General features: G+C 72.7%; 204 protein-coding genes, 4 pseudogenes and 1 riboswitch. Of the genes and pseudogenes, 109 read left to right on the forward strand and 99 right to left on the reverse strand.

Annotated elements, in window-relative coordinates; translation table 11 throughout:
• The first annotated feature begins 159 nt into the window (after nt 1-159).
• Together ACFYPS_RS26805 and ACFYPS_RS26810 are read left to right on the forward strand one after the other, a co-directional pair.
• Nucleotides 160-435: a hypothetical protein gene (locus tag ACFYPS_RS26805; protein WP_354966653.1), complete on the forward strand. Its 276-nt coding sequence runs from the start codon at nt 160-162 to the stop codon at nt 433-435.
• 24 nt (nt 436-459) lie between these two features.
• A pseudogene (locus ACFYPS_RS26810) lies at nt 460-579 on the forward strand (LAGLIDADG family homing endonuclease); the annotation flags it as partial.
• A gap of 523 nt (nt 580-1,102) precedes the next feature.
• On the opposite strand, the gene ACFYPS_RS26815 reads toward ACFYPS_RS26810, so the two are convergent.
• From ACFYPS_RS26815 to ACFYPS_RS26845, 7 genes are all read right to left on the reverse strand, one after another.
• A complete protein-coding gene (locus tag ACFYPS_RS26815; RefSeq protein ID WP_354966652.1) occupies nt 1,103-1,894 on the reverse strand; it encodes a maleylpyruvate isomerase family mycothiol-dependent enzyme in 792 nt (263 codons plus the stop codon).
• A gap of 110 nt (nt 1,895-2,004) precedes the next feature.
• Nucleotides 2,005-3,498 (reverse strand): MFS transporter, encoded by a 1,494-nt coding sequence (locus ACFYPS_RS26820; RefSeq protein WP_354966651.1) that lies wholly within the window; start codon nt 3,496-3,498, stop codon nt 2,005-2,007.
• Between the two features lie 47 nt (nt 3,499-3,545).
• A complete protein-coding gene (locus tag ACFYPS_RS26825) occupies nt 3,546-4,175 on the reverse strand; it encodes a TetR/AcrR family transcriptional regulator (RefSeq protein WP_387327834.1) in 630 nt (209 codons plus the stop codon).
• Between the two features lie 139 nt (nt 4,176-4,314).
• Nucleotides 4,315-5,232: a Gmad2 immunoglobulin-like domain-containing protein gene (locus ACFYPS_RS26830; protein ID WP_387327837.1), complete on the reverse strand. Its 918-nt coding sequence runs from the start codon at nt 5,230-5,232 to the stop codon at nt 4,315-4,317.
• The gene (locus tag ACFYPS_RS26835; protein ID WP_387327840.1) at nt 5,229-6,722 is read right to left on the reverse strand and encodes an ATP-binding protein; all 1,494 of its coding nucleotides are present in this window, start codon (nt 6,720-6,722) and stop codon (nt 5,229-5,231) included. The genes ACFYPS_RS26830 and ACFYPS_RS26835 overlap by 4 nt, the downstream gene beginning before the upstream one ends.
• Nucleotides 6,723-6,735: 13 nt before the next feature.
• Entirely contained in the window at nt 6,736-7,416 is a 681-nt protein-coding gene (locus ACFYPS_RS26840; RefSeq protein ID WP_354966647.1) for a response regulator transcription factor, read from the reverse strand.
• Between the two features lie 128 nt (nt 7,417-7,544).
• Nucleotides 7,545-8,117: a hypothetical protein gene (locus tag ACFYPS_RS26845; protein ID WP_354966646.1), complete on the reverse strand. Its 573-nt coding sequence runs from the start codon at nt 8,115-8,117 to the stop codon at nt 7,545-7,547.
• A 291-nt stretch (nt 8,118-8,408) separates the two neighbouring features.
• On the opposite strand from ACFYPS_RS26845, the gene ACFYPS_RS26850 reads away from it, so the two are divergent.
• Nucleotides 8,409-9,593, forward strand: a complete 1,185-nt coding sequence (locus ACFYPS_RS26850; RefSeq protein WP_387327844.1) for a snapalysin family zinc-dependent metalloprotease — start codon at nt 8,409-8,411, stop codon at nt 9,591-9,593.
• 120 nt (nt 9,594-9,713) lie between these two features.
• Nucleotides 9,714-10,382 (forward strand): hypothetical protein, encoded by a 669-nt coding sequence (locus tag ACFYPS_RS26855; protein ID WP_387327846.1) that lies wholly within the window; start codon nt 9,714-9,716, stop codon nt 10,380-10,382.
• A 23-nt stretch (nt 10,383-10,405) separates the two neighbouring features.
• On the opposite strand, the gene ACFYPS_RS26860 is transcribed toward ACFYPS_RS26855, so the two are convergent.
• Nucleotides 10,406-11,239: a DUF3152 domain-containing protein gene (locus tag ACFYPS_RS26860; protein ID WP_387327848.1), complete on the reverse strand. Its 834-nt coding sequence runs from the start codon at nt 11,237-11,239 to the stop codon at nt 10,406-10,408.
• 138 nt (nt 11,240-11,377) lie between these two features.
• Here ACFYPS_RS26860 and ACFYPS_RS26865 point away from each other — a divergent pair, with 138 nt between their 5' ends.
• Entirely contained in the window at nt 11,378-11,881 is a 504-nt protein-coding gene (locus ACFYPS_RS26865) for a SigE family RNA polymerase sigma factor (RefSeq protein ID WP_387327851.1), read from the forward strand.
• A complete protein-coding gene (locus ACFYPS_RS26870; protein ID WP_354966641.1) occupies nt 11,878-12,636 on the forward strand; it encodes a hypothetical protein in 759 nt (252 codons plus the stop codon). The genes ACFYPS_RS26865 and ACFYPS_RS26870 overlap by 4 nt, the downstream gene beginning before the upstream one ends.
• A gap of 31 nt (nt 12,637-12,667) precedes the next feature.
• Here the strand turns inward: ACFYPS_RS26870 and ACFYPS_RS26875 are convergent, their stop codons facing one another.
• The gene (locus tag ACFYPS_RS26875; RefSeq protein WP_387327854.1) at nt 12,668-15,487 is read right to left on the reverse strand and encodes an ATP-binding protein; all 2,820 of its coding nucleotides are present in this window, start codon (nt 15,485-15,487) and stop codon (nt 12,668-12,670) included.
• A 319-nt stretch (nt 15,488-15,806) separates the two neighbouring features.
• On the opposite strand from ACFYPS_RS26875, the gene ACFYPS_RS26880 reads away from it, so the two are divergent.
• Both ACFYPS_RS26880 and ACFYPS_RS26885 read left to right on the forward strand, forming a co-directional pair.
• Nucleotides 15,807-17,564: a M28 family peptidase gene (locus ACFYPS_RS26880; protein WP_387327856.1), complete on the forward strand. Its 1,758-nt coding sequence runs from the start codon at nt 15,807-15,809 to the stop codon at nt 17,562-17,564.
• A 133-nt stretch (nt 17,565-17,697) separates the two neighbouring features.
• The gene (locus ACFYPS_RS26885) at nt 17,698-18,204 is read left to right on the forward strand and encodes a hypothetical protein (RefSeq protein WP_354966638.1); all 507 of its coding nucleotides are present in this window, start codon (nt 17,698-17,700) and stop codon (nt 18,202-18,204) included.
• 103 nt (nt 18,205-18,307) lie between these two features.
• Here ACFYPS_RS26885 and ACFYPS_RS26890 read toward each other — a convergent pair whose 3' ends face one another.
• Nucleotides 18,308-19,006: an SDR family oxidoreductase gene (locus ACFYPS_RS26890; RefSeq protein ID WP_354966637.1), complete on the reverse strand. Its 699-nt coding sequence runs from the start codon at nt 19,004-19,006 to the stop codon at nt 18,308-18,310.
• Between the two features lie 220 nt (nt 19,007-19,226).
• Here ACFYPS_RS26890 and htpG point away from each other — a divergent pair, with 220 nt between their 5' ends.
• From htpG to ACFYPS_RS26905, 3 genes are all read left to right on the forward strand, one after another.
• Complete coding sequence (htpG, locus tag ACFYPS_RS26895; RefSeq protein ID WP_354966636.1) at nt 19,227-21,155, forward strand: molecular chaperone HtpG; 1,929 nt, start codon at nt 19,227-19,229, stop codon at nt 21,153-21,155.
• 601 nt (nt 21,156-21,756) lie between these two features.
• On the forward strand, nt 21,757-22,923 hold the full coding sequence (locus tag ACFYPS_RS26900; RefSeq protein ID WP_354966635.1) for a hypothetical protein: 1,167 nt from the start codon (nt 21,757-21,759) through the stop codon (nt 22,921-22,923).
• A 381-nt stretch (nt 22,924-23,304) separates the two neighbouring features.
• Nucleotides 23,305-23,476: riboswitch (cyclic di-AMP (ydaO/yuaA leader) on the forward strand.
• Between the two features lies 1 nt (nt 23,477).
• Nucleotides 23,478-24,125 carry a transglycosylase family protein gene (locus ACFYPS_RS26905; protein ID WP_387327860.1) on the forward strand — a complete coding sequence of 216 codons (648 nt, stop codon included), beginning with the start codon at nt 23,478-23,480 and terminating at the stop codon, nt 24,123-24,125.
• Nucleotides 24,126-24,194: 69 nt separating this feature from the next.
• Here ACFYPS_RS26905 and ACFYPS_RS26910 read toward each other — a convergent pair whose 3' ends face one another.
• From ACFYPS_RS26910 to ACFYPS_RS26955, 10 genes are all read right to left on the reverse strand, one after another.
• On the reverse strand, nt 24,195-24,542 hold the full coding sequence (locus ACFYPS_RS26910; protein ID WP_354966633.1) for a hypothetical protein: 348 nt from the start codon (nt 24,540-24,542) through the stop codon (nt 24,195-24,197).
• A 111-nt stretch (nt 24,543-24,653) separates the two neighbouring features.
• On the reverse strand, nt 24,654-25,841 hold the full coding sequence (gene dinB / locus ACFYPS_RS26915; RefSeq protein ID WP_354966632.1) for a DNA polymerase IV: 1,188 nt from the start codon (nt 25,839-25,841) through the stop codon (nt 24,654-24,656).
• A 45-nt stretch (nt 25,842-25,886) separates the two neighbouring features.
• A complete protein-coding gene (locus ACFYPS_RS26920; protein WP_387327865.1) occupies nt 25,887-26,411 on the reverse strand; it encodes a GNAT family N-acetyltransferase in 525 nt (174 codons plus the stop codon).
• A complete protein-coding gene (locus ACFYPS_RS26925) occupies nt 26,408-26,926 on the reverse strand; it encodes an N-acetyltransferase (protein WP_354966630.1) in 519 nt (172 codons plus the stop codon). The genes ACFYPS_RS26920 and ACFYPS_RS26925 overlap by 4 nt, the downstream gene beginning before the upstream one ends.
• A 57-nt stretch (nt 26,927-26,983) precedes the next feature.
• Nucleotides 26,984-28,558 (reverse strand): FMN-binding glutamate synthase family protein, encoded by a 1,575-nt coding sequence (locus ACFYPS_RS26930; RefSeq protein WP_354966629.1) that lies wholly within the window; start codon nt 28,556-28,558, stop codon nt 26,984-26,986.
• A gap of 61 nt (nt 28,559-28,619) precedes the next feature.
• Entirely contained in the window at nt 28,620-29,033 is a 414-nt protein-coding gene (locus ACFYPS_RS26935; protein WP_354966628.1) for a VOC family protein, read from the reverse strand.
• Between the two features lie 141 nt (nt 29,034-29,174).
• The gene (locus ACFYPS_RS26940) at nt 29,175-30,305 is read right to left on the reverse strand and encodes an N-acetylmuramoyl-L-alanine amidase (protein WP_354966627.1); all 1,131 of its coding nucleotides are present in this window, start codon (nt 30,303-30,305) and stop codon (nt 29,175-29,177) included.
• 155 nt (nt 30,306-30,460) lie between these two features.
• Nucleotides 30,461-31,078: a response regulator gene (locus tag ACFYPS_RS26945; protein WP_387328037.1), complete on the reverse strand. Its 618-nt coding sequence runs from the start codon at nt 31,076-31,078 to the stop codon at nt 30,461-30,463.
• Between the two features lie 53 nt (nt 31,079-31,131).
• The gene (locus tag ACFYPS_RS26950; protein WP_354966625.1) at nt 31,132-32,253 is read right to left on the reverse strand and encodes a histidine kinase; all 1,122 of its coding nucleotides are present in this window, start codon (nt 32,251-32,253) and stop codon (nt 31,132-31,134) included.
• An 85-nt stretch (nt 32,254-32,338) separates the two neighbouring features.
• On the reverse strand, nt 32,339-32,932 hold the full coding sequence (locus ACFYPS_RS26955; protein ID WP_387327870.1) for a hypothetical protein: 594 nt from the start codon (nt 32,930-32,932) through the stop codon (nt 32,339-32,341).
• A 291-nt stretch (nt 32,933-33,223) separates the two neighbouring features.
• On the opposite strand from ACFYPS_RS26955, the pseudogene ACFYPS_RS26960 reads away from it, so the two are divergent.
• From ACFYPS_RS26960 to ACFYPS_RS26970, 3 genes and pseudogenes are all read left to right on the forward strand, one after another.
• A pseudogene (locus tag ACFYPS_RS26960) lies at nt 33,224-34,137 on the forward strand (SPFH domain-containing protein).
• A gap of 45 nt (nt 34,138-34,182) precedes the next feature.
• Nucleotides 34,183-35,118, forward strand: coding sequence for a hypothetical protein (locus ACFYPS_RS26965; RefSeq protein WP_354966622.1), 936 nt, complete (start codon nt 34,183-34,185; stop codon nt 35,116-35,118).
• 208 nt (nt 35,119-35,326) lie between these two features.
• Nucleotides 35,327-36,622 (forward strand): MFS transporter, encoded by a 1,296-nt coding sequence (locus tag ACFYPS_RS26970; protein ID WP_354966621.1) that lies wholly within the window; start codon nt 35,327-35,329, stop codon nt 36,620-36,622.
• A gap of 60 nt (nt 36,623-36,682) precedes the next feature.
• On the opposite strand, the gene ACFYPS_RS26975 is transcribed toward ACFYPS_RS26970, so the two are convergent.
• From ACFYPS_RS26975 to ACFYPS_RS27000, 6 genes are all read right to left on the reverse strand, one after another.
• Complete coding sequence (locus ACFYPS_RS26975) at nt 36,683-37,069, reverse strand: VOC family protein (protein ID WP_387327874.1); 387 nt, start codon at nt 37,067-37,069, stop codon at nt 36,683-36,685.
• Between the two features lie 146 nt (nt 37,070-37,215).
• A complete protein-coding gene (locus ACFYPS_RS26980) occupies nt 37,216-37,635 on the reverse strand; it encodes a YchJ family protein (protein WP_387327877.1) in 420 nt (139 codons plus the stop codon).
• A gap of 47 nt (nt 37,636-37,682) precedes the next feature.
• Entirely contained in the window at nt 37,683-38,450 is a 768-nt protein-coding gene (locus tag ACFYPS_RS26985) for an SGNH/GDSL hydrolase family protein (protein ID WP_387328040.1), read from the reverse strand.
• Nucleotides 38,451-38,488: 38 nt separating this feature from the next.
• Nucleotides 38,489-39,595, reverse strand: coding sequence for a magnesium and cobalt transport protein CorA (locus tag ACFYPS_RS26990; RefSeq protein ID WP_387327880.1), 1,107 nt, complete (start codon nt 39,593-39,595; stop codon nt 38,489-38,491).
• A gap of 107 nt (nt 39,596-39,702) precedes the next feature.
• On the reverse strand, nt 39,703-40,269 hold the full coding sequence (locus tag ACFYPS_RS26995; RefSeq protein WP_387328043.1) for a class F sortase: 567 nt from the start codon (nt 40,267-40,269) through the stop codon (nt 39,703-39,705).
• A 133-nt stretch (nt 40,270-40,402) separates the two neighbouring features.
• Nucleotides 40,403-40,888 carry a hypothetical protein gene (locus ACFYPS_RS27000; protein ID WP_387327883.1) on the reverse strand — a complete coding sequence of 162 codons (486 nt, stop codon included), beginning with the start codon at nt 40,886-40,888 and terminating at the stop codon, nt 40,403-40,405.
• Nucleotides 40,889-41,233: 345 nt separating this feature from the next.
• Between ACFYPS_RS27000 and ACFYPS_RS27005 the strand changes: the two genes are divergently transcribed.
• From ACFYPS_RS27005 to rnhA, 3 genes are all read left to right on the forward strand, one after another.
• Nucleotides 41,234-42,505, forward strand: coding sequence for an MFS transporter (locus ACFYPS_RS27005; RefSeq protein ID WP_387327886.1), 1,272 nt, complete (start codon nt 41,234-41,236; stop codon nt 42,503-42,505).
• A gap of 60 nt (nt 42,506-42,565) precedes the next feature.
• Nucleotides 42,566-43,858 (forward strand): lycopene cyclase family protein, encoded by a 1,293-nt coding sequence (locus ACFYPS_RS27010; RefSeq protein ID WP_387327888.1) that lies wholly within the window; start codon nt 42,566-42,568, stop codon nt 43,856-43,858.
• Nucleotides 43,859-44,015: 157 nt separating this feature from the next.
• Nucleotides 44,016-44,492, forward strand: coding sequence for a ribonuclease HI (gene rnhA / locus ACFYPS_RS27015; RefSeq protein WP_354966613.1), 477 nt, complete (start codon nt 44,016-44,018; stop codon nt 44,490-44,492).
• Between the two features lie 18 nt (nt 44,493-44,510).
• On the opposite strand, the gene ACFYPS_RS27020 is transcribed toward rnhA, so the two are convergent.
• From ACFYPS_RS27020 to ACFYPS_RS27040, 5 genes are all read right to left on the reverse strand, one after another.
• Nucleotides 44,511-44,747, reverse strand: a complete 237-nt coding sequence (locus ACFYPS_RS27020; protein WP_354966612.1) for a preprotein translocase YidC — start codon at nt 44,745-44,747, stop codon at nt 44,511-44,513.
• 39 nt (nt 44,748-44,786) lie between these two features.
• Nucleotides 44,787-44,993, reverse strand: a complete 207-nt coding sequence (locus tag ACFYPS_RS27025; protein WP_387327891.1) for a hypothetical protein — start codon at nt 44,991-44,993, stop codon at nt 44,787-44,789.
• 19 nt (nt 44,994-45,012) lie between these two features.
• Nucleotides 45,013-45,909, reverse strand: a complete 897-nt coding sequence (locus ACFYPS_RS27030; protein WP_354966610.1) for a pentapeptide repeat-containing protein — start codon at nt 45,907-45,909, stop codon at nt 45,013-45,015.
• 74 nt (nt 45,910-45,983) lie between these two features.
• On the reverse strand, nt 45,984-47,084 hold the full coding sequence (locus tag ACFYPS_RS27035) for a DUF5919 domain-containing protein (protein ID WP_354966609.1): 1,101 nt from the start codon (nt 47,082-47,084) through the stop codon (nt 45,984-45,986).
• 123 nt (nt 47,085-47,207) lie between these two features.
• Nucleotides 47,208-48,014: an SDR family oxidoreductase gene (locus ACFYPS_RS27040; RefSeq protein ID WP_387327895.1), complete on the reverse strand. Its 807-nt coding sequence runs from the start codon at nt 48,012-48,014 to the stop codon at nt 47,208-47,210.
• A gap of 72 nt (nt 48,015-48,086) precedes the next feature.
• Between ACFYPS_RS27040 and ACFYPS_RS27045 the strand changes: the two genes are divergently transcribed.
• A complete protein-coding gene (locus tag ACFYPS_RS27045) occupies nt 48,087-49,505 on the forward strand; it encodes an RtcB family protein (RefSeq protein WP_354966607.1) in 1,419 nt (472 codons plus the stop codon).
• 39 nt (nt 49,506-49,544) lie between these two features.
• On the opposite strand, the gene ACFYPS_RS27050 is transcribed toward ACFYPS_RS27045, so the two are convergent.
• On the reverse strand, nt 49,545-49,973 hold the full coding sequence (locus ACFYPS_RS27050; protein ID WP_354966606.1) for an archease: 429 nt from the start codon (nt 49,971-49,973) through the stop codon (nt 49,545-49,547).
• Nucleotides 49,974-50,068: 95 nt separating this feature from the next.
• Here ACFYPS_RS27050 and ACFYPS_RS27055 point away from each other — a divergent pair, with 95 nt between their 5' ends.
• Nucleotides 50,069-50,671 carry an MBL fold metallo-hydrolase gene (locus tag ACFYPS_RS27055; protein WP_354966605.1) on the forward strand — a complete coding sequence of 201 codons (603 nt, stop codon included), beginning with the start codon at nt 50,069-50,071 and terminating at the stop codon, nt 50,669-50,671.
• On the opposite strand, the gene ACFYPS_RS27060 is transcribed toward ACFYPS_RS27055, so the two are convergent.
• Nucleotides 50,638-51,384 (reverse strand): B3/4 domain-containing protein, encoded by a 747-nt coding sequence (locus ACFYPS_RS27060; RefSeq protein WP_387327899.1) that lies wholly within the window; start codon nt 51,382-51,384, stop codon nt 50,638-50,640. The genes ACFYPS_RS27055 and ACFYPS_RS27060 overlap by 34 nt on opposite strands.
• Before the next feature lie 7 nt (nt 51,385-51,391).
• Nucleotides 51,392-52,003, reverse strand: a complete 612-nt coding sequence (locus ACFYPS_RS27065; RefSeq protein ID WP_387327901.1) for a LysE family translocator — start codon at nt 52,001-52,003, stop codon at nt 51,392-51,394.
• Nucleotides 52,004-52,065: 62 nt separating this feature from the next.
• Here ACFYPS_RS27065 and ACFYPS_RS27070 point away from each other — a divergent pair, with 62 nt between their 5' ends.
• On the forward strand, nt 52,066-53,538 hold the full coding sequence (locus ACFYPS_RS27070) for a PLP-dependent aminotransferase family protein (RefSeq protein ID WP_387327904.1): 1,473 nt from the start codon (nt 52,066-52,068) through the stop codon (nt 53,536-53,538).
• Between the two features lie 132 nt (nt 53,539-53,670).
• Nucleotides 53,671-54,702, forward strand: a complete 1,032-nt coding sequence (locus tag ACFYPS_RS27075) for a poly(3-hydroxybutyrate) depolymerase (RefSeq protein WP_387327907.1) — start codon at nt 53,671-53,673, stop codon at nt 54,700-54,702.
• Nucleotides 54,703-54,734: 32 nt separating this feature from the next.
• Here ACFYPS_RS27075 and ACFYPS_RS27080 read toward each other — a convergent pair whose 3' ends face one another.
• The 7 genes from ACFYPS_RS27080 to ACFYPS_RS27110 form a co-directional block, all read right to left on the reverse strand.
• Nucleotides 54,735-56,156, reverse strand: coding sequence for a DUF6297 family protein (locus tag ACFYPS_RS27080; protein ID WP_387327909.1), 1,422 nt, complete (start codon nt 56,154-56,156; stop codon nt 54,735-54,737).
• Complete coding sequence (locus ACFYPS_RS27085) at nt 56,153-56,776, reverse strand: ABC transporter ATP-binding protein (RefSeq protein ID WP_089021258.1); 624 nt, start codon at nt 56,774-56,776, stop codon at nt 56,153-56,155. The genes ACFYPS_RS27080 and ACFYPS_RS27085 overlap by 4 nt, the downstream gene beginning before the upstream one ends.
• An 83-nt stretch (nt 56,777-56,859) precedes the next feature.
• On the reverse strand, nt 56,860-59,238 hold the full coding sequence (locus ACFYPS_RS27090) for a tetratricopeptide repeat protein (RefSeq protein ID WP_387327912.1): 2,379 nt from the start codon (nt 59,236-59,238) through the stop codon (nt 56,860-56,862).
• Nucleotides 59,235-61,001 (reverse strand): ABC transporter permease subunit, encoded by a 1,767-nt coding sequence (locus ACFYPS_RS27095; RefSeq protein WP_387327915.1) that lies wholly within the window; start codon nt 60,999-61,001, stop codon nt 59,235-59,237. Before ACFYPS_RS27095 ends, ACFYPS_RS27090 begins: the two co-directional genes overlap by 4 nt.
• Nucleotides 60,998-62,278 (reverse strand): hypothetical protein, encoded by a 1,281-nt coding sequence (locus ACFYPS_RS27100; protein WP_387327917.1) that lies wholly within the window; start codon nt 62,276-62,278, stop codon nt 60,998-61,000. The genes ACFYPS_RS27095 and ACFYPS_RS27100 overlap by 4 nt, the downstream gene beginning before the upstream one ends.
• Nucleotides 62,275-62,907: an ATP-binding cassette domain-containing protein gene (locus tag ACFYPS_RS27105; protein WP_354966596.1), complete on the reverse strand. Its 633-nt coding sequence runs from the start codon at nt 62,905-62,907 to the stop codon at nt 62,275-62,277. Before ACFYPS_RS27105 ends, ACFYPS_RS27100 begins: the two co-directional genes overlap by 4 nt.
• Before the next feature lie 95 nt (nt 62,908-63,002).
• On the reverse strand, nt 63,003-63,995 hold the full coding sequence (locus ACFYPS_RS27110) for a WYL domain-containing protein (RefSeq protein ID WP_354966595.1): 993 nt from the start codon (nt 63,993-63,995) through the stop codon (nt 63,003-63,005).
• Between the two features lie 44 nt (nt 63,996-64,039).
• Here ACFYPS_RS27110 and ACFYPS_RS27115 point away from each other — a divergent pair, with 44 nt between their 5' ends.
• Both ACFYPS_RS27115 and ACFYPS_RS27120 read left to right on the forward strand, forming a co-directional pair.
• Nucleotides 64,040-64,519, forward strand: coding sequence for a hypothetical protein (locus ACFYPS_RS27115; protein WP_354966594.1), 480 nt, complete (start codon nt 64,040-64,042; stop codon nt 64,517-64,519).
• On the forward strand, nt 64,519-64,977 hold the full coding sequence (locus ACFYPS_RS27120; protein ID WP_354966593.1) for a hypothetical protein: 459 nt from the start codon (nt 64,519-64,521) through the stop codon (nt 64,975-64,977). The genes ACFYPS_RS27115 and ACFYPS_RS27120 overlap by 1 nt, the downstream gene beginning before the upstream one ends.
• Before the next feature lies 1 nt (nt 64,978).
• Here the strand turns inward: ACFYPS_RS27120 and ACFYPS_RS27125 are convergent, their stop codons facing one another.
• The gene (locus ACFYPS_RS27125; protein ID WP_354966592.1) at nt 64,979-65,638 is read right to left on the reverse strand and encodes a TetR/AcrR family transcriptional regulator; all 660 of its coding nucleotides are present in this window, start codon (nt 65,636-65,638) and stop codon (nt 64,979-64,981) included.
• Nucleotides 65,639-65,751: 113 nt separating this feature from the next.
• On the opposite strand from ACFYPS_RS27125, the pseudogene ACFYPS_RS27130 reads away from it, so the two are divergent.
• Together ACFYPS_RS27130 and ACFYPS_RS27135 are read left to right on the forward strand one after the other, a co-directional pair.
• Nucleotides 65,752-67,218: pseudogene (locus ACFYPS_RS27130) on the forward strand (flavin-containing monooxygenase); the annotation flags it as partial.
• 12 nt (nt 67,219-67,230) lie between these two features.
• Entirely contained in the window at nt 67,231-68,115 is an 885-nt protein-coding gene (locus tag ACFYPS_RS27135) for an SDR family NAD(P)-dependent oxidoreductase (RefSeq protein WP_354966753.1), read from the forward strand.
• Between the two features lie 21 nt (nt 68,116-68,136).
• Here ACFYPS_RS27135 and ACFYPS_RS27140 read toward each other — a convergent pair whose 3' ends face one another.
• Together ACFYPS_RS27140 and ACFYPS_RS27145 are read right to left on the reverse strand one after the other, a co-directional pair.
• Nucleotides 68,137-69,324 carry a low temperature requirement protein A gene (locus ACFYPS_RS27140; protein WP_354966591.1) on the reverse strand — a complete coding sequence of 396 codons (1,188 nt, stop codon included), beginning with the start codon at nt 69,322-69,324 and terminating at the stop codon, nt 68,137-68,139.
• A gap of 9 nt (nt 69,325-69,333) precedes the next feature.
• Nucleotides 69,334-69,753, reverse strand: coding sequence for a hypothetical protein (locus ACFYPS_RS27145; protein WP_354966590.1), 420 nt, complete (start codon nt 69,751-69,753; stop codon nt 69,334-69,336).
• 182 nt (nt 69,754-69,935) lie between these two features.
• On the opposite strand from ACFYPS_RS27145, the gene ACFYPS_RS27150 reads away from it, so the two are divergent.
• Together ACFYPS_RS27150 and ACFYPS_RS27155 are read left to right on the forward strand one after the other, a co-directional pair.
• Nucleotides 69,936-71,024, forward strand: a complete 1,089-nt coding sequence (locus ACFYPS_RS27150) for an S-(hydroxymethyl)mycothiol dehydrogenase (RefSeq protein WP_354966589.1) — start codon at nt 69,936-69,938, stop codon at nt 71,022-71,024.
• Nucleotides 71,021-71,650 (forward strand): MBL fold metallo-hydrolase, encoded by a 630-nt coding sequence (locus tag ACFYPS_RS27155; RefSeq protein WP_354966588.1) that lies wholly within the window; start codon nt 71,021-71,023, stop codon nt 71,648-71,650. Before ACFYPS_RS27150 ends, ACFYPS_RS27155 begins: the two co-directional genes overlap by 4 nt.
• Before the next feature lie 32 nt (nt 71,651-71,682).
• On the opposite strand, the gene tsaA is transcribed toward ACFYPS_RS27155, so the two are convergent.
• Nucleotides 71,683-72,111, reverse strand: a complete 429-nt coding sequence (gene tsaA, locus ACFYPS_RS27160; RefSeq protein WP_354966587.1) for a tRNA (N6-threonylcarbamoyladenosine(37)-N6)-methyltransferase TrmO — start codon at nt 72,109-72,111, stop codon at nt 71,683-71,685.
• Between the two features lie 59 nt (nt 72,112-72,170).
• Between tsaA and ACFYPS_RS27165 the strand changes: the two genes are divergently transcribed.
• From ACFYPS_RS27165 to ACFYPS_RS27175, 3 genes are all read left to right on the forward strand, one after another.
• Complete coding sequence (locus ACFYPS_RS27165) at nt 72,171-72,377, forward strand: hypothetical protein (RefSeq protein WP_387327925.1); 207 nt, start codon at nt 72,171-72,173, stop codon at nt 72,375-72,377.
• Complete coding sequence (locus tag ACFYPS_RS27170; protein WP_387327928.1) at nt 72,374-72,601, forward strand: VOC family protein; 228 nt, start codon at nt 72,374-72,376, stop codon at nt 72,599-72,601. Before ACFYPS_RS27165 ends, ACFYPS_RS27170 begins: the two co-directional genes overlap by 4 nt.
• A 514-nt stretch (nt 72,602-73,115) precedes the next feature.
• Nucleotides 73,116-73,829 carry a hypothetical protein gene (locus ACFYPS_RS27175; RefSeq protein WP_354966585.1) on the forward strand — a complete coding sequence of 238 codons (714 nt, stop codon included), beginning with the start codon at nt 73,116-73,118 and terminating at the stop codon, nt 73,827-73,829.
• Nucleotides 73,830-73,897: 68 nt separating this feature from the next.
• Here the strand turns inward: ACFYPS_RS27175 and ACFYPS_RS27180 are convergent, their stop codons facing one another.
• Both ACFYPS_RS27180 and gdhA read right to left on the reverse strand, forming a co-directional pair.
• Entirely contained in the window at nt 73,898-75,268 is a 1,371-nt protein-coding gene (locus ACFYPS_RS27180) for a hypothetical protein (protein ID WP_387327931.1), read from the reverse strand.
• Nucleotides 75,269-75,414: 146 nt separating this feature from the next.
• Nucleotides 75,415-76,752, reverse strand: coding sequence for an NADP-specific glutamate dehydrogenase (gdhA, locus tag ACFYPS_RS27185; RefSeq protein WP_387327934.1), 1,338 nt, complete (start codon nt 76,750-76,752; stop codon nt 75,415-75,417).
• Between the two features lie 261 nt (nt 76,753-77,013).
• Here gdhA and ACFYPS_RS27190 point away from each other — a divergent pair, with 261 nt between their 5' ends.
• The 5 genes from ACFYPS_RS27190 to ACFYPS_RS27210 all read left to right on the forward strand — a co-directional run bounded on the left by ACFYPS_RS27190 (nt 77,014) and on the right by ACFYPS_RS27210 (nt 81,847).
• Nucleotides 77,014-77,325, forward strand: coding sequence for a MazG-like family protein (locus tag ACFYPS_RS27190; protein WP_354966582.1), 312 nt, complete (start codon nt 77,014-77,016; stop codon nt 77,323-77,325).
• Between the two features lie 905 nt (nt 77,326-78,230).
• Nucleotides 78,231-78,788, forward strand: coding sequence for a hypothetical protein (locus tag ACFYPS_RS27195; RefSeq protein ID WP_387325485.1), 558 nt, complete (start codon nt 78,231-78,233; stop codon nt 78,786-78,788).
• 328 nt (nt 78,789-79,116) lie between these two features.
• Nucleotides 79,117-80,067 carry a hypothetical protein gene (locus tag ACFYPS_RS27200; protein ID WP_354967587.1) on the forward strand — a complete coding sequence of 317 codons (951 nt, stop codon included), beginning with the start codon at nt 79,117-79,119 and terminating at the stop codon, nt 80,065-80,067.
• 66 nt (nt 80,068-80,133) lie between these two features.
• Nucleotides 80,134-81,105 carry a pirin family protein gene (locus ACFYPS_RS27205; protein ID WP_354967588.1) on the forward strand — a complete coding sequence of 324 codons (972 nt, stop codon included), beginning with the start codon at nt 80,134-80,136 and terminating at the stop codon, nt 81,103-81,105.
• A 79-nt stretch (nt 81,106-81,184) separates the two neighbouring features.
• The gene (locus tag ACFYPS_RS27210) at nt 81,185-81,847 is read left to right on the forward strand and encodes a hypothetical protein (protein WP_354967589.1); all 663 of its coding nucleotides are present in this window, start codon (nt 81,185-81,187) and stop codon (nt 81,845-81,847) included.
• A gap of 261 nt (nt 81,848-82,108) precedes the next feature.
• Here the strand turns inward: ACFYPS_RS27210 and ACFYPS_RS27215 are convergent, their stop codons facing one another.
• Together ACFYPS_RS27215 and ACFYPS_RS27220 are read right to left on the reverse strand one after the other, a co-directional pair.
• On the reverse strand, nt 82,109-82,777 hold the full coding sequence (locus ACFYPS_RS27215) for a DUF1345 domain-containing protein (RefSeq protein WP_354967590.1): 669 nt from the start codon (nt 82,775-82,777) through the stop codon (nt 82,109-82,111).
• A gap of 45 nt (nt 82,778-82,822) precedes the next feature.
• Nucleotides 82,823-83,092, reverse strand: coding sequence for a DUF2795 domain-containing protein (locus tag ACFYPS_RS27220; protein WP_354967591.1), 270 nt, complete (start codon nt 83,090-83,092; stop codon nt 82,823-82,825).
• A 157-nt stretch (nt 83,093-83,249) separates the two neighbouring features.
• Between ACFYPS_RS27220 and ACFYPS_RS27225 the strand changes: the two genes are divergently transcribed.
• The 6 genes from ACFYPS_RS27225 (at nt 83,250) to ACFYPS_RS27250 (ending at nt 87,150) form a co-directional block, all read left to right on the forward strand.
• A complete protein-coding gene (locus ACFYPS_RS27225; protein WP_354967598.1) occupies nt 83,250-83,660 on the forward strand; it encodes a DUF2267 domain-containing protein in 411 nt (136 codons plus the stop codon).
• Between the two features lie 217 nt (nt 83,661-83,877).
• On the forward strand, nt 83,878-84,900 hold the full coding sequence (locus ACFYPS_RS27230) for a TerC/Alx family metal homeostasis membrane protein (RefSeq protein WP_354967599.1): 1,023 nt from the start codon (nt 83,878-83,880) through the stop codon (nt 84,898-84,900).
• A gap of 76 nt (nt 84,901-84,976) precedes the next feature.
• The gene (locus ACFYPS_RS27235; protein WP_354967600.1) at nt 84,977-85,576 is read left to right on the forward strand and encodes a sulfite oxidase-like oxidoreductase; all 600 of its coding nucleotides are present in this window, start codon (nt 84,977-84,979) and stop codon (nt 85,574-85,576) included.
• Entirely contained in the window at nt 85,569-86,348 is a 780-nt protein-coding gene (locus tag ACFYPS_RS27240; protein ID WP_354967601.1) for a ferredoxin reductase, read from the forward strand. The genes ACFYPS_RS27235 and ACFYPS_RS27240 overlap by 8 nt, the downstream gene beginning before the upstream one ends.
• Before the next feature lie 36 nt (nt 86,349-86,384).
• Nucleotides 86,385-86,678, forward strand: coding sequence for a DUF6510 family protein (locus tag ACFYPS_RS27245; protein ID WP_354967602.1), 294 nt, complete (start codon nt 86,385-86,387; stop codon nt 86,676-86,678).
• A 40-nt stretch (nt 86,679-86,718) separates the two neighbouring features.
• Nucleotides 86,719-87,150 (forward strand): hypothetical protein, encoded by a 432-nt coding sequence (locus ACFYPS_RS27250; protein ID WP_354967603.1) that lies wholly within the window; start codon nt 86,719-86,721, stop codon nt 87,148-87,150.
• A 66-nt stretch (nt 87,151-87,216) separates the two neighbouring features.
• On the opposite strand, the gene ACFYPS_RS27255 is transcribed toward ACFYPS_RS27250, so the two are convergent.
• Complete coding sequence (locus ACFYPS_RS27255; RefSeq protein ID WP_354967604.1) at nt 87,217-87,795, reverse strand: CGNR zinc finger domain-containing protein; 579 nt, start codon at nt 87,793-87,795, stop codon at nt 87,217-87,219.
• Nucleotides 87,796-87,917: 122 nt separating this feature from the next.
• Between ACFYPS_RS27255 and ACFYPS_RS27260 the strand changes: the two genes are divergently transcribed.
• On the forward strand, nt 87,918-88,913 hold the full coding sequence (locus tag ACFYPS_RS27260; protein WP_387327944.1) for a LacI family DNA-binding transcriptional regulator: 996 nt from the start codon (nt 87,918-87,920) through the stop codon (nt 88,911-88,913).
• Between the two features lie 46 nt (nt 88,914-88,959).
• Nucleotides 88,960-89,487, forward strand: a complete 528-nt coding sequence (locus tag ACFYPS_RS27265) for a GNAT family protein (protein WP_354967606.1) — start codon at nt 88,960-88,962, stop codon at nt 89,485-89,487.
• Between the two features lie 69 nt (nt 89,488-89,556).
• Here the strand turns inward: ACFYPS_RS27265 and ACFYPS_RS27270 are convergent, their stop codons facing one another.
• Nucleotides 89,557-91,005, reverse strand: coding sequence for a M20/M25/M40 family metallo-hydrolase (locus ACFYPS_RS27270; protein WP_387327947.1), 1,449 nt, complete (start codon nt 91,003-91,005; stop codon nt 89,557-89,559).
• A gap of 81 nt (nt 91,006-91,086) precedes the next feature.
• On the opposite strand from ACFYPS_RS27270, the gene ACFYPS_RS27275 reads away from it, so the two are divergent.
• Both ACFYPS_RS27275 and ACFYPS_RS27280 read left to right on the forward strand, forming a co-directional pair.
• Complete coding sequence (locus ACFYPS_RS27275) at nt 91,087-91,350, forward strand: hypothetical protein (RefSeq protein WP_387327950.1); 264 nt, start codon at nt 91,087-91,089, stop codon at nt 91,348-91,350.
• Between the two features lie 93 nt (nt 91,351-91,443).
• Nucleotides 91,444-92,745: an NAD(P)/FAD-dependent oxidoreductase gene (locus ACFYPS_RS27280; RefSeq protein WP_354967608.1), complete on the forward strand. Its 1,302-nt coding sequence runs from the start codon at nt 91,444-91,446 to the stop codon at nt 92,743-92,745.
• Here the strand turns inward: ACFYPS_RS27280 and ACFYPS_RS27285 are convergent.
• The 3 genes from ACFYPS_RS27285 to ACFYPS_RS27295 all read right to left on the reverse strand — a co-directional run bounded on the left by ACFYPS_RS27285 (nt 92,716) and on the right by ACFYPS_RS27295 (nt 95,761).
• On the reverse strand, nt 92,716-93,819 hold the full coding sequence (locus ACFYPS_RS27285) for an AI-2E family transporter (RefSeq protein WP_354967609.1): 1,104 nt from the start codon (nt 93,817-93,819) through the stop codon (nt 92,716-92,718). The genes ACFYPS_RS27280 and ACFYPS_RS27285 overlap by 30 nt on opposite strands.
• Before the next feature lie 66 nt (nt 93,820-93,885).
• Nucleotides 93,886-94,680 (reverse strand): fused MFS/spermidine synthase, encoded by a 795-nt coding sequence (locus ACFYPS_RS27290; protein WP_354967610.1) that lies wholly within the window; start codon nt 94,678-94,680, stop codon nt 93,886-93,888.
• A 103-nt stretch (nt 94,681-94,783) separates the two neighbouring features.
• Nucleotides 94,784-95,761 (reverse strand): DUF2267 domain-containing protein, encoded by a 978-nt coding sequence (locus ACFYPS_RS27295; RefSeq protein ID WP_354967611.1) that lies wholly within the window; start codon nt 95,759-95,761, stop codon nt 94,784-94,786.
• 200 nt (nt 95,762-95,961) lie between these two features.
• Between ACFYPS_RS27295 and ACFYPS_RS27300 the strand changes: the two genes are divergently transcribed.
• The 7 genes from ACFYPS_RS27300 to ACFYPS_RS27330 all read left to right on the forward strand — a co-directional run bounded on the left by ACFYPS_RS27300 (nt 95,962) and on the right by ACFYPS_RS27330 (nt 99,436).
• Complete coding sequence (locus ACFYPS_RS27300) at nt 95,962-96,276, forward strand: hypothetical protein (RefSeq protein ID WP_354967612.1); 315 nt, start codon at nt 95,962-95,964, stop codon at nt 96,274-96,276.
• Between the two features lie 51 nt (nt 96,277-96,327).
• Complete coding sequence (locus tag ACFYPS_RS27305) at nt 96,328-96,987, forward strand: PP2C family protein-serine/threonine phosphatase (RefSeq protein WP_354967613.1); 660 nt, start codon at nt 96,328-96,330, stop codon at nt 96,985-96,987.
• On the forward strand, nt 96,915-97,178 hold the full coding sequence (locus ACFYPS_RS27310; protein WP_354967614.1) for a cobalamin B12-binding domain-containing protein: 264 nt from the start codon (nt 96,915-96,917) through the stop codon (nt 97,176-97,178). Before ACFYPS_RS27305 ends, ACFYPS_RS27310 begins: the two co-directional genes overlap by 73 nt.
• Nucleotides 97,179-97,259: 81 nt before the next feature.
• Nucleotides 97,260-97,655: a hypothetical protein gene (locus tag ACFYPS_RS27315; protein ID WP_354967615.1), complete on the forward strand. Its 396-nt coding sequence runs from the start codon at nt 97,260-97,262 to the stop codon at nt 97,653-97,655.
• Between the two features lie 247 nt (nt 97,656-97,902).
• On the forward strand, nt 97,903-98,250 hold the full coding sequence (locus tag ACFYPS_RS27320) for an STAS domain-containing protein (RefSeq protein ID WP_387327957.1): 348 nt from the start codon (nt 97,903-97,905) through the stop codon (nt 98,248-98,250).
• A 68-nt stretch (nt 98,251-98,318) separates the two neighbouring features.
• Entirely contained in the window at nt 98,319-98,765 is a 447-nt protein-coding gene (locus ACFYPS_RS27325; RefSeq protein WP_354967617.1) for a response regulator, read from the forward strand.
• A 128-nt stretch (nt 98,766-98,893) separates the two neighbouring features.
• Nucleotides 98,894-99,436, forward strand: a complete 543-nt coding sequence (locus ACFYPS_RS27330; protein WP_354967618.1) for an ATPase — start codon at nt 98,894-98,896, stop codon at nt 99,434-99,436.
• Nucleotides 99,437-99,485: 49 nt separating this feature from the next.
• Here ACFYPS_RS27330 and ACFYPS_RS27335 read toward each other — a convergent pair whose 3' ends face one another.
• The 3 genes from ACFYPS_RS27335 to ACFYPS_RS27345 all read right to left on the reverse strand — a co-directional run bounded on the left by ACFYPS_RS27335 (nt 99,486) and on the right by ACFYPS_RS27345 (nt 102,072).
• The gene (locus ACFYPS_RS27335) at nt 99,486-100,334 is read right to left on the reverse strand and encodes a hypothetical protein (protein WP_354967619.1); all 849 of its coding nucleotides are present in this window, start codon (nt 100,332-100,334) and stop codon (nt 99,486-99,488) included.
• Between the two features lie 298 nt (nt 100,335-100,632).
• Nucleotides 100,633-101,058, reverse strand: a complete 426-nt coding sequence (locus ACFYPS_RS27340; RefSeq protein WP_121657400.1) for an OsmC family protein — start codon at nt 101,056-101,058, stop codon at nt 100,633-100,635.
• Between the two features lie 63 nt (nt 101,059-101,121).
• Complete coding sequence (locus ACFYPS_RS27345) at nt 101,122-102,072, reverse strand: serine/threonine-protein kinase (RefSeq protein WP_354967620.1); 951 nt, start codon at nt 102,070-102,072, stop codon at nt 101,122-101,124.
• A 139-nt stretch (nt 102,073-102,211) separates the two neighbouring features.
• Here ACFYPS_RS27345 and ACFYPS_RS27350 point away from each other — a divergent pair, with 139 nt between their 5' ends.
• The 7 genes from ACFYPS_RS27350 (at nt 102,212) to ACFYPS_RS27380 (ending at nt 110,101) form a co-directional block, all read left to right on the forward strand.
• The gene (locus tag ACFYPS_RS27350; RefSeq protein ID WP_354967621.1) at nt 102,212-102,502 is read left to right on the forward strand and encodes a hypothetical protein; all 291 of its coding nucleotides are present in this window, start codon (nt 102,212-102,214) and stop codon (nt 102,500-102,502) included.
• Between the two features lie 113 nt (nt 102,503-102,615).
• Complete coding sequence (locus ACFYPS_RS27355; protein ID WP_354967622.1) at nt 102,616-103,362, forward strand: response regulator transcription factor; 747 nt, start codon at nt 102,616-102,618, stop codon at nt 103,360-103,362.
• 49 nt (nt 103,363-103,411) lie between these two features.
• Nucleotides 103,412-104,857 (forward strand): HAMP domain-containing sensor histidine kinase, encoded by a 1,446-nt coding sequence (locus tag ACFYPS_RS27360; RefSeq protein ID WP_354967704.1) that lies wholly within the window; start codon nt 103,412-103,414, stop codon nt 104,855-104,857.
• Between the two features lie 154 nt (nt 104,858-105,011).
• Nucleotides 105,012-105,161, forward strand: a complete 150-nt coding sequence (locus tag ACFYPS_RS27365; protein ID WP_007459587.1) for a hypothetical protein — start codon at nt 105,012-105,014, stop codon at nt 105,159-105,161.
• 17 nt (nt 105,162-105,178) lie between these two features.
• Complete coding sequence (locus ACFYPS_RS27370) at nt 105,179-106,609, forward strand: class I SAM-dependent methyltransferase (protein ID WP_354967705.1); 1,431 nt, start codon at nt 105,179-105,181, stop codon at nt 106,607-106,609.
• A gap of 43 nt (nt 106,610-106,652) precedes the next feature.
• Nucleotides 106,653-108,653 (forward strand): sulfatase-like hydrolase/transferase, encoded by a 2,001-nt coding sequence (locus ACFYPS_RS27375; protein WP_354967706.1) that lies wholly within the window; start codon nt 106,653-106,655, stop codon nt 108,651-108,653.
• Nucleotides 108,654-108,817: 164 nt separating this feature from the next.
• Nucleotides 108,818-110,101: a citrate synthase gene (locus ACFYPS_RS27380; protein WP_354967623.1), complete on the forward strand. Its 1,284-nt coding sequence runs from the start codon at nt 108,818-108,820 to the stop codon at nt 110,099-110,101.
• A 181-nt stretch (nt 110,102-110,282) separates the two neighbouring features.
• Here the strand turns inward: ACFYPS_RS27380 and ACFYPS_RS27385 are convergent, their stop codons facing one another.
• The gene (locus ACFYPS_RS27385; RefSeq protein WP_354967624.1) at nt 110,283-111,686 is read right to left on the reverse strand and encodes a glycosyltransferase family 4 protein; all 1,404 of its coding nucleotides are present in this window, start codon (nt 111,684-111,686) and stop codon (nt 110,283-110,285) included.
• 327 nt (nt 111,687-112,013) lie between these two features.
• On the opposite strand from ACFYPS_RS27385, the gene glgX reads away from it, so the two are divergent.
• From glgX to treZ, 3 genes are read left to right on the forward strand one after another with little or no spacing between them, the layout of a single operon-like run.
• Nucleotides 112,014-114,131, forward strand: coding sequence for a glycogen debranching protein GlgX (gene glgX / locus ACFYPS_RS27390; protein WP_387327963.1), 2,118 nt, complete (start codon nt 112,014-112,016; stop codon nt 114,129-114,131).
• Nucleotide 114,132: 1 nt separating this feature from the next.
• Nucleotides 114,133-116,457 (forward strand): malto-oligosyltrehalose synthase, encoded by a 2,325-nt coding sequence (treY, locus tag ACFYPS_RS27395; protein ID WP_354967626.1) that lies wholly within the window; start codon nt 114,133-114,135, stop codon nt 116,455-116,457.
• On the forward strand, nt 116,457-118,181 hold the full coding sequence (gene treZ, locus ACFYPS_RS27400) for a malto-oligosyltrehalose trehalohydrolase (protein ID WP_354967627.1): 1,725 nt from the start codon (nt 116,457-116,459) through the stop codon (nt 118,179-118,181). Before treY ends, treZ begins: the two co-directional genes overlap by 1 nt.
• Before the next feature lie 75 nt (nt 118,182-118,256).
• Here the strand turns inward: treZ and ACFYPS_RS27405 are convergent, their stop codons facing one another.
• Nucleotides 118,257-118,511: an MOSC domain-containing protein gene (locus ACFYPS_RS27405; protein ID WP_354967628.1), complete on the reverse strand. Its 255-nt coding sequence runs from the start codon at nt 118,509-118,511 to the stop codon at nt 118,257-118,259.
• A gap of 106 nt (nt 118,512-118,617) precedes the next feature.
• The gene (locus tag ACFYPS_RS27410) at nt 118,618-119,511 is read right to left on the reverse strand and encodes an aminoglycoside phosphotransferase family protein (RefSeq protein ID WP_354967629.1); all 894 of its coding nucleotides are present in this window, start codon (nt 119,509-119,511) and stop codon (nt 118,618-118,620) included.
• A gap of 353 nt (nt 119,512-119,864) precedes the next feature.
• Between ACFYPS_RS27410 and ACFYPS_RS27415 the strand changes: the two genes are divergently transcribed.
• The 3 genes from ACFYPS_RS27415 to ACFYPS_RS27425 all read left to right on the forward strand — a co-directional run bounded on the left by ACFYPS_RS27415 (nt 119,865) and on the right by ACFYPS_RS27425 (nt 122,497).
• The gene (locus ACFYPS_RS27415; protein WP_354967707.1) at nt 119,865-121,055 is read left to right on the forward strand and encodes a helix-turn-helix domain-containing protein; all 1,191 of its coding nucleotides are present in this window, start codon (nt 119,865-119,867) and stop codon (nt 121,053-121,055) included.
• Between the two features lie 130 nt (nt 121,056-121,185).
• Nucleotides 121,186-121,356 carry a hypothetical protein gene (locus ACFYPS_RS27420; protein ID WP_354967630.1) on the forward strand — a complete coding sequence of 57 codons (171 nt, stop codon included), beginning with the start codon at nt 121,186-121,188 and terminating at the stop codon, nt 121,354-121,356.
• Nucleotides 121,343-122,497 (forward strand): helix-turn-helix transcriptional regulator, encoded by a 1,155-nt coding sequence (locus ACFYPS_RS27425; RefSeq protein ID WP_354967631.1) that lies wholly within the window; start codon nt 121,343-121,345, stop codon nt 122,495-122,497. Before ACFYPS_RS27420 ends, ACFYPS_RS27425 begins: the two co-directional genes overlap by 14 nt.
• A gap of 72 nt (nt 122,498-122,569) precedes the next feature.
• On the opposite strand, the gene ACFYPS_RS27430 is transcribed toward ACFYPS_RS27425, so the two are convergent.
• Entirely contained in the window at nt 122,570-122,995 is a 426-nt protein-coding gene (locus ACFYPS_RS27430) for a hypothetical protein (RefSeq protein WP_354967632.1), read from the reverse strand.
• A gap of 63 nt (nt 122,996-123,058) precedes the next feature.
• Nucleotides 123,059-123,685: a hypothetical protein gene (locus ACFYPS_RS27435; protein ID WP_354967633.1), complete on the reverse strand. Its 627-nt coding sequence runs from the start codon at nt 123,683-123,685 to the stop codon at nt 123,059-123,061.
• A gap of 138 nt (nt 123,686-123,823) precedes the next feature.
• On the opposite strand from ACFYPS_RS27435, the gene ACFYPS_RS27440 reads away from it, so the two are divergent.
• The 3 genes from ACFYPS_RS27440 to ACFYPS_RS27450 all read left to right on the forward strand — a co-directional run bounded on the left by ACFYPS_RS27440 (nt 123,824) and on the right by ACFYPS_RS27450 (nt 125,412).
• Entirely contained in the window at nt 123,824-124,207 is a 384-nt protein-coding gene (locus ACFYPS_RS27440; RefSeq protein WP_354967634.1) for a VOC family protein, read from the forward strand.
• 110 nt (nt 124,208-124,317) lie between these two features.
• Nucleotides 124,318-124,713, forward strand: coding sequence for a VOC family protein (locus tag ACFYPS_RS27445; RefSeq protein ID WP_354967635.1), 396 nt, complete (start codon nt 124,318-124,320; stop codon nt 124,711-124,713).
• A 108-nt stretch (nt 124,714-124,821) separates the two neighbouring features.
• Entirely contained in the window at nt 124,822-125,412 is a 591-nt protein-coding gene (locus ACFYPS_RS27450) for a TMEM175 family protein (RefSeq protein ID WP_387327972.1), read from the forward strand.
• A 74-nt stretch (nt 125,413-125,486) separates the two neighbouring features.
• On the opposite strand, the gene ACFYPS_RS27455 is transcribed toward ACFYPS_RS27450, so the two are convergent.
• Both ACFYPS_RS27455 and ACFYPS_RS27460 read right to left on the reverse strand, forming a co-directional pair.
• Entirely contained in the window at nt 125,487-126,092 is a 606-nt protein-coding gene (locus ACFYPS_RS27455) for an isochorismatase family protein (protein WP_074309497.1), read from the reverse strand.
• Between the two features lie 108 nt (nt 126,093-126,200).
• Nucleotides 126,201-126,920, reverse strand: coding sequence for a DsbA family protein (locus ACFYPS_RS27460; RefSeq protein ID WP_387327976.1), 720 nt, complete (start codon nt 126,918-126,920; stop codon nt 126,201-126,203).
• Nucleotides 126,921-127,035: 115 nt separating this feature from the next.
• Between ACFYPS_RS27460 and ACFYPS_RS27465 the strand changes: the two genes are divergently transcribed.
• The 3 genes from ACFYPS_RS27465 to ACFYPS_RS27475 all read left to right on the forward strand — a co-directional run bounded on the left by ACFYPS_RS27465 (nt 127,036) and on the right by ACFYPS_RS27475 (nt 128,715).
• Nucleotides 127,036-127,464 carry a helix-turn-helix domain-containing protein gene (locus ACFYPS_RS27465; RefSeq protein ID WP_354967638.1) on the forward strand — a complete coding sequence of 143 codons (429 nt, stop codon included), beginning with the start codon at nt 127,036-127,038 and terminating at the stop codon, nt 127,462-127,464.
• 78 nt (nt 127,465-127,542) lie between these two features.
• Nucleotides 127,543-128,175, forward strand: a complete 633-nt coding sequence (locus ACFYPS_RS27470) for a DUF6518 family protein (RefSeq protein ID WP_387327979.1) — start codon at nt 127,543-127,545, stop codon at nt 128,173-128,175.
• 96 nt (nt 128,176-128,271) lie between these two features.
• Entirely contained in the window at nt 128,272-128,715 is a 444-nt protein-coding gene (locus ACFYPS_RS27475; protein WP_354967640.1) for a DUF5990 family protein, read from the forward strand.
• A gap of 10 nt (nt 128,716-128,725) precedes the next feature.
• On the opposite strand, the gene bla is transcribed toward ACFYPS_RS27475, so the two are convergent.
• The 7 genes from bla to ACFYPS_RS27510 all read right to left on the reverse strand — a co-directional run bounded on the left by bla (nt 128,726) and on the right by ACFYPS_RS27510 (nt 137,938).
• Nucleotides 128,726-129,637, reverse strand: coding sequence for a class A beta-lactamase (bla, locus tag ACFYPS_RS27480; RefSeq protein ID WP_354967641.1), 912 nt, complete (start codon nt 129,635-129,637; stop codon nt 128,726-128,728).
• Nucleotides 129,638-129,690: 53 nt separating this feature from the next.
• Nucleotides 129,691-130,188: a hypothetical protein gene (locus ACFYPS_RS27485; protein WP_354967642.1), complete on the reverse strand. Its 498-nt coding sequence runs from the start codon at nt 130,186-130,188 to the stop codon at nt 129,691-129,693.
• Between the two features lie 68 nt (nt 130,189-130,256).
• The gene (locus tag ACFYPS_RS27490) at nt 130,257-132,509 is read right to left on the reverse strand and encodes a hypothetical protein (protein ID WP_354967643.1); all 2,253 of its coding nucleotides are present in this window, start codon (nt 132,507-132,509) and stop codon (nt 130,257-130,259) included.
• A gap of 178 nt (nt 132,510-132,687) precedes the next feature.
• The gene (locus tag ACFYPS_RS27495; RefSeq protein WP_354967644.1) at nt 132,688-133,062 is read right to left on the reverse strand and encodes a VOC family protein; all 375 of its coding nucleotides are present in this window, start codon (nt 133,060-133,062) and stop codon (nt 132,688-132,690) included.
• 340 nt (nt 133,063-133,402) lie between these two features.
• Complete coding sequence (locus ACFYPS_RS27500; protein WP_354967645.1) at nt 133,403-134,458, reverse strand: glycoside hydrolase family 43 protein; 1,056 nt, start codon at nt 134,456-134,458, stop codon at nt 133,403-133,405.
• The gene (locus ACFYPS_RS27505) at nt 134,455-137,595 is read right to left on the reverse strand and encodes a GH92 family glycosyl hydrolase (protein WP_354967646.1); all 3,141 of its coding nucleotides are present in this window, start codon (nt 137,593-137,595) and stop codon (nt 134,455-134,457) included. Before ACFYPS_RS27505 ends, ACFYPS_RS27500 begins: the two co-directional genes overlap by 4 nt.
• A 94-nt stretch (nt 137,596-137,689) precedes the next feature.
• Nucleotides 137,690-137,938 carry a hypothetical protein gene (locus ACFYPS_RS27510; protein ID WP_387327986.1) on the reverse strand — a complete coding sequence of 83 codons (249 nt, stop codon included), beginning with the start codon at nt 137,936-137,938 and terminating at the stop codon, nt 137,690-137,692.
• A gap of 262 nt (nt 137,939-138,200) precedes the next feature.
• On the opposite strand from ACFYPS_RS27510, the gene ACFYPS_RS27515 reads away from it, so the two are divergent.
• Entirely contained in the window at nt 138,201-139,511 is a 1,311-nt protein-coding gene (locus ACFYPS_RS27515) for an alpha/beta fold hydrolase (protein WP_354967647.1), read from the forward strand.
• 132 nt (nt 139,512-139,643) lie between these two features.
• A complete protein-coding gene (locus tag ACFYPS_RS27520) occupies nt 139,644-140,030 on the forward strand; it encodes a DUF2267 domain-containing protein (RefSeq protein WP_387327990.1) in 387 nt (128 codons plus the stop codon).
• A 33-nt stretch (nt 140,031-140,063) separates the two neighbouring features.
• Here the strand turns inward: ACFYPS_RS27520 and ACFYPS_RS27525 are convergent, their stop codons facing one another.
• The 3 genes from ACFYPS_RS27525 to ACFYPS_RS27535 form a co-directional block, all read right to left on the reverse strand.
• Entirely contained in the window at nt 140,064-141,872 is a 1,809-nt protein-coding gene (locus ACFYPS_RS27525; protein WP_387327992.1) for a hypothetical protein, read from the reverse strand.
• An 11-nt stretch (nt 141,873-141,883) separates the two neighbouring features.
• Nucleotides 141,884-142,045: a hypothetical protein gene (locus ACFYPS_RS27530; RefSeq protein WP_354967650.1), complete on the reverse strand. Its 162-nt coding sequence runs from the start codon at nt 142,043-142,045 to the stop codon at nt 141,884-141,886.
• Nucleotides 142,046-142,146: 101 nt separating this feature from the next.
• Entirely contained in the window at nt 142,147-143,067 is a 921-nt protein-coding gene (locus ACFYPS_RS27535; RefSeq protein WP_387328046.1) for an LD-carboxypeptidase, read from the reverse strand.
• Nucleotides 143,068-143,372: 305 nt separating this feature from the next.
• On the opposite strand from ACFYPS_RS27535, the gene ACFYPS_RS27540 reads away from it, so the two are divergent.
• Nucleotides 143,373-143,714: an MmcQ/YjbR family DNA-binding protein gene (locus ACFYPS_RS27540; RefSeq protein ID WP_354967651.1), complete on the forward strand. Its 342-nt coding sequence runs from the start codon at nt 143,373-143,375 to the stop codon at nt 143,712-143,714.
• Entirely contained in the window at nt 143,701-144,348 is a 648-nt protein-coding gene (locus ACFYPS_RS27545) for a GNAT family protein (protein WP_354967652.1), read from the forward strand. Before ACFYPS_RS27540 ends, ACFYPS_RS27545 begins: the two co-directional genes overlap by 14 nt.
• A gap of 41 nt (nt 144,349-144,389) precedes the next feature.
• Here the strand turns inward: ACFYPS_RS27545 and ACFYPS_RS27550 are convergent, their stop codons facing one another.
• Nucleotides 144,390-145,868 (reverse strand): glutamate--cysteine ligase, encoded by a 1,479-nt coding sequence (locus tag ACFYPS_RS27550; RefSeq protein WP_354967653.1) that lies wholly within the window; start codon nt 145,866-145,868, stop codon nt 144,390-144,392.
• Between the two features lie 181 nt (nt 145,869-146,049).
• On the opposite strand from ACFYPS_RS27550, the gene ACFYPS_RS27555 reads away from it, so the two are divergent.
• Nucleotides 146,050-146,388 carry a DUF3817 domain-containing protein gene (locus ACFYPS_RS27555; protein ID WP_354967709.1) on the forward strand — a complete coding sequence of 113 codons (339 nt, stop codon included), beginning with the start codon at nt 146,050-146,052 and terminating at the stop codon, nt 146,386-146,388.
• 38 nt (nt 146,389-146,426) lie between these two features.
• On the opposite strand, the gene ACFYPS_RS27560 is transcribed toward ACFYPS_RS27555, so the two are convergent.
• Together ACFYPS_RS27560 and ACFYPS_RS27565 are read right to left on the reverse strand one after the other, a co-directional pair.
• Nucleotides 146,427-147,287 (reverse strand): alpha/beta hydrolase, encoded by an 861-nt coding sequence (locus ACFYPS_RS27560; RefSeq protein WP_354967654.1) that lies wholly within the window; start codon nt 147,285-147,287, stop codon nt 146,427-146,429.
• A gap of 50 nt (nt 147,288-147,337) precedes the next feature.
• Nucleotides 147,338-147,886 carry a hypothetical protein gene (locus ACFYPS_RS27565; protein WP_354967710.1) on the reverse strand — a complete coding sequence of 183 codons (549 nt, stop codon included), beginning with the start codon at nt 147,884-147,886 and terminating at the stop codon, nt 147,338-147,340.
• Between the two features lie 142 nt (nt 147,887-148,028).
• Here ACFYPS_RS27565 and ACFYPS_RS27570 point away from each other — a divergent pair, with 142 nt between their 5' ends.
• Genes ACFYPS_RS27570 through ACFYPS_RS27580 form a run of 3 tightly spaced genes read left to right on the forward strand, consistent with a single transcriptional unit; the run spans nt 148,029 to nt 152,041 of the window.
• Nucleotides 148,029-149,153 (forward strand): Vms1/Ankzf1 family peptidyl-tRNA hydrolase, encoded by a 1,125-nt coding sequence (locus tag ACFYPS_RS27570; RefSeq protein WP_354967655.1) that lies wholly within the window; start codon nt 148,029-148,031, stop codon nt 149,151-149,153.
• A complete protein-coding gene (locus tag ACFYPS_RS27575; RefSeq protein ID WP_354967656.1) occupies nt 149,146-150,900 on the forward strand; it encodes a thiamine pyrophosphate-binding protein in 1,755 nt (584 codons plus the stop codon). Before ACFYPS_RS27570 ends, ACFYPS_RS27575 begins: the two co-directional genes overlap by 8 nt.
• Before the next feature lie 49 nt (nt 150,901-150,949).
• Nucleotides 150,950-152,041, forward strand: coding sequence for an iron-containing redox enzyme family protein (locus ACFYPS_RS27580; protein ID WP_354967657.1), 1,092 nt, complete (start codon nt 150,950-150,952; stop codon nt 152,039-152,041).
• A 9-nt stretch (nt 152,042-152,050) separates the two neighbouring features.
• Here the strand turns inward: ACFYPS_RS27580 and ACFYPS_RS27585 are convergent, their stop codons facing one another.
• Nucleotides 152,051-152,281, reverse strand: coding sequence for a CDGSH iron-sulfur domain-containing protein (locus ACFYPS_RS27585; RefSeq protein WP_354967658.1), 231 nt, complete (start codon nt 152,279-152,281; stop codon nt 152,051-152,053).
• 233 nt (nt 152,282-152,514) lie between these two features.
• Between ACFYPS_RS27585 and ACFYPS_RS27590 the strand changes: the two genes are divergently transcribed.
• Both ACFYPS_RS27590 and ACFYPS_RS27595 read left to right on the forward strand, forming a co-directional pair.
• Complete coding sequence (locus ACFYPS_RS27590; protein ID WP_387328000.1) at nt 152,515-153,927, forward strand: hypothetical protein; 1,413 nt, start codon at nt 152,515-152,517, stop codon at nt 153,925-153,927.
• Between the two features lie 223 nt (nt 153,928-154,150).
• Nucleotides 154,151-155,287, forward strand: coding sequence for a SigB/SigF/SigG family RNA polymerase sigma factor (locus tag ACFYPS_RS27595; protein WP_354967659.1), 1,137 nt, complete (start codon nt 154,151-154,153; stop codon nt 155,285-155,287).
• Nucleotides 155,288-155,359: 72 nt separating this feature from the next.
• Here ACFYPS_RS27595 and ctaD read toward each other — a convergent pair whose 3' ends face one another.
• From ctaD to ACFYPS_RS27620, 5 genes are all read right to left on the reverse strand, one after another.
• Nucleotides 155,360-157,351 (reverse strand): cytochrome c oxidase subunit I, encoded by a 1,992-nt coding sequence (gene ctaD, locus ACFYPS_RS27600; RefSeq protein ID WP_354967660.1) that lies wholly within the window; start codon nt 157,349-157,351, stop codon nt 155,360-155,362.
• A 126-nt stretch (nt 157,352-157,477) separates the two neighbouring features.
• On the reverse strand, nt 157,478-158,206 hold the full coding sequence (locus ACFYPS_RS27605) for an ATP-binding protein (RefSeq protein ID WP_354967661.1): 729 nt from the start codon (nt 158,204-158,206) through the stop codon (nt 157,478-157,480).
• 107 nt (nt 158,207-158,313) lie between these two features.
• Nucleotides 158,314-158,772, reverse strand: coding sequence for a DUF4383 domain-containing protein (locus tag ACFYPS_RS27610; protein WP_354967662.1), 459 nt, complete (start codon nt 158,770-158,772; stop codon nt 158,314-158,316).
• Between the two features lie 81 nt (nt 158,773-158,853).
• Entirely contained in the window at nt 158,854-160,011 is a 1,158-nt protein-coding gene (locus tag ACFYPS_RS27615) for a glycosyltransferase (protein ID WP_354967663.1), read from the reverse strand.
• Nucleotides 160,012-160,054: 43 nt separating this feature from the next.
• Nucleotides 160,055-161,071: a glucosyl-3-phosphoglycerate synthase gene (locus ACFYPS_RS27620; protein WP_354967664.1), complete on the reverse strand. Its 1,017-nt coding sequence runs from the start codon at nt 161,069-161,071 to the stop codon at nt 160,055-160,057.
• Between the two features lie 194 nt (nt 161,072-161,265).
• Between ACFYPS_RS27620 and ACFYPS_RS27625 the strand changes: the two genes are divergently transcribed.
• From ACFYPS_RS27625 to ACFYPS_RS27655, 7 genes are all read left to right on the forward strand, one after another.
• Nucleotides 161,266-162,276, forward strand: a complete 1,011-nt coding sequence (locus ACFYPS_RS27625) for a Gfo/Idh/MocA family oxidoreductase (RefSeq protein ID WP_354967665.1) — start codon at nt 161,266-161,268, stop codon at nt 162,274-162,276.
• Entirely contained in the window at nt 162,269-163,357 is a 1,089-nt protein-coding gene (locus ACFYPS_RS27630; RefSeq protein WP_387328007.1) for a zinc-binding dehydrogenase, read from the forward strand. The genes ACFYPS_RS27625 and ACFYPS_RS27630 overlap by 8 nt, the downstream gene beginning before the upstream one ends.
• A 52-nt stretch (nt 163,358-163,409) precedes the next feature.
• Nucleotides 163,410-165,161 carry an ABC transporter ATP-binding protein gene (locus tag ACFYPS_RS27635; RefSeq protein ID WP_354967667.1) on the forward strand — a complete coding sequence of 584 codons (1,752 nt, stop codon included), beginning with the start codon at nt 163,410-163,412 and terminating at the stop codon, nt 165,159-165,161.
• 85 nt (nt 165,162-165,246) lie between these two features.
• Nucleotides 165,247-167,538, forward strand: a complete 2,292-nt coding sequence (secA2, locus tag ACFYPS_RS27640; protein ID WP_387328010.1) for an accessory Sec system translocase SecA2 — start codon at nt 165,247-165,249, stop codon at nt 167,536-167,538.
• Nucleotides 167,539-167,728: 190 nt separating this feature from the next.
• Entirely contained in the window at nt 167,729-168,469 is a 741-nt protein-coding gene (locus ACFYPS_RS27645; protein ID WP_387328013.1) for a GAF and ANTAR domain-containing protein, read from the forward strand.
• Nucleotides 168,470-168,634: 165 nt separating this feature from the next.
• The gene (locus ACFYPS_RS27650) at nt 168,635-169,138 is read left to right on the forward strand and encodes a DUF2231 domain-containing protein (protein ID WP_354967670.1); all 504 of its coding nucleotides are present in this window, start codon (nt 168,635-168,637) and stop codon (nt 169,136-169,138) included.
• Nucleotides 169,139-169,341: 203 nt separating this feature from the next.
• Entirely contained in the window at nt 169,342-170,100 is a 759-nt protein-coding gene (locus ACFYPS_RS27655; RefSeq protein WP_354967671.1) for a class I SAM-dependent methyltransferase, read from the forward strand.
• 21 nt (nt 170,101-170,121) lie between these two features.
• Here the strand turns inward: ACFYPS_RS27655 and ACFYPS_RS27660 are convergent, their stop codons facing one another.
• The gene (locus ACFYPS_RS27660; RefSeq protein WP_354967672.1) at nt 170,122-171,072 is read right to left on the reverse strand and encodes a DUF3500 domain-containing protein; all 951 of its coding nucleotides are present in this window, start codon (nt 171,070-171,072) and stop codon (nt 170,122-170,124) included.
• Between the two features lie 32 nt (nt 171,073-171,104).
• Entirely contained in the window at nt 171,105-171,452 is a 348-nt protein-coding gene (locus ACFYPS_RS27665) for an ankyrin repeat domain-containing protein (protein WP_387328050.1), read from the reverse strand.
• Between the two features lie 108 nt (nt 171,453-171,560).
• Between ACFYPS_RS27665 and ACFYPS_RS27670 the strand changes: the two genes are divergently transcribed.
• The 9 genes from ACFYPS_RS27670 to ACFYPS_RS27710 all read left to right on the forward strand — a co-directional run bounded on the left by ACFYPS_RS27670 (nt 171,561) and on the right by ACFYPS_RS27710 (nt 177,600).
• The gene (locus ACFYPS_RS27670; RefSeq protein WP_354967674.1) at nt 171,561-171,938 is read left to right on the forward strand and encodes a signal peptidase I; all 378 of its coding nucleotides are present in this window, start codon (nt 171,561-171,563) and stop codon (nt 171,936-171,938) included.
• Between the two features lie 109 nt (nt 171,939-172,047).
• A complete protein-coding gene (locus ACFYPS_RS27675; RefSeq protein ID WP_354967675.1) occupies nt 172,048-172,503 on the forward strand; it encodes a cysteine dioxygenase family protein in 456 nt (151 codons plus the stop codon).
• Nucleotides 172,504-172,546: 43 nt separating this feature from the next.
• A complete protein-coding gene (locus ACFYPS_RS27680) occupies nt 172,547-173,035 on the forward strand; it encodes a rhodanese-like domain-containing protein (protein ID WP_354967676.1) in 489 nt (162 codons plus the stop codon).
• Nucleotides 173,036-173,086: 51 nt separating this feature from the next.
• Complete coding sequence (locus ACFYPS_RS27685) at nt 173,087-173,650, forward strand: winged helix-turn-helix domain-containing protein (protein WP_354967677.1); 564 nt, start codon at nt 173,087-173,089, stop codon at nt 173,648-173,650.
• Between the two features lie 260 nt (nt 173,651-173,910).
• Nucleotides 173,911-174,516, forward strand: coding sequence for a winged helix-turn-helix domain-containing protein (locus tag ACFYPS_RS27690; RefSeq protein WP_354967678.1), 606 nt, complete (start codon nt 173,911-173,913; stop codon nt 174,514-174,516).
• A 50-nt stretch (nt 174,517-174,566) separates the two neighbouring features.
• Nucleotides 174,567-175,229: a uridine kinase gene (locus ACFYPS_RS27695; RefSeq protein ID WP_354967679.1), complete on the forward strand. Its 663-nt coding sequence runs from the start codon at nt 174,567-174,569 to the stop codon at nt 175,227-175,229.
• A gap of 324 nt (nt 175,230-175,553) precedes the next feature.
• The gene (locus ACFYPS_RS27700) at nt 175,554-175,952 is read left to right on the forward strand and encodes a TraR/DksA C4-type zinc finger protein (protein ID WP_089021162.1); all 399 of its coding nucleotides are present in this window, start codon (nt 175,554-175,556) and stop codon (nt 175,950-175,952) included.
• A 48-nt stretch (nt 175,953-176,000) separates the two neighbouring features.
• Entirely contained in the window at nt 176,001-176,873 is an 873-nt protein-coding gene (locus ACFYPS_RS27705) for a DUF72 domain-containing protein (RefSeq protein ID WP_354967680.1), read from the forward strand.
• Nucleotides 176,874-177,171: 298 nt separating this feature from the next.
• Nucleotides 177,172-177,600 (forward strand): DUF2267 domain-containing protein, encoded by a 429-nt coding sequence (locus tag ACFYPS_RS27710; RefSeq protein WP_354967681.1) that lies wholly within the window; start codon nt 177,172-177,174, stop codon nt 177,598-177,600.
• A 71-nt stretch (nt 177,601-177,671) separates the two neighbouring features.
• Here ACFYPS_RS27710 and ACFYPS_RS27715 read toward each other — a convergent pair.
• Nucleotides 177,672-178,085, reverse strand: a pseudogene (locus tag ACFYPS_RS27715) (DUF72 domain-containing protein); the annotation flags it as partial.
• 158 nt (nt 178,086-178,243) lie between these two features.
• On the opposite strand from ACFYPS_RS27715, the gene ACFYPS_RS27720 reads away from it, so the two are divergent.
• Nucleotides 178,244-178,549, forward strand: coding sequence for a hypothetical protein (locus tag ACFYPS_RS27720; protein WP_354967682.1), 306 nt, complete (start codon nt 178,244-178,246; stop codon nt 178,547-178,549).
• Between the two features lie 10 nt (nt 178,550-178,559).
• Nucleotides 178,560-179,834 carry a JmjC domain-containing protein gene (locus ACFYPS_RS27725; RefSeq protein WP_354967683.1) on the forward strand — a complete coding sequence of 425 codons (1,275 nt, stop codon included), beginning with the start codon at nt 178,560-178,562 and terminating at the stop codon, nt 179,832-179,834.
• Nucleotides 179,835-179,881: 47 nt separating this feature from the next.
• Here the strand turns inward: ACFYPS_RS27725 and ACFYPS_RS27730 are convergent, their stop codons facing one another.
• The 5 genes from ACFYPS_RS27730 to ACFYPS_RS27750 all read right to left on the reverse strand — a co-directional run bounded on the left by ACFYPS_RS27730 (nt 179,882) and on the right by ACFYPS_RS27750 (nt 185,037).
• Nucleotides 179,882-180,547: a hypothetical protein gene (locus ACFYPS_RS27730; RefSeq protein ID WP_354967684.1), complete on the reverse strand. Its 666-nt coding sequence runs from the start codon at nt 180,545-180,547 to the stop codon at nt 179,882-179,884.
• Nucleotides 180,544-183,219, reverse strand: a complete 2,676-nt coding sequence (locus ACFYPS_RS27735) for an FtsK/SpoIIIE domain-containing protein (protein ID WP_387328023.1) — start codon at nt 183,217-183,219, stop codon at nt 180,544-180,546. The genes ACFYPS_RS27730 and ACFYPS_RS27735 overlap by 4 nt, the downstream gene beginning before the upstream one ends.
• Nucleotides 183,212-184,225, reverse strand: coding sequence for a hypothetical protein (locus ACFYPS_RS27740; RefSeq protein ID WP_354967686.1), 1,014 nt, complete (start codon nt 184,223-184,225; stop codon nt 183,212-183,214). Before ACFYPS_RS27740 ends, ACFYPS_RS27735 begins: the two co-directional genes overlap by 8 nt.
• 6 nt (nt 184,226-184,231) lie before the next feature.
• Nucleotides 184,232-184,492, reverse strand: coding sequence for a hypothetical protein (locus ACFYPS_RS27745; protein ID WP_030504016.1), 261 nt, complete (start codon nt 184,490-184,492; stop codon nt 184,232-184,234).
• A gap of 152 nt (nt 184,493-184,644) precedes the next feature.
• Nucleotides 184,645-185,037 (reverse strand): hypothetical protein, encoded by a 393-nt coding sequence (locus tag ACFYPS_RS27750; protein ID WP_354967687.1) that lies wholly within the window; start codon nt 185,035-185,037, stop codon nt 184,645-184,647.
• 140 nt (nt 185,038-185,177) lie between these two features.
• Here ACFYPS_RS27750 and ACFYPS_RS27755 point away from each other — a divergent pair, with 140 nt between their 5' ends.
• The 3 genes from ACFYPS_RS27755 to ACFYPS_RS27765 are packed head-to-tail and all read left to right on the forward strand — an operon-like array spanning nt 185,178 to nt 188,292.
• Nucleotides 185,178-187,733 carry an ATP-dependent Clp protease ATP-binding subunit gene (locus ACFYPS_RS27755; protein WP_354967688.1) on the forward strand — a complete coding sequence of 852 codons (2,556 nt, stop codon included), beginning with the start codon at nt 185,178-185,180 and terminating at the stop codon, nt 187,731-187,733.
• A complete protein-coding gene (locus ACFYPS_RS27760) occupies nt 187,730-187,942 on the forward strand; it encodes a hypothetical protein (protein ID WP_354967689.1) in 213 nt (70 codons plus the stop codon). Before ACFYPS_RS27755 ends, ACFYPS_RS27760 begins: the two co-directional genes overlap by 4 nt.
• Nucleotides 187,942-188,292 carry a DUF3140 domain-containing protein gene (locus ACFYPS_RS27765; RefSeq protein WP_354967690.1) on the forward strand — a complete coding sequence of 117 codons (351 nt, stop codon included), beginning with the start codon at nt 187,942-187,944 and terminating at the stop codon, nt 188,290-188,292. The genes ACFYPS_RS27760 and ACFYPS_RS27765 overlap by 1 nt, the downstream gene beginning before the upstream one ends.
• Before the next feature lie 59 nt (nt 188,293-188,351).
• Here ACFYPS_RS27765 and ACFYPS_RS27770 read toward each other — a convergent pair whose 3' ends face one another.
• The 3 genes from ACFYPS_RS27770 to ACFYPS_RS27780 form a co-directional block, all read right to left on the reverse strand.
• Nucleotides 188,352-188,594: a hypothetical protein gene (locus ACFYPS_RS27770; RefSeq protein WP_387328053.1), complete on the reverse strand. Its 243-nt coding sequence runs from the start codon at nt 188,592-188,594 to the stop codon at nt 188,352-188,354.
• A 28-nt stretch (nt 188,595-188,622) separates the two neighbouring features.
• Nucleotides 188,623-189,594 (reverse strand): LysR family transcriptional regulator, encoded by a 972-nt coding sequence (locus ACFYPS_RS27775; RefSeq protein WP_387328028.1) that lies wholly within the window; start codon nt 189,592-189,594, stop codon nt 188,623-188,625.
• An 86-nt stretch (nt 189,595-189,680) separates the two neighbouring features.
• Nucleotides 189,681-190,283, reverse strand: a complete 603-nt coding sequence (locus ACFYPS_RS27780; RefSeq protein ID WP_354967692.1) for a hemerythrin domain-containing protein — start codon at nt 190,281-190,283, stop codon at nt 189,681-189,683.
• Nucleotides 190,284-190,457: 174 nt separating this feature from the next.
• Here ACFYPS_RS27780 and ACFYPS_RS27785 point away from each other — a divergent pair, with 174 nt between their 5' ends.
• Together ACFYPS_RS27785 and ACFYPS_RS27790 are read left to right on the forward strand one after the other, a co-directional pair.
• Nucleotides 190,458-191,786, forward strand: coding sequence for a M20/M25/M40 family metallo-hydrolase (locus ACFYPS_RS27785; protein WP_354967693.1), 1,329 nt, complete (start codon nt 190,458-190,460; stop codon nt 191,784-191,786).
• Between the two features lie 58 nt (nt 191,787-191,844).
• Nucleotides 191,845-192,513: a hypothetical protein gene (locus ACFYPS_RS27790; protein WP_354967694.1), complete on the forward strand. Its 669-nt coding sequence runs from the start codon at nt 191,845-191,847 to the stop codon at nt 192,511-192,513.
• A gap of 71 nt (nt 192,514-192,584) precedes the next feature.
• Here the strand turns inward: ACFYPS_RS27790 and ACFYPS_RS27795 are convergent, their stop codons facing one another.
• The 3 genes from ACFYPS_RS27795 to ACFYPS_RS27805 form a co-directional block, all read right to left on the reverse strand.
• On the reverse strand, nt 192,585-192,776 hold the full coding sequence (locus ACFYPS_RS27795) for a DUF5703 family protein (RefSeq protein WP_089021145.1): 192 nt from the start codon (nt 192,774-192,776) through the stop codon (nt 192,585-192,587).
• 112 nt (nt 192,777-192,888) lie between these two features.
• Nucleotides 192,889-193,653: an SseB family protein gene (locus ACFYPS_RS27800; RefSeq protein ID WP_354967695.1), complete on the reverse strand. Its 765-nt coding sequence runs from the start codon at nt 193,651-193,653 to the stop codon at nt 192,889-192,891.
• Entirely contained in the window at nt 193,650-194,069 is a 420-nt protein-coding gene (locus ACFYPS_RS27805) for a YbaB/EbfC family nucleoid-associated protein (RefSeq protein WP_354967696.1), read from the reverse strand. The genes ACFYPS_RS27800 and ACFYPS_RS27805 overlap by 4 nt, the downstream gene beginning before the upstream one ends.
• 93 nt (nt 194,070-194,162) lie before the next feature.
• Between ACFYPS_RS27805 and ACFYPS_RS27810 the strand changes: the two genes are divergently transcribed.
• From ACFYPS_RS27810 to ACFYPS_RS27820, 3 genes are read left to right on the forward strand one after another with little or no spacing between them, the layout of a single operon-like run.
• On the forward strand, nt 194,163-194,495 hold the full coding sequence (locus ACFYPS_RS27810) for a hypothetical protein (protein WP_354967697.1): 333 nt from the start codon (nt 194,163-194,165) through the stop codon (nt 194,493-194,495).
• Nucleotides 194,492-195,553: a WXG100 family type VII secretion target gene (locus tag ACFYPS_RS27815; protein ID WP_354967698.1), complete on the forward strand. Its 1,062-nt coding sequence runs from the start codon at nt 194,492-194,494 to the stop codon at nt 195,551-195,553. The genes ACFYPS_RS27810 and ACFYPS_RS27815 overlap by 4 nt, the downstream gene beginning before the upstream one ends.
• 20 nt (nt 195,554-195,573) lie before the next feature.
• Nucleotides 195,574-196,491 carry a hypothetical protein gene (locus ACFYPS_RS27820; RefSeq protein ID WP_354967699.1) on the forward strand — a complete coding sequence of 306 codons (918 nt, stop codon included), beginning with the start codon at nt 195,574-195,576 and terminating at the stop codon, nt 196,489-196,491.
• Nucleotides 196,492-196,524: 33 nt separating this feature from the next.
• Here ACFYPS_RS27820 and ACFYPS_RS27825 read toward each other — a convergent pair whose 3' ends face one another.
• Complete coding sequence (locus ACFYPS_RS27825; RefSeq protein ID WP_354967700.1) at nt 196,525-197,496, reverse strand: aldo/keto reductase; 972 nt, start codon at nt 197,494-197,496, stop codon at nt 196,525-196,527.
• A 187-nt stretch (nt 197,497-197,683) separates the two neighbouring features.
• Between ACFYPS_RS27825 and ACFYPS_RS27830 the strand changes: the two genes are divergently transcribed.
• Together ACFYPS_RS27830 and ACFYPS_RS27835 are read left to right on the forward strand one after the other, a co-directional pair.
• Nucleotides 197,684-198,736, forward strand: a complete 1,053-nt coding sequence (locus ACFYPS_RS27830; RefSeq protein ID WP_354967701.1) for an LLM class F420-dependent oxidoreductase — start codon at nt 197,684-197,686, stop codon at nt 198,734-198,736.
• Nucleotides 198,733-199,569 (forward strand): undecaprenyl-diphosphate phosphatase, encoded by an 837-nt coding sequence (locus tag ACFYPS_RS27835; RefSeq protein ID WP_354967702.1) that lies wholly within the window; start codon nt 198,733-198,735, stop codon nt 199,567-199,569. The genes ACFYPS_RS27830 and ACFYPS_RS27835 overlap by 4 nt, the downstream gene beginning before the upstream one ends.
• A 438-nt stretch (nt 199,570-200,007) precedes the next feature.
• Here the strand turns inward: ACFYPS_RS27835 and ACFYPS_RS27840 are convergent, their stop codons facing one another.
• Nucleotides 200,008-200,565 (reverse strand): hypothetical protein, encoded by a 558-nt coding sequence (locus ACFYPS_RS27840; RefSeq protein WP_387322381.1) that lies wholly within the window; start codon nt 200,563-200,565, stop codon nt 200,008-200,010.
• Between the last annotated feature and the right edge of the window lie 1,335 nt (nt 200,566-201,900).

Raw genomic sequence — 201,900 nt, forward strand, 5'->3', positions numbered from 1 at the left:
CCATCCGTAGCATCATCGTGCGGGCGTGGAAGCACTACCGGTGGGACACCCGACCCCGCAGCCCTCGCATCCGATGACCTACTGGCGGACGCTCTTAGGGTTGGAGATCGTCTCGACTATGCGTTTCCGCCGCCGTTGCGAGGAGTTGCGTTATCGCGGATGGGAGTTGCTCGTGGCTTCGTCTTCGGAGATGGCTCTATCTCCGGCGATGGTTTTGCTCATGCTTCCTTCTATGGCGACAAGGATGACGCCGTCCTCCCCTACTTCGACAACGTCGACCGGTTGGCCACCTACTACTACGTGTATCGCCCCGATCTTCCGAGTCGGAAGCTCCATGTACCGTCGCGCGAGGTGACCGAAGAGCGTTTAGCCGGTGGCGAGGTGAAGCGTTACCGGAGGTTGGGCGGGCTTCCGCGAGAATGGAAGCGGGAGTAGCCGCCAATAGAGGGAAATGCGGACGTGATTTATGGGTGGCTCGCCGGATATTTCGCCGCGGATGGCGATGTCGGAAGTACGGGCCGGCCATCGATCTGGTCTGCGGATCGGCAGAACTTGGAGTTTGTCAAGACTGCATGCGACGCGATCGGAATTTGGACTCTCCCCCCATCAGAAGTCGGATGCGTCGCGGGTACGGGTCAGTTGACACTGCGATCTATGTCATGGGAATCTCTCGAGCGGACCTCGGCCCAGAATTCTTTCTCCTGCACGAGCATCGCAAACGTTGGTCGGCAAACCGAAAAGCTGTCGAGCGGCGAGGATGGACTCTGCGGGAGGTCCGGAGGACCCAAGCGATCGAAGAGGTTTACTGCGCCGTCGTGGAAGGAGGCCATTCCTTCGCCTTGGAAGGGAACATCCTCACGGAGGCCCCTTCCCGTGAGCGGTATGGTCGAGGGCTGTTGTAAACCTCGGATCCTCGCGAAGGTGGTCGTGCACCTTCGCCAAGTGGTGTTTCTGAGGAGCAAACGTGATCGATGCGCCGCGCGGCCGGGACGGTGCCGTCACCGGCCGCGCGGTGGTCGAGCGGCTGCGTTGCGGAGCGCTCGATGTATCCCACGCCGGGTCGGGACCGCTGATGGTGGAGGACCCGGCGCCTTGGTAGGGATCAGAAGCCGGCGAAGACCCGCCGCAGGTCGTCCAGGCTCACCGGGCCGGTCACCCGCACACCGTCCGGGGTGTGCTGGGGGCCGAGCCGCCCGGTGGCCAGGCGCAGCCACGCCTCGGCCGGGGCGGTCAGCTCGCCGTCCGGCTGCTCCGGCGTGTCGGTCAGCTCGATGTGCTCGCCCAGCCGCAGCCCGTACGTCTGCTCGGGCTCGTGCAGCCGTACCAGCAGGGCGGTTTCCCGGCCGGCCAGCTCCTGCGGCCGGCTGGTCCACGCCAGCATGCCGCCGATCTGGTCGAGCAGCAGCGGCACCGCCCCCGGCGTCACCGCCGCGAACGGGTTGAACGCGACCTCGACGTCCCACTGGTGCAGCGCGAACTCGCTGAGCCGGAACCGGCCCGCGGTGGCCACGTCGACCGGGTCCGGCAGGAAGCCGAGGTCGATCCGCAGCGAGGCCCGGCTCTCGGCGTCCAACGCCTCGTATGTCTCGATGAGCCGCTGGTTGGCCTCGAGGAACCCGGCGGCGTGCTCGGCCGGGGGCATCGCGTCCCAGCGCTGCCAGACGCCGCGGTTGAAGTCGCCATCCGGGCCGGGCGCGCCGGTGCGGGCGGCGGTCAGCGTCGCGAGGTTGATCTCCGCGCCGCTGCCCAGGTGGCTGAGCACCTGGGACACCTGCCACTCACTGGCCCCCGACGGCAGAAGGAGGTCGTCCTCCTTGAGGTCCCGGACGAGCGCGGCGAGCTCCTCGTGGCCCGCGCGCAGCGCGCTGATGATCTGATCGGCAGCCGTGGACATATGTCTCCTCAACGGGATTTTCGACGGTGGTCGGGACGTTACCGGACGCGGCCGCCGGCCGGCCCACGCCCGCGTGGGGAGCGGACCGGCCGGCGGACGCGTCGGTCGGCTCAGCCCATGTGCACGGCGTTACCGGCCGGGATGTCCTCCTTGCGCACCTTGATCAGGAGCAGGGTGGCCAGCCCGGCGAGCACGATCAGGGCCGCGCCCCAGGCGAACGCCACGCTGTAGCCGTGCACCAGCGCCTCGATCTGGTTGGCCGGGCTCGGTACGTGCGAGACCAGGTAGGTGGCGACCGCGCTGGTGTACATGGTGTTCAGCAATGCGGTGCCCAACGAGCCGCCGATCTGCTGGGTGGCGTTCAGCGTCGCGCTGGCCGCGCCCGCGTCGTGCTCCGGCACCCCGACCAGGGCGAGACTGGACAGCGGCACGAAGGTGAAGCCGAGACCCATGCCGAGGATGACCTGGGCCGGCAGCAGGTGGGTGAGGAACGACGTGTCCACGTCGATCTGAGTCAGCAGCAGCATGGCCACGGCGGCGAGCACGGCGCCGCCGACCATCAGCGGCTTGGCGCCCAACCGTGGCATCAACTGGCTGGCGCCACCCGCCGCGATCAGCACGCCGGCGGTGACCGGCAGCGAGGCGAGACCGGCCTCCAGCGGCTTGTACTGCAGCACCACCTGGAAGTAGAAGGTCAGGAAGAGGAACGCGCCGAACAGGCCGGCGCCGATCAGCGTCGAGGCGAGGTACGCCCCGCCCCGGTTGCGGTCCAGGATGATCCGCATCGGCAGCAGCGGGTGGTTGGAGCGCAGTTCGATCACCACGAAGGCGGCGAGCAGCACCACACCGGCGGCGATGAAACCGAGCGTCGCGGCGGCGTCCCAACCGTCCTCGGCGGCCTTGGTGAAGCCGTACACCAGGGAGACCAGACCGGCGGTGACGACGACCGCGCCGGGGACGTCGTAGCGGGTGTTGCCGTGCGCCCGGCTCTCCGGCACCAGCGGCAGGGCGAAGGCGATCGCGACCGCGGCGACCGGGATGTTGACCAGCAGGCACCAGCGCCAGTCGGCGTACTCGGTGAGCACCCCGCCGAGCAGCAGGCCGACCGCGGACCCGCCGCCGGCGATCGCGCCGTAGACGGCGAACGCCTTGGCCCGCTCGGTGGCCTCGGTGAACAGGACGGTGAGCAGCGCCAGCGCGGCCGGGGCGAGCAGCGCGCCGAAGGCGCCCTGCAACGCGCGGGCGGCGAAGAGCATCCCGCCGGTGGTGGCCAGACCGCCGAGCGCGGAGGCCAGCGCGAAGCCGGTCATGCCGACCAGGAAGGTGCGCTTGCGGCCCCAGTAGTCGGCGATCCGGCCGCCGAGCAGCAGCAGGCCACCGAAGGCCAGCGTGTAGGCGGTGATCACCCACTGCCGGTTCGCGTCGGTGATTCCCAGGTCGGACTGGGCCTGGGGGAGGGCGATGTTCACGATCGTGGCGTCCAGGACCACCATGAGCTGTGAGACCGCGATGACCGCCAGCGCGATCCAGCGCCGCGGGTGCGGCGCGTTCGTCGACGTCCCGGCGCCGGGCGCGCCGGGAGCGGTCGAGGTAGTTCCGGGCATGGTGAAGCCTTCCGTGTGTCTGTAGATCAGGAGCGGAGCCGGTCGAGTCAGGGCCGAGACGGGCGGTCGGGCTGGTAGCGGAGCACCGGAATCAGCACCTGGTCGACGACCTGGGTGAGGAACGCGTCATCGGCCGGTAGGCCGTGCGCGACGATGCGGGACATGGTGAGGGCGGGCGCCAGGTCGTGGAACAGGTCCCGTTCGCCGGCCTCGGGCGGGATCTCGCCTCGGGCGGCGGCGCGGACCAGGATGGCCGTGCTGGCCACCCGCCCGGCTGGCAGCACCTGGTGGCGCACCAGTCGTTCCAGCTCTGGGTTGGTCCGCATGGCGAAGGTCAACGCCTGCATCAGGTCACCGTCGGCCCTGCAGATGGCGGCCGTGGCACGCAGCAACTCGATCAGGTCGCCGCGCAGGGAGCCGGTGTCCCGCGGGTTGTGCACGTCCACGTGCCGGTCGCGCAGCGCGGCGACGATCAGCTCGGCCTTTCCGTCCCAGCGCCGGTAGATGGTGGCCTTGCTGACGTGCGCCCGGGCGGCGATGGCGTCGATCGTCGTCCGGTCGTAGCCGACCTCGCGCAGCAGGTCGATGACCACGGCGAACAGGTCGGTGTCGGTGCACCGGGCACCCCGGGCAGCCGGCACCGCGGCACCCGTGCCCACCTGCTGACCACCCAGCATCCCGACCCCCCCCCCGAAACGATGTCGTACTGAACCTAGTTCGCGATCTGGAGATCGTGCAGGGTTTTATGAGTTGCGTCGCACCGGGTGGACGAAACGATTACGTTTCTGGCCGGTGTCCGGCAGGTGAACCGGGTACTCAGCCTCCCGCGGAGGGGGCGAGGAGCACCGGGACGGCCACCGTGTTGATCCGGGAACCGTCACGGGCGGACACCTCGTACACCTCGATGGTCCCGCGCTGCTCGCGGACGGTGCGCCAGCCGACCACCACCCGGTACCCGCCCCGGCAGCCGCTCCCGCAGCTCGCCGTGCCGAAGCCGGTGGCCACCTCCCGGCCGGCGGTGTCCAGGACCCGGACGCTCACCGTGGCCTCGAACACGTCGGCGGTGCCGGTGACGGTGAGCGGGGCGGTGACGCGTTCGCCGACACCGGGGCCGGTGACCACGATCGGCGGCAGCAGGTCCGCGTAGTCGGCCCGGCCGACCGGGGCGCCACCGCCGAAGCGGACCTGCCGCACGGTGGGGAACTGGGTGAGCGTCCACACCACCTGTGCCTCGCGCAGCCGCCGGCGCTCCGCCGGGTCGTCGGCGGAGGGGACCGCCCCGAGCGTCGCCACGCCGTCGGCGATCCGGGTGACCTCGACGCCGGCCGGCAGCAGAGTGGCCAGCCCGGTCGCGGCCTCCGCCGACGTGGGCCCGGCGGCCAGCTCGGTCAACGCCAGCCGGGACGTCGCCACGGTGGCCGGCCGGGTTCGGTGGGTCGGGACGAGCTGGCCGGAACGGACGTACCACAGCTCGATGGTCACCGTGTCCGGCCGGGGGCGCGTACCGGTGGCGGACGGTGCCGGCGTCCGGGCCGGGGTGCCGGTGGGCGACGGTGGCGGTTCCGCGGACGGGGTGGGGGTCGGGTCGGGGCGCCCGGTGGACGCGGGTGTGCTCGACGGCGCGGCGGTGGGCGCCGGGCCGAGGACGCCGGAGCGTGGGGTGCCGCACCCGCCGACGAGCAGCGCGGCGATGAGCACCGGCGCGGCCAGCCGGGCCGCACCGCGCGGGCTCACCCCGCACCACCCGACGGCGCTGTGCGGGCCGTGCGCCCGCCTCCGGGCGGCCGTGCCGGGGCGCGGTCGTCGGGATGTTCGACCGGGCGCGGCGTGCCGTCGTGCGGCTGGGCGGGGCCGGGGGCGGGCAGCTCCAAGCGGAACCGGCTGCCCGCGCCCGGCTCGCTGTGCGCGGTCAGCACCCCACCGAGCAGGGCGGCGTGTTCCCGGGCGATGGCGAGCCCGAGCCCGCTGCCCGGCGCCGAACGGGACGGGTCGACCTTGTGGAACCGGTCGAACAGGCGCGGCAGGTGTTCGGGCGGGATGCCCGGCCCCTGGTCGGTGACCTCGAAGACGACCACCGGGCCGTCCCCGGTCACGGTGGCCCGGATCTCGCCGCCGCCGTGCTCGACCGCGTTCGCGACCAGGTTGGCCAGCACCCGTTCCAGCCGGCGCGGGTCGGTGCGCAGCGCGAGCGGTTCACCGGTGACCAGCACCCGCTCCGACCAGCCGCGCGCCGCGACGATCCCGCGCAGGAGTGTTGGCGCGTCGACCGGCTCGACGCTGAGCCGCTCCCGGCCGGCGTCCAGCCGGGAGATTTCCATCAGGTCCTCGACCAGCCGGCGAAGCCGGACCACGTCACCGACCAGCAGCCGCGCGGCCGGTCGGGCGTCGCCGGGCAGCTGGTCCAGGTGCTCGCGCAGTAACGAGGCCGCGGCCACCAGGGCGGTGACCGGGGTACGCAGCTCGTGCGCGACGTCGGCGGTGAACCGCCGCTCCCGCGCCTGCGCCGCGGAGAGCGCCGCGATCTTCGACTCCAGCGCCTCGGCCATCTCGTTGAACGACGCCGCCCAGACGCTGAACTCGTCCCGCCCGCGTACCGGCAGTCGGGTGGCGAGCAGGCCCTCGGTGAGCGCCCGGGCGGCCCGGCTGGCCCGGCCCACCGGCTCCAGCGTGCGGCGGGCCAGCAGGTGTCCCACCCCGGCGGCGAGCAGCACCACCAGCACCCAGCCGGCCAGCAGCGCGGTGCGCAGCTGGCCCAGGTCGGCGGCGATGTCGTCCTCGACGGTGATCACGTACAGCTCGGCGGTCGAGCCGGGGATACGGCCGCCGACCACCAGCAGCCGTGGGCGCTCCGCCGGCGCGGACCGCTGGTAGCCGAGCTGCCCGTCCGCGACAGTGGCCCGCAGTTGGGAGCCGAGCGTCGGGGCGTACGACGGGTGCGAGGGGCGGGCCGGACCGTCGACGAGCACCACGTGCCGGCCGCTGCCCTCGAAACTGGTGAGCAGCTCGGTGCTGCGCTGGTCGGTCAACGGCAGGAACTGTCCGGCGAGGACGAGTTGGTAGCGGGCGTCGGCGGCGGCCTGGTGCAGTGAGGCGTCCAACCAGGACTGCCGCAGCAGCAGCCCGGTGCCCCCGGCGAGCAGTCCGGCGGAAACCCCGGCGACCAGCACGAACGCGATCGTCAGCCGTCGCCGCAGGCGGCCCGGGGGCACTGCGCGTCCGGCCATCGCCGACCTCCTGTCAGCCCGTGGACAGCTTGTAGCCGGCGCCGCGTACGGTGCGTACCAGCCGAGGGTGCGCCGGGTCGTCCTCGACCTTGGCGCGCAGCCGTTGCACCGCCACGTCGACCAGCCGCGAGTCGCCCAGAAAGCTGTGGTTCCAGACCAGGTCCAGCAGCAGCTCCCGGGTGAAGACCTGCCCGGGTCGGCGGGCCAGCTCCAGCAGCAGGCGAAACTCGGTGGCGGTCAGCGCCACCTCCCGGCCGTCCCGGCGGACCACGAAGCTACCCGGGTCGATCTCCAGGCCGCCGACCTCGATGGTGCTCGACGTGACCGGCGCGCTCGCCCGGCGCAACACCGAGCGAACCCGGGCCACCAGTTCGGGCAGGTCGAACGGCTTGCGCAGGTAATCGTCCGCTCCGCACTCCAGCCCGACCACCACGTCGAGCGTGTCGGTGCGCGCGGTCAGCATCAGGATCGGCACCTGGCTGCTGCGCCGGATCTCCCGGCAGACCTCCAGGCCGTCCAGGCCGGGCAGCATGACGTCGAGCACGATCAGATCGACCGGACGGGCCCGCCACGCCGCCAGGGCCTGCCGCCCGTCGGCGGCGGTGTCGACCCGGAAGCCGGCGCGGCGCAGACCGAGGGCGGTGACCTCCCGGATGGAGGCATCGTCCTCGACCACCAGCAGGCGGCCCTCCATGACCTGAGGGTAGACCCGCCGCGACGGTGCGCAGCCCTGGCGAAACGGTCGGTGTCGGTGGCCCGCCCGGACCCGGAAGGAAGGGCCCCTTCTTATCGCCAGGCGATAAAGAGGGGCCCTTCCTTCGGTCACCACTGGTGGGCTACGTCGAGGACGATCCGGCTGTGCCCGCCGGGGCCGGCCAGCACGAACGTGCGGAACGGCAGCCGGGCCCGCACGCCGACCGCGAAGGTGGTGTAGCCCTCGAAGCTGCCGCCGAAGACGACGTCGCGCAGCGTCTGGTAACGCAGCAGGTTCGCGGCGTGCTCACCGACCCGGTACGGAACGGTGCCCAGGCGGGAGTCGTCGTACGCGGGGGCCCGCAGGGAGACCCGCAGCAGCGCGCCCCCGGCGGTGTACGGCGACAGCGCCAACCCCTCGCCCTCAGTCCACGTCTCGCCGTAGCCGACCGCGTACCCGTCCACCGACCCGGCGAACTCGAATACCACCCGGTCGTAGCAGTCGTGCCGACCGGTCCGCACGTCGACCAGCGGGGCGGTGCTCAGGGCGCCGGCCGACTTCTCCGCGCTGCCCCAGGTGATACCGCAGTACGGGGCCATGGTCGTCGCCGTGGTGGTGCCGGCCGCGGCGCCGTTGCCCGCGCTGGCGACCAGCCCGGCGAGTACGACCGCCAGCGCCGTCAGTGCGCTTCTGATCCTCATCGTGGTGCCTCCGTCCGATGCTCGGGGCCACGCCGCGGCGGCGTTGCCGGTGACCCTCTGCCGCGACGGTCGTCCCGCCCCGGCACGGCCACTTCGCCGTGGCGTAACAGCCGCGTAACGGCGGTCGACGGGGGTGCCGTGGACGCTTCCGGCCCCCTTCGCCGAGGGCGTTGGCACGGTCGCCGGTATGACGGTTCCGCTATGCCGGTCCTCGACCGCCGTCACATTAACATTCACCTACATCGATGACCGGCGGCCGGTGGTCGCCGGACGACCGCAGGGGAGTGCGTGATGTTCCGACGACAAGTGCTGCGTGCGGCGCAGGCCGTACTGGTGGCCGTGCTGGCGGCGGCCGGGGTGCAGCTCGCCACCGGCGCTCCGGCCGCCGCCGTACGGACCGTCTACTACGACGCGAGCCGGACCGGCGGGTTCCGCACCAACTTCGACCAGGCGGCGCAGATCTGGAACAGCCGGGTCAGCACCGTCCGGCTGCAACCCGGCACCCCGGCCAGCATCACCATCTACGTCGACGACGGCTGGCCCCGGGCGCAACCGACCGGGCTCGGCTCGGGCCGCATCTGGATGGGCCGCACGGCCGTCAACCAGGGCTACGACCGCAACCGGATCGCCGCCCACGAGCTCGGCCACATCCTGGGCCTGCCCGACCGGCGCACCGGCCTCTGCTCCGACCTGATGTCCGGCAGCAGCGCCCCGGTCTCCTGCCGCAACGCGAACCCCAGCTCGGCCGAGGCGTCCCGGGTGACCTCGCTGTTCGCCGGCACGCTCGCCGCGCCGGTCACCGGCGCCACGTACACCTGGGACGGCGCCGGGGACATCGGGCCGACGGTGGTCGGCGGCCGGCCGGCCTCCGAGAACTACCCGTTCATGGTGTACGTCTCCGGCTGCACCGGCACGCTGATCAAGGCCAACTGGGCGGTCACCGCCAAGCACTGCTCCACGCCGTCCTCGGTCCGGGTGGGCAGCGTCAACCGCACCAGCGGCGGCACCGTGGTCCGGGTGACCCGCGCGGTCAACCACCCGAGCGTCGACGTCAAGCTGCTGCAACTGGCCAGTTCGGTCAGCTACGCCCCGGCCCCGATTCCGACGACCTCCGGCGCGGTCGGCACCGCCACGCGGATCATCGGCTGGGGCCAGACCTGCCCCCGCCCGGGCTGCGGCTCGGCCCCCGCGGTGGCCAACGAGCTGGACACGTCCATCGTGGCCGACAGCCGGTGCTCCGGCATCAACGGCCCGTACGAGATCTGCACCAACAACACCAACGGCACCGCCGGCGCCTGCTACGGCGACTCGGGTGGCCCGCAGGTGCGCCGAGTCAACGGGTTGTGGAACCTGATCGGCGCGACAAGCCGGGCCGGCAACAACAACTCCACCTGCGCCACCGGCCCGTCGATCTACGTCGATCTGCCGTCCATCCGGTCCTGGATCTCCACCCAGGTCGGTGGTCTGCCCGTCTGATCACTTCGGACACCCGTGGCGGGCACGCGGACACGCGTGCCCGCCTCGCGCAGCCGGGTCGCCCAGGCGTCGCTCGCTGGGGTAGCGTGCCTGGCACATCGTCCCATCCGAGGTGGTCTCATGTCTGCCGTCGTCGCACTCGTGCTGACCCTCGCACTGTCGCCCGCGCCGTCGCCGTCGGCCCCCTCGGGCCCGGTCGGCGGCCTGCTCGGCGGCGTCGGCCAGATCGTCGACGATCTGCTCGGTGGCGGTGGCACCCCGAGTGTTTCCCCGAACCCGGACCCGACCCCGGCCGCGACCCCGAGCCAGACTTCGCCGCCGTTCGCCGGGCCGTCGGCCCCGGTGACGCCTGCGCCGATGCTGCCGGCACCGACCCCCACGCCCGCCGGATCGTCGACCGGTCCCCGGCAACCGGCGGCGCCCGCCGCGCCCGACCGCACGGCCGGCGGTCGGGCCCCCCGTGAGGCGGCCGTGCCGCTGCCGAACGGTGGCGATCCGGTCGCCCCGCCGACGCTCGCGGCCCCGGACCGGGGCGGCTGGCCGCTGCTGCCGGCGTACTACCTGCTGGTCGCCGGTGCCCTCGCGCTGCTGGCGTTGCTGCTCCTGGGTCCTCGCAGGGCGGCCCGCGCCGCCAGCGCTGCCGGTGCCCCCGCGCCGGCGCCGACCCCTGCGCCGGATCCCGGCCCGACGCCGGGCAATGTCAGCCGACTTCCGACCAACCTCAATGCCATCTACGAGCTGGGCCGGCTGGACGAGCGGCTCGAACAGGAGCGTCGCCACCGGTCCTGACGAGTGGCGTCCGGCCGCCGGCCTCAGCGAGCCGGCCGAGCGCCCTCGCGCGGTGGGATCTCGTCGTGGTACGCCCCGATCGGCCCGCGGTAGCGAACCCCGTCCGGGTACGGCCAGGCGTTCGCGGTGCACCCGTGCAGGCCCAGCGTCTGCTGCTGCATCACCGGCGCCGGCCGGCCCCGCCCCGGGCACCGCTCGTGACCCAGGCCGAGCCGGTGCCCGACCTCATGGTTGACCATGTAATGCCGGTACGTGGCCAGGCCGGCGCCGTATCCCGGCACCGCCTTGACCCAGCGGGCCACGTTCAGGACCACCCGCTGGCCGTTGCGGCACGAGGTGTAGCCGTCCGGAACGTCCTGGCACAGTTCGTCACGGGTGCCGGGGGTCGCCAGGTAGATGGTGAAGTCGGCCGGTGTGCCGGCGCCCACCCTGCGCAGCCGCCAGGTGCCGCCGGCCGTCCACCCGCGCGGGTCGTTGAGTGTCGCGGAGACCGCCGCGGCGACGTCGGCCACCGGCAGGCCGCGGATGTCGCGCTCCACGGAGACCCGGTACCGCAGCAGCCGCCCGCTGTCGCCGTGCCCGGACGACTTCTCGGCGGCGGCCGTCGACCAGCGGTCGCCGCCGGTCGCGGGGTAGCTGATCGGGGCGGCCGGGGAGGGCGTGACACCGGCGGCTCCCGCCGGTCGACCGGTCGTGGCGCGCCCCGCCGCGGGTTGCCCGACGCGTTCCGGCCCGGTCGTGGGCGGGCCGGTGGCGGGCTGCCCGGCCGCCGGCAGGCCGCAGCCGGTGAGCAGCGCCACCACCAGCAGCAAGGTCGCGGAGGCGGCCTGGCCTCGACGGGTAGCCTTCGTCGACATGTCTCTCCCCTCGCGCGCCGGTCCGCGGCGCCGCAGGGGAGGAGACGGGTGACCTCGCCAAAAAGTTGATCTCAGGGAGACTCAACCTTTCGCGGTCCTCGCCCGTCCGTAACTGTGTGGCACGGGGGAGGGTTCGGCGTGGCGCGGGGTGACGCGGAGTTCGTCGAGTTCGCGCGGGCCGCGTCCGCGCGGCTGGTCCACGCCGCGTTCCTGCTGACCGGGGATCATCACGCGGCCGAGGATGCCGCGCAGACCGCGCTGGCCCGCACCTACGCGTTCTGGTCCCGGATCCGCGACGACGACGCCTACGGCTACGCCCGCCGCATCCTGGTCAACCACCTGGTGGACGGATGGAGGCGCCCGATCCGGGAGTATCCGACCGAGGAGGTCCCGGAGCAACGGCGGGCCGACGTGGCCGACGAGGTGGCCACCCGGCGCTGGTTGACCGCGATCCTCGGCGCGCTCAGCCCTCGCGAGCGGGCCATCGTCGTGCTGCGCTACTACTTCGACCTCCCGGAGGCGCAGGTGGCCCGGGAACTCGCCATCTCGGTGGGCACGGTCAAGAGCACCAGTTCACGGGCGCTGGAGAAGCTGCGCGCCACCGGACCGAGCGCGGTCGACAGTCAGGAGGCGTGCCGATGAGCGAGCTGGACCGGCTCCGCCACGCCATGCGGGCCACCGAGCGACCCGAGGCCACCCTCGACCTGGCGGCCGTCATGCGCGACGGGCGGCGGTTGCGGAGTCGCCGCCGGGTCGCCGGAGCCGGGGCGACGACGCTGGCGATCGGGCTGGTCGCCGCCGTCGTCGCGGTGGTGGTCGGCGCGCTACCGGGCGATCCGCGTACGGTCGATCGTCCGTCGCAGGTCGCCGTCGCCCCCACGCCGCCGGTCGGCGTCTCCCCGACGCCAGGTACGCCCGGACCCACGGCGGCGACCACGATCGGCCGTGCGGAGCCGCCGCCCTCGCCACTGGGCCAGGTCGTCGACAGCGGGATCCGGCACGGCGGCGACCAGCGGGTGTACTACGTCGTGCCGGTGGCGGTGCCCAGTCAGCCCCGGGTGAAGATCGGGCTGGCCGCCGGCCGCCGCGCCCCGGACGGCACATTGACCACGGATCTGCTGGTCAACGACGTCGAGGGGGCGGACCGCAGCCCCGGGTTCCACCAGATCGGCTACGACAGCGGGGGAGCCGCGGCGCCGGTGCCCACGTTCGGCTACTTCGTCGGCCCGGCGCACCGGATCACCGGCACTGTGGACGGCCGTCAGGTCGCCGCCCGGCTGGCCCGGTGGAGCGCCGACAAGCAGGTGGTGATCTTCTGGTTCGACCCGGCCGAGCTGGTGCCGGGGGATCGGCTGGACGGCATCATCGCCCGCGACGCCGGCAACCGTCGGCTGTGACGCGCCGGCCGTCGCGCGGACGGCCGACGGCTCAGGCCAGCCGACCCTCGATGGTCACCGTCGTCCCCTCGCTGGTGGAGACCAGCCGCACGTCGCCGTAGGCGTTCATCAGCAGCGCGCCCCGTCCCCGGTCCATCGCCGGCCGGCGGTCCCGCCAGGTGCCGAAGTCGCGTACCGAGATCCGGACCAGGCCGCCGCCAGCCTGGAGCCGGACCCGCACCTCCGGACGGCTGGGTCGCTGGGCGTGCTCGACGGCGTTGTTCACCGCCTCGGACGCGGCGAGCAGCAGGTCCTCCTGCACGTCCGGGTCGACGTCCAGGCCGCTCAGCGCCAGCCGGACGTCGCGGCGCATCGCCGCCGCCGACGCGGGCGCGGAGGGGTACGTCCATCCGATGTCGAGGGCGTCGCCGACCGCTTCCGCGATGGCGCTCCGGGTGGGAGTGTCGGCCGGGTGGCCCGGCGGGTCCGCGGCCGGCTCCACGGCCGTCGGAATCGGCGCGACGGTGGTGGCCGGGGCAGGTCGCGCCGCCGCCGGATTGGCGTCGAATGCCGGTGGGATGTCGTCGGACCAGGCCGGCGCCGCGTCGGGCCGGGGCGCCGCGCTGGCGCGGGACCGGCGGATGACGGCCCGGATCCGCGCGATCAGCTCGGCTGCGGCGAACGGCTTCACCAGGTAGTCGTCGGCGCCCAGGCTCAGGCCCGCCACGCTGGCGTCCCCTCCGGCGCGGGCGGAGAGCACCAGCACCGGCAACGCCCGGGTCGCCGGGTCCGCGCGCAGCCGGCGGACCAGCTCGAAGCCGTCCAGCACCGGCATCATCACGTCGGTGAGGACCAGGTCCGGTGGGTCGCGGTGGACCGCGTCGAGGGCCTGCCGACCGTCGGTGACGGTCCGCACCCGCCAGCCCTGCCCGGTGAGCAGCCGGCTCAGGTACGCCCGCATGTCGCTGTTGTCGTCAACCACCAGGATCCGGGCCCCGGTCAGCTCGTCCCCGGTGGAGCCGGACGCCGGAACGGGCTCCGAGACGCCATCGCCCGGGTCGGCCAGCCAGGTCACCGCCTCCTGGACGGCGGCACGGGCCGCGTCGCCCCGCCCGGTGGGCGGTGATCCGGTCGGCACGGCGGGGCGCGCCGACGTCCACGGCAGCGCGACGGTGAAGGTGCTGCCGACGCCGACCCGGCTGGTCACCCGGACCTCGCCACCCTCGAGGCGGGCCAGCTCGTGCACCAGGGCCAGGCCGATGCCGGTGCCCTCGTGACTGCGCGAGAGGGCGCTGCGCACCCGGTGGAAGCGTTCGAAGAGCTTCGGCACTTCCTGCTCGGCGATGCCGATGCCGGTGTCCGTGACGGTGAGCCGCACCTCCTCGCCGTCGGCCTCCAGGGCGACCCGGATCCGGCCGATGAACGTGTACTTCAGGGCGTTGGACAGCAGGTTGGTGACGATGCGTTCCCAGTTGACCGGGTCCACCGTGACCGGCCGGGGCAGCGGCAGGCAGTCGACCTCCAGGGTCAGCCCGGCCCGCTCGATGGCGGCCCGGAAGACGCCGGCCAGCTCGGCGGTGAGGGTGGCGAGATCGACCGGGTGGGCATCGCTGCGGGCCTGTCCGGCCTCCAGGCTGGAGAAGGTGAGCAGGCTGTTGACCAGGGTCAGCAGGCGGGTGGCGTTGCGCCAGGCGGTCTCCACCCGCTCTCGCTGCACCGGTGCCAGTGGCGCGGTGGCGTCGGTGAGCGCGTCGGCCAACGGACCGAGCATGAGGGTGAGGGGGGTGCGGAACTCGTGGCTGACGTTGGTGAAGAAGCCGGTCTTCACCCGGTCCAGTTCGGCCAGCGCCTCGGCCCGGCGTCGCTGCTCCTCGTACGCCCGCGCGTTGCGCAGCGCCACCGAGACCTGCCGGGTCAGTAGGTGGTAGAAGGAGCGGTACGCCTCGTCCAGCCCCCGGCTGGGGCTGACCCCGACCAGCAGGACGCCGAGCGGCTGGGCCTCGGCGGCCGAGGGCAGCGGCAGCGCCAGCGCGGTGTCGACCGGGTCCTTCCACGGGCCGGCCGGCAGTGGCAGCCGATCGCCGACGCCGGTCACCTCGGTCGGTCGGCCCTCGGCGGCGGCCGGCAGACCCCAGGCGCGGGCGCCCGTGCTCGGGTCAGTCAGCTCGGTGACCTCCGGCAGCGCCCTCGCCACGGTGGCGTCACCCGGGGCGCCGCCGGCCCAGGCGACCCGGCGCAGCAGGGTGCCGTCGCGCAGGTAGATCGCGGCGAACGGCACGTCCAGTGGGTGGGCCTCGATCGCGTCGATCAGCCGCGCGCCGGTGGCGTCCACGTCGACGGTGCGTCCGTCGCCGCGTACCGCCAGGTCACGCAGCAGTCGTAGCCGCCGTTCGCCGACCACCTGCTGGGTGACCTCGCTGCACACGGTCAGTACGCCGACGGTGCGGCCCTCGTCGTCGCGGGCCGGGGCGTGCGAGACGCTGAAGTACGCCTCCTCGCGGTAGCCGGCCCGCTCCAGCAGCAGTCGCAGGGCGGGCACCCAGCTGGCCACCCCGGTCGCCATGGCCTGCTGGATCAGCGGGCCGAGCACGTCCCAGCCTTCGGCGAGGGTCACCCGCACGTCATCGCCGAGCGCGCCCGGGTGCTTGTCACCGATCAGCGCGGAGTAGGCGTCGTTGTAGAGCTGGGAGAAGCGGTCACCCCACAGCAGCAGCATGGGGTAGCGGGAGCTGAGCACCATCCGTACGGCGGCTCGCAGGCTCTGCGGCCAGCCGGTCACCGGGCCGAGCGGGCTGGCGGTCCAGTCCAGCTCCGCCATCAACCGGCCGGTGTCACCGCCGTCGGTGAACAGGTCCGTGCTGGGTCGTATCACGCTCGACCCGGCCCCATCGCAAGCCCCCGTTCCGGGCCCGATGACCCCTGCTGGCGTTACCTACCCATCCTGACACCTTCACTCACCTGTGCCGACGCCGGCACCCGCTGATCCGGCCGCCCGGGTCGACGTGCGCTCGGCGTCCGGAGCGGCGGCGGCGAAACGAACCGTCTCGTCCCCATCGTGGTGGTTTGGGCGGCTCGCTCGGCGGTGCGGCGGTGGCCACCGAACCGGTGGGCGTTCCGGACGAACGACCGATGCCCAAGACATTGATATCTGTAAGTGTCTCGGTTATCTCTCCAACCCCCGAGGAGCCCCCATGAGAGGCAGAACGCTGAGCGCGGGCATCGCGCTCGCCGTGTTCACCGGGATGACGGTGACGCTGGCCGCCCAGCCGGTGACCGCGTCACCCATCGTCGGAACGGCAGTGGCCCGGCCGATCGCCGCACCCGCCGCCGTCCTGGCGGCGCCGGACATCTCCGTCAGCAACGTCCAGGCGCACCTGACCCAGTTCAACTCCATCGCCAGCAGCAACGGCGGCAACCGACGGGCCGGCTCGGCCGGCTACACCGCCTCGCTCACCTACGTCAAGACCAGGCTCCAGTCGGCCGGCTACACGGTCAGCGAGCAGTACTGCTCAAGCTGCACGTACCCCTCGAACAACCTGATCGCGGAGTGGCCGGGCGGTCCGGCCGACCAGGTGGTCATGTTCGGCGCCCACCTCGACGGCGTCTCGGCCGGGCCGGGCATCAACGACAACGCCACGGGTTCGGCGACCCTGCTGGAGAACGCGCTGGTGCTGGCGGCGCAGAGCCCGACCATGACCAAGCGGGTCCGGTTCGCCTGGTGGACCGACGAGGAGCAGGGGCTCAACGGCTCCCGCTTCTACGTCAACTCGCTCAACGCCACCCAGCGTGGCTACATCAAGGGCTACTACAACTTCGACATGGTCGGCTCGACCAACGGTGGCTACTTCATCAACCGGGTCACCTCCACCACGGCGGCGCCGCTGAAGGCGTACTGGGACTCGTTGGGCCTGCAACCGGAGGAGAACGTCGAGGGTCAGGGCCGCTCCGACGACTACTACTTCCAGCAGGCCGGCATCCCCACCTCCGGCTACGCCGCGGGCGCCAGCGCCCGCAAGACCAGCGCGCAGGCGGCCAAGTGGGGCGGCACCGCCAACTCCGCCTACGACCCTTGCTACCACCGGGCCTGCGACACCACCGCCAACGTCAGCGCCACGGTGCTGAACCGGGCCGCGGACGGCGTCGCGTACGCGCTGTGGCAGCTCGCCGTGGGCGGTGGCACCCCGACCAACGACTTCTCCGTGGCCGTCAACCCCACCGCGCGCTCGGTCGCACGGGGTGCCAGCACCACCGCCACGGTTGTCACCGCCACCACCGCCGGCTCGGCGCAGTCGGTCAGCCTCTCGGCCTCCGGTGCGCCCAGTGGGGTGAGCGTCTCCTTCAGCCCGTCCTCGGTGACCTCGGGGGGCTCGGCCACGATGACGCTGACCGCGTCGGCCAGCGCGGCGACCGGCACCTTCACCATCACGGTCACCGGCACCGGCTCGGTCACCCGCAGCGCCAGCCTCACGCTCACGGTGACCGGCACCGGAGGCTGCGCGGGCGGCCAGGTGATCGGCAACGGTGGCTTCGAGAGCGGCAGCACGCCGTGGACCGCGTCCTCCGGTGTGATCACCAGCTCCAGCGGTCAGCCGGCGCGGACCGGGTCGTACAAGGCGTGGCTCGACGGGTACGGCAGCACCCACACCGACACCCTGACCCAGTCGGTGACCGTGCCGGCCGGCTGCGCCAGCTACACGCTGTCGTTCTGGCTGCACATCGACACCGCGGAGACCACCGGTTCCACGGCGTACGACAGGCTCACCGTGCAGGTGGGCTCGACCACGCTGGCGACGTACTCGAATCTCAACGCCGCCGCGGGCTACGTCCAGCGCACCTTCAACGTCGCCGCGTACGCCGGGCAGACGGTGACGCTGAGGTTCACCGGCACCGAGGACTCTTCGTTGCAGACCAGCTTCGTGATCGACGACGTGACGCTGCAGGCGAGCTGACGTGGGTCGCCGGGTGGAGGCGGGCGACCGCCTCCACCCGGCATCTAGTCATGCTCGTCTATCTCTGGTAGAAATCCTTCAAGGCCGGCCCCTGGTTCGCAAAAATTCCACCCCTCACGCGAACGGGAGTGCCATGTCCACCACCCGATCCACCCTGCGCCGCCGCGTGCTCACACTGCTGGTGGCCACCCTCGCCGCGGTCGGCGCCGCGCTCGGTCTCGCCGCCCCGGCCTTCGCCATCAGCCACTCCAGTGCCACCTCGCAGCTGAGCGCCGCCAACATCTCCTGGACCTCCAGTGGCAACTGCAGCAACCGCAACATCGCCACCTGCACCTCGTTCGACGGGGTCCGGCAGGCGACGATCAGCGGCATCATCACCTTCAAGCGGGCCAGCGGCTGCGCGGTCACCATCACCGCCGGCACCGAGGTCGGGCATGCCGGCGGGACGTACAGCCACTGGAACGGCTACAAGCTGGACATCGCGCTGAGCACCTGCATCCAGAACTACATCTCCGCGAACTACACGTACGTCGGCTACATCGCCGGCTTCGGCTACCAGTACCGGGCCCCCTCCGGCAACCTCTACACCAAGGAGGGCAGTCACTGGGACATCCTCTTCTACAGCTGTGGCGGTTGCTGACCGGCAGCTGAGGCGGGTGCGCGGACGGAGCTGACCGCGTACCCGAGGACGGGCCGCCGCCGGGAAGCCGGCGGCGGCCCGATCACGGCCGTGGTGCGGCAGCTCAGGGCAGCTGCGGGTAGAGCGCGGCGACGCCGCCGGCGAGCCCGGCCTGGACCTGCCGGCTGATGTCGTCGGCCACGATCTCGTAGGCGTCGGCCTCGATGCCGTCCACGCCGAGCCGCGCGATGACCGCCGGGTCGGACTTCGGGGCGGTGACCGCGGCGGTCATGTCGGTGTCCATGTAGCCGACGTGCAGGCCGGCGACCCGGACCCCCCGGTCGGCGAGCTGGGCGCGCAACGCGTTGGTCATCGACCACTCGGCCGACTTCGCGGCGCTGTACGCCCCGACGCTCGGGAAGGTCACCCAGGACAGCACGGAGAGCACGTTGAGGACAGTCCCGCCTCCGTTGCCCGCGATGATCGGAGCGAACGCCCGGACCATCGACAGGGTGCCGAGGTAGTGGGTCTCCAGCTCGAGCCGGACGAGGTCCAGGTCGCCTTCGAGCAGGTCCGATCCGGTGTCGATGCCGGCGTTGTTGATCAGCAGGTTCACGTCTCCGGTCAGCGCGGCGGCGGCGGCCACCGAGGCGGGGTCGGTGATGTCCAGCCGGACCGGCGTCACGCCGGGCAGGTCGACGCTGTCCGGGTTGCGGGCGCCGGCGTAGACGGTCGCGCCGCGGGAGAGGAGTTCGGCGGCCAGGTGCCGGCCGAAGCCGCGGTTGGCGCCGGTGACGAGGGCGGTGCTTCCAGCGATCTTCATGGTCTGCTCCAGGGGTCGCGCGCCGCTGCTCGGGCGGAACGGTGGGTCGTCAGGCTCGTGCGGCCTCTTGCTCACCGAGACGCTATCGGGCTGACTTACGTTAGGCAAAGTCAGCTATCTCACGAAGCGGCATCGCCGGATCGGGAATACGACCCGGACGCGGGCACGACCCAGCCGGTGAAGGCTCGTATCCTGTCCGCGAACCTCCGCACGAGCCGACATGGGAGACGGTGTGAGCAACCAGGCCGAGACGTTGGAGTTCCAGGCCGAGGCGCGTCAGCTCCTCCAGTTGGTCGTCCACTCGATCTATTCGAACAAGGACGTCTTCCTGCGGGAACTCATCTCGAACGCGTCCGACGCGCTGGACAAGCTGCGGCTGGCGACTCTGGTCGACAAGGACCTCGTCGCCGACACCGACGACCTGCACGTCGCCATCGAGGTCGACCGGGACGCCCGCACCCTGACCGTGCGGGACAACGGCATCGGAATGACCCGCGACGAGGTCGTCGGGCTGATCGGCACGATCGCCAAGTCGGGCACCGCCGAGCTGCTGCGCCAGCTGCGCGAATCCGCCGACGCCCGCGCCTCGCAGGACCTGATCGGCCAGTTCGGCGTCGGCTTCTACGCCGCGTTCATGGTCGCCGACCGGGTCACCCTGCTGACCCGAAAGGCCGGCGAGACCGGCGGCACCCGCTGGGAGTCCGCCGGCGAGGGCACGTACTCGATCGAGACCGTCGACGAGGCGCCACAGGGCACCACGGTGACCCTGCACCTCAAGCCGGCCGACACCGAGGACAACCTGCACGACTACACCGCCCAGTGGACCATCCGGGAGATCGTCAAGCGATACTCCGACTTCATCGCCTGGCCGATCCGGATGCGCGTCGAGCGCTCGGGCGCCGACGGCGAGGCGCCCACCAGCGAGGTGCAGACGCTCAACTCGATGAAGGCGCTCTGGGCGCGGCCCCGCGACGAGGTCGACGCCACCGAGTACCACGAGTTCTACAAGCACGTCAGCCACGACTGGGCCGACCCGCTCGAGGTCGTGCACATGAAGGGCGAGGGCACCTTCGAGTACGAGGCGCTGCTGTTCCTGCCCAGCCACGCCCCGCTGGACATGTTCGCCCCACAGGGCCGCCGTGGCGTCCAGCTCTACGTCAAGCGCGTGTTCATCATGGACGACTGCGAGGCGCTGGTCCCCACCTACCTGCGCTTCGTCAAGGGCGTGGTCGACGCGCACGACCTGTCGCTGAACATCTCCCGGGAGATCCTCCAGCAGGACCGGCAGATCCAGATCGTTCGCCGTCGGCTGGTCCGTAAGGTCCTCGCCACGGTCCGGGACCTCAAGGCCAACCACCCCGAGCGCTACCGCACGTTCTGGACCGAGTTCGGCGCGGTGGTCAAGGAAGGGTTGATCGACGACACCGACAACCGCGACACCCTGCTGGAGATCCTGTCGGTGGCCTCCACCCACGACCCGGCCGAGCCCACCGACCTGGCCGGCTACGTGGCACGGATGAAGGACGGCCAGAGCGACATCTGGTACGCCACCGGCGACTCCCGGGCCGCCATCGAGAACTCCCCGCACCTGGAGGCGTTCCAGGCCAAGGGCCACGAGGTGCTGCTGCTCACCGACCCGGTCGACGAGGTGTGGGTCGAGCGGGTCGGCGAGTACGACGGCCGTCCGCTGCGGTCGATCGCCAAGGGTGAGGTCGACCTGGACACCGACGAGGAGAAGCAGCAGGCCGAGGCCGAGCGTGAGCAGCAGCGACAGGAGTTCGCCGGGCTGCTCGACTGGCTCGGCACCACCCTTGCGGACAGCGTCCGGGAGGTCCGCCTGTCGTCGCGGCTGACCACTTCACCGGCCTGCGTCGTCGGCGACGCGCACGATCTCACCCCGACCCTGGAGAAGATGTACCGGGCGATGGGGCACGAGGTCCCGTCGACGAAGCGGATCCTGGAGATCAATCCCGGGCACCCGCTCGTTGCCGGGTTGCGCAAGGCCCACGAGCAGAGCGGGAGCTCCGAGGCCCTGACCGAGACGGCCGAGCTGCTGTACGGGCTGGCGGTGCTCGCCGAGGGTGGCGAGCTGGCCGACCCGGCCCGATTCACCCGGGCCCTCGCTGACCGGCTGGCCCGCACCCTGTAGCCGGAGGGGGACTGATCCTTTCGTCGGATGGGGCGGCGTCGCTTTCTGGATCATGCAGCGTCTGCAGGTAGCCACAAGCTTCACTACTCCGATGGCTGCGCCGAGCCCACCCGACGCCGCTGATCCAGATCACGGCGCTGTCCGAGGAGCAGACGGACAACGTCTACGACGCGTCGAGGTCGGCGGAGTACGCGCATCCGGCGGGCCGCCGCCCGGCTGCGGGTGACGTTACCGAGGCGGCCGGCACCCCGTACGGCGATTACGGGCCTCGGCCGTTACGGAAGGGTTGGGAAAAGTGCGGCGATAGTCGTTGGTGATTCGCAAATAGCGCTGACCTCTTCGATTGTGTTACATCGTGGAATCCGGGCAGCGCTATTTCATGCTGCGCGTATTCGCGCTAACGAGACAGATTGGCCAGTTTGGAGCGCTCCGCACCCGGCAGGGCTCCCGGAAAATTGCGACGGCAATATGCTCCCCGACAGGCCCCTTCCACTGTCAATAGACACAAGCAAATATCTCATTCTCCATTCCGATCGACGTGCGAAGCGGGGTTCAGGAATGGGCTGCCGCAGAGTGCGGATGCGCCACCATTGGGGGACACATGGCCGTCGTCGTAGTGCTAGATATCGATGAAACTCTGCGCGAGCAGCACAGCCTGACGATCGAAGTCCGCTCGGACGACGCCGGTGTGCCCGTCGCGGTGGCCGCGCTCCGGCAGGCTCTGCTCCGACTCGAAGCGACGGGAGCCGGCGGGGAGCGGGTGGGCCCGGCCGTCGTCTCGTCACCGATCGCCTTGCCCGGCGCGCAGCTCCTCGTGATCGACTTCGGCCCGATCCCCGCCGAGCATGTCCTCGCCATACCGGAGCTGCTGGCCCGGCAACTGCGCGATGCCGGTGTGCGCGACGCTCTGGTCTCGGTGGCCCGGCGCGGCCCGAGCCACGACATCGAGGAGTTCGGCGTGTCCGCCCGGGCTTACCTGCGCGGGCCACTCGGCGCGCCGTTCGGCGACGCCCCGTGCCAACTGCCCCCGCCCCTGCTGAACGTGGCGCTCGACTGGTTGCACGCCGAGCGCGGACCCGCGGACGAGCTGAGCGCTGTCGTGCTCGGCGTGCGGGTTCCGCTCACCGCCGAGGCGGCCGGCTCGGCCACCGCCACCGTACTGTCTACTCTGCCCACAGCCATCACGGTGACCCTGCTCGCCGGCGACCTCACCAACCGGCTGGTGGCCGCGACCGTCGGCGGCTACCACGACGTGCTACCGGCGGCGGCGCTCTCCGTCGCGCAGCCGCGCGCCGACCCCGCCGACGCTGGCGACCTGGCCGGGCCGATGCACCGGTTGCGCGACAAGCTGCACGCGCACAGCGGATTGCTGGTCTGGGCCGGAGTGGACGCCGAGCCGGACAGCCGTCGGGTGAGCACGCCACAGTGGTCGCAGCGGCTCCCGAGCGACGGAAAGCCGGTGACCCGGCGGCCCGGGGTGGAGATGCTCGCCGACGCGCTCATCCCCGACGCCATGTGGTACCAGATCCTCTCCGCCGGGCACCTCGACCGGCTCGGTGGCCTGCCACCCGGGGCGACGCCGCTGCCCGGCCGGCGGGCCGAGTTGACTGTCGGGGACGCCGAACAGTGGCTGCCGGGCCACCCCGACGCCCTCGCGGTTCTCGCCCGGGGCCGCGAGCTGCTCGCCGGCTGCCTGGTCGACGAGGCGCAGGCGTGGCAGATGACGGCCGCCCGGATTCGCCGTGCCACGCCGCCCGGCGGCCGTTGACCGCACCGGGCGGGACGGTCGGCGTACCAGGGGATGCGGCAAGCGGTGCGAAGTCGCCTGGTCGCCGCGACCAGCCACCGCTCGTCTGGGCACGAACCGTCGGGACCAGCCAGATCGTCTACAGCGCCCTCGGTCACGACGTCCGGTCGTACGAGTCGCCGGGACACGTCGAACTGCTCGCCGGATCGTGGCCTGGCTCCGGCACGAGACCTGAAACGCCGGCCTGATCGGAAACGGTCCATGGTGGTCACTGCACACACTTCGATTGCCCGCAACCGCTACGCGGCTCGCCCCGCGCGGCCCGGTGAAGAAGTTCACAGGGGGTGGGCGACCGTCACCGACCGTGCCTAACGTCGGTCGGGTTCGCCAATGCGGACACCGCGACCGGCAACGCCAAATCCTGCCCCCGGTCGTCGGAACCCAGTCACCCGGGCAGGAGCGGGGGACCCAACGTTCCTCGGTGCACGTCACCTCGGGGTGAAGCCGCCACCGCGCGGCCGGGCTCCTCGGCCCGAACCCGACAGCTCACCTCGCCGGCGTGGAGGAAGCCTCACATGTCATCTGCACACACGCCCCGTCATCGACGGGTCACCACCCGCCGCGTCGCCGTCGGCACCCTGGCCGTCGGCGCTGTCACCGGCGCCGTCGCCCTCTTCGGCCCGGCCGCCCCGGCGCAGGCCGGGGTCAACTGGGACGCGATCGCCCAGTGCGAGTCCAGCGGCAACTGGCACATCAACACCGGCAACGGCTACTACGGCGGGTTGCAGTTCTCGCAGAGCACCTGGGCCGGCTACGGCGGCAAGAAGTACGCCGCCCGCGCCGACCTGGCCAGCCGCGGCGAGCAGATCGCGATCGCCGAGAAGGTGCTCGACGGGCAGGGCATCGGCGCCTGGCCGACCTGCGGCAAGAAGGGCGGCTCGTCGGGCGGCTCCGCCGCGAAGTCCGCGACGAAGAAGTCCGAGTCGACGTCCAAGCCCCGGGAGCGGTCGTCGCGCGGCGAGCAGCCGGCGACCCGCAACCACAAGCGCACCGCGCCTTCCACGGACGGCAGGACGTACCTGGTCAAGCCGGGCGACACCCTGTCCGAGATCGCCCAGGCCCATCAGGTGGCCGGCGGCTGGCAGGCCCTGTACGAGCGCAACCGTCAGGTGGTCGGCGGCGACCCCGGTCTGATCTTCCCGGGTCAGCGGCTCGCCCTCTGACACACGACGCGCGGGCGCTCGACCGGACTCCGGCCGGGCGCCCGCGGGCGTGTCGAGAAGGGGTGGGCGTCAGGCGGCCGACACGGCGGCTTCGGGACGCGCCGACCAGGCCCGGCGCGCGGTCGGAACGCCCTCAGCGGGCCGGTCAGCGGATGCGGTTGTTTCCTCGCCCCGCGTCGGAGCGACTGTGGACGGTGTGCCGGCCGCACCACGGGCCAGCCGGAGCGCCTGTTCAGCGGAGCTGCGGGCCGCGCACGGCCACGGCTGGCCGGCGCAGAGCAGGTTGCGGCAGGCGCCGTCCTCGTCCGGCTCATGTGCACTGAGCACGTCGATCGCGAGCTGCCAGAGCAGCGGGTCGGTCACGTCGCCGGGACGCTGCTCGCGCCGGCTCGGACGGTTGCTGGTGTCGTCGGACATGGTGGTCCCCCCTGGTCAGACTGATCTTCACTACGTGACCCGCTGCGGCCGTCGCCAAACCCCTCGCCGCTGTGATGTCCGGCGCTTTCGCCCCGCCGCCACCTGGTGCGGTCAGTCCGGCAGCAGCGGCACCTCGACGCCCGGATCACGGCCGAGCAGCACCGCGCGGGTGAGCGCCGCCGATCCGAACCGGTCGCGGACCGCGTCCACCGCGGCGTCCAGCTCGGCTCCCGGATTGTGGTGGAACGGCAGCTCCGGCTGGACCGGGTTGTCGTCCAGGTTGCCGACCGAGACGCCGATCAGCGTGACGCCCCGCCGGTCGATCTCGGGCAGGGCGGCCCCCAGCAGCGCCCGCGCGGCGGCGAGCAGCGGCGTGGTGTCCGCGGTCGCCTTGCGGACGGTGTGCGAGCGGGTGGCCCGGGTGTAGTCGCCGAAGCGCAGCCGCAGCATCACCGTGCGCCCGGACCGTCCGGCCGCCCGCATCCGCCGGGTGACCCGGTCGACCAGGCCGGCCAGGACGGCGTCCAGTTCCGCCGGCGCGTGTGGCGTACGGCTCAGCGCGTGCTGCGCGCCCATCGAGCCGCGTCGGCGGCCGACCAGCACGGCCCGCGGGTCGCGGTTGTGCGCCAGGGCGTGCAGGTGCCGGCCGGCGCCCGCGCCGAGTATTGACACCAGCGCCGCCTCGCCGAGCCGGGCCACCTCGCCGACGGTGCGGATCCTCCGTTCCCGCAGCTTGGCGGCGGTGACCGGGCCGACGCCCCACAGCCGCTCCACCGGCAGCGGGTGCAGGAACGCCAGCTCCGCGTCGGGCGAGACGACCAGCAGCCCGTCCGGCTTCGCCACCCCGCTGGCCACCTTCGCCAGGAACTTCGTCCGGGCCACGCCCACGGTGATCGGCAGGTGGACCCGTTCGCGGACCTCCCGGCGCAGCCGCTCGGCGATGTCGGCCGGCGGCCCGACCAGCCGGCGCAGACCGCCCACGTCCAGGAACGCCTCGTCGATGGAAAGCCCCTCGACCAGCGGGGTGGTCTGCCGGAAGATCTCGAACACCGCCCGGCTGGCCGCCGTGTACGCCGACATCCGGGGCGGCACGACGATCGCGTCCGGGCAGAGCCGCCGCGCCTGCTGGCCGCCCATCGCGCTGCGTACGCCCCGCGCCTTCGCCTCGTAGCTGGCCGCCAGCACCACGCCGCCGCCGACGATCACCGGCCGCCCCCGCAGGCGCGGGTCGTCGCGCTGCTCGACCGACGCGTAGAAGGCGTCCAGGTCGGCGTGCAGGATGCTGGCCCCGGGCGACACGTACATATGTTCGCATGGCGTTCGCGATCACCACAGTGAGCTGCGCTAACAGGGCCGCCGGTCGCTGATTTCCCCGCCCGTTGGCAGCGTGTAGTGATGAAGTGACACGGCGCTTCCGTCCGGGGCGGTCCACTGCGCCGTGCTGGTGCCGGTGCACCGCCACCCGGTGCGCTCGTAGAGGGCGGTGGCCGCGGTGTCGCTGACAGCCACGTCGAGCAGCAGGTCCGTCCCGCGCTCGGCCGCCCACCGCCGTGCCCGGGTCAGCAGAGCAGCGCCCAGCCCGGTCCCGCGGGCGGTCGGCGACACGAAGAGGCGAGTCACCTCGGCGGTCGGCCGGGCGAGCGACCCGTCCGCCGGGTCGGGCAGCCGTTGCACCGCCACGTGCCCGACGATCGCCGAGTTGGCGTCGACGGCGACCCACGCGCGCGCCGGACGGGGCTCGCGTAGCCACTGGTGCGGGTCGGCGGGCCAGTTCAGCGGGTACCGGTCGGCCCCATGGACGAGGGCGAGCGCCGCCACGCATCCGTCGAGGTCGGTGGCGCGCCGCCGCCGGATCTGCGGTGCGGTCACAGCTCGTCGAACGGGCCGGCGTACCGGAACTCGCCCCGGATCGACTCCCGCCACGCGCTCAACGGGCGGGCCTGGAAGTACTGCGGGCCCCACGGCTGCGGCGGGGTGACGCCCAGCTCGACGGCCGGTCGAAACCCGAATCGCGGGTAGTAGTCGGGGTGGCCGAGCAGCACCACCAGCGGCTCGTCCCGGGCGTCGGCCGCGCCGAGCACCGCGTGCATCAGCGCCGAGCCGACCCCGCGCCGTTGCCGGTCGGGAAGCACGCCGAGCGGCCCCACGCCGAGGGCGACCGGTTGGCCGGCCACCTGGGCGCGGGTGGCCACCACGTGCCCCACCACCTGCCCGTCCGGGTCGGTCGCCACCAGGGAGTACGCGGGCAGCCAGCCCTCGTCGGCGCGCAGCGCGTCGACCAGGGTCGCCTCGACCGGTACGCCACCGTCCGGCGCGGTGAAGGCGGCGGCGTGCACCGCGCGGATGGCGTCGACATCGGCGGGCGTCTCGCGTCTGATCAGCACCGCGCCACGATACGGGGCCCCCGGCGTCCGCCTCCAGGGGTTATCGGCGAGCGCCGGTCAGCCGACGGCGGTGGGGGAGGGCGTCGCGCTGCCGCCCTGCGGCGCCTCGGGTGCCATCAGCCGGACGATCTCCGCCCGGTCGGCCGGCGAGGGCAGGCCCCACTCCGGCCGGTAGCCGTACACCTCGTGCAGGGGAGTGGAGCCGGTGCGGCCGTCCAGGATCTCCACCGCGTCGGTGCCGATCAGGCCGGGGTGCTCCACGCCGCACGCCTCGGCGACCTTCACCAGGTCCCGGCGCAGCGTCCGCAGGTAGTTGGCCGCGCGCACCGACTTCAGCGTCGGGTCCAGCCCCCGGGCCAGCCAGGCGTTCTGGGTCGCCACGCCGGTGGGGCAGGTGTCGGTGTGGCACTTCTGCGCCTGGATGCAGCCGATCGACAGCATCGCCTCCCGACCCACGTTGACCAGGTCGCAGCCGAGCGCGAAGGCCACGATGGCGTTGTCCGGCAGGCCGAGCTTGCCGCCGCCGACGAAGACCACCTGCTCGTGCAGGTCGTGTTTGGCGAAGACCTTGTACACCCGGGAGAAGCCCTGCTGGAACGGGAGCGACACCGAGTCCGTGAAGATCAGCGGCGCGGCGCCGGTGCCACCCTCGCCGCCGTCGATCGTCACGAAGTCGACGCCCCGGCCGGTGTCCCGCATCAGGGTGGCCAGCTCCTGCCAGAAGCCCAGGTCGCCGACCGCCGACTTGATGCCGACCGGCAGGCCCGTCTCGGCGGCCAGCAGCTCCACCCAGTCGAGCAGGCTGTCGCAGTCGGAGAACTCGGCGTGTCGGGAGGGGCTGACGCAGTCCTGACCGGCCGCAATGCCCCGGGTGGCGGCGATCTCGGCGGACACCTTCGCGCCGGGGAGCAGCCCGCCGAGGCTGGGCTTTGCGCCCTGGCTCAGCTTGATCTCCAGCGCTTTCACCGGCGCGCTGGCGACCAGATCCTTCAACCGGTCCAGGCTGAACCGGCCGTGCACGTCCCGGCAGCCGAAATACGCCGTACCGAGCTGGAAGACCAGCTCACCACCGTGGCGGTGGTACGGCGACAGGCCACCCTCGCCGGTGTTCTGAAGGCAGCCGGCGAGTGCGGCACCCCTGTTCAGCGCCGCGACGGCGTTGCCGGAGAGCGAGCCGAAGCTCATCCCGGAGATGTTGACCACCGACTCCGGTCGGAACGCGCGGGCCCGCCCCCGGGCCGCGCCGAGCACCTTGGCGCAGGGCAGTCGCACGTCCTGCCCGGCGGCCGGCGTCGACGGCGGCACGGCCCGGCCGAAGGTACGGTGCTTGATGATCGGATAGCCGGGGGTGTACTCGATGTCGTTGTCCGTGCCGAAGCCGAAGTAGTTGTTCTGCTGCTTCGCCGACGCGTACACCCAGCGGCGCTGGTCCCGGGTGAACGGCCGCTCCTCGTTGTTGCCGGCCACGATGTACTGCCGAAGCTCCGGCCCGACCGCCTCCAACAGGTATCGGGCCCGCCCGAGCACCGGGAAGTTGCGCAGCAGCGCGTGGTCGCGCTGGATCAGGTCCCGCGCGGCGAGCGCGGCGACGGCAGCGGCGACGGCGGGTACGGCTCGACGGGCCCATCTCATGCCCGCCACTCTTTCCGCCCGCGCTGTCGGCCAAACCGGCTGACCGGCGACGGTGCGCTGGTCAGGCCTGCGGTTGGGTGATGTTGACCATCCAGTGGATGCCGTACGGGTCGACGCACTGGCCGTACTCGTCGCCCCACATCTGCTTCTCCAGCGGGATGGTCACCGACCCGCTCGAGGAGAGCTGAGCCCAGTAGCCGCGCAGTTCGTCGGCGTTGTCGCCGCCGAGGCTGATCGCGATGTTGGTGCCGGGCACATGGTTCATCCCGGGCGCGGTGTCCGACGCCATCAGGGTGAACCCGTTGGGTGACTCCAGCCGCGCGTGCATGATCTGGTCGGACAGGCCCGGCTCCGTGCTGCCGAACTCGCCGAAGGTGTTCATCGTCAGGTCGCCGCCGAACACGCGGTGGTAGAACTCCATCGCCGCGCGGGCGGTGCCGGGGAAGTTCAGGTACGGATTGAGTCGTGTCTGCACAGCGCCCTCCTTGGTCCTGGTCAGCGTCATCGTCGCAGACCGGGGGAGGGCGACCAACGAGGCGCGCCCACGTTTGCGCTGGTTGCCGGGCCCGGCGGCGGCACGGGTTCGCGCCCGCGCCGCCGCCGGTGCTCCGGAGGATCAGCGGTGCCGGAACGACTGGCGGACATTTCCGCCGACGATCGTGCACCACGTGCTCGTGCTGAGCTTGCCGTTGCGCGGCAGCCCGTGCAGCGCCTGCAGGTCCTTCACGGCGTCCCGGGTCGCGTGGTCGTACGCGCCGGTGACGGTGACGGCGTACCCCTTGGTGAAGAGCATCTCCTGCACCGCGGTCACCGGCAGGCCGCTGGCGTGCTGGTCCAGTTCGGGCACCAGGGTCTCCCAGGTCGGCGTGGTGAGCGTGGCATCCACGTCAACCGGGATGCCGTTGCGGGCCTGCCAGTCCTGCACGGCGGTCACGGTCGCGGCGTCGAAGGTGCCGCTGACGGTCACCGGGTAGCCGCGGAAGGCGAGCAGGTACTGCACCACCCGGACCGACGGGGAGTTGACGAAGCGCCACAGGTCGGGCCAGCGGCGCGCCGGAACGTCGGCCAGATCGGTGCCGAGGGCGGCGAACACCCGCCGGCGCAGCGCCGGGAACTCGCGGTAGAAGGCGGCGCCGGGGCACTGCGTGGTGCGGAAGTCCCAGTGGCCGAAGATGTCGTGCGCGTGCAGCCCGTACTGCCGGCAGACGGCGACGCAGAGCTTGACCAGCGAGTCGGTCAGCGCCTTCGGCGGCGTCTCGGTGACGTAGGTGCCCTCGTTCTCGATCCCGATGGCCCGGCCGTTCTCGCCCGGGCAGTGCGCCGAGATCATCTGCCGGTCGCCGGCTTCGAGGCGTTCCAGGCTGCCCCGCCGACCCTCCAGCACGTAGCCACCCCGGCTCACCGTGAAGTGCTGGCCGGTGTCGGACCAGCCGTTGCCGTCCATGTGCAGGTCCTGGCAGTCGTGGGCCAGCTTGACCGCCTGCTCCTGGGAGTAGTCGGTGACGTTCGGGAACGCCATGTGGTGCACGATGATCTTGTTGGTGGCGATGGCGCTGACCGACAGCGGGTCCTTCGGCGGGCGAGCCGCCCACTCGTCGCAGCTGATGATCCAGTCCAGGTCGGTGCCGGGGGCGGCCTGCGCGGCGCCCGGGAAGGCGAGTTCGCTCCCGACCACGGCGACCGTGGCCGCGCCGAGACCGGCCCGCAGCAGCGTCCGGCGGTCCACTTCGGAAGGGTCGACGTGCATGTTGTCTCCTCCTGCGGCCGGCGGTGAATGAAAAGTAGCTCCAATGGCCGCACGTTCTCCGGAGGATATTGCCAAAACTCGTCCGCGCGCTAGAGGTTCACCACCCCACGTCATCGCTCGGACCAACCCACTCGTGATGCGCACACCGGTGCGGCTCAGTTCTCGCCGGCGGTGATCAGGCCGGTCTCATAGGCGCAGATCACCGCCTGGGCACGGTCGCGCAGGCCGAGCTTGGTCAGCACGTTGCTGACGTGGGTCTTCACGGTGTGCTCGCTCACCATCAGGGTCTGGGCGATCGTCGCGTTGGACAGACCTCGGCCCAGCAGGTGCAGGGTCTCCCGTTCGCGGGTGGTGAGCACGTTGAGGCGGGCGTCGGGCGCGTCGGCCAGCCGGGTCGCACCGGGCCGGTGGCGGGCGGTGATGTCGGCGATGATCTGCCGAGTCACCGAGGGGGCCAGCAGCGAATCGCCGGAGGCCACGACCCGGACGGCGTGGACGAGGTCGTCGCGGCGCACGTCCTTGAGCAGGAAGCCGCTGGCACCGGCATAGAGCGCTTCGTAGATGTAATCGTCCTGGTCGAATGTGGTCAGCATGATCACTCGGCTGCCGGTGTCCGCGCAGATGCGACGGGCGGCCTCGATACCGTCCATCGTCGGCATTCGGATGTCCAGGAGTGCCACATCCGGCCGGTACTCCTGAACGGCGGTCACGGCCGCCTCGCCGTCACCGGCTTCGGCGACGACGGTAATGTCCGGCTGGGCGTCAAGGATCATGGCGAACCCGCTGCGCACAAGCTCCTGGTCGTCCGCGATCACCACCCGAATCGTCACGCCGGGAACGGTAGCCGAACCCCGACTGTGAACCCACGTCCACCTGCGTCCGGCCCGATTCTCGCCGTACCGCCGCAGGCGGTCGCGCGTTCCCGGATGCCGATGAGGCCGTGTCCGCCGCCCGGGCCGCCGGTTCCGGCACCGTCGTCGGTCACGGTGATCGTGAGGGCCTCGGGCGACCAGCCGAGGTGTACGTCGACCCTGCTGGCCGCCGCGTGCTTGACGGCATTGGTCAGGGCCTCCTGCACGATGCGGTACGCGGCCAGCTCCACGTCGGCCGACACCGGGCGCGGCTCGCCGGTCACCCGCAGGCTGGCCACCGGGACACCGTCGATCAGTGGCGGCAGCTGGGCCAGGGTGGGCTGCGGGCCGCGGGGTCCGGCCTCCGAGCGCAGCAGGCCGAGCATGCCGCGCAGCTGCACCATGGCGTCGCGGCCGGCGGCGGCGATCGCGTCGAACGCGGCCTCGGCCCGGTGCGGGGCCGTGCGCACCGCAACCGGCCCGGCCTCGGCCTGCACGATCATGAGGCTCACCGCGTGGGACAGCACGTCGTGCATCTCCCGGGCGATTCGGGCCCGCTCGCGCGCGGCGGCCCGATCGGCCTCGAACTCGCGCTCGCGCTCGGCCCGAAGTGCCCGGTCCTCCAGGGCGGTCGCGCGCTCCTGGCGGGCGTGGCTGAGCCGACCCAGGACGTACGCGGTGAAGAAGACCAGGAACGTGTAGAAGTACTCGCTCACGCGGTTCGTGTTGAACGCCACTCCTGCCGCCACACCGGGGAAGGTCGCGGCGAGTGCGCCCCAGCGCTGCCGGCGACCGCCGATTGCGGCGACCGTGTAGAGCGCGACCAACCCGCCGTACGCGAGGGGCTGCCCTGGCGCGTCCACCGCCTTGCCCGCGATCGTGGCCAGCGCGACCACCACCAACACGGTGAACGGCACCCGTCTGCGCCAGATCAGCGGGATCGCCGTACCCGCGGTGAGCAGGTACGCCAGCAGCCCCGGTGTGCCACCCGGCCGGGGAAGCACGAACGGCAGTGACACCGCGACGAGGACGAACACGGTGATCGCCGCATCCACCACGTACGGATTGGTGGTGCGTACGAAGCGGGCGAGCGACATCGCGACAGTATGCATAACCGCCGACCCCCTCCCCAGGTGCAACCGATCCCCCCGCGGCCGGGGGGATCGGTTCCGGACTCTCCGCTCAGGCGAGAGCGGGCACCGGGTTCGCCGGGGTGGCGGCGGTGGTGCCGCGGGCCAGCGGGAGGAAGGAGACCAGCAACAGGACCGCGCCCAGCGGAATCAGGTCCTTGTCGATGAACGGCGTAGCGAGGTCGGCCAGCACCAGGCCCGGCGTCCACAGCTTGACCCGGCGCTGCACGGCGAGCAGGACGACCAGCACGAGCTGGCCGAGGTAGAAGGCGTAGGGCCCGAAGTCGTAGGCCAGCTGCGAGACACCCGGCAGAGTGCGTACCTGGTGGACGATCATGCTCATGCCGTAGTTGTCGGTGGCCAGAAAGCCGGCTGCGATGTCGATCGAGAACTGGGTGATCAGCGCCAGCGCGCCGAGGGTGCCGGCCGTGGCGCTCAGCGTCGCCAGGACCCGGCCGCCAGCCATGCGACGCATCTGCCAGAACGCGGAGATGAACGCGATGAGTGCGCCGATGAATGCGAGGTGCCCGATGGTCCAGGCCGGGCCGGGACCACGAATGCCGTCCAGGCCGTCGACGAGACGGATGATCCCGTAGCCCATGACCAGGACCGGCGCGGCGATGAAAGCAGGGCGGCGGAACTTCATTGTGGTGTCTCCTCGGGGTGTTTGCGCCGTGTGTTCAACGTGATCGAGCCTGCCGTTTCGCCGCCCCGATGGGATCGCTCCGCCGGGCGATCTTGCCCGCACCCGGCACCTCCCTCGCACGCATGAGCGCCTCCCCCGCGCGGGCGAGACGCCGGGCTCCGCGCGGCACGCGTTCGCGAGCACTTCACCCACGATCCCGCTCGCCGCGTGTTGCGATCGGGGCCGCATGGCGGGGAGCGGAACGGGTACCCGGCGCTCCGGGAGGTGGGCGCCTCCGGGGAGCGGGATGTCATGGGAGCCGCCGTCGTTGGCCTGGTCATCGTCGTCGTGGTCGTGCTGCTGGCGTTGGCACTCAGCCTCCGTCAGGTGCAGCAGTACCAACGCGGCATCGTGTTCCGGTTCGGTCGGGTGCTGGAACGGGTCCGTCAGCCGGGCCTGCAACTGATCGTCCCGATCGCCGACCGGATGGCGCGGGTCAGCCTGCAGACCACCGTGATCGGCGTACCGGCACAGGGCGCGATAACCCGGGACAACGTCACGCTCACCGTCGACGCGGTCGTCTACTACCGGGTGGTGGACCCGGTGAAGGCGCTGGTGAACGTGCACGACTATCCCTCGGCGGTGCTCCAGGTCGCGCAGACCGCGCTGCGTTCGGTGATCGGCCGGGCCGACCTGGACACCGTGCTGGGAGACCGGGAGCGGGTCAACGCCGAGCTGAAGTCCGTCATCGACGCGCCCACGGAGAAGCCGTGGGGGCTGCTCATCGAGCGGGTGGAGGTCAAGGACGTCTCGCTGCCCGAAGGGATGAAACGGTCGATGTCCCGGCAGGCCGAGGCGGAACGGGAACGCCGGGCCCGGGTGATCGCCGCGGACGGCGAGTTCCAGGCGTCGCGGCGCCTGGCCGACGCGTCCCGGGCGATGGAGGCCACACCCGGCGCGTACCAGCTACGCCTGTTGCAGACCGTGGTGGACGTGGCGGCCGAGAAGAACAGCACCCTGGTCATGCCGTTCCCGGTCGAGCTGCTGCGCTTCTTCGACCAGATGGCACCACACGCAGCGGGGCCGGGCCAGCCGGTGACACCCGCGACGCCGGATCTGGGGCCGGTGACGGAGGGGGTTGCCGCCGCCGCCGAGGAGGGCGACGACCACCCCGGGACGCCGCAGCGCTGAGCGGCCGGCGTTTCCGCGCGCGTCGGCGGGGGTAGGTCGGGGGCCGACCGTCCCGGCTGCCCCGCGTGGAGGAAAACCCGATGAGTGACAACGTCAGCGACGCGGTGGGCGACGCCCTCCGTTCGGTGATGCTCTTCCTGCCCAAGGCCGTCGCCTTCCTGGCGATCCTGGTGGCGGGATGGCTGATCGCCAAGGCCGTGCTGAAGATCGTCGAGAAGGTGCTGGAACGGGTGGGCTTCGACCGCGCAGTCGAGCGCGGCGGCGTCCGCCGGGCACTGAGCCGCTCCCGGTACGACGCCAGCGACATCGTGGCGAAGCTCGTCTACTACGCGGTGCTGCTGCTCACCCTTCAACTCGCTTTCGGCATCTGGGGCCCGAACCCGATCTCCGACCTGATCGCCGCGGTGGTGTCCTGGTTGCCCCGCGCCTTCGTCGCGATCGTCATCGTCGTGGTCGCCGCCGCCATCGCCAACGCCGTCAAGGACATCATCAGTGGCGCGCTCGGCGGGTTGTCGTACGGTCGGGTGCTGGCCGGCATCGCCTCGGTGTTCATCCTCGGCCTCGGTGTCATCGCCGCGCTGAACCAGGTCGGCGTGGCCACCGCGGTCACCACTCCCGTGCTGATCGCCGTGCTGGCCACCGTCGGCGGCATCCTCGTCGTCGGGGTCGGTGGCGGCCTGATCCGTCCCATGCAGAGCCGCTGGGAGTCGTGGCTGAGCCGCGCGGAGCAGGAGTCGCAGCTGATCGCCACGCACGCCCGCGCCTACCGGGCCGGCCGCCGGGACGCCGAGGCCGAACTGGCCTGGCAGGCGACCCCCAGCACCGACCCGGAGGCCACCCAGGTGGTCGCCCGCCCGGTCGACCCGGACGCCACCCAGGTGGTGCGTCCCGCAGCCGACCCGGAGGCTACCCAGGTGGTGAGCGCCGGCGCCGATCGCGTGGTGCCCGACCAGCGCGCCAGCGACGACAGCGAGGCGACCACGGTCATTCCGCCGGTCGACCCGAACCGTCGCTGACGCGGTACCGGACGGCGGGGCGGGGTCCGCGAGGTCCCGCCCCGCCTCGCGTCGTCCGGCGTGCCGAAAGCGCTGGCCGGCGCCGCGAGGCGGGTCTAGCATCTCCGACATGACCTGGCGACATTGATCCAACGCTGTAGGCCGATCCCGTGGGCCACCACGGGCACCGCACGTCCGGTGTCCGTCTCCACTCCCACGGGAAGGCCTCATGACCCGCATCGCCGCACGCGTGCCCGACCCGCCGGTCCGCCGGCTGACGACCACCCTCTACGGGTACGCGTTCCTCAGCGACCTCGTCCTGCTCTACCCGGTGTACGCGCTGCTCTTCGCCGACACCGGGCTGTCGGTGGGGCAGATCTCCTCGCTCTTCGTCATCTGGTCGGCCGCCGGCATCCTGTTCGAGGTGCCCTCCGGCGCCTGGGCCGACACGGTGTCCCGCCGGCTGCTGCTGCGCCTCGCTCCGCTGGTCACCGCCGCCGCGTACGCCCTCTGGGTCCTGGTCCCGTCGTACCCGGCGTTCGCGGTCGGGTTCCTGCTCTGGGGCGCCGGTGGCGCGCTGGTCTCCGGCGCCCTGGAGGCGCTGGTCTGGACCGAACTGGACCGGCTCGGCGCGGTCGGCCGGTATCCGCGGGTGCTCGGTCGTGCCCGGACGGCGGGTGTGCTGGGCGTGCTGGTCTCCGGGGTGCTCGCCGGCCCGGTGCTCGCCGTCGGCGGCTACCCGGCGGTCGGTGTGGGCAGCGTGCTCGCCTGTCTGCTCGCCGCCGCTGTCGCCGGCCGCTTCCCGGAGCACCGCACACCGCCGACCGCGCCCGCCGTGGCCGGGGAGGCCGACCCGGAATCACCGTCGGGTGTGCACGACAGCGATCCGGGTTGGTGGGACACGCTGCGGGCGGGGGTGACACAGGTCCGTACGCATCCGCCGGTGCGGGCCGCCGTGCTGCTGGTCGCGGTGGTGGCCGCCGACTGGGGCGCCCTCGACGAGTACACCCCGTTGCTGGCCCTGGACACCGGCGTCGGGGCGCAGGTCGTGCCGCTGCTGCTCCTGCTGCTCTGGGCCGGGGTGACCACCGGCGGACTGCTCGCTCCGGCGGGGGAGCGGCTGGGCGCGCTCGGCTACGCCGCACTGCTGGTCGTCGTCGCCGGTGCGCTGGCCGGGGGAGCGCTCATCGCGCACCCGGCCGGGTTCGTGCTGCTCGCGGTGGCGTTCGGGGCCGCGCAACTGGCCACCGTGTTGGCCGACGCGCGGCTCCAGGCGCGGATCACCGGGAACAGCCGCGCCACCGTCACCTCGCTGGCCGGGATGGCCACCGACGTGCTGGTCATCGTGACCTACGTCGGCTATGGCCTCGTCGCCACGGCGGCGGGCAACGCGGTGGCGTTCGCGGTGGCGGCCGGGCCGTACCTCATCGTGGCGCTGGTGCTGGTGGCCCACCGCCGGCGTCGCGCGGCCAGCGTGGGCGCGCGCGGCGGCGTCGCGGCGGTCGGCGCACCCGGCCCGGAGTGACCGGGGCGACGTGCGGCACGAGCCCGGCGGCGGTCGCGCCGATCGCCGTCGGACCCGGGTTCAACCCTGCATGTGCAGGAACGACCACTGGTGGCCGTCGAGGTCCCGAAAGCCGCGCATGTACCGCCCGCCATTGGTGGTCCCCGGCCCGAGCGACTCCCCGCCTGCCACCGCCGCCCGGTCGACCAGCTCGTCGACCTGCTCCCGACTCTCGGTCGTCACCCCCACGATGACCTCACGGCTGCTCTCCGTGTCCGTCACGGTGAGCCCCGTGTACTCCTCGAAGGCCGAGCGGAGGTGCAGCATCAGCCGGGTGCCGTCGGAGATGGTGAACGCCTGGCTGTCCCCATCCAGCTCGGCCTGCTCGCTGGTGAAGCCGAGCGACCGATAGAACTCGGCGGCGGTGGTCAGGTCACGCACCGGCAGATTGATGAAGGTCATGGTCATCCGTGGTCTCCGTCCGACTCCAGCGGAGCCGCCGCCACGTCGCTGACCGGGCCCCGTACACCGCGCGGACCTGCTCGTACGGTGAGGTGCGGCGCAGAACCAGGGCCACCATCATCCTACGACCGAACCGGCCGTCCGGGCGGTCGTCAGGACTGTTCGCCGGCGAGGTAGACCCACCGGCCGTCCTCGCGGACGAACCGGCTGCGTTCGGTCAGCGTGCCCGGGCGCCCCGCCGCCCGGTGGTGGGCGTGGAAGGTCACCGTGCCGGCGGTGTCGAGCAGGCCGCCCCGCTCGGTCTCGACGACCTCCAGCCGGGTCCACCGCTGCCCCGGGTCCAGCTCCAGCCGCTCCGGGCGGGTCGAGGAGTGCCAGCTCCGCAGCAGGTAGCCGCTGTCGCCGACGGCGAAGGCGCTGAACCGGGAGCGCATCAACGCCTCGGCGGTCGGCGCCTGCGCCACACCCCGGTGTAGCGGCGCGCAGCAGTCGGCGTACGCCTGACCGGAGCCGCACGGGCAGGCCCGTCCCGTCGTCGCGTCCGCCCGCCGGCGCCCCGCACCCTTGCCCACGTCGCCATCCTGCCGCACCACCTGCCGGCCCCGGGCACCGCCCGTCGTCAGTCCAGCGACACCGGCAGCGGCACCGGCCGCTTCGCGACCCGGTCGTCGCCCGAGGACCGGCCGCGCAGGTGCCGGGCCAGCCAGGGCAGCAGGTGCCGTCGGCTCCACGCCAGCTCCGCGCCGAACACCTCGCCCCGCCGACGCCGTGGCGGCGGCGGCAACGGCCGCGTCCAGGAGTCGTCGAACCCGGGCAGACCCGCCGTGTACGCCAGCGCGGCGGCGATCCGTTCATGCCCGGCGCTGTTGGCGTGCAGCCGGTCGTCGCTCCACAGCCGGGGATCGGAGGAGACCGGGTGGGCGCCCAGGTCGAGCAGGGTGGCGCCGGTCCGCGCGGTGGCGGCCCGCAGCGCCTCGTTGAGGGCCAGCATCCGACCCCGCAGCGGCCGGGCCAGCGGCATCACCGGCGCCGGGTCCGGCATCGTGAACGTCAGCACGGTGGCACCCTGCCCGACCAGCGCCCGCTGCATCGCCGCGACATCCTCAGCGACCTTGTCGGCGTCGAACGAGGGGCGCAGCACGTCGTTCATGCCGGCGACCACGGTGGCCAGGTCGGGGGCCAGATCGAGGGCGGGCTGGAGCTGCTCGGCGCGGATCCGCGCGGTGGTCCGGCCACGGATCGCCAGGTTCGCGTACTCCAGGCCGCCCTGGGCGCGGGCCACCGCCAGGGCGAACCGGTCGGCCCAGCCCCGGTAGCCGCCAGCGCCGTCCGGGTCGTCGAGCCCCTCGGTGGTGCTGTCGCCGATCGCCACGTACCGCTGCCACATCACCGCGCGAGGTTAGCCGACGGCGGTGGACGGGGAGTTCACAGCCAGCCCGAGCGCCGGAACAGCCGGTACAGGGCGAGGGCGGCCACCGCCATCAGGGCGAGCGCGCCCGCGTAGCCGTAGCGCCAGGCCAGCTCCGGCATGTGGTCGAAGTTCATGCCGTACACGCCGGCGATGCCGGTCTGGGTGGCCGCGATGGCCGCCCACGCGGCGATCTTGCGCATGTCGTTGTTCTGCTCCACGGCGAGCTGCGCCAGCCGGGACTGGACGATCGAGGTGAGCAGGTCGTCGTACGCGGCCACCCGGTCCACCGCCCGGCCCAACCGGCCGTCCACGTCGACGAACCAGCGGTGCAGGGCGCGCGGCGGCCCGTCCGGGCCCGGGTCGAGCAGCGAACGCAGGGGTGCCTGCAACGGCAGCACCGCCCGCTTGAACTCCACCACCTCCCGCTTGAGCTGGTAGATGTGCTGGATGTTGGCGGAGCGGTCACGGGCGAACACCGACTCCTCGACGCGTTCCAGGTCCCGCTCCACGTGCCCGGCCACCTCCAGGTAGGAGTCGACCATCCGAGCGCAGACCGCGTACGCCACCGCCCACGGTCCCGCGGCCAGCAGCGCCGGCCGGCGCTCGATGTCGGCACGGACGCTGCGCAGCGCCCCGGCGGCCCCGTGCCGCACCGTGAGGGCGAACCGGTCCCCCAGCAGCACCATCACGTCCCCGGTGTCGATCACCTCGGAGGTGTCGGTCAGCTCGTCGTGCTCCACGTACCCGGCGGTGCGCAGCACCAGCAGGGTGACCGGCCCGTGGCGCTGCACGGTGGGCCGGTGCCCGTCAGCGAGCGCCTGCTCGACGGTCAGCTCGTCGAGCCCGAAGGTCCGGCCCACCGCGGCGAGCACCGCCGGCCCGGGCTCGTGCAGCCCCAGCCAGACGAAGGCGTCGCGGCCGCGCCGGGCGTGGGCGTACGCGTCGGCGTAGTGCGGGCGGCCGGGCTCGCGCCGGCCGTTGACGTAGACGGCGCAGTCGACCACGGCGTCCGGGTTGGACCGGCGCGGAGCGGGCGACCGGTCCTCGACCCGACCGAGGAGCCGACGGGTCAGGGCGCGTACGCCTCGGCCGGCCCGGTCCCGTACGGAATGCTGATCCACCGCGTGCCTCCCCGTCGCCGGCGCACCGCTCCACGATGCCCGCAGGGGATGGTGCCACCGCATTCTGCCGAGCGGGGTCCGGCTCCCGACAGCCGGGCGGGCCGGGCTCAGGCCGTGCGGGTGGCGAAGACGACGATGTTGTCCACGTAGTTGCCGGTCCCGGTGTCGAACCGGCCGCCGCAGGTGATCAGGCGCAGCCCGGCGATGTCCGCCGGACCGTAGACCAGCGTGGTGGGGAAGTGCTCCTTGGGGTACGACCGCACACCGTCCACGGTGTACGTAGTGACGCGCGCGTCGGCGCGGGTGATCTGGATCTCCTGGCCGGTGCTTAGGCGGCCGAGATCGAAGAAGACCGCCGGCCCGGCCGGGGAGTCGACGTGTCCCACCAGGACGGCGTTGCCGGTCTCACCCGGGCTGACCCCGTGCCGGTACCAGCCGGCGAGGGCCGGCCGGTCCAGTGGCGGCACCTCCAGCACCCCGGCTGCGTCCGCGCCGACGGGGACGACCTCGGCGCGTACGCCGATGGCCGGGATCTGCACCCGGACGGGCGCGGCGCGGGGCAGCGGCGCCAGGTCCGGTGCGGCGTGGGTGCGGGTCGGCGCGTCGGCCGGCGGCCGGGGCGGCCGCGGCGGGTCGGCGGTGACGCCGGCGGTGATCAGCCCCAGCCCGCTCATGGCGAGCAGGGCGACCACGGCCGGTAGGGTCCGCCGTCTCCACACGTGCCGACCTCCGTACGGGATCGTCGGGGTGCCCGCGCCGGTGACACCGGTGCGGGCACCCGTCCTCAGGGATGGAGCGGGTCGCCGATCAGGCGACGGCGGACACCGGACGGCGCCGGCGGAACAGGATCACCGCGCCGGCGAGGGCGGTGCCGAGCAGCGTGCCGCCGGCGGCGAGGGCACCGTTGTCGCGGTTGCCGCCGCCGGATCCGGCGGGCGCGCCGCCGATCGGGGTCACGGTGAACGCGGCGCTGCCGGCCGAGCTGCCGTCGCCGCAGGTGGCCGCCACGGTGTACGTACCGAGGGTGAACCCGGCGGTGAAGAGTTCGGCGCTGAGCCCGCCGCCGGCCGCGGCGGTGGTGGATCGGACGTTCTGGTCGCGGTTGGGGCCGGTGACGCGGAAGATGGCGTCGCCCGATTTCGGGTTGCAGGTCGTCGCGGTGAGCACGACGGTCCCACCGACCGGGGTGGTGGCTGGTGACACGGTGGTGTCGGCCAGTGCGGCGCCCGGCAGCAGGAGCGTGCCGAGGCCCACGCCGAGCGCTGCCGAACAGAGTGCTGTTGAGACCTTCATACGCGTCTTCCCTCACTTTTCGTCCGCTGACTGCGTGGGACGTCGTTCGGGTGGCCAACTCCGTGACTAGCACCGGTGTGCCCAACACTAGGTGCGTTGGGACCTCGATCCGGTGAAAATGAGAAATCCTCGTTGCCGTCACGTGTCCACCCGAAGGCGGGGAGAGCTGCGGAAAGGCCCGCACGGCCGGACCGGCACCGCTGATCCGGTCGATGTCCGTCCGGCCGGGCTGTCACGGGTGGGCCGATGGCGAGGTATTGCCGGCGACGGCGGTAATGCACCACCCGGCCGGCGGCCCAGCCGGCCCGCTCCGCCGGGGCCGGCTCGCTGGTAGGTTCCGTGCCCGTGACACGGGACAGGGACGCCGGACTCGGCACGCGGTTCGCCCGGCTGTGGGCGGCCAGCACCCTCTCCGCCCTGGGCAGCGGCCTGGCCACCGTCGCCGCGCCGCTCTTCGTCGCCTCGCGGACGACCGACCCGCTCGTGGTGGCTGCGGCGTCCGCCGTGGCCTGGCTGCCCTGGTTGCTCTTCGCGCTGCCCGGCGGGGTGCTGGTGGACCGGATGGACCGGCGCCGCCTGATGATCGTCATCGACCTGGTGCGAGTGGTAGCGCTGGCCGTGCTGGCCGCGGCGATCATGACCGGTACAGCCGGCGTGGCGCTGCTGTACGTGGTGCTGTTCGTCGTCAACACCGGCGAGATCGTGTTCCGTGCGGCCGGCCAGGCCGTGCTGCCGAGCGTGGTGCCCCGGCACCGCCTGGAGCGGGCCAACGGCTGGCTCGGCGGCGGCACCACCCTCATGCACGGCATGCTCGCCGGACCGCTGGGCGGTCTCCTGTTCGTGCTCGCGGCGAGCAGCCCGTTCCTGGTCAACGCCGTCACGTACGCCCTCAGCGCGGTGCTGGTGGCGCTCATCGGAGGCGATTTCCGGGCCGCCGCCACCGACGTGAGCGCACGCCGTACCCGCTCGATGCGGGGGGAGATCGTCGAAGGGCTGCGCTGGCTGGCCCATCAGCGGCTGCTCCGGACGATGGCCGTGCTGATCGGCCTGCTCAACGTGACCCTGACCGCCGCGCTGGCGGTGCTGGTGCTGCTCGCCGACGAGCGACTGCGGCTCGGGTCCGTCGGCTACGGGCTGCTGTTCACCTGCATGGCCTTCGGCGGGGTGCTCGGCGCGCTCCTCGGCGATCGGCTCATCGCCTGGTCCGGCGCCACCTGGACGATCCGGATCGGCCTGCTGATCGAGGCGGGGCTGCACCTGGCGCTGGCGGGCTCCCGCAGCACGGTCGTGGTCGGCTTCGCGCTCTTCGCCTTCGGCGTACACAGCGCACTGTGGAACATCGTGGCGAACTCGCTGCGCCAACGGCTCACCCCGCCGGAGTTGCAGGGCCGGGTGGCCAGCACCACGCTCTTCGTGGCGGCGGGTGGCAACTGCGTGGGCGCCCTGCTCGGTGGTCTGCTCGCCGCCCGGTTCGGCATCACCGCGCCGTACTGGGTCGGCCTGGCGGTGGCGATCGGCGTCTCCGCCGCCACCTGGCGGGTCTTCACCCGCGCGACGGTGGCCCGCGCCTACGCCGACCCGCCCCCGGCCGTACCCGATCCCGCCCGGGTGGGCTGAGGACGCGCCGCGTCGGTGGCGGCGGGTGGTGGGGCAGAGCGGTGTGGCAGCGTGGGGCGGGTGACCGGATCCGCGCCGCTGGACGTCGACCTCGCGCTGCTCGGCGGCGGCGGCGCCGCGTCGCTGCTGCTCGCCGCGCTGGACCGGCACGGCGTCCGCGACCTGCGGATCGCGGTCGTCGACCCGGTGCGCCGGCGCGGCCAGGACCGCACCTGGGCGTTCTGGGGCCACCCGGACGATGACCTGGACCCGCTGCTCAGCGCGAGCTGGCAGCAGGTCGAGGTGGTCACGCCGGCGCGGCGTCGGGTGCTCGACCTGGCCCCGCTGCGGTACGCCATGCTCCGCTCCGGCCCGGTCTACGACCGGGCTGCCGAGGCCGAGCGCCGCCTCGGCGCCACCCGGATCGTCGCGCCCGCCGGGACGGTCGTCGACGACGGCACCCGGGTGGTGGTGCGCACCGGCGGCGGGCCCACCGTACGGGCCGGCTGGGTGCTCGACTCCCGTCCCCGCCCACCGGCTCGACCTGGGCGCACCACCTGGTTGCAGCACTTCCGGGGGTGGTGGCTCGAAGCCGACCGGCCGGTGTTCGACCCGGCGCGGGCGGTGCTGATGGACTTCCGCACCCCGCAGCCAACCCGGGGCGTCTCGTTCGGGTACGTGCTCCCGGTGAGCGACCGCTACGCCCTGGTCGAGTACACCGAGTTCTCGCCGGCCCTGCTCACCGGTTCCGGGTACGACACGGCGCTGGCCGGCTACCGGGACCTGCTCGGGCTCGATCCGGCCGGGCTGCGGGTGCGTGAGGTGGAGAACGGGGTGATCCCGATGACCGACGCGCCGTTCCCGGCCCGGCCCTCACCCCGGGTGGTGCGCCTCGGCACGGCCGGCGGCGCGACCCGCCCCTCCACCGGCTTCACGTTCTCCGCGATGTACCGCCAGGCCGACCAGGTGGCCCGTGCCCTCGCAGCCGGGCGGCCGCCGGTGCCCGCGCCGGCGTACCCCCGCCGGCACCGCTGGATGGACGCGGTCGCGCTGCGCGCGCTGGACCGGGGCGGGGTCGGTGGCCCGGACTTCTTCGACCGGCTCTTCGACCGCAACCCGGCCGAGCGGGTGCTGCGCTTCCTCGACGGCGTGACCACCCCCGCCGAGGAGGTCGCCGTGATGAACTCCACCCGGCTGCTGCCGATGATCGCGGCCACCGCCGGCGACGCGGCGGACCGCGTCCGCGACCGGCTGCGCCCGACCCGACCCGCCCCGGCCATCCCGGCGGCCGTGGTGGGCGTCCCGCCCGCCGGCGGAGCCGGCGATGCCGGGCCGGATGGCGCCGGCTCGGAGCCCGGCGCGCCGCCCCGCTGACCGGGCGGATCAGCGCTCGGCGTCCCAGTTCCCGCCCATGGTGATCGACTCTGGCAGACCGGGCCGGGGCGACGCGCGGGATTTTCGACCGGCGACACCCGGCGTGGCGGCCACCCGAGCGCGGGTCGCGGCGTCGCAGCCCGGTAGGTTGCTCGCCATGGTGGACGCGGCGGCCGGCAGAGGTGTGCAGATCTGGACCGACGGGGCGTGCAGCGGAAACCCCGGACCGGGCGGCTGGGGCGCCCTGCTGCGCTACGGCGACCACGAGCGGGAGCTGTGCGGCGGCGAGGCCAGTCCGACCACCAACAACCGGATGGAGCTGATGGCGGCCATCCAGGCTTTGGAGAGCCTGAACCGGCCGGTAACCGTCGAGCTGCACACCGACAGCACGTACGTGCGCAACGGCATCACCAGCTGGCTGGCGTCCTGGAAGCGCAACGGCTGGCTGACCGCCGCGAAGCAGCCGGTGAAGAACGCCGACCTGTGGCAGCGGCTGGAGGCCGCCTGCGAGCGGCACCAGGTCACCTGGCTGTGGGTCAAGGGGCACAACGGTCACCCGGAGAACGAGCGGGCCGACGGGCTGGCCAACAAGGGCATGACCGAGGCGCGGGCGGCCGCGCTGGCCAGCCGCTGACTCCGCGCTGAGCCCGCGTCAGCGGGTCGCGTCCGGGTGCCCGGGCATGCTGGACCCACCGCCGCTGCTGCCGGAGGAGCCCCCGGCGACACCCGAGTTGTCGTCCTCGGTCACGATGTCCGGCCGTACGTCGGTGCCGTCCGGCGGCGGGACCTCGGTGTCCGCCTCGACCTGCACCAACCGGGCCTGGCCGGCCTCGTCCTCGCTGTGCTGCGGGTCGCTCGGCAGCTCACCGTCGCGCTTTCGGAAACCCACGCCGTGCCCCCCGTCGGTGCCGTTCCGCGTCGGCGGTGGCTACCCGGCGTCGTCGCCGACGAAACCTCGCCCGCTGGCGCTGACCGCCGGTGTGATCGTCTCGGCCGGCGGCGGGGCGGACGGCAGCCGCAGCGTCCCGCGGCGGCTGACCGCCACGACCAGGGCCAGCGCCAGCGCGCCGCTGCCCGCAGTGCCCGGTCCACGCTGGCTTCCGCGAGTTGACCGGAGGCTGACCGCGACGCGCACCCGATCGGGCTGGCGTCGCCTATCGGCGCCGGCCGCGGCGGGCGGGCGCCGCGGCCTGGTGCGGTCGGCGGACCGGCGTCAGCGACAGCGCCGTCCAGTGCGCCGGCCGGGTGAGCGTCGCCGGCAGCCCGGTGCGCGCGTCACCGCGAGCGGCGTCCAGCTGGGCCTGGTGCAGGAAGAGGGTGGCCCGCAGGTCCGCGCCGCGTAGGTCGGCGCCGCGCAGGTCGGCGCCCGTGACGTCGGCCAGGCCCAGGTCGACACCGCGCAGGTCGGCGCCGATCAGCAACGCCCCGCGCAGGTTGGCCCGGCGCAGGTCCATTCCGCGCAGATCCGCCCCCAGCAGCTGCGCGCCACGGCGGTCGAGGCCTGGGGCGCCGCCCCGGGATCGGGCCGCTTCCCCGGCCCGCGAGAGCAACGGGTTGACCCGGTCTCGGTGCGCGGCCACATCCACCGCGCGCAGCTGCGCCGGCTCGCCCCCGATGAGCGCCGACATCTCGGCGCGGGCGCGCTCCAGCTCGACGCGCAGCTCGGCCGGCGGGCGCAGCGCCAACGCCTCGGTCAGGTACCAGAGCAGCTCGTGCAGCGGACGCAGCACGGTGAACGCCGCAGCCATCTCCGGCAGCATCTGCGGCGCGTCCCGCCAGTCCCGCCCACCGAAGGTCACCTGGGCGACCTGCTGGCCGGCGCCGAAGCAGTCGAACACCGTGCAGCCGGGAAACCCGCGCTCCCGCAGCTCGGTGTGGATGCCGCAGCGGTGGTCGGGACGCAGGTTGGCGCAGGGTTGACCGGCCGGCTTGTCGACGGCGAAATCCGCCGAGGCGGCGAAGGCGGGCACCACGCAGCACAGCCCGAAGCAGCGCCCACAGTCGGCGCGCAGCTGCGTCGGCCCGGGCGGGGGAGCGGGGCTGGGCGACACGCGGACGGTCCTCCTGGCGATCGGGCACGGCAGCCACCATTGTCCCGCGCGCCGTCCCGACCGGCCGGGTGGGGTCACCGTCCGTGCGTGTCACCGGTCGCCGCGGAGCGGGGCGCGGGGGTGCGCGGACCGGCCGGCTGCTGCGGCGCCAACCGGCGGATCGCCCGCTCCCCGTTGCCGGGCCCGTACTTCTGGTCGAACTGCCGGACCACGGTGGCGACCGGCGTACGGTCTCCGTCGGCTGGCTCGGCCAGGGTGAACACCTCCGGCGCCGCCCCGGGTGCCCGTGGCGGCAGCGCGGCCCGCACGGTCAGCGGCCGGGCCAACCGGAACGCGTGGCAGTCGACGTAGTGCTGCCCGTCCACCGTCACGTAGGGCACCTGCACCTCGACCACGTCCGAGTCGTCGTGGCGCAGAGTGACCGTCACCGACCAGTACCGCTCCAAATCCAAGGTCGCCTGCTCGTGCTCCCACAGCTCCTCGAACCGGGCGTGCACGAATCCGCCCCACGGGCTGTCCATGTCCACCTCGAGCTGGGGCACGTTGAACGACAGCTTCCCGATCGGGAAGAACGAGATCAGCGCGCGACCGTCCCACTGGTAGAGCTGGATCGACGGGGAGGCGTCGTAGAGCCGGACCTGTAACCGGTGCCGCAGCCGGGGCTCGAGGGCGTCCGAGAAGGCGGCCAGGTGGCGCAGGTTGGTGCGGATCTGCCGCGGCACGTTCACCCGCTGCCGCTCCAGTTCCTCGGAGCGCTGCTGGGCGGCGGTGCAGTCCGGGTCGAGCAGGAGCAGCTGCACCTGGGAGCCGTTGGCCAGCGCCGCGCGTACCGCCGCCAGGGTCTCCTCCCGGTGCCGCTGCTCCAGCAGGATGGTCCAGGTGTCGAGGATCCGTACCCGGCGGCCGGCGCGGTGCAGCCGCGCCACGAAGGCCTGCTGGTCGAAGCTCAGGTGCTCCTGCACCCGCGCCTTGCGGGCCTCCTCGAACAGCGGATCGAAGATGACGTAGGAGATGGCCGCGAGCACCACGCTGGCGCCCAGGTTGAGCAGCAGGTCGCTGAGGAAGCCGGTGCTGCGCCAGGCGGCCAGCAGCATCAGGGCGGCGATCCCGAGCAGCGCCCCACCGACCACGAAGGCGCGTCGTTGCCGGCCGCCCCGGCCAGCCCACTCGGGCATCCGGTCCCCCTCCGTCGTCGACCGGCTTCACCGCCGCCGCTGATCACCGGAAGGGGGAAGGATACGTGCCCGGTTTGCCGCTCGCTGTCCCGTTCGCGACCGGCGGTGTTTTCCGCTGGGGGGTCAGACCGAGCGCCAGTCGTTCGACGTCAGGCTGTTGGCCTGCGGGCCCATCAGCAGCATGCCCCCGTCGACCGGCCAGGACGCCCCGGTGACGTAGCTGGCGGCGGGGGAAGCGAGCAGTGCGACCACGGCGGCGACCTCCCGGGCGTCGCCCGGCCGCCCCACCGGTACGCCGGGCCGCTCCTGGGTGAACGGGTCGATGTCCTCCTGACCGGTCATCGGCGTGGCGATCTCGCCCGGGGCGACCGCGTTGACGGTGATCCCGTCGGCGGCCAACTCCTGTGCCATCACCCCGGTCAACAGCCCCAGCCCACCCTTGGCGGCACAGTACGCGGCAGAGCCGACCCGGGGCGCGTGCTCGTGCACGCTGGTGATGTTGATGATCCGCCCGCCGTTCCCGGCGGCCCGCATCCGCCGGGCGGCGCGCTGCGCGCACAGGAAGGGCGCCTCCAGGTCGACCGACAGCACCTCCCGCCACTGTTCCCAGGAGGTGTCGACGAACGGGGTCGACGCGCCGGTGCCCGCGTTGTTGACCAGAACCCCGATGCCGCCCAGCCGGTCGGCCAGCTCGTCCACGACCGCCGCGGCCTCCGGCAGCCGGGTCAGGTCGACCTCGGCGACCTCGCAGCGCCGCCCGGTGGCCCGGACCTCGGTGGCGGTCCGCTCGGCGCCGTCGGGGTCGCCGTACCAGGTGATACCGATCTCGAAGCCGGCCTCGGCCAGGGCGACCGCGCAGGCCTTGCCGATGCCGGAGTCCGCGCCGGTGACGACCGCGATTCTCGGGTAGTTCTCGTACCGCTGGGGCATGCTCCCGCACTACCCGGACCGGACGGGCGCCAACCGGGTGTACGAGTGCGCGTGGCGGGTAGCCGTCCGGGCATGGAGCTGGTCCAGGAGTCGCCGTACCGGTTCCGGATCGACCGCGAGGCGCCGATGCGGGTGCCCGGGGTCGTGTTCGCCATGCCGGAGCTGCTGCCCGACGTCGGTGCCGACCGGTCGCTGGACCAGGTGGCGAACGTGGCCACCCTGCCTGGCATTGTCGACGCGTCGTACGCCATGCCGGACGTGCACTGGGGTTACGGCTTCCCGATCGGTGGCGTCGCGGCCACCGACGTCGCCGCGGGCGGTGTGGTCTCGCCCGGCGGGGTGGGTTTCGACATCTCCTGCGGGGTCCGGCTGCTCACCGCCGAGCTGGACCGGGCGGAGCTACCCCGGATCATCGACGCGCTGATGAACGGTCTGGACCCGGCCATTCCGCGTGGCATGGGCCGGGGCTCGGTCTGGCAGCTCGCGGACCGCGCCGAGCTGGACGCGGTGCTGCGCGGTGGCTCCCGGTACGCCGTCGAGCAGGGGCACGGGGTGCCCCGGGACCTGGCCCGCTGTGAGGACGGCGGCGCGGTGACCGACGCCGATCCGGCGCAGGTCGGCGAGCGGGCCGTGCAGCGCGGGCAGGGCCAGGTCGGCAGCCTCGGCTCCGGCAACCACTTCCTTGAGGTGCAGGCCGTCGAGGAGGTGTACGACGAGCCGGTCGCCGCGGCGTTCGGGCTGCGCCAGGGGCAGGTCTGCGTGATGATCCACTGTGGCTCGCGCGGGCTGGGCCACCAGATCTGCACCGACTACGTACGGATCATGGAGGGGGTGATGCCCCGGCACGGCATCGAGGTGCCGGACCGGCAGCTGGCCTGCGCGCCGGTCGATTCGCCGGAGGGACGGGCCTACCTGGGCGCGATGGCCGCAGCGGCGAACTACGCGCGGGCCAACCGGCAACTGCTCACCGAGGCGGCCCGCCGGGTCTTCAGCCGGGTCGCCGGGACCGACCTGGACCTGGTCTACGACGTGTCGCACAACCTCGCCAAGATCGAGGATCACGAGCGGGACGGCGGCACCCGGCAGCTCTGCGTGCACCGCAAGGGCGCCACCCGCGCGCTGCCGCCCGGCCACCCGGACCTCCCTGCCGACCTGCGCGACGCGGGACAGCCGGTGCTGATTCCCGGCTCGATGGGCACCTCGTCGTACGTGCTCACCGGCGTCGCCGGCAACCCGGCCTTCGCGTCCACCTGTCACGGCGCCGGCCGTACCCGCAGCCGTGGCGAGGCCACCCGCGCCGCCCGGGGCCAGGACGTGCGGCGCGACCTGGCGGCGCGGGGCGTGGCCGTACGCGGCGCGTCCTGGAAGGGGCTGGCCGAGGAGATGCCGGAGGCGTACAAGGACGTGTCGGCGGTGGTGGAAGCGGCCCGGGGCGCGGGCCTGTGCCGGCTTGTCGCCCGGCTCACGCCGCTCGGCGTGGTCAAGGGCTGACCGGGCCGGGCTGACCCGCGGCTGCGCGCCCGCCGACGCTCACACGTCCAGGGTCACCGCGCACGACCAGCCGGCGTCGTCCGGGCCGACGCGCAGCGCGTGCAGCGACACCGCCTTCGGCACCGCGCCGACCAGCTCCACCGCGTCGGTGCTGGTCGACCGCCAGCGGGCCAGCAGGCCACCGGCCCCGGTCGACCGCACGTCGCAGTCCAGCGGCAGGGTGCCCTCGGTGTCCAGCCGGAAGATCACCTCGTCCAGCAGGCCGACCAGCAGGTCCTCATCGTCACCGGGCGGCAGCTCGAACTCGGTGTCCGCCTCCGCCCGGGCGCCGCTGATGTCCGCGAACGTCTCGACCAGCGCGGCGACCGCCTCGGCCAGGCACCCCTCCCGGTCCGGCGCCCACGCCTCGATCCGTACGTCGGCGGTGTGCGGGACGCTCCGGTGCCCCCGCTGCGTCGAGCGCTGCATGCCTCCGATCATGCCGGCCCGTCGACACGTCCGCCCCAGATCCGCCCCGGTCCCATGGGACCGTGACCTACCGGCCGGCGGCGTACCGTCGTCGGATGCGGATCACCCGGTTCACCCACTCCTGCGTCCGGATCGAGCACGACGGCGGCGTGTTGGTCGTCGACCCCGGCACGTGGAGCGAACCGCGCGCCCTGGTCGGCGCGGACGCCGTCCTGGTCACCCACGAGCACACCGACCACGTGGACGTGCTGCGGCTGGCCGGCCTGGGCGTCCCGGTCTACGCCCCGGAGGGCGCACAACTGCCCGACCTCGCCCCGCTGCCGGTCACCCGGGTCCACGCCGGGCAACGCTTCACCGCGGCCGGCATTCCGGTCACCGCCCACGGCGGCCGGCACGCCGCGATCCACGACGGTCAACCGGACTGTCCCAACCTCGGCTACCTGATCGGCGACGGGCTCTACCACCCGGGCGACTCGGTGCACGTGCCGGACGAGCCGGTCCGCACGCTGCTGGTTCCGGCGCAGGGGTCCTGGCTGCGGCTCGACGAGGCGATCCGGTTCGCCCGGGAGGTGGGCGCCGAACGGGCGTACCCGATCCACGACGCGCAGCTCAACGAGCGCGGCCTGGCCAGCGTCGCCGGCTGGTTCGCCGAGACGATCCCCGGCTACCGCCACCTCGTCCCCGGCGACACCGCCTGACCTGCCGCTTTACCGGCGGCCGTCGTGTCGAACCGGGGTGCGGCGCCGGTGAGCACGGAGGCACCCGTCGGTGCCGACCACCCCTCGGTCAGTTCCGCCACCAGTGCGGCGACCAACCGGGTCACGTCCGCCTCGGCGTCGGGGTGCAACGCCTCGGCGACGATCAGCACCGACGAGGTGCCCTCCCGCACGGCCGACCAGCCGCTCTGCCGGTTCGTCCAGCGCCGGGCGTGCGCCCGACCGGCGGCGTCCACGAAGGTCACCTCGCCCGGGTCGGGGTGCTCGGTCTCGCCGGCGAAGCTCAGGTACTCCTCGTCGCCGTGGGCGGGGCGGACCACCAGATCGCCGTCGACCCGGTCCAGGTCGAGCACCGCGACCGGGATCGCGTACGCGGTCGAGACGGCGTTGCAGAGGTCGACCAGGGGGTGCAGCCGGGGCAGGTCGCCGTCCAGCCGCAACCGGCGCAGCAGCGCCTCCGCCGCGCACCGGTACCGGGTGGGGCGCAGCCCCATCGCGGCGTACGCCCGCCGCCACGCCTGGATCTCCGGGAACCCGCTCTCGGCGCCGCCGGCCAACCGTTCACGGGCGACGGCGGTGTACGCGGCGGTCCGCTGTGCCACATCCGCCGTGGGGGTGATGCCGGTGGCCAGGACCACGCCGGCCACCAGGTCCGGGTACGCGGCGCGGAGCGGCGCGGAATGCTGGAACTGCACGGGACTCCTATCGTTCGGTGAGAGCGAGCGTCACGCCGAGCGCGACGAACGTGCCGGCGACCGACCGGCGCAACCAGTCGGTGACCCTCGGCAGGGTGAGCACCCGGTCGCGCAGCCGGGCCGCGAAGATGCCGTAGCCGCTGAACACCACGAAGGTGAGCAGCATGAACACGGCCCCGCACGCGAGCATCGACCGTGTCGAGCCTGGCGCGGTGGTGTCCACGAACTGCGGCAGGAACGCGACGAAGAACAGCGTCGGCTTCGGGTTGAGCAGGTTGACCAGCACCCCGGAGACGATCACCCGGGCAGCCGAGCGGGGTGGCGTACCGGGAGTCGCCGCGAAGGCGGTGCGGTCCCGCACGGTCGACCAGGCCAGGTAGAGCAGGTACCCGACGCCGAGGTACCGGACCACCTCGAACGCCGCCGCGCTCGCCTGCAGCAGCGCGGCGAGCCCGGTCATCGCCGCTAGCAGGTGCGGCACCACCCCCAGCGTGCAGGCGAAGGCGGCCAGCACGCCGGCCCGGGCGCCCCGGGACAGCCCGGCGGAGAGGGTGAAGAACACCCCGGTGCCCGGAGTGATCACCACGATCAGCGTGGTGATCAGGAACGGGATCGTCACGGCGTCCTCCGGTGGGCTCGGCGGGGCTGTCTGAACTCCCACTCTGCTGCCAGGATGGTCCGGTGAGCAGGGCCAAACCGAGAGCACCCGACAGGTCCATAACGGCCGGGTCGGACTTCCTGCACCTGACCATCACCGACGCTCCGCCCGGCGGACGGGCCGACTGGCTGGCCGGCCGGCTGCGCCAGGCCATCGCCGACGGGCGGGTGCCGGTCGGCGGGCGGCTCCCCGCCACCCGGGTGCTCGCCGCCGACCTCGGCGTCTCCCGGGGCGTGGTCACTGAGGCGTACCAGCGGCTCACCGAGGAGGGGCACGTCACCGGTCGAGGCCGTGCCGGGACGGTGGTCGTCGCCGCCCCGGCCGCGCCCGCCACGTCGGCACCCGCCCCGGCCGCCGCGCCAGCGCCGGACGCGCTCTTCCCGCCCGCTCCGGGCAGCGACATCTTCGACGCGGTACGCGCGGCGAGCGCCACGATCGACCTGACGCCCGGCGTACCCGATCTGGCCGCCTTTCCCCGCGCGGACTGGCTGCGCGCCGAACGTGTCGTGCTGCGCGATCTCGCCGCGGCCGACCTGGGCTACGGCGACCCGTGCGGCGCGCCCGCGCTGCGCCGGGCCGTGGCCACCTGGCTCGCCCGCAGCCGGGGCATCGCCGTCGACCCCGTCGAGGTGATCATCGTGGCGGGCGTGTCCCAGGCGCTCGGGCTGCTCGCCCAGGCGCTCGGCATCGACCGGGTCGCGGTCGAGGACCCCGGGTCGTTGGGCGTACGCCAGCACCTGAACAACTGGGGGATCCATACCCCGCCGATCGCGGTGGACGGCGCCGGGCTGCGCGTCGACGAGTTGGCCGCCAGCGGCGTGCCCGCGGTGATGCTCACACCCGCGCACCAGTTCCCGACCGGAGTGGTGCTCGACGGCGACCGCCGCCGTCAGCTCCTCGACTGGGCCCGGTCCGGCGGTCTGATCATCGAGGACGACTACGACGCCGAGCACCGCTACGACCGGCCCCCGGTGCCGGCGCTGCGCGGCCTGCTACCCGAGCAGGTCTGCTACGCCGGCAGCGTGTCCAAACTGCTCGCCCCGGCGCTGCGGGTCGGCTGGCTGCTCGTGCCGGCCCGCCACCGGGAGGCGGTGGTGGCCGCCAAGCGCAATGCCGACCTGGGCAACGCGGTGCTGCCGCAACTGGTGCTGGCGGAGCTGATGACCTCCGGCGCGCTGGAGCGACAGCTGCGGCTGCTGCGCCGCCGACACATCCGTCGACGCGACGCGATGATCGCCGCGCTGACCCGGCACCTGCCCGGCGCGACCGTGCACGGCGCGGCGGCCGGCCTGCACCTGACGATCACACTCGACACCGGGCTGGCCGACACCGAGCTGGCGGCGGCGACACTGGCCCGCGGTGTGAAGGTGCAACCGCTGTCCTGGCACTGCCAGCGGCCGCACCGGCCCGGCCTTGTGCTCGGCTACGCCGCGAACACCGCGTCGGACATCGAGGAGGGCGTCGCGACGATCGCGTCCGTCCTCCGGCAGCTCTAGAAGCAGTGATGGGCGAGGCGGACGCAGCGGTGTCCTCGGACGTGTCGGTTGCGCTCATATCTGGTGTGGTCTACGTCACGATAGCGTCGGCGCACGCCGACGCCCCCGCCGGCGCTCGCAAGGAGAGCGTCCATGACGACACCGCTGAAAGCCGCCGCCACCCTCGCCGCCGTCCTCCTGCTGATCCTGACCACCGCGGCGCCCGCCCAGGCCGCCAACCCGGCCACCAAGCCCCCGGTCTCCGGCTCGTTGGGCACCTACAACGTCTCCGGCGTCTACGTCACGGGCGTCTCCTCCGGTGGCTACCTCGCCACGCAACTGCACGTCGCCTACTCGTCCCGGATCCGCGGCGCGGCCGTCTTCGCCGCCGGGCCGTACTACTGCGCCCAGAACAACGTCGCCCAGGCGCTCTACGGCTGCGGCGACAACCAGTACCCGACCAACCTGTCCGCCCTGCAGGCGTACACCCGGACCTGGGCGTCCTACGGCTGGGTCGACCCGGTCGGCAACCTGTCCGGTGACCCGGTGTACGTCTTCCACGGCGGCAACGACACCACCGTCAAGAAGTCCGTCACCGACGACCTGGTCCGGTACTACCAGCACTTCGGGGCCAGCGTGCAGTACGACAGCGGCTCCGCGGCCGGCCACTCCTGGGTCACCCCGTACGGGACACGGGGCTGCACCGCGACCGCGTCGCCGTTCCTCAACGACTGCGGCGTCGACCCGCAGAACGCCCTGCTCCGCAAACTGCTCGGTGGCGTGAACGCGCCAAACACCGGCCCGCTCGGTGGCACGCTCATCCGGTTCAGCCAGAACACCTTCGCGGTCAACGGCTGGGCCAACGGTTTGAGCATGGACGCCAACGGCTTCGCGTACGTCCCGTCGTCCTGCGCGGCCGGCCAGTCGTGCCGGCTGCTGGTGGCCCTGCACGGCTGCCTCCAGGGGTACGGCTCGGTGGGCACCGCCTTCGTCGACCGGGCGAACCTGAACCAGTACGCCGACACCAACAACCTGATCGTCCTCTACCCCCAGGCGAGCACCGCCGGCACCAACCCGAACGGCTGCTGGGACTGGTGGGGCTACCTCGGCGCGACCAACTACCCGATCAAGGGCGGCGCCCAGCTGGAGACCGTCATGAACATGGTCCGGCGTCTGGACGGCTGAACGTCCTGGGTTGACCGGGCGGGTCCGCCCGGTCAACCCAGCAGCAGGCGGACCAGGACGAGCACGGCGAGCAGCGCCGGCCCGCGCGCGCCCTGGCGCAGCAGGTCGACCGGGATCATCCCGAACGGCGTGTTCGCCGTCGCCCCGCCATAGTCGATGGCCGGTCGGGTGGCGGCCCGCCAGGCGGCGGCCACCACCCCGAGTGCGAGCGTCGGCGCCAGCCACGCCGGCCCACCGTCGACGGTCGGCAGGGTCGACAGCCACCACAGGCCGGCGCCGACCGCCGGCACGACCACATGGATCCCGCGCAGCGCCGCATCACTGCCACCGAGCGCCCGACGCAACCCGGGTGACCGGCTGATCGACCGCAGGCCGCCGGTCAACCGGTCGGCGGCGAGGTAGCCGAACACCACCTGCGCGGCACCGGCCAGCCCGGGCAGGGCGAGCGCGGCCGCGTACTGGACCCCGATCAGCGCCGCCCAGATCAGCAGGGCGCTGGGGTGGCGTCCCAGCCGGCGCACGTCGGCCTGGAGCAGCGCCCACCAGGCGGGGCCGGGCAGGAACCGGCGGCTGCGTACCCGGCCGATCCGGCGCCAGCGGCGGCTCTCCACCAGGCCGGCGAGCAGGGTCGGGTCGAGCAGGATCGTGGCCGTGGCGGCGGCGTTGGCGAACTGCGCGCCGGTGGTCAGCGTGGCCCGATCCACCCGGGGCAGCGCGCGGACCGCCAGGACGGCGGCGACGACCGCGAGGGGCACCCCGACGGCGACCAGCGCGGCGGTCGGCGTCGCCGACGGCCGGGGCAGCCCGTCGCCGAGGCGACCGACGAGCACCACCAGCCCCGTGATGATGGCGGCCGCCAGCATCGGGACCGCCCCCGCCACGGCCGGCCATCGCCGGCCCGTCCGGCTGCCCTGGGCGACGACACTCAGCGCCAGCGCTGCGGCGCCCCAACCCGCGCCGGCCGCCGCCGCCCAGCCCAGCGCGGTCGGGTCGCTGACGCCGCCCATCGCCGCCACGGCCACCCCGAGCAGCGCGGTGCCGGCCGCCGCGGCCGCCAGCAGGACGCCGAGGCGCGGCGCCAACCAGGCCCGCCGGTCGATCGGCGCGCTGGCCACCCAGCTCTGCGTCGCCGGGGTCACCAGCAGCGGACCGAGGGCACGCAGGCCGCGCCAGGCGAGCCCGGCCCCGGCCAGCAGCGCGGCGACCGCCAGCCACCAGCGCACCCCCGGATCGGCCTGGCCGACGGTGGGGGAGTTCAGCATGTCCCGGCTGGCGCTGATCGCGAACCAGCCGTACATGCCCACGAAAAGGACCATGACGTACGCATCACCCAGCACGTCACCGAGCGAGTGGTCGTGATGCCGGCGGCGGGCCCGGCGCAGGTGCGTACGCACCTGCCGGGCGGTGGGCACGCCGGCCGGCGCGTCCGCGACGGTTGCGAGCGGGGCGGTCACCGGCCGATCTCGATGCGCTCGTCGACCACCGCGTCGATCAGTTCCGGGTCGTGCGACGCCAGCAGAACGGCGGTGCCCGCGTCCCGCTCCCGGCGCAGCCGGTCGGCCAGCCACTGGCGGCCGCGGACGTCCAGGCGCTGCTCCGGCTCGTCCAGGATCAGCACCCGGCGGGGGCGTACGAAGCAGGACGCCAGCGCCAGCCGGCGACGCTGCCCGCTGGACAGGGTCACCGGCAGCTGGTCGCGGGCCGGTTCCAGGCCCAGCTCGGCGAGCACCTCCTCAACCGGCTCGGCGTTGCCGCCGTGCGCGTACGCGACCAGCTCCAGGTGCTCGACCACGGACAGGTCGGGGAAGAAGTCGATGTCGTCCAGGGCGGCCGCCACCAGCGCCCGCACCTGGGGATCGGTCTCGTCGGCCCGGCGACCCTGCACCAGCACCTCGCCCGCGTCCGGCCGGTCGGCGCCGACCACGCAGCGCAGCAGGGTGGTCTTGCCGCTCCCGTTGGGGCCCAGCACCACCGCGATCCGGCCCGCCTGGAGCGTGAAGCTCACGTCGTCGAGCACGACCAGGTTGCCGAAGTTGCGGCTCAGTCCCCGCACCGAGAGCGTATCCACGATCACACACTCTCCCAGACCCCTGCAACCGGCCAACCTGAGCGACCGACATCACGCGGGCGCCCCTGCCGCGCAGGTCGGGACGCGGATCACGCGCCGGCCACCGGCAGCTCCCCGTCGTCCTCCAGCCGGCTGTCCGCGGCGGCCTGCCCGTCGGCGTCGCCGACCTCCTCGGCAACCGCCGCCGCGTCCGCCCAGTGTCGCCGCGCCTCAGCCCGGTCGCCCAGCGCCGCGGCGGCGTCACCCAGGTACAGCAGGGTGCGTGCCAGCCCCGCCGTGGGCCGGCTCTCCTCGCGCAGCCGCCGACCCTCGGCCAGCAGCTCGTACGCCGCCCGCGCCTGCCCGGGCGTGGCGGTCAGCAGCGTCGCCCCGGCGTTGAGCAGCGCCGCCGCCCGGCTCGTCGGGTCGCTGACCGACTCGTACTCGCGCAGCGCGGCCCGCCACGCCTGCGCGGCATCCAGGTGCTCGCCGAGGGCGGCGTGCACCAGCACCAGGTTGGTCAGCGCCGCCGCGTAGCCACGGGCGTCACCCACCGACCGGAACGTGTTCGCCGCCCGCACCAGATGGTGGTGGGCGATCTCCAGCTCGCCCCGGGCCAACTGCGCGGCGCCCAGGCCCAGATCGGTGAGGGCGTGCCCGGCCCGGTCCGCGCCCGAGCGGTGCCGGCGGGACAGCTCCAGGTGCTCCACCGCGTCGTCGAGCTGCCCCAGGTCGATCAGGGCCAGGCCGAGGTTCATCCGGGCCTGGGCGGTGCCCCGCCGGCCGCGCTCGGAGACCGCGAGGGTGAGTGCGGCGGCGGCACCCTGCGGGTCGTGCCGGCGCCGGCGCAGCACCCCCAGCTCGTTGTGCGCCCACCCGGCGATCTCCGGTCGGTCGTCGGCCGTCGGGGTGGCCAGCACGGTACGGCAGACCTGCTCCCACTCGTTGAGCCGCTCGACGTGCGCCAGCCATCCGCACAGCGCCACGGCCAGCCGGAACCACCACCGGCGCACCCGGCGCGGCAGCGTCTCGGCCGCGCCGGCCGGCACCCGGACCACCGCCAGCAGCAGCTCCTGGTGCAGGTCGAACCAGCCGTACGGGTCGTCGTCCAGCGGCAGTGACCACTCCCGGTCCGGTGGAGAGCCCAGCACGGCCAGGTTGGCCGCGTGCCGTTCGGCCCGTCGGGCCAGGTGCCGGGTCAGCCGGGCCTGCGCGGCGACCCGGGCCCGGGCCGGATCGGCGTCGCGCAGGTGCAGCCGTGCGTTGCCGGCGAGCAGGGGGCGGATCTCGTACCGGTCGCCGGGCGCGCCGACGACGAACGCCGCGGCGGCCAGTTGGTCGAGCAGCGCGGTCACCCGTTCCGGGTGTCGACCGGCCAGCGCGGCGATGGCGGGTCGGTCCACCGGGGCGGGCGCCAGCGACATCAGCCTGTACAGCCGGCGGGCCTCACGGGTCAACGCCCGGTACGCGGTGTCCCGTTCGGTGACCAGCCGGGCCGCCGGCGAAACGGTGACCCGCTGGTGCGGCGGCGTCTGCACCGCGCGGCGCAGCGCGTCCAGCACGTCGGCGTGCCGCCAGCCGTGCTGGGCGGTGCGGTAGCCGAGTGCCCGGACGGTGCGCGGCTGCCGCCCGCACAGCTCGACGATGTCGCCGACCGCCGGGTCGGTGCGCGGGTCGGCGCGGCGGACCCGGGCGGCCGGCGCGGCCACGCCCGCTGCGGCGAACAGCTCGACCGCCTCGGCCGGGCCCGGCTCGGCGATCCAGTGCGCGACCACGCCCTGCAGCCCACTCAACGCCGGGCCGCCGGCGAGCAGCAGCCGGCAGGTCCGCGCGGTCGGCGGCAGCAGCGGCAGGACCTGCTCGGGCCGGTCGATGTTGTCCAGCACCAGCAGGATCTTGCGGCCGTCGAGCTGGCCACGCAGGGCGTCGGCGGCGACCGCGAGGGCGTCCGGCCGGCCCGAGATGGGCGCGGCGGTGCCCAGCACCCCGGCCAGCGCGGTGAGCACCTGCCGGGCGGACCGGGGTCGACCGCCGCGGCGCAGGTCGAGGTAGTACTGCCCGTCCGGGAAGTCCTCCCGGCACAGGTTCGCCGCCTGTACGGCGCAGGCGGAGGTGCCCACCGCCCGCCGGCCCAGCACGGCCACCGCGTGCTCCCGGGCGAGCAGCGCGAGCACCGCCTGGACGTGCTCGTCGCGTCCGGTGAAGCCGGCCGGGTACGGCAGCGTCGGCGCGCCGGTGGCCGGTGCGGCGACGACCTCGGTGGGCTCCGGGCTCACCTCCCGACCGGTTCGGCGCCGGCGCATCTCGAACACCACGAAACCGACCCCGCCGCTGACCACCAGCGCGATGCTCGCCGGCCCAAGCACGCTGGCCGCCAGCTCGGAGAGCATGTTGCTGGCCAGGTTGCCGAGCACCCCGCTGACCAGCGTGCCGACCGCGATCAGCACCGGCCAGCGCGGCCCGCGGCCGGTGCCGGTGGGGCCGGTCACCGGACGCCCCCGGAGACCAGCCCGGCGACGAGCTGCCGGCGGGCGAGCACCACCAGCAGCACCGGCAGCACCGAGGCGAACACCGAGGCGGCGGCCAGCGCCCCGCTGTTGGACACGAAGCCACGGGACTGCCCGGCCAGGAACAGCCCCAGCGGTGTCGCCTCCGGCCCGCTGAACAGCAGGCCCACCACCAGGTCGTTCCAGACCTGGACGAACTCCAGCACGGAGACCGCGACCACCGCGGGCAGGTTGTGCCGGGCCAGCCGGCGCAGCGTGCCCCACCAGCGGCGCCCACCCAGCCGGGCGCCGCGCACCTGCTCGGCGGGCAGGTCGGCGAACGCGTTGCGCAGCACCAGGACCGCGAACGGCACGCCCAGCGCCACGTGCACCAGGGCCAGGCCGCGGGCGGTGCCGGAGGAGAGCACCAGGCCGAGCACCTCGTTGAGCGGCCCGGCGATGACCTGTACCGGTACGACGCTGGCGGCCAGCAGCAGCAGCCCAGTGGCCTGCGCGGCCGGTCCGGTCAACCAGGCCAGCGGGTACGCGGCCAGCAGCGCGACCACCAGCACCGTGGCGGTCACGACGGTGGCCAGCAGCAGCGTGAAGGCCAGCGTTCGCCACAGCTCGGCCCCGGTGACCAGGTCGCGGTAGGAGCCAACCCCCGGCGGCGTCGACCACCAACCGCGCGCCGCCGCATCCACCTGACCGTGCAGGGAGGTGGCGACCAGCACCACCAGCGGCACCAGCCAGGCCACCGCGGCGCCCGCCGCGAGCAGTCGGAACACCCGCCGGGGCGGTGCCACCCGGTCCGGGTCCGGCGGCATCTCGGCCCGCGGCGGCGGCCACGCCTGCCGGACGAACAGCGCCGCCACCAGGATCCCGCCGATGACCGCCACCAGCCACACCACACCGAGTGCGGCGCCCTCGCCGGTGGTGGTGCCACCCGAGGTCTGCCAGACCCGCAGCGCCAGCACGGCGGCCTCGTCCCGGACCGAGCCGGGGGTCATCACCAGGATCAGGTCGAAGGTGCGGCTGGTGCCCACCGCGACCAGCGCGAAGACCACCGCCACGGTACGCAGCAGCAGCGGTCGCCACTGCGCGTCCCACAGCACGTGCCGGCGACCGCCGCCGTAGGCGCGTACCGCGTCGGCCAGGTTCGGGGGCACCGCGTCCAGCGCGGCCCGGAAGACCAGCACGGCCAGGCCGACCCAGGCCCAGACGAACGCCGACATCAGCGCCACCGTGACCAGGCCCGGCCCGAGCAGTTGCGGGGCCTCGGCGGCGGACCGGCCGGTCAGTCGCGCCGCGACCAGCGTGGCCAGGCCCCGGCTCGGGTCGGGGTCGTACATCAGCCGGAACGTCACTCCGGTGACGACCAGCGGCAACGCCACCGGCACCAGCAGGATCAGGCGGACCAGCCCACCCTCCTGCGAGCGGCGCGACGCGGCGGCGAGCAGGTAGCCCAGCGCCGTGACCACCGCCGGCACCAGCACCGCCCAGAGGACCGTGCGGCCCACCACCGCGCCGGTGTCCGGCGCGTCGAGCGCGGTGCGGAAGTGCTCGGCGCCGACCCAGTGACCGTCCGTGGTGACGCTGGCGTGCACCGTTCGCAGCACCGGCCACAGCACCAGCCCGCCGAGCAGCAGGATCGCCGGCAACAGCAGCGCGGAGGTCGCGCCGGCCGCCGGGTACGCCCGGCCGCGCCGGGGCGGCCCCACATCGTCGAGCACGGCCAGCTCGCCGAGCACCCGGACCCGGCTCACCGCCCGCCTCCCGCGCTGCGGGCCGCAGCGGCGAGCTGCCCGGTGGCCCGGCGGACCGCCTCGGCGGCGGGTACGCCGTCGGTGACGTCGGCGAAGAAGTCCTGCATGATCCGCCAGATGCCCACCCCGTCGGAGCCGGTGAAGGGCCCGGGCAGCTGGTCGGAGAGGTCGAAGCGCAGGGTGCCGGGAGCGCGCATCTCGCCGGCGAGCTGGCGGCGGACCGGATCGGCGTAGCTGTCCAGCGCGACCGTGGTGTTCGGCGACAGGTAGCCGCCGGCGTCCAACCAGGGCTGGAACGCGCCGGCCTGACTGAGCCACTCGATCAGCTCCACCCCGCCCCGGGCGTCGGCGAACGCCACCGCCGCGTCTCCGCCGACGATCAGCGGGCCACCGCCGCCCGCCCGCGCGCTCGGGAACCGAAAGGTCTTCGGCTGCTCCGGGCCGCGCCGGAACGTGCCGGCCACCTCGGCCGTGAAGTCGGCCTCGAAGACCATCACCGCCCGCCCGGAGCGCACCACCTGGATCACCGACTCCTCGTACTGGGTGAGCAGGGCACGGCGGCCGCCGCCGGGGAACGCGCCGCCGATGCTCCACAGCTCGGCGAGCCGGTCCAGGGTGTCGCGCACCGGTCGGCCCTGCCAGTCGGCGTCCGGGCCGGCGAGGGCGTCGTACGCGTCGGGGGCCAGGTCGGCCAGCACGTTCTCGAACCAGTCGGTGAGCACCCAGCCGTCCGCCGCGCCGATCGCCAGGGGCGCCGGGCCGGACCCGCGCCGGGCGAGCGCGCCGAGGGTGCGGGTCACGGTGACCAGCTCGTCCCAGGTGGCCGGCGGCCGGGGCAGCACCGACGGCAGATGCCAGATCAGCGACTTGTGCGCCGCCTTCACCCAGACGCCGTAACGCCGCCCGCGGGTCATCAGCAGGTCGCTCAGCCCGGTGGGCACCGCGTACTCGTTCGACGGGCGCACCGGGCTCAGCCAGCCCCGCAGGGCGTAGTCGGTGACCAGGCCGGGGCGCGGCAGGATCGCCACGTCCGGGCTGGTGCCAGCGAGGTGCCGGGCGCGCAGGAACGCGTCGATGTCGTTGCCGGCGCTGACCACGTGCACCGGGGCCGGGTAGCCGGCGACGACCCGCCGGAACCGGTCCAGCTCGCTTCCGCTCCAGACCACCGCCACCTGCACGGACCGGGTGCCGCCGGCGCAGCCGGCCGCGGTCACCGCGGCGCCGGCCGCGGCGGCGCGCAGCAGGGTACGGCGGGTCGCCCGCCCGGCCGGCGTCACCGGACCGTCCCCTCGGGTTCGGTGACCAGCTCGTGCCGGCGCGGGATCTCGGCCAGGGTGGCCGGATCGGCGGTGCACACCAGCACGGCCACCCCCGGTGCGTCCGGTGGGGACAGCCGGGGCAGCAGGTCGCCGAGGCGGCCGCCGCCGGCCGGATCGACGGGCAGGTCGACGACGAGGACCTCGGGCAGGCAGACCGCGGCCCGGGCCAGCGCCACCCGGAACCGCTGGGCGTCGGAGAGCAGGTGCGGCAGCAGGGCCAGCGTCGGGGCCAGCTCCAGCCGGTCCACCACGGTGGCTGTCCAGTCGTCGGCCACCTCGTGCACCCGTTCGCGACGGCGTTGGCCGTACTCGATGTTGCGGCGCACGGTGAGCTGTGGCAGCAGTGCGCCGCCGGCGGGCACGTAGCCGATCTGCCGGCGTGGCGGCGGCAGGGCGGTGACGTCCCGGTCGCCGACGATGACCCGCCCGGTGACCGGGGCGGCGAGCCCGGCCAGCACCCGGGCCACGGCCGTGCCGACCCGGGGTGGCGTCACCAGGGCGGCGGTCGTGCCGGCCGGAACGTCGAGGGTCACCGGCCCAGTGCCGGGGACGGCGACCAGTGCGCGTAGCCGTAACGTGAGCCTCACCTCCGGTGACCGCTGGTGACCGTCCCAGGGTGGCACACCGCGCCGACAGTCGATGCCCCGTGGATCTTCCATTGTGGAAGAAGTGGCGCGTGCCGTTACCGTGCCGGCTGCTCGCTGCGGGCGTAGAGGGCGGCCAGTCCGGCCGCCGTGGCGGCGAGTCGCTCGCGCAGCGCGACCGGGGTCAGCACCTCCACGTCGGCGCCGAGACGGAGCAGGTCACCGTGTGCGTGGGTGAGCGACTCGATCGGCAGCGCCGCGGTCACCCAGCCCTGGGCGTCCGGTGGCCCGGCGCTGGCGTCCACCGCTGCCACCACCGGATCGCTGCCGATCTCCCGCAGCCGTTCCCGGCCGCCCGGGGAGAGCCGCACGGTGGCCTCGTCCTGGTGCAGCCGGGCCCGGAACTGCACCACGTGCGCGCGCCACCAGGCCGGCAGGTCGAAGTCGGGCGGGCGGTCGAACTCCTCGGCGAGGGGGGTCAGTGCGAGGATCTGGTTGACCCGGTAGGTCGCCGGGGCGCCCCGGCCGGGCCGGTCGGCCACCACGTACCACCGGCCGCCCTTGAGCACCAGGCCGTACGGCTCCAACACCCGGGTCACCTCGCCGTTCCAGCTGCGGTAGCGCACCTCGACGCGGTGTTGCCGCCAGACCGCCTCGGCCGTGCGGGCCAGCTCGGGGGACGCGTCGCCGTCGGCGTACCAGCCGGGTGTGTCGAGGTGGAAGCGCTGTTGGAGCTGGGTGGCCCGGTCGCGCAGTGGGGCGGGCAGCGCGGCGTGCAGCTTGAGTTGCAGCGCGGCCACCACGTCGCCGTAGCCCAGCTCGTCGGCCGGCCCAGGCAGCCCGGCCAGGAAGAGCCGGTCGGCCTCTTCGGCGGTCAGGCCGGTCAACCGCGTCCGCCACCCGTCGACCAGTTGGTAGCCGCCGGCGTGCCCGGCCTCCCCGTAGAGCGGGATGCCGGCGGCGTGCAGCGACTCCACATCCCGGTAGATCGTCCGCGGTGAGACGGCCAACCGCTCGGCGAGCTGCGCGGCGGTGAGCCGGCCGTGCGACTGGAGCAGCAGCAGGAGGGAGAGAAGTCGACTGGCCCGCACTTCACTGACACTAGCTGTCAGGGGAGTCGTTCTACCGTCCCGGCATGGCTTTTCGCGACAAGGATCTACGAACGCCGGGACCGGTCATGGTGGACGGCCGACAGCTCAAGCGCTACCACATCGACCAGCCGGAACGGCCGATCGAGCCGGAGGTGGAGAAGGCCGCGTACGACCTGCTGCCCGCGCTGCTCGCCGACGTGCCGGATGACGGCACCCCGGCCGCCGGCTGGGTGGTGCTGCATCGGGGCGCGGACACCGGCGCCTACCTGCTGGCGTACACCTGGGTGTGGGACAACGCGTTGGAGGTGCGCACCGCGGCGGCCGGGCAGCCTGCACTGGACTGCCCTGACGATGATCCGGCACACTTCGTCGAGCTGCGCCGCCCCGCGGTGGGCTGCGTCTGGGAGTTGGCGGTGCTGGAGCACGAGCGGGCCGCCTGGGTCCGGCACATGCTGGTGCCGGAGAGCCCCGATCTGACCGGTTATCTGCACGACACGCGAGCGGAAGGGCCGGTGGGCCGCTGATGGGCGACTTCGACTTCTTTGTGGGCACCTGGAACGTGGTGAACCGGCGGCTGCGCAAGCGGCTGGTCGGCTCGGACGAGTGGGAGGAGTTTCCGGGGGTGTCGGTCGCGCACGGCTTCTTCGGCGGCGGCGGCCACTTCGACGAGATCGTTTTTCCGACCAAGGGCTTCTCCGGCGCCACGATCCGGCTCTTCGACCCGGCGACCGAGCAGTGGTCGATCTACTGGATGAACAGCGGTCGCGGCGAGTTGGAGCAGCCGCCGATGGTGGGCCGCTTCGTCGACGGTGTCGGCCGTCTCTACGCCGACGACCAGCACGAGGGACGTCCGGTGCGGTGCCGGTTCATCTGGTCGGAGATCACCGCGACCACCGCCCGCTGGGAGCAGGCGTTCTCCGTCGACGGCGAGCGCACCTGGGAGACCAACTGGATCATGACGTTCACCAAGGCGGCGGAGTAGCTCAGGTCGACGGCGGGGGAGTCGTGTCGCGGTAGATGCCGACCAGCCAGAGGTCGAGCAGCACGTCCACCACGTCCCGCTCGTCGACCGCCGGCCCGTCGCCGGCGAAGGTGGCGTACCAGACGCGTTCGTTCATCGAGTTGAGCGCGATGGCGAGGTCCCGGGCGGGCAACCCGTCCGGGGCCGCGCCGCGTCGCCGCTCCGCCTCGATGGCCGCCGCGATCGCCTGCACCCAGCGCTCCAGCACCGCCGCCCAGAGCCGGCGTACCTCGGCGTTGGTGCCACGGACCTGCGCACAGGCGAGCACCAGCGCGCGGTGCGCGCCGAACGTCTCGTGGAACCGCTGGATCAGCTCCCGCCACCGGGCCCGCGGGTCCTCGGCGAGCCGGACCAGGACGTCTCCGGCGGCCGCGTCGGCCTCCTCGGTGACCCGGTCCAGCAGGGTCAGCAGCACGGCGTCCTTGGACGGGAAGTAGAAGTAGAACGTCGGCCGGGAGATGCCCGCACCCCGGGCCAGGTCGTCGATCGAGATGTCGCCGAACGCCTTGTGCTCCAGCAGCCGCTCGGCGGTGGCCAGGATCGCCGTCTCCCGGTCGTCGCCGGTGGAACGGGCGGCGCGGCGACCGCGCGGGCTCGCCCTCCCGGTACGCGCGGTCGTCATGGCCGGTGATGCTACCCGAACTCGACACCCTGTCGACGGCACTCGACAGGGTGTTGACTGCTGTCGACGGCGGTGGATAGTGTCCGTCCACTGCCCCGGATGGAGGGAACGCCATGACCTCCGACCACGTCGACGTGCTCATCGTCGGAGCCGGCCTGTCCGGCATCGGCGGCGCCTGCCACCTGCGCCGCGACTGCCCCGACAAGACGTACGCGGTGCTCGAGGCACGCGACGCCATCGGCGGCACCTGGGACCTGTTCCGCTACCCGGGCGTCCGGTCCGACTCGGACATGTTCACCCTCGGCTACTCCTTCAAGCCGTGGACCGACCCGAAGGCCATCGCCGACGGCGCGGCCATTCGCGAGTATGTCCGGGAGACCGCCCGGGAGTACGACGTGCAGCGGCACATCCGCTTCGGGCACCGGGTGCTGCGTGCCGAGTGGGACAGCGACACCGCCCGCTGGACGGTGCACGCACAGCGCGTCGACACCGCCGAGACGACCGTGCTGACCTGCTCGTTCCTGTTCGCCTGCGCCGGCTACTACCGCTACGACGAGGGATACACCCCGCAGTTGCCCGGCGTCGGGGAGTACGCCGGGCGGCTGGTGCACCCGCAGCACTGGCCGGACGACCTCGACCACACCGGCAAGCGGGTGGTGGTGATCGGCAGCGGCGCCACCGCGGTCACCCTGGTGCCGGCGATGGCCGAGCGGGCCGCCCACGTGACCATGCTCCAGCGCTCACCGACGTACGTCATCGCGCTGCCCTCGCGCGACGTCCTGGCCGACGCGCTGCGGCGCGGGCTGCCGGCGAAGGCCGCGTACCCCGTGGTGCGCTGGAAGAACGTGCTGCTGTCCACCATCAACTTCCAGCTCAGCCGGCGCGCGCCCGGGCTGGTCAAGCGGCTGCTGCGCAGGGGCGCGAAGGGCCGGCTGCCGGTCGGGTACGACATCGACCGGCACTTCTCCCCCCGCTACGACCCGTGGGACCAGCGGCTCTGCGTGGTGCCCGACGGCGACCTGTTCACCGCCCTGCGGCAGGGTAGGGCGTCGGTGGTCACCGACACCGTCGACACCTTCACGGCGGACGGCGTCCGACTGGCCTCCGGTGACGAGTTGCCCGCCGACATCGTGGTCACCGCCACCGGGCTCAACCTGCTCGCCCTCGGTGGCCTGACACTCAGCGTGGACGGCGCCGAGGTCGACCTGGCCGGCACCGTCGCCTACAAGGGCATGATGCTCTCCGGCGTGCCGAACTTCGCGTTCACCATCGGCTACACCAACGCCTCGTGGACGCTCAAGGCCGACCTGGTCGCCGGCTACGTCTGCCGGCTGCTGCGCCACCTGGACCGCACCGGCCAGCACGTCGTCACCCCGCTCCCGCCGCCCGACGACGAGCGGGTGCCGCTCATCGACCTGCGCTCCGGGTACGTGTTGCGCAGCGTCGACGCGCTGCCCAAGCAGGGCGCCACCGCACCGTGGCGGCTGTATCAGAACTACGCCCGCGACGTGCTGCTGATGCGGCACGGCCGGCTCACCGACGAGGGTGTGCGGTTCTCCCGCTCGGGGGCCGCCAGGAGAGGAGCACCGGTCGTGCAGAGATTCGACTTCGTCGGCGGGACGGCCGTGGTCACCGGCGCGGCCAGCGGCATCGGCGCCGCGCTGGCGCACGCGCTCGCCCGCCGGGGCAGCGACCTGGTCCTGCTGGACCGCGACGCCGAGCGGCTGGACGCGGTCGCCGCCGCCATCCGGGCCGACCACCCCGACCGTCAGCTGCACACCTACCTGGTGGACCTCGCCGACGCGGCGGCCACCGCCCGGGTGGCCGTCGAGATCGGTCAACGGCACCCGCGGGTCCGGCTGCTGGTGAACAACGCCGGTGTCGGCCTCGGTGGCCGGTTCGACCAGGTGACGTTCGACGAGTTCAGCTGGGTGATCGACATCAACTTCCGGGCCGTGGCGCAGTTGACACACGCGCTGCTGCCCACCCTCAAGGCGGAGCCGGGCGCCCACCTGGTCAACGTCTCCAGCCTGTTCGGGCTGATCGCGCCGGCCGGGCAGACCGCCTACTCGGCGAGCAAGTTCGCGGTGCGCGGCTTCACCGAGGCGCTGCGCCACGAGTTGGTCGAGGACGGCATCGGGGTGACCTCGGTGCACCCGGGCGGGATCCGCACCCGGATCACCGAGAACGCCCGCGTCGGCAGCGGCGTCTCGATCGAGGAGTACGCGGCCGGCCGGGCGCAGTTCGAGAAGCTGCTCACCATCGCGCCGGAACGGGCCGCCGAGGTGATCCTGCGGGGCGTCGAGCGCCGCCGGGGCCGGGTGCTGATCGGCTGGTCGGCGAAGCTGCCCGATCTGCTGGCCCGGGTCCTGCCGGCCTCGTACAACCGGCTGCTGGTCACCGGCCTGAACCGCGGCGTCGTCCGCCCCGCACCGCCGACCAGCACGGTGCCGGCCGCCGACGCCCGCCGCGGCTGACGTCGCTGATCTCGCGGTGACTCAGGCCGGGTCGGCGTCGGCCGGCGCCGAGGTCGGCAGGACGTCACGCCGGCGCAGCACCACCGTCAGCGCCACCAGGGCGAAGAGCAGGAGCGCGAGCACGTGCACCGGAAGCGGACCCAGTGGCGCGAGCAGCGCCAGCAGCGCGACGACCGGAAAGGCGACGACCACCGCGCCGTGCTGCCTCCGGCGGACGTGCAGCACCCAGACGGTGAGCAGGTAGACGGCGATCGGTACGGCGACCGCGTACCCGGCGGCGGATCCGGAGATGTGCCCGATGTGCCGCTGGTGGTCCACCGCCACGACCAGGCCCGCGCCGACCGCCGCGACCGCCGCGAAGATCAGATAGTGGCCGTAGCCCCAGACCAGCGAGTACGGCAGCCGGTCGGGCGCCTCGATCGGCTGGTCGAAGTAGAGCCACCAGAGCGCATACACGATGACCGCCCCGGCCGCCGCGAGCGACCAGAGGTCGCGTCCACCGCTGTCCAGTTCGGTCTGGATCGCCACCGACACCGACAGCACCACCTCGCCGAGCACGATGAGGGTGAACAGCCCGTACCGCTCGGTGATGTGCCGGGGATGCCACGGGGTCATTCCGGGCCGCTCGGCCACCGCCGGCACCAGCAGGTCGGCCAGCCCCAGCAGCACGAACGACGCGATGCCCCACTCGTCGGGCAGCGCCAGCCGCAGCAACCAGCCGACCTGCACCACGGTCACGCCGATCGCGTAGCGGCGTGCCGCCGCGCGGTGCGCCCGGTCGCCGGCGGCCGCTCGGCTCCACTGCACGACGGCGGCCAACCGCATCACCACGTACCCGTACGTGATGACGGTGAAGTCGCCGTCGGCGAAGGCGCGCGGCACCCCGGCCGCCAGGATCAACGCTCCGGTGATCTGCACCAGTGCGGTGATCCGGTAGACGTCGTCGTCGGTGTCGTAGGCCGAGGCGAACCAGGTAAAGTTCATCCACGACCACCAGATCGCGAAGAACACCATCGCGTAGCTGACCGCCGCGTGACCGAAGTGACCCTCGGAGACGTCGTGGTGCAGGCTGCCGGCGGCCTGCGCCACGGCCACCACGAAGCACAGGTCGAAGAAGAGCTCCAGCGGGGTGGCCGAGCGGTGCGGCTCATCCCGGTGACGGGGCCTCATCGGCCGGTAGAACGGCCGCACCGATGGCGAACGGGTCAACGCGGCTCCTCAGTGGCGTCTCCGGCCGTGGGTGAGGCCCTCCAGCACCAGGGTCAGCCCGGCGCCGAGCAGCCAGACGTCCTTGGCCAGCGCGGTGCCCTGCTGGGTCGGGCGTACGCTACCCGCCTCGCGCAACCCCGGCGTCTGCAGGTACAGCTGCACCAGGCCCGCGCCGAACGCGGTCAGGCCGAGCCCGGCCAGGGTGGTCGGCACGAACGGGGCCAGCAACGCGGCCCCCAGGGCAATCTCCGAGTACGACAGCAGCTTGGCGAAGCGCGCCGGCTCCAACTGGCCGAGCTGCGGAATGGCCCCGACCGCCATCCCGTGCAGGCCCTGCGCGGCGTCGCCCTCGAGCGTCCGCTTGCTCAGACCAGAGTTGAGGAAGAACGCGCCGATGCTGACCCGCAGCGGCAGATGCGCCAGTTTCATGATCACTCCCGGTGGCCGTGGTCCGAATGCGGCCCGCGTACCCGCCGCGGCCCGCGATAACCCGTTGAGCCGACTGGGCCGGCCGTGGTGATCGCGGTAGGTTCGCGAGGGGCTCACCGCCAGGCCCGGCCACCCGCCAGCCCGGCACCCGACCCCGCCGCAGATCACCAGCAGGAGGCGAAGTGAGCCAGGAAGTCCGGGGAGTCATCTCCCGCAGCAAGGGCGCGCCGGTTGAGGTCACCACCATCGTGGTGCCCGATCCCGGTCCCGGTGAGGCGATCGTCCGGATCCAGTCCTGCGGGGTCTGCCACACCGACCTGCACTACCGCGAGGGTGGCATCAACGACGACTACCCCTTCCTGCTCGGCCACGAGGCGGCGGGCATCGTCGAGCAGGTGGGCGAGGGCGTCACCGACGTCGCCCCGGGCGACTTCGTGGTGCTCAACTGGCGGGCGGTCTGCGGGGTCTGCCGGGCCTGCCGCCGTGGGCGCCCCTGGTACTGCTTCAACACCCACAACGCCAGCCAGCGGTTGACCCTCACCGACGGCACCGAGCTCGCACCGGCCCTGGGCATCGGCGCGTTCGCTGAGAAGACCCTGGTACACGCCGGACAGTGCACGAAGGTGGACCCGGCCGCCCGACCGGCCGCGGTGGGGCTGCTCGGCTGCGGGGTGATGGCCGGCCTGGGTGCGGCCATGAACACCGGCAACGTCACCCGCGGCGACTCGGTCGCCGTGATCGGCTGCGGTGGCGTCGGCGACGCGGCGGTCGCCGGAGCGGCCCTCGCCGGCGCCACGACGATCGTCGCCGTGGACACCGACTCCCGCAAGCTGGACTGGGCTCGCCGGTTCGGCGCCACGCACACCGTGAACGCCTCGGAGACCGACCCGGTCGAGGCGATCCGCGCCGCCACCGGCGGCTTCGGCGCCGACGTGGTGATCGACGCGGTCGGTCGACCGGAGACGTGGAAGCAGGCGTTCTACGCGCGGGACCTGGCCGGCACCGTCGTGCTGGTGGGCGTGCCGACGCCGCAGATGAAGATCGAGCTGCCGCTGCTGGACGTCTTCGGTCGCGGCGGCGCCCTCAAGTCCAGTTGGTACGGGGACTGCCTGCCCAGCCGGGACTTCCCGATGTTGACTGAGCTGTACCTCCAGGGTCGGCTCGACCTGGACGCGTTCGTCACGGAGGAGATCGCGCTGGACCAGGTCGAGAACGCGTTCGACCGGATGCACAACGGCGACGTGCTCCGTTCGGTGGTGGTGTTCCCGTGAGCGCCCGCGTCGGGCACGCGGTCACCACCGGCACGTTCTCCCTCGACGGGCAGACGTTCGACGTGGACAACAACGTCTGGGTGCTGGGCGACGACAGCGAGTGCGTCGTCCTCGACGCGCCGCACGACGTGGCCGCGATCCTCGCCGTGGTGGGTGACCGGCGGGTCCGGGCGATCCTGGCCACCCACGCGCACGACGACCACGTCCGCGTGGCACCCGAGCTGGCCATGGCCACCGGCGCGCCAGTGCTGTTGCACACCGCCGACCGGGTGCTCTGGGACATGGTCCACCCCCAGCTGCCGCCCAACGGCGAGCTGCACGACGGCCAGGAGATCGATGTGGCCGGCACCGCGTTGCGGGTGCTGCACACTCCCGGGCACAGCCCCGGCGCGTGCAGCTTCCACGCGCCGGAACTGGGCGTGGTGTTCACCGGCGACACGCTCTTCGCTGGCGGCCCGGGTGCCACCGGCCGCTCGTACAGCGACTTCGACACCATCGTCCGATCGATCCGCACCCGGCTGCTCACCCTGCCCCCGGAGACGGTCGTGCACACCGGGCACGGCGACGACACCACGATCGGCGCGGAGGCGCCGCACCTCGAGGAGTGGCTGGCCCGAGGCCACTGAGCACGGTCGGCTGGCCGGGCCGGGCCGGCGCGTCAGCGCTCGTCGGCCGCGCCCAGCACCGGCTTGACGTCGAGCACCGGCGTGCCGTCCAGCGCCTCCAGGTCGGCCACCCGGACGCGCAGCCCGTCCACCGCCAGCACCCGGACGCGGTGCAGCCCGATCGGGTTGGGTCGGTGTGGGGAGCGGGTGCTGAAGACGCCGGTCTCCGGCCGTGTCTCGTCCCCGCGCGGGTGCACCGTGAGGATGTCCCGTCGGGCCCGGTCCAACCAGGTCAGCACCAGCAGCTCCGCGTCGACGCGTACGTCGTCCAGTGCGCGCTCCACCTGCGGGTCGAAGACCAGCCAGGCGTCCGGCGCGCCCTCATCGCCCTGCCTCGGCGCACTCGCCGCGTCGGTCAGAGGCGACGAGACCCGGCCGACCGGGCGCAGCAGGTACGCGTCGTCGCTCTGGCCTTCGACCATGTCGCTCCCTTCGGGACGGTCCCAATCTAGCGCCGCCGGCCGGCGCTAGGATCCCGCTCATGGCCGCCGAGCAACCCGCACCCGTTGTCCGTCAGCTGCGACTCGTGGTGGAGGCGGCCGACCACGACGCCGCCGTGGCGTTCTTCCGCGACGCGCTCGGCCTGCCCGAGGAGGCGGCGTTCAGCGGCGACGGAGATGCCCGGGTGGTGATCCTGGACGCCGGCCGCGCCACCTGGAGATCGCGAACCCGGCGCAGAAGCGCATGATCGACGAGGTCGAGGTGGGCCGGCAGGTCGCGCCGCGCATCCGGGTGGCCTTCGAGGTGGACGACACCGAGGCGACCACCGCCCGGCTTGTCGCCGCCGGTGCGACCGAGATCGCGCCGCCCACCCGTACCCCTTGGGACTCCCTCAACGCCCGCCTCGACGCACCGGCCGACCTCCAGATCACCATCTTTCAGGAGCTGCGTACGCCGGACGGCGACGACTGAGCTCGGGACGGCAACGACTGAGCTCAGGGCTCGAAATCACCCTGCGTGAGATGTTGGGCCGATCACGCACCGTTAGCCGTGACCCACGCGCCACCCTCACCCGCCGCCCTGCACGCCACCGGTGTCGGGCCCTTTGCTCTGCTTCAACGGACGCAACACGTCCCTTGAGCTGCCCAAAGGCGATTTCGGGCCTCTTCGGGAGTGTCTAACCGTCAGCACGGTCCGTGACTGTTGCGTCTGTTGAAGCAGAGCAAAGGCTGCTGGGTGGGTGTGGCGCGTGACTGCGAAGACCACCCTCTGTCACCCGGTGCGGGGCCTCGGAGGCGAAAGGTCGACCTGTCCGATTCCGGGGGTGACCCGGACCGCAGCCGCGCGGGGCCCTGGCATTTCCGGAATGCCCGACACGTGGACCTGGTTGTGTCCCCCGTACCGCCGGAGCCCAAACCCTTTCCGCGGTCATCTCCCGAGGAGTGTTCACCCCGGAGCGCTCCGCACGATCGAAAGGGCAACCATCGTGAAGGCCGACTTCACTCGATGGCTCCCCGCCATCGCTAAGGACTCGTACCGCAAGACCGCGCTGAGCATTGTGGGTGTGGCCGCCCTCGGTGGCCTGGCACTCGCGCCGACAGCGGCCGCCGCCCCGGTCACCTCCGGGCCGCACCAGGGCGCCGTGGCCGCCATCGACCTCGCCACCGGCAAGGCCGCCACCACGGCCCGCCAGGCCGACCAGCCCGTCGAATCGGGGCTGACCACCGGCTCCGCCACCGGCAAGCCGCCGGCTGGCAAGCCGAGCCGCGAGGAGCTCATTCCGCACGGCATCGAAGGCGCCCAGTCGCGCATCCCGCTCGACGACGCGCAGCTGGCCAACGCCCGGGCCATCGTCGACACGGCCAAGAAGACCGGTGTCGGAGACCGGGGCGCGGTGATCGGCGTCGCCACCTCGTTGCAGGAGTCGAAGCTGTACAACCTCGGCCACCTCGGCGCGTACAACGACCACGACTCGCAGGGCCTGTTCCAGCAGCGCCCGTCGTCCGGTTGGGGTACGCCCGAGCAGATCACCGACCCGGAGTACTCCGCCACGGCGTTCTTCAGCGCGCTGAAGAACGTGGGCGGCTGGCAGGAGCTGCCGCTGACCACCGCGGCGCAGACCGTCCAGGTCTCCGCGTTCCCGTACGCGTACGCGCAGTGGGAGGAGCAGGCGGCGGACATCGTCCAGCAGCTCTGGTGACACCCGCGCACACGACGCCGGCCGGTTCCCGAACAGGGGGCCGGCCGGCGTCGTCGTGTCCAGGTACCTCAGCAGGCGGCGTAGAGGCGCCGGGTGCCGACCCCGGCGGCGTACGCGGCCCGATCGCTGAACCGGCAGCCGTAGTCGGGACGGGCCACCACCGTCGGGTCGGTCACGGTGTCGCCGGCCGGGCGCTCGCCGGTGCGTACCCAGGACACCAGATCATCCCAGGCGGCGCCGGCCTCGGCCGGAGTGAACTCGCAGTGCTGCGTGGCCCGGATGGCCCGCTGCACCACCAGCCGGCTGCGTCCGTGCCGTGCCACGTCGGTGGCGTACGCCTGCTCCATGCTGAACGGTACGAACAGGTCACCGAGGCCGTGCAGGGTGAGCACCGGCGCGGTGGGGCGGCCGGCGATGCGGGGCACCTCGGTCAGCGTCGGAAGGAGCCGCTGCCAGACGTTCTCCGGGGCGACCCGCGGCACCGTGGCGTTGACGTTGACCGGGCTGTTCGGGCTGTAGCGGGTGAGCAGGTTGGTGGAGAGCTGACCGGGCCGCTGGGCGGGGGAGTCGCCGCCACTGGTGACGCTGATCGAGAAGAGGAAGTCCTTCCAGACCGCGAACGCGGCGTCGGCGCCGGGGCGCGGCCCGCCGGAACGGTTCACCGTGATCGCGCGCAACTGCTTGCCCCGGTCGGTAGTGGTGTCCGGCCCGGTGGGGGTGAGCCCCGCCAGTCCGAGGGCCACCTGGATGCGGGGCACCGCGTTGGTCAGGTAGTCGGTCGGCGTGGGATAGGCCGACACCCCGGCGAGAGACTGAGCGACCAGGTTGTAGTCCAGGTAGAAGTCGAGCAGTGTCTGGTCGCCGAGTACGCCGCACATGGGCAACGCGCCGTCGTAGTAGCCGGGGTACTGCTCCAGCGAGCGGCCGATGACGTACCCGCCCATCGACACTCCCGCCAGGTAGGTGTGGTGCGGCCGGCGGACCGTCCGTCCGAAGTGGTCGGCGAGGTCCTTGGTGCCCAGCACCCCGGAGCGGATGTCGAAGCCGTTACGGTCGTACGAGGACGACGCCCAGGCGTACCCCTGCTCGAGCAGCCGCTGACGCAGCCCGAAGCCGGGCGGCTCCGGTGAGAGCACCGTGCCCTGGCCGCGATAGCCGTGGGCCCACAGCACCAGGTCACCGTTCCACCGGGCGGGGACCTCGATGACGTACCCGGCGTGGCGGTGCACGCCCTGACGTACCGTCGTCGGCTTGCCGGCCACGACGAGCGGCGCCAGCGGTGGGTTCTCGATGGTGTACCCGGGCAGCGGCTGGCCGCCGCCCGGGTCGCGGTCGGCGGTGGCGCTGGCCGGCGCGGCGCCGGCCAGCCCGACCGCCAGGGTCAGGGTCGCGGTGGCGGCGAGCAGGCGGCGGAGGGTGCGAACGGGTGAGGACAGCATCGATGCTCCCCATCGGACGGATGTCGCCCGCGGGCGACCAGGCGGGACGGTTGCCTACCGGCCGGTAGCGTCCTGAACCTAGGACCGCCGTCGACCAGAGTCAATGGCTGCGCTGACCGGCCGGTCAGGCTCGACTGTCCGGCCGCTCAGACCAGGCCGTGCGCCAACATCGCTTCGGCCACCCGGCGGAACCCGTTGATGTTCGCCCCGGCCACGTAGTCGCCGGGCAGCCCGTACTCCTGGGCCGTGCTCCAGCAGCGGGCGTGGATGTCCCGCATGGTCTCCCGCAGCCGCTGCTCCGACTGGGCGAACGTCCACGAGTCCCGGCTGGCGTTCTGTTGCATCTCCAGCGCGCTCACCGCCACGCCGCCGGCGTTGGCCGCCTTGCCCGGGGCGAACCGCACGCCGGCCCGGCCGAGGATCCGCACCGCCTCCGGCGTCGTCGGCATGTTCGCCCCCTCGACCACCGCGACGCAGCCGCCGGCCACCAGCGCCGCGGCCTCCGCGCCGCCGATCTCGTTCTGCGTCGCGCACGGCAGGGCCAGGTCGCAGGGCACCTCCCAGACGGTACGGTCGGCCACGGCCACCGCGTGCGGCACGTGCCGCAGGTAGTCGTCGAGCCGGCCGCGGCGCTCCTCCTTCAGCTCGCGCAGCAACTCCAGGTCGATGCCCTTCTCGTCGAGCAGGTACCCGTCGGAGTCCGAGCACGCCACCACCGTCCCACCGAGCTGGTGCACCTTCTCGATCGCGTAGATCGCCACGTTGCCCGAGCCGGAAACGACGACCCGCTTGCCCTCCAGGCTGTCGCCGCTCTCCCGCAACATCTCCTCGGCGAAGAACACCGCCCCGTACCCGGTCGCCTCCCGGCGCGCCTGCGCACCCCCGTACGCCAGCCCCTTGCCGGTGAGGACGCCGGACTCGTAGCGGTTGGTGATCCGCTTGTACTGGCCGAACAGGTAGCCGATCTCCCGGCTGCCCACCCCGATGTCCCCGGCCGGCACGTCGGTCTGCGCGCCGATGTGTCGGTGCAGCTCCGTCATGAAACTCTGGCAGAAGCGCATCACCTCACGGTCCGAGCGCCCCTTCGGGTCGAAGTCCGCGCCACCCTTGCCGCCGCCGATCGGCAGGCCGGTCAACGCGTTCTTGAAGATCTGCTCGAAGCCGAGGAACTTCACGATTCCCAGGTAGACCGACGGATGAAAGCGCAGGCCACCCTTGAACGGGCCGAGCGCGCTGTTGAACTCCACCCGGAAGCCGCGGTTGATTTGTACCCGGCCACGATCGTCCTCCCACGGCACCCGGAAGATCACCTGTCGTTCCGGTTCGCAGATCCGCTCGATGATCCGCGCCTCGGCGTACTCGGGGTGCCGGGCCAGCGCCGGGCCGATGCTCTCCAGCACCTCCCGCACGGCCTGGTGGAACTCCGGCTCGCCCGGATTGCGGGCAACCACACTGGCGAACACCGTCTCGACGGCCTCCGGCATGACCGGCACGTCCCTTCCGTATCGGCGGCATCGTCGCCGCCACTGTGCCGGCGCGACCCACCGGCCGCCCCGGAGTACGGCCCGCCGCCCCCGTCCGGTTCACCGCTCGCCCGCCCGTCCTTGCCCCGGCGCCTCCATCCCGGCGTTCGCCCTGGCCGCGCGCGTGCCGGCCTCACCTGGCTCGCCCACCGATCGGCTGTGCGGCCCGGCTGTGCGGCCCGGCTGTGAGGCCCGGTGGGCGGGTCGGGTTGACTGGTCGCCGTGGACGAGTCGATCTGGGAGGCGGCCCGGGCGTCGCGCAGCTGGTTGGACACGGCGAACGGCACCGGGCAGACGGAACTGACCTGTCGCATCCTCAAGCTGACCGAGGAGGCGGGGGAGGCGTCGGCGGCCTGGATCGGTCTGCTCGGGCAGAACCCGCGCAAGGGCGTCACGCACACCCGCGAGGATGTGGCAGCGGAACTGGCTGACGTCGCCTTCACGGCGCTGGTGGCGATCGAGAGCCTGGGGCTGGATGCCCGGTCGGTGTTGGACTCCTGCGCCGCCAAGGTCCGCTCCCGCCTCGCTGACTGACCGGGTACCCGGCATGCCAAATTCCGACTTTGGCCGGTGTGCCGGATTCGTCGGGTATGGGGTAGGGCCCGCCGTGCGGTGACTCCCATCCCGGCGGCGACCGTCGTCCGGTCCTTGTTCCTGCGGACGGTCCAGCACTTCCCTGCAGTGGGCTGCATCCCGCTGGTGCTCGCCGCCCCCGCTCAGTCCTGCCGTGGATGCGGCCCCGCCGCCCTCCCGGGCGGTCGCTGTTGTGAGCGATATACCTGTGAGGCATAAATATGCCTCTGAGGTATAGCGCTCGTTGACCACCTCGCCCGGGCTCGCCTCGTTCGGCGTGATCGACTTGCGGTCAGCGATGTCAGCGATGTCGTGGTGTCCCGGGCGACCGGATCGCCCGATATCGGTGATACCGAGTCGATCAACCCCAAGCGGTCGAACGGGCGCCCGAGACCGTCGGCGATCCCGCGCCGAATGTCCGGTATAAGGGTTTCTGGCCTGTGGCCCGGTGCATCCGTGGGGTGGAATCGTGGCGGGCCGGGGGTCGTTACACACCCTGACGATCGCAGCACCACGGCCCGGCACCCCGCCCCCTACAGGGTTGGGATGGCAGCCGGGCCCGGGTTGGAATGCCCGCGGGTGGCCGGTCGTTGCAGACCCCTGACCGACCGCACCAGCACCCCCTCACCCGGGGCCGCTGGAACGGAGCCCCCGCTCACCGGGGTGCCGATGGATGGGCCACCCCCGGAATGCCCGCGGTCTGGCGGTCGTTACACACAGACCCGGCGCCACGAGCCCCCCGCGCGTAGGCCGCCGACCGATGACTTTCCCCCGTGTTGTTGAAAGCGCCGGACGAGGTGCTCGCACCTTTGCGCCGTCCCCCTCGGGCGTGTGGGTGTCTACCCCCCTGAAGGAGCTGACCTCTCATGAACACGATCATTCGTAAGAGCATGCTGTCTGTTGCTGGTCTCGCGTTCGCCGGTGGTGTCTTCGCCGGTCCGATCGCCGCGCACGCCGCCACCCCCGCCGAGGGCAAGCCGGTCGCGGTCGCGGTGCAGACGGCCAAGGCGCAGGGCGCGCAGTCGCACATCGACCTCAACGACGAGCAGACCGGCAACGTGAAGGCGATCATCGCCGCGACGAAGAAGGCCGGTCTGCCCGAGCGGGCCGCGGTCATCTCGATCGCCACGAGCCTGCAGGAGTCGAAGCTGGAGAACCTGGGCCACCTCGGCGACGCCAACGACCATGACTCGCTGGGCCTGTTCCAGCAGCGCCCGACCTCCGGTTGGGGCACCCCGGAGCAGATCACCAACCCCGAGTACTCCACCACCGCGTTCCTCAAGGGTTTGAAGCAGGTCGACGGGTGGCAGGACATGGCCCTGACCGACGCCGCGCAGACCGTGCAGGTCTCGGCCTACCCCGACGCCTACGCCCAGTGGGAGCAGCAGGCCACCGACCTGGTCGCCAAGCACTGGAACAGCTGACCCCACCGCACCACCGCACGACATCGACCGCTGGCCGGCACCCCACCCCGGGGTGCCGGCCAGCGGCATACCCACGACCGAATCTTGGACAGTTCCCGTCACCGGCGACGAACGAAAACTGTCCAAGATTGGCGACGCACGGCAGCGGTGCGGTCGGCGCTGAGTGATCCGAACGGTGGGCGGGTACGTACTCACCGGCGGGGACCGGCGGAGGGACGAGAACATGGCCGCAGTGGGTAACGGCACGGATCACCAGCCGGAGCCGGAGCCAGAGCCGGAGCCGAGGGGTGACGCCGCCCCCCATCGAGGCTGGCCTGTCGGGACTCGGATGCTGCTCGCCGCCGCGGCCGTCGTGCTGATCCTCGGCGCCGCCGCGGTGGCCGTGATCATTGCTGATCCGCACCGCCTCGGCATGTCCTACTCCAGCGCACCCGACGGCCGCCCCGACGGCACCCGCCCCGACGGCACCCGCTCCGACGGCACCCGCCCGGGCGGCACCCGCTCCGACGGCACCCCGCCGGACCACGCCCGCCCCGGCAGCATCCAACCCGGTGCTGGTCGACCTGATGATGCCGGATCGGGATCGGACGGCGGCCCTCGGACGGGCGCGGTCGACCCCGACCGGGCCGGCGGGGGGCCGGGTAGGGAGGGCGCGGCGGGCGACGGGCAGACGGTGACCGCGCCGTTGGCGGGGCGGCAGCGGGCCACCTTCGTGCTGGCGGACGGGCTGTCCTCGTTCGAGCTGCGGGTGGTGGACCTGGGTGACGACCTCTACCGGATCAGCAGCCCGGCCGGGTCGGGCGTGACGGCCCGGCCGGCGGTGCTGGGCGAGACCGTCCGGCTCGGCGTGGTGACCAGCGGTGCGTCCGGGGCGAGGGCCGTGCGGGTGTTGCTCAATGAGCGGGTCAGCTGGCGTCTCCAGTTGGTCGGTGGTGTGAGCAGCCAGGTGCTGGATTTGACCCGGGCACGGCTGCTGGGGCTGGAGCTCGCCGGCGGGTCGGCCCGTACCGAACTGCTCCTGCCAGCGGTCAGCGGCACCATGACGGTGCGGTTGACCGGCGGGGCCAGCCAACTCGACGTCCGGGTGCCGGGCGAGCCGCCGGTACGGATCCGCGCGGGAGCCGGCGCCGCCTCGGTGGTGCTGCGCGACCAGCGCTGGGCCGGGGTGGCTGCCGGGGCACTGGTGGGTACGCCGGGATGGGACCGGTCGGCGGACCGGCTCCATCTCGACCTGGTGGCGGGAGTCAGCAGCGTGACGGTGGGCGCCAGCACCCGGTGAATCCGACCGTCGCCCGTGCGGTGGAAGCGCTGCGGCGGCGGGCGGGGGCGAGCGTACAGTCGGGCGGTGGAGCGTACTGAATCGATGCTGGCGGAGACCCGACCGCCCGGCGTGGCCGACGTCGATCCCGGCAGCGTGCTGCTGCCTGGCCACGACGTGCCGCTGGGCCGTTACACCACTGTTCGCCGACTGCTGCCGCAGCGCCCCCGCCGGATGGTCGGCGCGTGGTGCTTCGTGGACCATTTCGGCCCGGACGACGTGGAGCAGCGGCCCGGCATGGAGGTGCCGCCGCACCCGCACACCGGCCTGCAGACGGTGACCTGGCTGCTCGACGGCGAGATCATGCACCGGGACAGCCTGGGCAACGTCCAGCCGATCCGGCCCGGTCAGCTGAACGTGATGACCTCCGGGCACGGCATCGCCCACTCCGAGCGGTCGCCGGCCACCCATCCGCCGGTGATGCACGGCGTGCAGCTCTGGGTGGCGCTGCCGGACCCGGCGCGGGCCCGAGCGGCGGGCTTCGCGCACCACGCCGACCTGCCGCGCTGGCGCGACGACGATCTGGACGTCACCCTGCTGGTCGGCGAGTTCGCCGGGGAGCGGTCCCCGGCGGTGGTGCACACCCCGCTGGTCGGTGTGCAGCTGGAGCTGGGCGGCACCGCGCCGACCACGCTGCCGCTGCGGCCCGATTTCGAGTACGCGCTGCTGGCGATGTCGGGGTCCGCCGAGGCGGCCGGTGTCGGGTTCGAACCCGGTGCGCTGCTCTACCTGGGCTCGAACCGCCGCGAGCTGACCGTGCGCGGTGGGGCCGGGGCCCGGTTGCTGCTGCTGGGCGGGACGCCGTTCGATGAGCCGCTGGTGATGTGGTGGAACTTCGTCGGCCGCTCCCACGAGGAGGTCGTCGCGGCTCGGGAGGACTGGATGGCCGGGCGACGTTTCGGCGTCGTCGCCGACGATCCGGCGCCGCCGCTGCCGGCGCCCGCTCTGCCCACCACCCGGCTCAAGGCCCGCGACCGCACCGGTGGCCTGCACGGCTGAGGCCACACCCCGCGCGGCGGGGCCACGGCGCACCCTCACGGTCGGCGTGTGACCGACGTCCGCATGGGTAGTCGCCGGCATGGCGACCACATTGATCACTCCGGTGGAGGACCGGAAGCGCCTGGCCCGCCGGCTCGCCGGCAGCGGACGGGGCTTCGCCGAGCAGTACGGCTTCCGGGTCACCAACAACCCGGCGAGCCTGTTCCAGGTGCTCTACCTCGCGGTGCTGCTGGCCCGTCGTGGTGACTTCCGTCGCGCGTTGGACGGCGCGCGGGCGCTGCGCGACGAGGGGTGGGACAGTGCCGCCCGGTTGGCCCGCTCGCTGCACCAGGACCGGGTGCGTGTGCTGCGCGACAGCGGTCAGCGCGGCGACGTGGACGCGTTGGCCGACGTGCTGGGCGACCTGGCTCGCACGGTCGTCGAGCGGTACCGGGGTGACCTGCGCCGGTTGCGCGCGTTGGCGCACCACGACCCGGCCCGGGAGCGCAAGCTCCTCGCCGAGCTGCCCGGCGTGGACGACCAGGTGGTCGACCTGTTCCTGCGCGAGGCGCAGGCGCTGTGGCGGGAGGTCGCGCCGGTGGCCGACCGGCGGGCGTTGGCCGCGGCCCGCCGCCTCGGGCTGGGCCGGTCCGCGGACGACCTGGCGGGGTTGACCAGCGGGGAGTCGGAGCGGCTGGCCTGGCTGGTGGGGGCGCTGGCCCGGGTCGACCTGGAGCACCGGTACGCGGAGTTGACCCGCTGACCATGACGTGCCCTGGCCCACAGTTCGCCAAATTCTGACCGTACGGATGATGTTCTGTCGTATGGTTGTACCCGGCAGTGCTGGCCGCTCGGTTCGGGCGACCATCCACCGCCTGGTGATCGCATCCGGTTCGGGTGCGGTTCACCGCCTGGGCAGGTTTGCGTGGCGCCCCCGGTCGCGGTTCGTGGCCACGGGGCGCCCGCCTGTCCCGGCGCGCCAGCCCACGCCCCCGTGGCTACTTCCGGGGCCCCGTCGGGCGTCTCAGCGGACCAGACCGGCCAGCAGGTTCACCGTGACGGCGATGATGAACGCGCCGAACAGGTACGACACCATCGAGTGCCGCAGCACCGTGCGACGCATCTCGTTGCTGGTCAGGTTCGTGTCGGAGATCTGGAACGTCATCCCGATGGTGAAGGCCATGTAGGCGAAGTCGGAGTAGCGGGGCGGCTCGGGCTGATTGAAGTTCACCCCGCCGTCCGGGCCGGTGTAGTAGATCCGGGCGTACCGGGCGCCGAACACGGTGTGCACCACCAGCCAGGAGAGCGCCACACTGAGCACGCCCAGCCCGCCGGACATCTCCCGGCGGAGCCCGGGCGGCGCGGAGTGGGCGCTGGCAAGCACCAACCCCACCGCCAGCAAGCTGGCCAGGCAGGCGATCAGCAGCACCAGGTCACGGACGGCCCGGTTGGGGTCCTCGTACGAGGCGACCCGCGAGGTCTGCGCGTCGTCGAGCGGCCAGAGCTTGCGCCAGACCAGCCCCAGCCAGCTCAGCGCGGCCGCGTCCCAGCCGACCAGCGGAGCGAGTGGCGGCGACCACACCACGGCGACGACGCCGCCGACGATGATGCCCACCACCCCCACCAGGGCGAGCTGGACCGCGGCGGGGGTGTGCCCGCTCGGGACCCGGGACAGCGGACCCGTGCCGATCATCAGTGCCGGCCGCGCGTCGGGACTCGGGCCGCCACCGCCCTCGGGTCAGATGCCACGCAGGTGCTGCGAGACACGGCTGTGCTTGTCCCGGGCCTGCGCGGCCCGCTGCGAAGGACCCACCTCGGGGGCCGCGTCGATGCCGGCCGACCGGGCCACCTCGGTGCCGTTGGCGTAGTCCACCGGAGGCAGGGCGCGCAGGGCCTTCAGCACGTCCGGCGGGGCGCCCTCCCGCTCGGCCTCGCGGACCACGTCGTTCTTCTCGGCCGGGTAGTCGAGGCTCGACAGGTACTGCAGGACGTCGGCGTAGCTCGCCATGGCAGGGGCTCCCTCACGACATCGATGTGGTCACGACGGGCGGCGGTTACCCGCTCGCCGTCCGGTCACGCCCGGGCGGGTGGTCGAATCGGCTGCCGTTTCCCCCCGGCTGCCGCGGGTACCCGCAGGCGCCGACGCTAGCCCGAGGGAGTACGTGATGAACTACGACACCTTCATCGACCAGGTTTCGCAGCGCACCCGGGCGCCGTCCGAGCGGTCGGTCGAGTTGACCCGGGCCGTGCTGGAGACGTTCGCCGAGCGGCTGACCGGCGGCGAGGTGCTGGATCTGGCCGCCCAGCTGCCCAAACCGCTGCAACTGGTGCTCAAGCCGAGCCCGCGCACCGAGCAGGCGGACCGGTTCGGAGCGGCCGAGTTCGTCGCCCGGGTAGCGCTACGCGCCGACGTGGAGGAGCCCCTCGCCCGAGACGCCGTCCGCGCGGTTTTCACCACGCTGCGCGAGGCGATCACCGGCGGGGAGTTCGACGACGTGGTCACGCAGCTGCCGCGCGACTACCGGCAGCTCGTCGAGCCTGCGATGGCCCCGGGGGCGACGTTGCGTCGCGCCTGACCGCGCATGTCCCCGCTCGCACACAGCGGTTGATCAGGGCAACCATCGACATCCCGCCTGGCGGCGAGATTGAGCCTGACCTAACCTTGTCCTGCGAGGGGAGTACTTCCCACGAACCATTCCGGTCAGTACGGCGCGCCCGGCGTGCCTCGGGTGGTTGCCCATCTTTGGTGGGTGAAGGAGACCTCGAACATGACACGGTGTTCGAGGAGGCCCCATGACCGAAGTGTCGTACCTGTCCGCTGCCGGTGAGTTGTCGTCGGTGGGCACGCCCACGCTGTGGGTGGTGACCATCGGCGGCGTACTGCTGCTGCTGGTACTGGACTTCCTGGTGACGCGCCGCCCGCACGAGGTGTCGATGCGGGAGGCGATCGGCTGGTCGGCGTTCTACATCGCGCTGCCGTTGGCGTTCGGCGGCTGGGTCTGGGCCCGCTACGGCTCTGAGTTGGGCGTGCAGTACCTCACCGGTTACCTGGTGGAGAAGTCCCTCTCGGTCGACAACCTCTTCGTCTTCATGCTGCTGCTGGCCGCGTTCGCGGTGCCGGCGGTGCTCGCCCAGCGGGTGCTGCTGTACGGCATCGCCGGCGCGCTGGTGCTGCGGGCGGTCTTCATCGCACTCGGTGCGGCGGCGTTGCAGACCCTCGACTTCGCCTTCCTGCTCTTCGCGATCATCCTCATCGCCACCGCGGTGAAGCTGCTCCGGGACGCCCTCTCCGGGCACCAGCAGGAAGTCGACATCAGCAGGATGCGCTCGGTGCGGCTGCTGCGCAGGTTCATGCCGGTGGTCAACGAGTACCACGGCACCCGGATGACCGTCCGGCAGGGAGCGAAGCGGGCGCTCACCCCGTTCGCCCTGGTGGTCGTTGCGGTGCTGGCCACCGACGTGGTCTTCGCGGTCGACTCGGTGCCGGCGGTCTACGGCATCACCGAGGACCCGTACCTGGTCTTCGCCACCAACGCGTTCGCCCTGCTCGGTCTGCGTGCGCTCTACTTCGTCCTGCACGCGGCGCTGAGCCGGCTGGTGCACCTCAGCTACGGCCTGGCCATCATCCTGGCGTTCATCGGCCTGAAGCTGGGCCTGCACTGGGCGCACGGCATCTGGGACAGCGTGCCGCAGATCCCCACCCTGGCCTCGCTCGTGGTGATCATCGGGGTGCTGGTGGTGGTCACGCTGACCAGCTTGCGCGCCACTCGGGGCGACCAGCCCGAGGAGCGTGAGGTGGTCGCGGAGCGGCGCTGACCGCGCCGCGCCGGGGCGACGAGGAGGTACGCGGGAAAGCTCCCGCCCCGGCCGGCGCGGGTGGTACGACTGTGCAATGGGAATCGTGTCACCGGGCTTTCAGGGTCGGCCCCGAACACAGGAGCCCGCCCTGCCACCCGGTCAGTACCTGACCGAGGATTTCCCGGTGCTCTCGGCCGGCCCGACGCCCCGGGTGTCGCTGGACACCTGGGAGTTCGTCATCGCCGCCGAAAATGGCACCGAGCACCGGTGGTCGTGGCAGGAGCTGATGGCACTGCCGCAGGAGACGCCGATGGTGGACATCCACTGCGTCACCCACTGGTCCAAGCTCGGCACCACCTGGCAGGGCGTCTCGCTGGACACTCTGCTCGACGGCGTGGACACCGGCGCGCACTTCGCGCTCGCGCACTCGTACGGCGGGTACACCACCAACCTCCCGCTGGACGACCTGCGCGGCGGCCGGGCCTGGGTGGCGCACACCTTCGACGGCGCGCCGCTGCCCCCGGAGCACGGCGGGCCGGCTCGGCTGCTCGTGCCGCACCTGTACTTCTGGAAGTCCGCGAAGTGGGTGCGCGGCATCCGGCTCAAGACGATGGACGAGCCGGGGTTCTGGGAGACGGCCGGATACCACGACTACGGCGACCCGTGGCGTGAGCAGCGGTACCAGGGTGACTGAGCGCGCGGTCGCGACCGGCACGCCGGCGCGAGCCCCGATCCGTTGGCAGGTCGGCCGGCTGCTGGAGCGCCGGGTGGAGACGCCGAGCGCGCACACCCTGGTGCTGGAGGTGCCGGACTGGCCGGGGCACCTGCCCGGGCAGCATGTCGACCTGCGGCTGACCGCGCCGGACGGCTACCAGGCGGCCCGGTCGTACTCGGTGGCCGGGCCCGTCGTGGACGGTCCGGGCGGGCCGCGCATCGAGGTGACCGTGCAGCGGGTGCCGGACGGCGAGGTGTCGCCGTACCTGATCGACGTCTACGGCGCGGGTGACCCGGTGGAGGTCCGCGGCCCGCTCGGTGGCTGGTTCATCTGGCGGCCGGAGGAGACGGCGCCGGTGCAGCTGCTCGGCGGTGGCTCCGGCATCGTGCCCCTGATGGCGATGATCCGGGCTCGCCGGGCGACCGGCAGCAAGGTGCCGTTCCGGCTGCTCTACTCGGTGCGTACGCCCGGCGACGTGATCTACGGCGACGAGCTGCGCCGCCGGGTCCGCGACGACTTCGGGCTGGACGTGGCGTACGTGTACACCCGCGAGGCGCCCGAGGGGTGGCGTGGTGAGCCGCACCGGATCGGGCTGGCCGACGTCAACACCCACGGCTGGCCGCCGGATCTGGAACCACTCACCTACGTCTGCGGCCCGACCGGGTTCGTGGAGACCGTTGCCGACCTGCTGGTGGGGTTGGGCCACGCGTCGCGGCGGGTGAAGACCGAACGCTTCGGCCCCACCGGCTGACCAGCCCACCCGCCCACGCAACGTCGAGGAGACCCGATGACCGAGATGTCGTACCTGGACGGCAACATGCTCGACGGCCCGCTGCGCGAGCTGTTCGCCGTCGACCTGAGCACGGCGATGGGCCGCTGCGAAAACTGCGGAATGACCGGATCGATGGCCAGCCTGCACGTCTTCTCGCACGCCCCGGGTCTGGTCGCGCGCTGCCCGTCCTGTGAGTCGGTGATGCTGCGGCTGGTTCGGGCACCGGACCGGGCCTGGTTGGACATGCGCGGCACCACGTTCCTCCAGGTCCCGATGCCACTGGAGCAGACCCAGCCCGGCCCGCTGTGAGGAAGCGGGCGGCGTTGCCCGGCTGAGGCAGACTGGCCGCATGTGCGCTGCTCGATGGCGTGACGTGCCGCGCGTTGTTCGACTCGCCGTGTCGGTCGCCGTGCTGGTGTTCGCCTACGGCACGGTGGTCCACCTGCTTCAGTTGTTCGTGCCCGCGTTGAGGCCGCAGCTCATCCTGCCTGGCTGGCTCACGTTCTACTTCGTGTCCCTGACTCTGTGGGATTCCTTGGCGGCACTTCTGCTGGCGGCTCGTCGGGTGCGGGGACTGGCGTTGGGATGCGTCGTGCTGGTGACGGACGCGACCGCGAACTGGTACGCGAACTATGTGCTGGGTCCGGCGGCGGGTGTCACCCCGGGCCGGATCGGCCAAGCGGTCATCACCGCCCTCGCCATCGCACTTGTCGCGCTCACCCCGTGGCTGGCGCCGTGGTTCGTCCGGCCCGGTGAGAAGGCTGCCCCGGACCTCGGCTGACTCCTCGCCAGCGGAGGAGCCGGCGGTCTGCTCGCGCCCTTTGCTCTGCTTCAACCTACGCAACACTCACGGCCCGAAACCGTTGCCCCGGGTGGGCCGGCCGGTGCGGACGGCGTACGCCCGCTTCATCTTGATGTAGTTGCCGCAGCCGGCCATCGAGCACCAGCGGCGGGCCTGGTTCCGGGAGGCGTCGTAGTACGCCCAGCGGCAGGTGTCGCGGGCGCAGACCTTGAGCCTCGGCCAGCTGCCATCCTCGCCGCACACGCGGATCGCGTCGACCAGCCCGGCCAGCGCCCGGTTCAGCGGGGCGCTGTCGGCGGCGACAAGGTGGTGACCGTCGTCGGCGAAGCGCAGCGTGACGGGCACCCCGGCCAGGGCCTGGTTGAGCCGGTCGAGCGCGGTGGGGTCGGCGTGGTGACCGGCGTGGCCGAGCAGCACGGCGCGTAGGCCCTCCCGAACCGTCACGGCCACGTCGAGGTCCGCCGGCCCGAGGTGCACGTCCATTGCCATCAGGTCCCGTTCGACGAACCAGTCGCGGAGCCGGTCGGGGCTGGTCAGCATCTCGTCGTCGATCTGCCGCTCGAAGGTGTTCACGAAGTCCCGGACGAGCCGCACAGTGGCCGGCACCGCAGCGTCGTTGTCCATTGACTCCCCTTTCATTAACACCACCGTATCGTCTTGACAGGTGTGAAATCGCCTGCGAGGGTCGGAACTGCACCAGCGAAACGGCTTTGGTGGTGTGACCTTCGTCGGGGGGAGGGCGGGTCGTGGCTTCCACGCTCAAGGACGTGGCGCAGCTCGCTGACGTGTCGGTGAAGACCGTCTCCAACGTCGTCAACGGCTATCCCCACGTGAGCCCCGAGGTGCGCCGCCGGGTCGAGACCGCCGTCGCCCATCTGGGCTACCGGCCGAACGTGTTCGCCCGGACGCTGCGCACCGGCCGCACCGGCGTGCTCGCCCTGGTCCTGCCCGGTGCCGACGTGCCCTACCCGCACGACCTCGCACGCGAGGTCGTGCGCGCGGCGGCAGGTCGGGGTTACCGGGTCGTCATCGAGCAGGTGGGGCCCGACGACGAGCGCCCGGCGCCGTCGTTGGGCGCTGCCCGCCCGCTGCCGGTGGACGGCGTGCTGGTCAGCGCGCCCGTCGCGCCGACCGAACTGGTCGAGGCGCTGACCGCCGCCGGGCGTTCCGTCGTGCTGGTCGGCGGCGAGGTTCGGGACGGGCGCTGCGACCGGGTCAGCGTCGACGTCGCCCAGGCTGCCGAGGACGCGACCACGCACCTGCTGCGCGCCGGCCGCCGGCGGATCGCCGCGATCGGCGCGTACCCGAGGGAGTCAGCTGACGGATATCACCGCGCGCTGCGTCGGGCCGGGCTGGCGGCCGTCCCCGGTCAGCGGCTGCCCGCGTCGCGGCACCGTCGGGCCGACGGCTACCGTGCCGCCCGCGCCCTGCTCGCCCAGCCGGACCGTCCGGACGCCATCTTCTGCTACTCCGACCCCCTCGCGATCGGCGCGATGCGCGCGGCCTTCGACGCCGGGCTGCGCGTCCCGGTCGACGTCGCGGTGATCGGCATCGGCGACATCGAGGAGGGGCGCTACTCCCGGCCCACCTTGAGCACCGTCGCCGTCGACACCGGCTTCCTGGCCGGGGAGGCCGTGGCCCGGCTCACCGCCCGGATCGACCAGCCGGGCGCGGCGATCGCCAGGGTCACCGTGCCGCACAGCGTGCTGCCCCGGGAAAGCACCGGGCCGGCCGTGCGCTGACCGCCGGTTGGACAGCGCCGGGGTGGGTCGGTCAGAGTGGTCCGCCGTGAGATACCTGCGTACCGGCGGTCCCGCCGCGATCCGCCGACCCCGGCCCGCCGACTCGGACGAGTTTCTCGCCGCCGCGCGCCGCAGCCGGGAGCTGCACCACCCGTGGCTGGTCGCGCCGGACAGCCCGGAGGAGTACGACCGGTACCTGCGCCGGATCCGCCGCCGGGACAGCTCCGGCTACCTGATCTGCGATCGGGCCAGCGGCCAGATCGCCGGCTACGTGAACATCAGCGGGATCGTGCTGGGCGCGCTGCGCGGCGGCTACCTCGGGTACGCGGCGTTCCAGCCGTACAGCGGCACCGGGCACGCCTCGGCGGGCCTCGCCCTGGTCATCGACCACGCGTTCGGCGCGCAAGGGTTGCACCGGCTGGAGGCGAACATCCAGCCCGGCAACGAGCCGTCCCGGCGGGTGGCCCGCAAGCTGGGTTTCCGGTTGGAGGGCTTCTCCCCGGACTACCTGTTCATCGACGGCGCGTGGCGCGACCACGAGCGCTGGGCGATCACGGCACCGGCGGCGACCTGAACGGCCGCCGGACCCGCTCCGCGGCGGGCCCGGCGGCCGAGGTCAGGCTGCGGTCACTGGGGCGCCTGCTCAGCTGCCCGGCCGGGGGAACGCGACCGGGCTGCGCAGGCCGTCACGGCCCACGGCACGGATGCCGAAGAAGACGTTGTCCTTCGAAAGGTCGATGCTGACCTCGGTGACATCACCGACCGGGATGACCCGCTGCCACTCGGCGGCCGTGGTCTCACGCCACAGCACCTCGTAGCCGGCCAGGTCCGGCTCGGTTCCGAGCTGCCAGCGCAGAGTGGTGTTGTTGGTCAGGTCGGTGGTCACGATGATGGCGCCCTTGGGCGTGCCGGGCCCCTGGGCCAGCGACCACAGCGCCGCGCCGTTGACCCGGGCCACCCGGGCGATGTACCCGAAGTCGCAGAACTCCGGCAGGTCACCGAACTGCTGCCCGTCCTGCACCCGGACGTCCTGGTGCTGGTGGGCGAAGTCCTCGTTCGGCTCGGTGAACCGCGCCGCCGGCCAGCCCTCGCGCAGGAACGAGATGTGGTCGCTGCCGCGCAGGTAGCGGTCCCGCCGGTAGATGACCCGTACCCGCATCCTGGTGGTGTCGTTCTCCGCCACGTCCCGAACGAACCGGGCGAGCTGCCGGGACGGCGAGTCGTTCTCGCCGCCGACGGACTGCCGGGTGGTCGCCTCCGCGGGGGTCTCCGCCGTCGGCACGCCCTCGGCGAACAGCCGCACCGCGTACGGGTCGCGGGTGCCGTCGTCGGCCGTGCTGCTGCCCACGATGTCGTTGCTGAACATGCCATGCACGTCCGCACCGGCCGCCTTGAGCTGCTGGGCCAGGTACGTCGAGCCGTACAGCCCCTGCTCCTCGGCGGCGACCGCGGCGAAGACGACGGTGGCGGCGGTGGGCCGGCTGGCCATCAACCGGGCCAGCTCCATGACCACGGCCACGCCGGAGGCGTCGTCGTCGGCGCCGGGCGCGTCGCTGACCGCGTCCATCACGTCGGTGACCCGGGAGTCGTAGTGGCCGGTCACCACGTACGTCCGGTTCGGCGAGGTCGTCCCGCGCAGGGTGGCGACCACGTTGGTGATCCGGGTCGCGGTGGGGATCCGCGACGCCGGTTGCTGGATGTACGACTGGAGTTCCACGGTCATCCGGCCGCCGGAGGCCGCCGCGTACTCCTGGAGGCGGGCGAAGATCCAGTCCCGGGCGGCGCCGATGCCCCGCTGCGGGTCGTCCTGGTTGGCGAGGGTGTGCCGGGTGCCGAACGCGGCCAGCCGGCGGACGATCGCCTCGATGCGGCGCGGATCGACCTGGCGCAGCAGCTCGCGTAGCTCGCGGTCGGGCCGTTGCGGGCGTAGCGGGCGGCCCGGACCGGACGGTGGGGCGTCGGCGGTGGCCGACGCGGCGAGCGCGGGCACCGCCACGGTGGCGGCGGTCGCCGCGGTGGCGGCGGCGGAGGCGGACAGGAAGGTGCGGCGGGTGGACCTCGTGGGCTTCTCGCCGGTGTCGTCAGATCCCATTCCGGCATCCTCCCCATCGATGGAGGTGTCTGTCCACATCGCCGGGCGTGGATGTTCCATTGCTTTCACCCGGACCGGGTGATGACACCTGGTGTCGACCGTTCCTACGGTGGGTGGCATGGCTGCCGTGCGGCGTGCAGCCCGCAGGCGTGGGCAGCCGGCGCCCCGCTGGCCCTGATCCGCGCGATGCTGGGGCTCAACCCGGTGCAGGGGCGGCTGGTGCTGGACCCGGACATCCCGCCCGAACTGGGCCGGATCACGGCCGATCGGGTGCGGGCGTTCGGCCACGAGTGGGGGTTGGAGGCGGTGGGCGGCAGCGGTCACCTCCGGCTCCAGCCGAGCTGAGCCGTCCCGCCGCCGACGTCGCCGACCGACCGCCGCGCCCGACGTACGGCTTCTTCGACGTTTGTCCCGGGCTTCGACGGGAAACGGGCCGCAATGACGAAACCTCGTGTGGTGATCGTGGGGGCCGGGTTCGCCGGTTACCACGCGGCGAAGACGTTGAGCCGCCTCGCCCGGGACCGGGCCGAGATCGTGCTGCTGAACTCCACCGACTACTTCCTCTACCTGCCGTTGCTGCCCGAGGTGGCCGCCGGGGTGGTCGAGCCCAAGCGGATCGCCGTGCCGCTGACCGGGACGCTCAAGGGCGTGCGGGTCGTGATCGGCGAGGCGGACCACGTGGACCTGCAGAACCGCTGGGTCGGCTTCACCCAGCCGGAGGGGGACCAGAACCGGCTGGCGTACGACCGGCTCGTGCTGGCCGTGGGCAGCGTCAACAAGCTGCTGCCCATCCCCGGGGTGACGGAGTACGCGCACGGCTTCCGTGGCCTGCCCGAGGCGGTCTACCTGCACGACCACGTGATCCGCCAGATCGAGTTGGCCGAACAGGCCGAGGACCCGGCCGAGCAGCGCGCCCGGTCCACCTTCGTGGTGGTCGGCGCGGGCTACACCGGCACCGAGGTCGCCGCGCACGGGCAGCTGTTCACCGACGCGTTGCAGGCTCAGCGGCCCCGGCTCACCGTCCGTCCCCGCTGGATGCTGCTCGACATCGCCCCCCGGGTGCTGCCGGAGCTGGACAAACGGATGTCGCAGACCGCGCACAAGGTGCTCGACCGGCGCGGGGTGGACGTGCGGATGGGCACGTCGGTGGCCGAGGCGACCGCCGACGGGGTGAAGCTCACCGACGGCGAGTACGTGCCGACCTGCACGCTGGTGTGGTGTGTGGGGGTGCGCCCCGACCCGTTCGTCAGCGAGCTGGGCCTGCGGACCGAGAAGGGCCGTCTGGTGGTCGACGAGTTCCTCACCGTCCCCGGTTACCCCGAGGTGTACGCCTGCGGCGACGCCGCGGCGGTGCCCGACCTGACCCGCCCCGGCCAGGTCTGCACGATGACCGCCCAGCACGCCCAGCGGCAGGGCAAGCGCGTGGCGCACAACATCGCCGCGTCGTACGGGTACGGCCAGCGCAAGCCGTACAAGCACCACGACCTGGGCTGGGTGGTCGACCTGGGCGGCAAGGCCGCGGCGGCGAACCCGTTGCACGTGCCGCTGGCCGGGCTGCCCGCGAAGGCGGTCACCCGCGCGTACCACCTGATGGCGATGCCGGGGAACCGGACGAGGGTCAGCGCCGACTGGGCGTTGGACGCCACGCTGTCCCGGCAGGCGGTCCAGCTCGGGCTGGTCCCGGCGAACGCGGTACCGCTGGAGAGCACCTCACCCGAGGTCGCGGCCCGGTCCCGCTGACGCTGGCGGGTCGGGGCGCAGCCGGGCCGGGCCGTACTCGCGCAGCAGGGTCTGGACGATGCCGGCGGCGGGGATGGCCAGCAGGGCGCCGAGCAGGCCGGCCAGCTCCGCCGCGAGGAGCACGCTGAGCAGCACGGTCAGAGGGTTCAGCCGGACCGCGCGGGCCAGGATGAGCGGCTGGAGCAGGTGGTTCTCCACCTGCTGGTAGACCACGAAGAAGACCAGCACCACCACGCCGGCGGTGGGAGAGTGCAGGAAACCGGCCCCGGCCGCGATGATCGCACCCAACGTCGCGCCGACCAGTGGGATCAGGTCCGCCACCGCCACCAGCAGGGCGATCACGGCGGCGAACGGCACCCCGGTGAGAGCGAGCACCACGAAGGTCAACGCACCGCAGATCACGCTGATCACCAGGTTGCCGGTGAGGTAGCCGGTGACGGTCCGGGACACCTCGCGGCCCACCCGGCGCAACCGCTCGCGCTGGCCGTCCCCGGCCGCCGCGAGCACGCGGCTGGTGATCCGCGGCGCCTCCAGCACCATGAGGTACGCCAGCACGATGACCGTGACCAGCCCGGCGACCGTCTCCACGACGCCGCGCAGCACGCCGACCGCCGGCTCGCGCAGCCGGGTGCCGAAGGTGCGTAGCTGCTCGGAGTGTTCGGACACGTACCGCCGGGCGCCGGTGCGCTCCACCAGGTGCCCCAGTGGGCCCCGGCCGGCGCGCGCGTCGCGCAGCAGCTCCGGCGCCCGCTCGGCGAACCGGCCCAGCTCGTTGATCAGCGGTGTCAGGATGACCGCGGCCAGGATCGCCAGCACCACGAACGCGGCGAGGAACACCAGCAGCGTGGCCAACGCCCGCCGCCGCACGAACCGGTGTTGGAGCCGGTCCACCAGGGGCTTGAGCGCGACGGCGAAGAAGGCGGCCACCACGGTCCAGACCAGCACCCGGCGGGTCGCGTACACGAAGGCCAGCGCGAACGCGGTCGCCAGCACCAGACCGATCACGATCAGAGCCCGGCGTGCGGTCACCCGCGTGTCGGCGTTGCTCATCCGGCGCGGCTTCCCCAGGGTCACCTCGGGAAACCCGGCGCCCGCGCGGATCACCCGGTGGTGTGCGGCCGGCCGCCGGGCGTCAGGTGATCATTTCTGTGCGGGGTTGTCGGCGTCCGTGACCGGTCGGGCGCCGGCGACGAAACCGTCCAGCGCGGCAGCGTGCAGCAGACCGCCGGGCACCGGGTCACGCAGGGCGGCCACCGCCAGCCGGCCGACCGGCAGCCCGCCGGGCCGGGGTGTCGCGGCGAGCACCAGGTTGCCGTAGCGCCGGCCGCGCAGCATCCGCCGGTCGCCGAGCACGCACACGTCGCCGAAGACCGCCCGCAGCGTCGCCACCTGCACACGGGTGCCGACCAGTGGCGGCAGGTCCGTGACGTTGACCAGGTACAGCCCGTCCGGGCGCAGGGTGCGTGCCACCTCGGCCGCGAACTCCACGGTGCGTACGTGTCGTGGCATCCGGGCCGCCCGGTAGATGTCGGCGACCACCAGGTCGTAACGGCCGGCCGGGCTGGCGGCGACGGCCTCCCGGGCGTCGGAGATCCGCACGTCCACCTCGGGCGGCAGCGGCGGGAGTTCCCGTGCGACCAGCTCGACCACCGACGGGTCCCGCTCGATGACGCGCTGCGGGGAGCCGGGCCGGGTGGCGGCCAGCCAACGGGGCAGCGTCAACGCGCCGCCGCCGAGGTGCAGCACGCTCAGCGGGTCGCCCGGTGGGGCCGCCAGCTCCACCGCTGAGGCGATCCGCCGGACGTACTCGAAGTGCAGGTGCCGGGGATCGTCGACGTCCACGTACGACTGCTCGACGCCGCCGGAGAGCAGCATCCGTCCGCTCCGGCGGACCGGATCGGCGACCAGTTCCAGCCGGTCGGCGGCGCGGTTCATGTCCGGCACGCTAGCCGAGCCGCCGGAGCGGGACGGCACGGCGGGGGCCGGCGGCGCGGGGTGTGCCCCGCGTCCGCCGGCCCGTGTGCGCCGATGTGCCCGGTCAGCCGCCGGCCATCCCGGCGCCCACCTCGTCGATCGCGTCGTCGATCCGGTGGGCGAGGTCCACGTCGAGCGCGGTCACCCCGTCTGCCTGGTTGGTCCGCACGGTCAGCACGGCGGCCGTGTCGCCGGGGCGCCCGATGCTCGGGGCGCGCCCGGTCTCCGCGCGTAGCTGGTCGAGCCGGTCCAGCACCCGGTCCAGGTTGTCCGACGGCAGCGCGACCACCCGGTACAGCGCGTCACTGTCGCCGGCCCAGTACGGCAGGTCGTCCAGCGCCGTCCGCAGCTCGGCCGCGTCCAGGGTGGGTGTGGTGGTGGAGGCGCCGACGAGGCCCCCGCCGGCCTCCGGCGGGTTCAGCAGGTCCCGCAGGCCGTCGGGTACGTGCAGCGACTCGACCAGGTCGCCGTCCTGCTCGGCGAGCGCGGCGAGCGTCGCCTCCGCGTGGTAGCGGGCCTGCTCCGGGCTGCGGCCGCTGATCCGGCCCACCTCGGCCAGGAAGCCGGGCAGGTCGCGGTGCCGCTCGACGCCGTCGACGGGCAGCACGTCGTGCAGTGAGGTCGGTACCGCGGTGAGCAGCCGCTGCCGCTCCGCCGCCTCGAGCGCGAAGGCGAGGACCAGCACGGTCGCCTCGGTGCCCACCTTGGCCGTCTTGAAGTCGACGCCGGCCCGGCGCCGGACGTCCTCGACCAGCTCCTGGTAGCCCACGCTGCTCGCCCCTGCGGCGCCGGCCGGCGGGGACGGCTGCGGCCGCGGATTGTCCGCCGTGCCGACCGGCGGCGGGGCCGGTCCACCGCGCGTGCTGTCCTGTTTGCGGTGCCCGGCCGACGCCGGCCCGGCCCGCTTGCCCTGATCGAGGCTGGTGATCTGCTTGGAGGCGCTCAGGCTGGCGCCGAACTCACTGGGCTGGCGACCCTGTTCGCGGGCCTGCCGGGCCAGCGCCCGGCGCCGTTGGTTGTCGCCCTCCATCTGCTTGCGCATGGTGACACCCCTTCCGCTGGGGATCGTGCCTGCGTCCGTCGCCTTCCCGCCGTGCCGGGCACCGAAACGGACGCCGCCGGGGCGGGCCGGGCGAGCGTCGGTGGGCTTCATCCGGGGTGGGTGATGGACGCTCACCCGTCCCGCCCACAGGATCAGTTCAGGACCGGAGTTCTTCCGAGGTACGCGGAAGGAAGGTCGTCATGAAACGGATCGTCGAGATCGTCCCCGCCCGACCCGGTTGGTACGCCCGCTGGCAGCTCACGCCAGACGCCACGCGGTCCTACCCGGTGAGCCTGTGGGCGCTGCTGGAGGAGGCCGACGGGACCGGCCGTGAAGTGGTCGGCATGGACTGCATCGGTCAGTGGCCGGGCGCGGACGACAACGAGTCCGGTGCGGATTTTGTCCGCTACCTGTACCAGACGCCCGATTCCGGGGCTCCCGAGGACGCCGACGGCGCGCCGACCGCCGAACTACGCGAGAGCGGGCCCCGGCTCCAGCCGATGACCGCACCCTAGACATTCCTCCGGCCCCCGACCCCAGGTCCCAGGGTCGGGGGCCACCCCCCTTTGGGGCGCGGCCGGAGCGCACCGCTGCGCCAGTGCCTGCAGGCCCTGCACCGGGTGGAGTCGCACCCGGGTCGGCTGCTGCGGCTGCTCAACGACGCGCTCCTGGAGACGACCCAGGCGCACGGCCAGGGCCGCTTCGCCACCATCGTGCTCGGCGTCGCCCGGCCGGAGCGCGAGGGTGGCCTGACCCTCACCATGGCCGGCGGTGGGCACCTGCCGCCGCTGGTGCTGCGGGCCTCCGGCGAGGTGGAGACCGTGCCACTGCGCGGCATGCTCATCGGCGTGGTGCCCGACCCACGCGTCGGCGAGGTGACCGTCCGACTGGCCCCGGGCGAGACCTGCCTGCTCTACAGCGACGGGGTGACCGAGGCCCGTGGTGGCCGCCGTGGGGACGAGCAGTTCGGCCCGGAGCGGCTCGTCACGGCGGTGACCGGCTGCCAGCGGATGCCGGCGCCCGCCGTGGCCGAGCGGGTCGAGCAGGTCACGCCCAGGAGCACGCCGCCACCCACATCAGCGAGCGGGTGGTGGCGTCGGTCGCCGCGCACGCCAACCCACGTCCGACCGGTGGGCGGATCGTCGTGGCCTGCATGGACGGCGAGTGGCACGCGCTGCCGCCCCGGCTGGTGGCCGAGGTGCTGCGGCTGCGCGGGTGGCAGGTGACCTTTCTGGGCGCGAGCGTCCCGGCGGCGCACCTGGTGTCGTACCTGCACCAGCACGACGCGCACGCGGTGGCGCTGGCCTGCGCGCAGCCGGTACGGCTGCCGCACGCCCACCGCATGATCGAGGCGTGCCGCCGTTCGGACGTGCCGGTGGTGGTCGGCGGGCGCGGGTTCGGTGCGGACGGCCGGTAGGCCCGTCGGCTGGGTGCCCCCTGGGCGGCGGACGCGCCGGCGGCGGCCGAGCTGATCGCGGACGAGCGGGCGCTGCGTCGGGTGCCACCGGCGCAGCTGTCGCACCTGGCCGACGACGAGTACGCCAGTCTGGTCCGGCGCCGGGGTGAGCTGATCGACAGCGCGCTGGCCGACCTGCGCGAGCGGGTGCCGGCGACCCGGGCGTACACGCCCGCCCAGCTCGACTCGACCGTGAGCGATCTGGGCCACATCGTCGACTTCCTGGCCGCCGCGCTCTACGTCGACGACGCCTCGCTGTTCACCGAGTTCGTCGGGTGGCTGGTGGGGATCCTGACCAGCCGTGGGGTGCCGGCTGCCGCGGTGGACCTGCCCCTGGAGCACTACGCCGCCGCGCTACGCGACTTTCCCCGAGCGGTGCGCGCGCTGACCCTGGGCCGGGCCGCGCTGCCCGCCGCCGGGGGCAGTGCCGCCGGCTGATCGCCGCCGGGGAGTGCCGGGCATCGGGTCGCCAACGAGCGATATACCTCAGAGTCGTAGTTATGCCTCACAGGTATATCGCTCACGACACCGGCCGCCCGGAGGGCGGCCGTGGCGACGTCCACCGGGACCGAACGCGCCAGCGAGCACTCGATCACCGCGTCACTCGCTCGGCGGGGTGCCCCTGCTTATACTTGCCGCACTGCAAACGTCCCACCCATCAGCGGTGGAGCGAAGGGGGAGCACGGTGACGTTCAGCGTCAGGCACGCCGGGCGCGACGGCGACGGCTACTGCCTGCGGCTCGCCGGTGAGCTTGACCTGAGCACCGCGCCCGAGCTGGCCACCGCGATCGAGCGGCTCGCCGACGCGGGCGAGAGCCGCTTCCTGCTCGACCTCACCGACCTCACCTTCTGCGACTCCACCGGAATGGCCGTTTTCGTTCGGGGGGACAACCGGGCCGCCGCCGAGGGCGGCTGGTTGCGGCTCACCGGCGCCAGCGGGCGGGTCGAGCGGGTGTTGCGGGTCACCGGCCTCGCCGACGTGTTGCACTACCAACCGGACGCCGTCGACCCGGCGTCCCACAGCGCCCTCTGATGGGCTAGATTTCCCCGCCGACACGGTGACCGTCTGGTCCCGTCCCCGCTGAGCCGAGGCAGGTAGTGATGGGCGCAGACAGCCCGCAGCCGGTACGCATCCTGGTGGTGGATGACGACCCGGGCGACGTGCTGATGATCGAGGAAGCGTTGGCGGACTCCGACGTGGACAAGGTCATCGACGTGGTGAGCGACGGCGAGGAGGCGATGGAGTTCCTCCGCGCCGAGGGGCGGCACCTGGAGGCCCGCCGGCCGGACGTCATCCTGCTGGACCTGAACATGCCACGGATGGACGGGCGGCAGGTGCTCGGCGCGGTGAAGCAGGACGAGGACCTGCGGACCATCCCCATCGTGGTGCTGACCACCTCGAACGCGGACACCGACATCGTGGGCAGCTACACGCTGCAGGCCAATGCGTACGTCACCAAGCCGATCGACTTGGACGACTTCAACGACGTGGTGCGCCGCATCGACGAGTTCTTCGGCCGGGTGGTCGTGCTGCCGAAGCGCGGCTGACCTCTCCGGCGCGGACCGCGCACCCCGCGCGCTCGGATGCTGAACAATTTTCCCGAACACCCTCGGCCGCTCCCGTCGCGACCGAGGATCCAGGTGGGAAGAAACAGCAGCTGCCTGGGGGCGACAGTATGAGGTTCTCCGTCGTTGAGACCGGTTACGACCAGCGGCAGGTGGATTCCTGCCTGGATGAGCTGGCGATCCGGTTGTCCCGGCTCGCGGCGCGGGCGGAGGGCGCCGCCGGGACCGCTCGGGTCTGGGACGAGATCCGCGAGGAGGCGACCTGGCTCAGCGGGCTGCTCCAGCGGCTGGATCTGGGCGACGCCGCGAGCACCCGGCGTGCTGGTGACGCGGTGCGGCGGGAGGCGGCCGAGATCCTGGCCCAGGCACGGATCGAGCTGGACGAGGCCCGCGAGGAGGCCCGGCAGGTACGCGAGCGGGCGTACGCGGAGGCCATGCAGGCCCGGCGCGACTTCGAGGCGGCGCTGGACGCCCGCCGGCGACGCGAGGCGCGGGTGGACGAGATCCTCGGCGGGGTGACCGCCGAGCAGGTACCCACCGACACCCCGACCGCGGCGGCGGGCACGGGCGTACCGGCGACGCGGGTGGCCGCTGGCGGCCGGGACGTGGGCATGGAGCCGCCGGCCGGGCGGGACGGCGCCCACAACCGCTGACGCGCACCGAGGGGGTGGATCGGTCGCCTGGCGACCGCCGTGCGCGCCCTCAGGCGGTCAGGGCCGCCGCGACGGTCGTCGCCCGCTCCTCGTGCTGGGCGTACGCGTCGGGGAAGGCGGAGATCTGCACGGCCTGGGCGGCGGCGGTGACGCTCATGTCCTGCCAGCCCGGGATCTCGTTGAGCGCCTCGTAGAAGGCCCGGGCGGCGTACGACGGGCGCATCAGCTCGGCCACCGTGCCCCAGCCGCTGCTGGGCCGCTGCTGGAACAGGCCGACCGAGTCGTGGTCGAAGCCGCTGCCCTGGTTCGGGTACTGCGCCGACTCCGGCAGCACGTCGCTGGCCAGGTTGTAGAGGTTGCTCTCCTGCATGGCGGTGGCCAGCGCCACCACCAGCGCGCGGCGCGGCATCTTCATCTCCAGCCCGACGTCAACGATGATCTTGGCGTTGTCCATCTGGGCCTGGTCGAGTCCGGCGACCGGTCGGGGTCGGCGCGGCTTGACCGGCTTCTTGACCGCCTTGCGCGCGGCGGTGCGGGTGGGGGTGGGCTTCGGGGTCGGGCTGGGGATGATCCGCGCGGGGGCGGCCTCGCGGTCCAGCGATCGGGAGGCGCGCTCGTCGGCGATGGCGGCGCGGTCGGCAACCGCCTCGGCCAGCGACTCCACCGGGCGGGTGTTGTCCTCGCCGCCTCGGGCGGTGGTGACCGCGACCAGGCTCAGGCAGCAGGTGACACCGGTGGCCAGGGCCACCCGGAGCGGGGTCGAGCCCAGCAGGGCGCGGCGGGGTGGCTCGGAGGCCCGGTGACGGCCGATCGTCCGTTCGGTTGATGCGGCGTCGCTCGAAAGGGTCGTCGGGCGCGCGTCGGTCAGCTTCTGCTCGGAGGGGTCGTCGCGATGCACTCGCCGAGGCTAAAGAACTGCTTTCCCGATTCCACCGGCCCGTACGGTGGCATGCGCCACAATTTGTCCCGATCTTGGGGACAATAAGGGGCAACAACCCCGCAAAGACGATCAACCTCGCCGTTCGGGCTAGCCGGGTATTCCCGATTCGCCGGTCAAAGCCGGTCGCCGTCGACGTCATCAGCATCCGTTTCGGCGGCTCTTCACGACTCACTCCTACGGCCGATGCCCGGTCCACCGAACACCCGAGACCCCGGCATGGCCGTTCGGTGGACGCACGACCCAGGTGGCGACCGGATCAGTGCCGGCCGTTCTCCGCCGGGGTGACGGTCAACCGGTGCCGGCTGTTGTCGCCGCTGGAGAACGGCCAGAGCCGGTCGGCGTACTCGACCAGGTCGGCCAGTTGCTGCCGGCTCAGACCGGCGGAGGAGATCGAGGCGTGCACGTCGGCCCGGTACCGGCCGTCGTCGTCGCGCCCCAGCTTCGCCTCAGCCCGCACCTGAACGGTGTGCGCCTCGTCGGTGATCTCCCCGGCAGCCTCCACCGCCGCGTGGTGCAGGCAGGACGCGAAGGCGGCGGCCAACAACTGCTCCGGCCGCAACCCGGTGCAGTGCGCCGCCAGCGGCGAGGCCAGCGCGGAGGAGAGTCCGCCATCGTCGGTGCGTACGTGACCGCCCTCGGCGGTCGCGGTGGCCTCATGCAGCCAGGAACTCGGATCCGGCATCGCGTTCCTCCCGTCGCTCACCGGCCCGAGTTCCCGACCCTTGCGCGGCGAAACGCCGAGCGGTCAGCGCCCGCCGGACCGGTCCGGCCCGTCGGCCACCCGCACCGCCTCGGTGGCCTCCATCGCGGCCTGCTCGGTCCACGGCGACGTCGCAGCCGATCGGCGTGCCGTGGGCGCCAGCATCGGCACGTACACCCGGGCGTCCACCGCCTCGGCCAGCAGCAGCGCGGCGACCAGGCTGGTCGGACGCCGCGCCGGGTCCTCGGCCAGGCAGGAGCGGCACAGCTCGGCCACCTCCGGCGGGAGCCCGTCGATCTCGGGCAGCGGTTCCGCCGGCCGCCGGCGGCGCGCGCCCAGCAGCTCGACGGTGCTGTCCGCCGCGTACGGCAGCCGGCCGGTGAGGCAGTAGTAGAGCAGCACGCCGAGGGCGTACATGTCGGCCGCCGGGGTGGCCGGCGCGCCGTCGAACTGCTCGGGCGCCAGGTACGCCGGAGTGCCGACGATGATCCCTTCCGGCGTCGGGTCCGACGCCCCGGCCGGGCTGGCGATGCCGAAGTCGAGCACCTTCACCCCCGAGGGGGTGAGCATGATGTTGGCCGGCTTGACGTCGCGGTGCACGATGCCGTTCGCGTGCGCGGCGGCCAGCGCCGCGCCGACCTCCGCGCAGACCCGGACCGAGATCCGCCAGTCCAGCGGACCGGCCCGCAGGTGCGCGGCGAGTGTCTCCCCCTCGGCCAGCTCCATCACGATGTACGGCACCTGGCGACCGGGCAGCGCGGAGGAGGAGGTGCCGAAATCGTGCACGCTCGCCACGTTCGGGTGCACCAGGCGGGCCGCGGAGCGGGCCTCGGCCTGGATGCGCTCCACCGGGCCGTGCTGGCCGTCCGCGCCGGGCGAGATCAGCTTCACCGCGACCGGCCGGTCCAGCACCCGGTCGTGGGCTCGCCACACCTCGGACATGCCGCCGACGCCGATGCGCTGTTCGAGCCGGTATCGCCTGTCCAGCGTGCGCATCGACCGCTCCTCGCCTCGTCCCGCCGGCGGCGGTTGCTTCGTTCGCGGTACCCGGGCTCCGAGCTGGGCAAACCGTCGGCCAAATCGCGAGGCGCCGGGCCCGCCCACCCGCTGCGATGCGGGCGGTGGGTGCGGTAGCTTGCGAGCCAGGGCCGGTGTCACCGAACGTGCCGGCACGGTCACCCGAGGGGACGCCGCGATGGGCGAGGTCACCGTACGCTTCGTCGGCGGGCCTGCTGACGGCCTGGTGCGGGAGGTGCCGGCCGGGCCGGACGGCGCCCCGCCGCAGCGTTGGATCATGCGGCACCCGGACGGCACCGGGCCGGTGCAGGCCGGCCCCGACCACCTCTACGAGCGCGACCGGCCCGACGGCCTGGGCGGTTGGAGCATGCGGTTCGTACGCACCGACCCGTTCGGGGTGTCCGAGTGACCCCGGGGCGGAGCTGACCGGCGGTGACACCGACGCGCCGCCGACCCGTCCGCACAGCCGGCACACAGGTGCCGCAGAGGCGTGCCACAGCTGGCGCGCCCACGATGGGGGACATGGTCATGGACGGGCAGACCGCGCCCAGCCGGATCGAGCTGCGCCGCCCCGACGGCGAGCCGGTCCGGGTGCTGGTGGTCGACGACGAGCCGACGCTGACCGACCTGCTGTCGATGGCGCTGCGCTACGAGGGCTGGCAGGTGCGCAGCGCCGGCAACGGCACGGCGGCGTTGAGCACCGCGCGGCAGTTCCAGCCGGACGCCGTGGTGCTCGACGTGATGCTGCCCGACCTGGACGGCTTCCAGGTGCTGCGCCGGTTGCGCGAGCAGTCGCCCACCGTGCCGGTGCTCTTCCTGACCGCCCGGGACGCGGTCGAGGAGCGCATCGCCGGGCTGACCGTCGGCGGCGACGACTACGTCACCAAGCCGTTCAGCCTGGAGGAGGTGATCGCCCGGCTACGCGCCCTGCTGCGCCGCTCCGGCTTCGCGATCGCCACCCGGGAGGACGCGGTGCTGACCGTCGGCGATCTCAGCCTCGACGAGGACAGCCACGAGGTCCGGCGGGACGGCCAGCTCATCACCCTGACCGCGACCGAGTTCGAGCTGCTGCGCTTCCTGATGCGCAACCCGCGCCGGGTGCTCAGCAAGGCGCAGATCCTCGACCGGGTGTGGAACTACGACTTCGGCGGCCAGGCCAACGTCGTCGAGCTGTACATCTCGTACCTGCGCAAAAAGATCGACGCCGGCCGGGCACCGATGATCCATACGTTGCGCGGCGCGGGCTATGTCCTCAAGCCGGCCGAGTGACCCGGGCGACCGACCGGGCCGCCGGCCGGTGCGCGCCGCCCGCCGGTGGCTGGCCGGCCGGTCGTTGCGTACCCGGTTGGTGCTCGCCCTGGTCGCGCTGCTCGCGCTGGTCAGCGTCGCCATCGGCGGGCTCACCACGGTGGCGCTGCGGCACTTCCTGATCGACCGGCTCGACGCCCAACTGGCCCCCTCCACGGTGATGCGGGGCGCGGGTCGGCCGGCCTTCCCGGGCAGCGGGCCGGCCATCCCGCCCGGACTACCGGCCGGCACCGTGGTAGCCGACATCACCGGTGACCGGGTTACGGCCGCGTCCACGCTGACCCACAGCCCGTCCAGCGCGGACCCCTTCCCCGACGAGAAACCCGTTCCGGCCGACGAGGTCGCCGCCCTGGCCGCCCTGCCGGTCGGCGCCGAGCCGCGCACGGTCGACCTCGGCGACCGCGGCGAGTACCGCGCCGTCGCCCGGCAGTTCCGCGACGGCCGGGTGCGGGTCGTCGCGCTGCCGCTGGCCGGCGTGCGGGAGACCGTCTGGTGGATGATCGCCGCGCAGGCCGGCGTGGCCACCGTCGGGCTGCTCATCGCCGGCACTGCCGGCGCGCTGATCGTCCGGGCCACGCTGCGACCGCTGAACCGGGTGGCCGCCACCGCCACCCGGGTCACCGAGCTGCCGTTGGACCGCGGCGAGGTGGCGCTCGCCGTCCGGGTGCCGGCGGGGGACACCGACCCGCGTACCGAGGTCGGCCAGGTCGGCGCCGCGCTGAACCGGATGCTCGGCCACGTCGCCGACGCGCTCGCCGCCCGGCAGGCCAGCGAGACACGGGTACGCCAGTTCGTCGCCGACGCCAGCCACGAGCTGCGCACCCCCCTCGCCGCGATCCGCGGGTACGCCGAGGTGGCCCGGCGCGGCCGTGGCGAGGTCCCCGCCGACGTGGCGCACGCCCTGCGCCGGGTGGAGTCGGAGAGCACCCGGATGACCAGCCTCGTCGACGACCTGCTGCTGCTGGCCCGGCTGGACACCGGCCGCCCGCTCGCGGTCGACCAGGTCGACCTGTCCGCCCTCGTGGTGGACGCGGTCAGCGACGCGCACGTGGCCGGCCCGGAACACCGTTGGCAGCTCGACCTGCCCGAGGTGGTGATCCGGGTCCCCGGCGACGCCGCCCGGCTGCACCAGGTGGCGGCGAACCTGCTGGCCAACGCCCGGGTGCACACCCCGCCCGGCACGGTGGTGACGACCACGCTGGCCGTCGACGGGGACGCGGCCGTGCTCACCGTCGCTGACGACGGGCCGGGGGTGCCGGCGGAGCTGCAACCGGAGCTGTTCGAGCGGTTCGCCCGCGGCGACAGCTCCCGGTCCCGGGCGCACGGCAGCACCGGCCTCGGCCTCGCGATCGTGGCGGCGGTGGTGGAGGCGCACCACGGCGCGGTCGCGGTGCACAGCCGGCCGGGCCGGACCGTGTTCACCGTGCGGCTGCCGAATCCCACAGCTGACGCATAGTCCCCAGCTCCGTCCCGGTGCAGTGCGCCAATCTGTCCGCTACGGCGTGGACGATCGGCGTACGGTGAGGAACAAGTCCGGCTTTCTGGGTCAAAAGCCTCACCGCTGTACGCCCGGGACGCCGGTGTCGAGACGGCGAGTGAAGGAGCGATCGGTGATCCATCTGGCCTACCTGGACGCGGGATCCGGCAGCCTGATCGTGCAGGCGGTCGTGGGCGGGGTGGCCGGGGCCGCGGTCGCTGCCAAGCTCTACTGGCGACGCCTGGTCGACCGGTTCCGCCGACAGCCCACCGACCAGCGGTGAGTCGGCACGTCCCGGCGATGGCGTTCTCACCCGCGGCGGCCCGGCCCGAGCCGGCCTCCTTCCGCGATCCGGCCAACCGGGTCTTCCATGTCGGCGACGAGGTGCTGCGCGGGCTGGACGCGCAGGCAGCCGAGCACTGGCGGGCGCTGCGAGCCACCGCCTTCTTTCCGGCGCTGGTTGCCGCGGGCAAGGTCTGCGCTACCGAGGACGCGCCACCGGCGCTGGTGCCCGCGTCCGCCGGGAAGCCGTGGGCGGCGGTGCTGCGCCACGAACGCATCCCGTTCGTCTCCCACCCGTACGAGTGGTCCTTCAGCATGCTGCGCGACGCCGCGCTGCTGCACCTGGAGATCCTGCGCGGCGCGCTCACCGACGGGTTCACCACCAAGGACGGCTCGGCCTACAACCTCCAGTGGCGTGGCGCCGAGGCGGTCTTCATCGACATCGGCTCCTTCGAGCCGGTACGCGACGGCGAGCCGTGGGCCGGCTACCGGCAGTTCTGCCAGACCGTGCTCTACCCGTTGCTGCTCACCGCCCACCTGGGGGTGGACTTCCAGTCCTGGCTGCGCGCCCGGGTCGACGGCATCGAGGCCGAGCAGCTCCGCCCGCTCTTCGGCGGGGCCCGCCGGCTGCGCCCCGGCGTCCTGACCCACGTGCACCTGCACGGCGCGATGCAGCAGCGCAACGCCGCCGCCAGCACCACCGACGTACGGGCCCAGCTGCGGGCCGCCGGTTTCTCCCGGGAACTGCTGCTGGCCACCGTGCGTGGCATGGAGAAACTCGTCCGCAAGCTGGACCGTCGCCCGGCGGGCAGCCACTGGTCGGACTACCAGCGCACCTGCGGCTACTCCGCTCAGGACCGGGCGGCCAAGGAGCGGTTCGTGTCCGCCGCGCTGACTGCCGGCGCCCGGCCGCGCCTGGTACTCGACCTGGGCGCCAACGACGGCCGGTACGCCCGGCTGGCAGCCGAGCACGCCGACTACGTGGTCGCCGTCGAGCAGGACCCGGCCGTGGTCGACGAGCTGTACCGGGCGCTGCGGGCCGAGGGGCACCGCCGGATCCTGCCGCTGGTGGTGGATCTGGCCGACCCGTCGCCCGGTGGCGGCTGGCGGGGCGTCGAGCGCGCCGGCTTCGCCGAGCGGGCGTCGGCGGACGCGGTGCTCGCCCTGGCCGTGGTGCACCACCTGGCGATCGGGCGCAACGTGCCGCTGCCGGAGGTGATCGACTGGCTCGCGGGGCTGACGGCGCCGGGCGGTGCGGTGGTGGTGGAGTTCGTGCATCCGGAGGACCCGATGGCCCGCCGGCTGCTCGCCAACAAGCCCGAGGGCCTCTTTCCGGACTACCGGCGTGACACCTTCGAGCGCCTGCTCGCGGCCCGGGGCCAGATCACCGATCGTCTCGAGCTGCCTTCGGGCACCCGCACGCTCTACCGGGCGGTGATGGGTGGCTGAACCAGCGTCGGCATCCCCGCCGGGCCCGCCGGCCGAGAAGCCGGTGACCGGGCGGTGGGACCGGGGCTGGCGCGGTGAACTGTGCCGCCTGCTGGAGGTGGTGGCGCTGGTCGGGCTGGTGGTCACCCAGCCGCTGCTGGACGTGCTCGGCCGCAGTCCCGACTTCTTCCTCTTCCACCGAGCAGACCCGGGGCAGATTCTGCTGCTGGTCGCCCTGGTGGCGGTGGTGCCCACCGTGCCGGTGGCGCTGCTCGGTGCGCTGAGCCGCCTCGCCGGCCGAACGACCCGCGCGCTCACCCACACCGGCCTCGTCGGGCTGCTGCTGGCCGCCCTGGCCGTGCAGGTGGGCCGGCACGTGACGCCGCTTCGGGGCGTACCCCTGCTGCTCGTCGCCGGCCTGGCCGGCGCGGCCGGCGCGGCCGCGCATCGGCGCTGGCGGGCGCCGAGCCGGGTGCTGCGGCTGGCCGCAGTCGGGCCGGTGGCCTTCGTGGCGCTCTTCCTGCTCGGCTCACCCACCTCCGTGGTGGTGCTGCCCCGCGGCGACGGCGGCGCGGCCGGCACCGCGCAGGGTACGGGCGGCCACCCGCCGGTGGTCATGCTGATCCTCGACGAACTGCCGCTGGTGAGTCTGCTCGGCGCCGACGGGCGGATCGACGCGGCCCGGTACCCGCACTTCGCCGAGCTGGCCGGCGGCTCGACCTGGTACCGCAACGCCACCGGGGTCAGCGGCTGGACCCCCAACGCGCTGCCGGCGATGCTCACCGGCCGCTACCCGGCGCGGTCGGTCGCACCGCACTACTCGCAGTACCCGGACAACATCTTCACCGCCTTCGGCGGCCTGTACGACATCCGCGCCGAGGAGAGCATCACCCGGCTCTGCCCGCCCAGCCGCTGCGAGCAGCCGGTCGCGCCGGAACAGGGGCTCGGCGTGCTGGTGCGGGAGACCGGCAAGCTGCTCGGCCAGGTCGCCGGGCCGACCGAGGCCCGGGTCGACCCGGAGGACTCGTACCGGGAGCAGACCCGCGCCGAGGCCGGCCTGGACGCCGCCGAGCCGGTGCCGGCCGACCCGAAGTTCCGCTGGGACAGCCTGGACGACAACCAGCCGGCCCGGTTCACCAGCTTCCTGGCCGGGCTGAAACCGGCACCCCGACCTGCCCTGCACTTCCTGCACCTGCTGATGCCGCACTCGCCGTGGGCGTTCCTGCCGTCCGGGGCGCGCTACGACGCCCCCGAGGACCTGCCCAACGACGGCGCCGGCTGGGTCGACCTGGCCCGACAGCGGCACCTCGCCCAACTGGGCTACACCGACCGGCTGATCGGCGAGACGCTGCGCACGCTGCGCGCCAGCGGCCTCTACGACCAGGCCCTCGTCGTGGTCACCGCCGATCACGGGGTGAGCTTCCGCCCGGGCGCCCAGGGCCGGGGGATGGACGCCATCAAGGCGGCCGCCGGCGAGGTGGCGTGGGTGCCGATGTTCCTCAAGGAGCCCGGGCAGCGGGCCGGCCGCGTGGACGACCGCAACTGGGAACACGTCGACCTGCTGCCGACCGTGGCCGACGAGGCGGCCATCCGGCTGCCCTGGCGGGTCGACGGCCGTTCCGCCCGGCAGGCCCCGCGCACCGACGGCACGAAGCACTTCTACGACCGCCCCGGCGAACCGGTCACCTTCCCCGGCGGGGTGCCCGCCCCACCGCCGCTGCCACCGCCGCATCCCCTGGTGGGCACCGATGTCCGCGCCGGCCCGACGGGGGGCAGCGCCAGGGTGGCCGACCTGGCCGCGTTCCGGGCGATGGATCCGGACACCGGCACCCTGCCGGCGCTGGTCTGGGGCGACGTGCCGGACCGGATACCGGACGGCACGCTGCTGGCGGTGGCGGTGAACGGCCGGATCGGGGCGGTGGTCCCGGTGGTGCCGGCGGATCCCGGCGGACGCCGATTCGCCGCGCTGCTCACCGACGACCAACTGTTCCGGGCCGGCACCAACCAGCTCGACGTCTACCAGGTGGCGGCGGACGGTACGCTCCGACGCCTCGCGCTGTCCTGAGCTGGGCTCGCTGTGGTTTCGCGCGGGGTTTCCCGGCGGTCCGGTCGGGAATCGGGTGACGCATACCTCACCGCAGAACCACGGCGGGCGGTGTCGACCGAGCCGCAATTACGGTAGAAGCGAAGGCAATTCAACGTAGATCTGCCGGCGAAGCGAGGAACCACATGACGGAAGTCAAGCTCGATCACCCCGGTGGGCAGCTGTCGATGCCGGTGCATCCTGCGGTCGAGGGCCCCGCCGGTATCGGGGTGAGCAAGCTGCTGAAGGAAACCGGGATGACCACGTACGATCCCGGTTTCGTGAACACCGCGGCTGCCTCATCCGCGATCACCTACATCGACGGCGACGCGGGGATCCTGCGTTACCGGGGATACCCGATCGAGCAGCTGGCCGAGAAGTCCTCCTTCCTGGAGGTCTCGTACCTGCTCATCTACGGTGAGCTGCCGACCGAGCAGCAGCTGACCGAGTTCACCGAGTGGATCCGGCGGCACTCGCTGCTGCACGAGGAGATGCGCCGCTTCTTCGACGGTTTCCCCCGGGACGCCCACCCGATGGCCGTGCTCTCGTCGGCGGTCAGCGCCCTGTCCACCTTCTACCAGGACAGCCTGGACCCGTTCGACTCCGAGCACGTGGAGATCTCGACGGTCCGGCTAATGGCGAAGGTGCCGACCATCGCCTCGTACGCCTACAAGAAGTCCATCGGGCAGCCGCTGCTGTACCCGGACAACTCGCTGGGGTACGTGGACAACCTGCTGCGGATGACGTTCGGCGTGCCGGCGGAGCCGTACGAGGTCGACCCGGTGATGTCGAAGGTGCTGGACATGCTCTTCGTCCTGCACGCCGACCACGAGCAGAACTGCTCCACCTCGACCGTCCGGCTGGTCGGCTCCAGCAACGCCAACCTGTTCGCCTCGGTGTCCGCCGGTGTCAACGCGCTGTTCGGTCCGCTGCACGGTGGCGCCAACCAGGCGGTGCTGGAGATGCTCCAGCAGATCCACGCCGGCGACGACGACGTCCGCTCCTTTGTCCGCAAGGTCAAGAACAAGGAGGACGGCGTCAAGCTGATGGGCTTCGGCCACCGGGTCTACAAGAACTACGACCCGCGGGCGGCGATCGTCAAGAAGGCGGCGCAGGACGTGCTGGGCCGGATGGCCAAGCCGGACCCGCTGCTGGACATCGCCATGGAGCTGGAGGAGATCGCGCTCGCCGACGACTTCTTCGTCTCCCGCCGGCTCTACCCGAACGTGGACTTCTACACCGGCCTGATCTACAAGGCCATGGGCTTCCCCACGAAGATGTTCACGGTGCTGTTCGCGCTCGGCCGGCTCCCCGGCTGGATCGCCCAGTGGCGCGAGATGATCAACGACCCGGAGACCAAGATCGGCCGCCCGCGGCAGGTCTACGTCGGCTCGGCCGAGCGGGACTACGTCCCCTTCGCCAACCGCTGACGTGCAAGGAAGGGCACCTTATTAACGCCTCGTGTAGAGGAAGGGCCCCTTCTTGACACTCCGACAGGACAAGGGCCGCCGACTCATGGTCGGCGGCCCTTGTCGTGCGATCAGTAGCGCGCTTGTTAATAGGGGGCCCTTCCTCTACCGCAGGCGTTAATAAGGTGCCCTTCCTTGCACCTCAGCGGAGGCCGGCGGCGGCCAGCAGGTTGCCGTGGGGGAGCGCGGGGAGGGCGCGGCCCTGGGACATGCGCTGTTCGGCGCGCTGGGCGGTGAACGCGGCGTCGGTCGCGATGGCCGCGGCGTAGCTGGCGGCGGTGCGTTGGGCGATCGCGGACCAGCCGTACTGGTCGTGCACCATCTGCCGGGCGCGGCGGGCCAGCGCGCGGGCGCGGTCCCGGTCCGACAGCAGCGCGTGCACGGCGTCGGTCAGCCCGTCCGGGTCGTGCGGTGCGAAGGTCATCCCGGTCACCCCCGGCTCGACGATCTCCGCGAGACCACCGGTGGCGGCCACCGCGAGTGGGGCTCCGGCCGCGGCGCCCTCCAGGGCCACCATCCCGAACGGCTCGTAGATGCTCGGCACCGCGAAGCAGTCGGAGGCGGCCATCAACGCCGGCAGGTCGGTGCCGCCCAGGAAGCCCGGCATGGCGACCATGCCGCCCAGGCCGCGGCGGTGCACCTCGGCTTCCAGCTCCGCGCGGTACGGGCCGTCGCCGGCGATCACCACGCGCAGTCCGGGGTGCCGCTCGCGCAGCCGTGGCAACCCGGCGATCAGGTGCTGCACGCCCTTCTCGTAGACCAGCCGGCCGGCGAAGGTGACCAGCGGGCCGTCCCCGGCGAACCGGGCCCGAGCGGCGCTCACCGCGGCCGACGGCACTTGCCAGCGGTGCGGCTCCACGCCGTTGGCCACCACGTCGACCCGGCCGTTCGGCACGCCGAACAGCGTGGTCACCTCGTCGCGCATGTACCCCGAGCAGACGATCACCCGGGCGGACTCGTTGCTGAGCCAGTGCTCGACGCCGTGGATGGTGCGGTTCATCTCCTCGGGCAGCCAGCCCTGGTGCCGGCCGGCCTCGGTGGCGTGGATGGTGGTGACCAGGGGCAGGTCCAGGTGCTCGGCGAGGGTGATCGCGGTGTGGGCGACGAGCCAGTCGTGGGCGTGGATGACGTCGTAGGTGCCGGCTTCGGTGGCGCGTAGGGCGGTGCGGGTGAGGGTGTGGTTGAAGGCCATGGTCCAGGCGAGGAGGGATTCGGTGGCCAGGGGGAAGGTGACGGGGTCTTCGGGGGCGCGCAGGATGCGGACGCCGTCGGCGTATTCCTCCAGGGGTGCGCCGTCGGTGTGGCGGGTGACGACGGTGACGTCGTGGCCGGCGGTGGCGAGGGCGACGGAGAGGGCGTGGACGTGTCGGCCGAGGCCGCCGACGAGCACCGGCGGGTACTCCCAGGAGAGCATCAGGATGCGGCGGGTCTGCGGGGGGACCCCCGGGCCGGGCTGCGCCGGGACCTGGGGCCGGGAGGTCAGGGTGGGCCGGTGGGCCCGGTCCTTGGTGGCAGCGAGCTGCTCGTCGACCCGCAGGGTCGTCACATCAATCTCCGTCCATGCATGGTGGTACGCGCCGGCGTCGGTGGCGGCGAAGCGGGAGGTGGCGGGGTGGCCGAAGGCCGAGTGGGGTACGCGCGGGAGCGTCCCCGAACAAGCAAAGGGCATCGAGCGCCGTCGCGCATCCTCAGAAGGGACAAGGTGACGGAAGACACCTGAAGGCCTGGCGCGCATCAGACAGGTGCATTCCGGGCGTCCCCTGAAAGGATGGATTGGCGCCGCGGGGCGGGGGGCAATACCGACGTGCGCGCTGGGCCCACGCCGGTGCGCTCGTGGCGCGGTGCGCACATGACCAAGGTCTGAAGGAGCGACATGCAGGTCTGGCCGGGCGAGCGGTACCCCCTGGGCGCCACCTACGACGGGATGGGCACCAACTTCGCCATCTTCTCGGAGCTGGCCGAGCGGGTGGAGCTGTGCCTCTTCGACGAGTGGGACACCGGCGCCGAGCGGCGGGTCGAGCTGCGCGAGGTGGACGCCTACGTCTGGCACGCGTACCTGCCGGGGATCGAGCCGGGGCAGCGCTACGGCTACCGGGTCCACGGGCCGTACGACCCGGCGAACGGGCTGCGCTGCAACCCGCACAAGCTGCTGCTCGACCCGTACGCCAAGGCGATCGACGGCGACGTGACGTGGGACCCGGCGGTCTACGACTACGACATGGCCGAGCCGGAGCGGATGAACGAGACCGACTCGGCGCCGTTCATGCCCAAGTCGGTGGTGGTCAACCCGTACTTCGACTGGGGCAACGACAAGCCACCGCGCACCCCGTACCACCACTCGGTGATCTACGAGGCACACGTACGGGGGCTGACCATGCGCCACCCGGACATCCCCGAGGAGCTGCGCGGCACGTACGCCGGCATCGCCTCCCCGCCGATGATCGAGCACCTGACCCGGCTCGGTGTGACCGCCATCGAGCTGATGCCCGTGCACCAGTTCATCCACGACCACCGGCTGGTCGACCTGGGGCTGCGCAACTACTGGGGCTACAACACCATCGCCTTCTTCGCCCCGCACCACGGCTACTCCGCGCTGGGCCGCCTGGGGCAGCAGGTGCAGGAGTTCCGGGGCATGGTCAAGGCGCTGCACGCGGCCGGCATCGAGGTCATCCTCGACGTGGTCTACAACCACACCGCCGAGGGCAACCACCTCGGGCCGACGCTGAGCTTCAAGGGCGTGGACGCCCCCAGCTACTACCGGCTCAGCGAGGAGGACCGCCGCTACTTCGTCGACTACACGGGCACCGGCAACAGCCTCAACGTGCGCAGCCCCCACTCACTTCAGCTGATCATGGATTCGCTGCGTTACTGGGTGCAGGAGATGCACGTCGACGGCTTCCGCTTCGACCTGGCCGCCACCCTGGCCCGCGAGTTCTACGAGGTGGACCGGCTCTCCACCTTCTTCGAGGTGGTCCAGCAGGACCCGGTGGTCAGCCAGGTCAAGCTGATCGCCGAGCCGTGGGACGTCGGCCCCGGCGGCTACCAGGTGGGCAACTTCCCGCCGGTGTGGACCGAGTGGAACGGCAAGTACCGCGACACCGTGCGGGACTTCTGGCGTGGTGAGCCGGCCACCCTGGCCGAGTTCGCGTCCCGGATCTCCGGCTCCGCCGACCTCTACCAGGACGACGGCCGCCGCCCCTTCCACAGCATCAACTTCGTCACCGTCCACGACGGGTTCACGCTCAACGACCTGGTGTCGTACAACGACAAGCACAACGAGGCCAACGGCGAGGACAACCGGGACGGCGAGAGCCACAACCGGTCCTGGAACTGCGGGGTCGAGGGCGACACCGACGACGAGGCGGTGCTCGCCCTGCGGGCCAAACAGCGGCGCAACTTCCTGGCCACGCTGATGCTCTCCCAGGGTGTGCCGATGATCGGCCACGGCGACGAGCTGGGCCGCACCCAGCACGGCAACAACAACGCCTACTGCCAGGACAGCGAGCTGGCCTGGGTCGACTGGGACAACACCGACTCCCAGCTGCTGGAGTTCGTCCGGACGCTGACCGCGTTCCGGGCCCGGCACCAGGTGTTCCGCCGCCGCCGGTTCTTCACCGGCCTGCCGGTCGGCGGGCGCGAGGTCGACGAGCCGCTGCCGGACCTGGCCTGGTACACCCCGGACGGGCGGGAGATGACCGGCGACGACTGGGGCAACGACTTCGGCCGCTCGGTGGCGCTCTTCGTCAACGGCGAGGGCATCCGCGAGCGCGGCCAGTACGGCCAGCGCCACCACGACGCCTCGTTCCTGCTGTGCTTCAACGCCCACGACGCGCCGCTTGACTTCACCCTGCCCGGCAGCGAGTACGGCCAGAAGTGGGAACGGGTGATCAGCACCGCCGAACCCGAACCAGACGACGTCACGGTGATCAGCGCGGATGGCACCGTCCGGGTGCCGGACCGTTCTCTGGTGGTGTTGGAAAGGATGATCTGAGATGGCGGTGCCCCCTCACACCGACAAACCCAACGACGTCCGCACCACCTACCGCGTGCAGGTCCGCCCCGGCTTCGACCTGGACGCCACCGCCGAGATCGTCGACTACCTGGCCGATCTCGGCGTCAGCCACCTCTACAGCGCGCCGCTGCTGACCGCCACCCCCGGCTCGGCGCACGGCTACGACGTGGTCGACCACCGCGCGGTCAACCCGGAGCTGGGCGGTGAAGCCGCTCGGCAGCGGCTCCTGCGCGCGCTGCGCGACGCCAAGCTCGGCCTGGTCGTCGACATCGTGCCCAACCACGCCGGGGTGGCCGTGCCGCCAGCCAACCCCGCCTGGTGGGACGTGCTGCGCCGGGGGCGCGCCTCGACGTACGCCGACTGGTTCGACATCGACTGGGACCGGGGCCGGCTGCTGCTGCCGGTGCTGGCCGACGCGCCGGACGCCCTGGACGACCTCAAGGTGGTCGACGGGGAGCTGCGCTACCACGAGCACCGGTTCCCCATCGCCGACAGCACCGGCGACGGCAGCGCCCGCGAGGTGCACGAACGGCAGCACTACGAGCTGGCCTCCTGGCGGCGCGGTGACGCCGAGCTGACGTACCGCCGGTTCTTCGCCGTTTCGGACCTGGCGGGGCTGCGGGTGGAGGACCCGGCGGTGTTCGCCGCCACCCACGAGCTGATCCTGCGCTGGGCCGCCGCCGGGGAGGTCGACGGCATCCGGGTCGACCACCCGGACGGCCTGCGCGACCCCGGCGGCTACCTGGCCCGGCTGCGGGAGGCCGCGCCGGAGGCCTGGCTCGTGGTGGAGAAGATCCTGGAGTACGGCGAGGAACTGCCGGACTGGCCGGTGGACGGCACCACCGGCTACGACGCTCTCGCCGCGGTCGGCGGGCTCTTCGTCGACACCGACGCCGAGGGTGACTTCACCGTGCTGGACACCCGGCTGACCGGGCAGCACACCTCGTGGGAGGACCTGACCCACGCCACCAAGCTGGCCGCCGCCACCCGATTGCTCGCCGCCGAGCTGACCCGGCTGGCCGCCCTCGCCCCCGAGGTGCCAACCGAGCAGGCCCGCGCGGCGCTCGCCGAGCTGGCCGCCGCGTTCGCCGTGTATCGGGGCTACCCGCCGCACGGCGACCAGCACCTCGCCGCCGCCCGCTCCGAGGCGGGCCGGCGCCGCCCGGATCTGACCACAGCCCTGGACGGGGTCACCCGCCGGCTGCGCGACCCCGACGACGAGCTGGCCCAGCGTTTCCCCCAGTTCACCGGCGCGGTGATGGCCAAGGGCGTGGAGGACACCGCCTACTACCGCTGGACCCGGTTCGTGGCGCTCAACGAGGTCGGCGACAGCCCCGCCCACTTCGGGGTACCGCCGGCGGAGTTCCACCGCTTCGCCGCCGCCCGGCAGGTCCGTTGGCCGGCGAGCATGACCACCGTCTCCACCCACGACACCAAACGCGGCGAGGACGTCCGCGCCCGCCTGGCCGTGCTCAGCGAGCTGCCGGGCCAATGGGCCGAGCAGGTCAAGAGCTGGATGGAGTACGCACCGCTGCCCGACCCGGCCTTCGCCCACCTGCTCTGGCAGACCGCCGTCGGCGCCTGGCCGATCGAACGGGAGCGGCTGCACACGTACGTCGAGAAGGCCGCGCGGGAGGCGTCGACCTCGACCAGTTGGGCGGACCCCGACCCGGTCTTCGAGCAGGCGCTGCACGCCGTGGTCGATTTGATGTACGACGACCCGAGCCTGCACGACGAGCTGACCGAGCTCGCGACGGCGATCACCCCGGCCGGCTGGTCCAACTCACTGGGCCAGAAGCTGGTGCAGCTCGCCATGCCCGGTGTTCCGGACACGTACCAGGGCACCGAGCTGTGGGACAACTCCCTCGTCGACCCCGACAACCGCCGCCCGGTCGACTTCTCCGTACGCCGGGAGCTGCTGGCGCGTCTGGACGGCGGCTGGCGTCCGCCGGTGGACGACAGCGGCGCCGCGAAGCTGCTGGTGGTCTCGCGGGCCCTGCGGCTGCGCCGGGCGCACCCGGAGCTGTTCACCGGCTACCGGTCGGTGCCGGCGCACGGGCCGGAGGGGCGGTTCGCGGTGGCCTTCGACCGGGGCGGCGCGATCGGGGTGGCCACCCGCCTGCCGCTGGGCCTGGCCCGTGTCGGTGGCTGGTGTGACACAGTCCTGTCGCTTCCCGTTAACGAGGTGAAGGACCTGTTCACCGGCCGGGTCTACAGTGGCGGAGAGACCTCCGTGGCCGACCTGCTGGCCGACTATCCCGTCGCACTGCTGGCTCCTCCCACCGCTTCCGTGGAGGCTGCGTGATGACCGAATTCACCGTGTGGGCGCCGGACGCCACCCGGGTCCGGCTGCGCCTGCCGGGCGACGCGGACCACGAGATGCGCGCCGCCGCCGACGGCTGGTGGCGGGTCGAGGTGCCCGACGCCGGGCTCGACTACTCCTTTCTGCTGAACGACGACGAAACCCCACTGCCCGACCCCCGGTCGCCGTGGCAACCTGCGGGTGTGCACGGGCCCAGCCGACGCTACGACCACGCCGCCTTCGAGTGGACCGACGACGCGTGGACGGGCCGGCAACTGCCCGGCAGCATCCTCTACGAGCTGCACATCGGCACCTTCACCCCCGAGGGCACCTTCGACGCGGCCATCGACCGCCTCGACCACCTCGTCTCACTCGGTGTCGACCTGATCGAACTGCTCCCGGTCAACGCCTTCAACGGCGAACACAACTGGGGGTACGACGGCGTCTGCTGGTACGCCCCACACCAGCCCTACGGCGGCCCGGACGGCCTGAAACGCCTCGTCGACGCTGCTCACGCCAAGGGGCTGGGGGTGATCCTCGACGTCGTCTACAACCATTTCGGGCCCTCCGGGGCCTACGCGCCGCGGTTCGGACCGTACCTCGCCGAGCAGAGCAACAGTTGGGGCCGCTCGGTCAACCTGGACGGCCCGCACTCCGACGAGGTACGCCGCTACATCATCGACAGCGTGCTCATGTGGCTACGCGACTACCACGTCGACGGGCTGCGCCTGGACGCCGTGCACGCCCTGCCCGACACCCGAGCGGTGCCGCTGCTCGAAGAGCTGGCCATCGAGGTCGAGTCCTTGTCGACGCACCTGGGCCGCCCGCTGTCACTGATTGCCGAATCCGACCTCAACGACCCACGGCTCATCACCCCTCGGGAGGCGGGCGGCTTTGGGCTGCACGCCCAGTGGAACGACGACGCGCACCACGCGCTGCACACGTTGCTGACGGGGGAGCGGCAGGGCTACTACGGGGACTTCGGCTCCCTGGAGACGCTGACGGACGTGCTCACGGGTGGGTTCTTCCACGCCGGCACCTGGTCCAGCTTCCGTAACCGCCACCATGGGCGGCCTCTGGACTCGCGCGTCCCTGGTCATCGGCTGGTTGCCTATTTGCAGAACCATGACCAGATCGGCAACCGGGCTACCGGTGATCGGATCTCGGCTTCGCTGTCGCCTTCGCTGCTGCGGGTCGGCGCTGTCTTGCTGCTGACCGCGCCCTTTACGCCGATGCTGTTCATGGGGGAGGAGTGGGCGGCGTCTACGCCGTGGCAGTTCTTCACGTCGCATCCAGAGCCGGAGTTGGCGTCTGCTGTGGTGGACGGGCGGCGGCGGGAGTTCGCGGCGCACGGGTGGCCGGAGGGGGACGTGCCGGATCCGCAGGATCCGGAGACGTTCGTGCGGTCGCGGTTGGACTGGGCGGAGCTGGACAAGCCTGAGCATCGGGAGATGTTCTCGTTCTACCAGCGGCTTATCGCGCTGCGTCGGTCTCTTCCGGACCTGTCGGATCCTCGGCTGCACGCGGTATCCGTTCAGCACGGGGATCAGTTCCTGCTGATGCGGCGGGGGGAGACGCTGGTGGTGGCGAACCTGGCTGGGCGGGGGCAAGGGGTGAGCCTGCCGGAGGTGGCGCGGCGGGTGCTGCTGGCCACGGGGGAGGGGGTCACGGTGATGCGGGACCGAATCCAGTTGCCGGCGGAGACGGCGGCGATCGTGGCGTTGTGACGTTGATGTCGAATCGCTTGAAGGAGGACGCACGCATATCGCGGCAGTTGCGGATATCGCGGCGCTTCTTTCGACCTACGCCCAGGAGCGCACATGGCCAGCGGCGACCCGGCCTGACCGCTCGACCGTGGCGAAAACCCCGAAGGCCAGTTCATGGTACTCAGCGAGGGTCTTGAGCAGATCGTTCCGCTCGCCCGCCCGATCCTGTGCCATGTCGATCATCACGCACCGAGTGAGCGGCCGGGCCGGCCGCAGGACGACTTCCGGGCCAACCTGCAGCCGGCGCCCCGGCCAGCCCTCCTCCGGGAAGCCGCTGCCGGGAATGTCCACGGCGGCGATCCAACGCAATCAGCGCGACGGTGACAGTCGACCAGCAAGCCAAGCGCACGAACGGCGGCAGATCCGGATGCCCGTGCGGGTCCCAGCGGACGTTTTGTCAGGCTAGTGTCTCGAACCACTGCCCCGTGAGTTCGCGCGCTCTGCGGCGGACGTGGGTGATCCCCGACGGGCTGTTGAACGCGGCGAAGGGCGGCCACAGGAAGACGAGGATGGCGAGCTCTTCCGCCAGCAGCGCACGCTGCAGCGTGTGGCGCTCGGACGGCCGATGATCCAGGTAGGCGTCGATCAGAGCCCGGGGGACGGTCACGCCGGCGGGTGTGACACGGACGCTGAGGAAGGCCAGGTCGGATACAGCCCGACCGATGCCGGCCGCCTGCCAGTCACAGAACACCAGTGAGCCGGCAGAGTGCACGATGTTGTCTGTGTGGCAGTCGCCGTGGATGAAGACCGGCGGTAGTGCCCCAATGTGATCTTCAAGTTCGACGCGCCGGGAGACGAGGTCGGCAAGCTGCGGAAGCACGGGGGCCCAGAAGGCGTGGATCTCTTCCAGGTCCGGGTCGGCCAGGGCCTCGCGCAGCGCATCGGGGCGGTTCCAGCCCCCGCCCTTTGGTAGCGGCATGCTGTGTAGGGTGGCCAGCTCCCGACCCAGGCTTGCCCACATGCCTGCAGTCCATGACGTGGGCTCCTTGGGCTCGCCTGCCGCCTCAAGTAGCACGGCTACACCGTCCTCGGCATCCACGCAATCGAGAAGCCTCGGTGTGCGCACCGAGGCGACTGGCGCGACGTCCTGGTAGAAGAAGAGTTCCCGCCGAGCTGCTGCCAGTGCCTGCGGCCCCAGCAGGGCGGGAGTGACCTTAAGGTATGCGGTCTGCCCGTCGGTCGTGCGCACGGCACGGACCCCAGCGCCAGACCGGGACTCGAGCCGCGCCGCAGACACCTGGCCGACTACCCCGAACTCATTGAGCACCATCGTCATGAAATCGCTCGACATCAGAGCGGTTACACCTCGAACTCCCTCACCCGCGCTCCTGAGCGCCCACGGCAATGGCTTCGCCCTCCACGTCGTACGCTTCGGCGTTTCGTTTGACCTTACCGACGCACGCTCATCGACAGATCCGGAAGCCGTGCAAGCGCCACATCGAGGCCCTCAGTCCGGCTCGTCCAGGTCACAGGCGACCGTAGCCAGCTCCGACGCTGCGGTTTGCCAAGTGCGACTGCGCGGGGCGACGCTTCTCGGGCACTCAGCGTCATCGCTTGGACGCTCTGTCGGTGTACCGTCCAACCGTGCGGGGATAGTTGGGCGTGGCCGCTATCCCGGTCCTCTACCTGGGAGTGGGCGAAGGTATGGTGACGAAGCCGGACACCATCGGTGCCAGGATCCGGTACTGGCGGATGCGCCGTGGCGGCATGACTCAGGCCGTCCTCGCTGGGCTCGCTGGTGTCACCCAGTCCTACGTGTCGCAGGTTGAGTCGGGCCGGAAGACCATCGACCGCCGCTCCACTCTGGTCGCTCTCGCTGCCGCACTCCAGGTCACCGTGGCCGACCTGCTTGGCCAAGGCACGGAGTCCGGCGATCCGGCCCGCGAGACCGCCGCCGAGTGCGTACCGGCGATCTGGTCGGCCCTGATCGAAATCGAGGACGGTGAACGCCGCCCGTCGACCTACACCGAGGACCGTCTGGCCGCCGAGATCGCCCGCAGCGACCAACTCCGGACCTCCTGCAACTACCCGGCAATGGCTCGCCTGCTCCCCGGTCTGCTGCTCGAAGCCGCCGCGGTGGGTGGGGCCGCGCTCGCCCAGGTCGCATACCAAGCCTCCGCTTGCCTCCGGCACCTCGGATACCGACACCTGGCGCTCAATGCCGCTCGGCTCGCCGCACTGGTCGCCGAGGACACCGACGACCCGGCCTGGATCGGCGCCTCCCGGTTCGCCTACGCGCAGAGCCTGCCGATCGAGTCGGCCGCGCTTGCCGCCCGTGCTGCCGATCGCTCGCTCCGCGAGCTTCAGGCCGACGCGGCTGACGAGCGGGTGCGACAGATGCTCGGACAGCTCCACCTTTCTGCCGCGCTGACCTCGTCGGTAAGTGGTCGTCCGGATGTCGCTCGCGATCATCTTGCCGAGGCGGCACGTGAGGCGGTGACCCTCGGCGACCCGTCAGACGGGGCCGGGTTCAACGGCTGCGGTTTCGGTCCGACCAATGTCGGGCTCTGGGAGATGTCTATCGCTGCGGAGCAGGGCGAGTCCGGCCGAGTGATCGAACTATCCCGGAAGGTCCGGCCGCAGGTCCTCGCGGCGTCCATCCGCCAGCAGTCCTACTGGCTTGATCTCGGGAGAGCTCTCGCGGACGGCGGTCGCCGGGACACCGAGGCGCTTGCCGCGTTTGTGCAGGCTGAGCGGGCCGCACCGATCCCGTTCGCCATCAACACTCTCGCCCGCGATGCCGTCGTGACGCTGGCACAGCGTGCCAAGCGCCGCGCCATTCCCGACGACCTGCGGCTGCTCGCTGGGCGTATCGGCGTCAACCTGGTTGCATAACTGGCAGTAATTTCGGCATCACTGATCGGCCCTAGTGTCCGCTTTGGGACGTCGCTGCGTCCCGTTGGCCTGGTACGCGGGTGGTCGGTCCCCGAGCATCACCGCTGGGCCTCGACCTGAGGAGGCGGGGATGAGCGGTCAGGACGACAGCGCTCCGGAGAACAAGGGCAAACAGTCGGAGGCGGCCGAGCGGGAGGCCGCCAAGCAACGCCTCCTGGCCCAGGCCGAGGCGGATCGCGTACCGGTGGAGGACACGACCCGCGCGGTCCCGGACCGGCGGTGGCGGCGTGACCAGCGATGACCTACCGATCGGCCGGCGTGTGGCGTGTTGGCGGGTGCGGCGGCAGATGACGCAGCAGATGCTGGCCGACCGGCTCCGCAGGTCGAAGAGCTGGGTGGACAAGGTCGAGCGGGGCGTCCGCACCCTGGACCGGTACTCGGTGATCCAGGAACTGGCCCACGTGCTGCGGGTCGAGCCAGAGGTGCTGCTCGGCCAGCCGCGGAGCACGCCGGCCGGCACGCCGGACGGGGTGGACGACATCCGGGCCGCTCTCGCCCGCTACGACACTCCACAAGCCCCAGCCCAGACAACGGATGAGCTGAGAAGGCACGTCGGGTACGCCTGGATGACCTACCAGCACGCGCACTACGCGCAGTTGGTGCGGGTGCTGCCGGGTCTGCTCGACGCCGCCCAGGGCGCGCAGGCGGCGGAGCTGCTGGTGCAGGCGTACCGGATCACCTCATCCGTGCTGGTGAAGCTCGGCGAGGCCGACCTCGGGTGGCTGGCCGCCGACCGGGCGATGGCCGTGGCGGGCGACGATCGGGTCCTCGCCGCGACGGCGGCCGTGTCGGTCGGGCAGGCGCTGCGCGCGTCGGGCCGGGACCGCCTGGCCCTCACCGCGACCCTCACCGCCGCGAACCGCATCCCACCGACGCCGCAGCGGCCGGCGGGGGAGTGGGCTGTGGGTGGGACTCTGCTGCTCCAGGCCGCTCTGGCCGCCGCCGGCTGCGGCGACAGCCGCCGCGCCGAGGAGCTGACCGACCGGGCCGCCGGGATCGCTGCCCAGCTTCGGGGGTACGACGACACGCACCGCACCAGCTTCGGGCCGATCGTTGTCGACCTGGCGCGGGTGATGGTGGCCGTGGAGCGGGGTGACGCTGCCGAGGCGGTGCGGCGGCACGTGACGGTGATCCGACGGGAGGCGTGGCGGCGGTTGCCGGCCGAGTATCGGGGCGCGTATCTGGTGGACGCCGCGCGGGCGTACCTCCAGATCGGTGACCTGCGCGGCGCCGCACGCGCCCTCGTGGACGCGGACAGCGTTGCGCCGGCCGAGGTCCGGTGTCGGCCTCTGGCGCGTACCGTGATCGCCGAAGTCGCCCGGGGTTGCCCGGCGCCGGCCGGCGTGGCGCGCCTGGCGACGCTCGTCGGCCTGACCCGCTGACCATTCGCACACGGGCCCGGCCCGCTCGGCGACTCCACGTATAGCGTGTTTGAGACGCGAGGTGATGTCGCACTACCGTTGGCGTCTGGGTCTCTGGCCACGGCCAACGCGACGCTGAGATCGGGTGGGGCTGGTCAGGTGATGCGCTGACGGGTCGAGGTCGGCCTGGGTCAGCACCGGGCGCCCGAGGCGCGTCGACAGCCATCTGCGCTGGTAGCCGCTCAGGCCGTTGATGAAGACGACCGCGTCGACGTTTCTGCTCGAACAGGTCGTGGCGATCTCGTCCAGCTTTCCCGGGCCGATGAGGAACCGACGCGACAATGGCGCGGTCATCAGTCGTACCCCACCGTCGGAGACGCCCCTGCGCTGGACGAACCGGTCCAGCACCTGGCCTCCCAGTGCCGTTACCTGCGCCTCCAGCGCGTCGAGGCGATCCTGGTAATCGCGGTCCTTCGCCGAGAACAGGCCCACGAGGACCACCGAGCGGATGACGGTCACCCGGACAGCATCCCAGGGCAGCTGTTCGACACCACGGAATATTCGGTTGGCGCGGCAGCGGGTCTAGGCGTGCAGGAGGTTGAGGAAGTCCGCGGCGTTCGGGAACGGCCTGTCCTTGGCGAACTCACCGATGTAGACGACGGCCTCCTCGTCCTGGGCGTATGAGTAGCCGTCCAGGGCCACGCCGATCACGAGGATGTTGCCGTCACGTCGCCAGGCCGCGTACCGCCGCGAGTACCGACCGATGGAGAGGTGCCGGCCTTCGGTCCGGACGTCGCACTCCGGTGGGCCGAGCTGTTCGGCGAACCGGTCGATGGCAGCGTCGACGTGCGCCTTGAACTCCTCGCGGCCGGCCGGCTGGCTCGACCAGCCGGGCAGCGAGCCCCAGAAGTCGTCCGGCCACAACTCGCCGCCGACGTCGTAGGAATGGGCGAACGGCAGGTAGAGGCAGAAGTCGCCGTAGACGGCGTGACCGGCCGCGGTGACGAAGCGAGCTTCGTCGGTCGGTACCTCGTCGTCAGACCACCCGAGACCGCGCATCGCCCTGTCGGTAAGGTCCCGATCGTTCCACGGTAGGTCTGCCAACCCGACGATCTGACCGGCCAACCCCGGGTCGATGGGGCACCCGGCGACGTAGCTCTCGATGACCGTCTCGTCCTCGCCGCTCTCCGGCTGGTGATCTTCCGACACGGCCCAGGATTCTCGTGGCGTCGGCGCGGTCCGCGCAAGCGCGGGCCGGGGGTTGGTCTTCGGCTGGAGAGCAGACCGCCGCCTGACCTGGCGCGCTCTCGGCACCACGAGGTCGTGATCATAGGGCAGGCTACGGGCATGAGGTCACGAACCAGCGGCATGTGGTGGGGAACGACGATCGAGGCGCCGGACCCCAGCGGTCTGGCCAGGTTCTACGCCGAGCTTCTCGGGTGGCATATCGGACACGAGGAGCCTGGAACAGCGATCGTCGCCGCCTCCCCGCAAGGACCCTTCTTCGTGTTCCAGCAGGCGGATGGCTACCGGACGCCGGTCTGGCCTCCGATCGACGGGGAACAGCGCCCCATGATGCACTTCGACTTCCAGGTCGGCGACCTGGACTCGGCCGTCGCCGAGGCGGTCGCCCTGGGAGCCACCGTGGCGGAGATCCAGCCGCAGCAGAACGTCCGGGTGATGTTCGACCCCGCCGGGCACCCCTTCTGCCTGTGTCTTGACCAAGCATGAGGGGCTGACTTCAGACAACGGGAGCGGTGATCATTTCGCGGCCAGGACGATCTTGGATCTGTCGGGCGGGCGGCATACTCTGAGCGCCGTCCGCGCTGTGAGGGAGAGTCGTGACAAGCAGGTTCACCGAGTTGGCCGTTGACTGCCACGATCCGGAGAGGCTCGCGGCCTTCTGGTGCGAGGTCCTGGACTTCCAGGTGATCGACCGGGGCGAGGGCAAGGTCGAGATCGGCTCCTGGGTGCCGACCGTCGAGGATGTCCGGGCCCGCCAGATGGCGCCCACCCTGGTGTTCATCCAGGTGCCCGAGGGTAAAACCGTGAAGAACAGGCTGCACCTTGACGTCAGTCCGATCGACGGCAGCACCGACGACGAGGTGACCAGATTGCTCAGCCTCGGCGCCACCAGGACGGATGTGGGCCAGGGCGCGGGCCGGAACTGGGTGGTCATGGCAGACCCCGAGGGCAACGAGTTCTGCGTCCTGCGCACCTTGGCACCGCAGAACTAGGCCGCGCGCGGGCCGCGGACGAGCGCGGCAGAAGCGGACAAATAGCATACTTGGGGCATGCTTTCCAGGAGCGATGGCCCGAGGCTCGCGCGTCAACCGGGCCGACTGGTGGCTTTCAGCGACGCTGTCTTCGCCATCGCCGTGACGCTTCTCGTGCTGGAGATCCAACCGCCGGAGGATTTCGGGCATCTCCTGCGGGGCCTCGGGGCGTTGTGGTCGTCATACCTGGCGTACGCGCTGAGCTTCCTGCTCATCGGGCAGGTGTGGGTCAACCATCACGTCATGTTCGACCGGGTCCGGCACGCCGACCATGGGGTGTTGTTCCTCAACACGTTGCTCTTGATGGTTATCGCGTTCCTGCCGTTCTCCACGTCGCTGCTCGCCGGCTCATTACGCGCGGAGCAGGGCCTGCGTACGGCGGTCGTCGTCTACGGCGCCACACTGTGGACGGCGGCAGCCCTGTTCAACATCATTTGGGCCTATCTCCGTCGCGCCAAACTGCTGGACCCCAGCCTCGGCCCCTTCGGCGTCCGGGCCATCGGCCGCCGATTCGCGCTCGCCCTGATCTGGATCGGCTCCGGCATCCTCGTCGGCACGTTCGTGCCGATCGCGGGCGTCGCCATCATCGCCGGCTTCCTACCCGCCTACTACCTACCCATCCGCGGCGAGTACGGCGAGGACCACAAGGCCAGCGACTGATCGCTCGCCGCCCTTGAAGCGGGCCCGGCGTGAGCTGCGCACAGCCTGCCGTCGGGCCCGCTGGGGCGCCGCGCCTACTTCGCCAACCCGAATCCACCGAGTACGGTCTTGAAGTTGTCGGCCAGGATCTGACGAATCTGCTGGCCGTGCGGCGTGGCCCAGTCCTTGGCGAGTTCGCCGAGGACTGCGGCGGTGGTGGTCAGGGTGACGCCGGCCTGCGTCATGCGCAGTCGCGCCACCTCCTCGGAGATCTGGAACACCGATCCTCCGGCGTCGAGCACCGCGTAGACGTCGTATCCGGCCCGCTTGGCGCTGAGCGCGGTGTAGATCAGGCAGCCGTCGTTGGTGGTGCCGGCCATGATCAGGGTCCGTCGGCCGGTGGCCTCGACGGCCCGTACGAAGTTCGGGTCGTCCCAGGAGTCGATGATCCCAGTGCGCTTGATCCGGTTCGCATAGGCCTCCGGGTTGATCTCCTCCAGTCCGGGCATCCACCAGTCCTGGTTGTCGTCCTCGGTGCTGCTGGTCCAGACGTTGGGGATGTCGAGGACCTTCGCCGCCTTCACCAGGGTGATGCTGTTCAACTTGGCGACGTCGGGCGACTGGGTCTTGATGAACCCCATCGAGATGACCTGGTGGTCGATCAGGATCAGAGCACTGTCCTGCGCCTGCAGATCTGACATGGCTGTTAACTCCAATTCGGTGTCTCGGGCCCTCGTGGGTCCGTGTCTGCTGCCCCGAGCGGTCGGCTCGGGTTGATAGCGGGAAATCCGTCGCCTGGGGCGAGCGGCTCACATGGTGCGGTCGGGTACCGCGCACCCGTCCGGGGCGCAGATGCCCTCGGCGTCGGCGATAACCGGCAGCGGCTGCGGAGTGGGATGACTCTCGTCCCACGCCTTGGCCATGACCGCGAGCAGGTCGTCGAGGCCGATCGCCCCGGGCACCGCGAAGCGGCCGTCGAACACGAGGAACGGCGCGCCGCGAGCCCCGAGGCGCTGTGCCTCGCGCTGATCGGCCGCCACCCGGGCCCGGTAGCGGCGGCTGCGCAGGGCCTCGGCGGCCCCGGCGCGGTCCAGGCCCACCTCGGCGGCGAAGTCGAGGACCTCCTCGGTCGTCCACAGCTTGCGGGCCTGCCCGAAGTGCGCCCGGAACATGGCCGACCAGATCTCGTTGCCGCGGCCCTGGTCGGTCGCGTAGGCGAGCAGTTCGTGGGCGAAGTCCGTCGGGCCGAGCGTGCGGTCGACCGCGTGGTAGGGCGTCAGGCCCTCCGCCTTGGCGGCCCGCTCGATTGGCCGCAGGACCCGGTCCACGGTCGTCGCGGGGGCCCCGGCGATCTTGATCAACTCCCGTTGACTGACACCCTCACGGGGCAGGTCGGGGTGTAGCTGGAACGACCGGTGGATCACCTGCACCTGGTCGGCGTGCTCGAACCGCTCCAGGGCCTGGTGGAGCCGGTGATCCATCAGCCCGCAGTACGGGCAGACGATGTCCGACCAGAACTCGATCTTCATGGCACTCCTCCTCGTTTCTCACTTCCTGTTCGTAGCCCCATGATGCATTAGAATCGGAGAGCCACAAAAGGTACATTCATGTGCGTGGCAACCGGCTGACGGAGGGGTGGCGGGTATGAGTGGCGAGGATCTGCGACGGAGGCGAACCAACGTCCGGGCGAACGTCCGGGCCGCGCCAGGGCCCTGTGCGCACTGGAACGACCAGGACGCCGACTTCATCCGCGAGGTCCTGGACCTCGTCGGCGACAAGTGGAGCGTGTTGATCATCGGTACGCTCGCAGACGGCCCCATCCGCTACTCGAACCTGGGCGACGCGATCCCCGGCATCTCTCAGCGCATGCTCACGCTGACCCTGAAGCACCTGCAGCGCACCGGCCTCGTCACCCGGACCTCCTACCCGGAAGTCCCGCCCCGCGTCGAGTACGCCCTCACCGAACTGGGCACGTCGCTGCTCTCCACCGTCCTGGCCCTGGCCGCCTGGTCCGCCGACCACCACGTCGAAATCCGCCGCCACCAGACGGAGTACGACAACACGGCAACCTAGATCCGGCCTCTGTCAGACTGATCGCGCAGACGAGGGCCGACCAGGCCGGCCGGGGCATACTCGGTATGCTCTGCGGCCATGCGACCTGGTGACCGGACGGTGGCGCTCGCCTCCGTGGCGGGCGGATTCCTGCTCGGCTTCCTCGACTTCTGCTGGATCAATTGGCTGCCGTACCCCATCGCCGAACTCGGCAACTCCACCGCGACCTGGGCCGTCGCCGCCTTCTTCTTCGGCTACTGGGCGCGGTCCGGGCGGCTGCGTTCGGCACTCGGCGCCGCCGTCCTGCTCGTCGTCGCGGTGCCCAGCTACTACCTCGCGGCGGCACTCCTGCAAGGCGACGACCTCGCGATGCTCTGGGCGCCGTCGTCGCTGGTCTGGATGCTCTTCGGCGTGCTCGCCGGAGTGGTCTTCGGCACCGGCGGGACCTGGGCGCGCGGCGCGGGGTGGCGGCAGGTCGTCGGGACCGCGCTGCCGGCCGCCGTGTTCTTCGAGGAGGCGGCCCGGTTCGCCGGCAAGGCGACCGACCCCAACTACCCGCCCGGCGCGTGGTGGAACGTGGCCATCGACCTTGCGCTGGGCCTGCTGATCGTGGTGCTGACCGGCGGGTCGCATCGTCGGCGGGCGCTCGCCGTCGCGGTGGCCGTGCCACTGGCCGGCGCGATTCTGGTGAGCTTCGCGGTGGCCGGCGGAACCTTCTCGTCGGCCGGTTGACGCCGCGCGCATCGGCGACGCTCTAGCGCCGCGCCACGTCCATCCGCTCCCACCAGCGGAATATCGAACGGCGGCCGCCGCACTAGAGTCGGTGGGATGCGGATCCGGATCGACGGCAGCGACCTTCCGGGGCGGCGCGCCAGTGCGGAAGCCGACGCGCTGCGGCTCGGCAACGTGCACGTCGGGGTCCAGCGCAAGGCCGAGGTGGTCGATCAGGTGCCGGCCGACGCGGCGACGACGACCTGGCGCTTCGAGGTGTCCAGCCGGGAGATCGACGGGATGCTGGATGTCGGAGGGCCGTGGGTGCACGGGCGTCCCGGAGCACGGTTCCTGTACCTGAGCTGGGGCGCGGTGACCGAGGACGGCTTCGCGATGTTCAGACGGGCGAAGTTGATGTTCACCGACATCCCGACCGAGCTGCTCCGCGCCGCACACGAGGGCAGTGGGACGTTGGTCGGCCGAGTCGGCTTGACCGATGCCGCAGGCGGGCCGCTGTGCGCTCGGGTCCACCCTCCCGCCATCGCCTGGACGGTGGAGTGACCGCCGGAAGTCACAGCTGGGCGACGACCACCTTGGTGGCCTGGGCGATGAGAGCGTCGTCGTGGGTGGCGTCCTTCTCGCCCCGGCTGGACAGCACGGCGAGGACGATCGGGGCGCGGTCGGGCGGCCAGATCACGGCGATGTCGTTGCGGGTGCCGTACCCCCCGGTGCGGGTCTTGTCCCCGACGACCCAGCCCGCCGGCACCCCGGCACGGATCAGCGCCCCACCGGTGGTGTTACCCCGCAGCCAGCCGCACAGAAGGTCGCGGTCCGCGGGCTCCAGGGCGTCCCCCACGGCGTACGCCCGAAGGTCGTCCGCCAGAGCCCGCGCGGTGCTGGTGTCCCGCGTGTCACCCGGCGTCGCCTCGTTGAGTTCGGTCTCGTAGCGGGCCGCGTCGGTGACCGTGTCACCGACCTCGCGCAGCTCCTTCTCGAACCGCTGCGGCCCCCCGAGGTGACGCAGCAGCAGGTTGCCGGCCGTGTTGTCGCTGTAGCGCACGGCGGCGTCGGCGACGGCGCGCAGGCTCATGCCCTCGGCGACGTGCTTCTCGATGATCGGTGAGTACGACACCAGGTCCTGCGCCGAGTACCGCACGACACGATCCAGCTCGGCGTCCGTGGTCTCGTCCAGCACCTCGGCGGCGGCCAACGCCTTCCACGTCGAGGCGTACGCGAATCGCTCGTCGGCCCGGTACTCCACCCTGCGACCAGTGCCCGTGTCGACGGCGTAGATCCCCAGCCGCGCCTCGAACGTCTTCTCCAACCGCTGGAACTCCTGCTGGGCGGCCGGCGACGGGGTGACCGTCACCTCCGTGCCCGGCGTCCGCACCTCGGCTGCGTCACCGGTGCTGCACGCCCCCAACGAAACCAGGGTCGACGCCGTGGCCACCGCGGTCGCCAGACGTCGTACGGACGCAGCCATCGTCGTTCCTCCTCGTGTGCCGTCGACCCGCACCGTAAAGCACCGTGCTGGCCTCAGTACGGCAGATCGATGCCCTGGCGACGGGCGAACTCGCGGTGGGCGGTGACGACCGTGTCGATGAAGGAGGCAGCCATCTCGTCGGCCCGCAGCACCCGGGTCGTTTCGACCTTGAAGTTCTCGTCGCAGTAGCGTTCGGCGTTGCGGACGCAGGGCTGCGCCTCCAGAGCGTCCCGGAGCAGATCCACGGGCTCGTCCCCGGTGTCGACGATGAACTTGACGCCGTCGCCGAAGCTCAACTCCCAGCGCAGCCCGTCGTCGGTACCGACCCAGAGCTGCCGGGAGAGCGCGTCGCGGCTCTGGGCGAAAACCTCCCGCATCACGCTGTCGTCCGAGCAGATCGCCGGAATGACGCTCGGGGTGCGGCCGGTGGCCGCGGCGACCGGAGGGAAGCCGGCGAGTCGGTCGACGCGGTAGAGGACGTAGCCCGGGTCGCCGGTGGGGTCCTCGGACTCGACGTCGGGCACCGCGTAGGGAGGTGGTTCGACTGTCATGGGCGCATGTTCCTTCGTGGTGAACGCGTCGGGGGCCGGGCTGGCGGCCCGGCCCCCGACGAACCCGGCTAGCTCAGCGGGAAGTGAATGGTGAAGGGGATGTTGTTCTTCTTCAGACAATCGAGCACAAGATCCGATGGGCCGAGTGAGTTATACCCACCGTGTGGCATGAAGTGCCATTGTGCTCCCTTGATCTTTGTGTCTCGGAACTGTGGGTTGATCTTGTTGTCCGCCAGGATCTTGTCCTGGTTGGCCGGGTCGGCGTACCACCTGTCCTCATCGCACTGAACGAGGTTGTGGCGGTCGTGTTCGGTCGGGACGCCGGTCTTGACCTCGTGGATGACCCAGCCTTCAGGGCTGTACTCGCCATAGTCGGTCGACCGGCCGCTGGGCTCGAACTGCCCTGGCACGCCGGCCTGCCTCAGCCAGAGTTGGGGCCGGCCGCGAGTGGTGTCGTCACGGTATCCCATGAGTTCGTCGACGAAGATGTTCTGACCGTCGTTACGGCCCGTGGCCCACCTGACGTCGGGGCCGGGGACGTGCAGATTCCGCCCGTTGCTGCCCACCGCCTTGAGCGCGAAGTGGATCTTCTGGAGATCGGTGCGCTCACCTCTGAGCAGCCGATCGAAGTTGCCCTTGCTGATTTTGCCGCTGGCGGCGGCCGCCATACCCTCCGGTTCGACGAGGGCTGCCCAGACCTCCGGCATGATGAGCTCGTAGGTGAGCTCCTTAACGGTGTCGGGGATCTTGTCGTACTTGGCGACGAACCGGGCCGCCGGCATGAGGCGGTGGGTGTACTTGAGGACGAACTTCGCGACCTTGGCGGGGAGCGCGACCGCGTCACCGACGTAGGGGACGACGCCGAGGATGCTGAGACCCGCGCTGACCCACTCGCCGTGGATGAGCGCGGCGATGGTGTCGCGGATGTCGGCGAGCCCGCCAAGGATCCAGCCGACGACCGGGATGACGCTCAGCCCGCCGCCACACAGGTTGCCCGCGAGCCACGCCATCGAGTCCTTCTCGGCGAAGTCGCCGGCGAACATGCCGAGCAGGAAATCGGAGACGTACGTCCATTTGCTGATCTGCTCGTCGAATCGGCCAGGGTCGAGGCCATGGGACTCGGCGTTGGCGACCTCGTAGTCGTCGCGTAGACCATCCCCGTCGGTGTCCTGAACACGGGGGTTGATCGAGAGGTCGTCCTCGGTGAAGTCCGAGAGCCCGTCGCCGTCGGTGTCGACGTTGGCGGGATCGGTGAGGCCGTCCTCCTCCACGAGGTCCGGCAGGCCGTCGCCGTCGGTGTCGGTGTCCGTGGGGACGGGGACGATTGGCGGGACGTCGCCGGGTGTCGGCGGAGCGCGTGGCTGGTCGGCGACGAGCGGATTGCTGCCCTGGGCCACCTCGGCACCGTCAGTGGCACCGTCGCCGTCGGTGTCCGGGTTGGTGGGCGAGGTGCCGAGCCGCTGCTCGTCGAGGTTGGTGAGGCCATCGCCGTCGACGTCCTCCGCGCCGTCGGCGACCCCGTCCTGATCGCTGTCGACGGCGTTGGGTCGGGTCCAGCCAGCCAACTCGGTGATCTCGAACTTGTCGGTCAACCCGTCGCCGTCGGAGTCGACCAGCAGCGGGCTGGACCCGAACCGCAGCTCGATCACATCGATGACCCCGTCGTCATCGTGGTCGCCGTTGTAGGTGATGCCCAGCCGGGTCAGGACGCGGAAGCCGTTGTCCCAGGCTTTCGCCGCATGGACCGTCGCCGGGGTCGGATTGGCCTTGGCCAGCATGGTGTCGGCCTTGGCCAGGCTGACCTTGGCCGCGTCCAGGTCCGCGAACGCCTGGGCCAGGCCAGCCGGGGCGGGCGCGGGCGGCGGGCTGGCCCGGAATGGCCCGATCGTCGCCTCGGCATCCTGGATCGCGGCGTCCGCCAGCAGGCGCAACCCGGACAAGGTCTCCACCAGCGCAACCACATGTGCCTGCTCGGCCTCGCCGTTGGGCGGGCTCGCGCCGGTGAGCCGGCTCTTGAGGAACGACTCCAGATGTTGGAGGTTGTCGAACACCGTCGCACCGTCGCCGGCGCTCTTGAGCCGTGCGCCGTCGAAATACCGGCTCTCGACGTCCGCCAGCACCGGGGCGATCCGGCTGTCTCCCAGCCCGCCATCCACGTACGGCCGTAGGGCCTGGACGGACTCGGTGATGTAGACCTTCGCGTCGCGGGTGTACTTGGCGGTGGGGATCTTGGCGACCTCCACCTCCCACAGGCGTTTCTCCCCTGCCGACGCCGGGGCGGCGACGAGCCCCACCTGTGCGGCGACCAGTGCCGCAACCACTGCGGCGAGTCTTGACCGCAATCGTCTTCTGTGTCTCACCGACACCTCCGTCTATGCGTCCCGAACAAATATTTCGCTAAGATATCCATCAGGGTCTCTATTCGAAGTCCCGCCGGAATTAGCCGGCTATGCGTGCGCGCCTATGTCTATGGCGGGTTAAAGTGGCATCCCGTGCGGCTTACAGGTACGGCCGCGTGATGATCTCGATGGCGTGCCCCGCCGGGTCGAAGAAGTAGAAGCCCCGCCCGCCGTGCTCGGTGTTGGTCTCGCCCTCCCGCTTCATCTGCGGGTCGGCCCAGTACGTGATGCCGCGCCCCTCGATGCGCGCCAAGCACCGCGCGAACAACTCGTCGTCGACGAGAAACGCGTAGTGCTGCATCTGGATGTCCACCGGCGGCTCGGCGAACTGGAGCAGCACGCCCTCGTCGAGCAGGACGTTGGCGAACGGCCCCCACGATGGCGCCTCCGGCAGCTCGAACAGCTCCCGGTAGAACGCGGCCGACGCGCTCGTGTCCTTTGTGGCGATGATGGTGTGGTTGAACGTGACTGCCATGTGTGCCGTCTTCCCGGTCGATCCGAAGACCCGACCGGAAGCCCGCGGCGTCCACCAACCGCACCGATGACAAAGCCCCGAGGGCGCCGACGCCCCGGACTCCGCGCGAGACACACGTACGTCGTGTTGATCTCGGCGTGGCGGCTGAAGTAGCCACAACCTCCGGGGGGTAGGCCCATCTGGGGCGCGATGGAACGCTAACACGGCCGGCGCGGACATCACCGCCGCGTGCAAGGCGGCCGGCGTCAGCGTGACCTTCTGACCGTCGTCGCTCACCCGACGCCGGCCAGCGTGGCGCGTCTCGCCACGCTGGCCGGCGTCGGCCGTTGAAGCGTGCGGATCACTCGAAGAACTTGATGCTGAACCCGGTGTCGGTCGTCGGGCCGGGCACGTTGGCGCGGCGGTAGGTGGTGTTTCCCCACCAGCAGAAGGTGCCGGTGTACCAGTAGCGGTTCGCCCACGAGTACGGGGTGCCCTTCGGCACGGCGTGGAACATCAGCGGGAACCTAGGCCCAGCGGGCGGGCTCGTGGCGATGTCGCCGTTGAGCAGGACGAAACTGTGGTGGCCGGGGCCGTCGACGTGCAGGGTGGGGTCCCAGCCGGCCATCATGGTGGCCCGGTTCGAGCCGAACAGGCAGCCGTTCGACTTGTACCAGTCCCACACGTAGGTCGGGTCGCCGCCGGCCCGCAGGCGCAGGTCCGCGAGGCAGTACTGGTTGCTCCAACTGCCGTTGGCGGAGTAGACGATGTGCAGCTGCCCGTTGGGGTCCCTGATCGCCTCGGGGGCCTCGTTGATGTACGGGTTGCCGACGACGCGTTCCCAGCTCTCCCGGGGCTGCGAGATGATGAACCGGTTGCCCGTCGGGGTGAGCGAGTCGCTCATCCGGCTGAGGTAGATGTTCTGCTCGACGTTGGTGTCGCCGGCCCACCCCGACCAGACGAACCACCGCTGCCCGTCGAAGGTGAACAGGCTGCCGTCGATGGCCCACTTGCCGCCGGGCAGCGCGAGCTGCCTCTCGGCCGTGTAGCCGGTGGCCGGCGACGCCGAGCTGATCGCGTACATGCGGTGTGCGGGGCCGCGCCCGGCCGAGAAGAAGATGTAGTAGCGGCCGCCGTCGGTGACGAGTTCCGGAGCCCAGACCTCGCCCAGGTTGCGGGTGTCCGACCACACCCGGTGGGCGGGAGCGGCGGCCAGCCCGTCGGTCGACGATGCCTGGCGGACGGCGATCCCGCCGTCGAGCGACTGGACGGAGATGTACGTGCTGCCGACGCGGATCACGCTCGGATCGGCGGCCCGCATGCTGGTCTGGCCGGCCACCGCCGGCCCGGCACCGGCGGCGGACAGGCCGGTGGCGAGCACGGCGGCCAGTACGGCGGAGAGGAATCTGGTGTTCACCCGTACACCTCCACCTCGTAGAGACGTGCGGCCCCGTCGGTGGTCTGGGTCGGGGTGAGCACGTTCACCCGTACGTACCGGCCACTGGCCGAGACCGGATGCTCGCTGGCGTCGGCGGTGTTGCCCCGAACCTGCGCCGCGGTCGTCCAGGTGGCGGCGTCAGGGGACACCTGAAGGTCGAAGTCCCGGGTGTTCCAGGCCGGGTTCTCGCCTCCCGCCCCGGCGTGCAGGACGCGGATGCTGGTGATCGCGCGGGTCGCGCCCAGGTCGATCCGCAGGAATTTGCTGGCGCCGGTCGAGCACCACTTGTCGGTGTTGCCGCCCGAGGTGCTGCCGTTGACGGCCTTCTCCGGCCCCTCGGTGCTGGCGCACTGGGAGTCGGCGACGGCCGGCCGGTTCAGCGCGAGGTTGGTGGCCGCCGCGCCGCCGTACACCTCGAACTCGGCGATGCGGGCGGCGCCGTTGCCGTTGTTGGTGGGGGTGGTGATGGCGAGCCGGACGTGGCGGGCGGTCACCGCCCCGATCGGGTGGTAGGTGCGGCTGGACCGGTTGCCGGTCACCGTCGCGCGGGTCGTCCAGGTGGTGCCGTCGGAGCTGGTCTGAATGGTGAAGGCGCCGGTGTTCCAGCCGGTGGTCTCGCCGCCGAGCCCGACGTGCTTGACGACGAAGGACCGCACCGTCTGGTTGGCGCCGAGGTCGACCTGGAGGGTCTTCGTGCCGGCAGCGAGGGAGCACCACTTGCTGGTGCTGCCGAGCCGCCCGTCGAACGCCTTCTCCGGGCCCTCGGCGCTGTTGCAGGCGGCGGAGCCGGTGGCGGGCCTGCCGGCGGCGAGGTTGGTGCCCAGGTCCGGGGCGGCCGGCGGTGGGGTGAACCCGTCGTTGAACGACGGCGGCACGTTGGCCGGGTCGGTGCCCCAGGCCGACGGCGCACCGCCCATCGTGTACGCCAGGGTGCCGCCCCCGGCGATGTCCTCGTACCGCAGCCAGGTCCGCTGCGTCGATGTGCCGTTCACCGAGAGGCCCTGGACGTACTGGTTGCCCTGGCTGGCGGCGGGAGCGGTGATCTGGAGATCACCGGTGGGCCGGTCGACCAGCATCGAGGGGAAGAGCGGGCCGTGCAGGGCGAGGGTGTCCGCGCCCGGGGTCGGCGGGTACATGCCGAGCGCCGACCAGACGAACCACGCCGAGGTGGCGCCGAGGTCGTCGTTGCCGGGCAGTCCGCCGGCGCCGGTGGTGAACGACTCGTTCATGATCCGTCGTACGGCGGCGCTCGTGCCGGCTGGCGCCGCCGCGAAGTGGTACGCCCACGGCACGCCGTGCTCCGGCTCGTTGCCGATGTAGAAGTACGGCTGCGACTGCCCGCCGTTGGTCTGGGTGAAGTGGTGGTCCAGCCGCTGGATCGCGGTCTGCCGCCCACCCATCAGGTTGATCAGGCCGGCGAAGTTGTACGGGACCATCCAGGTGTACTGCGAGGCGTTGCCCTCGACGAAGTTCGACTGGCTGGCCGGGTCGAGTGGCCAGGGCCAGGTGCCGTCGGCGTTGCGCGGGTGCACGTAGCTCGACTCGGTGTTGAAGGTGTTGCGCCACCACTGGGCGCGCGTCATGTGCGTGTTGTACGTGGCGGTGTCGCCGAGCGCGCGGGCGAACTGGGCGACGGCGAAGTCGCTCGCCGAGTACTCCAACGAGTCGGACGGATCGCCGTCGATGTACTGGCGTTGCACGTAGCCGCTCTGGCGGCCCCGGATCGGGCTGCCCTGGGTGGTGCCGCCGGCCGAGCTCTTCTTCATCAGCGCCAGGGCCGCGGCGGTGTCGAAGTCACGGACACCGAACTGGTAGATGCTGTCCACGATGATCGGCCCCGGGTCGCCGGTCATCACGAACGCCTCGTTGTGGTTGTGTGACCACTTCGGCAGCAGGCCGCCCTGCTGGCCGTCGAGCACCATCGACTTCGCGATGTCGGCGGCCTCCTGCGGCGCGAGGTAGGCGATCAGCGACGCCCACGAGCGGTAGATGTCCCACCCGGAGTAGTTCTGGTACACCGGATGGCTCGCGCTGTGGATGGCGTTGTCGAAGCCGCGGTACTGCCCGTTGACGTCGTTGGAGATGTTGGGATTGATGAAGACGCGGTAGAGCGCGGTGTAGAACTTCTGCAGGTCGGCGGCCGTGCCGCCGGTGGCCTGGATCCGGTTCAGGACGCTGTTCCACTGGGCGTCGGCGTTGGTGCGGACGGTGTCGAAGGCGAAGCCCGACTGTTCGGCGGCGAGGTTGGCGGCGGCGCCCGCCTGGCTGACGAAGGAGATCCCGATCTTGACCTGCACGACCGCGTTGCCGGACGTGTCGAAGGTGAGATAGCCGCCCGAGTTCGTGCCGCTGACGCTGGTGCCGCCGGCGGTGACGGTGCCACCGAGCCAGGTGCCGGTGCCGCTCGGCGCGCGGTCGAACTCCATCCGGTAGAAGATCTGGTACGTCTTCGAGCTGCCGCAGAATCCACCGCCGGTGACGCTGCCGGTCACGGTCGACCCGTTGATCGCGAGCGAGCCGGCCCGGTTGCCGGTGGCGCTGCGACTGGTGTTGATCAGCACTCGGGCGCTGGTGGTGGACGGGTAGGTCAGTCGCAGGGCGGCCGTGCGGGTGGTGGCCGAGGCCTCCACCCTGGTGTTGCCGTAGTTGCTGAGCACCGCCTGGTAGAAACCGGGCCGGGCCTGCTCCTGGCTCTTGTTCTGGGTGGCGCGGTAGGACGTCCAGGCGGTGCCCGGCGAGGAGCCGAGGGCGCCGGTGATCGGGAGGATGCCGAGGTCCTCGTTGTTGGCGCAGCCGGCCCCGTTGAAGTGGGTGAGGCTGAACTCCTCGATCTGGGTGTCACTGAACCGGTACCCCGACGGTGAGGCGGTCGGGGTGTCCGGGCTGAGCTGCACCATCCCGAACGGCTGGATCGGGCCGGGGACGGTGCTGCCGCCGGCGCCTCCGCCGACCGGGTTCGGTGCGTTGCTGTCGTCGGTGCCGATGAACGGGTTGACGTACGAGGTGAGGTTGAGCGGCGCCGCGGCGGCGGGCGCGGCGACGGCGACGAGGACGGACGTGCCGGTGATGGCTGTCGCCAGCAGGCTGAGCAGACGGGACGGGCCTGATCGGGGCATGAGGCGGACCCTCCTTCGAGGTGACGACGCCCGGATGACATCGTTGTCATAGATGGGCGTCGAACTCCTGTGTAGGCCCTCGATGAGGAGACTGTCAATGGGCCGGACGTGTGGCGGGGCTGCCGGCACACGTCCGCCCCTGCTCAGGGTGCGAGCCTGAACGCTGCCCCTCGGGCAGCCCGCGCAGCGCGGCGAGCAGGGCGAGGTGCTCCGGCGAGTGGTCCGCGACCGCCGGCGGTGGACCGATCCGACGCAGCAGCCCATCGAGTACGCGCCGACGCCGGTACCGGCTGCGCGCCACGTTCACCGCGACGCGGCGCAGCCACGCCTCCGGGTTCTCCAACTCGGCGAAACGTCGGGGCGCGGCCAGCGCCTTTGCTGAACGCCTCCTGGACCGCCTCCTGCGCCTCGTTCAGGTCGCCCGTCACCGCGTACAACTGGACCACCAGACGCCGGAAACAGCTGGCGTAAAGCTCGGAGATCAGATCACCGTCGGACACCGCCACCCCCCTTCTTCCACCAGTTCCACCAACGGGCGGGGAGAAGGTTCCGGTGGCCGGTCAGAATATGTCCGGTCAGGGACAACCTCCGGGAAGGGACCACCCGTGCCGACCTACCGCCAACCAGGCACCGTCATCACCGACCTTCGCTTCCAGGTGCCGCTCGACCACGCGGACCCGGCCGGCGAGCGGATCGAGGTGTACGCCCGCGAGGTCGTGGCCGCCGGCAAGCAGCACGAGCCGCTGCCCTGGCTGCTCTTCCTACAGGGCGGGCCTGGCGGCCGGTCACCGCGCCCGGTGGGCCGGGACAGCTGGCTGGACCGGGCGCTGGACGACTACCGGGTGCTGCTGCTGGACCAGCGCGGCACCGGCCGGTCCACCTCCGCCGACCGGCACACGCTGCCGCGGCGCGGAGACGCCGCCGCGCAGGCCCGGTATCTGGCGCACTTCCGGGCCGACTCGATCGTCCGCGACTGCGAGCTGATCCGCCGCGAACTCCTCGGCGAGGACGGGCGGTGGAGCCTGCTCGGCCAGAGCTACGGCGGCTTCTGCACCCTCACCTACCTGTCGTACGCGCCGCAGGGCGTCGGCGAGGCCCTCGTGACCGGCGGTCTGCCCGGCCTGCGCAGCACGGCTCAGCACGTCTACCGGGCCGCCTACCCACGCGTGCAGCGCAAGGTCGAGGCGCACTACACGCGCTACCCGGAGGACGTCGAGACCGTCCGGGCCGTCGTGCGGCACCTGCGGGAGCGGGAGGTGCGCCTGCCCGGCGGTGGGCTGCTGACCGCCGAGGCGTTCCAGGCGATCGGCATCACGCTGGGCACCGGCAACGGGTCGCACACCCTGCACTACCTGCTCGAAGACGCCTTCCTGCCCGGGGTGCCCGGCCCGCAGCTCTCCGACCCGTTCCTCGCCGAGGTCCAGGGCCACCTGTCGTACGCGAGCCGCCCGCTCTACGCGCTGCTGCACGAGTCGATCTACGGCCAGCGTTCGGTGTCGCCGGCCGCCACCGGGTGGGCGGCCGAGACGGTACGGGCCGAGTTCCCGCAGTTCGACGCCGACCGGGCGTTGGCGGAGGGCCGACCGGTGCTGCTGACCGGCGAGATGATCTACCCGTGGATGGTTGGCACCGATCCGTCGCTGGAACCGCTGGGCGAGGCGGCGGAGCTGCTGGCGCGGCGCACGGACTGGCCGGACCTGTACGACCCGCAGCAGTTGGCCCGCAACGAGGTGCCGGTCGCCGCCGCGATCTACCACGACGACATGTACGTCGACACCGACGACTCGTTGGCCACGGCGCGAGCGGTGCGCGGCCTGCGCCCCTGGATCACCAACGAGTACGAGCACGACGGCCTGCGGGTGAGCGAGGGCCGCGTCCTCGACCGGCTGATCCGCATGGTTCGCGGCGAGATGTGAGGTCCTTCCCGCCCGACGGCCGGGTGTCCGGGTCGACGGGCGACCCCGTTTGCGGTCAGGGAGCCTGGGAACTCGCCCCGTTCGTCCGCCGGCAGGCCTGACGGCCGGTCGAGAAGACGGAAGGAGCGGGTCATGGAGTACGAGCAGATGATCGCCACGGTACGGAAGCGCGCGGGCCTCGGCGAGAACGAGGCCGTGCGGTCCATACAGGCCGTCCTGTCGGTGCTCGGCGAACGACTCGCCGGACAGGAGGCCGACCACCTCGCGGCACAGCTACCGAAGGGGTTGGACGCGTCGGTCACCCGTAACCCGCAGGGCCGTCGGTGGGACGTCGGCGAGTTCCTGAAGAACGTCGGTGACCGGGAGCAGGTCGCGAACGCGGACCAGGTACGTCAACACGCCCAGGCGGTGTTGCGTACCGTGGCCGAGGCGCTCGACGACGACCAGCGTCACGACCTGCTCGCCCAGCTTCCCGGCGGCATCACCGATCTCTTCGGAGTTCCCACCTCGCGCGGCTGAGCACCGCAGAGCCGCGCCCGCCGGCGGAGCAGGTCAGGTCTTGCGGACCGCGCTGGTGAAGCCGGCGATGAAGAGGGTGGCGAAGCTCCAGGCGAGCAGTTGCAGGATCCAGCCGGCGATGATAAGGATCTGACCGGCAGCGGCGTCGGTGGGTTGGCAGCGGTCGCGGGCGCCGGTCCTGAGCAGTGGGGTGCCGAGGTCGAGGCCGACACCGATCTGGTCGATGGTCGTGCAGCCGGCGGCAGCGCTGGTGACCGGCTTCTGCGCGAGGCCGCCGTGGTGGCCGCCGATGACGCTGAGGGTGACGGCGAGCGCCAGTGTGGCGAGGAGCATGAGCAGGGCACGCCAGGGCTGGTAGCCGTAGCCGAGGGTGATGCCGATGAGACGACCCCACGCCCGTTCGGCGACGGTCAGCCCGGCGCGCTGGATCTGGTCGCGGCGTTGGGCGATGAGGACGGTGCGGGCGTCGCGGTCGTGGCCCACGGCCCGGTAGGCGGCGGCGAGGTGCTGGTAGGGCTGGGCGCTGTAACGGGGCGTGTGCTCGCGCAGCAGGGTCAACCAGCCCGGCAGTGACGCGGGGCGCGGCAGGCCGCTGTAGGTGAGCCCGTCCAATTCGATCAGCGGTCCCGGACCGGGCGCCGTGCGCGTCATCCGATCGGTGTCAAAGCGGAGACCGCCGGCGATCCTCGCTCCGGCCAGCGCCAGCACCGCCACCTCGTCACCGCCGCTGATGGCGTCGAATCCGTCATCCAGGAGCACGTCCTGGTCGACCCGGACGCTGTTGAGGTCGAGGGCGGGGCCGATCGTGTTCTCCAGTCGCGCGCCGCCGCAGGCCAGGATTCCGCCGATGTGTGCGCCGGCCAGGCCGATGGTGCCCCACTCGCTGGTGCTGGTGGCGGTGAAACCGTCGTCCAGGGCCACGTCCCGGTCGACCCTGAGGACGTCGCCGTCGAGGACCGGTCCGGCGGTGTTCGTCAGCCGCGCACCGCCGGCGCTCAACGAGCCGATGTGGGCGCCGAGCAGCCGGACGGTGCCCTGCTCGCTGGCGCTGCTGGCGGTGAAGCCGTTCGACAGCAGCACGTCCTGGTCGACCCGGAGGTTGTCGGCGTTGAGCGCCGGCCCGGCGGTATTCTCCAGCCGTGCCCCACGGCAGTTGAGCTGCCCGCTGATGTGGGCGCCGAGCAGCCGGACAGTGCCGCGTGCGCTGGGACTGCTGGCGGCGAACCCGTCATTGAGGAACACGCTCTGGTCGGCCCGGAGGCCGTCGGCGTCCAGGGCGGGGCCCGAGCTGTTGGCCAACCGCGCTCCGCGGCAGTCCAACGTGCCGACGCGTGCGCCGGCGAGCCGAACGGTGCCGGCGGCGGCATCAGCGGTGGCCGTGCTCCCGTCGAGTGAGAGCACCCACGCGGTGCAGCGGGTGGCGTCGAGTGCCGCGTCCGCGGAACCGGGCGCCTGCTCGATGCGGCACCCGGTCAGGGCCACCGCTGCCAGCCGGGCGTTGCGAAGGTTCACGCCGCTGGGCAGGAGGCAGTCGCGCAGCTCCAGCGCCAGCTCACTGGCGATGTTCTCCAGATCGATCTGGCCGGCGATCCGTGCTCCGCGCAGCCGCAGGCCGTGCGGGTCGGGCGCGTCGACCACCCGGCCGCGGACCAGGTCACGGATGACCGAAGCGGAGATCGTCCGATCGTCGCCCCAGGACCGCATCGCCGCATCACCGACCGGCCCGTCACCGGCCAGATCCAGCACCTCGCCGCGGGCGACGGACTCGATCAGTCGCTGCTCCACAGGACTGTGCGTCGCGCCGTTCGCATCCCGCACCCGCTGCGCGCCCACTGACGTCATGGCACCCATCATCAACGACAGGTACGCGAGCGGCCGGCGCCACGACGCGGCTCGGCCGGAAGACGGTCGTGCCACGCCCACACGTCGGCGAGATCGGTCAGGTCGACGACCAGGCCGTTGCCCCGGCGGTCGCCGCGGCGGGCGTACTCGTAGGGGATATGACTGTGAGTCATAAATATGACTGTGAGGTATGACGTTCACCGGGGACATCGCCCCCGGACCCGCCCTCCGGCGAGCCCCGCACGACGCCTCGGACCAGCCGGCGCTGCGCCGGCTACCGGGGACGGACTCCCGGCTCGACCGTCAGCGTTCCCGCCACGGCGTCGATCGTGGCCTGCGAACCGAGCGGAACGGTGAGCTGACCGTTGCCGTGGCCCAGCCGGAGCCCGCCGAGGACCGGTACGCCCAGGTCGTAGAGGCGGTCCTTCAGGACCGCCGCCGCGTCCCATTCGTTCGGACCACCGACGCTGTTGGTGATCTGCCCGATGGCCACCCCGGCGACCCGGGACAGCACGCCCACCCGGCGCAACTCGGTCAGCATCCGGTCGATGCCGTACGGCGCCTCGTCCACGTCCTCGAAGAACAGGATGGCGTTGTCGAACTTCGGGGCGTCAGCGGCGCCCAGCGAGGTGGAGATCAGGGTGAGGCAACCGCCGAGCAGGGGACCCGTCGCCCGGCCCGGCACCAGCACGGGCGCCGCCGTCTCGGCAGGATCCCGGGCGATGGTGACGGGTGCGGTCGTCATCACCGCCCGGCGAAGCGACTCGGCCGACTCCGGGCCGGTGCGGCTGTCGCTCCAGTTGACCATCGGGCCGTAGAAGGTGACCAGCCCGGCCTCGCGCCAGAGCCGGCCGTGGATGCTGGTGATGTCACTGAACCCGACGACCACCCTGGGATCGCGACGGAGCCCGGCCACACTGATCCGATCGACGATCCGTTGGGTGCCGTAGCCGCCACGGGCGCCGAAGACACCACGGACCCCGGGATCGTTGAGCGCCGCGTTCAGGTCGGCCAGCCGCTGCGCGTCGGTGCCGGCCAGATAGCCGTACCTGGCGAAGACGTGCGTGCCCAGCTCGACCACCAGGCCCCAGCTCCGCAGGATCTCCACACCGCGGGCCATGTTGTCCGGGTTGGGAGTGCCGCCGGGCGACACGACCCGGACCCGGTCACCGGGCACCAGCACCGGCGCACGCAACGCGCGCTTCGGGCCACCCGGCGCGGCGGACGCCGCCTCGGCCGTGCCGGCAAGCAACGCGGCACCGGCAGCGCCGGCCCCGACACCCAGCACGTGCCGTCGGGACAGGGTGCGGTCCGTTCCGGAAGCACTCACAGGCGGTCCCCTCATTGACATCGATGTCCGCGCCGCACCAGCCTACGACACACGTCGATGGCAATGGGTGTCCAAAAAGGACGCGTGCGCAGCACCGGCGGCGTCGCCAGCCGTAACCTGACGTCAGCACGGGTTCGACTACCGCGACGACAACGAGGAGTCCTCGACCCATGATCAGGCTTGCTGACATCCGTAGCTACGCGATGGCTCTGCCGGAGGTCGTCGAGAAGCCACACTTCCGGCTGCCCGGCTTCCGCGTCGCGGACAAGCTCCTCGCTCACCTGGAGAAGGGCGACGCGCACGCGATCGTGTGTGTCGGGCAGGCGGAGGCCAGCACGGCGCCCGCGGACCAGCCGGACACCTATGAGGAGGTGTGGCGGAACGGCCGGATCTTCGTCGGCCTCCGCGTCGACCTGTCCACGGTCACCGAGGAGCGCATGCGGGAGCTGATCGAGCACGCCTGGCGCAACCGGGCGCCGAAGCGCCTGGTCGCCGCGCATGACAGCCGCTGACGGCCCCGGCCACAACGTCCTTGCCGCCACCGAGGAGGGAAACGGCGTGATGGAGAACGAGCGACAGTCAGCGCCTGGCGCGACGTACGCGGGCGGGGAACCCACGGTGCGACTGCGGCCGGTCGCCGAGGCCGACCTGGAGATGTTCCGACGGTTCTGCACCGAGCCGGGGCTGATCGGGCTGGACTGGTCCGGCTTCCGGGACTCGGGCGCACCGGCGCGGCGGTTCGCCGCCGACGGCTGGCTGGGCGCCGACGACGGGCGGCTCATCGTCCAGGTCGAGCCGGACCAGGCCGCCGCCGGCTTGGTCAGCTACGTCTCCGGGCGCTACAGCGGCAGGGCGTCGTACTGGGAGATCGGGATCGTGTTGCTGCCGGCGTGGCGCGGACGCGGCATCGGCTGGCGAGCCCAGGCGCTGCTCTGCGACTACCTGTTCCAGCACAGCCCGGCGCAGCGCATCCAGGCCGGCACCCACCCGGAGAACGTCGCCGAGCAGCGGTCGCTGGAGAAGGCCGGCTTCCAGCTCGAAGGCGTCGTGCGGGCCTGCGAGTTTCGGGCCGGGCGGTGGCGCGACGGGTACCTCTACAGCCGGCTGCGCGACGACCCGTCACCCTGGGACCGCCCGGGGGAGTGACGCCGGCTCAGGGGCCGAGCCGGTTCAGGGGATGGGCCGGTTCAGGGGATGGGCCACTCGTGCACCGGCCGGTTGCTGTGCATCAGCGTCACGTAGTGCCGGACCACCTCGCGCAGCGCCGCCGGCCGGTCCAGGTGGTCGGCGGACTCCAGCCGGTGCAGCGTCTCCACCTGCCACGTCGCGCCGTTGCGGCCGGTCAGGCAGCGCTGCTCGATGATGCCCAGCAGCCGGTCACGCTCGCCCGGGTCGAGCCCCCAGCGGTCCAGGCCGTGATGCGCCATCGGCAGCAGCCGGCGCAGCACCAGCTCGGTGACCGGCAGGTAGCCGAGGCCGGGCCAGAAGACCTGCGCGTCGATGCCGTACCGGGCGCAGCTGGTGAAGTTCTCCTCGGCGGCGCTGAACGACATCTGCGACCACAACGGCCGGTCCGACTCGGCCAGGGCCCGGACCAGTCCGAAGTAGAAGGCGCCGTTGGCGATGGTGTCCAGCACCGTGGGCCCGGCGGGCAGCACCCGGTTCTCCACCCGCAGGTGCGGCCGGCCACGCGACACGTCGTACACCGGCCGGTTCCACCGGTAGACCGTGCCGTTGTGCAGCCGCAGCTCGGCGAGCCGGGGCACCTCACCGGCGGCCAGCGCCTGCGCCGGGTCCTCCGGGTCGCAGACCGGCAGCAGCGCCGGGAAGTAGCGCACGTTCTCCTCGAACAGGTCGAACACGTTGGTGATCCAGCGCTCGCCGAACCAGACCCGGGGCCGTACGCCCTGCGCCTTGATCTCCTCCGACCGGGTGTCGGTGGCCTGCTGGAACAGCGGGATGCGGGTCTCGCGCCACAGCTCCCGGCCGAAGAACAGCGGCGCGTTCGCGCCGAGGGCGACCTGGATGCCGGCGATCGCCTGGGCGGCGTTCCAGTAGTCGGCGAACTGGGCCGGGCTCACCTGGAGGTGGAACTGGGTGCTGGTGCAGGCCGCCTCCGGGGTGATCGTGTCGGCGGTGACCGCCAACCGTTCCACCCCGCTGATGGCGATCGGCAGGTCCTCGCCACGGGCGGCGAAGATCTGCTCGTTGAGCAGCGCGTACCGGGGGTTGTGCGAGAGCGTCTCGGCGGTCAGGTGTTCGGGGCGCAACGTCGGCAGGATGCCGATCATGACCATGTGGGCGCCGATCGCGCGGGCCTTCTCCTCGGCGGCGTTGAGGCTGGCCCGCACGTGCTCCTCGAACTCGGCGGTGCCGGTGCCGGTCAGCCGGCGGGGCGCCACGTTGATCTCGATGTTGAACTGGCCCAGCTCGGTCTGGAAGCTCGGGTCGGCGATCTCCGCCAGCACGTCGGCGTTGCGCATCGCCGGCATCGACGCCTGGTCGACCAGGTTCAGCTCGATCTCCAGCCCCGTCAGTGGCCGGTCGATGTCGAACCGCGACTCGCGCAGCATCTCGGCGAAGACGTCCAGGCAACGGCGGACCTTGTCCCGGTAGCGGGCCCGGTCCTCTCGGCTGAAGGTCCGTACGCCGACATCCTCGCCCATGGTCACCACCCTGTCACCGCTGGTCCCCCTAACCTCGCACGTGTCGAGCGAGCGGGGAAGACCCGATGGTCCCTTCCTACCCACCTGTGAGCCCGGTGATCCCTGTCGCGCCCGCGTGGTCCGCTCCGGCGCGGCCGGCGCGCACCGCTAGCATTGCCGCCCGAGAGGTGGTGGCGTGGGAATGCGTGAGAAGGTGACCCGGCTCTTCGTCGCGGCGGCGATCGCCGAGGCGTGCTCGTGGCTGGCCCTGTTGATCGGCATGGTGGTCAAGTACGGTCCGCCGGAGAACGAGCTGGGCGTCAAGATCTTCGGCCCGATCCACGGCGGCCTGTTCGTCGCGTACGTCCTGCTGGTGCTGGCGGTGGCCCGGCTGCACCGGTGGAGCCTGCTGGCCACGGTCGTGGCGCTGGCCTGCGCGGTGCCGCCGTTCGCCACCCTGGTCTTCGAGCGCTGGGCCCGCCGTCGGGGCATGCTCGAGTCCGCCCGCCGACCGGCCCGCGAGCCCGCCCCGGTCGGCTGAGCGGCACGTCGCGCTGATCCGCCAGCCGTGCTGACCGGTCAGTCGGCCAGGAAGTCGGCGAGTACGGCGGCGAGAGCCTCCGGCGCCTCCTCGGCCATGTGGTGGCCCGAGTCGATCGACGTGGCCCGGACGTCGTCGGCCCACTCCCGCCAGATCGCCGCCGGGTCGCTGTGCAGCTCCACCATGTCGTCGCGCTCGGCCCAGACGAACAGCACCGGGCAGCCGATCTTCCGCCCGGCGGCGCGGTCCGCGTCGTCGGCCGCCCGGTCCGGGCCGAGGCCCGCCCGGTAGTCCTCGCACATCGCGTGGACCGTGGCCGGGTCGTGGATCGCCCGGGAGTAGTCCGCGTACGCCTCCTCGCCCATCTCGGCGGGGGAGCCGCCGTACCAGGCGTCCGGATCCGCGTTGATCACCCGTTCCGCCGGCTTGTCGGTCTGGCCGAGGAAGAACCAGTGCCACCAGCGGGCGGCGAAACGGGCGTCGCAGCTGGCCAGTGCGGCACCGATCGGCACCCCGTCGAGCGCACCGAGCCGGCTGACCCGATCCGGGTGGTCCAGCGCGGTGCGCACCGCCGCGTACGCGCCGCGGTCGTGGCCGACCACCGCGGCCCGCTCGTGGCCGAGCGCGTCGAGCAGCGCGACCACGTCGCGGGCCATCGCCCGCTTGGCGTACGCGGAGTGGTCGGCGGTCTCCGCCGGCTTCGTCGACCCGCCGTACCCGCGCAGGTCGGGGCAGATCACCGTGTGTCGCTCGGCGAGCAGCGGCGCCACCCGGTGCCAGGTCGCGTGGGTACGGGGGTGGCCGTGCAGCAGCACCACCGGCGAGCCGGACCCGCCGTGGCGCACCCGCAGGCGCACCGGGCCGACGTCGATCTCGTCGAGGGTGAATCCGGGAAACATGCCGATGCCGGTGCCCACCCCGCCGGGCGCGGAAACCCGGGCCCGGCCGGTCAGGTCAGCGCGGAGCAGGCCGCGACGCCGGCGAGCAGCAGCGCGCCCAGCACCGCCTGCAACAGCAGCGGCGGGCCGAGATGCGACCAGAGCGTCGCGGTACGTGGGGTGAGCAGCTGCCCGGTGGTGAGGTTGACGATCCGCTCGATCCGGGGCGGCAGCTCCGGGTCGCGTTGCGGGCGCAGGGTCAGCTGCACCTGGTCGGCGGGGTGCAGGGCGCTCTGCGGCAGGTGGCCGTGCAGCTCCACCTCGCAGAGCTGGCCGGCGGTGTTGCGCAGCCGCACCGGGATGACCAGGTATTCCGGGCCCTGCTTCAGCTCCTTCCAGCGCCGCCGGGCGCCGCCGCCCCCGGCGGAGAAGAGCGAGCGCAGCAGCAGGGCGGGGAGCGCGGCGAACGCGGCTGCGGCGAGCACCACGACCAGCACCGGCTGGCCGATGCGCACCTCGCGCGTGTAGCCGTCAAGCAGGCGGACCAACCGCCCGGTGACGATCCGCTCCGTCGGGTGCACGATCCGTCTGGTATCGAGTCCGCTGTCCATCTCCACCACCGAGAGTCCGCTTCTGTTCACGCATCGTATCGACGTCCCCGGTTGAACGACGTGAATGAAACCTGGTCACGGGCTCACGGCCGCGAGGTGACATCCCCGGCGACCCGGGTAAGCGGGGGGCCGAGCTGGAAAGGGGTCGAGCATGCAGCTGTCCTTCCTGCGCCCGCTCTACGACCGACCCGGGCCGTGGTGCTCGGTGTACCTGGACGCCTCCGCCGACACGGAGGACGCCCACCAGGCGCTGGCACTGCGCTGGCGTGCCCTGGCGCGTCAACTAACCGACCAGGGCGCGGACGAGGCGACCGTCGCCGCGCTGGACCGGGTGATCCGTGGCCACGACCCGATGGTCGGCGACTACGGCCTCGCGGTCTTCGCCACCCGCGGCCGGGTGGTGCTCTCCGAGTTCCTCTCCGCGCCACCACTGAGCGACCTGGCGAGTTACGCGCCACTGCCGCACGTGATGCCGTTGCTCGCCCAGCGCGGCGAGCAGGTGGCGTGGGTGCGGGTGCTGGCCGACCGGACCGGCGCGGACGCGATCGCGATCAGCGCCGGCGGTGTGCCCCGGAAGGCGCACGTCGTCGGCCGGGAGACCTTCCAGGTGCGCCGGGTGCAGCCCGGCGGCTGGTCTCAGGACATCTACCAGAAGGCCGCCATGGAGGCCTGGCACCGCAACGCCGGCGACGTCACCGCGGCGACCGTGGAGCTGGCCGAGAAGGTCGGCGCGGAGGTGGTGGTGGTGGCCGGCGATGTTCGGGCCACCGGGATGATCGCCGCCCAGATGCCGGAGCGTTGGCAGGACCTCATGGTGCGCACCGACGCGGGCTCGCGGGCCGGCGGCGCGGACCAGACGCTGCTGGACGACCTCACCGTGCAGACCATCGCGGAGGTCGCCGATCAGCGGATCAGCGCCGCGCTGGACCGGTTCGGCGTGCAGGAGGACGTCGGCGCCGGGCTCGACGCGGTCGTCTCGGCCCTGCAACGCAACCAGGTGGACACCATGCTGATCGTGGACGATCCGTCGGCCAACGGCGAGCTGTGGGTCGGCCCCGAGCCGACCGAGATCGCCGTCGACCCGGGGCAGTTGGCGGCGATGTCGGTGACCGACCCGCAACGGGTTCGCGCCGACGCGGCCCTGGTCCGGGCGCTGGTCGGCACCGACGCGGCGCTGACCGTGCTGGGCCCGGACGAGGCGCCCGAGCTCAGCGACGGCGTCGGCGCGGTCCTGCGGTACGTCGATGCCAGCACGCCCGGGCGCGGCAATGGCTGAGCGCAGCGTTGCCGACCTGGTGGTGGAGCGGCTCCTGGCCTGGCGGGTGCCACGCGCCTTCGGGTACCCGGGCGCGGCGATCGCCCCGCTGGTCCGGGCGCTGGACCGCACGGGCGGCGACCCGGCGTTCGTCCCGGCCCGGCACGAGGAGACCGCCTCCTTCATGGCCACCGGGCACGCCAAGTTCACCGGCGGCATCGGGGTCTGCCTGGCCACCCAGGGGCCCAGCGCGGTCCAGCTGCTCAACGGCCTCTACGACGCCAAGTTGGACAGCACGCCGGTGGTGGCGATCATCGGCGAGGACATCTCCGGGCCGCTCGGCGGCGCGCACCAGCAGATCGGGCTCAGCCGGCTCTTCGCGGACGTGTGCAACCAGTTCGTGCAGTACGGCCGCAGGCCCGAGGACGTACCCGCGCTGCTGGACCAGGCGTTCCGCACCGCGGCGGCGACCCGCAGCCCGACCTGCGTGGTGCTGCCCCGGCAGTTGCAGGAGGCCGTGGTGCCCGACCTGCAGCCGCAGTCGGTCGGCGTGATCTCGGCGACCCCGGGCGTGCCGCTGGCCCGGGTGCTGCCGCACGACATGGACCTCGACGCCGCCGCGCAGCTGCTCGGCAGCGGCCAGCGCACGGCGATCCTGGTCGGCCAGGGCGGTCGGGACGCGGCCGGGGAGATCACCGAGTTGGCCGACCGGCTCGGCGCCGGGGTGGCCACCTCGCTGCTGGGCAAGCCGGTGCTCGACGAGCGGCTGCCCTACCACGCCGGGGTGCTCGGCGAGGTCGGCACGTCGGCCGCGGCCGAGCTGATGGGCGGCTGCGACACGCTGCTGATGGTGGGCACCAACGATCCGTGGACGGACTACTTCCCGATGCCCGGTCAGGCCCGGACCGTCCAGATCGACATCGACGGACGGCGGATCGGCACCCGATACCCGGCGGACGTGCCGCTCGTCGGTGACGCCGCCGAGACGCTGCGGGCGCTGCTGGCGCGGGTGCCGCACCGGCCCAACCAGCAGTGGCGCGCCACGGTGCAGAGCTCGGTGGACCGGTGGCGCTCGACCGCGGCCGACCGGGCCGCCGCGCCGGCCGACCCGGTCAACCCGCAGCTCGTGCTCCAGGAGCTGTCCACCCGGTTGCCGGCCGTCGGCGCGGTCGCGGTGGACGTCGGGTCGGTCCTCTACTGGTACGCCCGGCACCTCGTCCTGCCGCCCGGGGTGAACGCGCAGCTGTGCGGCACCCTCGGCTCGATGGGCTGCGCCCTGCCGTACGCGGTGGCCGCCAAGCTCGCCGCCCCCGACCAGCCGGTGCTCGCGCTGGTCGGCGACGGCGCCATGCAGCTCAACGGGCTCGCTGAGCTGATCACCGTGGCGCACCTCTGGCAGAAGTGGCGCGATCCGCGGCTGGTGGTGCTGGTGCTCAACAACCGTGACCAGTCCGGCATGGGCGGCGGGCGGCAGACGTCGCCCGACCCGGCGCAGCGCCGCCCGGACGTGCCGTACGCCGGCTGGGCCCGGCTGCTCGGGCTGCACGGCGTCCGGGTGGACCGCCCGGAGCTGGTCGGTGCGGCCTGGGACGAGGCGCTCGCCGCGAACCGGCCGTGTGTGCTGGAGGCGGTGGTCGACGCCGCCGTGCCACTGGCGCCGCCGCAGCCGGCCTTCGCCGACCTGCGCGGCCTGTACGCCGACGGGGAGGCCGCCCGGCGGGTCCGCGAGCAGGTGGAGCTCACCGTGAACGCGGAGGGCCTCGTTTAGGGGTGGCCCGCCTGGGCATCAGTAGCGGCCCGAGGACGCTGGAGGTCACATGCTGGAGCCCGCCGACCGTCGTTACGGTCCCGCGGCCCTACCGCAGCCGCGCGGTCCGCTCTCCGCGGCGGTGGCCGGGGCCCTGCGGCGTCCGCCGCACGATCTGCCGGCGGGCCTCGGTGCCGACCTGGACCCGGCGGACCCGCTCGCGGACGAGGATCTCCAGCTGACCCTGTTCCTCTGCTACGAGCTGCACTACCGGGGTTGGCGCGGGGTGGATGAGAGCTGGGAGTGGCAGCCGACGCTGCTGGCCCTGCGGGCCCGTGCCGAGCGGCCCTTCGAGGCGGCGCTGCGCCGGCTGTCCGCCCCGCCGCCGCTGCCGCCGGCCGGGGTGGCGGCGGCCCTGGCCGAGCTGGTCGCGGCCGACGACGGGCCTCCGCTGGCGACCACCCTCCAGCGGCGTGCCGACCTCGCCCAGTTCCGCGAGTTCGTCGCCCACCGCTCGGTCTACCACCTGCGCGAGGCGGATCCGCACAGCTGGGCGCTGCCCCGCCTCGGCGGCCCGGCGAAGGCCGCCCTGGTGGAGATCCAGACCGACGAGTACGGCAACGGCCGGCTGGATCGTATGCACGCCGAGCTGTTCCGGCGCACCCTCGACCGGCTGGGCCTGGTTACCGGCTACGGCGCCCACCTCGACGTGGTGCCCGCGGTGACGCTGGCGACCAACAACCTGATGTCGCTCTTCGGGCTGCACCGACGCCTGCGTGGCGCGCTGCTCGGTCACCTGGCCGCCTTCGAGATGACCTCGTCGGTGCCGAACCGCCGCTACGGCAACGGGCTGCGCCGGCTCGGCCTGGACGAGGTCGCCACCCGCTTCTACGACGAGCACGTCGAGGCCGACGCGGTGCACGAGCAGATCGCCGCGCACGACCTGTGCGGCGGGCTGGTCCGCGCCGAGCCGGCGCTGGCCGGTGACGTGCTCTTCGGCGCGGCGGCCGCGCTCGCGGTGGACCGGCTGTTCGCCGCGCACCTGCTGGACAGCTGGGCCGCCGGCCGCAGCTCGCTGCGGGCGCGCACCGCGCTGACCGTCTCGCTGCCGGCGACCGCGACCGCGACCGCCGCCGCGGGACCCCTGGCCGGCGTCGCCTGACCGCGGCGGTCACCCCTCCCGGGCGGTTCCCGCGCGGAAGTTCACCATCTTGTGGGTGCCGTCGCAGAACGGCTTGAGCGCCGACCTGCCGCACCGGCACAGCGCCACCGTGCCCCGGCGGGCGTCGATCCGCTCACCGTCGGGGGTGACCAGGGCGAAGTCGCCGCGGACCAGCAGCGGTCCGTCCTGGTACGGGGTGATCGTCGCGGCGGCCGGCTCGCTCGTGTCGTCGGTGCGCATGAGCCCGGAAGTGCCCGCCCTGGCCCCGGCGAAACCCGGGCCACCGTGCCCGGCCCGTTCGCCCCCGGCGACCCGCTCCCGCCGCCCACGGCGGATCGTCGTGGAACGCCGGTGATGACCGTGGACCCCCGCCGACCAGCGGATTGTGCCGCCGGGTGGGTGATGCCCCGTTTGAACCCCATCGGGACGGGAAGCCGGGCCGCGTGGTGAGCGAACGAGGCAAGGTAGAGCCGGTGCACAAGGTGCGCAAGGGGCTCACGGCCGACGGTGCCGGTCTGGCCGGCGACCGGGTCGTGGCCGTGAGCAGTCCCGCCCGGGTGCTGGTCGCCGCCACCGCCCGGGCACTGCGTGGTGTGGACTGCGCCGACCTCGGGCACGCCGGGCCGGTGTCGCGGTTCCCCGGCGCCCCGGAGCCGGTCCGTCGCGCAGCGGTCAGCCGGGCCGCCGGCCGGGTCGCGCTCACAATGGCTCAGGTCGACGAGGTGGACGCCGGGCGGGTCGCCCGCTGGTTCGTCGACCAGTACCCGCGCCAGCGCTACCCGGGCGTGCTGATCGGCTCACCGCATGGCGCGGCGGCCCACCTCGCGGTGGCACTCGGCGTGCCGTGGCTGCCGGCCGGCTTCGAGATGTCGGTGCACTGGACCGGCGGCGCGGTGGACCGCCCGGGTGCGGCGCTGGAGCACGGCGAGGCGCTCGCCGCCCGACTGCTCGCCGGCAACCCCGACGTGCATCTCCGCCAGGTGCACTGCCCCGCCAGCCGTGGCCCGCTGACCGGGGTGACCGTGTCGCTGGCCGCCCGCTGGCGGGCGCTGCCGGCGGCCTACACGCAGTTCCTGGCCGACCGGCTGACCACCGGGGCCCCGGTGGTGCTGGTTCGCGACGCGCGGACCTGGCCGGTGCTGGAGCGCGGCCCGGGGCACAGCTTCCAGGTCGGCTGCCCGGCCAGCGGGCTGGACCCGGTGGACTTCCACCCCGACAGCCACGCGCTGCGGCAGGTGCTGCGCTCCGTCGGCGGGGATGCCGCCCGGTGGGAGCCGCCGGAGATGTCCGTCCCCTCGGGCGCAGCCGAGCACGGCGTGGACTCGGGCTTCGAGCTGGCCGCGCGGGACTGGGCGGCCCGCCGGGAGCACCCGCTGCACCGGGTGCTGGTGCCCCGGCCGGCGGCGCTGAGCGCGGCAGTGGCCGACCTGTACCGGCACTGGCTCCGCGGCGCCGGCAAGACCGGTGACCGGTTGGTGGTGGAGTGCGGCCGGTTGATCGATCCGTGGCAGGTGGTGCGCGCGGGGCTGGTGCCGTACTGGTGCGAGAACGCCACCCGGCGCAGCGTGGACGAGGCCGAGTGGTGGCTGGCCGGCAGCGAGACGTTCAGCTCGGTGGACGTGCTGCCCGAGCCGCCCGGGGTGCGCTCGCCCGCCCTGGCCGGGCTGCCGCAGTGGTTGGCCGTGGCCGGGTTCGGCCGGCGTCGTCGGGCGTTGGACCGGACCGCCGCTCGGGGCTACCCGGTCACCTCGGTACCCACCCGCCGGGCCACCGAGGTGCTCCGCGCCCAGCCGTACGACCTGCCCACGCCGCCCCCGCTGGGGGCCGCCGAGGCGCTCTCCATGCTCCGGGACAGCGGCGGCCACCAGGGGTTGCTGATCTCCTGAGGCGGAGCACGCCGAAACATCCTCGCGAACCCGGGGTCCCGTGATTGAGTACCTACGGAGCGGGAACATCGCTGACTGCGACGGCCTGATTGCGCTGCGCAAAGGCGTTGTCGCCCGCTGGCATCCCAGTCACTGACCCACTTTTCCGGCCCGGTGCGTGGCTCGACCACGCGCACGACCGGTTTCCCGATCCGGGCGGGGGACCTTCCTGAGGGAGGCGCGGATGTTCGGACAGACGAGCACGACCACACCACCACCCACCGATCGAGGTCTGGAGGACCTCGATGCGGCAGCGCTGGCGTACGCGGCCCGAATTGAGGGGCTGCCGCCGGAGCGGCGGCAGGAGGCACGGGACGACCTGGTCCGCTTCGCGCTGCCGTTCGCCGGCCGCCTGGCCCGCCGGTACCGGGGGCGCGGGGAGCCACTGGAGGACCTGGAGCAGGTGGCCCGCCTTGGCCTGGTCAACGCCGTCGACCGGTATGACCCGGAACGGGGCTCGTTCACCGCGTACGCCGCGATCACCATCGTGGGTGAGATCAAGCGGCACTTCCGGGACCGCACCTGGGGCGTGCACGTGCCCCGCCGGCTACGCGACCTGATCCTGGAGGTCGGTCAGGCCACCGCCGCGCTGACCAGTGAGCTGTCCCGGGCGCCCACCGTCGCGGAGCTGTCCAAGCGGTTGGAGACGCCGGAGGAGGAGATCCTCGCGGCGTTGGAGTCGGCGGCCGGCTACAGCCCGGCCTCGCTCAACGCCCCGGTGGGCGGGGAGAGCTCCGCGGAGTTCGGTGACCTGGTCGGCGAATCGGACAACGCGCTGGAATCGGTCGACGACCGGGTGACCGTGAGCGGCCTGCTGCACCGCCTGCCCTGGCGGGAACGGCGGATCCTGGCGATGCGCTTCTACGGCAACCAGACCCAGGCGGAGATCGCCGCCCGGTTCGGCATCTCGCAGATGCACGTCTCCCGGCTGCTGTCGCGGGCGCTGACCTGGCTGCGGCAGGCGATGCTCGCCGACGCGCCGCCGCCCTGGCAGAACGGCGCCGCCGAGCCGGACCCGGGCAAGACCCGGATCTCGGTGAAGCAGAACGGCGACCGGGTGGTCGTCGAGGTCGGCGGCGAGATCGACCGGGACGGTGCCGACCAGCTGCGCCGGGCGATGCTGGAGGCGGTCACCGGCCAGCCCAGCGAGGTGGTCGTCGACCTGGTCGGCGCGGGCGGCTTCGACGCCGGCGGGATCGCCGCGTTGATGGCCGGACGGGACGCGGCCGCCCGGACCGGGGTGCCGCTGCGGCTGACCCGGGTCCAACCCGCGGTACGCCGTTCGCTCACCGCCGCCGGCCTGGCACCCGCGCGGGACTGAGCGCAGCCGGGCACCGTACGCGACGAGGGCCGACACCCACGGGTGTCGGCCCTCGTCAGCGCGTACCGCCGGTCAGCGCTCCTCCGGGTCCTGGTCGCTGTGCGGGTGCCGCCACCGCTCGTGCGGCTTCGGCGCCTCCTCTTTGTCCTCGGGCGCGTCGCTCTGCTCGAAGCTCGGCCGGCGGATGCCCTCGGGCTCCGGGACATCCACGGGCCGGGCACCGGACTGCGGGGTCGGCTGGAACTCGGTCGCGTCGCGGGCGCCGTGCGCGCCCTCGGCGGCGGGCGACTCCGGCACGTGGTGCTCCATACGCAACTCCTCGGCGAAGTGCTGTGGCGGCTTGGTCGTGCGCTGTGGCAGGTCCCGGCCCAGGTCGGCGACGAGCGGGCCGTACTTCAGGTCGAACGCGGGACGCTCGGAGCGGATCCGGGGCATCCGGTCGAAGTTGCGCAGTGGCGGCGGGCAGGTGGTGGCCCATTCGAGGGAGTTGCCGAAGCCCCACGGGTCGTCCACCGTCACCATCGCCCCGTACCGCCAGGACTTCCAGGCGTTGTACATGAAGAACAGGGTGGACAGGCCGAGGATGAACGCGAAGATGCTGGAGATCGTGTTCAGCGTGGTGAAGCCGTCGGTCGGCAGGTAGTCGGCGTACCGGCGGGGCATCCCCTCGCTGCCCAGCCAGTGGTGCACCAGGAAGGTGCCGTGGAAGCCGATGAACATGGTCCAGAAGTGCGCCTTGCCGATCCGGTCGTCGAGGAGCCGTCCGGTCATCTTCGGCCACCAGAAGTAGTAGCCGGCGAAGAGTGCGAAGACCACCGTGCCGAAGACCACGTAGTGGAAGTGCGCCACCACGAAGTAGGTGTCGTGGGTGTGCCAGTCCGCCGGCGGGCTGGCCAGCAGCACCCCGGTGAGTCCGCCGAGCAGGAAGGTGACCAGGAAGCCGATGGAGAACAGCATCGGCGTCTCGAAGGTGAGCTGTCCCTTCCACATGGTGCCGATCCAGTTGAAGAACTTCACGCCGGTCGGCACGGCGATCAGGTAGCTCAGGATGCTGAAGAACGGCAGCAGCACCTGGCCGGTGGCGAACATGTGGTGCGCCCAGACCGTCATCGACAGGAAGGTGATCGCGGCGGTGGCCAGCACGATGCCGGTGTAGCCGAAGAGCGGCTTGCGGGAGAAGACCGGGATGACCTCGCTGATGATGCCGAAGAACGGCAGCGCGATGATGTAGACCTCGGGGTGGCCGAAGAACCAGAACAGGTGCTGCCAGAGCATCGGGCCGCCGGTGCCCGGATCGAACACGTGCGCGTTGAGCAGCCGGTCGGCCGACAGCGCCAGCAGCGCGGCGGCCAGCAGCGGGAAGACCATGATCACCAGCAGGCTGGTGAACAGCATGTTCCACGTGAAGATCGGCATCCGGAACATGGTCATCCCGGGCGCGCGCAGGGTCAGGATCGTGGTGATCAGGTTGACCGCGCCGAGGATGGTGCCCAGGCCGGAGATGACCAGGCCGATGACCCACATGTTCGCGCCGACGCCGGGGGAGTGCTCGGCGCTGCTCAGTGGGCTGTACGCCGTCCAGCCGAAGTCGGCCGAGCCGCCGGGCGTCAGGAGCCCGCCGACCACCATCACCCCGCCGAACAGGTACAGCCAGTAGGCCAGCGCGTTGAGGCGGGGGAACGACACGTCCGGCGCGCCGATCTGGATCGGCACGATGAAGTTGGCGAACCCGAACGCCGCAGGGGTGGCGAACAGCAGCAGCATCACCGCGCCGTGCGAGGTGAACAGCTGGTTGTACTGCTCCGAGGAGAGGAACTGCAGCCCGGGGCGGGCCAACTCGCCCCGCATCAGCATCGCCTGCAGCCCGGCCAGCAGGAAGAAGCCGAACGAGGTGAGCAGGTAGAGCACACCGATCTGCTTGTGGTCGGTGGTGGCGAGGAACTTGATCAGAGAGCTGCCGGGGGTCGGCGTTCGCAGTGGCCCGGGGAAGCCCCCGAAGCGGGCCGGTGCCAGGATCGCCGGGCCCCGATCGCGACTGGGTTCCGTGGTTACCCGCTTGGCCATGGCTGCTCACCCCGCCGTTGTGACAGAAAAGGACGGGTGTACCTACCCGACCCTCTGACCATGAAACCAGGGCAGAGCGGCAATTTCAGTCAGTTCGCCAGAGGTTGGCGGAACCACCCGGAACGCTCACGTTGCCGGCACCATCGCCCAGACCGCCTTGCCCTGGCCGGCCGGCACGCTGCCCCACCGCTGAGCCAGCTCCCGAACCAGCAGCAGCCCGCGCCCACCCTCGGCGCGCAGGTCCGCCTCGGCCGGCCGGGCCGCCGCCCGGCTGCCGTCCACCACGGCCAGGTGCAGGTACGGCCGGCGCAGGGTCACCGTCACCTGCATCGGCGTGCCCGCGTGCCGGACCACGTTGCCGACGAGCTCACTGAGCACCAGTGCGGCCGGGCCGGCGGCATCGGGAAGGTTCCACCGCGTGCACGCGTCGACGACCAGCTCCCGAGCCCGCCGGCAGGCCTCGGCCACCGGCTCCAGCCGGGCCTGCAACCGGGGCGGGGCGGCGGCGCCGGCCACCCGGGTCGCCTCTTCGCAGTCCCGGGACACCGGAACCACCCGGCACGCGGTCGACTCGGCCAGCCAACGCGCGGCGGCCGGCGGTGGCGCGCAGAGCACCACCGGCACGGCCGGCCACTCCGCGGCCCGCCGGGCCGTCGCGGCGAAGACGGACAGCGCCAGCCGGTCCCGGACGGTGACCTCGGCGAGGTCGACCACCAGCGCATCCGGTTGAGCGGCCAGCACCCGGTCCAACACGCGGTGCACCGACCGCATGGTGCCCAGGTCCAGCGGACCGCAGAGCCGGACGACCGCCACCGGTGCGGTGTCGCTCACCTCCCAGGTGATCCGGCTGGACATGGACCCTCACCTCGCTGATGTGTCGGGACCTGCGAACTACCCGAGGCGCACCACGGTCAAACCGGACCTACGGGCCGGGCGAGGCAGGTCACGGGTGACGCGGCCGGTCAGGGACGGGCACGGCCGGTCAGCACGCCCAACGCGATCATGCCGACGCCGAGGCCGAGGTGCAGCCAGTCGTCGGCGTCGTTGACCGGCAGCACGTTCGCCCCGGTGTCGTGGTCCACCGCGAGGCCGTACAGCCACAACACCAGGTAGACGGCGCCGCCGCCGACGAGGAACGCCCGCGCGCCGCCGACCGTCCGGGCCAGCACCAGGCCGGCCACCCCGAACAGCAGGTGCACCAGGTTGTGCAGCACCGACACCTGGAACACGCCGAACAGGTACGCGCCCGAGCCGTGACCGGCGAACCGGAGATCGGACGTGCCGCTGGTGATCCCCGGGACGAAGCCGAGCACGCCGATCAGCAGGAACAGCACCGCCACGGTCCCGGCGGCCCGTCGTACCGGTGGCTTGCCGTCGGCCGGATTGTGCCGGGCCCGGGAGTGCGCCATCGGTCCGACCATCACCGACTCCTCGCTGCGGGGCGGGCGTGAGCGCTGCGGGCTACCCGTCGCCGCCGATCGCAAACCCGTCGGAGGCGCCGGTCAGACCGGTTGCAGGCGCGGCGCGCTGGCCGGCTGGCGGACCCGCTGATACAGCTCGACGTACCGCTGAGCCATCACCGCCGGGGTGAACCGCTGCGCGGCCACCCGACGGCACTCGTCGGCGTCGAGCAGCTCGGCGGCCAGCACCAGCTCACCCAGTTCCTCCTCGTCGGCGGTGAGCAGCCCGGTGCGACCGTGCTCGATCAGCTCCGGCAGGCACCCCCGGGCCGTCGCCACCACCGGCGTGCCCAGGGCGAGCGACTCGACCACCGCCGTGCCGCCCGGCTCCTCCCAGCGCAGCGGGAACAGCGAGGCGCGGGCGCTGGCGAGCAGGTCGTCACGCTCCTGACCGGCCACGGTGCCGACCCAGCGGACCAGGTCACCGTCGACGTGGGGCGCCACCTCGTCGAGGAAGAACCGCACGTCCGGGTTCTGCCGGGCCTCGTCGCCGGCCGCGGCCAGGTCGGCCGGGCGGTGGTAGGGGCCGACAGGCCCGGCCAGCACCAGCGGGAAACCGACCTGGTGAGCGAGTCGGGCGCCCACGTCCTGCCCCTTGCCCGGGTTGATCCGGCCGAGGATGAGCAGGTGCTCGCCCTTCTCCGGGAGGGACCGCCGGTCGGCGTCCACGGCCAGCGGGGTGGACAGGTGCACGTGCCCCACCGAGTGCTCGCGGAGCGCCTGCGGGGCCCGGGCCAGCTGGGACGCGGACACACCGTTGACGCGGACCCGCTCGCCGCCGTCCAGGCTGCCGTAGAGCGCGGGGTGCTTGGCCAGGTCCCAGTGCAGGGTGTGCAGGGTCGGCGGGCCGCTCGGCCCCATCGCCGTGAGGGTGGCCAGCCCGACCGCCTCCACGTGATCGTGCACCAGGTCGATGTCGTCGCGGGCGTGCAGCTCGCGCACCACCCCGGCCAGGTGCGCCTGCGCGATCCCGCAGACCTGGTTGTACGGCCGCTGAAGCGCGGCGAACTGCCCGTCGGGAAACACCGACACCTTCTCGTCCACCGGCAGGCTGCTGCTCTCCACCGAGGCGAGCACCACCCGTACGCCGAGACGCCGCAGCTCCGGCACCAGAGTGGCGATAACGTTCTCGATGCCGCCGTAGCCCGGCGGCGGCACGGACAGCCACGGGCCGGCGTTCATCAGCACGGTGAGGCTCATCGGTCCCGGCCCTCCCATGCGCCCGACATGAACGCCCCGGCCCTCACGCCGCGGCCACCCGTCGGCGGGGCACCCGGTGGCGCAGCTCGGCCAGCGGCGGGCGCTCCTCGATGGACACGTCGCTGACCACGATCTCGCGGTCGAGGTTCGGCAGCGTGTCGGAGCCGCCGCGGCGGAACTGGGTCAGCAGCACCTCCGGTGACATGCCGGGGATCGCCCAGCCACGCCGTTGCAACCGGGCCCAGGCGGTCAGCATGATCTGTGCCGACATCCGGCCGAGCGCCGCCGTGTCCTGGTGCCGGTGCTTGCGTTCACCGAGGTCGACCTGCGCCAACGCGTCCAGGCCGACCAGGTCGAGCAGATCGATCAGCATCGCCGTCTCCACTCCGTACCCGGAGACGAACGGCACCTGGGCCAGCACCTCGCGCCGGCCGGCGTACTCGCCGGCGAGCGGCTGGACGAAGCCGGCCAGCTCGGGCCAGAAGAGGTTGAGCAGCGGTCGCGCCATCAACTCGGTAACGCGGCCGCCGCCGTCCGGCTCGACGCTGGCGGTGCCCACCAGTGGCCGGTGGTAGAAGCCCTTCACGAATTCCACCGACGGGTCGGTCAGCAGTGGGCCGAGCAGCCCGCTCACGAAGTGCGGCCGGAACTCCCGCAGGTCGGCGTCGATGAACGCCACCACGTCCCCCTCCGCGGCGGCCAGGCCGGCCCAGAGCGCGTCGCCCTTGCCGGTGAGCCGAGGCAGCCCCCGGGTCATCTCGTCCTGGCTGACCACCTCCGCGCCGGCGGCCCGGGCCACCTGCGCGGTGCGGTCGGTCGACCGCGAGTCCACCACGATCAGCTCGTCGACCAGGGCGACCCGATCCATCAGGTGCTCCCGGATGGTCGCCACGATCGCACCGACGGTGGCCTCCTCGTTGTGCGCCGGCAGCACGACGCTGACCCGGCTCTGCCCCTTGGCACGCAGCAGCCGGCGTGCCGGCCACGCCGCCGCCGACGTCGTCCGGTACGTGGCCCACGCCTCCACCACCGGTGACACGCTCGATGTCGTATCCCGCACGGGCACCCCTTTTGAATCGTGGGCGGATAACCGAGGTTGGTTGTTCCCATTCCCCACCATGCGCTAACCGCCTCCAGCGAACAGCTTGATCACAGGGGTGACCTCGCCGCGTTCCCGGGGGATGAACGTTTGATTGCGCTCACCCCGGGGGACTGCTCCCATCGAAGATGAAACGCTCTCGAAGGGCTTGTCGAATGCGTGTATGCCGGGTGGGTCTGGTGGGCGCCGGTGGAGTGGCACAGCGGCACGCCCGCGTGCTCGCGGGGTTCGATGACGTCGAGCTGATCGGCGTGACCGACGTGGCCCCGGAGGCGGCGTCGGCGCTGGTCGCGCAGCACGCCGGCCGAGCCTGCGCCGACGTCGCCGAGCTGCTGGCCGCCGGTCCGGACGCAGTCTACGTCTGCGTGCCACCGTTCGCGCACGGCCCGGCCGAGGAAGCGGTGATCGACGCCGGTGTGCCGTTGTTCGTGGAGAAGCCCGTCGCGATCGACCTGGTGACCGCCGAGCGGATCGCCGATCTGATCGCCCGGCGCGGGCTGCGTACCGCCGTCGGACACCACTGGCGCTACCTGAGCGTGCTCGATCAGGCCCGCGAGCTGCTCGCCGACCGTCCGGTGCGGATGGTCAGCGGCTCCTGGCTGGACAAGGTGCCGCCGGTGGCCTGGTGGTCGCGGCGGGACCGCTCCGGCGGCCCGGTGGTCGAGCAGGCCGCGCACGTGCTGGACCTGATCCGCGCGCTGGTCGGCGAGGTCACCGAGGTCACCGCGTACGGCAACGGCACACCGCCGCCGGTGGACGGCGCCGACATCGACTCGGTGACCACCGCCACGTTGCGCTTCGCCGGCGGCGCGGTCGGCACGCTCAGCGCGGCCTGCGTGCTGGGCTGGAAGCACCGGGCCGGGCTGGAGATCCTCGCCGACGGGCTGGCTATGTCGATCACCGAGGACGGCCTGCTGATCCGCGACAGCGACGGTGAGCGGCACCTGCCCGCCGGTCCGGAGGCCGCCCGGGTAGCGGTCGACCGCGCCTTCATCGACGCGGTGCGCGGCATCGGCGACGACGTGCGCGTCCCGTACGCCGAGGCGTTGGGCACCCAGCGGCTGGCCCTCGCGGTGGCCGACTCGGCCCGCACCGGCGAGACCGTGCGGCTCACCACACCCGTCGGGCCGACGGTGCTCGCGACCGGCGTGACCGTCGATGCGTGACAGGGTCGTGGTGGTCTCCGCCCCCGGCCGGGTGGAACTGGTCGAGCAGGACGCCGCCCCGCCGCGCCCCGGCACCTTCCGGGTCGAGACGCTGTTCAGCGGCGTCTCCGCCGGCACCGAACTGAGCTACGTCAAAGGCACCAACCCATACCTGCACGTCACCTGGAACGCCGACCTGGGGCTGTTCCAGCCGGGCGGGGCGAGCACCCCGTACCCGGTGACCCGGCTGGGCTACATGCAGGTCGGCCGGGTGGTGGAGAGCGCCACCCCGGCGGTCGCGGTGGGCGTGGTGGGTGCGATGACGTACGGGCACCGCACCGGCTGGCTGGCCGACCCGGTCGCCGAACGGTTCGTGCCGCTCCCCGACGACCTGGACCCGCTGCTCGGCGTCTACGTCGCGCACATGGGCCCGATCTGCGCCAACGGTCTGCTGCACGCCGCCGCCGACCTGTACGGCGCGGGCGTCCGCTCGCTGGGCGACGGGGTGCGCGGCCTGCGGGTCGCGGTGGTCGGCGCCGGGGTGGTGGCGCTGCTGACCGCGCTGTTCGCCCGGCGGCACGGCGCCGCCTCGGTGATGGTGCTCGACCCCACCCCGCAGCGCCGGCAGGTCGCCGAGGCGCTCGGCCTGGAAACCCTCGACCCGGGCTCGGACGACCCGGCTGCGGTGCTCAAGACCCGCTGGGCGCACACCGCCGGCGACCGCGGCGCCGACGTGGTGTTCCAGTGCCGGGGGCAGGCGTGGGCGTTGCAACTCGCGCTGCGGCTGCTGCGGCCACAGGGCACCGTGATCGACCTCGCCTTCTACCAGGGCGGCGCGGACGCGGTCCGGTTCGGCGAGGAGTTCCACCACAACGGGCTGTCGCTGCGCTGCGCGCAGATCGGTCGGGTGCCGCGCGGGCTCGCGCCCACCTGGGACCGGGAGCGGCTCTCCGCCGAGACCGTCGACCTGCTCCGGGCGTACGGGGACGTGATCCGCAAGCACCTGATCTCGGCGGTGGTGCCGTTCGACGAGGCGCCCACCCTGCTCACCGACCTGGCCGAGTGCCGCCGCCACGAGCTTCAGGTGGTGCTGACCGGCTGATCCGGCGCCGGAGCGGGCTTCCCGGGTGACCGGGCGGGCTACCGTTCCCGCCATGAGCACCCCTGACGCCCGGCCCGTCGGCCTGGCCGCGCTGCTGCCGTACCTGCGTGAGCACCGCGGCACGCTCGCCGTGGTGGGCGCCCTGTCGCTGGCCGGTGCGGCGGCATCGCTCGCCCAGCCGCTGCTCACCCGGTCGGTGCTCGACCGGGTGAGCGCCGGCGGCGCGGTGACCGACCTGGTGGCGGTGCTGGTGGTGCTGGTGGTGCTCGGCGCGGCGGTCGGCGGGCTGCGCGACTACCTGCTGCAGCGCACCGCCGAGGGGCTGGTGCTGGGCACCCGGCGGCGGCTGGCCGGGCACCTGCTGCGGCTGCCCATCGCCGAGTACGACAGCCGGCGCACCGGCGACCTGCTCTCCCGGGTGGGTTCGGACACCACCCTGCTGCGCGCGGTGGTCACCTCCGGGTTGTTCGAGACGGTCACCGGGGCGGTGATGGTGCTCGGCGCGGGCACGGCGATGGTGCTGCTCGACCCGCTGCTGTTCGGTGTCACCCTGCTCGGTGTGGGGCTGGGGCTGGGCTTCGCGGCCACCTTCGCCCGGCGGGTCCGGGCGCTGGCCCGTGCCGCCCAGGAACGGATCGGCGAGATGACCTCGGCGGTGGAGCGGGCCATCTCGGCGGCCCGGACCATCCGGGCGAGCCGGGCCGAGGGCCGCGAGGCGGAGATCGTCACCGGCAGCGCCCGGTCGGCGTACGCGGCGGGGCTGCGGGTGGCCCGGGTGCAGGCGGTGGTCGGTCCGATCGGCTCGGTCACCGTGCAGGGCGCCTTCCTGCTGGTGCTCGGCATCGGCGGGGCCCGGGTGGCCGCCGGCGCGATCACCGTCGGCGACCTCGTCGCCTTCGTCATGTACCTGTTCTTCCTGGCCCTGCCTCTGGCCCAGGTGTTGCGCGCGTACACCCAGTTGCAGACCGGCCTGGGCGCGTTGCAGCGGATCGAGGAGATCCTGGCGGTGCCGGCGGAGGGCGGGGCGGACCGGCCGGTGGGAACCGGGGTGACGGCGACCCCGCGCCGCCCCGCCCCGATGATCGAGTTCGACCGGGTGGGGTTCGGCTACCCGGGCGGCGAAGCGGTGCTGCACGAGGTGAGCTTCGCGGTGCCGGCCGGCACCCGCACCGCCCTGGTGGGCCCGTCCGGCGCCGGAAAGTCGACCCTGCTGGCCCTGGTCGAACGCTTCTACGAGGTGAGCGCCGGTGCCGTCCGGCTGGACGGCAGGGACGTACGGGAGCTGCCCCGCGACGTGCTGCGGGCCCAGCTCGGATACGTCGAGCAGGAGGCCCCGGTGCTGGCCGGAACGCTGCGGGAGAATCTGCTGATCACCACCCCGGACGCCACCGACGACCGACTGCACGAGGTCCTCGACAAGGTCAACCTGGCTCATCTGGCGCAGCGGTCCCCGCAGGGCCTGGAGGTTCAGGTGGGCGAGGGTGGCGTGCTGCTCTCCGGGGGTGAGCGGCAGCGGCTGGCCATCGCCCGGGCGCTGCTGGCCGGCCCGCCGGTGCTGCTGCTCGACGAGCCGACCAGCAACCTCGACGCGCGCAACGAGGTCGCGCTGCGCCGCGCCATCGACGCGGTGGCCGTCCGCCGGACACTGTTGATCGTGGCGCACCGGCTCGCCACCGTGGTCGACGCCGACCAGATCGTCGTCCTCGACGGCGGTCGGGTGGTGGCCGTGGGCACCCACGCCGAGCTGACCGCCACCGACCCGCTCTACCGGGAGCTGGCCACCCATCAGCTGCTGGTCGGCTGACCCGGCGGCGTCGGCGTCGACATGCGGCCGGTGGCTGGGCGGCCGGGCGGCAAAAGCCGGTTCGAATCGCGTACCGTTGCCGCTCATGGGTGTGTCGCAACGGTTCAAGAGCAAGTTCCGGCGGTTCCTCCAGCGCCCGGGCTCGACGGTGGATCTTGCTCCGCTGGAGAAACTGCTGCCGGCGATCGAGGCGCGCGAGGATGACCTCGCCGCGCTGGACGACGCCGAGTTGACCGAGGCCGCCGGCGCGGCGACCGACTACGAGGAGATCTGCGCGGTCGGTCGGGAGGCCGCCCGCCGCGGCCTCGACCAGCGGCCGTACGACGTGCAGCTGCTCGGCGCGATGTCGCTGCTGTCCGGCAAGGTCGCCGAGATGGCCACCGGTGAGGGCAAGACCCTGACCGCCGCGATCGCCGCGTACGGGCACGTCCGGCTCGGAAACGGGCCGGTGCACGTGCTCACCGTCAACGACTACCTGGCCCGCCGCGACGCCCAGTGGATGGAGCCGGTCTACACCCTGCTCGGCCTGAGCGTCGGCTGGGTCAACGAGGCCTCCACCCCTCAGGAGCGGCGCGACGCGTACGCCTGTGACGTCACCTACGTCTCGGTCAGCGAGGCGGGCTTCGACTACCTGCGCGACCAGCTGGTCACCGACGTGGCCGACCGGGTGCAGCCGCCGCTGGCCACCGCGATCGTGGACGAGGCCGACTCGATCATGATCGACGAGGCCCGGGTGCCGATGGTCCTCGCCGGCTCGGTGCCGGGCGAGCAGGACCCGGTGCACGCCGCCGCCGCGCTGGTGCGCGGGCTGCGCAGGGGCAAGCACTACACGATCCCCGAGGACGGGCGCAGCGTGGCGTTCACCGCCGCCGGCCTGGCCGCCGTCGAGGCCAAGCTCGGCATCGACCTGTACGACGAGGAGCACGTCGCACAGCTCTCCGCGGTCAACGTGGCGCTGCACGCGCACGCCCTGCTGCACCGCGACGTGGACTACATCGTCCGGGACGGCTCGGTCGAGCTGATCGACGAGATGCGCGGCCGGGTGGCCCAGCGCCGCCGCTGGCCGGACGGGCTCCAGGCGGCGGTCGAGGCCAAGGAGGGCTTGGACGCCACCGCCGAGGGTGAGGTGCTGGGCACCATCGCCATGCAGGCGTACATCGCGCTCTACCCGAAGGTCTGCGGGATGACCGCCACCGCGGTGCTGGTCGGCGACCAGCTGCGGGAGTTCTTCGGCCTCGAGGTGGCGGTGATCCCGCCGAACACCCCGTGCGTGCGCGAGGACGAGCCGGACCGCATCTACGCCACCCGGGCGGAGAAGGACGAGGCGCTGATCGACGAGATCCGCCGCTGCCACGAGGCGGGGCGGCCGGTGCTGGTCGGCACGCTGGACGTCAAGGAGTCCGAGGGGCTGGCCGCCGGGCTGAACGCGGCCGGGGTGCCCTGCGTGGTGCTGAACGCCAAGAACGACGACGAGGAAGCGGCGATCATCGCCGAGGCTGGCGCGTACGGCGCGGTGACGGTCTCCACCCAGATGGCCGGCCGTGGCGTGGACATCCGGCTCGGCGGCAGCGACCAGGTTGACCAGGAGCGGGTGTCCGAGCTGGGCGGTCTATACCTGATCGGCAGCGGCCGGCACGACAGCCGTCGGGTGGACGACCAGCTGCGTGGCCGGGCCGGCCGGCAGGGCGACCCGGGTGGCTCGGTCTTCTTCGTCAGCCTGGAGGACGACCTGGTCGTCCGGCACGCCGCCGACGCCGTGCCGGCGTCGCCGCGGATGAATGCGGACGGCCTGGTCACCGACGACCAGGTGGACTACGCGGTGGAGCACGCCCAGCGGGTCGCCGAGGGCGTCAACCACGAGATCCACCGCAACACGTGGCGCTACAGCGTGGTGATCGAGCAGCAGCGCAAGGCCCTCGCCCTGCGTCGGGAGCGGCTGCTGACCAGCGACGTGGCCGCGCTGATGCTGCTCGACAAGATGCCCGAGAAGGCCGGCGAGATGGACGAGGACGTGCTCGCCCGGGCGGCCCGGTCGATCGCGCTCTACCACCTGGACCGGCTCTGGGCGGAGCACCTGGCCGAGCTGTCCGAGGTCCGCGAGGGCGTGCACCTGCGCGCGCTGGGCCGGCTCGACCCGCTGGACGAGTTCCACCGGGCCGCGGTGCCGGCGTTCAACAACCTGGTGCCGGAGATCGAGGCCCGCACCCTCGCCACGTTCGCCGAGACCGAATTTGACGAGGACTGGGACCCGGACGACGGCGCGCTGGTCCGGCCGACCGCCACCTGGACGTACCTGGTGCACGACAACCCGTTCGGCTCCGAGCTGGACCGGCTGATCGCGGCGATCGGGCGGCGGCTCAGCGGCGCTCCGCGCTGACGCGACGGCTCAGCGGCTTTCGGGGTCCCTGTTGCGCGTACGCGCGCCGCAGGGACCCCGATTTACGCCGTTTCGACCCGGGTTTGCGAGGGTAGTAGGGCTGGTCGGTCCAGTCCGGGAGAGAGCAGACGATGACACAGGTGACGAGGCTCGCTGGGTGTGCGCGGGGGCGTACGGGGGCTGTGGACCGGTGAACCTGGACACGCGGGAGCCGGTGCTGCAGAGCCTCGGTGTGCTGGAGACCGCCGCGCTGCTGCGCGAGCTCACCGCCGGCCTGATCACGCTGACCGATTTCGATGAGGCGCTGCTGGCGCTGGTCCGGGTCACCCGGGACGCGGTCGCCGGCGTGCGCTGGTGCGGGTTCACGGCCCTGCGCGCGGGCGAGCCCGCCGGGGTGGCCGCCTCCGACGAGCGGCTCGCCGGCCTGGACGACCTGCGGAACGGGCCCGACTCGCCGGCGATGAGCGCGATCCGGCGCCGGGAGATGATCCTCGCCGTCGACCTGGCCGGGGAGCCACGGTGGCCGGCCTGGACGGCGCGCGCCCGCGACCTCGGGGTCCGCGGCGTGATCTCCGCGCCGGTCGACATCGACGACCAGGTGATCGGGGCGATCAACCTGTACGCCGCCGCGCCGGACCTGCTCACCCCGCAGCACCAGTTGACCGCGATGCTGCTCGCCGAGCACGCCGGCCTGCTGCTGGCCGCCGTCCGGGACCGGGGCCGCCAGCTCGCCCTCGCCGGTGAGCGGGACGCCGCGCTGCTGCACGAGGGGGTGGTGGGGCAGGCCGTCGGCGTGATCATGACGCAGCGCGGGTGCCCGCCGGCCGAGGCGCTGGAGGTGTTGCGTACCGCCGCGTCCTCGTTGGCCATCCCGCTGCGCGAGGTCGCTGAGCGCCTGGTCCGGACGGTCTCCCGGCAACGCGACACCTGACCCAGCCGGCCCGCGCCCTGCCTGCTTCCGGCAGTCCGGCGTCGAGGGCGCGGCCGGGGCGCCCGTTCTCCCGGTCGGTGGCGAGTCCGATGGCGTTGTTTCGCCGTTGTAAGGCTCGGGTAGCACTCTGGTACTGGTGAGCTGCGCCGACCCGGGGGAGGACCGATGCAGAGCCGGCTGCGGGTGCAGGGGCACCCCATCCAACCGATGCTGGTGACGTTCCCGCTCGGGCTCTTCGTCAGCGCCACCGTCTTCGATCTCACCGACGTCATCGGTGGGCCGGCCTTCCTGGGCGAGGTCGGCTACTGGACCGGCGTCGCCGCCCTGTTCGCCGCCGCGATGACCGCGATCGCCGGAATGGTCGACCTGTGGGACGTGCCGGGTGACCGCACCCGCCGCACCGCCGTCGCCTTCAACCTGGTGAACGCGACGATGGCGGGCATGTTCCTGCTCACCTGCCTGATCCGGGCGCACTCCCCGCAGCGTGGCGCGTCAGCCGCGATCCTGTTCACCGAGCTGGTCGCGCTGGCCGTCGGCGGGGTCGGCGTGCACCTGGGCGCCCGGCTGATGCGCCAGTTCGACGGGCCGCGCCGTACCGAGGCGGGCACGTTCGACGCGCTCGGCGGCGTGGCCGGCTCCACCGCCGAGGTCGTCCGCCCTCGCCCCTGACGCGACCCGCGCACGCACGGCGCTCGGCATGATCGACTCGGTGTCGGCGATGTCGCGGTGTCCCGGCCCGAGGGATGCCCCGCTGTCGGCGATACGGAGTGGATCACCGCGTTGCGCGGCCGGCCAGGCGAGCGGGCGGCGAGCGGACGGCGCGGCGGCAAATGCGTTGCCAGCGGTGGGGGCGGCCGGCGAGGCTGGCCGGCGTGGAAACTGAGCGCGACGTCGAGGACCTGATCGCGGAAGCGGCCGCCGAGCCGGTCGACGGCTGGGGCTTCGACTGGCTGGCCGGTCGGGCCACCGAGGAACGCCCACCCTGGGGGTACGCCCGGTTGGTCGCCGACCGGATGGCGCACGCCGACGCGGCGCTAGACGTGGACACCGGCGGTGGCGAGGTGCTCGCCGAGGTCCCCCGGCCACCACGGCTGCTGACGGCCACCGAGGGCTGGCCGCCCAACGTCGAGGTCGCCCGGCGCACCCTGCGCCGGGTCGGCGCGACGGTGGTGGCGGTGACCCCGGCCGCGCCGCTGCCGTTCCGCGACGCCTCCTTCGACCTGGTGGTCAGCCGGCACCCGGTCCGCACCGACTGGGCCGAGACGGCCCGGGTGCTGCGTCCGGGCGGCACGTTCCTGTCCCAGCAGATCGGGCCGGGCACCATGCGGGAGGTGAGCGAGGCGATGCTCGGCCCGCTGCCGCCGCCGACCCAGCGGCACCCCGAGCAGGCTGTCGCCGCCGCCCGGGCCGCCGGCCTGACCGTGGTGGACCTGCGCCGGGCCACACTGCGGGCGGTCTTCCACGACATCGGCGCGGTGGTCTGGTTCCTGCGCAAGGTGATCTGGACGGTGCCCGACTTCACTGTGGACCGCTACCGGCCACAGCTGCGAGCCCTGCACCACCGGATCACCACCGAGGGCCCGTTCGTGGCCCACGCCCACCGCTTCCTCATCGAAGCCACCCACCCCTGACCCACCACCGGTCAGAGCCGGTCAGTGGGGGTCGGTCTGGTGGTGGGCGGCCAGGACGTCGGCGCCGAAGTCGCTCGCCGGGCGGCGGAGCACGGTGTGCGCGTGGTTGCCGTTCTCGGTGGTGTTGTCGTACTCGATCAGCAGGTCGTCGCCCTGCACCCGGTAGTAGTGCCGCTGCCCGGGGCGGGTCGGGCCGGCCCAGGCGAAGTGCAGCTGGCCGCCGTCGAGCCGGCGTGCCTCCCGGATCGCCAGCTCCGGTGACAGCCGGTCCAGGTACAGCGCGACCACCTGGTCGAGCAGCGCCCGGCCGGTGGGCCCCAGTCGGCTCGCCGGCACGCCGAGCGGCTCCAACGGGGTGTCGACACGCCCGCGGGTGGCGCTGATGATGTCCGCCGGGGCCTCGTCGGCGATGATCGCTGCGGCCCGCTCGGCCGGGCCGATCGCGTCGAGCAGCGCGCGGGCCAGGTCCTCCTCGGGGCCGAGTGGCCGCGAGACCGGCCGGCCGGCGTACCGGACCGCCGCCGGGTTGGCGCCGAAGAAGACCGGGGCGGGGGAGACCTGGTCGTCCACCACGGTCATGCTCACCGACAGGTGGTGGCCCTCCAGCCGCCACGCCCAGCGGTCGTCGTGTTCCGGATCGCCGAACACCGCGATCCAGTAGTCGCCGCTGTGCCGCCCCCGCTGCCAGCCCTCGGCCCGGTCCAGCACCTCCTCCAGCGCGACGATCGCCATGGCCTGCGCGTACGCCGAGGGGCTGAGCGCGGTGGCCAGCAGCCGGTGCGCGGCCTTGCGCCCGGCGATGTCCAGCTCCGCCAGGCAGGCGCCGGGGCGGGGCCGGGGCCGGTACTCCAGCCAGCGTCGGGCCGTCTCGTCGTCGAACGGGTGCACGGCGCGGTCACGGGCCGTCGCGTCGAGCGCGGCCAGCAGCGCGGAGCCGGCGGCGCGCATCTGCTCGGGCAGGGGATCTTCCACCGACCCTGTATACCGGGCTGGCGGGGCCGGTGTCAGCCGGCCCGCAGCAGCTCCGTCATCTCCGGCAGGTCGAAGAACTGCGCGGTCTCCGCCGCGGACGGGTTGCCGTGCGCGGGGTCGGCGCCGGCGGCGAGCAGCGCGCGAACCGCGTCGGTGCTGCTGCGGAAGACCGCGGCGGCCAGTGCCGTCTGGCCCCGGTCGTTGATCCTGGAGTGGTCGGCGCCGCGAGCCAGCAGGGCGGCGACGGTGTCCGGGTGCGCGTGGTACGCGGCCAGGATCAGCAGCGTGTCGCCCTTGTCGTTCGTCAGGTTCACCGGCAGGCCGGCGTCGACCTGGGCGGTCAGCTCCTCGGCTGAGCCCGAGCGGGCCAGGTCGAACATCCGGTGCGCGAACGCCAGCGTCTCGGCGTCGAGGTCCTCGGTCACCGGTCCAGGTTAGTCGCGTGGGCCCTGATAGGTTGCTCGGCCGGCGTGCTGGGGGAGGGTCCGATGGGTGAGACGGTGTACGTGGGCAACGCCGGTGTCGACGGCGCCGGCAACGCGGGATGGCTGCTCGGGCACTTCGCGCCGCCGGGGGAGGTCCGGCACAGCGCCGACGTCGAGGTGAAGTGGGGTGTGCACCCGCCCGGGGAGGCCCGCTCGCGGTGGGCGACCGGGGAACGGCGGACGACGCTGCTCGTGCTGATCGAGGGACGGTTCCGGGTGGAGCTTCCGGATCGGACGGTGCGGTTGGCGGCGTCGGGCGACTACGTGGTGTGGGCCCGGGGGGTGGACCACTCCTGGTACGCCGAGTACGCCTCGGTGGTGCTGACCGTGCGGTGGCCGTCGCTGCCCGGCTACCGGGTGGACCCGCCGGTCCTGCGCTGAGTCGGCGCCCTCGTGACCGGCGTCCCGCCTGCTGGAATTACCTACTAAACCTATAGGGTTTACCGGCTAGAGTACGGGGGCACCCGCCGACCGACCCGCGAGGACCGTCATGACCCACCGCCGCCCGGAGCCCGACCTGCTCGCCCTCGCAGCCCGTTGGGCCGATCCGTCCGACTGGCCGGTGACGCTGCGGTTCGACCCCGACGAGCGCTGGTACGCCCGGCTGGCCGCCGACGCCCAGCACGAGGTGTGGGCGCTGAGCTGGCTGCCCGGGCAGGGCACCGACCTGCACGACCACGGCGGCTCCGCCGGAGCGTTCCGGGTGGTCGCCGGGGCGCTCACCGAGGAGATCGTCGCCGGCGGTCGGCTGCGCCCACGCGTGCTGCCCGCCGGCGCCGGTCGCCGCTTCGGCCCCCGCCACGTCCACACGGTGACCAACCGGGGCACGACGCCGGCGGTCAGCGTGCACGTCTACCGGCCGGCGCCGCGCCGGATGACCCGTTACCACCTCCTCGACGGGCGGCTGCGGGTCGCCGAGGTCGCCGAGGCCGGCCGGTCCTGGTGACCGGACGGCCACCATCCACCCCCATTACCGGAAGGAACCGAGAATGCAGGTAACCGCCGAGCGCTGCCCGGCCCCCGTGCCGCCGCCGGGCTCCCGGGGCGTCGACGAGATCCTGGCCGCCGCGCGCGCCCGGCTCGACCGGCTGGACCCGGAGCGGGCGCACCTGGCCTACCGAGCCGGCGCGCTGCTGGTCGACATCCGCCCGACCGCTCAGCGGGCCGCACACGGCGTCGTGCCGGGGTCGCTCGCGGTCGAGCGCAACGTGCTGGAGTGGCGCTTCGACCCGCGCTGTCCGGCCCGCCTGCCACAGGCGGTCGACTACGACGTGCCGGTGGTGATCCTCTGCCAGGAGGGCTACACCTCGTCGCTCGCCGCGGCCGCCCTGCAGGACATCGGCCTGCACCGGGCCACCGACGTGGCCGGCGGCTTCGCCGCCTGGCGCATCGCCGGCCTGCCCGCTCTCGGCCCGACGCCGCTGCACCGCGCGTCCCCCCTCGCGTCCCCGGTCACCGCCGGCCCGGCACGCCGCTGACCGCCACGCCGCACCGGGCGTGGCGGGCGTACCGCCATCTCAGGAGGCACCATGTCCGTCGTCGCCATCCCCGCGCGCCCTCACCCGGCGCGCCGTCCCGACCGGGCCACGCCGGCCCGCCCGCGCACCGGCCCGACCCTGACCATCACCCTCGACCTCGCCCCGGGGCCGCTGAGCCCCCGGCTGACCCGGCTGGTGCAGCTGCTCGGCGAGTTGGCCGAGGCGGGGGAGGGCCGGCTGCGCACCGTCGCCGATGTCCCGCCGACGTCGCGACCGGCCCCCACCGACAGCGCGGAGCCGTCTGCCGCCGACGGGGACCAGGTGCGCATCCTGGCCGGCTCGCGGATGGTCCGCCGTGGCGACCGGGTCGTCCCGCTGACCCGCATCGAGTACGAGCTGCTGCTGTTCCTGGCAGAGCGGCCGCGCCGGGTCTTCACCCGCCTCCAGCTGCTGGCCAACGTCTGGGGTTACGAACACGCGGTTGCCCGGACGGTGGACGTGCACGTCCGCCGGCTGCGCGCCAAGCTGACCGGGGTGCCGGTCGTCACCACCGTCTACGGAGTGGGTTACCGGCTGGCCGACGAGTTGTGGATCAGCGTGGACCGCAACCGCTGAACATCCCTCGACTTTCAAATCCGCGGGCGGCGGAACGGGCGGCGGTGAACCGGACGGGGACCCCCGTATCGGGTCATCCGGGCGGCTCTGCTCTAATCATCTAGCCTCGTACGCAGAGCGAGCACGTGGCTCCGATGTGTTCGTCAATTGTCACATTCATGCAACGCAGCCGCCTCTTGACCCTCGCCCGGGCGCCGGGAAGCATCGATGAAGCGGCGTCCCGGGCCGTGGGGAGATACCCGGACCAGCCAAGGAGGACCATGTCGGTCAGCCCCGCCTCGTCGCGCGCCGGATGGCATACGTCCCAACCCGCGGTGCCCGGTCGACCGCCGGGCGGCCAGCGCCGCCCGGCGAACACCGCCGCGCCCGTGCTCACCGTGACGCTGTCCATCCCGCTGGCCTGCGAGGAGTCGCTGACACCGCCCGCACGCCGGCTGCTGGAGGCGGCCCGCGAGCTGCTGGAACGCGGCGAGGCTGTGATCACCAGCTCGGTCCCGGTCGAACGCCGCGCCGACGCGGTGCCGGCCAACCGGTCGCCGGCCCGAGCACTGAGCCCGACCATTCCCGCCCTGCACATCCTCGCCTCGTCCCGGTCGGTGCTGCGCGACGACGAGCCGCTGCCGCTGACTCGGCTGGAGTTCGACCTGCTGCTGCACCTGGTGGGGCATCCCCGCCGGGTCTTCACCCGACTGCAACTGCTCAACGCCGTCTGGGGCTACGAGCACGCCGGCGTCCGCACCGTCGACGTGCACGTGCGTCGGCTGCGCGGCAAGGTCGGCGTCGACGTCCCGCTGGTCACCACCGTCTACGGCGTGGGCTACCGGCTGGCCGACGACGCCCGGGTCACCATCGACCGCACCGGCTGACCGGCTGACCGGCGCCGGCGTCCCGCCCGGCCCGGGGCAGGATGGTCAGGGTGCGCATCCGCCCCATCTCGCCCGACCTGCTCGTCACCGAGCTGACCGGCCGGCTGACCGACGCCGCGACCCACGCCGCGACCGCCGCCGCCGGGCCCGCGCGCCTGCGCGTGGCGGTGGACGGCGCCCCCGCCGCCGGCCCGGACGAGCTGGCCGCCGCGCTGGTCGAACCGTTGCGCGCCCGGGGCCGTCCGGTGCTGCACGTACGCGCCACCGACTTCCTCCGTCCCGCGTCGCTGCGCTTCGAACTCGGCCGGACCAACCCGGACGCCTACTACGAGGGCTGGGTGGACGAGGCCGGATTGCGCCGGGAGGTCCTCGACCCGGCCGGCCCCAGCGGCACCGGGCGGCTGCTCCCCTCGCTCTGGGACGCCGTCGCCGACCGGGCCAGCCGCGCCCGCTACGTCGACCTGCCGCCGGGCGGCGTGGTCCTCGTCAGCGGCGCGCTGCTGCTCGGCGGCGGCCTGCCCTTCGACATCACCATCCACCTGGAGCTGTCCGCCGCGGCGCTGCGCCGACGTACCGAACCGGCCCAGGACTGGACCCTGCCGGCCTTCGACCGGTACGCCGAGGAGGTCGTCCCGGCCAGCTTCGCCGATGTGGTGGTGCGGGCCGACGACCCCCGCCGCCCGGCACTCGTGGAGCCCGGCGCCGACGCCTGACAACCGGCGGCCGCGGCACCTCATCGCTGTCCGGCTGCCACGCGCCCTTGCTTCCTCGGCCCAACCTCGTGCCAGCCCAACACGGTCACGAGCGTTATACCTCAGAGTCATAGATATACCTCAGAGGTATAACGCTCGCGGACGTTGCCGCCGCCGGCCCGGAGTCTCGGTCAAATTCGCCGGTTTGCTCGACTGCCCGGGCGGGTACTCGCCCGGCTCACAGAGCGCGGGTGACCGCCCGCGCACCAGATGCGACCGTGACCGGGGCCAGGTGCCGCCGGCATCCCGGTTCACCTAGACCAGGCCCAGGAAAGGCAGGCAGCGATGCTCGTCCACGACACGGTCGGTACGGGCCGTTCCCAGGCGGAGATCGATGAGATCCGGCTCTCCCTCCAGGCGCGCTACGACGAGCTGTCCGCGGAGTACGAGCAGGCCGTGCTGCAGAGCCAGGTGCTGCGGCTGGTGGAGGTCGGTGACACCGCGGGTGACGACCAGGCCGACAGCGGCACCAAGACGGCCGAGCGCGACACCGCGCAGTCCCTGTTGCGCACCATCCTCGACCGCCGCGCCCAGTACGAGCACGCCCTCGCCCGGCTCGCGGAGGGCACCTACGGCTGGTGTGAAGGCTGCTCGGCGGCGATCCCCGTGGAGCGGCTGGAGATCTTCCCGTCCGCCACCACCTGCGTGGCCTGCAAGCAGACCCGCGAGCGGCGGGCGGCCTGAGCGACGCCAGCGGTTGCCGGTCGGTCCACGACGCGATGGACTCCACCCATGGGTGACATCCTCGTGGGAACCGCGTCCTGGACCGACCGCACGCTGCTGGACTCGGGCTGGTATCCGCAGACCGCGGACACGCCGGAGAAGCGGCTGGCGTACTACGCCCGGCAGTTTCCGCTGGTCGAGGTGGACGCCACCTACTACTCGCCGCCCGCCGAGGCGACCGCATGGCTCTGGGCCGAGCGCACCCCGGCCGGCTTCACGTTCAACATCAAGGCGTTCAGCCTGCTGACCGGTCATCCCACCCGGGTCAGCGCGCTCTACAAGGACCTGCGCCCGGAGACCGACAAAAAGAACATCTACCCCGACGACCTGCCCGCGCAGGCGTACGAGGAGGTGTGGACGCGCTTCCTGTCCGCGTTGGACCCGCTGGTCGAGGCGGGCAAGCTGGGAGCGCTGCTGTTCCAGTTCCCGCCCTGGTTCACCATCAAGCGGGACAACAAGCAGTACCTGCTAGAGGTGGCGAAGCGCTGCGCGCCGCTGCGGCCGGTCTACGAGTTCCGCCACGCCTCCTGGTTCGACGGCGCCAACGCCGACGAGACGCTCGCCTTCCTGCGGGAGCACCGGCTGCCGTACGTCTGTGTGGACATGCCGCAGGGCCATCGCTCGTCGTTGCCCCCGGTGCTGGCCGCGACCGCGGACCTCGCCGTGATGCGCTTCCACGGCCACAGCGACAAGTGGACCAGCAAGGACATCCACGAGAAGTTCGGCTACCACTACTCCAAACGGGAGCTGGCCGACTGGGCGCCGAAGCTGCGCGAGCTGGCCGACGAGGCCGGGCAGACGCACGTGCTCATGAACAACTGCTACCGCGACTACGCGCAGACGAACGCGAAGACCCTCGCCGGGCTGCTCGGCACGGACTGACCGGCGTCGTCCGGCTCACCCGTTCCGGGTGGGGCCGGGTCACCCACCGGACGGGCAGGCTGGCAGGTGCGTGCGGTCGTGACGGCGGCCGGCGCCGGAGACGACACGGAGGTGACGGGGATGACGGTTCGACTGGTGGCGGATAGACGGCGTGGTGCCGTCCTGCACGTGGTCGGTACGGCCGACAACGCCCGGCGCGCGCCGCAGGGCAGTCCGATACGGGCCCGACGCGGCCCGGCGGGGCCGCCACGGCGCAGGGACGACCAGCGGTGGGACACCGCGGAACGGGGGTCGACCGATGGCTGACACGATGATCTCGGCGTTCGAGTCCTCGCTGGACAAGACGAACCTCATCCTCAAGGACATCGAGAACGCCTACGGCTGGCCGAAGGACCGCCGCAACCAGTCGTACGCGGCGTTGCGCACGGTGCTGCACCTGCTGCGGGACCGGCTGCCGGTGAACGAGAGCGTGGAGTTCGCCCAGCAGCTGCCGATCCTGGTCCGGGGGATCTACTTCGACGGCTGGAACCCCTCGGACGTCCCGATCAAGCTCAACCGGGACGACTTCCTCTACGAGGTGCGCCAAGGATTCCCGTACGACGTCGAGGGCGGTCCGGAGCGGGTGACGCAGGTGGTGCTCGACACCCTGCGCCGGCACGTCACCCAGGGCGAATGGCAGGACGTCAAGGACACCATGCCCAAGGACCTGGCCCGGATGCTGCCGTGACGCCGTGAGCCCGCCCGACGACCGTCGGGCGGGTTCAGCCGTGCGGGGCGGCTACCGCGTCCGTCGGCGGTGCGTGGTTCCACCGCCACCCGCACGTCGGCCGGAAACAGCCGCAGCGTCGCGTCGAGCGCGTCGACGTTCGCCGGCAGGTTCGGTGGCAGTTGCAGCAGCACCGGGCCGAGCCGGTCACCGAGCGCGGTCGCCCGGCCGAGGAACCGGGCCACCGGCTCGGCCGGGTCACGTAGTCGCTTGATGTGGGTCAGGTAGCGGCTCATCTTCACCGCCACGCAGAAGTCGTCCGGTGTCCGGGCCCGCCAAGCGGCGAAGGTGTCCCGCTCGGGCAGCCGGTAGAAGGCGTTGTTGACCTCGACGGTGGCGAACCCGGCCGAGAAGTGCTCCAACCAGAGCCGCTGCGGCAGCCCCTCCGGATAGAAGCGGCCGCGCCAGTCCCGGTACTGCCAGCCGGACGTGCCCACCAGGATCACCCCTGCATCCTGGCACCGATCCGCGCCGCCCGGTGAACCGCCCGTGTCGCCCCGGTTCGGCGTCTACGGTGTGGGTTAGAGAAGATCGCGCGTGGGGTACCACCCGCAGCACGACGAACCCCGGCGTACGGCGGGGCGGCACACCCGAGGGAGTACCGATGGCACTCAACGATGACGACATGCAGACCACGGGCGGCGGCGGCCTGGAGGGCCCGGCCGACGGCGGTGCGACCCCGGGTCGCCAGGACGGTGGCGCGGATGGTGGCGCGGAGGGCCCGGCCGACGGCGGTGCCACTCCGGGTCGCCAGGACGGTGGCGCGGATGGTGGCGCGGAGGGCCCGGCCGACGGCGGTGCGACCCCGGGTCGCCAGGACGGTGGCGCGGATGGTGGCGCGGAGGGCCCGGCCGACGGCGGTGCGACCCCCGGCCAGCAGGACGGTGGCGCCGACGGCGGCGCGCGGTGACGGCAGCGTCATGACACGTCTCGACCCGCCGGGCGGCCACGGTCGCCCGGCGGTTCCGTCCGTGCGCTCCGCCGCCGCGCTGGCCCGCTGCGTCTCGGTCGAACCGGCCAAGTTCGCCGCCGCGCACTGGGGCCACACCCCGCTGCTGTCCCGCGCCGCCGAGCTGCCCGACCCGGCCGGCTTCACCGACCTGTTCAGCCCCGCCGACGCCGACGAGCTGCTCAGCCGGCGCGGTCTGCGTACCCCCTTCCTGCGCGTCGCCAGGGACGGGCAGCTCGTCCCGGCGGCGCGCTGGACCGGCGGTGGCGGCGCCGGCGCGGAGATCGGCGACCAGGTGCTCGACGAGCGTGTCCTGGAGCAGTACGCCTCCGGCGCCACCCTGGTGCTGCAGGGCCTGCACCGGATGTGGCCGCCGCTGATCGACTTCGCCCGCGACCTGGGCCTCGCGTTGAGCCAACCGTTGCAGATCAACGCCTACCTCACCCCCGCGGGCAGCCAGGGCTTCGCCACCCACTACGACACCCACGACGTGTTCGTGCTCCAGGTCGACGGTCGCAAGCACTGGCGAATCCACCCGCCGGTGCTGCCCGACCCACTGGAGAAGCAGCCCTGGGGCGGCCGCGCCGACGAGGTCGGCGCCACCGCGCAGGGCCCCGCCGCGCTGGACGTGGTGCTCGCCCCCGGCGACGCGCTCTACCTGCCGCGCGGCTGGCTGCACAGCGCGCAGGCGCAGGAGGCCAGCTCCCTGCACCTGACCATCGGCATCCGCGCGCTGACCCGTTACGCCCTGGTCGAGGAGCTGCTCACCCTCGCAGCCGAGGACCAGCGGCTGCGGGCGAGCCTGCCGTTCGGCACCGACGTCGCCGACCCGGACGCCATCGAACCGGAGCTGACCGAGACGGTGGAGGCGCTACGGGACTGGCTGCTGCGCGTCGATCCGGGCGCCGTCGCCGCGCGGCTACGGCAGCGGGCCTGGCCGGCCGCCCGCCCGGCGCCGATCCGGCCGCTCGCGCAGGCCGGCGCGCTGGCCGCACTGGACGCCGACTCCCTGCTCACCCTGCGCCCGGGCCTACGCTGGCAGCTCGGGCCGCACGGGACGGACACGGTGGCGCTGCGGCTGTTCGACCGCACCATCACCCTGCCCGCCGACTGCGAGCCGGCGGTCCGCGTCCTGCTCAGCGGCGCGGTCACCCGGGTTGGCGACCTGCCCGGGCTGCCCGACGACGCCGACCGGGTCACCCTGGCCCGCCGCCTGCTGCGCGAGGCCGTGCTGGTCCCGGCCTGAACGCGAACCGCCGGGGGCACCAGCCCGGTCGGGCCGGCCTGGTCGGGTCAGCGGCCGAGCACCAGCAGCAGCGCGGTGGTGAGCAGGCCGGCGCCGAGCACCACGGTGATCGGCCGGGGCCCGAGCACCGCGTGCCGGCGGTCCGCCGCCATTCGCGCCGGCACCAGGCCGACCAGTGGCCCCAGGAGGGTCACCACCAGCGCCAGCACCGGCATCCCGACCGCGAGGTCGCCGCCGTACCCGAGGCCGAGCGCACGCGCGCCGGCGCCCAGCGCGTACGCCAGCACCGCGCCGGCCACCCCGCAGAGCGCCAGCAGCGGGTTGACCGAGCCGGGCAGCTCACCCGGCTGGCCGGCCCGGTCGAGCAGGTCACGGGCCCGGCTGAGCAGCAGCACCGGGTCCGTCGCGCCACCGTCGACCGGGGTGGGCGGGCCACCGAGGCGACGGGCGCCGGCGCCGAGCCGCTCCCGCAACTGCTGCCACAGGTGCGCCACCTCCGCGTCCACCCGTTCCTGCTGCTCGCGCGCCGCGACCAGCTCCTCCTCGGCGCGCCGCACCTGCTCGGCGGCGTCGGCGACAGCCCGGTCGGCCGCCGCGCACTGCCGGTCGTACCACGTGTGCGCCTCGGCGCGCTGTTCGCGCACCCGGGCGGTCAGCTCCGCCAGTCGCCGCAGCTGGGCCGCGTACGTCTCACTGGCCACCGGTTGGTTCATCGTGACGGTCCATAGGGGATGATCACTTGCCCGGTGCGGTGCACCGCCCGGTCGAAGAAGAGCCCCCGCCACGGGCGGGGATACCAGTCCGGGCCGCCGGTGCCCGGATAGAGCGAGGCGCCCAGCTCGCCGCCGTGCGCGTCCAGCGCCACCCAGGCGCCGATCTGGTCGGTGCGCGCGGCCGGCCCGCCCAGGTCGGCGCGCATCCGGGCCACCCCCCGCCACCAGGCCAGCACGTGGGTCCGCCGTTCCGGCCCGTCGTGCAGGACCCGGCGCAGCTGCTCCAGGCCGGTCCGGCTGCCTGCCCGCGCGGCCAACGCCCCGGCCGCCGCGTCCACGGCGAACAGCAGCAGGTAGTGCGGGCTGCCGGGGCCGGCCAGCCCATCGGCCGTCTCGGCCATCAGCTCACCGACGGTCTCCTCGTCGTACCAGGCGGCGTCGTCGGCAAGGTCGTCGTAGAGAGCGCGGGCCATCGGGTCGGCGTCGGGGTCCAGACAGGCGATGGAGAACCGGGCCGTGCCGGGCGGATGTTGGCGGGCCAGCGACCGGGCGGCAGCGTCCAGCACCGCGCACGCTTCGTCCACCCGGGTGCCCAGCACCGCGAGGTTGCGCCCGGGGGCGCGCGGCAGCCGCAGCGCCGCCGAGCGGGCCTGCACGTCGATGATCTCGCCGAGCAGGGCCACCGGGCTGCGCGGCGCGGTCCCGTCGGCAGGAGCGGCGAGCGCCCGGAAGTCGGGGGCCTCCGCCAGCCGGGGGACCGCGTCGCCGTCGAAGAGCCGGGCCGGCGCCGCGTCGGACGGGCGCATCCGCCACAGCCGGTTCTGCAGTCCGCTCCACGTGTCCCAGTCGCTGGCCGCCGGGATCCGGGCGATCTCGTTGCCCTCCACCATGCCCGACTCGGCGTTGACCACCGCGTGCCAGCGGGGCAGCGACTGCGCCGCGTCGTTGCGCTCGGCCAGGATCCGTAACGCCTTGGGCAGCGCGATGCGCAGGGCGAACTGGGCGACCAGCGCCGGGCGGCCCCACAACGCCTCGATGCCGCGCACGTCCTGCGAGGCGAGCACCAGGTGGATGCCCTGCGACCGGCCGCGCCGGGCCAGGTCCTCCAGCAGGTCCGCCGCCTCCCGGGCGACCACGTCCCGGCCGGCCAGCAGCATCTGGAACTCGTCGACCACCGCGACGATCCGCGGCCAGTGCCCCGTCGGGTCGACCGCGCGCAGCTCGGCCAGCTTGGTCACCTCGTGCTTCTTGGCCGCGTCGGCCCGCCGGCGCAGCTCCTCGGCGAGGAACCGCAGCAGCGCCAGCCCGAACTCCCGGTCGGTGTTCACGTTGATCCCGACCAACCGCATGTGCGGCAGCCAGCTCGGGTCGCGCCGGCCCTTCGCGAACCGCGCGAAGGACACCCCCTCCTTGAAGTCCAGCAGGTAGAACTCCAGCTCGGCGGGGGAGTAGCGGGCCGCCAGCGCGCCGATCCAGGCGAAGATCAGGTTGGTCTTGCCGGTGCCGGACGGCCCGCCGATCAGCGCGTGCGGCGGGTAGTCGCCCAGCGTCAACCGCACCGGCCGGCCCTGCGGGCCCTCGCCGATGGGGGCGGTCAGCCCGGCGGCGGAGTCCTCCCGCCACATCAGCTCCGGCGCAGGCAGCAGGTCGGCGAACGGTGCCGGCGGCGGGCCGGCGTTCACCCGCGCGGCAGCCTCCCGGCAGGTCTCGATGACCAGCGCCGCCGGTGGAGGCGGGTCCAGCCGCACCGGCAGGCCGGACGGACCGCCGATCCGGGCGCCGGACGCCTCGGCGACCACCCGGGTCACCGTCAGGTCCTCCGGCAGCGGCACGCCACGGACCACCAGGTGCACACCGCACGCCGCGCCGGCCCGCACCACCCGGTCGAGCTGCCCGCGCTCGTGCCGGTTCAGCTCGTCGCCGCCGAGCAGCACCGCCACCCGCCACGGTTCCGGGCGGCGGCCGGTCGCCGTGGCCAGCTCCCGCAGTGAGCCGTACTCGCCGGCCAGCACGGTCTCGTTGATCCGGCGGATCTGCTCGACGAGGCCGTCCAGGAGGGGGCCCAGCCCGCCGGGGCCGACGAAGGTGAGCAGCCCCGCCGTGCCCAGCGGGGCGAACCCGGCCAGGCCGCCGCCGAGGTGCTCGGGGTCGTACCCGATCAGCCGTACCGCGCCCGGGTCGGCGCGGCCGACGGCCCGCAGCAGCAGCGCGGCCACCACCGCGTCGCAGCCGGCGCGGTCGTCCCCGGAGAGGTGCACGTGCCCGGCGTCGAGCAGTGGTACCAGCGCGGGCACCGGGTCGACGTCGTCGATCCGGACCGTGCCGACACGCAGCGCACCGGGCGACTCGGCCCGGCGGGTGGGCGTCGGTGTCCACTGCGGCCAGTCGGCGCCGGCGCAGCCGGGCGCCTCCCGACGGGCGGCGTCAGCGGCGTGGCGGGCCAGCTCGGCGATCCGGGCGGCGTGCCGGGCGTCGATCTCGGCCAGCCGGTGGTCCCGCTGGCCGCCGACCCGATCCGGTACGGCGGCGGCCGCCCGGCGCACCCGGGCCAGGCGGTCCCGCGCGGCGGTCAGCTCCGCCTGTGCCGCGGACAGCCGGGTACGGGTGGCGCCCAGAGCCTCGGCGAGGGTGCCCCGGACCCGGGCGGCCAGTTGGCCGCGCCGGTCAGCCATCGGAGCTCCGGCGTCGCTGCGGCGCCGGCGCGTCCCGCCACGGGCCGCCGCCCGCGCGCGGCGGCCCAGCGGCGTGCTGCCGGCCGGCATCGCGGAGCTGTGGGCCCGCACCACCGGGGCGTTGCCCCGCGCCGACCGGCTGCCCGGCGGCCGCGGCCTGCGGGCCGGCGGCGGTGGGCAGGTCCCAGCCGAGCCGGGCGAGCAGCAGCCCGGTCGCCACGCCGGCCGTCACCGCGGAGTCGGCGGCGTGCGGCGGCTCGCCGGAACCGCGCGGCGGCGGCATCCGGCAGACCCGGGTCAGCAGCGTCTCCAGCACCGGCGGCGGCAGCCCGGGCAGCAGGTCGCGGACGCGTCCGTCCAGCTCCCCGCGCAACCGGCCGAGGTCGGCGGCGCGGGGCGGGTGGCCCAGCAGCTCGCCGGCCAGCTCGCGCAGCAGCGGCGGCGCCAGCGCCGCCATCCCCAGGCCCACGTCGGCCGGGGCGCGGCGCAGCTCGGTGCGCAGCCGGTCCCGGTCGCCGGCGCGCACCCCGCGTACCACCCGGCGCAGCAACTCCTGGGAGTCGTCCAGCCGTTCGTCGGGCTCGTCGGCGCCGCCCTCGCCTCCACCGGTCAGCTCCGCCACCCGCACCGACCACCAGCGGCGCAGCCGGACCTGCTCGGCCGGCTCCGGCGCGACGGTGGCGGGCCCGCCGGGCGGCGGCGCGTCGTGCCGGGGTTCGCGTTGTTGCGGGCGTGGCGGCGGCGCGCCGTCCGCGGCCAGCCCGATCGCGGCCAGGTACGCCGACAGCTGCTCCTGCGCCACCCGCAGCGCGTAACCGGCGGTCTCGGCATGCTCGGTGGCGGCGGACAGCTCGGGCACGCCCATCGGGTTGGCCGACTCCTGTCGTACCCAGCGCAGCCGCTCCGCGGCCAGGCCGAACTTCTCCAGCGCCTGCCCGAGCAGGGCCACCGGGAACTCCTCGCTGGCGGCACGGACCTGCCCACCGACGTCCTCGATGATGGACATGGCGGCCTACAGCGTGGCGACGTAGAGCTGCGCCTGCTCCACCGCGACCAGTGTCGCGGCGAGACACTCCTCCAGCTCCTGGCTGGCCTGTGTCAGCGAGGCCTGGGCCGCCTCCACCGTCTCGTGCCCGCTGCCCTCCAGCGCGCCGGCCAGGGTCTGCTGTGCCTCGGCCAGCTTCTCGCCGGCCGCCTGCACGGCTGTCTGCCCGTCACCGATCTGTTGGAGGGCGACATCGATGGCAGCCTTCAGCTCGGCGACGCTCGCCACGGCGGAACCTCCTGGGGGCGGGGAGAGTTCCATTAGAGCCTATCGGCGTCCGCGGGAGAACATCCGCCCTGTCGGTGTTCCTGCCCCCCCGTCCCGTTGCGGACCGGATGCGCCGGGAGTCCATTCTGTGGGAGTCCCAGTGCGAGAGCCTCTCAGGTGTTCGCCGGCGTGTCGCGTAGCCAGCGTGGCCCGTACACCTCGGCGCCTAGGGCGGTGACCCGGTCGCGCAGCTCCCGGTCGGCGGTGACCACCAGCCGGCGGCGCCCCGGGGCAGCCTCGACCAGGTCGACCACGGTGTCGTCACCCGAGCCGGGCGCCGAGGCCACCCGCACCGTGTCGGTGCCGGGCACGTCCCGCGCGGCCCCCTCGACCACCAGCACCACCTCCACCGGGGCGGCCAGCCGGTCCGGCAGGCCGGAAGAGGCCACCGGCGCCAGCGAGTCACGCAGCCGGGCGGCGGCCCCGGCCCGGTCCCGCCACCACCCGTTCGGGCGCGAACCCACCACGTTGGCGCCGTCCACGATCAGCAGCGGGGTCTCATCCATCCCGTCAGCCTGCCACCACCGGCGGCCGCCCGCCCGACGCCACTCCCACAACGGCGGTGCGCCGCCACGTGCGGCGTTTGTCGGCACGCGCGTCGGGTAGCCCCTGGCGACCGTGCCGCACCCAACTGCGGAGGACAGACATGATGGGACCCGGCGACCTCGGCTCCGACCCGTGGGACGAATTCCTGGCCCGGTACTTCGGCCGGGGTGAGGGAGGACGCCGACCTGCGCACCGGGTCGACATCACCCGGCTGATGACGGCCGACGCGCGGGAGATGCTGGCCGACGCGGCCCGGCGGGCCGCGCAACGGCAGAGCAGCGACCTGGACACCGACCATCTGCTCTGGGCGGCGCTGCAACGCGAACCCCTGCGTGACCTGGTACGCCGGGCCGGCGCCGACCCGGACACCCTGCTCAACGCGCTCGGCGGGCGGGGCGACGGCGCGCCCCGCGGCGAGGTGCCACCCAACCTGTCGCTGACGCCGGCGGCCAAGCGGGCGCTGCTCGACGCCCACCAGCTGTCCCGGGCGATGGGCGCGAACTACATCGGCCCCGAGCACATCCTGATGGCGCTGCCGCTCAACCCGGAGTCGCCGGCCGGGCGGATGCTGGCGGCCGGCCGGATCCAGCCGGAGTCGTTGCAGGCCGCCAACGCCGAGCGCGGCCCGATGACGGGGCCGAAGCCGGACCGGGGCACCCCCACGCTGGACCAGTACGGGCAGGACCTCACCGACCTGGCCCGCGCCGACCAGATTGACCCGGTGATCGGACGCGCCGACGAGATCGAGCAGGCCGTGGAGATCCTGTCCCGGCGTACCAAGAACAACCCGGTCCTGATCGGTGAGGCCGGCGTCGGTAAGACCGCCATCGTCGAGGGCCTGGCCGAGCGGATCTGCGACGGGGACGTGCCGCAGACCCTGCTCGGCAAGCGGGTGGTGCAGCTCGACCTGGCCGGCCTGGTCGCCGGCACCCGATACCGGGGTGACTTCGAGGAGCGGCTGAAGAAGGTGATCGACGAGATCCGGGCGCACCGCGACGAGCTGATCATCTTCATGGACGAGATCCACACCCTGGTCGGGGCCGGTGGCGCCGGCAGCGAGGGCGGCATGGACGCGTCCAACATGCTCAAGCCGGCGCTGGCCCGCGGCGAGCTGCGGGTGATCGGCGCGACGACGCTGGACGAATACCGAAAGAGCATCGAGAAGGATGCCGCGCTGGCCCGGCGCTTCCAGCCGGTGCTGGTGCCCGAGCCGAGCGTCGACGACACCATCGCCATCCTGCGCGGGCTCCGCGACCGGTACGAGGCCCACCACCAGGTGCGGTTCACCGACGAGGCGCTGGTCGCCGCCGCCGAGCTGTCCGACCGGTACGTCACCGACCGGTTCCTGCCGGACAAGGCCATCGACCTGATCGACCAGGCCGGCGCCCGGGTCCGGCTGCGCACCCGCACCCCCGCCTCCGACGTGCGGGAGCTGGAGCAGCAGCTCGACGACGTACGCAGGGACAAGGAACAGGCCGTCGCCGACGAGCAGTACGAGCGGGCGTCCACGTTGCGCGACCGGATCGCCGAGCTGGAGGAGCAGGTGCGCCGCGCGAGCGGCGACGAGGGCGCCTCCTCGCAGGTGCCGGAGGTGGGTCCGCAGGAGATCGCCGAGGTGGTCTCCCGGGCCACCGGCATCCCGGTCAGCCAGCTTACCGAGGAGGAACGGGACCGGCTGCTGCGCCTGGAGGGTCAGCTGCACCAGAAGGTGGTCGGTCAGGACGACGCGGTCACCGCGGTCGCCGAGGCGGTGCGCCGCTCCCGTGCCGGGCTGGCCGACCCGGAGCGGCCGATGGGCAGCTTCCTGTTCCTCGGCCCGACCGGCGTCGGCAAGACCGAGCTGGCCCGCGCCCTGGCCGAGGCCTTGTTCGGCGAGGCGGACCGGATGGTCCGGGTGGACATGAGCGAGTTCCAGGAGCGACACACGGTCAGCCGGCTGGTGGGCGCCCCGCCCGGGTACGTCGGCTACGAGGAGGCCGGCCAGCTCACCGAGGCGGTGCGCCGCCGCCCGTACGCGGTGGTGCTGCTCGACGAGATCGAGAAGGCCCATCCGGACGTGTTCAACATCCTGCTCCAGGTGCTGGACGACGGGCGGCTGACCGACAGCCAGGGCCGCACGGTGAACTTCAAGAACACCGTACTGATCATGACGAGCAACCTCGGCTCCGAGCTGATCACCGGCGCTCAGCGCAGCGTCGGGTTCGGCACCGGCGCGCCGGGCAGCGAGCAGGAGAGCGACGAGCTGCGCGAGCGGCTGATGCGCCGCCTGCAGGAGAACTTCCGCCCGGAGTTCCTCAACCGGATCGACGAGGTCATCATCTTCCGCCGGCTGGAGGCCGAGCAGCTGCGTCAGATCACCGGGCTGCTGCTGGAGGAGACCCGCCGCCGGCTGCACGCCCAGGACATCCAGGTGGACTTCACCGCCGCCGGCGTCGACTGGCTCGCCGAGCACGGCTACCAGCCGGAATTCGGCGCCCGCCCACTGCGCCGGGTGATCCAGCGGGAGGTGGACAACCACCTGTCCCGGATGCTGCTGGAGTCGGCGATCTCACCCGGGCAGAAGGTCACTGTGGACGCCCGCGAGGGCGCGCTCACCTTCGACGTGACCGCGGGTGAGCGGGGGTACACCGCTGCCACGACCACACACCCGCGATGAGCGGGGCCGCGCGACGGCCGGAACCCAAGGAACCGCACGAGCCCGCGGAGGCCGCGGAATCCCGGGACGAGGACGACCATCCCCATCCGATCCTGGCGCCGCCCACCGCGAACCCCAGGAGGACGCGGGTGCCGCCGGAGGGCCTGCATCCGAAGACCGACGAGGGGGACCCGGAGACGTCCGGGCCGCCGCCCGGAGAGGAGACCTGATGGCACGCGAGACTCGCATCGACCCCGAGGTGGAGGTGCTCTGGGATGACTTCCACGCCGAGGTCAACGTCCCGTCTGCGCAGCTGCGCAGCTGGCTGCTGACCCGTGGTTCCGGCGAAGAGTCGTTCGGGCCGAACCCGGACCTCGACCTGCCCCAGCCGGGCCGGGAGATCCTCAAGGTGCTGGCCAAGCGCAAGGTCGACCTCACCCCGGAGGACATCGAGGTGATGCAGGACGCGGTCGACCGGATCCGCGAGCTGATGGACGCCAAGCCGCCGCGCGGCAACGCCGACGACGAGTGGCGGCACTCCTTGCTCGACCTGGGCCACGACCCCCTCGTCGAACGCTGAGCGGTGCACGCTCGACGGTGCCGTCCCGGGCAGGGACGGCACCGTCGCGTCGAGCCTGGTCAGGCCTGATCGGGTTCCAGGCTGCCGATGGTCAGCCCGACCGCGTCGGCGGCGGCGTCCCGCTCGCCGCGGCTCCGTTCCTCGCGGCTGAGCAGGTTGGCGTACTCGGCGATGTCGGCCGGGTCGGGCACGTCCGGCAGCCGGCGCAGGAACGCCTCCGTCTCGCGGATGGCGGCGGTGTGCGCGGCGGCCGCCTGGTGGAGCAGGTCCCGGTCGCCGGTGGGCGGGTAGAGGTCGGTCATGTCCGCCAGATACCCCACCAACGGTGGATCAGACCCGGCTGGGCTGTTGGACGCCGAACCCGGGATTGCGCAGCAGCCAGGCCAGGTAGCTGGGGTGGGGGGCCAGTGAGTCGGTGTACGCGGCCTTGGCCGTCTCCAGCACCAGCTCCGCCCCCTGGGCGGCGGGCGAGTCCGGGTGCCAGCCCAGCAGCAGCCGCCAGCGCAGCGGTATCCCGGCCAGCCGTCGGGTGACCAGCCCGTCCACCGGGCGGAACGTCGCCTGACACAGGGCCACCGCCTCACCGGCGTCCACCAGGTCGACGCAGCCCCGCACGTCGGTCTCGTACACCTTGCGGGGGGTGAAGCCGGCGCGGGCGCAGGCGGCGGCGAAGCAGTCGCCGAAGCAGCCGTCGCCCGGCGCAGCCACCCACTGCTCGTGGCGCAGGTCGCCCAACCGCACCTCGTCGCGCGCCGCGAGGGGATGGGTCTCCGGCAGCAGCACCAGCACCGGGTCGACGGCCACCTCCCGCCAGCTCAACCCGAACTCGGCCGACGGGACGGCGTCACCGCACACCCCGGTGAGCGCGAAATCCAACCGGCCGCCGGCCACCAACTGCGCCAACTCGTCCACCGACCAGGACGCGTACGTGGTGATCTGCGCGGGCGGCTGCTCGGCGGCCAGCCGGTGCACCAACCGCCCCAGGATCGGGCTGTTCACCCCGCCGAACCGGTACCAGCGCGGCGCCTCCCCGCCGCCGGCCAGCCGGGCCGCCTCGTCCTGCAGGCCCTTCATCGCCGGCAGCAGCACCCGGGCCCGGGCCAGCACCAGCTCACCGAGCGCGGTGGGCCGCGCGCCGCGGCGGTCCCGGTCGAACAGCGGCCCGCCCAGTGTCCGCTCGATCCGCTGGAGCTGGGCGGTGAGCGCCGGCTGGGCCAGGCCGAGCGCCGACGCCGCCTTGGTCACGCTCCCCGTCTCCGCGATCGCGCAGACCACCCGTAGGTGTCGCAGCTCCAGGTTCATACCGTGACGGTAGGACTACGCCGCAGTCGGCGGAAGGGTCCGGACGGATCGGTGAGGCTGAATGCATCGGTGGGTGTCGCCGCTCCTCAGCCGCGCGGTGGCTCCGGCAGGTCCGCCATGTACGTCGGCCGGCCGGTCACCGCGTCGCGTACCTTGTCCACCACTCCCACCGCCGGCTCGACGATCCGGTTCCACGGCGGCGTGGCCGGGGTGCCCGGGTGCGGTCGGGTCGGCGCCGCCTCCTCGGCGATCTCCAGCCGGTTGCCCAGCCGGATCAGCTCCTCCTCGGTGGCCACCGCGCGCAGCTCCGCGACGAGCGCGCCGACCCCGTGCACGTGTCGGCGAACCCGCTCGGCGACCTCGGTCAGCGTCTCGTCGCTCAGCGCCTTGAGGGCGCCCAGCAGCGCGGCGTCGGCGTTGATCTCGGCGTCCACCCGCTCGGCCGCGTCCGGTAGCGCGGCGCGCACCGCCGGCAGCAGGTACTGCTCCTCCGCGGAGAGGTGCCGCGACAACGCGGCGGTGAGCACCGCGAGCCCGTCCTGCGGCGCGGCGTCCGTGTCGGTCAACTGGTCCAGCAACGCCAGCAGTTGCCGGTGCTCCTGGTCCACGATGTCGGCGATGCTGCGTCCGCCGGGCCGGTAGCCCTCCTCGGGCGTGGGCGGCAGCGGCGGCAGGGAAACGGCGGACATGGTGCCCTCCTCGACTGGCGGGCGGAAGCTCCGGCAGGGGACGTGCGGTCGTGGGCGGCGGTACCCGAAGGCGGGCCCGGCGAAACCGTCTCCCGTATCCGCCGCCCTGAATGCCCGGCCCACCTCGGCCGGTGCGCCGGCCCGCCGGCCAGCTCGGGCTGGTATGAAGAGGCGATGACGAGCGATGCCGCCCCCGCCCGACCGGAACCCACCGCAGAGGTCGTGGACCTCTGCCGCGACCTGCTGCGTATCGACACCACCAACACGGGGGACAACGACACCAGCGTCGGTGAGCGCCGTGCGGCCGAGTACGTGGCGGAGAAGCTCGCCGAGGTGGGCCTGGAGTCCGTGCTGCACGAGTCCGCGCCGGGCCGGGCGAACGTGGTGGCCCGGATCCCCGGCACCGACCCGAGCCGGGGTGCGCTGCTGGTGCACGGCCACCTGGACGTGGTGCCCGCCGACGCCGACGAGTGGTCGGTGCACCCCTTCTCCGGCGAACTGCGCGACGGCTACCTGTGGGGTCGGGGCGCCATCGACATGAAGGACTTCGACGCCATGGTGCTGGCCGTGGTGCGGCACTGGCAGCGCACCGGCGTACGGCCCCCGCGCGACATCGTGCTGGCGTACACCGCCGACGAGGAGGCGGGCAGCGACTACGGCGCGCGTTACCTGGTGGACAACCACCGGGAGCTCTTCGACGGCTGCACCGAGGCGATCGGTGAGGTCGGTGGTTTCTCGTACTCGGTGAACGACAGCCAGCGGCTCTACCTCATCGAGACCGCGGAGAAGGGCATCGACTGGCTGCGGCTGCACGCCAAGGGGCGTCCCGGGCACGGCTCGATGGTGCACGACGACAACGCGGTCACCGCGCTCGCCGAGGCGGTGGCCCGGATCGGTCGGCACCGTTTCCCGGTGGTGGTCACCGACACCGTGCGGGCCTTCCTGGAGGAGGTCTCGGACCTGCTCGGCATCGAGCTGGACCCGGAGGACCCGGAGACGGCCATCGCCAAGCTCGGCCCGATCGCCAACATCATCGGCGCGACCATCCGCAACACGGCGAACCCGACCCGCTTGGCCGCCGGTTACAAGGACAACGTGATCCCCGGCCGGGCCACCGCCACCATCGACTGCCGCAGTCTGCCCGGCCAGTCCGAGCTGCTGGAGCGCCAACTGCGCGAGCTGGTCGGCCCGGACATCGCGATCGAGTACGTGCAGCGGCAGCCGGCGCTGGAGACCACCTTCGACGGTGACCTGGTCGAGGCCATGTCGGCGGCGCTGCGCGCCGAGGACCCGGGCGCGCGGCCGGTGCCGTACATGCTCTCCGGCGGCACCGACGCCAAGGCGTTCTCGCAGCTCGGCATCCGCTGCTTCGGGTTCGCCCCGCTGCGTCTGCCCGCCGACCTGAACTTCTCCGCGTTGTTCCACGGCATCGACGAGCGCGTTCCGGTCGACGGACTACAGTTCGGCGTGCGGGTACTCGACCGGTTCCTCCGCACCTGCTAGCCGTGTCCGGTAGCCGCACCCGGCTCGGACCCTCCCCATCGTGAAGGGACTGCCCCACATGACCGACCAGCATGGTGAGCTGGACGCCGCTCTCGAGCGGGTGATCGAAGCGGCCCGCCACCACCTGGCCGCCGTACGTGCCGCACAGGGCCGCGTCGACGACGACGACGTCTGGCAGGCGTACGTGGCTTTGAACAACGCGTCCTACGCGTACGACGAGCGGCTGCTCGACGCCTTCGGCGAGGTGACGCCGTGGGACGTCGACTCGATCGACCCGGACGAGGCCGACGAGCGCTTCGGCGGCGCCGAGGCAGGCGAGGCCAGCGACCCGCACCCCCGGGTGATCTCGGTGCGCCAGCGCCGCGACTACCGGGTGCCGAGCATCTCCGCGCTGCTGCGGGTGGCCGAGGCGGCCCGCCGCGAGGGCACCCCGGAGGACGACGAGCCGGCGCCGGTGGAGGGTGTCGGTGAGGCGGTGCTGGAGCTGCTGCAGAGCGGCGACGGCTCGCTCGGCGCGCTGGACGTCCCCGAGCTGGAGCCGCTCGACGGGGTGGTCATGGTCAGCGAGGTGGGCACCCCGGTCGACCTGGAGTCGTTCGACGACGACGACGCGGTCGGCCCGTTCCAGCCGGCGGCCGACGACCGGCTGGTCGGCCGCCTCGACGAGCACCCGTTCCTGGAGCTCGACGACGACCACGACCACGACCACGCCGGCCATCAGCACTAGGCCGTGACACGCCCGGGGCCCGACCGATCACGGCCGGGCCCCGGGCGTCGCGCCCCCGGCCCGACCGGGCGTCAGTACGACAGGCCCGGCTGCGGCTGGTTGGCCCGTCGCCGACGCAGCACCACCTGCCGGGTGCCGTCCCGGAACAGCCGCACCCGGGCCAACTCCCATCCGGAGAACTCCGCCTGGATCGCCAACTGCGCCGCGGCGGTCAACCGGTCGACGTTCGGCGGCAACCGCAGCGGCGCGTATTCGTAGTCCATGCCACCCATGCTGCCCAGCCCAGCGGCCGTTCGCCACCCCCGGCGGGGTGACCAAGGCCGCTGCCGTGCGTGGTTCGTGCCGCCCTGGGCGCCCGCCGCCTGATCCCTGCCGCTACCCCGCCGGGGCGTTCGCCGTGAGCAGGGCGGCCAGCGCCAGCGCGGCCAGGGTGACCGCCCGAGTGCTGCCCACGTCCACCGCCAGCCCCCACGACTCGTCCGGCCAGTCCTCGAGCAGCTCGGCGCAGGGCAGCGCGACGAACGGCACGCCGTCCCCGGCGAACGCGGCAAGGGCCTGCGGGGAGGTGAAGACCGGCAGCAGGGGCGCGCCCGTCGCATCGCCGACCACCGTCCACGGGAAGTTGCCGTCCGCTGCCGGTTCCCCGGCCAGCGGCACGCACACCATGGCGCCGGCCAGCACGCCGAGGTATCCGGGCAGGTCGCGTCGGTCGGCGGCCGCGGCGAGCAGCGCCACCACCCCCGGCTCCGCCGCCTCGGTCGGCGCCGGCCCGGGGGTGACCGGCCGCACCTCCGAGGTGGGGCGGGTGGCCGGTGGCACGGGTCGGCAGGAGAGCGCGCCCGGGGCGTCGGTCAGCACCTCGGCGGCCGTACGGGTCACCACCATGCTGAGCCGGTCCAACTGCTCCGGGGTGCGCGGCGACTCGTACCACCAGTGCGCGTCGCCGGTCGGGCGGCGCCAGCCGAGCGCGGCCAGGCGTGCCTCGTCGTAGCCGGGGCAGAGCGCCCGAACCACGTCGCGGCGTACCAGCAGCCGGATCCCCCGCGCCGCGGCGGTGAGCTCCAGGTCGGTGTCGCGGTCGCAGCGGGCAACGGTGTCCCGTAGTCGCACGACGATCTCCGGCCAGGTCGGCGAGGTCACGCCGGTGAACCCGGCAGGCGGTCGTCCAGCCGCCCGAGCCGGCCGATGGTCTCCTCCAGGCGCCCCAGTGCCGAGAAGTCACCGGGCTTGCCGAACAGGTCGGTCAGGCCCGCGCCGAGCTCGACGCCCAACCCCTCGGTGCGCTCCTCGACCCGCTCGGTGGCCGCCGTGCGGGCCCGCTGGTACGCCTCGAGCACCAGCTCCGCCAACCCCTCGGTGCCGGCGCGCAGCGCGGCGGGCGCAAGGTTGAGGCCGGTGAGCACGCCGGTGGCGTCGACGGTCGCGGAGACCAGGCCACTCTCGTCGCTCGCGGTGCCGGACAGGTCGGCCAGGTCGTCGCCCAGGCCCGCGAACCGGCGTTCGATGTCGGCGATCCGTCCGGCGAGCGCGTCGAACGCGGACATCGGGTCAGTCATGAGATTCCTCCCCCGTGGACCGTGCACCGGGGTGGTGCCCGACGGTCGGGGAATCGTATCGTCGGTGCGCTGAACACACGGGGGAGGAACGGCATGGCGCCGGACATCGAGGTCGACGTGCAGGCGGTCCGTCGACTGGAGACAGCCGCGAAGCGGGTCGCCAGCTCGCTGGCGGCGCTGGAGAGTCAGATCGTCTCGGCCGGTGACGTGCCGTCGGACGCCTTCGGTCATCTGCCGTTCGCCAGCGACATGCTCCGCGGCAAGTACGCCGAGCAGGTCGCCGGTGGCGTGGAGCTGTTCGGCGCGGCCAACGCCGCGTTCGGCCGGGTCGCCAGCGCGCTGGCCGACACGGTCGAGACGTACGAGCGCAACGAGCAGGACCTCGACGGCGGGTTCAAGGCCATCCAGGCGGGGCTGCCCGGATGAGCGGGCCGGCAGGCAGCGCCGTCCAGCTGTGGAACGGCCTCGACAACGCACTCTCCGGCGTGGAGGCCGCGGTCGACAGCGTCTGCCGCACTCTCGCCTGGCCACTCATCCAGCTCGTCGACATGGTCGACGGCGAGCCCGCCGTGCTGCGCGCGAAGGCCGCCGAGTGGGACGCGCTGGCCGGGCAGGTGCGCGACCTCGCGCAGGTGCACCGCGGCGACCGCGAGGCCGCGCAGCCCGGGTGGCGCTCGCCCGCCGGTGAGGCGTACGGGCAGCGGCTGGCCGAGGTGGAACAGCAACTGCTCGACGTCGCCGAGCAGTTCGCCGCCACCGCGGAGTATCTGCGCAGCGTCGCCGACGGTCTGCAGACCGTGCACGACGTGCTCGTCGACCTCTGCGTCGAGTTCGTGAACTTCCTGCTGGTGACGCTGGTGACGGCGTTGCTGATGGCGCCGTTCACCGCCGGGGCGTCCTGGGTGGCGGGCATGGGGGTCGCCGTGACCAGGGGCCTGATCGTGCTCACCCGCATGCTGAAGATCATCAGGCCGCTGGCGGCGCACCTGCAGAAGGTCATCCGCCTGCTCCAGCGGGTCATGCTGTACCTGCGCAAGCTGCGCAACCACCTCGACAAGCTCGTCGACATGCAGAAGAAGCTGCGCACCGGCCAGAAGTACGCCGACAAGCGGCGCGCCGCCGGCAAGGCCGACAAGTGGCACCACAAGGTCCTCGACCCGGCGAAGGGCACCTACAAGCTGGGCAAGTCGGGTTCACCGTTCGACATGGGCGCCCTGGAAAGGGCCGCCGCGCTACGGGCGCACGGCGTCGCCGACGGCGCCCGGGTGATCGCCCGGGACTGGGCGACCAACCTGCCGTGGAACGTGCCGAACTCCATCGTGCACGGCGTCACCTGGGGGTCCGTCGCCCTCACCAGCGGCCTCTCCGTTCCCGGCAGCGAGCAGGTCAGCGACCAGATCGACCAGGCGGTGCAGGGCGGTGCCGACTGGATCGACCAGAATGTCTTCGGGCAGCCGCCCGCGAACCAGCCGGCGGGCCGTTAGGCCGGTCGAGGAGGTAAGGCGTGACGTCAGGGGAGCGGGGCCGGCTCGGTCGGTTGACCGACGCGGTGCTCGGCGGTGCGCGGGCGGCCCGCGACAAGGCCCGCGAGCTGCGCGACGAGTTCCGCACCAGCGACGAGCCGGAACGCGCCCTGGTCGCACCGCTGCTGCCCGACCAGGAGGTCCGCTACGTCGGGCTGGCGCCTGTCCGGGCAGACGAGATGCACCGGACGGGCAGCCAGTTCGCCGACACGATGTCCGAGGCCGTGGCCGAGTCATTGGAACCCCGGGCGCTGTTCGGGCTGCTCAATATCGTCAACCCGGTGGTCTGGGTGGACGCCGTGCTGACACCGGTGCGGATCGCCGCGGGTGTCTTGCTGCTCCCCGGCAAGGCCGCCGCGCTCGCCGGCGGCGTCGCGGACGCGGCCGACCCGGACGCCGGCCTGCCGGCGCCGCGCCAGGGCGCCGAGCCCCGGCAACCGCTGCCGTTGACGCCCGAGCAGGAGGCCTTCCGGGCGCTGTTCCGGCTCAGCCAGTACCGCCCGCTGGCCGACCAGCTCGCCGAGATCGCCTACCGGCGCCGGTACGTCTTCAGCGGTGAGCTGGCCAGCCTCGCCGGCAGCCTGCTGCTCTTCCTGGAGCGCTACACCGGCACGCCGCTGGTGGTTACCGATACGCACCTGCACCTGCTGCGGATGGGCCGCCGCCCGGACGAGGGCCGGCCGGACCGCCGTCAGCCCCGGGTGCTGTGGAGCGTGGAGCGGCACCGGGTGACCCGCGTCGACTGCGACCACAGCGCCGCGCGACTGATGCAGTTCCCGTCCACCATCGGGTTCGACGACGGTTCCTGGATCCGGATCGTCAACCCGGCGACCCGGGACGACCAGGCACGATTCCTCGCCGCCGTCCGGGACATCCCCGGCCAGCGGCCGGCGATCTGAGGCGGACCCGCCCCGGGCGTGTGGCCGGAACTGCTAGCCGTCCCGCTCCGGGTAGCCCACCGGCACGGCGGAGACGTCGTCCAGGGCGGTGGTGATCTCCTCGGGCAGCGTGATCCGCTCGACCTGGAGCGCACCGAGCAGCTGCCCGACCGTGCGGGCGCCGAGGATCGGCGCGGTCACCCCGGGCCGGTCCCGGATCCAGGCCAGCGCCACCTCCAGCGGCGACACACCCAGCCCGCCGGCCGCGGTCGCCACCGCCTCCACGATGCTGGAGCAACGCGGCTCCAGGTACGTGGCGACGAACCGCTCGAAGTGCGGCGAGGCGGCCCGGGAGTCCGCTGGACGGCCATGGCGGTACTTGCCGGTGAGCACCCCCCGGCCCAGCGGCGACCACGGCAGCACGCCGAGGCCGAGCGCCTCGCAGGCGGGGAGCACCTCCCGCTCCACGCCCCGCTCCAGCAGCGAGTACTCCACCTGAGCGGCGACCACCGGCGCCCGGCCCGGCCAGGCGGTCTGCCAGGCGGCGGCCCGCGCGGTCTGCCAGCCGGAGAAGTTCGACACCCCGACATAGCGGACTTTTCCGCTGGCCACCGCGTGGTCCAGCGCGGCCAGGGTCTCCTCCAGCGGGGTGTCCGGGTCGTACCCGTGCACCTGGAACAGGTCCACATGGTCGGTGCCGAGCCGGCGCAGGGAGGCGTCCAGGGTGCGCAGCAGGTGCCCACGGGAGCCGTCGCGGCGCCGGCCGCTGCCCGGGCGCAACCCCGCCTTCGTGGCGATCAGCAGATCCTCGCGAGGAACGAGGGTGCCCAGCAGCGAGCCGATCACGGACTCGGCGTCCCCGTCGCCGTACACGTCGGCGGTGTCGATCAGGTTGCCGCCCGCGTCCAGGTAACTCTTCAGCTGGGCGGCCGCATCGTCGGCGTCGGTGTCCCGGCCCCACGTCATGGTGCCGAGCGCGAGCCGGGAAACCGCAAGCCCGCTTCGGCCGAGCGGTCGCTGTTGCATGGGTGAACCTTATTTCGAACCCGCCGCCACCGATATCCTCGCTCCCGTCATCTCTGCCGGTTCTGCCGGTTCCGCCGACGGCGGGTACCCCGACGGACGGGGGATCATTGGTGGCGAGCCGGTGATCGAGGCCGTAATCGGCATTGCGTAACCTGATGCGACCTGTGCCACGGATGGGGGAGGACCAGTGCGACTCGGGCTCAGCCTCGGATACCAGACGGCGTGGAGCACGCCAGCAGACCACCTGGCGCTGGCCCAGGAAGCGGACCGGCTCGGCTACTCGGTGGTGTGGGCCGCGGAGGCCTACGGCTCCGACTCGCCCAGCATGCTCGCCTGGATGGCCGGCCAGACCGAACGGATCGACGTGGGCGCCGCGGTGATGCAGATCCCGGCCCGTACGCCGGCTGCCACCGCGATGACCGCCGCCACCATCGACGCGCTCTCCGGCGGCCGGTTCCGGCTCGGCCTCGGCGTCTCCGGCCCGCAGGTCTCGGAGGGCTGGCACGGGGTGCGCTTCGCCAAGCCCCTGGCCCGGACCCGCGAGTTCGTGGACATCGTCAAGCTGGCCATCGCCCGCAAGGAGGTGGCGTACGACGGCGAGCACTACACACTGCCGCTGCCGGACGGCCCCGGCAAGGCGCTGCGGCTGGGCTTCCACCCGCCCCGCGAGCACATCCCGATCTACCTGGCCGCGGTCGGCCCGAAGAACCTGGAGCTGGCCGGCGAGATCGCCGACGGCTGGCTGGCCGTATTCTACGCCCCGGAGTTCGCCGACGAGCATCTCGCCGCGGTCAGCGCCGGGCGGGCCAAGGTCGGCAAGGAACTGGCCGGCTTCGACGTGGTGCCCTCGGTGCCGGTGGTGGTCGGCGACGACGTGGCCTCCTGCGCCGAGCTGGTGCGCTGGTACGCCGCGCTCTACGTCGGCGGGATGGGCAGCCGGCAGCAGAACTTCTACAACCAGCTCGCCACCCGGATGGGCTACGGCGACGCCGCCCGCGAAGTGCAGGATCTGTACCTGGCCAAGCGGCAGCGTGACGCGGCCGCCGCGGTGCCGATGGAGTTCATCGACCGCACCTCACTGCTCGGCCCGAAGGAGCGCATCGCCGAGCGGATGCGGGAGTACGCCGCCGCGGGCGTCACCACGCTGTCGGTGACGCTGTTCGTGGCCGACCGGGACAGCGGTGTGCAGACCCTCCGTACCGTCGCCGAGGCGCTCGACCTCTCAGGAGTCGGCGAGTGACCTGGGTCGAGGCCATCGTCCTGGGCATCGTCCAGGGATTGACCGAGTTCCTTCCGGTCAGCTCGTCGGGGCATCTACGGATCACCTCGGCGATCTTCTTTGACCGCGACGCGGGCGCGTCGTTCACGGCGGTCACCCAGCTCGGCACCGAGGCCGCCGTGCTGATCTACTTCGCCAAGGACATCTGGCGGATCACCCGGACCTGGCTGGTCGGCATCAGGGACAAGTCGGTCCGTTCCAGCCTCGACTACCGGATGGGCTGGTACGTCATCGTCGGCTCGATCCCGATCGGGCTGTTCGGTTTCGTGTTCAAGGACCAGATCAAGACCGCCGGGCGAAACCTGTGGGTCGTCGCGACCACGCTGATCGTCTTCGCGTTCGTGCTGGCGTTCGCCGAGTACTGGGGGCGGCAGACCCGCACCCTGGAGAACTTCCGCATGAAGGACGGCGTGGTGATGGGCTTCGCCCAGGCCATGGCGCTGATCCCGGGGGTGTCCCGCTCCGGGGGCACGCTCACCGCCGGGCTGCTGCTCAACCTGACCCGGGAGGCGGCGGCGCGGTACTCGTTCCTGCTGGCCATCCCGGCGGTGGTCATGTCCGGCGTGTTCAGCCTCGGGGACGTCTTCGAACCGTCGGCCCCGGGCACGTCCGCACCCACCGTCGCCCAGATGATCGTGGCCACCGTGATCGCCTTCGGCATCGGGTACGCGGCCATCGCCTGGCTGCTCCGCTACGTCGCCCACCACACCCTGTACGTCTTCGTGCTGTACCGGGTCGCGCTGGGCACCCTTGTCCTCGCCCTGCTGCTGACCGGCACGATCACCGCCACCTGACCGACCGATCCGTCGACGGCCCCCACCACCGCCCTCCGGGCGAGGCGGGGGCCGTCCGCGTTCGCCCCACCCGCAGTCCAAGACTCCGTCGGCGGAAAGACAGCGCCGCCCCTGGCCGGTGGCTGGGGGCGGCGTTGGTGTCGGTGTGCAGGTCGCCTCTCGGCGAGTGGCGCGACGCGGTTCCAGCCGAACGGTATTCCGCGAGGGCGATATTAGGTGAGGCCCGGGGACACTGGATCACACCGACACTGTCCACAACCAGCCGCGGCCCGACCTTGTTCCCCCACCCGGCGCCCCCGCCGTGACCTGCGAATCTTGGACAGTTTCCGTTCGCGGGTGACGGGAACTGTCCAAGATCTGGTCGTGGGTATGCCGCTGGCCGGCACCCCGGGTGGGGGTGCCGGCCAGCGGTCAGTGTCGTGCGGTGGTGCGGTGGGGTCAGCTGTTCCAGTGCTTGGCGACCAGGTCGGTGGCCTGCTGCTCCCACTGGGCGTAGGCGTCGGGGTAGGCCGAGACCTGCACGGTCTGCGCGGCGTCGGTCAACGCCATGTCCTGCCACCCGTCAACCTGCTTCAAACCCTTGAGGAACGCGGTGGTGGAGTACTCGGGGTTGGTGATCTGCTCCGGCGTGCCCCAACCCGAGGTCGGGCGCTGCTGGAACAGGCCCAGCGAGTCATGGTCGTTGGCGTCGCCGAGGTGACCCAGGTTCTCCAGCTTCGACTCCTGCAGACTCGTGGCGATCGAGATCACCGCGGCCCGCTCAGGCAGACCGGCCTTCTTCGTCGCCGCGATGATCGCCTTCACATTCGCGGTCTGCTCGTCGTTCAGGTCGATGTGCGACTGCGCGCCCTGCACCTTGACCGTCTGCACCGCGACCGCGACCGGCTTGCCATCCACGGGGGTGGCGGCGTGCGCGGCGATCGGACCGGCGAACACACCACCGGCGAACGCGAGACCAGCAACAGACAGCATGCTCTTACGAATGATCGTGTTCATGAGAGGTCAGCTCCTTCAGGGGGGTAGACACCCACACGCCCGCTCCGGGGGAACGGCGGCGCGCAGGGTGCGAGCACCTCGTCCGGCGCTTTCAACAACACGGGGGGGAAAGTCTTGGAGTTCGGCGGCCGACAAGCGGGGGGCTCGTGGCGCCGGGTCTGTGTGTAACGACTGCCGGGCCGCGGGCATTCCGGGGGTGGCCCATCCATCGGCACCCTGCGTGAACGGGGTGCTGGTGCGATCGTTCGCGGGGTCTGCAACGACCGGCCACCCGCGGGCATTCCAACCCGGGCCCGACCGCCATCCCAACCCTGCGGGGCGGGGTGCCGGACCGGTGGTGCTGCGATCGTCAGGGTGTGTAACGACCCCCGGCCCGCCACGATTCCACCCCACGAGTGCACCCGGTCACACGCCAGAGCCACCCGATACCGGACATACGGCCCGGAGATTGCCGGCTGTCGCGGGCTCAGCTCGGCCGGCTGGGGTTGATCGACTCGGTATCACCGATATCGGGCCATCCGGCCGCCCGGGACACCGCGACATCCCCGAAATCGCCGACGTCCTCGAAATCGCCGACAACCCGACAACGCTGACATCGCTGACATTGAGTCGACCACCGCGAACGAGGATGAAGCGAATCCGGGGCGAGGTGGTCAACGAGGGGTATACCTCAGAGGCATATTTATGCCTCACAGGTATACCGCCCACAACAGCGACCACCGCCGCGAGGGCGGCGGGGTCACGCCCGAGGCAGGACCGAACGGGAGCGGTGAGCACCAGCGGGATACGCGCCCGGCGCGGGGAAGCGCTCACGACGACGCCCACAGGATCCGGGCTCGCCGCCGCCGCCTCGCGCGCCCGCAGCCTCGCGTCGATCATGGAGTTGTGGCGCCTCACAAACCAGACGGCTGAGGATATGTCGCCCACCGCGACTCATGCGCGACAACGAGTACCCGACCCCCGTGTCCGACACCGAGGCGGACGGCCTGCCCGGCATCGCACCCGGAACAAGAACCGGACGACGAGCGGTCCGCCCGGGATGGGACTCACCGCACTGGCCAGAGGGATCGGGACGAATAGCGATGGCCGGCGGGACGCGGATTGCCCGACCTACCCCAAGGGACAGGAACCGACCGCCCGCCGGGGATGGGCTCGCCGAATCGCACAGAGACCGGAACGAACCGACCAACCCGTCGGACGGAGCTTGCCCAAAGCCGCGCAGAGGTTGCATACGGACGGTGACCACCGACGGGGTGGGGCCCGCCGTGCCCGGCGCAGGGATCAAGCCTGACCGCCCGGAGCCGGGCACGGCGGGCCCCACCCCGCACCAACCCG

Source organism: Micromonospora sp. NPDC005087 (genome assembly GCF_042872965.1).
Lineage (GTDB): Bacteria > Actinomycetota > Actinomycetes > Mycobacteriales > Micromonosporaceae > Micromonospora.

Coding starts and splice junctions, on each gene's coding strand:
- ACFYPS_RS27525 (WP_387327992.1), bottom strand. CDS start 141,872: ATGACGTCAGTGGGCGCGCAGCGGGTGCGGGATGCGAACGGCGCGACG.
- ACFYPS_RS26820 (WP_354966651.1), bottom strand. CDS start 3,498: ATGCCCGGAACTACCTCGACCGCTCCCGGCGCGCCCGGCGCCGGGACG.
- ACFYPS_RS27165 (WP_387327925.1), top strand. CDS start 72,171: ATGGCCGCCGAGCAACCCGCACCCGTTGTCCGTCAGCTGCGACTCGTG.
- ACFYPS_RS26860 (WP_387327848.1), bottom strand. CDS start 11,239: ATGTCGACGAAGGCTACCCGTCGAGGCCAGGCCGCCTCCGCGACCTTG.
- ACFYPS_RS27355 (WP_354967622.1), top strand. CDS start 102,616: ATGGTCATGGACGGGCAGACCGCGCCCAGCCGGATCGAGCTGCGCCGC.
- ACFYPS_RS27685 (WP_354967677.1), top strand. CDS start 173,087: ATGTCCGTCGTCGCCATCCCCGCGCGCCCTCACCCGGCGCGCCGTCCC.
- ACFYPS_RS26835 (WP_387327840.1), bottom strand. CDS start 6,722: ATGGCCGGACGCGCAGTGCCCCCGGGCCGCCTGCGGCGACGGCTGACG.
- glgX (WP_387327963.1), top strand. CDS start 112,014: ATGCAGGTCTGGCCGGGCGAGCGGTACCCCCTGGGCGCCACCTACGAC.
- ACFYPS_RS27750 (WP_354967687.1), bottom strand. CDS start 185,037: ATGGATGAGACCCCGCTGCTGATCGTGGACGGCGCCAACGTGGTGGGT.
- ACFYPS_RS27550 (WP_354967653.1), bottom strand. CDS start 145,868: ATGGGCGAGGATGTCGGCGTACGGACCTTCAGCCGAGAGGACCGGGCC.
- ACFYPS_RS27545 (WP_354967652.1), top strand. CDS start 143,701: ATGACAGCCGCTGACGGCCCCGGCCACAACGTCCTTGCCGCCACCGAG.
- ACFYPS_RS27520 (WP_387327990.1), top strand. CDS start 139,644: ATGGAGTACGAGCAGATGATCGCCACGGTACGGAAGCGCGCGGGCCTC.
- ACFYPS_RS26970 (WP_354966621.1), top strand. CDS start 35,327: ATGACCCGCATCGCCGCACGCGTGCCCGACCCGCCGGTCCGCCGGCTG.
- ACFYPS_RS27340 (WP_121657400.1), bottom strand. CDS start 101,058: ATGCCGGATCCGAGTTCCTGGCTGCATGAGGCCACCGCGACCGCCGAG.
- ACFYPS_RS27295 (WP_354967611.1), bottom strand. CDS start 95,761: ATGCGCAAGCAGATGGAGGGCGACAACCAACGGCGCCGGGCGCTGGCC.
- ACFYPS_RS27585 (WP_354967658.1), bottom strand. CDS start 152,281: ATGCGCACCGACGACACGAGCGAGCCGGCCGCCGCGACGATCACCCCG.
- ACFYPS_RS27220 (WP_354967591.1), bottom strand. CDS start 83,092: ATGGCGAGCTACGCCGACGTCCTGCAGTACCTGTCGAGCCTCGACTAC.
- ACFYPS_RS27495 (WP_354967644.1), bottom strand. CDS start 133,062: ATGGCAGTCACGTTCAACCACACCATCATCGCCACAAAGGACACGAGC.
- ACFYPS_RS27725 (WP_354967683.1), top strand. CDS start 178,560: ATGACACGTCTCGACCCGCCGGGCGGCCACGGTCGCCCGGCGGTTCCG.
- ACFYPS_RS27795 (WP_089021145.1), bottom strand. CDS start 192,776: ATGGACTACGAATACGCGCCGCTGCGGTTGCCGCCGAACGTCGACCGG.
- ACFYPS_RS27635 (WP_354967667.1), top strand. CDS start 163,410: ATGAGCACCCCTGACGCCCGGCCCGTCGGCCTGGCCGCGCTGCTGCCG.
- ACFYPS_RS26825 (WP_387327834.1), bottom strand. CDS start 4,175: ATGCTGGGTGGTCAGCAGGTGGGCACGGGTGCCGCGGTGCCGGCTGCC.
- secA2 (WP_387328010.1), top strand. CDS start 165,247: ATGGGTGTGTCGCAACGGTTCAAGAGCAAGTTCCGGCGGTTCCTCCAG.
- ACFYPS_RS26815 (WP_354966652.1), bottom strand. CDS start 1,894: ATGTCCACGGCTGCCGATCAGATCATCAGCGCGCTGCGCGCGGGCCAC.
- tsaA (WP_354966587.1), bottom strand. CDS start 72,111: ATGGTCGAAGGCCAGAGCGACGACGCGTACCTGCTGCGCCCGGTCGGC.
- ACFYPS_RS27035 (WP_354966609.1), bottom strand. CDS start 47,084: ATGCCCGAGTGGGCTGGCCGGGGCGGCCGGCAACGACGCGCCTTCGTG.
- ACFYPS_RS27625 (WP_354967665.1), top strand. CDS start 161,266: ATGCGTGTATGCCGGGTGGGTCTGGTGGGCGCCGGTGGAGTGGCACAG.
- ACFYPS_RS27440 (WP_354967634.1), top strand. CDS start 123,824: ATGAGGTCACGAACCAGCGGCATGTGGTGGGGAACGACGATCGAGGCG.
- ACFYPS_RS27410 (WP_354967629.1), bottom strand. CDS start 119,511: ATGTCGAGCGATTTCATGACGATGGTGCTCAATGAGTTCGGGGTAGTC.
- ACFYPS_RS27455 (WP_074309497.1), bottom strand. CDS start 126,092: ATGTCAGATCTGCAGGCGCAGGACAGTGCTCTGATCCTGATCGACCAC.
- ACFYPS_RS27815 (WP_354967698.1), top strand. CDS start 194,492: ATGAGCGGGCCGGCAGGCAGCGCCGTCCAGCTGTGGAACGGCCTCGAC.
- ACFYPS_RS27345 (WP_354967620.1), bottom strand. CDS start 102,072: ATGCGCACGCTGGACAGGCGATACCGGCTCGAACAGCGCATCGGCGTC.
- ACFYPS_RS27700 (WP_089021162.1), top strand. CDS start 175,554: ATGCTCGTCCACGACACGGTCGGTACGGGCCGTTCCCAGGCGGAGATC.
- ACFYPS_RS27765 (WP_354967690.1), top strand. CDS start 187,942: ATGGCACGCGAGACTCGCATCGACCCCGAGGTGGAGGTGCTCTGGGAT.
- ACFYPS_RS26930 (WP_354966629.1), bottom strand. CDS start 28,558: ATGAGATGGGCCCGTCGAGCCGTACCCGCCGTCGCCGCTGCCGTCGCC.
- ACFYPS_RS27610 (WP_354967662.1), bottom strand. CDS start 158,772: ATGGTCGGACCGATGGCGCACTCCCGGGCCCGGCACAATCCGGCCGAC.
- ACFYPS_RS27675 (WP_354967675.1), top strand. CDS start 172,048: ATGACCCACCGCCGCCCGGAGCCCGACCTGCTCGCCCTCGCAGCCCGT.
- ACFYPS_RS27575 (WP_354967656.1), top strand. CDS start 149,146: ATGGCTGAGCGCAGCGTTGCCGACCTGGTGGTGGAGCGGCTCCTGGCC.
- ACFYPS_RS26910 (WP_354966633.1), bottom strand. CDS start 24,542: ATGTCCGACGACACCAGCAACCGTCCGAGCCGGCGCGAGCAGCGTCCC.
- ACFYPS_RS27300 (WP_354967612.1), top strand. CDS start 95,962: ATGAAACGGATCGTCGAGATCGTCCCCGCCCGACCCGGTTGGTACGCC.
- ACFYPS_RS27775 (WP_387328028.1), bottom strand. CDS start 189,594: ATGAACCTGGAGCTGCGACACCTACGGGTGGTCTGCGCGATCGCGGAG.
- ACFYPS_RS27115 (WP_354966594.1), top strand. CDS start 64,040: ATGGCTTTTCGCGACAAGGATCTACGAACGCCGGGACCGGTCATGGTG.
- ACFYPS_RS27780 (WP_354967692.1), bottom strand. CDS start 190,283: ATGTCCGCCGTTTCCCTGCCGCCGCTGCCGCCCACGCCCGAGGAGGGC.
- ACFYPS_RS27580 (WP_354967657.1), top strand. CDS start 150,950: ATGCTGGAGCCCGCCGACCGTCGTTACGGTCCCGCGGCCCTACCGCAG.
- rnhA (WP_354966613.1), top strand. CDS start 44,016: ATGGTGGACGCGGCGGCCGGCAGAGGTGTGCAGATCTGGACCGACGGG.
- ACFYPS_RS26880 (WP_387327856.1), top strand. CDS start 15,807: ATGAGAGGCAGAACGCTGAGCGCGGGCATCGCGCTCGCCGTGTTCACC.
- ACFYPS_RS26905 (WP_387327860.1), top strand. CDS start 23,478: ATGTCATCTGCACACACGCCCCGTCATCGACGGGTCACCACCCGCCGC.
- ACFYPS_RS27380 (WP_354967623.1), top strand. CDS start 108,818: ATGACGGAAGTCAAGCTCGATCACCCCGGTGGGCAGCTGTCGATGCCG.
- ACFYPS_RS27530 (WP_354967650.1), bottom strand. CDS start 142,045: ATGACTCACAGTCATATCCCCTACGAGTACGCCCGCCGCGGCGACCGC.
- ACFYPS_RS27215 (WP_354967590.1), bottom strand. CDS start 82,777: ATGATCGGCACGGGTCCGCTGTCCCGGGTCCCGAGCGGGCACACCCCC.
- ACFYPS_RS27310 (WP_354967614.1), top strand. CDS start 96,915: ATGGACGGCGAGTGGCACGCGCTGCCGCCCCGGCTGGTGGCCGAGGTG.
- treY (WP_354967626.1), top strand. CDS start 114,133: ATGGCGGTGCCCCCTCACACCGACAAACCCAACGACGTCCGCACCACC.
- ACFYPS_RS27650 (WP_354967670.1), top strand. CDS start 168,635: ATGCAGAGCCGGCTGCGGGTGCAGGGGCACCCCATCCAACCGATGCTG.
- ACFYPS_RS27120 (WP_354966593.1), top strand. CDS start 64,519: ATGGGCGACTTCGACTTCTTTGTGGGCACCTGGAACGTGGTGAACCGG.
- ACFYPS_RS27615 (WP_354967663.1), bottom strand. CDS start 160,011: ATGAGCCTCACCGTGCTGATGAACGCCGGCCCGTGGCTGTCCGTGCCG.
- ACFYPS_RS27075 (WP_387327907.1), top strand. CDS start 53,671: ATGACGACACCGCTGAAAGCCGCCGCCACCCTCGCCGCCGTCCTCCTG.
- ACFYPS_RS27810 (WP_354967697.1), top strand. CDS start 194,163: ATGGCGCCGGACATCGAGGTCGACGTGCAGGCGGTCCGTCGACTGGAG.
- ACFYPS_RS27280 (WP_354967608.1), top strand. CDS start 91,444: ATGACGAAACCTCGTGTGGTGATCGTGGGGGCCGGGTTCGCCGGTTAC.
- ACFYPS_RS27275 (WP_387327950.1), top strand. CDS start 91,087: ATGACACCTGGTGTCGACCGTTCCTACGGTGGGTGGCATGGCTGCCGT.
- ACFYPS_RS27245 (WP_354967602.1), top strand. CDS start 86,385: ATGACCGAGATGTCGTACCTGGACGGCAACATGCTCGACGGCCCGCTG.
- ACFYPS_RS26975 (WP_387327874.1), bottom strand. CDS start 37,069: ATGACCATGACCTTCATCAATCTGCCGGTGCGTGACCTGACCACCGCC.
- ACFYPS_RS27255 (WP_354967604.1), bottom strand. CDS start 87,795: ATGGACAACGACGCTGCGGTGCCGGCCACTGTGCGGCTCGTCCGGGAC.
- ACFYPS_RS27270 (WP_387327947.1), bottom strand. CDS start 91,005: ATGGGATCTGACGACACCGGCGAGAAGCCCACGAGGTCCACCCGCCGC.
- ACFYPS_RS27505 (WP_354967646.1), bottom strand. CDS start 137,595: ATGCCCCGATCAGGCCCGTCCCGTCTGCTCAGCCTGCTGGCGACAGCC.
- gdhA (WP_387327934.1), bottom strand. CDS start 76,752: ATGCCGGAGGCCGTCGAGACGGTGTTCGCCAGTGTGGTTGCCCGCAAT.
- ACFYPS_RS27200 (WP_354967587.1), top strand. CDS start 79,117: ATGCTGCTCGCCGCCGCGGCCGTCGTGCTGATCCTCGGCGCCGCCGCG.
- ACFYPS_RS27415 (WP_354967707.1), top strand. CDS start 119,865: ATGGTGACGAAGCCGGACACCATCGGTGCCAGGATCCGGTACTGGCGG.
- ACFYPS_RS27370 (WP_354967705.1), top strand. CDS start 105,179: ATGGCGTTCTCACCCGCGGCGGCCCGGCCCGAGCCGGCCTCCTTCCGC.
- ACFYPS_RS27475 (WP_354967640.1), top strand. CDS start 128,272: ATGCGGATCCGGATCGACGGCAGCGACCTTCCGGGGCGGCGCGCCAGT.
- ACFYPS_RS27540 (WP_354967651.1), top strand. CDS start 143,373: ATGATCAGGCTTGCTGACATCCGTAGCTACGCGATGGCTCTGCCGGAG.
- ctaD (WP_354967660.1), bottom strand. CDS start 157,351: ATGGCCAAGCGGGTAACCACGGAACCCAGTCGCGATCGGGGCCCGGCG.
- ACFYPS_RS26855 (WP_387327846.1), top strand. CDS start 9,714: ATGTCTGCCGTCGTCGCACTCGTGCTGACCCTCGCACTGTCGCCCGCG.
- ACFYPS_RS26955 (WP_387327870.1), bottom strand. CDS start 32,932: ATGAAGTTCCGCCGCCCTGCTTTCATCGCCGCGCCGGTCCTGGTCATG.
- ACFYPS_RS27290 (WP_354967610.1), bottom strand. CDS start 94,680: ATGAACCGCGCCGCCGACCGGCTGGAACTGGTCGCCGATCCGGTCCGC.
- ACFYPS_RS27770 (WP_387328053.1), bottom strand. CDS start 188,594: ATGACCGACCTCTACCCGCCCACCGGCGACCGGGACCTGCTCCACCAG.
- ACFYPS_RS26945 (WP_387328037.1), bottom strand. CDS start 31,078: ATGATCCTTGACGCCCAGCCGGACATTACCGTCGTCGCCGAAGCCGGT.
- ACFYPS_RS27000 (WP_387327883.1), bottom strand. CDS start 40,888: ATGAAGGTCTCAACAGCACTCTGTTCGGCAGCGCTCGGCGTGGGCCTC.
- ACFYPS_RS27740 (WP_354967686.1), bottom strand. CDS start 184,225: ATGTCCATCATCGAGGACGTCGGTGGGCAGGTCCGTGCCGCCAGCGAG.
- ACFYPS_RS27460 (WP_387327976.1), bottom strand. CDS start 126,920: ATGAAGATCGAGTTCTGGTCGGACATCGTCTGCCCGTACTGCGGGCTG.
- ACFYPS_RS27225 (WP_354967598.1), top strand. CDS start 83,250: ATGAACTACGACACCTTCATCGACCAGGTTTCGCAGCGCACCCGGGCG.
- ACFYPS_RS27235 (WP_354967600.1), top strand. CDS start 84,977: ATGGGAATCGTGTCACCGGGCTTTCAGGGTCGGCCCCGAACACAGGAG.
- ACFYPS_RS27785 (WP_354967693.1), top strand. CDS start 190,458: ATGACGAGCGATGCCGCCCCCGCCCGACCGGAACCCACCGCAGAGGTC.
- htpG (WP_354966636.1), top strand. CDS start 19,227: ATGGGAGACGGTGTGAGCAACCAGGCCGAGACGTTGGAGTTCCAGGCC.
- ACFYPS_RS27420 (WP_354967630.1), top strand. CDS start 121,186: ATGAGCGGTCAGGACGACAGCGCTCCGGAGAACAAGGGCAAACAGTCG.
- ACFYPS_RS27170 (WP_387327928.1), top strand. CDS start 72,374: ATGATCGACGAGGTCGAGGTGGGCCGGCAGGTCGCGCCGCGCATCCGG.
- ACFYPS_RS26950 (WP_354966625.1), bottom strand. CDS start 32,253: ATGTCGCTCGCCCGCTTCGTACGCACCACCAATCCGTACGTGGTGGAT.
- ACFYPS_RS27690 (WP_354967678.1), top strand. CDS start 173,911: ATGTCGGTCAGCCCCGCCTCGTCGCGCGCCGGATGGCATACGTCCCAA.
- ACFYPS_RS26850 (WP_387327844.1), top strand. CDS start 8,409: ATGTTCCGACGACAAGTGCTGCGTGCGGCGCAGGCCGTACTGGTGGCC.
- ACFYPS_RS27180 (WP_387327931.1), bottom strand. CDS start 75,268: ATGCTGTCCTCACCCGTTCGCACCCTCCGCCGCCTGCTCGCCGCCACC.
- ACFYPS_RS27050 (WP_354966606.1), bottom strand. CDS start 49,973: ATGCAGCGCTCGACGCAGCGGGGGCACCGGAGCGTCCCGCACACCGCC.
- ACFYPS_RS27325 (WP_354967617.1), top strand. CDS start 98,319: ATGGGCGCAGACAGCCCGCAGCCGGTACGCATCCTGGTGGTGGATGAC.
- ACFYPS_RS27825 (WP_354967700.1), bottom strand. CDS start 197,496: ATGCAACAGCGACCGCTCGGCCGAAGCGGGCTTGCGGTTTCCCGGCTC.
- ACFYPS_RS27670 (WP_354967674.1), top strand. CDS start 171,561: ATGGGTGAGACGGTGTACGTGGGCAACGCCGGTGTCGACGGCGCCGGC.
- ACFYPS_RS27195 (WP_387325485.1), top strand. CDS start 78,231: ATGAACACGATCATTCGTAAGAGCATGCTGTCTGTTGCTGGTCTCGCG.
- ACFYPS_RS27210 (WP_354967589.1), top strand. CDS start 81,185: ATGGCGACCACATTGATCACTCCGGTGGAGGACCGGAAGCGCCTGGCC.
- ACFYPS_RS27055 (WP_354966605.1), top strand. CDS start 50,069: ATGCGGATCACCCGGTTCACCCACTCCTGCGTCCGGATCGAGCACGAC.
- ACFYPS_RS27665 (WP_387328050.1), bottom strand. CDS start 171,452: ATGTTCGACCTGGCCCGCTCGGGCTCAGCCGAGGAGCTGACCGCCCAG.
- bla (WP_354967641.1), bottom strand. CDS start 129,637: ATGGCTGCGTCCGTACGACGTCTGGCGACCGCGGTGGCCACGGCGTCG.
- treZ (WP_354967627.1), top strand. CDS start 116,457: ATGACCGAATTCACCGTGTGGGCGCCGGACGCCACCCGGGTCCGGCTG.
- ACFYPS_RS27735 (WP_387328023.1), bottom strand. CDS start 183,219: ATGGCTGACCGGCGCGGCCAACTGGCCGCCCGGGTCCGGGGCACCCTC.
- ACFYPS_RS27465 (WP_354967638.1), top strand. CDS start 127,036: ATGAGTGGCGAGGATCTGCGACGGAGGCGAACCAACGTCCGGGCGAAC.
- ACFYPS_RS27045 (WP_354966607.1), top strand. CDS start 48,087: ATGGAGCTGGTCCAGGAGTCGCCGTACCGGTTCCGGATCGACCGCGAG.
- ACFYPS_RS26965 (WP_354966622.1), top strand. CDS start 34,183: ATGAGTGACAACGTCAGCGACGCGGTGGGCGACGCCCTCCGTTCGGTG.
- ACFYPS_RS27840 (WP_387322381.1), bottom strand. CDS start 200,565: ATGAACACGATCATTCGTAAGAGCATGCTGTCTGTTGCTGGTCTCGCG.
- ACFYPS_RS26890 (WP_354966637.1), bottom strand. CDS start 19,006: ATGAAGATCGCTGGAAGCACCGCCCTCGTCACCGGCGCCAACCGCGGC.
- ACFYPS_RS27230 (WP_354967599.1), top strand. CDS start 83,878: ATGACCGAAGTGTCGTACCTGTCCGCTGCCGGTGAGTTGTCGTCGGTG.
- ACFYPS_RS26995 (WP_387328043.1), bottom strand. CDS start 40,269: ATGAGCGGGCTGGGGCTGATCACCGCCGGCGTCACCGCCGACCCGCCG.
- ACFYPS_RS27720 (WP_354967682.1), top strand. CDS start 178,244: ATGGCACTCAACGATGACGACATGCAGACCACGGGCGGCGGCGGCCTG.
- ACFYPS_RS27705 (WP_354967680.1), top strand. CDS start 176,001: ATGGGTGACATCCTCGTGGGAACCGCGTCCTGGACCGACCGCACGCTG.
- ACFYPS_RS27125 (WP_354966592.1), bottom strand. CDS start 65,638: ATGACGACCGCGCGTACCGGGAGGGCGAGCCCGCGCGGTCGCCGCGCC.
- ACFYPS_RS26985 (WP_387328040.1), bottom strand. CDS start 38,450: ATGTGGCAGCGGTACGTGGCGATCGGCGACAGCACCACCGAGGGGCTC.
- ACFYPS_RS27605 (WP_354967661.1), bottom strand. CDS start 158,206: ATGTCCAGCCGGATCACCTGGGAGGTGAGCGACACCGCACCGGTGGCG.
- ACFYPS_RS27145 (WP_354966590.1), bottom strand. CDS start 69,753: ATGAAACTGGCGCATCTGCCGCTGCGGGTCAGCATCGGCGCGTTCTTC.
- ACFYPS_RS27485 (WP_354967642.1), bottom strand. CDS start 130,188: ATGACAGTCGAACCACCTCCCTACGCGGTGCCCGACGTCGAGTCCGAG.
- ACFYPS_RS27560 (WP_354967654.1), bottom strand. CDS start 147,287: ATGTTTCCCGGATTCACCCTCGACGAGATCGACGTCGGCCCGGTGCGC.
- ACFYPS_RS27040 (WP_387327895.1), bottom strand. CDS start 48,014: ATGCCCCAGCGGTACGAGAACTACCCGAGAATCGCGGTCGTCACCGGC.
- ACFYPS_RS26840 (WP_354966647.1), bottom strand. CDS start 7,416: ATGGAGGGCCGCCTGCTGGTGGTCGAGGACGATGCCTCCATCCGGGAG.
- ACFYPS_RS27630 (WP_387328007.1), top strand. CDS start 162,269: ATGCGTGACAGGGTCGTGGTGGTCTCCGCCCCCGGCCGGGTGGAACTG.
- ACFYPS_RS27805 (WP_354967696.1), bottom strand. CDS start 194,069: ATGACTGACCCGATGTCCGCGTTCGACGCGCTCGCCGGACGGATCGCC.
- ACFYPS_RS27470 (WP_387327979.1), top strand. CDS start 127,543: ATGCGACCTGGTGACCGGACGGTGGCGCTCGCCTCCGTGGCGGGCGGA.
- ACFYPS_RS26870 (WP_354966641.1), top strand. CDS start 11,878: ATGAGCGAGCTGGACCGGCTCCGCCACGCCATGCGGGCCACCGAGCGA.
- ACFYPS_RS27330 (WP_354967618.1), top strand. CDS start 98,894: ATGAGGTTCTCCGTCGTTGAGACCGGTTACGACCAGCGGCAGGTGGAT.
- ACFYPS_RS27790 (WP_354967694.1), top strand. CDS start 191,845: ATGACCGACCAGCATGGTGAGCTGGACGCCGCTCTCGAGCGGGTGATC.
- ACFYPS_RS26940 (WP_354966627.1), bottom strand. CDS start 30,305: ATGCACGTCGACCCTTCCGAAGTGGACCGCCGGACGCTGCTGCGGGCC.
- ACFYPS_RS26900 (WP_354966635.1), top strand. CDS start 21,757: ATGGCCGTCGTCGTAGTGCTAGATATCGATGAAACTCTGCGCGAGCAG.
- ACFYPS_RS27570 (WP_354967655.1), top strand. CDS start 148,029: ATGCAGCTGTCCTTCCTGCGCCCGCTCTACGACCGACCCGGGCCGTGG.
- ACFYPS_RS27250 (WP_354967603.1), top strand. CDS start 86,719: ATGTGCGCTGCTCGATGGCGTGACGTGCCGCGCGTTGTTCGACTCGCC.
- ACFYPS_RS27760 (WP_354967689.1), top strand. CDS start 187,730: ATGAGCGGGGCCGCGCGACGGCCGGAACCCAAGGAACCGCACGAGCCC.
- ACFYPS_RS27755 (WP_354967688.1), top strand. CDS start 185,178: ATGATGGGACCCGGCGACCTCGGCTCCGACCCGTGGGACGAATTCCTG.
- ACFYPS_RS26805 (WP_354966653.1), top strand. CDS start 160: ATGGGAGTTGCTCGTGGCTTCGTCTTCGGAGATGGCTCTATCTCCGGC.
- ACFYPS_RS27710 (WP_354967681.1), top strand. CDS start 177,172: ATGGCTGACACGATGATCTCGGCGTTCGAGTCCTCGCTGGACAAGACG.
- ACFYPS_RS26845 (WP_354966646.1), bottom strand. CDS start 8,117: ATGAGGATCAGAAGCGCACTGACGGCGCTGGCGGTCGTACTCGCCGGG.
- ACFYPS_RS26885 (WP_354966638.1), top strand. CDS start 17,698: ATGTCCACCACCCGATCCACCCTGCGCCGCCGCGTGCTCACACTGCTG.
- ACFYPS_RS27555 (WP_354967709.1), top strand. CDS start 146,050: ATGCGTGAGAAGGTGACCCGGCTCTTCGTCGCGGCGGCGATCGCCGAG.
- ACFYPS_RS27680 (WP_354967676.1), top strand. CDS start 172,547: ATGCAGGTAACCGCCGAGCGCTGCCCGGCCCCCGTGCCGCCGCCGGGC.
- ACFYPS_RS27730 (WP_354967684.1), bottom strand. CDS start 180,547: ATGAACCAACCGGTGGCCAGTGAGACGTACGCGGCCCAGCTGCGGCGA.
- ACFYPS_RS27595 (WP_354967659.1), top strand. CDS start 154,151: ATGTTCGGACAGACGAGCACGACCACACCACCACCCACCGATCGAGGT.